The organism is Paludibaculum fermentans, from assembly GCF_051172195.1.
GTDB lineage: Bacteria > Acidobacteriota > Terriglobia > Bryobacterales > Bryobacteraceae > Paludibaculum > Paludibaculum fermentans_A.
The window spans coordinates 5,462,406-5,693,091 of sequence record NZ_JBPJAQ010000001.1; the positions used below are offsets into that span (position 1 = coordinate 5,462,406).

Annotated in this window: 168 protein-coding genes, 2 other RNA genes and 2 pseudogenes (2 of these 172 only partly in view); 90 read left to right on the top strand and 82 right to left on the bottom strand. The window is 63.6% G+C overall.

What is annotated here, in order from left to right; all coding sequences use genetic code 11:
* From ACR9Y2_RS21970 to ACR9Y2_RS21990, 5 genes are all read left to right on the top strand, one after another.
* Positions 1–1,078: the 3' portion of a hypothetical protein gene (locus ACR9Y2_RS21970; RefSeq protein WP_435043803.1), read on the top strand. The gene continues 233 nt to the left of window position 1, outside the view; the window shows 1,078 of its 1,311 coding nt (coding positions 234–1,311); its start codon lies beyond the left edge, outside the window; it ends in the stop codon at positions 1,076–1,078.
* Positions 1,079–1,386: 308 nt separating this feature from the next.
* The gene (locus ACR9Y2_RS21975; RefSeq protein WP_435043804.1) at positions 1,387–1,926 is read left to right on the top strand and encodes a hypothetical protein; all 540 of its coding nucleotides are present in this window, start codon (positions 1,387–1,389) and stop codon (positions 1,924–1,926) included.
* Between the two features lie 311 nt (positions 1,927–2,237).
* On the top strand, positions 2,238–3,047 hold the full coding sequence (locus tag ACR9Y2_RS21980; protein WP_435043805.1) for a lipid II flippase Amj family protein: 810 nt from the start codon (positions 2,238–2,240) through the stop codon (positions 3,045–3,047).
* 778 nt (positions 3,048–3,825) lie between these two features.
* Positions 3,826–5,187, top strand: a complete 1,362-nt coding sequence (locus tag ACR9Y2_RS21985) for a phospholipase D-like domain-containing protein (RefSeq protein WP_435043806.1) — start codon at positions 3,826–3,828, stop codon at positions 5,185–5,187.
* A 262-nt stretch (positions 5,188–5,449) separates the two neighbouring features.
* Entirely contained in the window at positions 5,450–6,076 is a 627-nt protein-coding gene (locus tag ACR9Y2_RS21990; RefSeq protein WP_435043807.1) for a response regulator transcription factor, read from the top strand.
* On the opposite strand, the gene ACR9Y2_RS21995 is transcribed toward ACR9Y2_RS21990, so the two are convergent.
* From ACR9Y2_RS21995 to ACR9Y2_RS22005, 3 genes are read right to left on the bottom strand one after another with little or no spacing between them, the layout of a single operon-like run.
* The gene (locus ACR9Y2_RS21995) at positions 6,073–6,450 is read right to left on the bottom strand and encodes a response regulator transcription factor (protein WP_435043808.1); all 378 of its coding nucleotides are present in this window, start codon (positions 6,448–6,450) and stop codon (positions 6,073–6,075) included. The genes ACR9Y2_RS21990 and ACR9Y2_RS21995 overlap by 4 nt on opposite strands.
* Positions 6,447–8,894, bottom strand: coding sequence for a PAS domain-containing sensor histidine kinase (locus tag ACR9Y2_RS22000; RefSeq protein ID WP_435043809.1), 2,448 nt, complete (start codon positions 8,892–8,894; stop codon positions 6,447–6,449). Before ACR9Y2_RS22000 ends, ACR9Y2_RS21995 begins: the two co-directional genes overlap by 4 nt.
* Entirely contained in the window at positions 8,872–9,522 is a 651-nt protein-coding gene (locus ACR9Y2_RS22005; protein ID WP_435043810.1) for an MEDS domain-containing protein, read from the bottom strand. The genes ACR9Y2_RS22000 and ACR9Y2_RS22005 overlap by 23 nt, the downstream gene beginning before the upstream one ends.
* 319 nt (positions 9,523–9,841) lie before the next feature.
* Here ACR9Y2_RS22005 and ACR9Y2_RS22010 point away from each other — a divergent pair, with 319 nt between their 5' ends.
* Positions 9,842–10,843 carry a sigma-54 interaction domain-containing protein gene (locus ACR9Y2_RS22010; protein ID WP_435043811.1) on the top strand — a complete coding sequence of 334 codons (1,002 nt, stop codon included), beginning with the start codon at positions 9,842–9,844 and terminating at the stop codon, positions 10,841–10,843.
* 69 nt (positions 10,844–10,912) lie between these two features.
* A complete protein-coding gene (locus tag ACR9Y2_RS22015) occupies positions 10,913–11,296 on the top strand; it encodes a nuclear transport factor 2 family protein (protein WP_435044894.1) in 384 nt (127 codons plus the stop codon).
* A 425-nt stretch (positions 11,297–11,721) separates the two neighbouring features.
* Here ACR9Y2_RS22015 and ACR9Y2_RS22020 read toward each other — a convergent pair whose 3' ends face one another.
* Complete coding sequence (locus ACR9Y2_RS22020; RefSeq protein WP_435043812.1) at positions 11,722–12,243, bottom strand: hypothetical protein; 522 nt, start codon at positions 12,241–12,243, stop codon at positions 11,722–11,724.
* A 313-nt stretch (positions 12,244–12,556) separates the two neighbouring features.
* Between ACR9Y2_RS22020 and ACR9Y2_RS22025 the strand changes: the two genes are divergently transcribed.
* The 3 genes from ACR9Y2_RS22025 (at position 12,557) to ACR9Y2_RS22035 (ending at position 15,756) form a co-directional block, all read left to right on the top strand.
* Entirely contained in the window at positions 12,557–13,477 is a 921-nt protein-coding gene (locus ACR9Y2_RS22025; protein ID WP_435043813.1) for a hypothetical protein, read from the top strand.
* A 68-nt stretch (positions 13,478–13,545) separates the two neighbouring features.
* Positions 13,546–14,403, top strand: coding sequence for an ATP-dependent sacrificial sulfur transferase LarE (gene larE / locus ACR9Y2_RS22030; protein ID WP_435043814.1), 858 nt, complete (start codon positions 13,546–13,548; stop codon positions 14,401–14,403).
* A gap of 24 nt (positions 14,404–14,427) precedes the next feature.
* Positions 14,428–15,756 carry a hypothetical protein gene (locus ACR9Y2_RS22035; RefSeq protein WP_435043815.1) on the top strand — a complete coding sequence of 443 codons (1,329 nt, stop codon included), beginning with the start codon at positions 14,428–14,430 and terminating at the stop codon, positions 15,754–15,756.
* Here ACR9Y2_RS22035 and ACR9Y2_RS22040 read toward each other — a convergent pair.
* Both ACR9Y2_RS22040 and ACR9Y2_RS22045 read right to left on the bottom strand, forming a co-directional pair.
* Positions 15,753–17,009 (bottom strand): Gfo/Idh/MocA family protein, encoded by a 1,257-nt coding sequence (locus tag ACR9Y2_RS22040; RefSeq protein ID WP_435043816.1) that lies wholly within the window; start codon positions 17,007–17,009, stop codon positions 15,753–15,755. The two genes, ACR9Y2_RS22035 and ACR9Y2_RS22040, sit on opposite strands and share 4 nt — an antisense overlap.
* A 12-nt stretch (positions 17,010–17,021) precedes the next feature.
* Positions 17,022–18,359, bottom strand: coding sequence for a Gfo/Idh/MocA family protein (locus ACR9Y2_RS22045; RefSeq protein ID WP_435043817.1), 1,338 nt, complete (start codon positions 18,357–18,359; stop codon positions 17,022–17,024).
* Between the two features lie 40 nt (positions 18,360–18,399).
* On the opposite strand from ACR9Y2_RS22045, the gene ACR9Y2_RS22050 reads away from it, so the two are divergent.
* Positions 18,400–19,245: a phosphatase PAP2 family protein gene (locus ACR9Y2_RS22050; protein ID WP_435043818.1), complete on the top strand. Its 846-nt coding sequence runs from the start codon at positions 18,400–18,402 to the stop codon at positions 19,243–19,245.
* Here ACR9Y2_RS22050 and ACR9Y2_RS22055 read toward each other — a convergent pair whose 3' ends face one another.
* The 3 genes from ACR9Y2_RS22055 to carA form a co-directional block, all read right to left on the bottom strand.
* Positions 19,246–20,439, bottom strand: coding sequence for a PQQ-binding-like beta-propeller repeat protein (locus tag ACR9Y2_RS22055; RefSeq protein WP_435043819.1), 1,194 nt, complete (start codon positions 20,437–20,439; stop codon positions 19,246–19,248).
* 193 nt (positions 20,440–20,632) lie between these two features.
* Entirely contained in the window at positions 20,633–23,845 is a 3,213-nt protein-coding gene (gene carB / locus ACR9Y2_RS22060) for a carbamoyl-phosphate synthase large subunit (protein ID WP_435043820.1), read from the bottom strand.
* Between the two features lie 2 nt (positions 23,846–23,847).
* Complete coding sequence (gene carA, locus ACR9Y2_RS22065) at positions 23,848–24,981, bottom strand: glutamine-hydrolyzing carbamoyl-phosphate synthase small subunit (protein WP_435043821.1); 1,134 nt, start codon at positions 24,979–24,981, stop codon at positions 23,848–23,850.
* A 231-nt stretch (positions 24,982–25,212) separates the two neighbouring features.
* On the opposite strand from carA, the gene ACR9Y2_RS22070 reads away from it, so the two are divergent.
* The 5 genes from ACR9Y2_RS22070 to ACR9Y2_RS22090 all read left to right on the top strand — a co-directional run bounded on the left by ACR9Y2_RS22070 (position 25,213) and on the right by ACR9Y2_RS22090 (position 31,601).
* Positions 25,213–26,064: a C40 family peptidase gene (locus ACR9Y2_RS22070; protein ID WP_435043822.1), complete on the top strand. Its 852-nt coding sequence runs from the start codon at positions 25,213–25,215 to the stop codon at positions 26,062–26,064.
* 46 nt (positions 26,065–26,110) lie between these two features.
* The gene (gene nikR / locus ACR9Y2_RS22075; RefSeq protein WP_435043823.1) at positions 26,111–26,518 is read left to right on the top strand and encodes a nickel-responsive transcriptional regulator NikR; all 408 of its coding nucleotides are present in this window, start codon (positions 26,111–26,113) and stop codon (positions 26,516–26,518) included.
* Between the two features lie 58 nt (positions 26,519–26,576).
* Complete coding sequence (gene metX, locus ACR9Y2_RS22080) at positions 26,577–27,698, top strand: homoserine O-acetyltransferase MetX (protein ID WP_435043824.1); 1,122 nt, start codon at positions 26,577–26,579, stop codon at positions 27,696–27,698.
* Positions 27,695–28,300 carry a methionine biosynthesis protein MetW gene (gene metW / locus ACR9Y2_RS22085; RefSeq protein ID WP_435043825.1) on the top strand — a complete coding sequence of 202 codons (606 nt, stop codon included), beginning with the start codon at positions 27,695–27,697 and terminating at the stop codon, positions 28,298–28,300. Before metX ends, metW begins: the two co-directional genes overlap by 4 nt.
* Positions 28,301–28,403: 103 nt before the next feature.
* Positions 28,404–31,601, top strand: coding sequence for a response regulator (locus ACR9Y2_RS22090; RefSeq protein WP_435043826.1), 3,198 nt, complete (start codon positions 28,404–28,406; stop codon positions 31,599–31,601).
* A 7-nt stretch (positions 31,602–31,608) separates the two neighbouring features.
* Here ACR9Y2_RS22090 and ACR9Y2_RS22095 read toward each other — a convergent pair whose 3' ends face one another.
* The 4 genes from ACR9Y2_RS22095 to ACR9Y2_RS22110 all read right to left on the bottom strand — a co-directional run bounded on the left by ACR9Y2_RS22095 (position 31,609) and on the right by ACR9Y2_RS22110 (position 36,637).
* A complete protein-coding gene (locus tag ACR9Y2_RS22095) occupies positions 31,609–33,180 on the bottom strand; it encodes an aminotransferase class V-fold PLP-dependent enzyme (RefSeq protein WP_435043827.1) in 1,572 nt (523 codons plus the stop codon).
* 111 nt (positions 33,181–33,291) lie between these two features.
* Positions 33,292–33,591, bottom strand: a complete 300-nt coding sequence (locus ACR9Y2_RS22100) for a hypothetical protein (protein ID WP_435043828.1) — start codon at positions 33,589–33,591, stop codon at positions 33,292–33,294.
* A 51-nt stretch (positions 33,592–33,642) separates the two neighbouring features.
* Positions 33,643–35,037: a phosphomethylpyrimidine synthase ThiC gene (gene thiC / locus ACR9Y2_RS22105; protein WP_435043829.1), complete on the bottom strand. Its 1,395-nt coding sequence runs from the start codon at positions 35,035–35,037 to the stop codon at positions 33,643–33,645.
* A 7-nt stretch (positions 35,038–35,044) separates the two neighbouring features.
* Positions 35,045–36,637 carry a class I adenylate-forming enzyme family protein gene (locus ACR9Y2_RS22110; RefSeq protein WP_435043830.1) on the bottom strand — a complete coding sequence of 531 codons (1,593 nt, stop codon included), beginning with the start codon at positions 36,635–36,637 and terminating at the stop codon, positions 35,045–35,047.
* 350 nt (positions 36,638–36,987) lie between these two features.
* Here ACR9Y2_RS22110 and ACR9Y2_RS22115 point away from each other — a divergent pair, with 350 nt between their 5' ends.
* From ACR9Y2_RS22115 to ACR9Y2_RS22155, 9 genes are all read left to right on the top strand, one after another.
* Positions 36,988–37,836, top strand: coding sequence for a tetratricopeptide repeat protein (locus tag ACR9Y2_RS22115; protein WP_435043831.1), 849 nt, complete (start codon positions 36,988–36,990; stop codon positions 37,834–37,836).
* 49 nt (positions 37,837–37,885) lie between these two features.
* Positions 37,886–39,112: an ABC transporter permease gene (locus tag ACR9Y2_RS22120; protein ID WP_435043832.1), complete on the top strand. Its 1,227-nt coding sequence runs from the start codon at positions 37,886–37,888 to the stop codon at positions 39,110–39,112.
* 168 nt (positions 39,113–39,280) lie between these two features.
* On the top strand, positions 39,281–42,304 hold the full coding sequence (locus ACR9Y2_RS22125) for a PAS domain S-box protein (protein ID WP_435043833.1): 3,024 nt from the start codon (positions 39,281–39,283) through the stop codon (positions 42,302–42,304).
* Between the two features lie 90 nt (positions 42,305–42,394).
* Positions 42,395–43,672: a TolC family protein gene (locus ACR9Y2_RS22130; protein ID WP_435043834.1), complete on the top strand. Its 1,278-nt coding sequence runs from the start codon at positions 42,395–42,397 to the stop codon at positions 43,670–43,672.
* Between the two features lie 252 nt (positions 43,673–43,924).
* Positions 43,925–46,243, top strand: a complete 2,319-nt coding sequence (locus ACR9Y2_RS22135; protein ID WP_435043835.1) for a tetratricopeptide repeat protein — start codon at positions 43,925–43,927, stop codon at positions 46,241–46,243.
* Positions 46,243–46,923, top strand: coding sequence for a CAAX prenyl protease-related protein (locus ACR9Y2_RS22140; protein WP_435043836.1), 681 nt, complete (start codon positions 46,243–46,245; stop codon positions 46,921–46,923). Before ACR9Y2_RS22135 ends, ACR9Y2_RS22140 begins: the two co-directional genes overlap by 1 nt.
* A gap of 45 nt (positions 46,924–46,968) precedes the next feature.
* On the top strand, positions 46,969–47,859 hold the full coding sequence (locus ACR9Y2_RS22145; RefSeq protein WP_435043837.1) for a hypothetical protein: 891 nt from the start codon (positions 46,969–46,971) through the stop codon (positions 47,857–47,859).
* Positions 47,856–48,719 carry an ROK family protein gene (locus ACR9Y2_RS22150; protein WP_435043838.1) on the top strand — a complete coding sequence of 288 codons (864 nt, stop codon included), beginning with the start codon at positions 47,856–47,858 and terminating at the stop codon, positions 48,717–48,719. The genes ACR9Y2_RS22145 and ACR9Y2_RS22150 overlap by 4 nt, the downstream gene beginning before the upstream one ends.
* Positions 48,716–49,285, top strand: a complete 570-nt coding sequence (locus tag ACR9Y2_RS22155; protein WP_435043839.1) for a D-sedoheptulose-7-phosphate isomerase — start codon at positions 48,716–48,718, stop codon at positions 49,283–49,285. Before ACR9Y2_RS22150 ends, ACR9Y2_RS22155 begins: the two co-directional genes overlap by 4 nt.
* A gap of 178 nt (positions 49,286–49,463) precedes the next feature.
* On the opposite strand, the gene ACR9Y2_RS22160 is transcribed toward ACR9Y2_RS22155, so the two are convergent.
* The 12 genes from ACR9Y2_RS22160 to ACR9Y2_RS22215 all read right to left on the bottom strand — a co-directional run bounded on the left by ACR9Y2_RS22160 (position 49,464) and on the right by ACR9Y2_RS22215 (position 60,438).
* A complete protein-coding gene (locus ACR9Y2_RS22160; protein ID WP_435043840.1) occupies positions 49,464–50,792 on the bottom strand; it encodes a hypothetical protein in 1,329 nt (442 codons plus the stop codon).
* A gap of 16 nt (positions 50,793–50,808) precedes the next feature.
* Entirely contained in the window at positions 50,809–51,489 is a 681-nt protein-coding gene (locus ACR9Y2_RS22165; protein ID WP_435043841.1) for an ABC transporter ATP-binding protein, read from the bottom strand.
* A 9-nt stretch (positions 51,490–51,498) separates the two neighbouring features.
* Positions 51,499–52,599 (bottom strand): ABC transporter permease, encoded by a 1,101-nt coding sequence (locus ACR9Y2_RS22170; RefSeq protein ID WP_435043842.1) that lies wholly within the window; start codon positions 52,597–52,599, stop codon positions 51,499–51,501.
* Positions 52,600–52,684: 85 nt separating this feature from the next.
* Positions 52,685–53,695: a nicotinate-nucleotide--dimethylbenzimidazole phosphoribosyltransferase gene (locus ACR9Y2_RS22175; protein ID WP_435043843.1), complete on the bottom strand. Its 1,011-nt coding sequence runs from the start codon at positions 53,693–53,695 to the stop codon at positions 52,685–52,687.
* Positions 53,696–53,718: 23 nt separating this feature from the next.
* Positions 53,719–54,234 (bottom strand): bifunctional adenosylcobinamide kinase/adenosylcobinamide-phosphate guanylyltransferase, encoded by a 516-nt coding sequence (locus tag ACR9Y2_RS22180; protein ID WP_435043844.1) that lies wholly within the window; start codon positions 54,232–54,234, stop codon positions 53,719–53,721.
* Positions 54,225–55,229, bottom strand: coding sequence for a FecCD family ABC transporter permease (locus tag ACR9Y2_RS22185; RefSeq protein ID WP_435043845.1), 1,005 nt, complete (start codon positions 55,227–55,229; stop codon positions 54,225–54,227). Before ACR9Y2_RS22185 ends, ACR9Y2_RS22180 begins: the two co-directional genes overlap by 10 nt.
* Positions 55,219–55,989, bottom strand: coding sequence for an ABC transporter ATP-binding protein (locus tag ACR9Y2_RS22190; RefSeq protein ID WP_435043846.1), 771 nt, complete (start codon positions 55,987–55,989; stop codon positions 55,219–55,221). Before ACR9Y2_RS22190 ends, ACR9Y2_RS22185 begins: the two co-directional genes overlap by 11 nt.
* On the bottom strand, positions 55,986–56,858 hold the full coding sequence (locus tag ACR9Y2_RS22195; RefSeq protein WP_435043847.1) for an ABC transporter substrate-binding protein: 873 nt from the start codon (positions 56,856–56,858) through the stop codon (positions 55,986–55,988). The genes ACR9Y2_RS22190 and ACR9Y2_RS22195 overlap by 4 nt, the downstream gene beginning before the upstream one ends.
* On the bottom strand, positions 56,840–57,859 hold the full coding sequence (locus ACR9Y2_RS22200; RefSeq protein WP_435043848.1) for a pyridoxal phosphate-dependent aminotransferase: 1,020 nt from the start codon (positions 57,857–57,859) through the stop codon (positions 56,840–56,842). Before ACR9Y2_RS22200 ends, ACR9Y2_RS22195 begins: the two co-directional genes overlap by 19 nt.
* A 193-nt stretch (positions 57,860–58,052) precedes the next feature.
* Positions 58,053–58,919 carry a hypothetical protein gene (locus ACR9Y2_RS22205; protein WP_435043849.1) on the bottom strand — a complete coding sequence of 289 codons (867 nt, stop codon included), beginning with the start codon at positions 58,917–58,919 and terminating at the stop codon, positions 58,053–58,055.
* Positions 58,920–58,925: 6 nt separating this feature from the next.
* Positions 58,926–59,822: a glycine betaine ABC transporter substrate-binding protein gene (locus tag ACR9Y2_RS22210; protein WP_435043850.1), complete on the bottom strand. Its 897-nt coding sequence runs from the start codon at positions 59,820–59,822 to the stop codon at positions 58,926–58,928.
* 115 nt (positions 59,823–59,937) lie between these two features.
* Positions 59,938–60,438: an RrF2 family transcriptional regulator gene (locus ACR9Y2_RS22215; protein WP_435043851.1), complete on the bottom strand. Its 501-nt coding sequence runs from the start codon at positions 60,436–60,438 to the stop codon at positions 59,938–59,940.
* A gap of 197 nt (positions 60,439–60,635) precedes the next feature.
* On the opposite strand from ACR9Y2_RS22215, the gene glgP reads away from it, so the two are divergent.
* The 4 genes from glgP to ACR9Y2_RS22235 all read left to right on the top strand — a co-directional run bounded on the left by glgP (position 60,636) and on the right by ACR9Y2_RS22235 (position 65,964).
* The gene (gene glgP / locus ACR9Y2_RS22220; RefSeq protein WP_435043852.1) at positions 60,636–63,194 is read left to right on the top strand and encodes an alpha-glucan family phosphorylase; all 2,559 of its coding nucleotides are present in this window, start codon (positions 60,636–60,638) and stop codon (positions 63,192–63,194) included.
* 252 nt (positions 63,195–63,446) lie between these two features.
* A complete protein-coding gene (locus ACR9Y2_RS22225) occupies positions 63,447–63,941 on the top strand; it encodes a hypothetical protein (protein ID WP_435043853.1) in 495 nt (164 codons plus the stop codon).
* Positions 63,942–64,043: 102 nt separating this feature from the next.
* On the top strand, positions 64,044–64,889 hold the full coding sequence (locus tag ACR9Y2_RS22230) for a hypothetical protein (protein WP_435043854.1): 846 nt from the start codon (positions 64,044–64,046) through the stop codon (positions 64,887–64,889).
* Positions 64,890–64,932: 43 nt separating this feature from the next.
* Positions 64,933–65,964, top strand: coding sequence for a zinc-dependent alcohol dehydrogenase (locus ACR9Y2_RS22235; RefSeq protein ID WP_435043855.1), 1,032 nt, complete (start codon positions 64,933–64,935; stop codon positions 65,962–65,964).
* Positions 65,965–66,011: 47 nt separating this feature from the next.
* Here ACR9Y2_RS22235 and ACR9Y2_RS22240 read toward each other — a convergent pair whose 3' ends face one another.
* The gene (locus ACR9Y2_RS22240) at positions 66,012–68,408 is read right to left on the bottom strand and encodes a prolyl oligopeptidase family serine peptidase (RefSeq protein WP_435043856.1); all 2,397 of its coding nucleotides are present in this window, start codon (positions 68,406–68,408) and stop codon (positions 66,012–66,014) included.
* A gap of 59 nt (positions 68,409–68,467) precedes the next feature.
* On the opposite strand from ACR9Y2_RS22240, the gene ACR9Y2_RS22245 reads away from it, so the two are divergent.
* Both ACR9Y2_RS22245 and ACR9Y2_RS22250 read left to right on the top strand, forming a co-directional pair.
* Positions 68,468–70,126, top strand: a complete 1,659-nt coding sequence (locus ACR9Y2_RS22245; RefSeq protein ID WP_435043857.1) for a hypothetical protein — start codon at positions 68,468–68,470, stop codon at positions 70,124–70,126.
* 271 nt (positions 70,127–70,397) lie between these two features.
* Complete coding sequence (locus ACR9Y2_RS22250) at positions 70,398–71,693, top strand: hypothetical protein (RefSeq protein WP_435043858.1); 1,296 nt, start codon at positions 70,398–70,400, stop codon at positions 71,691–71,693.
* 6 nt (positions 71,694–71,699) lie between these two features.
* Here the strand turns inward: ACR9Y2_RS22250 and glgX are convergent, their stop codons facing one another.
* Positions 71,700–73,718, bottom strand: a complete 2,019-nt coding sequence (gene glgX, locus ACR9Y2_RS22255; protein WP_435043859.1) for a glycogen debranching protein GlgX — start codon at positions 73,716–73,718, stop codon at positions 71,700–71,702.
* Positions 73,719–73,721: 3 nt separating this feature from the next.
* Positions 73,722–74,417 carry a type 1 glutamine amidotransferase gene (locus ACR9Y2_RS22260; protein WP_435043860.1) on the bottom strand — a complete coding sequence of 232 codons (696 nt, stop codon included), beginning with the start codon at positions 74,415–74,417 and terminating at the stop codon, positions 73,722–73,724.
* A 73-nt stretch (positions 74,418–74,490) separates the two neighbouring features.
* Here ACR9Y2_RS22260 and ACR9Y2_RS22265 point away from each other — a divergent pair, with 73 nt between their 5' ends.
* Positions 74,491–77,133: an FAD-dependent oxidoreductase gene (locus ACR9Y2_RS22265; protein WP_435043861.1), complete on the top strand. Its 2,643-nt coding sequence runs from the start codon at positions 74,491–74,493 to the stop codon at positions 77,131–77,133.
* Positions 77,134–77,155: 22 nt separating this feature from the next.
* Here ACR9Y2_RS22265 and ACR9Y2_RS22270 read toward each other — a convergent pair whose 3' ends face one another.
* Complete coding sequence (locus ACR9Y2_RS22270; RefSeq protein WP_435043862.1) at positions 77,156–79,078, bottom strand: ATP-binding protein; 1,923 nt, start codon at positions 79,076–79,078, stop codon at positions 77,156–77,158.
* Between the two features lie 344 nt (positions 79,079–79,422).
* Between ACR9Y2_RS22270 and ACR9Y2_RS22275 the strand changes: the two genes are divergently transcribed.
* Positions 79,423–81,354 carry a hypothetical protein gene (locus ACR9Y2_RS22275; RefSeq protein ID WP_435043863.1) on the top strand — a complete coding sequence of 644 codons (1,932 nt, stop codon included), beginning with the start codon at positions 79,423–79,425 and terminating at the stop codon, positions 81,352–81,354.
* A 23-nt stretch (positions 81,355–81,377) separates the two neighbouring features.
* Here the strand turns inward: ACR9Y2_RS22275 and ACR9Y2_RS22280 are convergent, their stop codons facing one another.
* Together ACR9Y2_RS22280 and ACR9Y2_RS22285 are read right to left on the bottom strand one after the other, a co-directional pair.
* Positions 81,378–82,052, bottom strand: coding sequence for a sugar transferase (locus tag ACR9Y2_RS22280; protein WP_435043864.1), 675 nt, complete (start codon positions 82,050–82,052; stop codon positions 81,378–81,380).
* A gap of 25 nt (positions 82,053–82,077) precedes the next feature.
* Positions 82,078–83,142, bottom strand: a complete 1,065-nt coding sequence (locus ACR9Y2_RS22285) for a glycosyltransferase (protein WP_435043865.1) — start codon at positions 83,140–83,142, stop codon at positions 82,078–82,080.
* 62 nt (positions 83,143–83,204) lie between these two features.
* Between ACR9Y2_RS22285 and ACR9Y2_RS22290 the strand changes: the two genes are divergently transcribed.
* The 4 genes from ACR9Y2_RS22290 to ACR9Y2_RS22305 all read left to right on the top strand — a co-directional run bounded on the left by ACR9Y2_RS22290 (position 83,205) and on the right by ACR9Y2_RS22305 (position 91,283).
* Entirely contained in the window at positions 83,205–84,590 is a 1,386-nt protein-coding gene (locus ACR9Y2_RS22290) for a lipid II flippase MurJ (protein ID WP_435043866.1), read from the top strand.
* A gap of 83 nt (positions 84,591–84,673) precedes the next feature.
* Positions 84,674–85,666: an HPr kinase/phosphorylase gene (locus ACR9Y2_RS22295; protein ID WP_435043867.1), complete on the top strand. Its 993-nt coding sequence runs from the start codon at positions 84,674–84,676 to the stop codon at positions 85,664–85,666.
* Positions 85,663–88,872 carry a TonB-dependent receptor domain-containing protein gene (locus ACR9Y2_RS22300; RefSeq protein ID WP_435043868.1) on the top strand — a complete coding sequence of 1,070 codons (3,210 nt, stop codon included), beginning with the start codon at positions 85,663–85,665 and terminating at the stop codon, positions 88,870–88,872. The genes ACR9Y2_RS22295 and ACR9Y2_RS22300 overlap by 4 nt, the downstream gene beginning before the upstream one ends.
* Positions 88,872–91,283: an MFS transporter gene (locus ACR9Y2_RS22305; RefSeq protein WP_435043869.1), complete on the top strand. Its 2,412-nt coding sequence runs from the start codon at positions 88,872–88,874 to the stop codon at positions 91,281–91,283. The genes ACR9Y2_RS22300 and ACR9Y2_RS22305 overlap by 1 nt, the downstream gene beginning before the upstream one ends.
* Here the strand turns inward: ACR9Y2_RS22305 and ACR9Y2_RS22310 are convergent.
* The 3 genes from ACR9Y2_RS22310 to ACR9Y2_RS22320 are packed head-to-tail and all read right to left on the bottom strand — an operon-like array spanning position 91,178 to position 94,717.
* On the bottom strand, positions 91,178–92,323 hold the full coding sequence (locus ACR9Y2_RS22310; protein ID WP_435043870.1) for a glycosyltransferase family 4 protein: 1,146 nt from the start codon (positions 92,321–92,323) through the stop codon (positions 91,178–91,180). The genes ACR9Y2_RS22305 and ACR9Y2_RS22310 overlap by 106 nt on opposite strands.
* On the bottom strand, positions 92,320–93,702 hold the full coding sequence (locus ACR9Y2_RS22315) for an O-antigen ligase family protein (RefSeq protein WP_435043871.1): 1,383 nt from the start codon (positions 93,700–93,702) through the stop codon (positions 92,320–92,322). The genes ACR9Y2_RS22310 and ACR9Y2_RS22315 overlap by 4 nt, the downstream gene beginning before the upstream one ends.
* A complete protein-coding gene (locus ACR9Y2_RS22320) occupies positions 93,686–94,717 on the bottom strand; it encodes a hypothetical protein (RefSeq protein WP_435043872.1) in 1,032 nt (343 codons plus the stop codon). Before ACR9Y2_RS22320 ends, ACR9Y2_RS22315 begins: the two co-directional genes overlap by 17 nt.
* 63 nt (positions 94,718–94,780) lie before the next feature.
* Here ACR9Y2_RS22320 and ACR9Y2_RS22325 point away from each other — a divergent pair, with 63 nt between their 5' ends.
* Together ACR9Y2_RS22325 and ACR9Y2_RS22330 are read left to right on the top strand one after the other, a co-directional pair.
* Positions 94,781–96,538 (top strand): O-antigen ligase family protein, encoded by a 1,758-nt coding sequence (locus tag ACR9Y2_RS22325; protein WP_435043873.1) that lies wholly within the window; start codon positions 94,781–94,783, stop codon positions 96,536–96,538.
* 43 nt (positions 96,539–96,581) lie between these two features.
* The gene (locus tag ACR9Y2_RS22330) at positions 96,582–97,412 is read left to right on the top strand and encodes a hypothetical protein (RefSeq protein ID WP_435043874.1); all 831 of its coding nucleotides are present in this window, start codon (positions 96,582–96,584) and stop codon (positions 97,410–97,412) included.
* 50 nt (positions 97,413–97,462) lie between these two features.
* Here ACR9Y2_RS22330 and ACR9Y2_RS22335 read toward each other — a convergent pair whose 3' ends face one another.
* Positions 97,463–98,551, bottom strand: a complete 1,089-nt coding sequence (locus ACR9Y2_RS22335; RefSeq protein WP_435043875.1) for a GTP-binding protein — start codon at positions 98,549–98,551, stop codon at positions 97,463–97,465.
* Positions 98,552–98,569: 18 nt separating this feature from the next.
* Between ACR9Y2_RS22335 and ACR9Y2_RS22340 the strand changes: the two genes are divergently transcribed.
* The 7 genes from ACR9Y2_RS22340 (at position 98,570) to ACR9Y2_RS22370 (ending at position 111,448) form a co-directional block, all read left to right on the top strand.
* Complete coding sequence (locus ACR9Y2_RS22340) at positions 98,570–100,627, top strand: beta-galactosidase (protein WP_435043876.1); 2,058 nt, start codon at positions 98,570–98,572, stop codon at positions 100,625–100,627.
* A 4-nt stretch (positions 100,628–100,631) separates the two neighbouring features.
* Positions 100,632–102,890, top strand: coding sequence for a hypothetical protein (locus ACR9Y2_RS22345; protein WP_435043877.1), 2,259 nt, complete (start codon positions 100,632–100,634; stop codon positions 102,888–102,890).
* A gap of 53 nt (positions 102,891–102,943) precedes the next feature.
* Positions 102,944–104,224, top strand: coding sequence for a hypothetical protein (locus tag ACR9Y2_RS22350; RefSeq protein ID WP_435043878.1), 1,281 nt, complete (start codon positions 102,944–102,946; stop codon positions 104,222–104,224).
* 60 nt (positions 104,225–104,284) lie between these two features.
* Positions 104,285–104,623, top strand: a complete 339-nt coding sequence (locus tag ACR9Y2_RS22355; protein ID WP_194450127.1) for a PadR family transcriptional regulator — start codon at positions 104,285–104,287, stop codon at positions 104,621–104,623.
* Between the two features lie 16 nt (positions 104,624–104,639).
* The gene (locus ACR9Y2_RS22360; RefSeq protein ID WP_435043879.1) at positions 104,640–107,312 is read left to right on the top strand and encodes an ADOP family duplicated permease; all 2,673 of its coding nucleotides are present in this window, start codon (positions 104,640–104,642) and stop codon (positions 107,310–107,312) included.
* Between the two features lie 27 nt (positions 107,313–107,339).
* Positions 107,340–109,148: a CehA/McbA family metallohydrolase gene (locus ACR9Y2_RS22365; protein WP_435043880.1), complete on the top strand. Its 1,809-nt coding sequence runs from the start codon at positions 107,340–107,342 to the stop codon at positions 109,146–109,148.
* A 65-nt stretch (positions 109,149–109,213) separates the two neighbouring features.
* Positions 109,214–111,448, top strand: coding sequence for a DUF5916 domain-containing protein (locus tag ACR9Y2_RS22370; RefSeq protein WP_435043881.1), 2,235 nt, complete (start codon positions 109,214–109,216; stop codon positions 111,446–111,448).
* A 63-nt stretch (positions 111,449–111,511) separates the two neighbouring features.
* Here the strand turns inward: ACR9Y2_RS22370 and ACR9Y2_RS22375 are convergent, their stop codons facing one another.
* Positions 111,512–113,143, bottom strand: coding sequence for an FAD-dependent oxidoreductase (locus ACR9Y2_RS22375; RefSeq protein ID WP_435043882.1), 1,632 nt, complete (start codon positions 113,141–113,143; stop codon positions 111,512–111,514).
* 108 nt (positions 113,144–113,251) lie between these two features.
* On the opposite strand from ACR9Y2_RS22375, the gene ACR9Y2_RS22380 reads away from it, so the two are divergent.
* The 3 genes from ACR9Y2_RS22380 to ACR9Y2_RS22390 all read left to right on the top strand — a co-directional run bounded on the left by ACR9Y2_RS22380 (position 113,252) and on the right by ACR9Y2_RS22390 (position 116,223).
* Positions 113,252–114,208, top strand: a complete 957-nt coding sequence (locus ACR9Y2_RS22380; protein WP_435043883.1) for a cytidylate kinase family protein — start codon at positions 113,252–113,254, stop codon at positions 114,206–114,208.
* A 6-nt stretch (positions 114,209–114,214) separates the two neighbouring features.
* A complete protein-coding gene (gene hpt, locus ACR9Y2_RS22385; RefSeq protein WP_435043884.1) occupies positions 114,215–114,760 on the top strand; it encodes a hypoxanthine phosphoribosyltransferase in 546 nt (181 codons plus the stop codon).
* Positions 114,761–115,050: 290 nt separating this feature from the next.
* A complete protein-coding gene (locus tag ACR9Y2_RS22390) occupies positions 115,051–116,223 on the top strand; it encodes an AAA family ATPase (protein ID WP_435043885.1) in 1,173 nt (390 codons plus the stop codon).
* An 11-nt stretch (positions 116,224–116,234) separates the two neighbouring features.
* On the opposite strand, the gene ACR9Y2_RS22395 is transcribed toward ACR9Y2_RS22390, so the two are convergent.
* Positions 116,235–117,089, bottom strand: a complete 855-nt coding sequence (locus ACR9Y2_RS22395; protein ID WP_435043886.1) for a class I SAM-dependent methyltransferase — start codon at positions 117,087–117,089, stop codon at positions 116,235–116,237.
* A 97-nt stretch (positions 117,090–117,186) separates the two neighbouring features.
* On the opposite strand from ACR9Y2_RS22395, the gene ACR9Y2_RS22400 reads away from it, so the two are divergent.
* The 8 genes from ACR9Y2_RS22400 (at position 117,187) to ACR9Y2_RS22435 (ending at position 124,070) form a co-directional block, all read left to right on the top strand.
* Entirely contained in the window at positions 117,187–118,086 is a 900-nt protein-coding gene (locus ACR9Y2_RS22400; protein ID WP_435043887.1) for a bestrophin family protein, read from the top strand.
* A gap of 82 nt (positions 118,087–118,168) precedes the next feature.
* Positions 118,169–119,134, top strand: a complete 966-nt coding sequence (locus tag ACR9Y2_RS22405; RefSeq protein WP_435043888.1) for a hypothetical protein — start codon at positions 118,169–118,171, stop codon at positions 119,132–119,134.
* Positions 119,135–119,262: 128 nt separating this feature from the next.
* Positions 119,263–119,571 carry a YXWGXW repeat-containing protein gene (locus tag ACR9Y2_RS22410; protein ID WP_435043889.1) on the top strand — a complete coding sequence of 103 codons (309 nt, stop codon included), beginning with the start codon at positions 119,263–119,265 and terminating at the stop codon, positions 119,569–119,571.
* On the top strand, positions 119,568–120,419 hold the full coding sequence (locus ACR9Y2_RS22415; RefSeq protein ID WP_435043890.1) for a response regulator transcription factor: 852 nt from the start codon (positions 119,568–119,570) through the stop codon (positions 120,417–120,419). The genes ACR9Y2_RS22410 and ACR9Y2_RS22415 overlap by 4 nt, the downstream gene beginning before the upstream one ends.
* A complete protein-coding gene (locus ACR9Y2_RS22420; protein ID WP_435043891.1) occupies positions 120,416–121,777 on the top strand; it encodes a sensor histidine kinase in 1,362 nt (453 codons plus the stop codon). The genes ACR9Y2_RS22415 and ACR9Y2_RS22420 overlap by 4 nt, the downstream gene beginning before the upstream one ends.
* A 144-nt stretch (positions 121,778–121,921) precedes the next feature.
* On the top strand, positions 121,922–122,428 hold the full coding sequence (locus tag ACR9Y2_RS22425) for a hypothetical protein (RefSeq protein ID WP_435043892.1): 507 nt from the start codon (positions 121,922–121,924) through the stop codon (positions 122,426–122,428).
* A 107-nt stretch (positions 122,429–122,535) separates the two neighbouring features.
* Positions 122,536–123,675 carry a serine hydrolase domain-containing protein gene (locus ACR9Y2_RS22430; RefSeq protein WP_435043893.1) on the top strand — a complete coding sequence of 380 codons (1,140 nt, stop codon included), beginning with the start codon at positions 122,536–122,538 and terminating at the stop codon, positions 123,673–123,675.
* Positions 123,672–124,070 carry a hypothetical protein gene (locus tag ACR9Y2_RS22435; RefSeq protein ID WP_435043894.1) on the top strand — a complete coding sequence of 133 codons (399 nt, stop codon included), beginning with the start codon at positions 123,672–123,674 and terminating at the stop codon, positions 124,068–124,070. The genes ACR9Y2_RS22430 and ACR9Y2_RS22435 overlap by 4 nt, the downstream gene beginning before the upstream one ends.
* Positions 124,071–124,135: 65 nt before the next feature.
* On the opposite strand, the gene ACR9Y2_RS22440 is transcribed toward ACR9Y2_RS22435, so the two are convergent.
* Positions 124,136–124,660, bottom strand: a complete 525-nt coding sequence (locus tag ACR9Y2_RS22440; RefSeq protein WP_435043895.1) for an SRPBCC family protein — start codon at positions 124,658–124,660, stop codon at positions 124,136–124,138.
* A gap of 155 nt (positions 124,661–124,815) precedes the next feature.
* On the opposite strand from ACR9Y2_RS22440, the gene ACR9Y2_RS22445 reads away from it, so the two are divergent.
* Positions 124,816–125,991, top strand: a complete 1,176-nt coding sequence (locus ACR9Y2_RS22445) for a hypothetical protein (RefSeq protein WP_435043896.1) — start codon at positions 124,816–124,818, stop codon at positions 125,989–125,991.
* 13 nt (positions 125,992–126,004) lie between these two features.
* Here ACR9Y2_RS22445 and ACR9Y2_RS22450 read toward each other — a convergent pair whose 3' ends face one another.
* The 7 genes from ACR9Y2_RS22450 to ACR9Y2_RS22480 form a co-directional block, all read right to left on the bottom strand.
* Positions 126,005–126,385, bottom strand: a complete 381-nt coding sequence (locus tag ACR9Y2_RS22450) for a VOC family protein (RefSeq protein WP_435043897.1) — start codon at positions 126,383–126,385, stop codon at positions 126,005–126,007.
* Positions 126,386–126,397: 12 nt separating this feature from the next.
* Entirely contained in the window at positions 126,398–127,237 is an 840-nt protein-coding gene (locus tag ACR9Y2_RS22455; protein WP_435043898.1) for a helix-turn-helix domain-containing protein, read from the bottom strand.
* A gap of 57 nt (positions 127,238–127,294) precedes the next feature.
* Entirely contained in the window at positions 127,295–128,008 is a 714-nt protein-coding gene (locus ACR9Y2_RS22460) for a hypothetical protein (RefSeq protein ID WP_435043899.1), read from the bottom strand.
* 34 nt (positions 128,009–128,042) lie between these two features.
* Positions 128,043–129,023 carry a zinc-dependent alcohol dehydrogenase family protein gene (locus ACR9Y2_RS22465; RefSeq protein ID WP_435043900.1) on the bottom strand — a complete coding sequence of 327 codons (981 nt, stop codon included), beginning with the start codon at positions 129,021–129,023 and terminating at the stop codon, positions 128,043–128,045.
* A 134-nt stretch (positions 129,024–129,157) separates the two neighbouring features.
* Complete coding sequence (locus ACR9Y2_RS22470) at positions 129,158–129,688, bottom strand: hypothetical protein (protein WP_435043901.1); 531 nt, start codon at positions 129,686–129,688, stop codon at positions 129,158–129,160.
* 67 nt (positions 129,689–129,755) lie between these two features.
* Positions 129,756–130,097 carry an ArsR/SmtB family transcription factor gene (locus tag ACR9Y2_RS22475; protein ID WP_435043902.1) on the bottom strand — a complete coding sequence of 114 codons (342 nt, stop codon included), beginning with the start codon at positions 130,095–130,097 and terminating at the stop codon, positions 129,756–129,758.
* The gene (locus ACR9Y2_RS22480; protein WP_435043903.1) at positions 130,078–130,545 is read right to left on the bottom strand and encodes an SRPBCC family protein; all 468 of its coding nucleotides are present in this window, start codon (positions 130,543–130,545) and stop codon (positions 130,078–130,080) included. Before ACR9Y2_RS22480 ends, ACR9Y2_RS22475 begins: the two co-directional genes overlap by 20 nt.
* Positions 130,546–130,695: 150 nt before the next feature.
* Between ACR9Y2_RS22480 and ACR9Y2_RS22485 the strand changes: the two genes are divergently transcribed.
* Positions 130,696–131,457, top strand: a complete 762-nt coding sequence (locus tag ACR9Y2_RS22485; RefSeq protein WP_435043904.1) for a class I SAM-dependent methyltransferase — start codon at positions 130,696–130,698, stop codon at positions 131,455–131,457.
* 30 nt (positions 131,458–131,487) lie between these two features.
* On the opposite strand, the gene ACR9Y2_RS22490 is transcribed toward ACR9Y2_RS22485, so the two are convergent.
* From ACR9Y2_RS22490 to ACR9Y2_RS22500, 3 genes are all read right to left on the bottom strand, one after another.
* Positions 131,488–132,309: a hypothetical protein gene (locus tag ACR9Y2_RS22490; RefSeq protein ID WP_435043905.1), complete on the bottom strand. Its 822-nt coding sequence runs from the start codon at positions 132,307–132,309 to the stop codon at positions 131,488–131,490.
* 153 nt (positions 132,310–132,462) lie between these two features.
* Positions 132,463–133,425, bottom strand: a complete 963-nt coding sequence (locus ACR9Y2_RS22495; protein ID WP_435043906.1) for a cyclase family protein — start codon at positions 133,423–133,425, stop codon at positions 132,463–132,465.
* A 30-nt stretch (positions 133,426–133,455) separates the two neighbouring features.
* Positions 133,456–134,652 carry a Gfo/Idh/MocA family protein gene (locus ACR9Y2_RS22500; protein ID WP_435043907.1) on the bottom strand — a complete coding sequence of 399 codons (1,197 nt, stop codon included), beginning with the start codon at positions 134,650–134,652 and terminating at the stop codon, positions 133,456–133,458.
* Between the two features lie 178 nt (positions 134,653–134,830).
* Between ACR9Y2_RS22500 and ACR9Y2_RS22505 the strand changes: the two genes are divergently transcribed.
* The 4 genes from ACR9Y2_RS22505 (at position 134,831) to ACR9Y2_RS22520 (ending at position 138,521) form a co-directional block, all read left to right on the top strand.
* Complete coding sequence (locus ACR9Y2_RS22505) at positions 134,831–135,790, top strand: 3-keto-disaccharide hydrolase (RefSeq protein ID WP_435043908.1); 960 nt, start codon at positions 134,831–134,833, stop codon at positions 135,788–135,790.
* Positions 135,791–136,002: 212 nt separating this feature from the next.
* A complete protein-coding gene (locus tag ACR9Y2_RS22510; protein WP_435043909.1) occupies positions 136,003–137,286 on the top strand; it encodes a helix-turn-helix domain-containing protein in 1,284 nt (427 codons plus the stop codon).
* 63 nt (positions 137,287–137,349) lie between these two features.
* Complete coding sequence (locus ACR9Y2_RS22515; RefSeq protein WP_435043910.1) at positions 137,350–137,928, top strand: hypothetical protein; 579 nt, start codon at positions 137,350–137,352, stop codon at positions 137,926–137,928.
* Between the two features lie 59 nt (positions 137,929–137,987).
* Positions 137,988–138,521 carry a DinB family protein gene (locus ACR9Y2_RS22520; RefSeq protein WP_435043911.1) on the top strand — a complete coding sequence of 178 codons (534 nt, stop codon included), beginning with the start codon at positions 137,988–137,990 and terminating at the stop codon, positions 138,519–138,521.
* Positions 138,522–138,625: 104 nt separating this feature from the next.
* On the opposite strand, the gene ACR9Y2_RS22525 is transcribed toward ACR9Y2_RS22520, so the two are convergent.
* Positions 138,626–140,074, bottom strand: coding sequence for an aminoacyl-histidine dipeptidase (locus ACR9Y2_RS22525; protein ID WP_435043912.1), 1,449 nt, complete (start codon positions 140,072–140,074; stop codon positions 138,626–138,628).
* 473 nt (positions 140,075–140,547) lie between these two features.
* Here ACR9Y2_RS22525 and ACR9Y2_RS22530 point away from each other — a divergent pair, with 473 nt between their 5' ends.
* The 3 genes from ACR9Y2_RS22530 to ACR9Y2_RS22540 all read left to right on the top strand — a co-directional run bounded on the left by ACR9Y2_RS22530 (position 140,548) and on the right by ACR9Y2_RS22540 (position 147,217).
* Entirely contained in the window at positions 140,548–145,182 is a 4,635-nt protein-coding gene (locus ACR9Y2_RS22530) for a hypothetical protein (protein WP_435043913.1), read from the top strand.
* 267 nt (positions 145,183–145,449) lie between these two features.
* On the top strand, positions 145,450–146,157 hold the full coding sequence (locus ACR9Y2_RS22535) for a hypothetical protein (protein WP_435043914.1): 708 nt from the start codon (positions 145,450–145,452) through the stop codon (positions 146,155–146,157).
* Between the two features lie 430 nt (positions 146,158–146,587).
* Positions 146,588–147,217, top strand: coding sequence for a 3-keto-disaccharide hydrolase (locus ACR9Y2_RS22540; protein WP_435043915.1), 630 nt, complete (start codon positions 146,588–146,590; stop codon positions 147,215–147,217).
* Here ACR9Y2_RS22540 and ACR9Y2_RS22545 read toward each other — a convergent pair.
* The 3 genes from ACR9Y2_RS22545 to ACR9Y2_RS22555 are packed head-to-tail and all read right to left on the bottom strand — an operon-like array spanning position 147,214 to position 149,645.
* Positions 147,214–148,587, bottom strand: coding sequence for a class II fumarate hydratase (locus ACR9Y2_RS22545; RefSeq protein ID WP_435043916.1), 1,374 nt, complete (start codon positions 148,585–148,587; stop codon positions 147,214–147,216). The genes ACR9Y2_RS22540 and ACR9Y2_RS22545 overlap by 4 nt on opposite strands.
* Before the next feature lie 23 nt (positions 148,588–148,610).
* On the bottom strand, positions 148,611–149,114 hold the full coding sequence (locus ACR9Y2_RS22550) for an ACT domain-containing protein (RefSeq protein ID WP_435043917.1): 504 nt from the start codon (positions 149,112–149,114) through the stop codon (positions 148,611–148,613).
* A 24-nt stretch (positions 149,115–149,138) separates the two neighbouring features.
* Positions 149,139–149,645 carry a DinB family protein gene (locus ACR9Y2_RS22555; protein WP_435043918.1) on the bottom strand — a complete coding sequence of 169 codons (507 nt, stop codon included), beginning with the start codon at positions 149,643–149,645 and terminating at the stop codon, positions 149,139–149,141.
* Positions 149,646–149,883: 238 nt separating this feature from the next.
* On the opposite strand from ACR9Y2_RS22555, the gene ACR9Y2_RS22560 reads away from it, so the two are divergent.
* The 8 genes from ACR9Y2_RS22560 (at position 149,884) to ACR9Y2_RS22595 (ending at position 175,327) form a co-directional block, all read left to right on the top strand.
* Entirely contained in the window at positions 149,884–153,900 is a 4,017-nt protein-coding gene (locus tag ACR9Y2_RS22560) for a DEAD/DEAH box helicase (RefSeq protein ID WP_435043919.1), read from the top strand.
* A gap of 107 nt (positions 153,901–154,007) precedes the next feature.
* Positions 154,008–156,962 (top strand): chemotaxis protein CheB, encoded by a 2,955-nt coding sequence (locus ACR9Y2_RS22565; RefSeq protein WP_435043920.1) that lies wholly within the window; start codon positions 154,008–154,010, stop codon positions 156,960–156,962.
* Between the two features lie 43 nt (positions 156,963–157,005).
* Complete coding sequence (locus tag ACR9Y2_RS22570; RefSeq protein WP_435043921.1) at positions 157,006–159,147, top strand: ATP-binding protein; 2,142 nt, start codon at positions 157,006–157,008, stop codon at positions 159,145–159,147.
* Between the two features lie 65 nt (positions 159,148–159,212).
* Positions 159,213–162,260 (top strand): AAA family ATPase, encoded by a 3,048-nt coding sequence (locus ACR9Y2_RS22575; protein ID WP_435043922.1) that lies wholly within the window; start codon positions 159,213–159,215, stop codon positions 162,258–162,260.
* A gap of 233 nt (positions 162,261–162,493) precedes the next feature.
* Positions 162,494–162,730, top strand: a complete 237-nt coding sequence (locus tag ACR9Y2_RS22580; protein WP_435043923.1) for a hypothetical protein — start codon at positions 162,494–162,496, stop codon at positions 162,728–162,730.
* An 82-nt stretch (positions 162,731–162,812) separates the two neighbouring features.
* Positions 162,813–170,360 (top strand): putative Ig domain-containing protein, encoded by a 7,548-nt coding sequence (locus tag ACR9Y2_RS22585; protein ID WP_435043924.1) that lies wholly within the window; start codon positions 162,813–162,815, stop codon positions 170,358–170,360.
* The gene (locus ACR9Y2_RS22590; protein ID WP_435043925.1) at positions 170,323–172,725 is read left to right on the top strand and encodes a TonB-dependent receptor plug domain-containing protein; all 2,403 of its coding nucleotides are present in this window, start codon (positions 170,323–170,325) and stop codon (positions 172,723–172,725) included. Before ACR9Y2_RS22585 ends, ACR9Y2_RS22590 begins: the two co-directional genes overlap by 38 nt.
* Before the next feature lie 40 nt (positions 172,726–172,765).
* Positions 172,766–175,327, top strand: a complete 2,562-nt coding sequence (locus tag ACR9Y2_RS22595) for a protein kinase domain-containing protein (protein ID WP_435043926.1) — start codon at positions 172,766–172,768, stop codon at positions 175,325–175,327.
* On the opposite strand, the gene ACR9Y2_RS22600 is transcribed toward ACR9Y2_RS22595, so the two are convergent.
* The gene (locus tag ACR9Y2_RS22600) at positions 175,309–175,881 is read right to left on the bottom strand and encodes an ECF-type sigma factor (protein WP_435043927.1); all 573 of its coding nucleotides are present in this window, start codon (positions 175,879–175,881) and stop codon (positions 175,309–175,311) included. The two genes, ACR9Y2_RS22595 and ACR9Y2_RS22600, sit on opposite strands and share 19 nt — an antisense overlap.
* A gap of 122 nt (positions 175,882–176,003) precedes the next feature.
* Here ACR9Y2_RS22600 and ACR9Y2_RS22605 point away from each other — a divergent pair, with 122 nt between their 5' ends.
* Complete coding sequence (locus ACR9Y2_RS22605) at positions 176,004–177,374, top strand: dipeptidase (protein ID WP_435043928.1); 1,371 nt, start codon at positions 176,004–176,006, stop codon at positions 177,372–177,374.
* A 9-nt stretch (positions 177,375–177,383) separates the two neighbouring features.
* On the opposite strand, the gene ACR9Y2_RS22610 is transcribed toward ACR9Y2_RS22605, so the two are convergent.
* From ACR9Y2_RS22610 to ACR9Y2_RS22620, 3 genes are all read right to left on the bottom strand, one after another.
* The gene (locus tag ACR9Y2_RS22610) at positions 177,384–179,093 is read right to left on the bottom strand and encodes a glycosyltransferase (RefSeq protein ID WP_435043929.1); all 1,710 of its coding nucleotides are present in this window, start codon (positions 179,091–179,093) and stop codon (positions 177,384–177,386) included.
* A gap of 32 nt (positions 179,094–179,125) precedes the next feature.
* Entirely contained in the window at positions 179,126–181,537 is a 2,412-nt protein-coding gene (locus tag ACR9Y2_RS22615; RefSeq protein ID WP_435043930.1) for an ABC transporter permease, read from the bottom strand.
* A 114-nt stretch (positions 181,538–181,651) separates the two neighbouring features.
* A complete protein-coding gene (locus ACR9Y2_RS22620; RefSeq protein ID WP_435043931.1) occupies positions 181,652–183,019 on the bottom strand; it encodes an alpha/beta hydrolase family protein in 1,368 nt (455 codons plus the stop codon).
* A gap of 136 nt (positions 183,020–183,155) precedes the next feature.
* Here ACR9Y2_RS22620 and murJ point away from each other — a divergent pair, with 136 nt between their 5' ends.
* Positions 183,156–184,799, top strand: coding sequence for a murein biosynthesis integral membrane protein MurJ (murJ, locus tag ACR9Y2_RS22625; RefSeq protein ID WP_435043932.1), 1,644 nt, complete (start codon positions 183,156–183,158; stop codon positions 184,797–184,799).
* The gene (locus tag ACR9Y2_RS22630; protein WP_435043933.1) at positions 184,799–185,542 is read left to right on the top strand and encodes a zinc ribbon domain-containing protein; all 744 of its coding nucleotides are present in this window, start codon (positions 184,799–184,801) and stop codon (positions 185,540–185,542) included. The genes murJ and ACR9Y2_RS22630 overlap by 1 nt, the downstream gene beginning before the upstream one ends.
* Positions 185,543–185,550: 8 nt before the next feature.
* Here the strand turns inward: ACR9Y2_RS22630 and ACR9Y2_RS22635 are convergent, their stop codons facing one another.
* From ACR9Y2_RS22635 to ACR9Y2_RS22660, 6 genes are all read right to left on the bottom strand, one after another.
* Complete coding sequence (locus tag ACR9Y2_RS22635; RefSeq protein ID WP_435043934.1) at positions 185,551–186,291, bottom strand: LytR/AlgR family response regulator transcription factor; 741 nt, start codon at positions 186,289–186,291, stop codon at positions 185,551–185,553.
* Positions 186,272–187,408, bottom strand: coding sequence for a sensor histidine kinase (locus ACR9Y2_RS22640; RefSeq protein ID WP_435043935.1), 1,137 nt, complete (start codon positions 187,406–187,408; stop codon positions 186,272–186,274). The genes ACR9Y2_RS22635 and ACR9Y2_RS22640 overlap by 20 nt, the downstream gene beginning before the upstream one ends.
* A gap of 106 nt (positions 187,409–187,514) precedes the next feature.
* Positions 187,515–188,225, bottom strand: coding sequence for a LytR/AlgR family response regulator transcription factor (locus ACR9Y2_RS22645; protein ID WP_435043936.1), 711 nt, complete (start codon positions 188,223–188,225; stop codon positions 187,515–187,517).
* Complete coding sequence (locus tag ACR9Y2_RS22650; RefSeq protein ID WP_435043937.1) at positions 188,222–189,262, bottom strand: sensor histidine kinase; 1,041 nt, start codon at positions 189,260–189,262, stop codon at positions 188,222–188,224. The genes ACR9Y2_RS22645 and ACR9Y2_RS22650 overlap by 4 nt, the downstream gene beginning before the upstream one ends.
* Before the next feature lie 3 nt (positions 189,263–189,265).
* On the bottom strand, positions 189,266–190,111 hold the full coding sequence (locus ACR9Y2_RS22655) for an alpha/beta fold hydrolase (protein WP_435043938.1): 846 nt from the start codon (positions 190,109–190,111) through the stop codon (positions 189,266–189,268).
* Positions 190,112–190,187: 76 nt separating this feature from the next.
* Positions 190,188–191,255 carry an NADH:flavin oxidoreductase/NADH oxidase gene (locus ACR9Y2_RS22660; protein WP_435043939.1) on the bottom strand — a complete coding sequence of 356 codons (1,068 nt, stop codon included), beginning with the start codon at positions 191,253–191,255 and terminating at the stop codon, positions 190,188–190,190.
* A 95-nt stretch (positions 191,256–191,350) separates the two neighbouring features.
* Here ACR9Y2_RS22660 and ACR9Y2_RS22665 point away from each other — a divergent pair, with 95 nt between their 5' ends.
* Together ACR9Y2_RS22665 and ACR9Y2_RS22670 are read left to right on the top strand one after the other, a co-directional pair.
* Positions 191,351–191,623 (top strand): ArsR/SmtB family transcription factor, encoded by a 273-nt coding sequence (locus tag ACR9Y2_RS22665; RefSeq protein WP_435043940.1) that lies wholly within the window; start codon positions 191,351–191,353, stop codon positions 191,621–191,623.
* Between the two features lie 22 nt (positions 191,624–191,645).
* A complete protein-coding gene (locus ACR9Y2_RS22670; protein ID WP_435043941.1) occupies positions 191,646–193,178 on the top strand; it encodes a glucose-6-phosphate isomerase in 1,533 nt (510 codons plus the stop codon).
* 207 nt (positions 193,179–193,385) lie between these two features.
* Here ACR9Y2_RS22670 and ACR9Y2_RS22675 read toward each other — a convergent pair whose 3' ends face one another.
* Complete coding sequence (locus ACR9Y2_RS22675; protein WP_435043942.1) at positions 193,386–196,085, bottom strand: MGH1-like glycoside hydrolase domain-containing protein; 2,700 nt, start codon at positions 196,083–196,085, stop codon at positions 193,386–193,388.
* 79 nt (positions 196,086–196,164) lie between these two features.
* Here ACR9Y2_RS22675 and ACR9Y2_RS22680 point away from each other — a divergent pair, with 79 nt between their 5' ends.
* Positions 196,165–196,695 (top strand): adenylate kinase family protein, encoded by a 531-nt coding sequence (locus ACR9Y2_RS22680; protein WP_435043943.1) that lies wholly within the window; start codon positions 196,165–196,167, stop codon positions 196,693–196,695.
* Positions 196,692–197,555: pseudogene (locus tag ACR9Y2_RS22685) on the top strand (VWA domain-containing protein); the annotation flags it as partial. The gene ACR9Y2_RS22680 and the pseudogene ACR9Y2_RS22685, both read left to right, overlap by 4 nt.
* A gap of 71 nt (positions 197,556–197,626) precedes the next feature.
* Here ACR9Y2_RS22685 and rnpB read toward each other — a convergent pair.
* An RNA gene (rnpB, locus tag ACR9Y2_RS22690) (RNase P RNA component class A) lies at positions 197,627–198,024 on the bottom strand.
* Between the two features lie 234 nt (positions 198,025–198,258).
* Between rnpB and ACR9Y2_RS22695 the strand changes: the two genes are divergently transcribed.
* The 4 genes from ACR9Y2_RS22695 (at position 198,259) to ACR9Y2_RS22710 (ending at position 204,842) form a co-directional block, all read left to right on the top strand.
* Positions 198,259–201,267 carry a PKD domain-containing protein gene (locus ACR9Y2_RS22695; protein WP_435043944.1) on the top strand — a complete coding sequence of 1,003 codons (3,009 nt, stop codon included), beginning with the start codon at positions 198,259–198,261 and terminating at the stop codon, positions 201,265–201,267.
* Between the two features lie 132 nt (positions 201,268–201,399).
* Positions 201,400–201,915 (top strand): hypothetical protein, encoded by a 516-nt coding sequence (locus tag ACR9Y2_RS22700; RefSeq protein WP_435043945.1) that lies wholly within the window; start codon positions 201,400–201,402, stop codon positions 201,913–201,915.
* A 43-nt stretch (positions 201,916–201,958) separates the two neighbouring features.
* Positions 201,959–203,290 carry a tRNA (N(6)-L-threonylcarbamoyladenosine(37)-C(2))-methylthiotransferase MtaB gene (gene mtaB, locus ACR9Y2_RS22705; RefSeq protein WP_435043946.1) on the top strand — a complete coding sequence of 444 codons (1,332 nt, stop codon included), beginning with the start codon at positions 201,959–201,961 and terminating at the stop codon, positions 203,288–203,290.
* A 91-nt stretch (positions 203,291–203,381) separates the two neighbouring features.
* Complete coding sequence (locus ACR9Y2_RS22710) at positions 203,382–204,842, top strand: hypothetical protein (RefSeq protein ID WP_435043947.1); 1,461 nt, start codon at positions 203,382–203,384, stop codon at positions 204,840–204,842.
* 3 nt (positions 204,843–204,845) lie between these two features.
* Here ACR9Y2_RS22710 and ACR9Y2_RS22715 read toward each other — a convergent pair whose 3' ends face one another.
* The 7 genes from ACR9Y2_RS22715 to ACR9Y2_RS22745 form a co-directional block, all read right to left on the bottom strand.
* Positions 204,846–206,282, bottom strand: coding sequence for a M20/M25/M40 family metallo-hydrolase (locus ACR9Y2_RS22715; RefSeq protein ID WP_435043948.1), 1,437 nt, complete (start codon positions 206,280–206,282; stop codon positions 204,846–204,848).
* On the bottom strand, positions 206,279–206,878 hold the full coding sequence (gene recR / locus ACR9Y2_RS22720; RefSeq protein WP_435043949.1) for a recombination mediator RecR: 600 nt from the start codon (positions 206,876–206,878) through the stop codon (positions 206,279–206,281). Before recR ends, ACR9Y2_RS22715 begins: the two co-directional genes overlap by 4 nt.
* Positions 206,879–206,899: 21 nt before the next feature.
* Entirely contained in the window at positions 206,900–207,214 is a 315-nt protein-coding gene (locus ACR9Y2_RS22725; RefSeq protein WP_435043950.1) for a YbaB/EbfC family nucleoid-associated protein, read from the bottom strand.
* A 5-nt stretch (positions 207,215–207,219) separates the two neighbouring features.
* Positions 207,220–208,950 carry a DNA polymerase III subunit gamma/tau gene (gene dnaX, locus ACR9Y2_RS22730; RefSeq protein ID WP_435043951.1) on the bottom strand — a complete coding sequence of 577 codons (1,731 nt, stop codon included), beginning with the start codon at positions 208,948–208,950 and terminating at the stop codon, positions 207,220–207,222.
* Positions 208,951–208,988: 38 nt separating this feature from the next.
* Positions 208,989–209,086, bottom strand: an RNA gene (gene ffs, locus ACR9Y2_RS22735) — signal recognition particle sRNA small type.
* An 806-nt stretch (positions 209,087–209,892) separates the two neighbouring features.
* Positions 209,893–210,657: a hypothetical protein gene (locus ACR9Y2_RS22740; RefSeq protein WP_435043952.1), complete on the bottom strand. Its 765-nt coding sequence runs from the start codon at positions 210,655–210,657 to the stop codon at positions 209,893–209,895.
* Between the two features lie 118 nt (positions 210,658–210,775).
* The gene (locus tag ACR9Y2_RS22745; RefSeq protein ID WP_435043953.1) at positions 210,776–212,041 is read right to left on the bottom strand and encodes an acetamidase/formamidase family protein; all 1,266 of its coding nucleotides are present in this window, start codon (positions 212,039–212,041) and stop codon (positions 210,776–210,778) included.
* Between the two features lie 723 nt (positions 212,042–212,764).
* Between ACR9Y2_RS22745 and ACR9Y2_RS22750 the strand changes: the two genes are divergently transcribed.
* The 3 genes from ACR9Y2_RS22750 (at position 212,765) to ACR9Y2_RS22760 (ending at position 217,741) form a co-directional block, all read left to right on the top strand.
* The gene (locus ACR9Y2_RS22750; RefSeq protein ID WP_435043954.1) at positions 212,765–213,610 is read left to right on the top strand and encodes a three-Cys-motif partner protein TcmP; all 846 of its coding nucleotides are present in this window, start codon (positions 212,765–212,767) and stop codon (positions 213,608–213,610) included.
* Between the two features lies 1 nt (position 213,611).
* A complete protein-coding gene (locus tag ACR9Y2_RS22755; RefSeq protein WP_435043955.1) occupies positions 213,612–214,331 on the top strand; it encodes a DUF5131 family protein in 720 nt (239 codons plus the stop codon).
* A gap of 710 nt (positions 214,332–215,041) precedes the next feature.
* Entirely contained in the window at positions 215,042–217,741 is a 2,700-nt protein-coding gene (locus tag ACR9Y2_RS22760) for a tetratricopeptide repeat protein (RefSeq protein ID WP_435043956.1), read from the top strand.
* A 618-nt stretch (positions 217,742–218,359) separates the two neighbouring features.
* Here the strand turns inward: ACR9Y2_RS22760 and ACR9Y2_RS22765 are convergent.
* Positions 218,360–218,779: an FtsX-like permease family protein gene (locus tag ACR9Y2_RS22765; protein ID WP_435043957.1), complete on the bottom strand. Its 420-nt coding sequence runs from the start codon at positions 218,777–218,779 to the stop codon at positions 218,360–218,362.
* Between the two features lie 700 nt (positions 218,780–219,479).
* Between ACR9Y2_RS22765 and ACR9Y2_RS22770 the strand changes: the two genes are divergently transcribed.
* On the top strand, positions 219,480–219,980 hold the full coding sequence (locus ACR9Y2_RS22770; protein WP_435043958.1) for a hypothetical protein: 501 nt from the start codon (positions 219,480–219,482) through the stop codon (positions 219,978–219,980).
* Positions 219,981–220,012: 32 nt separating this feature from the next.
* On the opposite strand, the gene ACR9Y2_RS22775 is transcribed toward ACR9Y2_RS22770, so the two are convergent.
* The 8 genes and pseudogenes from ACR9Y2_RS22775 to ACR9Y2_RS22810 all read right to left on the bottom strand — a co-directional run.
* The gene (locus ACR9Y2_RS22775; protein ID WP_435043959.1) at positions 220,013–220,189 is read right to left on the bottom strand and encodes a hypothetical protein; all 177 of its coding nucleotides are present in this window, start codon (positions 220,187–220,189) and stop codon (positions 220,013–220,015) included.
* Between the two features lie 295 nt (positions 220,190–220,484).
* A complete protein-coding gene (locus tag ACR9Y2_RS22780; protein WP_435043960.1) occupies positions 220,485–222,140 on the bottom strand; it encodes a carboxylesterase/lipase family protein in 1,656 nt (551 codons plus the stop codon).
* Positions 222,141–222,205: 65 nt separating this feature from the next.
* The gene (locus ACR9Y2_RS22785; RefSeq protein WP_435043961.1) at positions 222,206–223,282 is read right to left on the bottom strand and encodes an alpha/beta hydrolase; all 1,077 of its coding nucleotides are present in this window, start codon (positions 223,280–223,282) and stop codon (positions 222,206–222,208) included.
* 4 nt (positions 223,283–223,286) lie between these two features.
* Complete coding sequence (locus ACR9Y2_RS22790) at positions 223,287–224,165, bottom strand: alpha/beta hydrolase (protein WP_435043962.1); 879 nt, start codon at positions 224,163–224,165, stop codon at positions 223,287–223,289.
* Positions 224,166–224,173: 8 nt separating this feature from the next.
* Positions 224,174–225,001 (bottom strand): (R)-mandelonitrile lyase, encoded by an 828-nt coding sequence (locus tag ACR9Y2_RS22795; RefSeq protein ID WP_435043963.1) that lies wholly within the window; start codon positions 224,999–225,001, stop codon positions 224,174–224,176.
* Between the two features lie 40 nt (positions 225,002–225,041).
* Positions 225,042–226,211, bottom strand: coding sequence for an aldo/keto reductase (locus tag ACR9Y2_RS22800; RefSeq protein ID WP_435043964.1), 1,170 nt, complete (start codon positions 226,209–226,211; stop codon positions 225,042–225,044).
* Positions 226,212–226,221: 10 nt separating this feature from the next.
* On the bottom strand, positions 226,222–227,157 hold the full coding sequence (locus ACR9Y2_RS22805; RefSeq protein WP_435043965.1) for an aldo/keto reductase: 936 nt from the start codon (positions 227,155–227,157) through the stop codon (positions 226,222–226,224).
* 29 nt (positions 227,158–227,186) lie between these two features.
* Positions 227,187–227,423: pseudogene (locus tag ACR9Y2_RS22810) on the bottom strand (aldo/keto reductase); the annotation flags it as partial.
* 137 nt (positions 227,424–227,560) lie between these two features.
* Between ACR9Y2_RS22810 and ACR9Y2_RS22815 the strand changes: the two are divergent.
* Positions 227,561–228,523, top strand: a complete 963-nt coding sequence (locus ACR9Y2_RS22815; protein ID WP_435043966.1) for an AraC family transcriptional regulator N-terminal domain-containing protein — start codon at positions 227,561–227,563, stop codon at positions 228,521–228,523.
* Positions 228,524–229,044: 521 nt separating this feature from the next.
* Here ACR9Y2_RS22815 and ACR9Y2_RS22820 read toward each other — a convergent pair.
* Entirely contained in the window at positions 229,045–229,449 is a 405-nt protein-coding gene (locus tag ACR9Y2_RS22820) for a putative quinol monooxygenase (protein WP_435043967.1), read from the bottom strand.
* Between the two features lie 90 nt (positions 229,450–229,539).
* Positions 229,540–230,686, bottom strand: partial view of a tetratricopeptide repeat protein gene (locus ACR9Y2_RS22825; RefSeq protein WP_435043968.1) — the 3' portion only. It continues 686 nt past the right edge of the window; only the last 1,147 of its 1,833 coding nucleotides appear in the window; its start codon lies off the right edge, out of view — the gene reads right to left on this strand; it ends in the stop codon at positions 229,540–229,542.

The window sequence follows — 230,686 nt, forward strand, 5'->3', positions numbered from 1 at the left end:
GACCGTGCGCCCGGCCTCGCAGGTTCTGGTCTTCTCGAAAACTAGTTTTCAGGCGACCCGCATCGCGCCGAAACTGCCCCGCGCCATCTACTTCAACGACAATGTCGCGGTCGGCTGGGTTCGCGGCGGAGACGTGCTGGAATTTGCCGCGGTCGATCCCAGGCAGGGCGTGATTTTCTACACGCTCGACCAGGAGCCCTCAGGGAAGCCGCACTTTGACCGTCAGGACACTTGCCTGCAATGTCACCAGAACGGCTCCACTGTGGGGGTGCCCGGCCTGCTGGTCCGCTCTGTCTATCCGTCGCAATCCGGGATGCCCGTGTTTCAGGCCGGGTCCTTCGTCACAGACCACCGCAGCCCTTTGAGAGAAAGGTGGGGCGGCTGGTATGTCAGCGGGAAGCATGGCTCTCAAACGCACATGGGCAATGCGATTGTGCAAACGCGGGATGAGCCGGTCACCCTGGAGCCCAATGGCCTGAATGTGACCGATATGCGGTTTCGCTTCGATACCGGCGCCTACCTGACGCCCCATAGCGACATCGTTGCGCTGATGGTGTTGGAACACCAGACCCGCATGACGAACCTGGTCACCCGCGTCGGCTTCGAGGCGCGCCTCGCCCTCTATGACAACGCCGTGATGAGTAAGTTCCTGCAGAAGCCCGAAGGCGAACTGAGCGAATCCAATGTCCGCCGCATCAACTCCGCGGCCGAGGAGTTGGTCAAGTACATGCTCTTCGCCGAAGAAGCGCGGCTCACCGATCCAATCACCGGGGTCTCCGGCTTCGCGGAATCGTTTGCCCGGCTGGGCCCGAAGGATGAAGCCGGCCGCTCCCTGCGCGATTTCGACCTGAAGACCCGGCTCCTGCGCTACCCTTGCAGCTATCTCATTTACTCCGAAGCCTTCGACCAACTGCCGCCGCCCATGAAAGACCGCGTCTACCAGCGTCTCTGGCAGGTCCTCTCCGGAGAGGATCAAAGCCCCAAATTCGCGTTACTTTCGAGCGCAGATCGCCGCTCCATCCTGGAGATTCTGCGCGCCACCAAGAATGGCTTGCCGGAGTACTGGCTGCGTCCCTGAGCGGACTGCGCGGTCTGGCGGGAGCTTCGGGAGGCGTGGAATACCAGTGCCCAAGCGTGATGAGCATCTGTTCGTTGATCTCGTCAACTAATGGGGGCAGGGAACGGTCCGGAACGTAGGCTGGCGTGAGGATGGCCCGCCGAACGGTAGCGCAAGGGAGAGCGGGTCTTCCCTCTGCAACTCCATATCAAGGATGTCGAGTTTCCGTCTGCCGGCTTTGGTTGCCAGCGCCGGATGCGTGGTCTGCGGACAGGGCCTCCCGCCACCGGTCGCCAGCAACGGGGCGTCCGGTTAGAATTGGTACAGACGTGGATCCCGCCGTCGTTGCCTTTGATCACATCCTTGAAGTTGAGACACCCCACGGCGACGAGCCACAGCGAGAATGGGTAGTGGAAGGAAACGAAACCAAAGAGATGCTCTGCGCGGAGATACCCTGTGCACCAGTCTTCCTGTGTGACGGGGATGGCGATTGGATGCAGCTCGAGAAGACCGTTAAGACAGAACGGACCCTCTTCCGGCTGCACTCTGCAAGGGAATTCGAGTTCACTGCTTACGCCGCGGACGAGACTAAGTGGACACTGAGGTATACATGCCCAGGCGTCCCGATATGGACGAGACTGAGGCATCTTTTTACCGTGCCTAAGATCGTTGTCCCAGTGCAGTGGATTTCCCATGATCGATACCCCGTCAACGAGCTCCGTGCCGCCTTTTTGCAGGCGGTTGAGAACGACGACGACGTCTTAACACAGTTTGTCGAGCGGAATGACCTAGTGGGCCAACTGAAGGCCGCCGAAGGTTTCGGCGACTTTGTGCGTATATGGGACTCGCTGGGGGCGGACTGCGGGTAGACTCCACGTCGCCGGTGCAGCCAGGCGGAGGCTCAATTCACGAAAAACGGCATGCCCTGCAGTGGGTGGCACCGAAGCGGGCGGTACCCTTTCCTGACGTCTCGCACCTAACCCGTAAGTCGCGAGGTGGCACGAACGTGACAGCGTTCCGGTCGTGAACCAGTTAGTTGTCGAGCAAGGCGATCACTTGTGGTTGACTCGATTCGCCGAGATTCCGAGGGGCGCCTGCTCGCGGGGCTTTGTCCAAGGCCCGCCGCCGCTCCTGCTGCATCCATTGTATTGTGGACTTGCGAGAAGATAAGCAAGCGGCCATGGACACCAACCTGCTGTTTATTTGTTTCCTCACACTCGTGATTCATGTGGTTGGAACGCTTGCGTACGCTGTCCGCATCGCTGGAATCAGAACGCGGCGGATAGCGATTTCTTTCTCCCTGTTCAACATCCTCGCACTCATTTCACGAACGTCCAATTCGTTCCAGGGGCCGTTCTTGGCAAAGCGGATCGAGTCCCGACTGATGGGCGTGGCGCCACCGACGTCATCAATGCTCGCGGATTTCCGGTGGCTCTTGGCCGCCGCGACAATCGCGACAGTCGTGGGTGCTCTGTTGATTCCCACGTTTCAGCGGCTGTTCAGTTCAGCCGTTCTACACTTTCAGGTAAACCGGTCGATGCCACGCCTGATTGCCAAGGTATTCAGCCGGCGCGGCATCGCCAGCGTCGCCATGAACCTGCACGCTCCGTCAACACAGAACCTAAGACAGCTTGGCGGAGGTGCCGGCGTATCGTGGCGCATCATCGGGCTGAACGTCATCGCAATGGCGCTGTGGACGCTCGGTGTGTTTGCGTCGCTCTACGCTGGCTATCTCAAACCGGAACTTCGCGTGACATGTAGCAACCTGTCATCGGTAATAAATGGCGTGGCGACGATCCTGATGTTCGTCTTCATCGATCCGCAGGTGTCGGTGATGACCGATGACGTGGTCGAGGGACGCATATCGGATGGACGATTTCGGCGAGCCATCACCTCTTTACTGGGGGCCCGGTTGGTTGGAACCGTTCTGGCGCAATTGCTCTTGGTCCAATCGGCCACTGTCATCATCAGGATCGCGGAAGCAATTTAGTATATCGGCTGGGAATGCCGTCGACTGACCAAGCCCTGCGTCGGCGCGGTGCGCTTCCGTAAGGTGAGGGCGTTGGTCGCAGTACGGTCAGGTGCTAAACGAGAAGGCGAACGGGGACGGGGACGGCCTATCGCCATCGCATTACCCGTAAGTTCGATTTCCATTTCCGGTTCCTTCAACAGGCGCGCCCAAGCTGGAGCGCCACCCGCCGTGAGCCAGAACGACCTGTCCGCAACCCGGAAGGGATCTCCGCCTGACCGACGAGCCTCAGCGGTGGACCATTGATACCACCGTGGGTCTGTCGCAATGCCGGTCCGAATCGGGATCATTTCCACACAGGGCAAGCACGCTGCATCACTTCTGCCAGGACCGGCACCTCATGCGGCACCCCAATCAGGTGGCTGTCATTCGATATCAGGCAATGAACCCGAACCGGGGGGTTCCTGAGGGCCGCCTGCCCGCGTAACCGGGGCAGGTACGTCAGCCGGTCGCGACGGGAAGGGAACACCGACCGGCACTCAATACCACGTTGGCAATGCGATGCGCTCAGCACAATGAACCGGCGGGCCGAGCATCATTTCCGGGGGCGAAACGAACTTCTCGTTGCTCCGCATTCTCCCGTTCGGTGTGTCTATGGATACCAATTCCGTCCATCATTCGCGCTGACGCTACAAATCAGCCGATCCCCTTCGCCGGAGCAGGATATCGGTGGTCCCGTCCGAGCCGGCGTTCACCTTGAACGCAGTATTCGTCAATGGGAAACTGAATAACCACCCCGATGAGCAGTGCCGCCATACCCTTCGTGCAATCAGGCTCCTATCCTACGCGGCGCGGGAATCTTGTACGGCCGTTGATTGACGGAGAGCCTGCGTTCCGCCGCATCTGCGAGGCCGTCGAGGGGGCCCGATTCAGCGTTTGGCTCACGGTGGCTTTCCTGTGGCCAACCTTCGAGATGCCGGATGGCCGGGGCAGCCTATTTGATGTACTCGATCGTGCTGCCGCTCGCGGTATCGATGTTCGACTCATTTGTTGGCGGCCCGATGAAGAGACCGCAGGACTCAGGCGCAACGCGTTCTGGGGTTCTCCTGAGCAGATTGACCTGCTCCATCAGCGACGATCGGGCGTGAACATCCGCTGGGACCGCGCTCATCCAGGCTTCTGTCAGCACCAGAAGTGCTGGCTGGTCGATGCTGGAGCGGAAAATGAAACGGCCTTCGTCGGGGGGATTAACCTGAATCCGCATTCCATGGTTACACCTGCTCATGACGGCGAAGGACAGAATCACGACGTCCTCATTGAGTTGACTGGGCCTTCGGCGGTCGACGTTCACCACAACTTCGTACAACGCTGGAATGAAGCGAGCGAGAGGCTGGTGAACGAAGGCTGTTGGGGTGCGGGCAGCACAGCCAACCTGCCGTTTCCAAGCCGTCTCCCCGCTGAACACGGCAGTGCGGTCGTGCAGATCCAACGGACGACGCATGCGGGCCGCTACGTCAATACTCAGGCATCGCCGGGAGGAATCTCGTTCAATATCGCTTCGGGTGAGGAAACCAATTTCCATCAGTATTGTACGGCCATCCATGCGGCGCGCCGGTCGATCTATATCGAAAACCAGTACGTCGATGTCCCTGAAATCGTGGATTGCTTGCTTGGTGCGCTCCAGCGCGGAGTGGATGTCGTTCTACTGACGCCGGCTCAGCCGGACGTCCGTTTGCCGGTTCCGGCAGAACGGCGTGCGTTTCTGAATGCCCGGATGACGCTTGGAACTTACCCGAACTTCCTGTTGGCGGGCATTGCCGGCATAGGCGCGGATGGTCATCGCAAATCGATCTATGTCCACGCCAAGCTCATGTTGGTGGACGACGAATGGGCCACGGTTGGCTCCTGCAACCTGCACCGGTTTTCGCTCTTCGGAAACGGAGAAATGAACGCCGCCTTCTCAGAGCCCAACACCGTTCGCGCCTTCCGCTGTGAGCTGTTCCGCGAACACCTCGATCAGGACACGGTCGCCTGTGACGATCGCGCCGCACTTCAGCTGTTCCGAAAGATCGCCAGGGCGAACCGTAGCAGGTTCGAAGCCGGTGATCCTGCCTGGCAAGGCCACGCATTCGAACTAGACCTGGCAACGTATGTGGGATGAGGCCCAGGGAAGTATGCTGCGATCTGGCTCGGGTGCCGGCTGTGGACAGCTTGTTGTGCATCTTCACGGCACGCAGAGGTCCTGAGAGATAATCAATCAAGGTTGCTGGGTTTCGTCCCCGCAGTCTGCTGTCGGCCTCGCCTCCACTTGCCCCGGCGCCACTAAAGGCAGTGTGAGGTCTTGATGTTGGGGCCCGTTCGAGGCAGTTGGCCGCAGTCCGCGAAGCCGTGGTTCATGAGCGCACCGAGGCGCTTCTGTCTAGATGCCTGACATCCAGCCACTCGTGTTCATTGTTGACGACGATGTTTCCGTGCGGGAATCGCTCGAGTTGTTGATTCTTCAGGAAGGTTGGCAGCCGGAAACCTTTGGCACTGCGGATGACTTTCTGAAACGTCCGCCGCCTGTTGTGCCCAGTTGTCTGATCCTCGACGTTTCGCTGCCCGGCATCAGCGGCCTGGATCTCCAGGGCAGAATTGCGAAAGAGCGCCTTGAGATGCCGATCATCTTCATCACGGGTCATGGCGACATCCCCATGAGTGTCCGGGCGATGAAGGCAGGGGCCGTTGAGTTTCTTACGAAGCCGTTCACAAACGAGGCGCTCGTCACAGCAGTCAAACAATCCCTTGAGCGCAGCCGCACAGCACTGTCCGAACAGGAGGTCCTGCGGGAACTGCGAGGAAACTACTCGTCTCTCTCGCCGCGGGAAAGGGATGTCATGGCGCTCGTGGTCGCCGGGCTGTTGAATAAACAAGTCGGTGCGGAACTCGGAATCACCGAGATCACCGTCAAGGCGCACCGCGGCCGTGTCATGCAGAAGATGAACGCGGCCTCCCTGGCAGATCTGGTAAAGATCGCGACGAAATTGGGGCTGCGGCTTCCTACAGCCTAGCCGCGCTTCTCTAGCGCTGAGTGGATCGCGGTGAGCAACGCGGTATCGCTGAAGGGCTTGTACAGGCACTCGGCCGCACCCTCAGCCAGAACTTGCGAGCGCATGGCCTCATTCCGGTTCGCCGTAATGAAGATGATCGGCAGGGCTTTCCCCCGGCGCTTCAGTTCGCGTTGAAGGTCGGGCCCGCTCATCCTTGGCATGGCGACATCCAGGATCAGGCACTTGGATTCATCCAGCGCTTGCGACACGAGGAACTCCTCCGCCGACGAGAACGCGCGGGCGGTGTAGCCAAGTTCGTGAAGTAGATCCGGGAGCGATTCCCGCACCGACTCATCGTCATCGACAATTGACACTAGCAGGCGTGGGCGTGTCATGTGTTTGTCTCTGTACCACGGGGGATCGAAAAGCAAAACGTTGCACCCGCGCCATCATTGGGTTCCGCCCAAAGACGGCCATGATGCTTCTCAATGATTGAGCGGCTGACGGATAACCCGATCCCCATTCCACCTTCCTTGGTGGTGTAGAAAGAATCGAAGAGTTTTTCAAGATTTTGTGCGTCGAGACCGACACCGGCATCGCGCACACTCAAGCGCACGTTGCCGTTGTGCTCGTATTCGGTCCGGATGAGCATATGCCGGGGCCGATCGCGCACTCCGGCCATCGCATCGGAAGCGTTACGGAGCAAATTGAGGATGACCTGTTGCAGTTGAACGCGATCAGCGAAGATCGGAGGCAGGTCGTCGGCAAGATCCAATTGCACAGCTACCCGGTTTCGTTGGAGTTCGCCCAACGACAGCGCGGCCACCTCTCGAGCGGCCTCGTTCATATCCATCCATTCAGGGCTAAACTCGCCCCTGCTGAAAAGGGCACGCAGGCGCGTCACTACTTCCGATGCCCGGTTTCCGTCGCGGATGGTTCGCCGCGCAGTCTCCCGTGCACCATCGACGTTGGGGGGATTAGCATTCAGCATCCGCAGGCAGGTTCCAGCGTTAGTGATAATACCTGACAGCGGCTGGTTGACTTCGTGGGCGATGGACGCAGTCAACTCGCTCAGCGACATGATTCGGGAAACGTGGGCAAGATCGGAACGGGCTTTGTTGAGCGCCTCCTCGGCCACCCAGCGCTGCGTGACATCCTGAATTGCGCCGATGTATTCCCGGTTTCCATTCACGCCACCCGCCTCATTCGACGTTGTCTGCAGATACTTAATGGATCCATCCGGCATCTGAATACGAAACTCGTAGTCCAGCCCTTCGCCCGTGCTGCGGGCCGCTGCGGCGCGCTCGTTCACCAAATGCAGATCATCCGGGTGAACACGGGCCGCAATCCGCTCCAGCGTGATCGGAGTTGTCCGATCGAGCTCAAAAATCCGACAGGCTTCCTCCGAAAAGGTGATTTCGTCGGTATTGACTACCCAGGAAAAGCTACCAGTTGAACTCAAACGCTGTGCTTTGGTGAGAAAGGCGTCATTGCGGCGCAACTCCTCCTCCGCCCGCTTCCGATCTTCAATCTCGATATTTGTCCCATACCATCTGATGATTCTGCCGGTCTCATCTCGAAACGGGTTGGCACGAAACAGAAACCATCGGTAAGCCCCATCGAAACGCCGCAGTCGGGCTTCCACGTCTACCGTCGTCCCCGCTTCGAGGGCCGATTGCCAGTAGTGCAACAGACCGGCAGCGTCATCCGGATGAATCGCAACCGCCCACCCAAACCCCAGCGCCTGCTCCGCCGAAAGGCCGGTGAAGTCCAGCCACGGCCGGCTGAGGAACTCGACGGAGCCGGTCGCGTCGGTGGACCACGATAACGTCGGGATCGTATCGATGACCATTCTGAGATCCTGCCCACGGCTCTCAAGAGCCTGTTCGGCGCGCTTGCGGTCCTCTATGTCTGTGCTGGTTCCGTACCATCGGACAATCTCGCCGGATTCATCCCGAAAGGGCTCAGTCCGTATGAGAAACCACCGGTAGGCGCCGTCGTGCCGCCGTATCCGGGCTTCCGTTTCGTCCGGTTTGCCGGCTGACAGCACTTCCTGCCACTTCTTCATCAGCCCCGGAAGATCCTCCGGATGGAACACCGACATCCAACCCCAACCGCGAGACGCCTCCGGAGGTACACCGGTATGTGCATGCCATGCCCTACTGATGAATTCATTCGATCCATCTGGCAGCATGCACCAGACGAACGCGGGAATTCTGTCGATGATCAGTTGTAGATTGCCCTCGCTCTTTTTCAGCTGTTCATTGGCCGCGGCGAGTTCGCGTGTTCCCTGCGCGACGTGATCTTCCAGCCTGCTGGCGAGCCGTCTTTGTTCACCAAGGACGAATGCATGCTGCAATCCGACTACCGCCTGGTTCGCCGAGACATCCAGAATCAGTCTTTCGGACTGGTCCGGGAAGCCGGCACGCTCCGCTACAACGGCGATGGTTCCAAGCTCACCACGAATGCCGAGCCTTGCAGTCGCCACGTTTAGATCTGCAGCACTGCCCGGGATCCGGGCGCTGGCAGGCCATGAAGCTGCAGAACCGCCGAGGGAACTGGACAGCGCCTCGAAGAAATCCTGCGCCTTCTCAGAAGCACCTGGCATGCGCATGACTTCAAAAGAGGGCCTACCGTCCGCATCGTTCAATTGGATCAGGACAAACGACAGATCTAGGATTCCGGCCAGTGCGTCGGCTACGGTGCTGGCGATCTCTCCGGCATCTTTGTCTGTCCACAAGCCCGGCAGGGCGATCACACTCACCAGATCGTTCAAGCAACGTCGTAGCTTCGCCACTTCTGCAGGTGCTTCCAGCTTACGCTCCACAATGTCGAACATTCTCTCTCGCTCGCCGAGCCCGAAACTCAGGTAGAAACTGCTCCGCTGGAATATAGAAAGGATTGCGTTGCAGCATGCCCCCCAAGAGAACTAAAGGGTGTGTCCGCAGGATGTCGATGACGGCATCGCCGCTAAATTGGGTCAGATGGTACGTGCAGATCACGACATCATCATGCCGGCTCCAGATATCGTTGACGCGAGCTTCGAACTCGATCAGGTTGTCGACGTGAGTCCGTCCGTCCGCGGCCCAATCCATGCGGCACACGATGCGAGATAGGGGATATCCATGCTGCGGGTCGCCACCCGCAATCTGCTCGAAGACTTCGAGCATCCGATCGGGATCAAATCGCCCGTCCTGCAGGTACGTCTCGGTGTTGGCGCGAACTTCCAGCTGTCCAGTCCTCAGCGCGGTCGCCGCGTCGATTCCGGCCGAAGCAAGACGTTCTACGTGTTCACTATCCTGATTGGGGTTGACTATATGGATGGCTTTATCGCCGCATGCCAAACCGTTTTGAATAAACGGTAGCAGGATGCGATACTCCTCTTCCTCACTGTTAAACAAAGCACAGACGTGGCGTGACTCGTTGAGGTCGGAACTTGCAAGGGAGATCGATTTCGAGGGTCGCATCTGGTTCTCCCAATAGTGTCCACATTGGTGACGCTTTTGTCACGTCCCTGTCTATTCTCGTTCCTACCATCTCAAGTTGCCAGGAAAACGTCCAGTAGACTTTGGTATCGGTGCCATCCCGGGTATATCGATACCTTCGTACAATTGGCATCCGGAGTCGTTAGTGGCCTAATTGCAGTAGATAGGCTCTCCCTGTAACTGGCTTCACCCGTCGGCGCGGCCGGGACTTTGCCGGAAATGAGGGATGGACTCAGCCGGATGGTTGCGGCTGCGTGTGCGCAGCGCTCGTCAGAAGACTTCGTCTTCATAAAGGAGAGAAATGGCACCTGTAGATTTGATCGGGTCTAGTCCTAAATTCCGGGCTGTGCTCGCGGAACTGGAGAAAGTGGCGCCAGTGGATTCCTCCGTCCTGCTGCAGGGCGAAACGGGTACCGGAAAGGAAGTGATCGCGCGGGCGATACATGATGCCAGTCCTCGGCGGAACAACCGTTTCGTAGCCCTGAACTGTGCGGCGATTCCGGCTGCGCTCCTGGAGAGTGAACTATTCGGTCACGAAAAGGGTGCGTTTACTGGGGCATGGGGCCTTGCAAAGGGCCGCTTTCAGTCCGCAGATGGCGGCACGATATTTCTGGACGAGATCGGCGATATGCCGCTCGAAATTCAGCCCAAGCTGTTGCGCGTCCTGCAGGAGCGGGAGTTCGAACGGCTGGGTAGCGGGCAGACGGTGCGGGTGAACGTGCGCGTGGTAGCGGCGACGAATCAGGATCTCGCGCAGCTCGTGAATCGAAAGCTGTTCCGTGCGGACCTGTTCTATCGGTTGAACGTGGTGCCAATCCACTTGCCCCCGTTGCGGGAACGGATTCAGGACATCCTGCCGCTGACGCAGTGCTTCGTGGCGCGGTTTGCTGCCCGGCTCAACAAAACGATCGATGTGATTCCCGATGACGTGCTCGCGGTACTCAAGGCACATGACTGGCCCGGAAACGTCCGGGAGCTCCAAAACGTGATCGAGCGTGCAGTGCTCTTCTCCCCGGGCCCAGCGCTGAGTCTCCATATGGGACTGACGCCCACACGGAAGGAAACGATCGAGATGCCAAAGCGCACACTGGCCGAAGCCGATCGGGAACACATTCTGGAAACGCTGCATAAAACAAACTGGATGATCGGAGGTCAGGACGGAGCGGCCAACCTGCTCGGACTGCCGCGCACGACGCTCATCTACAAGATGCGAAAGTTGGGGATCGAAACTCGCCGATCGCCGGTCACGCCCATGCTGCGGGAGTTGGCGGAGGAGGAATGCTGCGCGGCGGCCAACGGTTAGCGGACGGGCGTACGATCGACCCTTCCGGCTTCCGAACGCAGCGTGTTCCGCTCCACAAGGCAGGTGATGATGAATGAGGAAGAAGTGCGACGCGCTCTCGATGAGCATTGGAGAGCATCAGCGGCCGGCGACCTCGATGCGGAACATGCGATCTACGAAGACGACGCCATCTGCGATTATCCGCAATCCGGCGAGCGAATCCTCGGACGCATCAATTTGCAGGCATTGCGGAGTCATCACCCAGGTAAGCCGTCCGGCTTCCAGGTGAAGCGAATTCTCGGTGAGGGCAATTTGTGGGTTACGGAATACACCATCACCTACCAAGGGCGTCCGGCGTACACCGTCAGTATCATGGAGTTCCGGAATGGCAAGGTCGTGCACGAGACGCAGTATTTCGCCGACCCCTTCGAAGCTCCAGCCTGGCGCAGCCAATGGGTCCAGCGCATTGCCTGACCCCGATTGAGGAGGGGGACAGATCGCCATCCCGGTCAGGGCATAGCCCGGAAACCGGAAGTCACAAACGTTAGCTCTGGAGTTCCAGCTTCCGCTCCGAACTCCCATCCACCCAGCCCACCACTACGCCCCCAGACACCCCAAAGACTCCGAATCCAGTCGACGGCCCTCTTTCGTGGGGTATGCGTCCACGCTTGCGGGCCGGCATTCGTGCCGGCCTTCTTCCTCAATAACCTCCCCGTCCCCCTCCGAAACACCCCAATTCCCCACATGAAGTTTCTTTGATGACAAGAGTTCGAGAAATTTCTTCTCCCTTGCAATCAATACATTGCGGATATTCCTCTCCTAAATCCTTGGTCCACCCGCCCCAAGAATGGTTATAGAGGACATTTTCTATGCACATCACCGAATCAGTCGATCGCGGCTCATCCAACGCACCGGGCCCGGAAACCCAAGGCACACACTCGAAAGCCACAGAAAAGGACTCCATGCCCGCAACCCAAATCTCCGAACGGCGCCTCGCTGCCAACCGAGCCAACGCCCAAAAATCCACCGGCCCCCGCACTGCCGCCGGCAAAGCCAAAGTCGCCGAAAACGCGCGCCGCACCGGAGCTTACAGCGAAGACCACCGCATGTCGCCCCGCCTCGAAGCCCACTTCCGAGCCCTCGCCGAATCCCAATCCCAACATCTGGCCAATCCAACCGTGCGCGACCTTACGTACGAGTGGCACATGCTCCAGGGCCACCTCGTCATCCACGAGAGCCGCGAGCGCGCCCTCTTCAACGCCGGTCTCGAGTACGGCCGCGGTAACGAAGACATCGCCCACGACTGGGTCCTCCGCCAGCACGGCTACATCCAGGCCCTCAATCGCTACGCCGGTTGGATCCAGATGCGCCTCCACCGCACTGAAAGCGCCATCCTCTCCCAACCAGCCGGCCTGGACCACCTAGCCCAACTCCTGGCCGCCGGCGGGCAACCCAGCCCCGCCGAGCCTGTACCCACCCAACCCACCACAGATTTTGAGGGAACAAACCCACCAGCCCCCGAACCGCCACCCATCCAACCCATCACCCTGCAACCCACCGCGGAATTTGAGGGAACAAACCCATTCGAACATCACACCCACATCCCCACACAGCCCAATCCCTCCCTCGTTGCCCGCAACCTATTCATTCCTCAGAATGTGTCGGACCCCCTGCAATCCACCCCGCATTGCGGTATAAATCAGACTGGTAGATCTGATTGTCTGGAGGTGTGGTATGCCGGAGAACGCAAAGGACACGCGCCGCGGCTTTCTGCAGGCGGCTGCCGCTGGCACCGTAGCTGTGAATATGGCGAACGCCGCTGCGGCGCCCGCGCTGCCCAAGGTCATGTTCGGCGGGAAACACGAGATCTCCCGCCTGATCATCGGCACCAACCCGCTCATGGGCTATTCGCACTTCAACGGAGTGCTCGACCAGTGCATGCGCGAGTTCATGACCCCGGAACAACGCATCAAAACCGTCCTCGACGCCGAAAAGGCCGGCATCACCACCTGGCAGCTCCACTACCACAAGGACACCATCGCCATCCTCGAAGGCATCCGCGCCCGCGGCTCCAAGCTGAAGGTCTTCCTTCTCAGCGACTTCGAGCTCCAGAAGGACTTCACCATGATCCCCGCTCTGGCCAAGCTGGGCTTCCTCGGCATGGCGCATCATGGCAACCGCACCGACGAGGCCTTCCGGCAGGGCAAGATGGATACGGTCCTCGACTTTGTGAAACGCGTGAAGGATGCCGGCGTCATGGCGGGCGTTTCCACTCACAATCCCGAAGTGGTGGAGTGGATCGAGGGCAAGGGCTGGCCCACCGATTACTACATGACCTGTCTCTACCGCGTCAGCCGCACGCCGGAAGAGGCGCGCGCCCTGCTCGGCGGCGAACGGCCCCTGGGCGAGACCTTCCTCGAGAAGGATCCCCTCCGCATGACCAACGTCATCAAGAAGATATCGAAGCCCTGCCTCGCCTTCAAACTCCTCGGAGCCGGCCGCGCCGGAGCCTCGCGCGACAACATCGAAGCCGCCTTCCGCTTCGCCTACCAGAACATCAAGCCCGGCGACGCCGCCATCGTCGGCATGTTCCCCAAATTCAAGGACGAGATCACCGAGAACTGCTCCATTGTCAGGCAGATCCACTCGTCTTAGGCGCATTCCACTTCGTCCGGCGTCAACTCGTTCCGATGGCCGCCGCTGCTTGCCGATATAATGACGGCATGGCCGGACTTGTCACACTGTCGCCCCCCGTGCCGCTCGACCCCGCCTCGCTGCGGTTGAAAGAAGAGCGGTTGTTCGGCATCCTGCGCTCCCTCGGCAGCGTCCTCGTCGCCTATTCCGGCGGCACCGATTCGGCCTATCTCGCCTGGGCTGCCCGTCAGGTCCTCGGCGACGCGGCCGTCGCTGTCACCGCCGATTCGCCCTCTATTCCCGCCTCGCACAAGCGCGACGCCGTGGCCTTTGCCCAGCAGTTCGGCATCCGCCACGAGATGATCCCCAGCCTCGAATTCGAAAACCCGGCCTACTCCGCCAACAACCCGGACCGCTGTTTCCACTGCAAGGATGAGCTCTTCCGCCGCATGGAAGAGATCGCGCCCCAGTTCGAAGGCAAGGCCATCGTCTACGGAGTGAATAAGGACGACCTCGGCGACTACCGCCCCGGCCAGGGTGCGGCGCAGCAGCATGGCGTCAAAGCGCCCCTTGTCGAAGCCGGGCTCACCAAGGCCGAGATTCGTGAACTGTCGCGCCTCGCCGGGCTCCCCACCTGGGACCGTCCGGCCGCCGCCTGCCTCAGCTCCCGCATCCCTTACGGCACGCCCGTCACACCTGAGAACATCCATCAGGTGGAACAGGCCGAAGAGGAACTCAAGGCCCTCGGCTTCCGCCAGTTCCGTGTCCGCCACCACACCGAGATGGCGCGCATCGAGATTGCGCGCAGTGAAATGGAGAAGGCCCTCAGTCTGGATATGTGCGACCGCATTACGGCCATCTTCAAAGGGCTCGGCTTCACCTACGTCGCCCTCGACCTCAGCGGCTATCGCCAGGGTTCCATGAATGAGGTGCTGCCCGGGCGCTAACGCCAGGCAGAGAGGCCTCGGATCTTGGAACAACTCGACGACATCAAAGATACGCTGAACGAGTTCGCGTCTGGACTGCACCTGGAAGAGGAAGAACTCCCCGGTATTTTCGACGCCGGCCTGCTCGAAACGTCCCAGCAGTTGGAAGAACGCATCGCGGCCGTCTTCCCCGTGGAGATCGCCAAGCTCTCATTGGGCCTGCGCCTCGCCACCAAGCTCCTCGTGGACGACCCGTCCCCGGAGCCCATGGCGCTGGTCCTCAATGAATTCGGCAGCCTCGTGGTCGAGATGAATGCCGAACTGCGCCGGCAGCGCGAAGGAGCCGAATGGCACCTGTCGCGCCAGTACGGTGAACTCGCGGAGCATCTCACCGATGCGCCCAAACCAGCCGAAAACCAGGGCTTCAAGGAACTCCCCCGCATGCTGGTGGAAAGCCCCTGGCTCCGGACGGAGTTCGACGTCCTGGCCCAGGCCGCCGGCCTCAACCTCGGCCGGACCCCCTTTGCCCGTGGCTTCTCCAAGGCCTCAGCCAAACGCTGGTCCCGCAAGGTGGGCCGCACCCCGGCCGGCCGCCTCAGCGCCGCGCTCGACCACCTCCAGCACGGCATCGAATACCGCGCCCGCCAGGTCTGGTTCCTGCGCCGCTCCACCACAGATGAAGCGTCGCTGCCCCTCATCTACGCCTGCGCCCACGCCGACGTCTTCCCTGACTTTCACCACTCCCTGACCGAAGCCGGCCTGGGCCTGGAGATCGCCAAGCTCAAGGGCCTCGCCCTCGGCCTGCAGTTGCCCGACTTCGCGCTCTGCTTCGACTCCGCCGATTGGATGGCGCAGTACGCGCTCAACTACCTGCTGCCGCCCTCACCCGGAGAATGGGCCGTCCGCCAGGCTTCCCAATTGGAGCACCTGCTCCGCTCGCGCCTCTCGCGCTGGTACTTCTGCGCCTACGACCACCGCCTGGAACCGCTGGAGATGACCGCCGGAGTCCTCCGCATCGGCCGCCCGCTCTTCTACGAGCGCGTGGCCGCCCACGCCCTCCTGGAGTACTCGCTGCTGCAGGGCGTAGCCTTCACGCGCGCCTCGGCCCCGTTCTACGTGGACGCCATGGCCACCCTGGAACTCGAGTTCCTGCTGCTGTTCGACTGCTACCTGTTACGGCTGCTCTACTACCCGAGGTTGAAGGCCCCCGAAGGCTGGTGCGCGTATCTGGGCGCCCTGCACGCGCTCCATTTCCTGGGCCACCGCAGCGCGGAGCTAGACACCTTCCGCCACGTCTTCCTGGCTAGAAGAGGCCTGCGCTCCGCACTGGAAATCCTCTACCGGACCACACACAACCACAGCGCCCTGAACTAGCCTGCGGTCATGGTCTGCGGATCCCAGGTGCAGATCCGCTTCTCGTAGTAGCTGGTGTTGCAGAGCAGGGCAGGGCCCGCCGCCCGGAAGCCGAACGTCGAGTCCTCGAAGTGCGGTTTGCGCGTCCTCACCGCCTCGAGGAAGTTCATCATGTGCTGCCGGTGGGCGTCGATCTCCGAGACATACCGCGCCTCGCCATTCGAGCCCAGGTTGACCGCGGTCACCTTTTCGGCCGGGTACTTCTTGCGGTACTCGGCCATGTACTGCTCGCGCATGGCCTTGGGGAATGTATCGATGCTGACGCCCGGCTCCTTCTCACGCGGCTGCCGCGCGACGGTCACCGTCCTGACATCGGTGGTGATGGTGCCGGCGCTGCCGATGAACTTGAAGCCGAAGTCCTCCTGGGCCTTCGAGCTCTTGAAATTGACCTTCATGCTGAAGGTGAACTCGGGATGCGTCTCGGTCTTCGGGTACTCGATAATGCCCAGTTGCGTGTCCGGAGTGTCACGGCCGTCCTTCCAATAGCGCAGGCCGCCGGTGGAGTAGATGCGCTTCGGGCCCAGAGACCTCGTCGCCGTGTGGAGACCGGTCAGCAGGTGGACATACAGGTCGCCGGCCACGGCCGTGCCGTAGTCCGTGTAGTTGCGCCAACGGAACAGGCGGATGGGCTCAAACGGCCGCTTGGGTGCATTCCCAAGGAACCGGTCCCAATCGACGTTCGACGGCGAGGCGTCCGGGGGAATTGAATACTGCCAGGCGCCCATGGCCGTGTTGCGGTCCAGCCATGCTTCCACCATGTTCAACTCGCCGATGGCCCCTTGCTCCAGCAGCTCGCGGATCTTCTGGAAGCTCAGCGCCGAGGCATACTGGGAGCCCACCTGGAAGATGCGGCCCGACTTCTTGTGCGCCTCAATGACCCGCTTGCCCTCATCGATCTTCTGGATCATGGGCTTCTCGCAATAGACGTCCTTGCCAGCGTTCAGGGCGTCGATCGAGATGGTGGCATGCCAGTGGTCCGGAGTGGCGATGACCACGGCGTCGACATCCTTGCGGGCCAGCACCTCGCGGTAGTCGCGCGTGGTGAAGATGCCCGGATAGGCCTCTTCCATGCGCTTCCGCCGGCCGTCGTAGATGTCGGCCGCGGCCACGATCTTCACGCCGGGGTTGAGTAGCGCATCACGGATGTCGCCCTGGCCCATGCCGCCTGAGCCGATCAGGGCAATCTGAATGTTGTCGTTTGCAGCGTATGCCATGGTGGTGACTCCTTACCCCTTCACCTGCATCGTCGTCGGATCCCAGTCCACGGTCTTGCCGGAATAGAAGCTCATGTTGGAGAGCAGCGCCGGACCCGCCGCCCGCAGACCGAACGTCGCATCCTCCACCACCGGCTTGCGTGTACGCACGGCGTTGAAGAAGGTGGCGTGATGGTCCAGGTGGTCGCTGTAGTTGCGCGGCGGCAGCCAGCGCTCGTCTTCCATGGGCCGCATGGAGTCGGCCGTCTGCTTCTGTTGAGGATACTTGCGCCGGTGCTCTTCCTGGATCAGCTTCTGCGTGGCCGAGTCGAAGTTGCCAGCCGAGGTGCCCGGATCCGATTCAGGCGGCAGCTTGGTGAGCGTGACGCCGTTGCCGATCGTCATCACGCCTTCGCTGCCCGTGAACGTGAAGCCCGAGCTCTCGCCCGCGCCGTTCACGAAGTTCACCCTCAGTTGCAGGTTGAACGCCGGGTGCGCCGCCGTCTTCTCATAGTCGTACAGGCCCAGCAGGATGTCGGGTACATCGCGGCCGTCCTTCCAGAAGCGCAGGCCGCCGGAGCCGAAGACACGATTCGGGCCGATCGCGCCGGTGACAAAGTGCATGCCGGAGAACAGGTGCACGAACAGGTCGCCCGCCACGCCCGTGCCGTAGTCCTGGTAGTTGCGCCAGCGGAAGAAGCGCGTGGCGTCGAATGGCCGCTTCGGCGCGGCGCCCAGGAACTTGTCCCAATCCACCGTCACCGGCGAGGCATCGGGCGGGATGGAGTACTGCCACGCGCCCATGGCCGAATTGCGGTCCCACCACGCCTGCACCATGTTCAGTTCGCCGATCGCGCCGGAACGGAACAGCTCCTGCGCCTTCTGGTAGACCGCGCTGGAGACGCGCTGGCTGCCCACCTGAAGAATGCGGTTGGTCTTGCGCGAAGCCTCGATCACCTTGTGGCCGTCCTGCCACTTCTGCACCATCGGCTTCTCGACATAGACGTCCTTGCCGGACTCCATGGCGGCGATGGCGATGGCGGCGTGCCAGTGGTCCGGCGTGCCGATGACCACCGCGTCGATGTCCTTGCGGTTGAGGATCTCGCGGTAGTCGCGCGTGGTCGCCAGCCCGGCGCCCCACTCCTCTTTCGCGCGCGTCAGGCGGCCCTGATACAGGTCGCAGACAGCGACAAGCTTCGTCCCCGGCGTGGCGCTCGCCGACTCAGTATCGGCGGAACCCATGCCGCCGATGCCGATCGTGGCAAACTGGATCTTGTCATTGGGGGATTTGCCCGCGGTTTGAGCAATCGCCGGCAGGCTCCCGGCTGTCAGGGCCGTAGTCTGCAGGAAGTGACGTCTTGTCGATGCCATGCACTTATTCTAATTGCAGCATCCCTCCAGTGGAGGGGGCTTGCTAAGGTTTCGCCGGTCCGAGCTGTTCTTCAGCGCTTATTTCCTATACATGATCGGTGTGGCCTGGTTCCGGCCCATCGCCCCGGAGATCCGCACTCTGGTGGTGACCCTGAACCTGTCGCTCATCCTGTGGTTCTTTCTGTTCGCGTGGGCCAACAAAGAGCGCGGCTTCGTGATGCTCGACCACGTTCGCGACTTCTATCCGCTGCCGCTCATCCTGCTGGCGTTTCGCGAAGTGGGCTGGATGGCCCTGCCGCATACGTCACGGGCCTTCGAGCTCTACTGGGTGAAGTGGGATCGCATACTGCTGGGCGATTGGGGCTTGCGGCGGGCGGTGGAGTCTCTGGGGCCGGTGCTCCCGAACATCCTCGAGTTCTCATACCTGCTCGTCTACGGCATCCCGGTCTATCTCGTGGCGGTCTTCTATCACCACCGCCAGCGCGCGCGGCTCGATGATGCCTACAGCATTCTGCTCTTCGGCACCTTGACCACCTACGCGCTCTACCCGCTGTTTCCCAGCGAGCCGCCGCGCACGGTCTTCCCTACGGCGGATCTGCCCATGATGTCGTCGCTGCGGCTGTTGAACCTGTGGATCGTCGGCGGCTACGGCATTCATACGAGTGTGTTCCCCAGCGGACACTCGGCGGCGGCGTTCTCGGCCGCTTTTGCCGTCATGAAGCTCCTGCCCGAGAAGCCCTGGCCGGGCCGGATCCTGTTGATCCTGGCGACGCTCATCGCCGTGGCCACGGTGTATGGCCGGTACCACTTCGCAGCCGACACGGTGGCCGGGCTGTTCATGGCTTTGCTGGCGCTGGCGGTCACCGTGGGCTGGCGGCGGCGCTGATCAGGCCAGGCAGTACATGCCCGTATAGGCTCCGGCGTAGATGCGGCCGTCGGTGACCAGGGGCGAGACAAAGCTCCAGCCGCGGCTGGATTCGGGCTGGAACCGCCACAGCACCGCTTTGGAGCGAAGGTCGATGGCGGTGAGCCAGGACTCGTGCTGGACGCCGTTGGCGCTCACTGCGAGGTAGAGGATGTCCCCCACCACCACCGGAGCCGTATCGCAGTAACCGGCCAGCGGGATGCGGTCCGCGATGGCTCCGGTGGCGGAATCGAGTGCATAGACAGTGCCGTCGAAGCAGCCCACATAGGCGCGGTCAGCGTTCACGGCTGGCACGGTGATGGCGCGCGGGGCTTTGAAGAGCCAGCGCTGGCGGCCGGTGGCGGCGTCCACCGCGAACAGGAAGTTGTCGGACTTGCCATAGACCACGCCGCCGGCCACGGCCACCATGTCCTGCAGGCGGTCGTCGCTGCGGACGTTGGCGCGGCCGCGCGGTGAGAACTGCCACTTCAGGGCACCCGTGCGGGCGTCCAGGGCGAAGAGCGATGCGTAGGTGGTGGTGCCGTCCAGCTTCATGCCGCTGCCGCCGAAGTAGATGGTTCCGTCGGCATAGGCCGGGGCCGTGTGACCGATCACCAGGTAGTGGGGCAGGGCAAACGGGAAGTTCCAGACTTCGCGCCCGGAGTGGGCATCCAGCGCATAGAGCTTGAGGTTCTCGCTGGCCAGGTAGACGAGGTCGTCGACCACCAGCGGCGACTTGCTCTCGATTTTTCCGGTGGTGAGCCGCCAGCGTTCCCGGCCGGTCTTCAGGTCGAGCGCGAGGAACAGCCCCCGGTCGAGCTGCGAGATGTCCCCGCTGCCGGTATAGACGATGCCGTTCGCGATGGTAGGCGGGGACGCCACGTTGCCGGTGCGGCACTCCCAGCGGGGCTTGCCGGTCTCGGCATCCAGGGCGTAGAGGTTCTGATAGACGTTGAGGCCGGAGACCAGCAGGCCGTCAGCCAGGGCGGGTGTGCAGTGCTGGCGGCCGCCGAGCTTGTAGGACCATTTGGCGCCCGTGAGCTGGGGGAGTCCCGTGGTGAGAGGGCAACCCGTGCGGGCGGGATCCGACCGATAGAGGCCGGCAGCCGCGAGTGTAGGCGTGGCGGTGGCAACCGCGGCGCTGGAGGCGAGGAAGGAGCGTCGGGTGAGCAGCATGGTGGTGCTGCTTGTAAACGCGTAAACGGGAGGGTGATGGGGATCAAACAAATCGGGCGCCGGTGCGGGCCGGCGCCCAAATGGGATCAGAAACGCAGAGGAGCCATGGACGCGGCTCCGCAACGGGAGTGGGGCCGCAGGCGCGGCCCCAGACACGACCGCCCGTCAGCACGGGCGGCTATGATACGTGGAATTAGTTGTGGATCTCCTGCAGGCTCCAGACGCGGAGCGGGTCGCGCAGGCGGCTTTCGATCGCCTGGACGGCGGCTTTGGCGCCGGAGAGCGTGGTGATGCAGGGCACGCGCCAGGTGACGGCGGTGCGGCGGATGGCGCGTTCGTCCTCGAAGGAGTGGGCGCCGGTGGTCGTATAGATGACCAGGCTGAGGCTGCCGGCCTTCATGAGATCGACCGCGTTGGGGCGGCCTTCGTTCACTTTGAAGACCGTCTTGACCTTCAGGCCGGCGGCCTTGAAGGTGGCGGCGGTGGCGCGCGTGGCGGCGAGTTCGAAACCGAGCTCGGCGAAGCGCACGGCCAGGGCTACCGCTTCGGGTTTATTGCGGTCGCTGACGCTGAAGAAGATGCAGCCCTTGGAGGGCAGCGGGACGCCGGCGCTGAGCTGGGCTTTGCCGAAGGCTTCGCCGAAGTTCTCGCCCACGCCCATCACTTCGCCGGTGGAGCGCATTTCCGGACCAAGGGCCGGATCGACGCCGGGGAACTTGGCGAAGGGGAAGACGGGGGACTTGACGCACACCTGCTTCACAGGCAGTACGCCGGTGACCTGGCCGCCGGTGAGATGGGTGAGTTCCTTCAGCTTCTTGCCGAGCATGAGGCCCACCGCGATCTTGGGCAGCCGGATGCCGGTCGCCTTGCTGACGTACGGCGCAGTGCGCGAGGCGCGCGGGTTCACTTCGAGTACGAAGACCTGACCGTCCTTGATGGCGTACTGGACGTTCATCAGGCCGATCACCTTGAGGGCGCGGGCCAGTTTCTCAGTGTAGCCGCGGATGGTGGCCAGTTCCTCTTCGGGAATTGTCTGCGGGGGCAGCACGCAGGAGCTGTCGCCGGAGTGCACGCCGGCCTCCTCAATGTGCTCCATAATGCCGCCGATGAGCACGTCCTCGGTGTCCGAGAGCGCGTCGACGTCGACTTCAATGGCGTCTTCCAGGAAGCGGTCGATGAGCACCGGACGGTCCGGCGAGAAGAGCGTGGCTTCCTGCATGTAGCGGCGCACGGTCTCTTCGTCGTAGGCGATGACCATGGCGCGGCCGCCCAGCACATAGCTGGGACGCACCAGCACCGGGTAGCCGATGCGGCGGGCCACGGCGCACGCCTCATCCATGCTGGTGGCGGTGCCGTAGGGCGGGGCAGGAATGCCCAGGTCGTCGAGCACCTTGCCGAACAGCTTGCGGTCTTCGGCGAGGTCGATGTTTTCAGGATCGGTGCCGATGATGGGGACACCGGCGCGCTTCAGCGGCAGCGCCAGGTTGAGCGGTGTCTGGCCTCCGAACTGGACGATGACGCCGTCGGGCTTCTCGGTGTCGCAGATGTTCAGCACTTCCTCGAGCGTGAGCGGCTCGAAGTACAGGCGGTCGCTGGTGTCGTAGTCGGTCGAGACGGTCTCCGGGTTGCAGTTGACCATGATCGACTCGACGCCGAACTCCTGCAGCGCGAAGCTCGCGTGGCAGCAGCAGTAGTCGAACTCGATGCCCTGGCCGATGCGGTTGGGGCCGCTGCCGAGGATCATGACCTTCTTGCGGTCGACCGGATCGGCCTCGCACTCGCTCTCGTAGCTGGAGTAGAGGTAGGGCGTGAAGCTTTCGAACTCGGCGGCGCAGGTGTCGACGCGGTTGAACACGGCCTTGACGCCGAGTTCCTTGCGGCGGGCGCGCACGGCCAGCGGATCGGCCGAAGTGAGACGGGCGAGGCGGTTGTCGGAGAGCCCGTCGCGTTTGGCGCGGCGGAACTCCAGGGCGGTGATGTCGCCGAGAGCCTTGCCGTCGAGCTCCTGTTCGAACAGGATACCGTCGCGGATCTGCTTCAGGAACCAGGGATCGATCTTCGTCTTCTCGAAGATCTCCTCGACGCTCATGCCCTTCTCAAAGGCATAGCGGATGTAGCCGAGGCGGTCTGGATTGGGGGTGATGAGGCGATTCTCGATGAGATCGTCGTCATACACCGTGGCGGAGGAGGACTTGCCGGTTTCGAGGCCGCGAATGCCCTTGTTGAGCGCCTGCCGGAAGGTGCGGCCGATGGCCATCACTTCGCCGACGGACTTCATCTGGGTGGTGAGGACGGCCTCGGCGCCCGGGAACTTTTCGAACTGCCAGCGCGGGATCTTCACCACCACATAGTCGATGGTGGGCTCGAAGCAGGCCGGTGTCTTGCGCGTGATGTCGTTCTTGATCTCGTCCAGGCGGTAGCCGACGGCCAGCTTGGCGGCGATCTTGGCGATGGGGAAGCCGGTGGCCTTGGAGGCCAAGGCGGAACTGCGCGACACGCGCGGGTTCATCTCAACGATCACCATGCGGCCCGAGTTGGGGTCGATGGCGAACTGAACATTGGAACCGCCGGTGTCGACGCCGATTTCGCGCAGGCAAGCCAGGGCGCCGTCGCGCATCATCTGGTACTCACGATCGGTGAGTGTTTGAGCCGGGGCGATGGTGATGGAGTCGCCCGTGTGGACGCCCATGGGGTCGAAGTTCTCGATGGAGCAGACGATGATGGCGTTGTCGGCCTGGTCGCGCATCACCTCGAGCTCGTATTCCTTCCAGCCCAGGACGCTCTCTTCGGCCAGCACTTCGTGCACGGGTGAGAGGTCGAGGCCGCGTTCCAGGATGTTGAGCAGGTCTTCGCGGTTGTAGGCGATGCCGCCGCCGGTGCCGCCCAGCGTGAAGCTGGGGCGGAGGATCATCGGATAGCCGATTTTGTTGGCGAATTCGAGCCCGTCCTCCACGGTGCGCAGCAGGCGCGACTGCGGAGTTTCGAGGCCGATCTTGCGCATGGCGTCCTTGAACAGGAGCCGGTCTTCGGCCTTCTTGATGGAGTCGATCTTGGCGCCGATGAGCTCCACGCCGTACTTATCGAGGACGCCGCGTTCGGCGAGGTCGACGGCGAGGTTGAGACCGGTCTGCCCGCCAACGGTGGAGAGCAGGGCGTCGGGCCGTTCCTTGCGGATGACCTCCTCGGCGTATTCGACGGTGAGCGGTTCGACGTAAGTCCGGTCGGCCAGATCGGGATCCGTCATGATCGTCGCCGGGTTCGAATTGATGAGGACGACTTCGTAGCCGTCGGCGCGCAGGGCTTTGCAGGCCTGGGTACCGGAGTAGTCGAACTCGCAGGCCTGCCCGATGACGATGGGGCCGCTGCCGACGATCAGGATGCGATGAATGTCGTTTCTGCGCGGCATTCCTACTTCTTGTGCTCCTTCATCATCTGGGCGAAGTCCTCGAACAGGTATTGGGAATCGTGCGGCCCGGGCGCCGCCTCAGGATGGTACTGGACGCAGAAGAGCGGCTCAGAGCGATGCCGCAGCCCTTCCAGCGTCTGGTCGTTCAGGTTGATGTGCGAGAGATCGACGTCGGTGGTGTTGATGGAGTCGGGATCGACGCAGAAGCCGTGGTTCTGTACGGTGATCTCCACCTTGTTGGTGCGCGTGTTGAGCACCGGGTGGTTGATGCCGCGGTGGCCGAACTTCAGCTTGAAGGTCTTGCCGCCCAGGGCGAGGCCGATGATCTGGTGGCCCAGGCAGATGCCGAAGATGGGCTTCCGGCCGATCATCTTGCGGATCTGTGCGGCCTGGTGTTCCAGCGGTTCGGGGTCTCCGGGACCGTTGGAGAGGAAGATGCCGTCGGGATTCAGCGCCAGGACATCTTCAGCGGACGTTGTGGCGGGCACGACGGTGACGCGGGAGCCGATGGAGGTGAGGCAGCGCAGGATGTTGCGCTTGATGCCGAAGTCGTAGGCGACGACGTGGAACTGCCCCGGTTCGTGCTGTTTGATGATCTCGGAGGGCGAACAGGCCTCGACGGGCGTATTCCACTCATATTGACTCTTTGTGGAGACGCGGGTGGCCAACTCCAGGCCAGCCATCGACGGGCTTTTGCGGGCAATCTCGACGAGCTCTTCGGCCGAGTGGCCGGCTGTCGAGAGGGCGCCGCGCATCACGCCGCCGATGCGCAGTTTACGCACCAGGGCGCGGGTGTCCATTTCCGAAATCACGGGCACGCCATATTGTTCCAGGAACTGGTCGGCGGTTCGCTGGCTGCGCCAGTTGGAAGGGGCCTCGGCCCATTCGCGGACGACGAGTCCTTCGATATAAGGATGCTCGGATTCATCGTCGCCGTCGTTGGTGCCGTAGTTGCCGACCTGGGGGTTGGTGAGTACGACGATTTGCCCTGTATAAGACGGATCCGTGAAGACTTCCTGATAGCCGGTGATGGAGGTATTAAAAACAACCTCCCCGGTGCGCACGATTCGTGCGCCATACGCGCGGCCCTGGTAGACGGTACCGTCCTCCAGGGCGAGGATGGCTGTGGTGGGCAAGCTCTCTCCTGTGATGGGGGACAACATCCATTTTTCCATTTCCGGGGGCCACTCTTCAACACTTCGGGCGAAATGATAGACTGACAAGAACACCAAATTTCGCTGGAACGCCCCGAAACGGCGCACGCAGCTGCGCGATGCGGGCGACAGGATTCCTTTTTCCCACCAACCAGTTACAGGACGCGCCACGGCAGATTCAAGGTGCTAAAATCCGTCGGCGGAGGAAGGTCCATGACGACCATCAACACGACGATTCCGGGGCGGGCGGCTGTCCGTGAGGCGGGTCAGGCGGTGGATCCACGTGCGCGTGTGGTCCAATGCGCCAAGAAATGGGTGAATCAGCCTTTTCGTTATGGGGTGAAGGCCCAGTGCTGCGAGTTTGTGAGGCATGTCTTCGGGCAGGCCGGCATCAAGCTGCCGGTGGTCAAGTTTCCCAGCGACTATGCCTTGCTGGTGCATGACGGGCTCTCGACGGGGGCCGGCTACGCCGACAGCCTGGCTGGCGATGAAGTGGGCCCGAAGGTGAAGCTGTCCGAGGCCCAGGCGGGCGACATCATCCTTTACAAGGACACATACAACGATGGCTGGTCGCAGGGAATCATCACCCATGTCGGCATCTACATGGGCGATGAGAAGATGATCGACCGGCCGACGATGGACGGCACGGTGCTGCACCGGTCTGTGTACACCTCGACCGGTTCGATTGCGGAGCTGCGGCGGCCGCGCCAGTTCGCCGATCCGACTACATACATCAAACTCGAAGCGGGCGTGGTGAAAGCAGCGATCAAAGGCAAGGCCGTCTATTCGCTCGAGATGGGGCTCTCCTACCTCGGAGTGGTGACGGCCATGGTCAACGGCGCACCAAGGGCTCCCAAGAGCGTGACGATCCAGGTGGTGGACTCCCAGACGAAGCAGCATCACTACTTCCTCTACGCCGAGGGGAAAGCCAAAGCCGTGGTGAACGGCCTGCCGGTGCGGACCCTGACCTGCCGGGCGAAACTGGAGGGCGGCGCGATCCACCTGTGGATGAACGGCAAGGAGATCCGGTCGAAGAGGCTGGTGTTCGAGATCGAATCGGCCTAGGCACAGCCGCTTGAGGTGTGGTGCGCGCTGCCCGATGATGGAGGGTATGGGCGAACTGGCACGCATTGGGGTTGCGATTGACGAAGAGCTGTTGAAGCGCTTTGACAACTTGAATGAGAAGCGCGGCTACACGAACCGTAGCGAGGCGTTCCGCGACCTGATCCGGGACGCGCTGATCCAAGAGTCGACGATGTCGCCGGAGGCTCCGGTGGTGGGGGCGCTGACGCTGGTGTATGACCACCACGTGCGGATGCTGAGCGATAAGCTGACCGAGATCCAGCACGACCACCACGAGGAGATCGTTTCGACGCTGCATGTCCACCTGGATCACGATCACTGCCTGGAAGTGCTGGTGCTGCGGGGGCTCTGCGGCAGTGTGCAGAAGATTGCGGACCGGCTGCTGAGCACAAAAGGGGTGCAGCACGGGCGGCTGACGCTGACGGCCGCGGGCTGAGCGGGCGGCTCACGCTACAATAAGGACCAAAGGCGCTACGCGCGCCATCGATCCTCCCATGATTGTGGAAACTCAGGTCACCCTCATCCCTTCGTTGACGCTGGATGTGGGTGAGACGCTCAAAGACGTCACCGTCGCCTACCAGACTTACGGCCAGTTGAACGCCGACCGGACGAACGCCATCCTCATCGAGCACGCCTTCACGGGCGACGCGCATGCGGCGGGCATCGATCACGAAGGCAAGCCGGGCTGGTGGGCCAATATGATTGGTCCGGGCAAGGCGTTCGACACGGACCGCTACTTTGTGATCTGCAGCAACGTGCTGGGCGGATGCCGGGGTACGACGGGGCCAAGTTCGATCAATCCGGCGACGGGCCAGCCTTACGGTTTGAAGTTCCCGGGCATCACGATCAGCGACATGGTGCGGCTGCAGAAGGCGCTGATCGATTCACTGGGGATTCCGAAGCTGCTGGCAGTGGCCGGCGGATCGATGGGCGGCATGCAGGTTTTGGAATGGGCCGTGGCGTATCCGGAGGCTGTCGAGGCGTGCCTGCCGATTGCGACGACGGCGCGGCACAGCGCGCAGCAGATTGCGTTCAACGAGACAGGCCGGCAGGCGATCATGGCCGACCCGGATTTTCAAGCCGGCGACTACTACGACAAGGCGCTTCCGGCGCGCGGGCTTTCGGTGGCGCGCATGGTGGGCCACATCACGTACATGTCCGATGAGTCGATGCGGGAGAAGTTCGGGCGCCGGCTGAGGGACAAGCAGAGCTTTGGTTACGATTTCGAAGTGGATTTCGAGGTGGAGAGCTACCTGCGCTATCGCGGCAGCCAGTTTGTGGGGCGTTTCGACGCGAACTCGTATCTCTACATCACGAAGGCGATGGATTACTTCGACCTTTCGGCGGGCTTCCCGTCGCTGGCTGCCTCGCTGGAGCGGGCCCGGTCGAGGTTCCTGGTGATCAGCTTTACGTCAGACTGGCTGTATCCTTCCTACCAGTCGCAGGAGATGGTGAACGCGCTGCGCGGCCGCAACCACGACGTCACTTACTGCGAGCTGTCGTCGAACTACGGCCACGATGCGTTTCTGGTGGACATTGGCGAGCAGACAGAGATTGTGCGAGGGTTCCTGGCGCGCTGCGTAAGGGAGTTCCGGCCGCTGGAGGTTGTGCGTTGAAGGTCACGGAAGTACTGGGCCGCACCGACTACCGCCTGATCAGTGAGTTGATTCCGAACGGGGCCAAGGTGCTGGACCTGGGTTGTGGCGACGGCGCCCTGCTGGAGTGGTTGAAGACCCACAAGCAGGTGGAGGCGCGCGGCGTGGAGCTGAAGCGGGAGCTGGTGCAGCGGGCGATTGCGCGGGGCGTGACGGTGTACCAGGGGAATCTCGAAGAGAGCCTGAAGGACTATCCTGACAAGGCGTTCGACTATGTGATCCTCAGCCAGACGCTGCAGGAGACGCTGCAGCCGCTGATGGTGTTGAAAGAGATGCTGCGCATCGGGAAGCACGCGATCGTGGCGTTTCCGAACTTCGGCCACTGGCGCGTGCGGGTGAGCCATCTACTCAGCGGGCGGGCTCCGAAGACGCATTTGTTTCCCTTTGACTGGTACGATTCGCCGAACGTCCATTTCCTGACGATCATCGACTTCGAGGAGCTGATCCGGAGGCAGGGGTGGCATGTGGAGCGCCGTTTCTTCGCGGCCGGGCACTGGGCTGGGGAGATGGCGCCGAACCTGTTCGCTGAGATCGCAGTCTACCTGTTCCGGCCCGCGCCGTAGCGGCCTTTGCCGGTTCTGACGTGCAATTGCAATACGAATCTCCTGTGGGCTAATGTAGTTCGAGGTAAGCGCCCGGATTCAGCCCAGACACTGGTACTGCCCCATGCAAAACGACCCGGCCGGCTCCGCATCCCCACTTTCCGATGAATCCGCGCGGTGGAGGCACCTGCTGGAAGCCTCCGGCGAAGGCTACTGGGATGTAGACCGGGGCGCCGGACAGGTCTTTTTCAGCCCGAAGATCCGGGAACTGCTGTGGCCCGATCCCACGATTGGCGTGGTGGACGCTGAGGGCGGTTGGCGGATGACGACCACCGAGTTTAGCCACTCAGGTCTGGTGCATCCGGACGACATGCCGCGCCTGATTGAAACGATGGATCGCTCTGCCGGTGTAGGCATTCTGGAGTTGCACCAGGAATTCAGGATGCGGCAGGCGGGCGGCGATTTCTTCTGGGTGGTGAGCCGGGGCCGGATTATGGAGGCGGATGCGGACGGAAGACCGCGGCGGGTGTGCGGCTGGCTGAGCCCGGTGGTGCGCTCAGGCGATGCGGAAGCGGCGCTGCTGGCCGTGCTCGACACCGTTTCCTCACTGACGGGTAAGCAGTATTTTGAACGGCTTGCGGTGCGATTGTCCGAGGCGCTGCACATGCGCTACTGCCTGGTGAGCGAGCTGCAGCCGGGGCCGGTTCCACGGGTCCGGTCGATCGCGTATGCGGTGGATGGCCGGGTAAGCACGGATGTCGACTACGACTTGGCCGGTACACCTTGCGAAGAAGTGGTAAACAAGGGCCTGTGCGTCTTTCCCAGCGGGGTCGCGCGGCTCTTTCCGGCGGACTCGATGCTGACGCAGATGTCGGTGGAGAGCTACCTCGGGTTGGCGCTGCGGTCGTCCTCCGGCGAGACGCTGGGCCTGCTGTCCGTGCTGGGCACGGAGCCGATGCAGGCGACCGGCTATTCGGCCGCACTATTTGAGCACTTCGGGGCACGCGCTTCGGCGGAACTCGACCGGCTGCGGGCCGAGCGGGAGAAGCTGCACAGCGAGCGGCAATACCGGCAGTTATTCCAGAAAATGCCGGCCGGCTTCGGGTTGTTCGATGCCTTCACGGATGCCGCCACGGGCGAGCCGATGCTGCGCTGGGTGCAATGCAACCCGGTGATGGAAGCGATGCTGCGCGTGCCGCTGCAGGAGGTGCTGGGGCGTACATTGCTGGAAGTCCTGCCGCATTTCGACCGCACCACCTATGGCATCCTGCTGAACGTGGTCGAGACAGGGGAAGAGCGGCAGACGATCCACTATTCCACGCGCCACCAGGCCACGCTGGAACTCAGCGCGTTCCGGCCTTCGCCCGGGCAACTGGCGGTGCTGGCGCAGGACCTGACGCAGCGCATGGAGGCGGAAGGCGCGTTGCGTGAGTCGGAGCGGCGGTTCAGGGAATTGCTGGAGTCGGCCAATGTGGCGGCCCTGATCCTCGATTGCGACGGGCGGATCCAATTCTGTAACGAGTATCTGGCGAAGCTGCTGGGTTGCGGCCGTGAGGAGATTACGGGACTGGACTGGTACCAGGAGTTCGTGCCGGAGGCTGTGCGCCGAGTGACACGCGCGCGACTGGAAGGTGTGCTCCACGGTGCGGAAGGGGCGCGGACGGGCCGCAATGAAGTGCAGTGCCGGGACGGCAAGCGGCGGCTGTTCGAATGGGACAATACGCCCCTATTCGATGCGCGGGGCGAGCCGACGGGGGTGGCGGCAATCGGCCGCGATCTCACTGACCGGCTGGCGCTGGAAGAGCAGTACCGGCAGTCGCAGAAACTGGAGGCCGTAGGCCGCCTGGCGGGCGGTGTGGCGCACGATTTCAACAACCTGTTGACGGTGATCAGCGGCTATTCGAGGCTGGCCCTGGCCAATGCGCCGGCGGGCGACACGGTGCTGCCGCGGTATCTGCAGGAAGTGGTGAAAGCGAGCGAGCGGGCGGCGGAGCGCACCCGGCAGCTCCTGGCATTTGGGCGGCGGCAGGTGATGCGGTCGCGTCCGGTGGGGTTGCATTCGCTGGTCAAGGGGCTGGAGCCCATGCTGGTGGAACTGGTGGGCGACGACATCCAGTTAGCGCTGGATCTGCGCGCCGCGCACGATGTCACACTGGCCGATCCGGGCCAGATGGAGCAGGTGCTCCTGAACCTGGCCCTGAACGCGCGCGATGCGATGCCTTCGGGCGGGCGGATCACCCTGGCGACGCGGAACGAGACGTTTGCGAAGGCGCCGGCGGGCTCGGCGAACAAGCTGGAGCCGGGCGAGTATATCCTGCTGCGCGTCTCCGATTCCGGCAACGGCATGAACGAGGAGGTGCTGGGGCATCTGTTCGAGCCTTTCTTCACGACAAAAGGCTTGGGTGAGGGCAGCGGCCTGGGGCTTTCCACGGCGTATGGGATTGTGGGCCAGAGCGGGGGCGACATCCGGGTGAGCAGTGAAGTGGGCCGCGGCTCGTGCTTCGATGTTTACCTGCCTTGCGCGGAGGATGACCAGGGCGATGGTGTCATGCCGGAAAGCCTGGAGTCGAAGCTGCCGGTGGGCGGCGGGCAGAGCGTCTTGATTGCCGAAGACCAGGAAGAGGTCCTGGCGTTCGCATCGGAAGTGCTGCGCGGTCTGGGTTATCGCGTCACTGAAGCCTGCAATGCAGAGCAGGCGCTGCACAAGGCCGAGGCTCAGGACTGGAAGGTCGATCTGCTGCTGACGGACCTCATGATGCCAGGGGCGGATGGCGGTACGCTGGCCCGTGAGCTGCGGGCTTCGATTCCGGCTCTGAAGGTTGTGTTCATGTCCGGGTATAGCGACCCGGACTCGTCGGGTGCGTCGGTGAAGGGCACCGGAGGCCGTTACCTGCGGAAGCCGTTCTCGCCCGAGGAACTGGCCTGTACGGTGCGGGAAGAGTTGGGACCTGGCGGCTGCCGGGTGCTGGTGGCGGATGACGAAGCAGCGGTGCGGCTCTACATGCGGAGCGTGCTGGAAGACGCCGGCTATGTTGTGCGGGAAGCGGCCGATGGACGGGCCGCGATGCGCGAGCTCGAAGCCGAACCGGCGGATGTCCTGATCACCGACCTCGTCATGCCCGACCAGGAAGGGATCGAGACGATCCGGCTGGCTCGCAAGGCCTTCCCTCAACTGCGGATCATCGCCATCTCGGGGGCGTTTTTCGGGCAATTCCTGAAAATGGCGGAACTGCTGGGCGCCAACGCGGTGCTGCCCAAGCCGCTGTCGCAGGCGGCCATGCTGGACACCGTTCGCGACGTACTGGGCCGGCCTCCGGAATAAGCTCGGCCTAAGCCGGTTTCACTCGGCTGGCGGTCCAGCGGGCGGTACCGTATTCCCCCATGCGCACTTCACCGCGGAGCGTTTCGCCTTCCAGCTTGCCTTCGAAAACATAGTTGAGGACGGTACCTTCGTAGCGATGGGCGCTGCGGAATTGTACGGCTGCTCCGGTCACCTCGCCGCGCAGGGGATTGCTCATCCAGGTGGTCTTGTGCGTCCCCGCGAGCCTGGCGCCATCCTGCTCGAGGATGAGCTCGTGGGTGGCGTCGCCGCGGAAGAACTGGAGGTTGACGGTCCAACGGCCGGCGACCGCCGAGGGGGCGGCGGTGGCGGCTGGCGCGGGCTCGACCTTCGGCGGATGGGCGAGTGCGGCGTGCAGCGCCTGGGCGACGATGGGCGCGTCTTCGGGATTCATCATGTAGGGCATGATGGTGACCGAACTGGCCAGGCGAGAGGGCCGTTCTCCGGTGGAGCCCGCGACGATGATGCGCGGCTGGCCGCGGTCGAGCGCCTTGGCGACCTCCTGGCCGGTGATGCCGACCTTCTCCGCATCCCATTTCAGCCGCAGGCGCGGGGCGTGGTTGGAGAGATCCTCGGGCTGGAGGATCTCGGAGGTGATGCCATCCACCTGGCTGGCCTCTTTGCGGATGGTCTCGAGCCAGCCTTCCCACTGTTTCCATTCGGCATCGTGGTCGCGGCGGACCCAGGCTTCCAGGGCGGCGAGCATGCCCATGATCTCTTCCTTGCCGACTTTGAGGGACCGGCCGAAAGCGTGATGCGGAGCGCTGTTGAGCCACGCGGCCTGCAGCAGGTCTTTGGGACCCAGCAGGAGGCCGGCGGCCTGGGGTCCGCGCATGCACTTGCCGCCGCTGTAAGCCACCATGGTCGCGCCGTGGTTGAGATGGATGTTGGGGATCGTCATGGTCTCGGCCGCGGCGTCGACCAGGACCGGCACGTTCTTTTCGCGGGCGATGCGGCAGATGACCGGGATGGTGAGGGGGCCCTTCTCGGCGGCGGGACAACTGAGGATGAGGACCATCGCGGTCCGTGGGCCGAGCGCTGCCTGGAGTTGTTCTTCCGTCTCCACCTCGACCATGGTGACGCCCAGCATGCGGGCGGCGTGGTCGTATTCATTGCGCGCGTAACGCGGCATGACGACCTGGTCTTTGAGGCCATCGAGTTTGGGCAGGCGCTGCATCTTCTCCGGATCCATGCCGGCGATGCAGGCGGAGGTGGCGTGGGTGATGGCGGCGGCGCAGCCGGCGGTGACGATGCCCCATTCCGCCTTGGTCAGTTCCGCGATGCGGAGTCCGACGGCGTCCATCAATTCATCGAGGTGGACGTAGTGGCGTGAGGCCTCGAGCATGGCCTGCTTCACCTCGGGCAGCGACTGGGAGCCCGTCAGGATGGTGAAGGTGCCGCGCGCGTTGATGAAGGGCCGGACGCCCAGGGCTTCGTAGAGCTTGCCGGGTTGGGCGGGGTCAGCCATTACGGCGGCATCCGCCTGAGCTGTCACAGCGGTGCTTGCCGCCGCCGTCGCCATCCATTGCCTGCGGTTCCAACCTCTGGGTCTGGTTGCCATATGGACTCACCTCCCGGCGGAGCGATGCCGCCGACACGCCTTGTTGGGATGAACGGATCAATGCCTTCATCAGTGTAGGCACGCGGGCAGGTGCTGTCCAGCGGCGAAATGTCAGGAGATGGAGACGATGCGGCCGCCTTCGGCCAGGACGCGGGTCATGGCCTGGGTGGGCTCCGGATCGCCGTCGACGAGGATGAGGGTGAACCAGCGGTCCTGCCAGGGGATTTCCTCGCGGTTGCCCTGGACGAACATGACGTTGGTGAGGTCAGCCAGTGCGCGGCGGGCGGCCTGGACCTGTTCGGCCGTGCCCATCCCTACTAATGCGTAAGCTTTCGCCAGATCGCGGAGGGGGGCGGTGTCCTGCAGGCAGAGCACCAGGACTCGGTCATCGGGGGTGACGGACGGGGGCATGGTGGGAGGGAAACGCGGGCGCCAGGATGATCCCGGCGCCCGTGGGGATATTCAGTCTCCGGCGATGTTGACGAGGTCGTCGTTCTTCTTGCCGTCGAGTACGGATTGCGCCTCTTCGGCGGTGAAGTCTTCCACCTTGGAGGAGATGTTGTAGGCGCAGAACTTCGGCCCGCACATGGAGCAGAAGTGGGCGTCCTTGAAGCCGTCTTCGGGCAGGGTCTCGTCGTGATAGGCCTGGGCCGTTTCGGGATCGAGCGAGAGTTCGAACTGCCGTTTCCAGTCGAAGCGGTAGCGGGCGCGGGAGAGTTCGTCGTCGCGGTCGCGGGCGCCGGGGCGATGGCGGGCGATGTCGGCGGCGTGGGCGGCGATCTTATAGGCGATGAGGCCGGCCTTCACGTCTTCCTTATTCGGCAGGCCGAGGTGTTCCTTGGGCGTGACGTAGCAGAGCATGGACGCGCCGTACCAGCCGATCATGGCGGCGCCGATGGCGCTGGTGATGTGGTCGTAGCCCGGAGCGAAGTCGGTCACCAGCGGGCCGAGGGTGTAGAACGGAGCTTCGTAGCAGAGCTCCTTTTCCTTCTCCACCTGCATCTGGATCTGGTCCATCGGAATGTGTCCGGGACCCTCGATCATGACCTGGACGTCGTAGTTCCAGGCGATACGGGTGAGTTCGCCCAGGGTCTTGAGTTCGGCGAACTGCGCTTCGTCGCTGGCGTCGGCCAGGGCGCCGGGGCGCAGGCCATCACCCAGCGAGAAGCTGACGTCGTGCTTCTGGAAGATCTTGCAGATGGCTTCAAAGTTCTCGTAGAGGAAGTTCTGCTTGTGGTTCTTGACCATCCATTCGGCGAGGATGGACCCGCCGCGGCTGACGATGCCACAGACGCGTTTGGTGGTGAGCGGGATGTGCTGGACCAGGACCCCGGCGTGGATGGTCATGTAATCCACACCCTGCTCGGCCTGCTCCTCAATGACTTCGAGCATGACGGCGGCGTTCAGGTCCTCGATGCGGCGCACGCGGCTGAGGGCTTCGTAGATGGGCACGGTGCCGATCGGTACGGGCGAAGCCTGGATGATGGCTTGGCGGATGGCGGGAATGTCGCCGCCGGTAGAGAGGTCCATTACCGTGTCGGCGCCGTACTTGACGGAGGCGGTAAGTTTCTCGAGTTCGCCGGAGATGTCGGACGTTGTCGCCGAGTTGCCGATGTTGGAGTTGATCTTGCACTTGGCCGCGACGCCGATGGCCATCGGCTCCAGGCTCAGGTGGTTGATGTTGGCGGGGATGATCATCCGCCCGCGCGCGACCTCATCACGGACGGTCTCCGGGGACAACTGCTCTCTCCGGGCGACGTACTGCATCTCCTCGGTGATTACGCCCCGGCGCGCGTAGTGCATTTGCGTCCGGATCTCGTCGTTCTTGCGCTGCTCCACCCATTGGGCTCGTTGCATGTTGCGATTATCCCACTTTCACGGTCGATTCTTGACTCTCTTCGTCAGAACCCCAACGACCTCGCGATTTCAATTGTCGCACCTCCTCGGCGGCGAGGTCCTGCAGGCGGAGAGTGTCGATCTTCGCAACACGATTCAGGGGCAGTTGGCCGGGCTCCACGACGACGTAGTGGAGGGGGCGCATGTAGGAGGTCAGGGACCGCGCGTGCTTCTTCAATTCGACGTCGGTGAGCTCGACGCCGGGGCGTTTTTCCACAAAGGCGATGATGGCTTCCACCCAAATGGGGTGTTCGACGCCGACAACGCCCACGGCGGCCACCTTATCGGACAGTTGGGCGATGTGGTTTTCCACATCCCCGGGGAAGACGGTGTAGCCGGCGGGTTTGATCACCCATTTGGCGCGGCCGGAGAAGTGGAGGCCGTCGGTATCAAGGAAACCCATGTCGCCGGTATAGAGGATGCCTTCGGTGGCGATGGCGCGGCTGGTGGCCTCGGGGTCGTTCACATAACCGGCGAAGGTCTGGGGGCCCTGGAAGCAGACATGGCCGATGGAGCCCTGGGGCAGTTCGGCTCCGGCGGCACCGCTGGAGTGCATGGCTGCACGGATGGTCATGGGGTAAATCGGCATGCCGTGCCCGATGCTGACCGCAAGGGCGTCCATGTCGCCGGTGGGTTCGGTGTAGGTACAGAATCCCGATGCTTCGGTCAGGCCGAGCCCGGTGGCGATGCGCGGCGCCATGGTTTTGAGCTTCTGGAGGAACGCAGGCGGGACGGCCTGGCCGCCGTAGACGACGATTTCGAGGCTGGAGAGGTCGCGTTTGGCGTAATCGGAATGCCGCCACTCCATCATGAACATGGCGGGGATCTGGCCCAGCAGGCGGACCTGATAGGTCTCGATTGCTTCGAGGGATTTGCCGGGATCGAAGATTTCGAGCGTGACGGCGGTGCCGCCCCAGAAGAAGGTGCTCATCAGCAGTTCGGCCTGGCCTCCGACGTGCGAGGCGGGCAGGTTGATGAGGACGTGGGAGTTGCCGAACTCGAAGGCGGCCCCGAGGCAGTAGTTCTGGGCGGTGATGCTGCCGTGGGTGAGGAGGGCGGCTTTGGGCCGGCCGGTGGAGCCGGTGGTGAAGATGACCTGGGCACCGTCCGCGGGACGGACCTCGGGCCAGGTGACGTCGGACGTGTTGCGGCGGCCGGCTTCGAGCATCTCTGAGAGCGCTGCCGCGGAGGTGATGTGCTGGCGCGGCTGGACGATCTCGAGGGAACGTGCCACTTCGGCGGGGGAGAGGCGCAGGTCCAGGGGGACGTGGATGACGCCGATCTGGAAGCAGGCGTATTCCAGGATGACGTGATCGTTGAGCAGGGGCAGGGAAGTGGCGAGATAGTCGCCTTTGCGATAGCCGCGGCGCAGCAGTTCAGCCGCCAGCGAGAGGATGTCCGCTGAGAACTCAGCCCAGGTGATGCTGGTGTCGCGAGTGGCGTTGATGAGGGCCGTCGCGTCTGGTTTTTCCGCCGCCCAATGGTGCACCGCCCCGTGGATCAGGTGCCGGTTTGTGAAAAGGCTTTCATACTCGAGCAGGGTGCAGCGCGGCAGTGGCATCTTGGATATCTTCTAAAGACAATGCTGGTGCGCGCAATCTTTTTCTTACGGCTGCCAGGCTGGGGCGAAGGGGCGGGCGAGGGGAGCAGGGCGATTGGGTTCGAATGGTAACAACCCCCGTCCGGGTAGCCAGGCACCAAAGATAGCCTCCTGCGGACGGCGGCGAAGAGCTGGAGCAGAGAAATATTCAATGGAATCAGCGGGATGAACACTGTTTCAAAAACGTGCACATCTCTTGTCACCAAATCTGCGGTTTCTGCGTCCAATGGGTTGGAACACGATGAAATCGAGGTTCCACCGTGGCATAAAAGCCACGGTATAATTGGGAGTCGTCGGAACGGGGAAGAGCCGTGAGGGTGTTCATTGTCAGCCTGCTACTGAGTCTGTGTGCCGTCGCCTCGGATGTCGACCGCGCGCAAAAGCTGTACGACCACACTGATTACCAAGCCGCCTTGGAGGTACTGAACAAGTCTTCCGAGGGCAAGTCGGCCGCCGGTTGGGAACTGGCGGGCAAATCGTCTTACCAGTTGGGCGACTTCAAGCGGTCTATCGAATACTTCGAGAAGGCTGTTCAGGCCGAGCCGTCGAAGTCGGTGTATGTGAACTGGCTGGGCCGGGCCTGGGGCCGCAGGGCCGAGACCGCCAATCCGTTCATGGCGCCTGGCTATGCGTCGAAGGCGCGGCAGTTCTTTGAGAAGGCCGTTGCGCTGAACCCCAGGGACGTCGAAGCCGTCAACGACCTGTTCTCCTACTACCTGGAAGCGCCCGGGTTCCTGGGCGGCGGCATGGACAAAGCCATGACGCTGGCCGAACAGATCCGGACGAATGACCCGGCCGAGTACCATTTTGCCCTGGCGCAGATCGCGCAACGCCGGAAGCAGTACGACCTGGCAGAGGGCCAATTGCGGAAGGCCGTGGACTTGGCTCCGAAGCAGGTGGGGCGGGTGATCGACCTGGCTCGCTTCCTGGCGCGGCGCGGCAAGTATGGCGAGAGCGAGACCATTTTCCAGCAGGCCGCCAAGGTAGACCCGAACTCAAAGCGGGTCCTTTATGCCAGGGCGGAGGCTTACATCGACACGAACCGGAATCTGGACGTCGCGCGCAAGCTTCTGAATGAGTACCTGCAGGCTCCGCTGTCTCCGGAAGATCCTTCGCGGGAAGATGCCCGGCGCCTGCTGAAGCGCGTTACAGCCGACTGATGCGCGGCGTGCGGACCGGCCCGCGCGTCTCGTGGCAAACTGGAATCTGATGCCGTCCCTGCAGTTCCTTTACGAGGCTTTCCGCTTCAGCTATCAGGCTTTGCAGGCGAACCGGGTGCGGACCCTGCTCACCGCCCTGGGCCTGCTGATTGGGAACGCGAGCGTGATCCTGGTGGTGACCATTTCGATCACCAGCCGCGACTTGATTCTGGACAAGATCCGCGGGATTGGTTCCAATCTCATCTCCGCCTATTACGATGCGGGCACGCAGGACACGGCCAAGGCCGACGCCGACTTCGTGAAGCTGGCTGATGTCGAGGCTGCCCGGCGGGAGCTGGGTTCGCGGATAGTGGCCGCCTCGGCTGTCACGAATGCGACCGACCGCCTGGTGATCGACGGACACGAGCGCGACGTGCGCGTGATTGGGACTGATGAGTTTTACGCGCAAGTCAGGAACCTGCAACTGGTTACGCGCAACGGCCGGTTCTTCGACCCTTCCGACATCGCGCTGCGCCAGAAGGTGGCCATGCTGGACAACAAGCTGGCCATTACCCTGTTCGGGTCGACCAGCAATTCCGTCGGACAGGTGATCAAGATCCATGGTTTGCAGTTCACGATCATTGGCGTGTTCAAGGAGCGCACTTCGACGTTTGGGCAGTCGGAGCTGGGTGACAACGGCGCGGCGTTGATTCCCTTCACAGTGCAGCGGTTTTTCGAGCCGGTGGAGCGCGTGGATCCGATGTATCTGCAAGTGCGGGTGGCGGAAGACGTGCCGGCGGCGACGCAGGTGCTGGCGGAACTGCTGGCTTCGCGGCACAGGCAGGGGGCGCGGTATACGGTGCAGAACCTGACGGCGATCCTGGAGACGGCCAGTACGGTGGCCACCGTGCTGACGCTGGTGCTGGTGCTGGTGAGCGCCATTGCGCTGCTGATCTCGGGTATCGGGATCATGAATATCATGCTGGTGACGGTGACGGAACGGACCAGGGAGATCGGGGTACGGATGTCGCTGGGCGCCTCGCGGCGGGCCGTGCTGCTGCAATTCCTGCTGGAAGCGATCCTCATCAGCGTCGGCGGCGGCATCCTGGGGATTATGGCCGGGGTGGCGGTGCCGGTGGCGGCGAATCTGCTGCAGGACGAGGTTTACATCCCTATCTCCACTCTTTCCATAGTGGTAGCCTTTGGGGTTTCGTTCGTGGTGGGCATTATCTTTGGGATTCTACCCGCCAACCGGGCGTCGCGATTGAACCCCACGGAAGCACTCCGATACGAATAATCCGGCTCGGATTAGGAAATCTTTATAATTCGGTACAGTACCCGGTGTAGGCTGGGGCAGGGTGATCTACAATGTTGTTCAGCCTCCGACAGTACACCGGGTGGCTGCCTTCAGCGGTAGCCGGTCAAGTCGGTGCTTCGGACGCCGGGCTTGGCCGGGGATTGAGCCATGCCTATCTCAAGCGCCTACCTTGCATCCATTATTGAGTCCTCGGACGACGCAATCATCAGCAAAAACCTGGACGGGCTGGTCACCAGTTGGAACCGGGCCGCGGAATTGATTTTCGGATACACCGCGGAAGAGATGATCGGGCAGCCGATTGCGCGGATCCTGCCGCCGGACCGCCAGGGGGAGATGCCGGCGATCCTGGAGCGGATCCGGCGCGGTGAACGAATCCAGCATTTTGAGACGGTCCGCATGCGAAAAAACGGCGACCTGGTGCAGGTTTCGCTGTCCATTTCGCCGGTCCTGGGGGACGATGGCACGGTAATCGGCGCGGCCAAGATTGTCCGCGATATCTCGGAGCGAATGGGGCAGGAAGCCCGGTTGCGGGATATCGAGGAGCGGTATGGTGACGCGCTGTGGGCCTCGGAGATCGGCGTTTGGCGCATTGAGCCGGGGACCGGCATGGCCAGGCGGGACGAACGAGCGTCCCGGCTGCTGGAACTACCCGTTGACCTGCAGGAGTGCCCCGTCACCGTGCACCTGGGGCACGTGCATGCCGAAGACCGGGCAAGGGTGTCGCACTCGCTGGAGCACGCCGCTCGCACTGGCGAGCCGTATCAGCAGGATTTCAGGGTGGTTACCCCGAAGGGTATGCGCTGGGTGCGCGACCGGGGCCGCCTGCACAAAGGCAACAACGGTTTTGGAGCCGTCCTGACGGGTTGCATGATCGATATCAGTGAGCGGGCCGGCGTCATGGAGCAACTGGCGACGGAGCACGCCCGGTTACGGTCGATTGTGGACCAACTGCCCGTGGGTGTGATGTTGACGGACTTGCCCTCGCGTCGGCTGTCGCTGTGGAATCCGGCCGTGGAGCGGATCATGGGACGCCCGATTCCGCCGACGCTGGAGGAGGAGATCGCGGCGCGGTCTGGCGAATTCCCGAACGGAAAGCCCTATGCTGCCCAGGATTGGCCTGTGATGCGGACAGTTCTCACGGGCGAGCCGGTGGTCCATGAAGAGATCGCGATCCGCGCGGCGGATGGGACGGAGAAGGTCATTGACACGTGTTCGGGGCTGGTGCGCGGTCCGGGCGGCCAGACGATTGGTGCGCTGGCGACTTATGTAGACCTGACTGATCACAAACGGACCGACCTGCATTACCGGCTGATATTCGAGCGCAGTCCTGTGCCCTTATGGGTTTACGACGAAGTGACGCTGGAGTTCCTGGCCGTGAACCAGGCGGCGATCGACGATTACGGCTACAGCCGCACTGAATTCCTGTCCATGACCATCAAGGACATCCGGCCGCCGGAGGATGTTCCGCTGCTGATCGAGCGCATCAACAACCTGGAGTCGGGCACCGAGCGGCTGAACTGGTCGGACAATCCGGACAGGCATTGGCGGCATCAGCGCAAGGATGGGTCGCAGATGCATGTCGACATCCGGTCGCACTCGCTTCTGTTTGATGGGCATCCGGCGCGGCTGGTGATGTCGATCGACGTGACATCGAGGCAGAAGCTGGAGGAGCAGTTGCGGCAATCGCAGAAGATGGAGGCGATTGGGCAACTGGCGGGCGGGATCGCCCATGATTTCAATAATTTGCTGACGGTGATCGGGGGCTATGCGAATTTGAGCCTGATGGGCCTGGAGGACGATCATCCGATCAGGCCGCACCTGGCCCAGGTGGCGTCGGCCGGCGAGCGGGCGGCGGCGCTGACCCAGCAACTGCTGGCATTTGGCCGCAAACAGGTGTTGCAGCCGCGCATCCTGAATATGAACAGTGTGGTGCAGGGCATGCGGCCGCTGCTGACACGGCTGCTGCGCGAGGACATCCAACTGGAGACGCGGCTCAATCCGGAGCTGTGCGAAGTGGAGGCCGATCCGCACCAATTGGAGCAGGTTCTGATGAACCTGGTGATCAATGCCAGCGATGCCATGCCTGCGGGCGGGCTGGTGACGATCGAGTTGCAGGACGTGGAACTGGACGAGGCTTACGTGGGCAGCCACCTGGGCGTGAAGCCGGGCCGGCACGCCATGCTGGCCGTCAGCGACACGGGGCACGGAATGGACGCGAAGACGCAAGCTCGCATCTTCGAGCCGTTCTTCACGACCAAGCCGGCCGGGAAGGGTACAGGGTTGGGGCTGTCGACGGCGTTCGGCATCGTGAAGCAAAGCGGCGGGCACATCGGTGTCTACAGCGAACTGGGGGTGGGCAGTACTTTCAAGGTCTATTTGCCGGCAGCGACGGCGATGGCGCGGGTGGGGGACGAGAAGCCGGCGGTGACCTCGTTGAGCGGCAGCGAGACGATTCTGCTGGTGGAGGATGATCCCGGTGTGCGGGAGTTTGCCGTACGGGTGCTGAAGGAGCTTGGCTACACGGTGCACGAGGCGGCCAATGGCGAGCAGGCGCTGCGGATCGGGCGGATTCTGGGTGAGCTGTTGGATCTGCTGGTGACCGACGTGGTGATGCCGAACATGGGGGGGCGGCAGCTCTCAGAGGCGCTGGCTCCGATTTGCCGGAAGATGCGGGTGCTGTTCATGTCGGGCTATACGCAGAATGCGATTGTGCAGCACGGTGTCCTGGATCCTGGCCTGGAGTTTCTGGCTAAGCCCTTCCATTCCAGGAGTTTAGGAGAGCGGATCAAGGAGGTGCTGTCGACCCCGATCCGGCCGCGGTCGGTGCTGCTGCTGGAGGGGGATCCGGCGGTCAGCGCCTTGCTGCGCGATGCGCTGGAGGTGGGCGGGTACACGGTGGCGCTGGCCACGGAAGCAAGCGAAGCGGTAGCGCGCTGCCGGCAGAAACCGGTGGATCTGCTGGTGGTGGACGCGGTTGCGCCCACGCTGGACGCCCTGGACCAGATTCACGAGCTGTCGGACGAATTGCCGCACGTGCGGCTGGTGACGCTGGCCCACAATTGGGACGAGCAGATCCGGCGCGAGGCCAGGCGGGCGGGCGCCCACGAGTGCCTGCAGAAGCCGGTGTCGCTGGATCTCTTCCTGAAGACCGTTCGCGACCTGATCGGCTGAACGGACTGGCGGGCGACTGTACCTCTACCAGAAGGTGGCTGCGTCCAATGCCTATTCCGTGGCGCGGTACGCTACGAAGGGAACCTATCTATGCGCACTGTCTTTCTCCTCCTGATTCTGGCCTGTGCGGTATTGGCGGAGCCTCGCACGTTCACCTTAAAGCAGGCAGTGGAACTGGCCCTGAAGCAGAGCCCGGACCTGGTGTTGGCGCGGCTGGACGAGCAGAAGGCCGCCTATGAGATCCAGGCGGTGAAGGAGCCGATGCTGCCCCGTGTGTTTGTCGGCAGCGGCCTGGCCTATTCCAGCGGCATGCCGATGAGCATTGAAGGCGCCTCGCCGTCGGTGATGCAGGCCAAGGCGGTGCGGAACATCTACAACGCCGTACAGGGGTACCAGGTGGCGTCGGCCCGGGAAAGCGCCCGCAGCGCGGCGCTGGGGGTGGCGGCGATGAGGGAAGAGATTGCGCTGCGGACGGCCACTTTGTTTCTGGACCTGGAGAAGGCCGCCAAGGAGACGGAGATTGCGGAGCGGCAGATTGAGCATTTGCGGCGGGTGGAAGCGGCGATCCGGCTGAGGGTAGAGGAAGGCAAGGAGCTGCCGATCGAGTCGAGGCGGGCGGCTTTGAACCTGTTGAAGGCACGGCAGCGGCTACAGAGCCTGCAGACTGCGCGGGATGCGGCGTCGCAGAGCCTGGCGCTGGTGTTGGCTTTGCATCCGGGGGATGCGATCACTCCGGCTCCGGAGGAGCGGACGGCGGTGGAGCTGCCTCCGGACGAATCGACGTCGGTGGCGGAGGCATTGAGCGACAACCGCGAGATCCGGCGCATGGAAGCGGATCTGGCGGCGAAGAACCTGGAAGTGCGGAGCTTCCGGGCGAATCGGATGCCCAAAGTGGACTTGGTGGCGCAGTATGGGCTGTTCGCCAAGTTCAACCACTATGAAGACTACTTCAACAAGTTTCAGCGGAATAACGGGCAGTTGGGTATCTCGCTGCAGATTCCGGTGTTTGCGAGCACGGCGGACGAAGCGCGGGCCGCGCAGGCGGAGATCGAGTCGAGGCGAATTCGTTTCCAGATCAATGATTTACGCGGCCGGGTGGAGGCCAACACGCGGCGTGCGTGGATGAAGATCCGGGATGCGGAGATGGGGCGCGAGGTGGCGAAGCTGGATCTGGAGCTGGCGCGGCAGCAGGTATCGGTTTTGCTGGCGCAAATGGAAGAGGGGAAAGCGTCAATGAAGCAGATTGACGAAGCTCGATTTCAGGAGCAGGAGCGGTGGCTGGCGCTCTACGACAGTTCCTATCTGCTGGAGTTGGCGCAGATGGAGTTGCTGCGGCAGACCAATGCGCTGGTGGCGGCGCTGCGGTAGTGGGTGAGGGGGCCTACATTTGAGCGGCCGGCCTGGCCAAGTGGCGGGCTAGTACGTCAGGCGGCAGGGCTGATTGAGCGGCCTGGGACGGCAGATTCAGAGCATCGGATAGGTCTCATCCAACCCCTGGTACTCGCCCTATATTCTCCGTTTATGCCCAGCTCGGCCCCACTGTATTGCGCTCTCTTTTCGTGTATGCTCAACTAGTTGAGGACACTCGGAGGTCCTGATTCTTACTCGGTGGAAACTGCCATGAAACATAGTCGTCCCGTCCTGCAATTCCTTGCTCTGCTGGTTGCGCTGCTCAGCCTTGGCGGCTGCATGCGTGATCCGGAAAAGGTTAAGCGGCGTTATCTGGAAAATGGCAACAAATACATGGCGCAGAGCAAGTATAAAGAAGCTGCGCTGATGTATCGAAATGCCATCCGGCGTGACCCCAAGTTTGGCGAGGCCTATTCGCAATTGGGGGATGCCGAACTGCGCCGCGGAGACGTGCGTGCGGCTGTGGGCGCTTACCGCCGGGCGGTGGAACTGCTGCCGAACTCCGAGGATGCGGCGGGTAAGCTGGCTGACATCTACCTGGCTGCCTATTCCATGCAGAAGGATCGCAACAGCCCGCTGTTGGGGGAGGTGCGCGATCTCACCGAAACCCTGCTGAAGAAGGACCCGAACTCCTATCACGGATTGCGGCTGAAGGGCTTCATGGCCGTCAGTGACGGCAAGGCGACCGAGGCGATTGAGTACTTCCGGAAGGCGGACGCCGTGCGTCCGAAGCAGCCGGAACTGCTGTTTGCGCTGGCCCAGGTCCTGAATCAGGACAGCCAGTGGGTGGACGCCGAACAGGTTGCGCTGAAGATTGTCCAGGACACTCCGCATTACATCCCGGTCTACGACTTCCTGGCGTTGCAGTATCTGCGCAGGCAGAAGCCGGCGGAAGCGGAAGCGATTGTCGTGAAGAAGGTCGCCAACAACCCGACGGTGGTGGAGTTCAAGCTGCAGCAGGCGGGTTTTTACCGCGCCATGCAGCGCAAGGATCAGTCCGAGCAGGTGATCCAGAAGGTGATTGCGGACAATGGCAACGACGCGGGGGTGATGCGCAAGGTGGGCGATTTCTTCGTCCGGCTGCGCGAACTGGACCGCGCCATTGGCATTTATACCGACTCGGCCAAGAAGTTCTCCAGTGAGAAGACGAGCTTCCGCCTGCGCACGGCGCAGGTGAAGGTGGCGCAGGGCAAGCCGCAGGAAGCGCTGTCGATTGTGGAAGAAGCGCTGAGCGAAGATCCGAAGAGCAACGACGCCCTGACGCTGCGCGCCTCGCTGCAACTGCAGTATGGCGGCAAGGAGAAGCAGCAGGCGGCGATCAACGATCTGCAGACCTTGTTGAGCCGTACCCCGAGCAATGCGGTGGTGCGGTACAACCTGGCTCGCGCCTATCACAACCGGGGCGACCTGGACGCCGCGCGGGTGCAGTATCTGGAAGCGATCAAGCTGGCGCCGACGTTTGTGGCCTCACATATCGGACTGGGCCAGGTGTATCTGGTGAAGCGCGACTTCGGCAAGGCGATTGGCGAAGCGGATGACGCGTTGAAGTCTGATCCGGCCAACGTCCCGGCTCGCGTGATTCGCATCAATGCCCTGACGAACAGCGGCAATCTTGCCCAGGCGCGCACGGACGCGGCGGTGTACCTCAAAGAGAAGCCGGATTCGCCGGACCTGCAGTTCCAGGTTGCGGTGATCGACTTCATCGACGGACACCTGAAGGAAGCGGAGAACAGTTTCCGCGCGCTGCGCACGCGGTTCCCCTCGGATCCGCGGCTGACGTTCGCGATCGCCGAAGTGATGATCCGCACCAATCGCCAGACCGATGCGCTGAAGTTCCTGCAGGAGGAACTGGCGAAGACTCCCGACAACAAGGAACTGCGGCTGGCGGTGGCGAATACGGCCCTGCGAATCGGCCAGGGTGACGTGGCCGAGAGCGAGTACCGGCAGTTGGTCGACAAGGATCCGAAGAACCCTGAGCTGTACATGCGGCTGGGGGAGACACTGCGGAAGAAGGGGCAGATCCAGGCTTCCATTGAGGTGCTGAAACGCGGCCAGCAACTGTCCCCCACGAATCCCAATGCGAATCTGCAGTTGGCGATGACGCTGGACCTGGCTGGGATGAAGCGCGAGTCGCTGCCGTTGTATGAAGCCGTGGTGAAGGTGGAGCCCGACAATCCGATCGCTCTGAACAACCTGGCGTTCATGTATGCCGAGGACGGCAAGGATCTCGACCAGGCGCTGACCTATGCGCAGCGCGCGAAATCGAAGATGCCGAACAACGAGGACGTGGCGGATACGATGGCCTGGATCTACATCAAGAAGCAGCTCAACGACAACGCCATCACGATTCTCAAGGACCTGACCAACAAGCAGCCGAAGAACCCCACCTATCACCACCACATGGGTGTGGCCCTGTTCCAGAAGGGCAACAAAGCTGCCGCCAAACAGAGCCTGCAGACGGCTCTCTCGCTCAAGCCGGCCAAGGACGAGGAAAGCAAGATTCGAGAGCTGCTGGCTAAGGTTGGTTGATGGCGGGCCGGAATTCCCTCTCGCCTCAATTTCTAGCCTACGTGGGACCCTTCGGGGTCTTCATGGCGCTGCTCGTGCTGCTGCCGCGGTTGAACCTGCCCATTCGCGCCAACCTGGCCATCTGGCTGGTGGTGTGCTCGGCGGCGATCTTCTTCTTGAGCCGGAAGGTGCTGGAGTTCCGGCCTTCGCAATGGGTGCTGAGTACGCTGGTGGGGGTTGGTGTGTTCGTGCTGTGGGTGGCGCCGGATGTTCTGGTGCCGGGTTGGCGTTCGCACTGGCTGTTCCAGAACTCCATCATGGGCGAGTTGAAGACCAGCCTGCCCTCCGACGCGCTGACCGATAACCTCTCGCTGGCGATGCGCGTGTTGCGCGCCACACTGATCGTTCCCATCGTGGAGGAATTGTTCTGGCGCGGCTGGCTGATGCGGTGGCTGATCGACCCCAGGTTCGACGAAGTGCCCATGGGGAAGTACTTGTTCTCCAGCTTCTGGGTGGTGGCCGTGCTGTTCGCACTGGAGCACGGTCCTTACTGGGACGTCGGATTGCTGGCCGGCGTGGCGTACAACTGGTGGATGGTCCGAACGAAGCGGCTGGGCGACCTGATGCTTTGCCATGCCGTGACCAACGGCTGCCTGTGCGCCTATGTGTTGCGCACCGGACAGTGGGAATACTGGCTCTAGCAGGGTGCCCGGGCGCCTGGCACGCCCGCCGGACGTGGTGAGTTTGTGAACGCACGCGCAATCCTGAACCGGACGCAGACACTGAGAATCCTCGTGGCCGGGGACCTGTGGCTGGACCGTTGGTCCCGGCATGATCCCTATCTCCGCTCGACATCGCCCGAGACCGGCCTGGAATCCACCGTGGTCGTCGCTACGGAGACGGCTGCCGGCGGCTGCGGGTTGACGGCCGCGGTGGTGGCTGCGTTAGGAGCCCAGGTGACGCTGCTGGGGGTGACAGGCGACGATGGCACCGCCCTGGACTTGCGCCGGGCGCTGGAACTGGCGGGCGTCTCCGCCGCGCATCTGATCACGGGGCCTGGCCCCACTGCTGCCCTGACGCGGTTCCTCAATACACGAAGTGACGCCGAGGACCTGGGGCGGGTGGAGGCGGCGCGCTTCCAACAGCCGGAACCGGTGGCGGCTGAGTTTCTGGCCGCGTTGCAGGCAATGGCCCCGGGACACGACTGTGTCATCGCGGTGGAGCACCAGCCGGCGGTGCTGGGCGGACTGACCGCTGGTATTGCGGGCGACGCCTGGAAAGCGCTGGCTGCACAGTGTCCGCTGCTGTGGCTGGAGACGCCGCGGCAGTTGCAGCAGATCCGGGCTGATGCGGCATCACCACTGAATGTCCGGCCGGACGGGCAGGGCGGGGTTGAGATCGACGACGGGTCTGCGAGGCAGACCGTGCCGGAGCGAGTACCGGAGAATCCGCTGGATCCGCATGGCGCTCGCGAGACCTTTTCAGCGGCAGCCGCACTGGCGCTGGCCGCCGGAGCCGAGGCGCCCGACGCGGTGCGTTTTGCGCTGCTGGCTGCCGCTGTGTGCATGATGAAGCCAGGCGCGCGTTGCGCCTCGCCCGATGAGATTCTGAGGGCGGAACGGGAGTGGAGCGAATGAGTATTCTGGCCATCGACATTGGTGGAACGAAGTTCACAATGGCCCTGTTTGAGGGGGGCCGCATGGTGCAGCGCGTGTCCATGGCGACGGACCGCGAGGGCGGCCGGGACTGGATGCTGGCGAAGATCGGCTCCCTTGGAGACGAGTGGCGCGGCGACGGCGGATTCCAGGCGATTGGCGTGGGCTTCGGCGGTCCGGTGAATTTCGAGACGCAGCAGGTGGTGCTTTCCACGCATGTCGGCGGCTGGCAGGACTTCGATTTGCCGCAGTGGCTGAAGGAACGCTTCGGCGCACCGGTATGGATGGACAATGACGCCAACGTGGGCGCCCTGGGCGAAGGTGTTTTCGGCGCTGGGAAGGGGTTGCGGCCGCTGTTCTACATGACGTTGTCGACGGGCATCGGCGGCGGGATTCTCACGGGTGAGGATGTCTACCGTGGAGCCGATTCGTATGCGGGCGAGATCGGGCACATGAACGTGCGGCCCGACGGGCCGGATTGCCTGTGCGGCTCGAACGGCTGCTTTGAGCGCATGTGTTGCGGGTTGTGGATGGAGCGCGACTACGGCCGCACGGCGAAGGAGATGCTGGCCGATCCGGAGTTTGTGCGGAAGTATGTGGTGGACCTGGCTCGCGGCCTGAAGGCGGCGCTGATGCTGCTGAATCCGGCCGCGATCGTAATTGGCGGAGGCATTAGTAAGGCCGGTGACGCTCTGTTCGTGCCCTTGCGGGCCGAGCTCAACCGGCAGATGACGGCTTGGTCGAAAGCGCGGCGCAATGTGGTTCCGGCCGCGCTGGGCGATGACAGCGTGCTGTGGGGCGCCCTGGAGCTGGCGCGCCGGATGGAGGGAATCACGACATGACGGACTTCAGTTCGACCTACAAAGCCCAGTTGCTGAAGGCGCTGGACTCCCTGCCGCTGGACCGTGTGGAAGAGGCGATCGCGGTGTTGAGAGCCGCGCGCGATGAGGATCGCCAGGTGTTTGTGTGCGGCAACGGCGGCAGCGCGGCCACGGCCTCGCACTTTGTGTGCGACATGGTGAAGGGCAGCAGTTACGGCCGGCCGCGGCGGTTCCGGATTCTCAGCCTGAATGACAACCTGCACACGATCACGGCCTACTCCAACGACGTCAGTTACGAGTGTGTGTTCGTGGAGCAGTTGCGGAACTTTGCGCGTCCCGGCGATGTGCTGATCTGCATCAGCGGCAGCGGCAACTCGCCGAACGTGCTGCGGGCGGCGGAGTATGCCAACGAGGCAGGCCTCACCACCATCGGCTTGACAGGCCGGGATGGCGGCCAGTTGGGGCGGTTGTCCAAGCTCCAGATCAACGTCGCCGAACAGCACATGGGCCGCATTGAGGATGGCCACATGGTGGCGTGCCACATGATCGCCTACTACTTCATGGAGCGCGAAGCCGCGGGCGTCTGATCCTGCAAAAAGAAAACCGGTTACCCGGAGGAGGTGGGTAACCGGCTGAGTTTTGGAGGAGGAGAAAAACTTTCTCTGAAGTAAGTTTGGCGTGTAGGCGCCGTTACGTCGATCCAACCGGGGGACCATTTTTCGGTAGGACCGTACTGTACCTTGGGGGGTACTGGCCCGGCAGGACTCAGGTACGGCCGGGCAGGCCGCGCAGGAAGGGCGGATCCGACCAGTCCCACACCCGCTCTGTGTGCGCGTCGATCCGGTTGGGAACGGTATTCCAACTGGCGGGCCCCTGGTTCCAGGCCGACCAGCCATTGCACCAGATTCCGCCCGCAATCCCCAGCACCAGTAACACTCGCAAGGCCGGCTTGTATTGGCGCCAGGCGTCGAAAACCGGGATCAGCAGCACCATGAAAACCGGCAGCACATCCGAGAACAGGCGGGGGCCGTTGCAGTAGCCGCCCCACCAGACGGAGAAAGAGGAAATGAGCAGGTAGTGCAGGCAGGCGATGGCGGCCATGGCCGCGGCGAGGGGACGCCGTTCCGGTTGGCGCCACCAGAGGAAGAAGCCGGGCAGGGCAGCCAGCAGGATGGGCGCGTAGACAAAAAGGCCGCGAGCGGGACTGGCCAGGTGGCCCAATAGGGCGGCGGCCAGGTTGCCGTGTACGCCTAGGGCGCCCTGCGGAGCTCCGGTAGGCCGGTAGTAGGGCTCAAGCAGCGACCCATAGATGCTGTAATTTCGCAGCGCGAAGAGCAGAGCGACCGGCGCGGCTGCAGCCACCAGCAGAAGGAACGGCCGGCGGCCGCGGGTAATGGCCCAGATCGCGAAGACGGCTGCGGGAATGGCGTTGGTGGGGCGCGTAAAGAAGGCAAAGCTAAGCAGGGCCCCGGCCACGGCCCAGAGAGCGGGTTTGCGTTCCGCGTGGACGGCAGCAAGGATCGCGGCGGAGAGCAGCAGCATGTCGGCGGCCTGCATGCCGAGAGCCCGGGAGCCGGTTGACCAGGCGGGGGACGCGAAAGCAAAGATGAGAGCGATGGCGAGGGCCGTACCCAGGCTGGCGAAGTGCAGGGCGATGGAATAGAGGATGACCGTCGCCAGCGCGATCCACAGGCTGGCAATCAGGATCTCGACGGCGACGGAGGAGTTCTCCAGGTCGCCGCGCAGCAGGGCGGCCAGTGGGGGCGACTGGATGCGGGCGGCCAGGGGCTCGAGCGCGAAGTGGAAGCCGCGGAGGGCCGTTTCCAGTCCGGCGACGGCCGGCACGGCGAGCAGCGCGGTGCCCGTGGGGTAGATGGTGCGGTAGTGTCCGTCGGGGCGGGTGATGGCGTAGTAGCGGCTGGCCTGCAGGCGCGGCTGGTACTCATCGAGGTCGAGGTCGCCATGGCGGATGAGGCTGAGGGCCTGGAAGACGTTCCAGCGGGAGTCGCCTGAGCCGGCTACGGGGCTGACGGCATGCACCAGGAAAACGGCGAGCCCCAGCAGGGCGCCCACTTTCCCCTTCAGCCGCGTCATGGCGCGATTCCTGACTCTAGCTTTCGCCGACGATGCGCCCGTCGCGCATCAGCACGGTGCGGTGACCGTAGGCGGCGGCTTCGGGATTATGCGTGATCATGAGGATGGTCTGGCCCAGGCGGCTGTTGAGGTCGCGCAGGACGTCAAGCACCTTGACCGAGTTCTCGGTGTCGAGATTGCCGGTGGGTTCGTCCGCCAGCAGGATGGTGGGGTGGTTCACCAGGGCGCGGGCGATGGCCACGCGCTGCTGCTCGCCGCCGGACAAGGCCCGGGGCTTGTGATGCAGGCGGTGGTGGATGCCGAGGGTCTTCAGCAGTTCGACGAAATCGCCGTCCAGCGGGCCGGAGTGGCCGCCGAAGTAGCGCGCCATCTCGATGTTCCCCATGGCGGTAAGGGTGGGCAGCAGATTGTAGCGCTGGAACACGAAACCGACCTTGGTGCGGCGCAGGCGCGTGCGTTCGCGATCGGTGATGGCCGAGAGGTCTTCCCCGCCGATGACGACGGTACCGGAGGTGGGGGAAGCCAGCCCGCCGAGGATGTGGAACAGGGTGGATTTGCCGGAACCGGAGGGGCCGACGACGCTGACGAACTCCCCTGGCTGGATATCGAGCGAGACGCCGCGCAGGGCGGGTACTTCAATTTCGCCGACACGGTAGATCTTTTTGAGGTCTTTGACGCGGATGATCGGGTCTGCCATGGGGTCTTCTTATTCGTGCGAAAGAGCCTCGATGGCGTCTTGTGTAGCGGCGCGCATGCCGGGGTAGACGGCGCCCAGGAGTCCGGCGGTGAGGGAGATGCCCAGCGCCGTGGGCCACCAGTCGGGTGCAAGTTCAGATTGCATGTTGGCGCGGATGAAGTGATTGATGGCCCAGTTGGCGGCCACGGAGAGGAGGATTCCGCAAATCCAGCCCACGACGGCCAGCACCAGGGTCTCGCGCACCAGGATGCCCATGACATCGCCCGGGGAGGCGCCCAGCGCTTTCAGGATGCCGATCTCGCGGGTGCGTTCCAGCACCGTGGTGTACATGGTGAGCCCCACGACCAGGAAGCCGACAATGACGGACAGGCCGGTGATGACGTAGATGAAACCCTTGAGGGCGGGCACGTTGTTGACGGAGAAGAGGCTGACGAACTCCTCGATGGAGTAGATGCCGTAGCCTTCGAGTTCCGGCACGGCCTTCAGCGCCGTGATGACGGGCTGCACATTTTCCTTGGTGTCGACTTTCAGGAATGCCTGGCTGATCTTCTCGTCGCTATTGGTCACCGACTGGAGCTGTTTGAGCGAGACGAGCTGGCGGGCCAGTTTGCCGGCCGGCACGATGCCGCAGATGCGCCAGTTGATGTTGAGCGCGTTGACGGTGTCGCCCACTTTCTTCTTGGACTGCTCGGCATACCAGTCGTCGACGATCATGTCGTTCTTCTCTTTGAACGGACCGCCTTCCAGGTACTTCATGCCTCCGCTGAGCGCGGCGAATTCGTCGAGGTTGATGCCGGTGATGGTGCTGAGCCCGGCATACGCCTGGACGTTGATGCCGGCCACTTTGGTGACGTGCGGGCGGGCGGCGAAGTATTTGAGGAACTTTTCCGGCATGCTGGCGCCGCTGAGGCTGATGGCCGAAGCACCCGGGGGTTTGATCATGATGTCGGCGCCGACACCTTTGGCCCGGTTGATGGAGTCCTGCAGCATGCCGTGGCTGAGGCCCACCACGGCCAGGATCATGGAGACCTGAAATCCAATGGAAAGGCAGCTGAGGGCAGTGCGGAGCTTACGATGCTTCAGATTCTCGAATACAAGGCGGTTGATCAAAGCGAGGTAGATCCTTCACACAAGTTCCTATTGTACCCTCTCGAACCTGTTGATTACGCGTCCGGCTGCGTGATTTGAGACGTGGTCACTCTACTTCCGGGGCCGAGATTTCCTGGTACAGGCGCAGCGACGTTTCGAGCAGTTGAATGGCCAGGGTGGCGCCCAGGCCCGCGCTTTCGCGCAGGTGGAGATCGAGGATGGGTTCGACTGACAGAAAGCGGAGGAGGATGGCATGCGCCCGATCGGGCGAAAGATGGGAGAACATGACCGCATCCAGGCAATCGGGCGCGAGACCGCGGGCGGCCATGGCAGCGGCGCCGGCCACGAAGCCATCGATGACGATGGGCAGGCGGCGGGCTGCCGCGCCGATGATGAAACCGGTCATGGCGGCGATCTCGAAACCGCCCAGGCAGCGCAGGGTGCCCTGCGGAGAGACCGTGTCCGCACGGTTGCGGGCGACGGCGGTGCGTACGGCCTGCACCTTGCGGTTCAGTGTGGCGTCGTCCAGTCCTTCATTGCGTCCAGTGGTCTCCGACGCATCGCGGCCGCCCATGGCGCAGAGCATGGCCGAGGCGGAGACCGAGCCGCCCACCCCGATTTGGCCGAGACCGACCACGTCGAACCGGCCTGCCGCGTCATCGGCCAATTGCAGGCCCACTTCCAGCGCGGAGTTCACCTGCGCTTCGGTCATGGCGGAGCCGCGACAGATGTTAGCCGTGCCGGCGGCAATCCGGTAGTTCAGCGCGCCGGGTTCGCCCGGCGACACTCCGCCCATGTCCACCAGGACGGGTTCAATGCGTGCCTGCCGGCAGATGACCTGGGCCGCCGAACCGCCTCGCAGGAACTGCCGGCAGAGACTGGCTGTGGCGTCCTGGGCTTCGGCGCTGATGCCTTCCTGGACGACACCGTGGTCGCCGGAGAACATGTAGAGGCCTTTGCGCTGGATCTGCGGCGTACTGACGCCGTGGATGAGCCCGTAGTGCACCACCAGGGCTTCGATCTGTCCCAGGCCGCCGGAGTTCCGCGTCAGCGCCGTCCAGCGATCAGTGATCGCCGCGACGACGGCCGGGTCCAGTAGCGGCCGGATGCGTTCCATGCCTTGCCGAATGCCAGCAGGTATCATCGGATTCGTTTGGGTACCCCGAAGACCATCCAGTAAAGACGCGAGGCGGACTCGGCCGCCATGCGGTTGATCAATCCGGCCAGGCGCCGGAAATGGCGTGACGGCTCCTCATCCATGGGGAAGCCGAAATCGACGTCGCTGGTGACCATCACCAGTTCGGCCTTGCAGTTCTTGGAAAGCTCGATCAGCCGGCTGGCTTCCTGCTCCACCTGCTCATCCGTGCGGCCGGCCATCACCAGATTCGAGACCCACAGCGTGAGGTCGTCGATGACGACTGCATCGAAGACTGAGGCCCGTTCCTCAATCAGATGGCTGATTTCGATGGGCTCTTCCACGGTGACGAACTCGGCACCGCGCTCGCTGCGCGCGCGCTCCACCTTCTGCGCCGACTCCTCATCATCGGGCTGCAGGGTGGCAATGAATCCCAACTTCGGGCCATGTGCGCTGGCCAGCGCCAAGGCATAGCGGCTCTTGCCGGAGCGGCGCCCCCCGCCCACGACTGCTAAAGCCATAAACTCCTCCTTCGACTTCGCAGCAGCGCGATAAAGAACGGCCCCCCAATGAGTGCCGTCACCACGCTCACAGGAATCTCCACCACCAGTATGGTACGCGCCACCGTATCGCAGACCGTCAGCAGCGCGGCTCCCAACAGGAATGATACAGGCATCAGCAGCCTGTGGTCGCCACCCAGTTTCAGGCGGACGGCGTGCGGCACCACCAGGCCGATGAAGCCGATGGGTCCGGTGACGGCCGTCACCACCGCGGTGAGCAGCGATCCGGCGATGTAGCCGAGCATCAGCAGCTTCTGGGGCGATGCGCCGCGCGTGGCGGCCCATTCCTCGCCCACCGACATCAGGTTCCATTGCCGGGCCAGCAGGCACAGGCCGCCGCAGACCGGCAGGATGATGGCGGCCATCCACCATAGCGTACTGGCATCGACGGGATCGATATTGCCCATCAGCCAGTGCACGATGGCGAAGCTCTGGCCGACACTGGCCAGGTTGTGCAGCAGCATGATCAGCGACATCACCACGCTATTGATGGTGACACCGGCCAGCAGAAGCGTAAAGGAAGACATGCGGCGCCCTTCGGCGGCCACCGCGACGACCAGCAGCAGGACGCCCGCCGCGCCCAGCAAAGCCGCCGCCCAGACCGCGGGGATGCCCCCTATCTGATTCATTCCCAGGCAGATGGCGATGACCGCCCCAAGCGAAGCGCCGCTGGAAACACCCAGCGTGTAAGGCGTGGCCAGGGCGTCGCGCAGCAGCGCCTGGAAGAGGACGCCGGCCGTAGCCAGGGCTCCGCCCACCAGCAGGGCCAGGATGGTGCGGGGCAGGCGGACGCCGAAGAACATCTGGGCGTCGGGCGATTCGCCCCGGAAGGCGCGGCTGAGGTCGATCTTGGCCGGGCCGATGAGGGGCGTGATGACGGCTACTAAGGCTGTGACGGCCAGGGCCAGCAGGATGATGCGGGCGGCGCGTGCCGGAGTGACCGGTTCAATTCCCATACGCGATCCACGGCTTTCCGCCCGTCCGCTGCAGCCATTCCGCCTGGACTCCGAAGACTTCCCTGATCTTGTCGGCGGCCAGCGCCGAGCAGGGGTCGGCATCGGCGGCCACGCGGCCGTTCTTGAGGGCCACCACTCGATCAGAATAGGCCGCGGCGAGGTTCAGGTCGTGGGTGACGGCGATCACGAGCAGGCCTTCGCGGGCCAGGTTGCGCAACAGTTCGTAGATGGATAGCTGATGCTGCAGGTCGAGGAACGTGGTGGGCTCATCCAGCAGCAGGGCCCGCGGCTCCTGGGCGAGGGCCGAGGCCAGCACAACGCGCTGGCGTTCGCCGCCGCTGAGAGCACGGAAATCGCGGTGGCGGAAGCGGGTGGTGTCCGTCAACTCCAGGGCGCGTTCCACGGCTTTCCAGTCCTCGGGGCTTTCAAACATACCCCCGGCATAGGGTGTACGGCCCATCAGTACGACCTGTTCGGCGGTGAACGGAAAGTCGAGTTTCAGGCTCTGCGGGACCAGCGACACTTCGCGGGCAAATTCGCGGCGCGACCAGGCTGAGACGTTCCGGCCATTCAACTGGCAGGTGCCCTGGAAGCCATCCCGGAGACCGGCCATAATATTCAAAAGAGTGGACTTGCCTGCGCCGTTGGGGCCGGTGAGGGCGACCATGCCCGGCTGGTCGAAGCGCAGGGTGACGCCGGAAAGGACTTCGACGTCCCCATAGCGCATTCCCACGCCGTCGAGGGCATAGCGAACGCTCATCGCGCAGCCGCTCCGTGCAGGTGGTCGTAGATGGCGCGGGCGGCAATGCCCATGCGCGGGCCGGGATGGATGAAGACGTCGGAATCGATCTGGACGACCCGCCTGGTCTTGACTGCCGTCAGGTTCGGGTATCTGGCCCAGAGGGTGAAGAATTGCTGCTGTGCTTCGAGGGGCTTGCCTTCGATGTGGGCGAAGTCGCCCATATCCAGAATCACTTGCGGGTCGCCGGACAGCACCTGTTCCACAGATACCTTGGGGTACTGGATGGGCGAGTTGCTGAGGAGGTTGTCGCCGCCGGCGAGGGTGACCAACTCGTCGATGAAGGTTCGGGGACCGACGCCCACCATCCCTTGCAGGGAGCCTGGGGACCGGCCCACCAGGAAGAGAGCCTTGATGCGCGGCTGGGTGCGGGCTTTGGCACGCACCTGATCGAGTTGCGAGCGGAGATCGGTGGTCAACTGGCGCGCGGCTGTTTCGGTGCCGGTCAATTTACCGATGGATTCAATGGAGCGGAAGACGTCATCAATGGAATCCTGATTCACTTCGGCCGCCTGAACGCCCAGTTTGCGCAGGCGTTCCGCCACCTGGATGGGGTTCTTGATCACGAGGACCAAATCGGGCTTGAGGGCCAGGATGCGCTCGAAGTCGGGCTGCAGGAAGGACCCGATTTTCGGCTTCTTCTGGGCGTCAACGGGGTAGCGGCAGTACTGGGTGACACCCGCGACACGGTCGCCAAGCCCGAGTGCGTAAAGGACTTCCGTGATAGATGGCGCGGTCGAGACGATGCGCTGCGGCTGGGCGGCCGCGCAGGCTGCGGCGGTGACGAGAATGAGGGCCGCGAGCCGGCGGCCTATTCCTGAGGCGCGCAAAAGAACTCCTTGGCCGCCTGGACAAAGCGTTCATTTTCCGGACGGGTGCGGACGGCGAAACGGATGGCTTCTCCGGCGACTCCGGGCAGGCGGGTGCAATTGCGCAGGATGATCTTGCGGTCGAGGAACCAGTCGCAGATTTCCTTGGCGGGGCGGTCGGTTTCTGCGAACAGGAAATTGGCCACGCCGGGGGCGAAGTGGAGGCCATAGAGGCCGGAGAGTTCTTCGAGCAGCCAGCGGCGTTCTGTTTCAACAACTTCGCGAGTGCGTTCGGCATGCTCGCGGTCGGCAATGGCGGCCAGGGCGGCGGCTTCGGCCAAGGTGCTGACCTGCCACGGCTCGCGGCGGCGGTTCAGGCGCTCCATCCATTCCGAAGAGCCCACAATGGCGCCGACGCGCAGGCCGGGCAAGGCGTAGAACTTCGAAAGAGACCGTAGAACGAGCAGGTTGGGATGGTGTTCGGTCCACCAGACGGCCGATTCCGTGCGGGTGAACTCGATGAAGCTCTCGTCGATCAGGACCGGGCCCTCGCGGCCGGCGATGGCGCGGCGGAGGATTTCGACGGGCACTTCGGCCCCTGTGGGATTCACGGGCTGGCTGAGCACAAGCAGGCCGCGCTGGGGCCAGCGCTCGGGATCGTCCATGGGCAACCGAAGGGCGTGGGGGAAAGCGCGATAGAACTCGCTCCAGACGGGGGTGACGAGGGCCGAAGGACCGTTCCAACCGGCACGGGCGACGAAATGGAGAAGCTCGGTAGCTCCGCCGCCGGCCATCACCTGATGGGGGGCGACGCGCCATTCGGCGGCCAGCGCCGCTTCGAGTTCACCGGGCATCTGTCCGGGATAATGACTGATGCGTTCCAGGGCCGCTTCGATGGCAGGCCGGACGCCGGGCGCCGGTCCCAGTGGATTAATGCTGGCGCTGAGATCCAGCACTTCCCGCCAGTCCCAGCCGCGTTCGCGGCTGATGGCGAACAGATTTCCACCGTGCGTGATGGTCAAACACTTCCTCCCCAACACATATATGGCAGTGGGTCCCGGTTGCTCGGGTGGATCCTGCTGCGGATCAGACGTTTGCGGATCATGGAGCTGTATGGATCCAGAACACTTCCCACCCCGCGGACGGGGTCTTGAGCGGGCCAGGGCGGCGGACCGACCTGGACAAGGCTCTGTTCTTACTCTACTACTCCCGGCATCAGACGAATTGATGCACGAATGTGGCCACTCCGGGGGCTTCCGAAAGCCAGTGGCCCAGGCGATCCAGGGTCTCTTCCGTGGGCAGCGGCGGGGGGACGCGCCGGCCGATCAGGCGGGAGAGTGTCCAATTGTCGGTGAGCGCGCCGGATTCGAGCTGTTCGGCGTCCGGATAGGCCCACCCGGTGGAGATCAGACGAGCGCCTGAGCTGTGTTGCGCGGCGAGCCAGGAGTCGAGCCCGGCCTCGCGCATCCAGTCGAGATCCTTGGCCGGCTGCAGCGAACCAGGCACGAAGAGCAATTGGAAGCGTCCGGGCGCGCCGGTGGTGAGCCACTCGGCTCCACGCAGCAGTTGAAAGTCGCCGAAGTTGGCCAGGTGCGGCAGGGAGACGATGCCGCAGCGTGGGGCGGAAATCAGGCTCCACACAGGGAGCGCGGCGACATCTTCGGGCGGCTGGGGGGTGAGGCTGGGCTGGAAGAGCGGAAGCGGCGCGAGTTTACCTAACTGGATCGAGGCATCCTGCCGGCTGACGGGGATTTCCAGGGTGGCGATCCCGGCGGGGGCGGATTCACCGGCGGGCAGTTCCGCAATGATGACATCGTGGCGGGCCTGGAGAGCGGGCAGGGCAGACCAGCCGGACTCGAAGACCGGCTCAGCCGGGAGGCCGCAAGCTTCGGCCAGAAGGGCGGCCGCTCGGGAGACGGTGCCGCCTTCGGGGCATTGGTAAGGATCCCCATCGGGATGGGATAGATGCAGCGGAGCAACATGGCGGCCTTCCCGGCGGAGCCAGGCGGCGAGGGCTGCCGCGACGTGTGTCTTGCCTGCTGCGGGCAGGCGGCTGGTGATGGCGATGACTTTGGCCGACATTCGAATCTAGTTGAGGCCCACTTCTTTGAGGAAACCGGCGGCGACGGAGGCGACATCGGCGCGTTCGAGTTCAACGCGGCGCACCATGGCACGCATCCGGTCCAAGGTAATTTTCCCATACAACGCCTTGATCGAATTGGCGAGGCCAGGGTAGGCCTCGAGGGTTTCGAGCTTGACGACATAGCCCGCTTCGTAGATCGGATAGACCATCTGATCGTCGGGCATTTCGACAAGATCGCCGGTACCAATGCGGGGATCGGTGGTGCGGGTGATGCCCAGGGTGATTTGATCCTTGGACATGGCGGTGAAGAGGGGTTCGTCGGTGATGATCTGTACCGGGACGCTGAGTTGGAGTTCGTACTTGCGGGTGAGCCGGACCATGCCGTCGGGGCGGTCGCGGAATTCACGGCTGGAGCCGATGGCCCAACCCTCGGCGCTATCGCTGACCTGGGTCAGGTTCTGGACTTTGCGTTTCTCGGCGATGTGGCGGGGTACAAGGAAGACGCGATTGTAGCGGAAGCCCAGTGGGCCGAACCATTCGCAGTGGAAGGTGGTGCGGTAGCCTTCGCGCACCTGGTCCAGCAGGGCGTCATCACCGCGATCGGGCTGCATGTTGAGAACGTTGAAGAGAGCGGTGCCGGAGTATTCGGGATAGATGTTGATTTCGCCCGTCAGGAGGGAGGAGTGGACCAGCGACACGTTACCCAGGCCGAACTTGCGTGCGATCTGGACCGACGGAAGACTCCTGGAGAGATGCTGGGCGAGAATCTCTCCAAGAATCAACTGTTCAGCGCCGTCTTTTGAGCCCACAGTGAGAGTTGGGTGAGGCCGACGGCAACCTGCTGCCAGGACGCATCCGACCCACACCACACACAACGACGCCTTTAAACGAAAGCCAATCATCAATAAGAGGATACTCGATCGATAGGCCGCAGACGCGCCGTTCCTTCGCCCGCCTCGTTTTTACCAAGGCGAAATCGGGCTGGGTTGGTCATACTGGCGGATTTCGACCAGACCATCAGTTGGTGATGGAATGTACGGTCACGGTCTGCGGATCGGCCGCCGTTGCGGCACCGTGCTCTTTCAGGAAGAGCATCATATCGTCTTCATTACGCAACAGATCGCGAAGTGTGGTCTTCGTGAGGATGGCGTCCAGTGACTTCTGGACGGCACCCCAGAGGAGGCGCACGGCGCAATCCCCCGAGTGTGCGCAATTCCTTTCGAGGCCGGAGTGGCGATCGCAGAAATGCGGGTTGAAGAAACTGCCGCCCAGGAGCGACAGGATCTCAGAGACGGTGACCTGATCGGCCGGCCGCGAGAGAGTGTACCCACCCGCCTGACCGCGGACGCTGGCTACAAGTCCACCGAGGCGTAGAATCCGCATCAGTTTGGCAACGTTAGGGACCGAGAGACCCTCGGCCCGGCTTATTTCAGGAATGCTGTGGCTTTTCGTCTCGCCGTGGCGAGCCATAAATAACAGGCATCGCAGCCCGTATTCCTCTTGGGCGCTGAGCTTCATGACAACATTGTACGTCGAAAACAGTCCAGATGAAGATAAAAAGATTTAAAAATATGATTACCCTGTTTGAGGTACCAGCCGTACTGTGATTCGCCTTACATTAAGGAACGGCAATGCTTGGACCTATTGGTGTAGATGGGGCCACGAGTCCATCACCGGGTTTGCTATGTTGGAGTGTCTATCCATCAAGAGCCATCATGCCATTCCAAGTTCAACCGGTGAAGGAGTTCCTGGTCAGCCCTGCGCTGCCGCCCGCCATTTCCCGTCTGGGGGAGCTGGCGCACAATCTGCTGTGGAGTTGGGACCACACCATCCGGCCCTTGTTTCGCCGGCTGGACCCCTCTCTTTGGAAGGAATGCCACCGCAACCCCGTCTTGATGCTGGGCCGGATTCCGCAAGAGTCGTTGGAGAAAGCCGCGGCGGACCCGCGTTACATTGCGCTCTACCAGAGCGCCTGCCGCCGCTATGACGAGTACATGTCCCGGCCGGCCGATTCAAGCCGCAAGGACACCATGCTGGTGGCGTACTTCTCAATGGAGTACGGCCTGCTGGAGTCGTTGACGATTTACTCGGGTGGACTGGGCATTCTGTCGGGTGATCATTTGAAGGCCGCCAGCGACGCCGGCCTGAACCTGGTCGGCATTGGGCTGCTCTATCAAAAAGGATACCTGCAGCAATACCTGAACCCCGATGGATGGCAGACCGAGAAAACGCCGGTTAACGATTTCTATACCTGGCCGGTGCAGCCGGCGTTGGATGCGAACGGCAATGAGATCCTGGTCGAGCTGAAGCTGCCGCACGGCATGTGCTCAATCAAGGTCTGGCGGATGAAGGTGGGGCGCGTGGATCTGCTGCTGCTGGACACCAATATCCCGCAGAACCAGAACCCCGAATACCGAGACATCACCGATCAACTGTACGGCGGCGACAACGTCACGCGAATCCAGCAGGAACTGGTGCTGGGCGTGGGCGGCCTGAGGGCGCTGAAGGCGCTGGGGCTGGAGCCGACGGTCTATCACATGAACGAAGGCCACTCGGCGTTTCTGGCGCTGGAGCGGATCCGGTTATCCATGCAGGAACACCGGCTGAGCTTCGAGGAAGCGCTGGAGTCGGCGCGCGGCAACAATGTCTTCACGACCCACACGCCGGTGCCGGCCGGTATCGATATGTTTGATCCGGGCCTGGTCTACGAGTATCTGCACGGATATTGCGAGCGGTACGGGGTACCATTCGACAAATTCCTGAGCCTCGGTCAGGGCGGCACGGACGAGCAGGGCGACCGTTTTTCGATGGCGGTGCTCGCCCTGAAGACTTCTGCCTACCGCAATGCGGTGAGCCGCCTGCATGGGGAAATCTCGCAGGAGATGTTCCACAAGCTGTGGCCGGACCTGCCGATTCACGAGGTGCCGATCACCCCGATTACGAACGGCGTCCATCTGCCCACCTGGCTGAACGGCGACCTGGCGCTGCTGTATGACCAATACCTGGCTCCGGACTGGCGGGAGCGTTATCCCGAAGGCTCGATCTGGGAGCAGGTGCCCGAGATTCCGAACGACGAGTTGTGGGAGATCCGGCGGCGTCGCAAGCGGCGCCTGATCAATTTCGTCAGGGAGCGGATGTCCAAGCGCGCACAGGAGCGGCGGGCTTCGTCGACCGAGCAGCGGCGGCTGGCCGAGATGTTCGATCCGGAAGCATTTACGATCGGATTCTCGCGGCGGTTTGCGACGTACAAGCGGGCGACACTGATTTTCCGGGACAAAGAGCGGCTGAAGAAGATCCTCTCCAATCCGCAGATGCCGGTGCAGATCCTGGTGGCCGGCAAAGCGCATCCGAAAGACAATCCGGGCAAGCAGTTCATCCGCGAGATTGTGCAGCTTTCGCGCGATCCCGGCTTTGCGAAGCATGTGGTCTTCATTGAGGACTACGACATCGAAGTGGCGCGCGAGCTGGTGCACGGCGTCGATCTGTGGCTGAACAACCCGCGGCGCGGCGAGGAAGCGTGCGGCACCAGCGGCATGAAGGCGGCCATCAACGGCACGCTGAATCTTTCGATTCTGGATGGCTGGTTCGACGAGGCGTACGAAGTCTCCGGCGGGTGGGCGATTGGCGATCGCGATCTCTATTCACCCGATATGGACGACCTGCATGCGTCCTCGATCTACTCGCAGTTGGAGAACGACATTCTGCCGCTGTTCTACAAGGGCAGGGAAGAGGGCGTTCCGCACGGCTGGATGCAGCGCGTGAAGCAGTCGCTGATGAACCTCAGCCCGGGGTTCAACTGCCAGCGCATGATCCACGACTACACGACGCGGTTTTATGAACCGGCGCACATCGGCTACCTGGCGGTACGGCGCGACGACTTCCAGCCGGCGCGTGAAAAGGCGAGCTGGTACGCGCAGGTGGAGCGCCTGTGGTCGCAGGTTTCGATTCAGGATTCGGGCGACGGGCCGGGGGCGTGTGTTTTGACCGGCACGCCGATTCAATTGCGGGCGGCGGTCCGGCTGGCCGGTTTGACGCCGGAGGATGTGCGCGTGGAAGCGGTCGTGGGCCGTGTAAATCCGGATGGCGGACTGGAAGATACCAGCGTCATCACGCTGCCGCCGCTCTCAGAACAAAGTGATGCGGTTCTGTTTGGGCGCGATTTTGTGCCGCACCAGACCGGGCGGCTGGGCTATACGCTGCGCGTGAGTCCGAACCATTGTGACGATCCGCTGACGAGACCGTGCCTGTCTCCGGTGAAGTGGACGCGGAGCTGAACAATTTCTGTGCTGGATTCCGGCTGCGTTCCGTGTTAAGAATGAGGTGTGCCGGCCAATGACCGGGTGGAATTGAGCCGCTAGACGCTCCCTCCGCCCGATCTGGGGACGGTGCCTGCCATAGCGATTCCCCAATAGCCCCTTTACCAAGGTGAGATGTGGAAAGCGCCGGGAAGGGCCACGTTGGCATTCATCCCACCGCCATTGGCACGAGACCTCAGCTGAGATCCCACGAAGGAGTGGACTCCATTTATGGACGGCGACCGCAAGTATAAACAACGGGGCTACATGGACACCGAAGCCGCAGGCCAGGGGCCGGCTCGGGGCGGCGACGATCGCCAGCGCAACCGCGGCCCCCGCCCGCCCATCGATGTCACCGGCCCGCGGCTGCCGCGCATGGTGGAAACGGTGACGGCATCACGTTGTTACAACTGTGCCACTCCCTTACCCCCCGGTATGGATTTCATGGGGACGTGTCCGAAGTGCAGCGTTGCCCTGCATTGCTGCAAGCAGTGCTCTTACTTCGAGCCCTCGACGCGGTTCCAGTGCACGAAGCCGATTCCGGAGCGCATCGCTTACAAGGACAAGGCGAACGAGTGCACGTTCTTCCGCGCGCGTGTGACCGTGGCGCGCGATTCGGCGCCACCGGCAGCGGCTTCGCGGCCCGCGGGTGACAGGCCCGAAGTGTTGGCGCCCAAGACCGCCAACGATGCCCGCATCGCATTTGATAACTTATTCAAGAAGTGAGCGTCCGGCCGCGGGCGTGCGCTCCGGTAACCAATGCGTGTCTTTCTTTGTTGCGCCCTGATTGTCAGCCCACTCTTTGGCGGATCGTCTCCTAGTGAATCGTTGGAGATCTCGACCGGCTACCTGATCGGGCCGAAGTACGATCCACGTGCGTTCTACCTGCGATCGTCGGCCGGCGCTGCCTGGCAGAAATCCTGCTCGCAGCCGGAGTACCGGCGCCAGGTGCAGGGACGGCTGGTGGGCGTGACGATGGACGCGTTTCCGGCTGGCGGCGGCGCCCCGGCGCGCGAGATCGGCGCGTTGCCTGCCAGCGGCTTACGCCTGGTGCGGGTGGCGTTGCAGGGTGCGCATCACAACTCGTTTCTACCCAATGGTTCGATGCCACCCAACGAACAGATCCGGCTGGACCAGGTGCTTGTTTCCGCGGCGCAGCAGGGCATCGCGGTGGAACTGGTGCTGTTTCATCCCGAGCAGGATCAGGACTTCGAATCGCCTGATGCGCTGGTGGAGGCTGCCCGCCTGCTCACGGACTGGCTGATCGATCACAATCACCGGCATGTGATTCTCAACCCCGCGGCCGACTGGTCGGGCCACGGCTGGGACTTCGACAGCTTCGTGCCGAATCACCTGGAAAGAATCTCCGAGGCGATTCGCGAGCGGTTTCAGGTGCGCCATACCGACTATGCCCTGCCGATTGCTTTGTCGGCGAGAAACCGGATTGCCGAGGGTTCCCGCCTGGTGCAGGATGCGGATGTCATCATCGCGCAGGGCGACGCCCTGAGCATGGATCCGCGCCGGGTGGAACGGCCTGTGCTGGTGGAAGAGGCCGATGCGGGCGCTTGCGCGGCGGCGCTGGAACGTTTCTCCGGCTGCCTGTTGCAGAGCCTGCCCGACGCGGGCACGCTGCGGGCCGTGGGTCCGCTTATGCTGAAATCGTATAAGCCCTGAAGGGCCTGTCTGGCCCTCGCGAGGCAAGAGAAATGGAGCGTCCATGGCCGTCGCTGAACTGATTGCACAGCACCAATTCGCACTGAGAGAAAACGCCATTCAGGATCCGTTGCCGGGCGAGGTGCAGGTGCGCGTGGAGGCCGTGGGCATCTGCGGCAGCGATCTGCACAATTTTTCCGAGGGACAAATCGGCGATGTGCCGTCGCAGTATCCGATGGTGCTGGGGCACGAGCCCGTGGGGACGGTCATCAAAGCAGGAGCGGGCGTCACCGGATGGTCGGCCGGCGACCGGGTGGCGCTGGAGCCGCCCATTTACTGCTACCACTGCGAATTCTGCATGTCGGGCCGGCACCATTTGTGCGAGCATGTGCGGTTCCTGAGCAACCCCGGCGAACCCGGCCTGTTTCGCGACCGCGCCAACCTGCCCGCGACGAACCTGCTGCCCCTGCCAGAGAATCTGGGCTTCGACGAAGCGACACTGTTCGAGCCGCTGGGCATCATCCTGCACTCGTTCCGCATGGGCGATCCGAAGATCGGTGAAACCGCGGTGGTAATTGGCGGCGGTCCGATTGGTTTGACGACGATTGCCGCTTTGCGCGTGGCCGGCGTGGCTCGTGTGTGGTGTGTGGAGAAAGTGGCGCACCGCCGGGATCTGGCGCTGACGATGGGCGCCGATGTGGCGATCGATCCTGACGCGGTGGATCCGGTGCAGGAGGTCCTGCGCGACACGGGCAAGCGCGGCGTGGACATGGTCTACGATTGCGCGGCCAAGGACGGGTCGATCAACTGGGCCATCCGCATGGGCGCCTCGGCTGCACGCATCGTAATCACGGGCCTGCCGTCAGAGACCATGCCGGCGATCGATTTCCATCATCTGCGGCGCAAAGAGCAGCACTTCTTCCCGGTGCGGCGCTCGAACCACAAGAGTGAACTGGCGCTGCGATTGTTGAAAGAGCAGGCGCACCGATTCACGCCGATGATCACGCACAGGCTGCCGCTGGAGCAGGTGCAGAAGGCGTTCGAAACGTTGGAAGCGTATGTCGACGGGGTTGGCAAGGTCACGCTGAAGCCCTGAAGCAGGGCGATCGGCTGACATTTGCCAGCTGACCGCCCAGGGCTTCCTCACTTCTTCAGGTTCGTCTCAAACAGCCGCAGGATTCGCTTATACTCGTCGGCCCAGCTTGTGGGTTGGAGGAAGCCGTGATCTTCCACGGGGAACATCGCCACCTCCCAGTTCTCCTTGCGCAGTTCAATGAGTTTCTGCACCAGCCGGACCGTGTCCTGGAAGTGCACATTGGTGTCGACCATGCCGTGGCAGATGAGCAGCGCGCCCTTCAGGCCGGCGGCGTGGTAGATGGGCGAACTCTGTTTGTAGGCTTCCAGATCCTTCTGCGGCAGATTCAGGATGTTCGAAGTGTAGCCGTGGTTGTAGTGCGCCCAGTCAGTGACCGGCCGCAGGGCCGCACCGGCGGCGAACACGTCGGGCTGGGTGAACAGCGCCATCAGGGTGATGAAGCCGCCGTACGAGCCGCCGTAGAGGCCGATGCGTTTGGGGTCCACACCGTACTCTTTGACGATATAGCGCGCGGCATCCACCTGGTCGTCCAGGTCCTTGCCGCCCATATGGCGATAGATGCCGGTACGCCAGTCGCGGCCATAGCCGGCTGAGCCGCGATAGTCGACATCGATCACCAGGAAGCCGCGCTCCATCAGCAGATGGTGGAACATGTACTCGCGCGAGTAGCTGGACCACCAGCGGTGCACGTTCTGCAGGTAGCCGGCGCCGTGCACGAACACAACCGCGGGGCCGCCTTTCTTCCAGTTCTTAGGTTGGTAGAGCCGGGCAGGTACTCCGACGCCGTCGCGCGCCGGCACCTTTACGATGGGCACGTCGAGCCATGGGAAGGCCGAGAACTCGGGAGCCGGCGAGGTGGTGACTCGTGTCATGGCGGCGCCCGGCTTATTCTCCATGAGGTAGAGATCCGGCGGCCGGTTGGTGTAGCTGTGGACGACGGCCAGCATCTGCTCGTCGGGCGACACGGTGACGTCGTAGTCGCCGGGCTGTGAGGTGATGCGGGTCTTGGGTCCACCGGCGACAGGCATCCAATAGAAGTCGCGCTCGTGAACGCTGACCTCGCTGGTCACCAGGCCGAAGCGAGACTCGTCCTTCGACAATTCCACAGACTCCACCCCCCAGTTGCCGGAAGTGAGTGCCCTGGGTTCGCCGCCCGCCCAATCGACGGTGTAGAGATGCGACCAGCCGGTGACCTCGGCCTGGAAGTAGAGGGTGTGGTTGTCGGGCAGCCAGCCGAGTTGGAAGCTGCCGGGACCGTCCACCCAGGCGTCGTCGTGGAGGTGGAAAAGCGGTTTCAGTTTGCCGGTGGCGGTGTCGGCGGCGAAGATCCAGCGGTCCTTGTTGTCACCGCTGCGGCCGGCCAAGGCGAGCTTCGTGCCGTCTTCGGACCACCGCGGATTGAGCAGAGTGACGGGCCGCTCAGATTCCTTCACCGGCGGCTTGGCCTTGTCATCGGCGGGCAGCTTCTGGCCGTGGTCGAGCCAGGTCACTTCTCCCGTGGCTACCTTGACGATGGCGATGCGTGTGCGATTGGGTGTATCCCCGACATTGGTGCGGGACGGGATGTCTTCCGTATAGCCGCCCTCGGTGACGTAGTTGGGCACGACCGTGGTTTTGGCGTCGGCGGCGCGTTCCGTGACAGTGACGACGGCATACGTCTCGTCGGGCGCGAGCAGAATGTTAGCCGCCGTCTGGCGCGGACCGAGGTTCATGGGCTTGCGCGGGTTATCCTTCTTGCGACGAGCCTCGGTCTCCTCGCGCTTTTTGGCGCGGCGGTCCACGATGTCGAGCAGTCCGCGTTCTTCCTTCTTTAGTGCCTCCTGGCTGTCGGTGCCCTTCTTGGTCTCCTCGTCGGAGGCTTCACCCTGGGCTCCGCGGCGGGGTCCGGCGGCGGCTGGGGCGGCAGGCGCTGCGCCGGCGGGGCGGATGTCGGTGAGTTGTTCCAGCAGGCCGTCGGACAAAGAGAGGGTGTAGAGATTACCGGAACGCTGGAAGGCCACCTTGCGGGCGTCCCGGGTGAAGCGTGGGCTCGATTCAGCGTCGGAAGTCTTGGTGAGCTGGCGGCCCTTGTCGGTGGAGCGGTCATACAGAAATAGGTCGCCGTGGTCGCTGTAGACGACCAGTTTCTTGTCCCTGGACTCGCTGCCGGAGGCCGGCGGCGCAAGCTTGACGTCGTCTTCGCTGAGTTTGGCCAGACCGGAACCGTCCCGGTTGACCACGTAGGTGTCGTAGTCCTTGTCGAGCGGATCGGAGTAAAGCTTCCACTCGAAGTAGACTTTCTGGCCGTTGCCGGACCAGCGTACGGCGCGGGGCGGGTAGCCGTAGAGGCCGGGACCGCGCATGATGGAATCCACGGTCAGGGGCAGCGGCCTGGCCGGCGCGGACTGCGGAGAAGCCGGTAGAGCCAACAAAACGGAGAGAACGGTAGAGACTAACGGTTTCATTACTAGTAGAGTTTCGCATAGCCGTGCATGGCCGCCCGGGCTGCGGCATAATTCATTGCATGCACAGGAATTGGCGTGTGGGGCTCGTGTTTTGCTGCGGAGCCTTGCTGCACGCGCAACTGAGTGAAAAACCGGAAACCTGGACTCGGGTTGAGGGCCAGTACGTCGCTGATAGTAACCGGGAAACCGTCCTGTTCCTGATGGCGCAGGTGCAGGCTGCACAAGTCGATCCAACCCCGGGCCGGAAACTGCATCCCGAGGTGGGCGAGGCGATGGATATTGCCTATCAGGCCTTGGGCACGGCGAACTGGAACGTGGCGTCGCGGCTGCTGGCGCGCGTTCTGGCCGTCTATCGCAACCAACCGCCCGGAGAGTGGCTGGAAGTGGCCAGTTCCCTGCAGTTCACGGTGGACAAGCGCATTGCGGCTCCGGGCAGCACGCTGCATGCGCGGCTGGAGCCCGGTTTCGTGCTGGGCCGGCCCCTGAAGAGCGCCTACCGCGTGCAGGCAGTGATGCTCGACGCCCAAGGCAAGACTGTCGTGGAGCGGCCGGCCGAGACGCTGCAGTCGCTGGAACCGGTGGAATTCACGCTGCGCACCAGTGGCTTGGCGGAGGGCGCTTACCGGGTGCGTTATCAGTTGCTCGATTCCGAAGGACAGGTGCGGGCCACGGCCCTGCGGGATGTCATGCTGAGCGCCTCACTGGAAAAGAGGATCGGCGCTCTGGGCGCACTGGGGCGTAAGCTGGCGGCGGCCGGCGTCGCCCTAAAAAGTCCCGCGCACGCGCTGGCGGTGCAGACGGTCCAGTATATGGGGAATCTGTACGATCAGGCCCTGGACGGTCCCGGACCCGGGTTTGGAAACAGGCTGACGCCGGTGGCGGCCACGCTGGCCGATCCTAGACTGCCCAACTATGCCACCGATCCCATCAACCCGGCGCGGGATCTGCCAATGGCGGAATGGATGGCCGAGGACCTGCTGGCGGGCAATAGCCCGTTGGCTGTGAAGAAGGGCGACATCCGGCTGGCGTATCTGTCGACACAGGATCAGAGCATGCTGCCGTTCCGGCTTTTCGTGCCGCCAAACTACGATGCTGCGAAGAAATGGCCCCTGCTGGTGGTGCTCCACGATGCGGGCGGAGACGAGGGTTCGTATTTTGAGCGTTACCCCGCGCAGGATGGCAGCAGCCAGTTGCTGAAGTTGGCGGCGGAGCGCGGCTATGTGGTGGCTGCGCCCTCAGGCCGCGGGCCGATGGAGTATTACCTGAATGCCTCGCGGACGGACGTGCTGAACGTAGTCGACACGGTCAAAGCGGCGTTTTCCATTGAGGAGAAGCAGGTTTTCCTGGCCGGGCATGGTATCGGCGCGGGTGGTGTGATGTCGGTGCCGATGGGTGAGCCGTCCAGATTCGCGGCCCTGGTGGCGGTGGGCGGCCAGCCCCTGGAAGCCCTGGATTTCAGCAAAGCTCCAGATGTGCCAATGCTGTATATCCAGGGAGGGGCGGATGAAGTTTTCGGAACTTTGGAGGCACGCCGGCTGGCGTTTGTCCTCCAACGCCGCTATAAACAGTTTGACTATATTGAGATCCCTGCCAGCGATCATGCCGCGTCCGGAGTAGCCTCGCTGACGCCGGGCTTCGACTTCCTGGATGCCGTGCGCGCCGGAAAATGGAAGCCATCCGGGAAGCCGATTCCGCTGCCCTCATACCCCCGGAATTGAAAAACCCGCCAAGGTCCGTATGGTCGCGGCATCCCGTCTGGAGGCACGCCGCGGCATACCGTTATGCCTGCTGCGCCTGCCTGGGCGCGGGGAATATGCCAATAGATACCCGGCCTCCGGCCGAGTTGGGCGTGTGCATTCCCCTCCTAATTGAAGATTTCATTGGCTTTTCTTAATGGGCTGAATTGGCCGGAGCCAGCTTATCCCGTATAGCATGCGCGCCGCGACTTGGTATCTTAGAAACTTAGTAATTACGGAGGTCCATTTTTCGTTGAGCTCGCAGAATCAACCAGCGAGGCTGCTGCAGTCCTGGAAGGAAATTGCCGCATTCTTCGATGTCACGGTGCGGACAGTTCAGAATTGGGAAGAAGAGCACAACCTCCCAATTCACCGCATGCCTGGCACAAAGGGCAGGATCTTCGCCTACGCCGACGAGCTGGACACGTGGCGAAAACAGAGGGACGGCGTGAAGGCTGAAGCTGAGGAGGTTCCACCTCTGGCGCTTCCGGAACTCCCAGTGGCCCGGGCCGAATCCAGGACTCGTTTGATCGTCGTCGTTGCCGCCTGCCTGGTGTTGGCGGCTCTGGGTGCCTTCTGGGTGATGCGCCCGAGACCGAATCCCAACATGTGCCGGATAGAGGGCCAGACGCTGGTTGTATACGACGAGCAGGGTGTGGCTGCCTGGAACTACAAGTTGCCGTTTGTGCCTTACCAGGGGGATGTCAGGAGGGACCCCAGTTTTGATTCCTGGCAGATCGCCGATGTGGATGGTGACGGCCGGCGCGAAGTACTGTTCCCGTTAAGGAACAATCTCGATTCCTCCCTGGATGATGAACTTTATTTGTTTTCAGCGGATGGGCAGTTGCTCTGGAAACGGCATTTTGCAAAGCCGGTCCTGCGCGATGGGTTCATGCTGAAAGGCCCGTTTACGGTGCGGCGAATTGCCTTGGTTCCGATTAACGGGAGCAAAGAGTCAAGAATCCTGGTGGCTGCCACGCACCGGCTGCACTCCCCCTCGCTAATCTCGCTGCTGGACACAAACGGCAACATGCTGCGGGAATACTGGCACGCCGGGCATATTACCAGCCTGCTGGTTGATGACCATGGGAACGACGGCCGTGCTTTGATCTATCTGGGCGGCATTGCCAACGGCTATCGGGCGGCGGACCTGACCGTTCTGGATCCTGACAAGTTTGGCGGTGCGTCCGTGGAATCCGATCCGGCCGAGCAGATTGTGACCCGTGAGCCGACGGTAGAGAAGGCCAGGCTACTCCTGTCGCGGTCCTCCCTGAACCTGGCGACAAATCCCTACAACCTCACGGAGAAGCTGATGCTCGTGGGGGAGAGCCTGCTGGTGGGCACGGATGAGAATCCCACGGGGCCGGATAAAGCTTCCAATATGTATTACTTCGGGCCGAAATTGAAGCTGGAGCGCGTGCAGGCCGCCGATATGAACTGGGCGACCTTCCGAAAACTCCATCAGCAGGGGCTGATCCCCTCAGACCTGACGGAGAAGGAGGTCTCCTCCTACCGGCAGATCAAAGTTCTCACGCCCTGGAAAGACTGATTCCGGTTACAGCGCCTCGAGCACCACCACGCTGCGGGCCGCGGCCTCGTACCAATCCTGGGAGTCCAGCGTCGCGCCGCGCGGACCGTCACGACTGGTATCGTCCACCAGCGTCCACTTCCGGGTGTCGGTGAGCAGGGGGAGATGGAAGCGCAAGTTTCCCCAAAACGAATTGGCGATGAAGTAGATGCGCTCAGTGCCCCATTCCAGTTCGATGGCGAGGGCATGCGAGTCGGGGCCCCAGTCCGGTGCGTGCGGGAAGACGCCGTGAAAGGTGACGCGCGTGTGCGGTTCGCCCGCCTGGGCGCCCCAGTCGATATGGCGAAAGGCCTCGCGGCCGGCGCGGAAGGCGATCATGCGCTGGAAGAAGGTGACCATGTCCGAGTGCGACTCGGTGAGCGTCCAGTCCACCCAACTGGTGGCATTGTCCTGGCAGTAGGCGTTGTTGTTGCCGCCCTGCGTGCGGGCCATCTCGTCACCGGCCAGGATCATGGGGACCCCGCCGCTGAGCAGCAGCAGCGCCGCCATATTGCGCATCTGCCGGCGGCGCAGGGCGTTGATCGATTCGTCCTTCGTGGGTCCTTCAGCGCCGCAGTTCCAACTGTTGTTATCGTTGGCGCCGTCGCGGTTCTGTTCGCCGTTGGCTTCGTTGTGTTTGTCGTTGTAGCTGACGAGATCGGCCAGCGTGAAACCGTCATGGCAGGTGACGAAGTTGATGCTATGGCGTGACTGGCGGCCGCTGGCGGCGTAGAGATCGGGACTGCCGGTGAGGCGCGAAGCCAGCATGGGCACCATGCCGCGGTCGCTCTTCACGAAACGGCGCAGGTCGTCACGGTACTTGCCATTCCACTCGGCCCAGCGGCCCCAGGCGGGGAAACTGCCCACCTGGTAGAGTCCGGCGGCGTCCCAGGCCTCGGCGATAAGTTTGGTGTTCGCAAGAATGGGATCGTAGGCGAGCCGCTCCAGCAATGGCGGATCAGCCAGGGGGTTGCCGTCCTGGCCACGGCCCAGAACGCTGGCAAGGTCGAACCGGAACCCGTCGACGTGCATCTCCATCACCCAGTAGTGCAGGCAGTCGGAGATGAGGCTGCGTACCACCGGGTGGTTGCAGTTGAACGTGTTGCCGCAACCGGAATAGTTGCGATAGCGGCCCTGCTCGTCGAGCTGGTAATAGATGGAATTGTCGATGCCACGGAAGGAGTGCGTGCGGCCGCGCTCGTCGCCTTCGGCCGTGTGGTTGAAGACGACGTCGAGGATGACCTCGAGACCGGCGGCGTGGAATCGCTTCACCATTTCTTTGAACTCGCGGACGGCCGAGCCAGGCTGCTTGCCGCTGGCGTAGGTCGCATTGGGCGCAAAAAAGGCGATCGGCTGGTAGCCCCAGAGGTTGAAGAGCGTGGTGCCCATCAGCGGGTTGCTGCGGTCCGTGTCGGCTTCCTCAAACTCATAGACAGGCAGAAGCTCCACGGCGGTCACCCCTAGCTTTTTCAGATAGGGGATCTTGTCGGTGAGGCCAAGGTAGGTGCCGGGGGCTGACACGCCTGACGATTCATGGCGTGTGAACCCACGCACATGCAACTCGTAAATGATTGATTCGCTGAGAGGTACGTTCAGCGGGCGGTCCATCTCCCAATCGAAGTGGTCGTGCGGGAGGGCACAGCGCCGTTCCGCGCTGATGCCCCACTGCTCGCCGCCCACCAGGACTTGCGCATATGGATCCAGCAGGAAGCGCTCCGGATCGAAGCGATGGACTTCCGGGTTTGGATTGGGCCGCATGTCCAACCGCCAGCAGTACTGGACGTCCGGTGCCAGGCCGCCGATCCAGATATGCCAGACCTGGCCGGTCCGGTCGCGTTCGGGATGGAGTTCAATCTCCAGATAAGGTACGGAGTCGCCCGGATGAAAGAAGGAGAGCCAGGCGTGGGTGGAGTGTTTCGAAAAAAGCGCGAAATTCACACCGTCTTCGAGTCGCGTCGCGCCCAGCGGCAGGGCCCTGCCGCGGTCGACGCAGAAATAGCTGCCCATGAGCTATGCTACGACGAAAACACGGGTTGACACGCGGTCGAGCAGCGTGAACAGAAGCCGCTTGGTCTCCGCTAAACGCCACGTTTCTGAATGGATTTGATCCGCGGGTTGCTGGTACGGCCCGAGGCCGAGATCGCCGGCGCAATGGGCGAGAAGATCCTGAATGATGGGCTCCGTCATCTCCATGTGGAACTGCAGCGCAAGACAACGGTCCGTTTCGAACGCCTGCGACCGGCAGCCGGCGGTGGAGGCGAGATGAGTGGCGCCTGGGGGGATGTCGTAAGTCTCTCCGTGCCAGTGGAAAACGGTGAACTCGGCGGGCATGTCCTCAAATAGGGACCCTGTCCCTGTGGTGTGGACCGGCAACCAACCGATCTCCTTCTCCTGGTTACGGTAAATGGTGGAACCCAGGACTTCGGCGAGCATTTGCGAACCGAGGCAGACGCCGAGTACGAACTTGCCCGCGGCCATGGCGGCGGCGATCAACCGTTTTTCCGGACGAAGCCAATCGTAAATGTGCTCGTCGTTCACACTCATCGGGCCGCCCATGACGAGAAGGAGGTCGAAGCTCTCCAGCGAGGGAAGCGGTTCGCCCAGGTCGAGGCGGGTGCCGGTGAGCGAGTGACCACGCTGCCCGGCCCACTCGCCGATCAGGCCCGGAGTTTCGAAGGCTACGTGCTGCAGAAAGTGGATGCGCATCTGCCTTCATTGTCTCGCACGGAGATAACCGGACTTTCGCATCTGATATGGTAGAAATGACCGGAGTTCCGCCATGATTGTGCACCAGCCATTCCACTACCATTCCTTTGAAGAACTGCGCCAGGACATCGACAGGCTCGGCGTCGATGTACCGGTGAGCGAAGACGTCAGCGTACTGGCCCAACCGGTGGACTGCGGCCGGTTTGTGTTGCCCAACCGGCTGGTGGTGCTACCGATGGAAGGGTGCGACGGGCTGGCCGATGGTTCGCCTGACGTATTGACGCTGCGGCGGTACCGCCGTTTCGCCGCCGGCGGCTCGGGCCTGTTGTGGGTGGAAGCCTGCGCGGTGGCGGAAGAGGGCCGGGCGAATCCGCGCCAGATCTGGCTGCACCAGGGCAATGTGGCGGTCTTCCGGACGATGGTCGACCAGGCGCGGCAGGCGGCGCGGGAAACCATGGGCGGCAACCACCGTCCGGCGCTGGTGCTGCAGTTGACCCATTCCGGCCGCTATTCCAGGCCGGGCCGGGCGCCGAAGCCGATCATTGCGCACCATTCGAAGTATCTGGACCCCATCCACAAACTGCCGGCCGACTATCCATTGATCACGGACGACGAACTCGAGCGGTTGGAAGACGTGTATGTCGAGACGGCCCGGCTGGCCTATGAGGCGGGGTTCGACGCGGTGGACGTGAAGGCGTGCCACCGGTACCTGATCAGTGAATTGCATGCGTCGCACACGCGCGAGAACTCCCGCTACGGCGGTCCCGAATGGGAGAACCGTACGCGCCTGTTCCGGAACATCGTCACGAAGATCCGCGACCGGGTGCCCGGCATTGCTGTCACCTCACGCATGAATGCGTACGATTCCATGGCCTATCCCTACGGCTGGGGCATGGCGGAGGACGGCTCGCTGCAGCCGGATCTGAAGGATCCCATTCGCCTGGTGCAGTTCCTGGTCGACTCCGGCGCTCCGCTGGTGAATATCACGATCGGCAATCCGTACTTCAACCCCCACGTGAACCGTCCATTCGATTTGCCCATCATCGGCATGAACGTTCCGCCGGAGCACTCGTTGGAAGGCGTGGGCCGGTTCCTGCACATCGTGCGGCACATCCAGCAGCAGTTCCCGAAACTGCCGGTAGTGGGCGGCGGCTATTCCGTGCTGCGCCAGTTCCTGCCGAACGTGGGCGCGGCGGCGGTGCAGCAGGGCTGGGTGTCGCTGGTGGGCGGCGGGCGCATGTCCTTTGCCTACCCGGAGTTTGCGCGGGAAGTCGTCCAGGGCCGTAAGCTGGATCCGGAGAAAGTCTGCGTGGCCTGCTCGGCCTGTACGCAAATCATGCGGGACGGCGGCCGCAGCGGCTGTGTGCCGCGGGATGCGGCGGTGTACGAGCCCATCTACAAGGCGGGCCGGGCCGAGGCTCTCGACACGATTCAGGAAATGGCGAAGACCTGCCGGCAGTGCAGCGACCCCACCTGCGTCCCGAAGTGCCCCGCTCATGTGGACGTGCCCGGATTCATCCAGGCGATCGTGGACGGGCGCTTCCGTGACGCGTATGAAACCATTCGCGCCACCAACGTGCTGGCTACTATCTGCGGCTACGTCTGCCCCAGCGAGACATTGTGCGAGAGCACCTGCATCAACGAGCACTACCAGGAGCCTGTACCGATCCGCCATCTGCAGCGCTGGGTTTCGCGGAAGGCAATTGAAGAAGGGTGGGCCCGGGAGACGCGGCCGGTTTTGCCGGATACCGGCAAGCGCGTGGCGGTGGCCGGCGCCGGACCGGCGGGTGTGGCGGCGGCCATTACGCTGGCTGCGCTCGGACACCGGGTGACGCTGCTGGAACGGGCAGGCCAACCCGGCGGGATGGCCAAAGACACGATTCCGGCCGACCGAATGCCGGACCCGATCCTGCAACAGGAACTCGAGGATGTGCTGCTGTCGACCGGTGCGATTGAGCGGCGGAATTACTCCCTGGGGCCGGCCGGCACGCTGGACGACATCCTGGACGAGGGCTTTGACGCGGTCCTGCTGGCGCCGGGGCTCAGCCGGTCGTTGACGCTGCCTGGTTCCGCGCGGCCGGAGAGCGGCGTGGAGGGTGCGCTGGACTTCCTGCGGCAGGTGAAGCACGAGGGGCGCCAGGTGAGCGGAACCGTGCTGGTGCTGGGCGGAGGGAATACGGCGATCGACGCCGCCCTCTCGGCCAAACGCGCCGGAGCGGAAGACGTGGCCATTTTGTACCGGCGCTCGTTCGCGGAGATGCCCGCCTGGCCCAACGAGCGCGACGAAGCGATGCAGGGTGGGGTGAACTTCCTGATCCTCACCCAGCCGCTGCGGTACGTCATGGATGCAGCCGGAAAGTTGACCGGGATCGAAGTGGTGCGGACGAAGTTGGGCGCTGCGGACGCGAGCGGGCGGCGACGTCCCGAGAACCAGGCCGGTTCGGAGCATGTGATCGCGGCTGATCTTGTGGTCGAAGCGATCGGCCAGGGCGTGGATGCGAAGCTGCAGGCGGTGCTGCCTGGGATCGCGTTCAGCCGCCAGGGCACCATCGTCACCCGGCCCGGGTCCAGCGCCACCAGCCGGCTGCGGGTCTATGCTGCGGGGGATGTGGTGAACGGCGGAGCCACCGTGGTGCAAGCTGTCGCGGAAGGCACGCGGGCGGCGCAGGAGATCCATCAAGCCCTGGTGGGCGAGACGCTGGTCCACATCGGCTGATTGGCTTCGTTTCGGATCCGGTTCAGGCCTGGGCCGGATCCGGCACAGCCGCCGTCCGGCCGGCCGCGGGCACTGTGGCCAGGATGTTCCGTAAATCGCGCTGGGAGAAAGGCTTAGTCACGCAATCGTTCATTCCGGCGTGCAGGCAGCGATCGTAATCGCCCTGCATGCTGTGCGCCGTGAGGGCAAATATGGGAATGCCCGGCGATCCTGACCCCGCTTCCGCCCGGCGAATGGTGGAGGCGGCCTGCAAGCCGTCCGTGCCGGGCATCTGGACGTCCATCAGGATGACGTCGAAATAGCTGGTCCTCCATGCCTGGATGGCGGAGTCTCCATCCCCCACCAGGGTGACGTCGTGGCCGTCCTTCTCCAGCATGCGCCGCACCAGGCGCTGGTTCACCTCGTTATCTTCGGCGACCAGGATCCGCAAGGGGAGAGACTGATCACCTGCCCAGGCGTCGAACTCGGCCGCCCCATCCCTTTCCTGCCCTGCCTGGCCTGGGTCGACCGCGTCGAACAATGCCGTGAATTCGAAAGCAGCGCCCCGGCCCGGGGCACTCTGGACTTTCAGGATTCCCCCCATTTCGTGAACCAGGCGCTGGGCAATGGAGAGACCCAGGCCGGTACCGCCGAAACGCCGCGATATGGTGCCATCCACCTGTCGGAACGACTCGAAAATGATCGCCTGTTTCTCGCGCGGGATGCCGATGCCGGTGTCTCTGACCTCGAAACCAAGCCGGGTGCCGCCGCCGGACTCCTGCACTCGCCAGGCGCGGACGTCGATGCGGCCCGAATTGGTGAACTTGATGGCGTTGCTCAGCAGATTGAAAAGAACTTGCCTGAGCCGGATGGCGTCGCCCGCAACCCGGTCTGGCAAGTCGTTCAATTGACAGCCGAACTCCAAACCCTGCTGGCGGGCCTTTGGCGCGAAGGTGCGCACGGCGCCGCGGACGACGCGCCCCGGGTCGAATGGTTCGGATTCCAGGGTCAGCTGGCCTGCTTCGATGCGGGAGATGTCGAGAACGTCATCGAGGAGCGCCAGAAGGTGCCTGGTCGCGTCCTGGGCGATGACCAGTTCCTCCTGCTGCGATTTCGTGAGGGAGGTGTCCAGCAGCAGGTCATGCATGCCCTGGATGCCGTGGATAGGGGTACGGATTTCGTGCGAGAGATTGGCCAGGAACTCGGACTTCGCCCTGGATGCCTCTTCTGCCTTGGTCAGCAGGATGCGGATCTCGGCTGTCCGGTTCCTGATGGAACGCCGCAGGGCATAGATCCACCCGAAGGCCGCCAGGAAGATGCCGGCGATCCCCGCGATGACGATGAGGGCTTCGCGGGAGCGGAAGACGTTTGGCGCGCGGACGAGTGTAAGGTCGACACTGTCCCGAAGGCGGAGCACAAAGCCTTCCCCCTCGGAAGGCATCACAACGCCGATTGCTTCGACGAAGGCTCCGACTGGCGCCTGGCGGGGCATCACGGAAGCACTCTGGGCGGAGTGGCGGATGTAGGCTCGAATGACCTTCTGTCCCTGCTCAATGTAGAAATCGTCGCGCATGCTGCCGATGGAGGTCTTGGCCACCGTGCCTCGGACACGCACCAACTGGCCTGCGATCTGGGGCCGCGCGGCCTGCTCCACCGTCAGTTCCCTGGGGCGCACTTTGGGGACGCTCCTCAGTACAGTCATCGACTTGACGATCAGTTCGGGCTCCCCATCAGACAGTCGACCCATCTGACCCTCGACTTCGACACGGTCCGAGTAGGTGAGTTTGAGGGGACCCGGGCCATGGATGGAAATCCCTCCGGATTCGTCCTGGATGTAGAAGGAGTTGGGCTCGGTGGGCAGGGTGCCGGGCGTGAGGATTACAGTGCCCTGGAGACGCCAGACGCGTGTGTCCACAGCCGCGGCGCGGGCGTCAGCAATGCGGCCTGGACGCCCAGCGGCGGCCAAGGGCAAGACCCAGGCTAGAGCGAGCAGTAATCGTCCGGCTGATCGGGGCACAACTTCGAGTACTAATATCGACGGAAAGGTGAAGTCGCTTTAGCGAATACTCGGCCGAGGTGGCATAAAGGGCGCCCGCGAAGAGAGCAGCGACAGGAGAATACAAGGCGGCACAACGCCGGTTGGCGGGATGAACCGGCATTGGCTCGCATGGCTCATGCAAGGTAGACTTAGGACAGAATGCAGCTGTTGTTGCGCCAGACCAGCGGCGCAACCCGAGGGGTGGAAACAGCGCGTGGCTCCGTACCGCCTGCCTGTCTCCAGCCCATGAAATCCCAATTCAAGGAGTGACGGTGACTGAACACTTGCGTAGGGACTCCGGACGGAATGGAGAGGGCGGCGGGTCGAACAGCGCAATCGGCCGTTGGACGATGCCCGACAGCGGAGCCGTGTTCACGATGGACGCGGCACTGATCCAAAAACTCAGATCGTTTGTCCTGGAAGGTTTTCACATCCTGCCTAAGCGCGGAGCGGAAATGGGCGGGATCCTGTTGGGCCGTGTGCTGTCCGAGGCTCCGCTCAATGTCGAGATAACCGGTTTTGAACCCGTCCCCTGCGAATACCGCTACGGGCCGTCGTACATCCTCTCCGATGTGGATCGCACAAAGCTGGAGAGCCTCCTGGCGGAGTGGAATTCCCCGGATGCGGCCGGCATCACGGTGGTGGGCTTCTTCCGCAGCTGCACCGGGCGGGATCTCGGCCTGGATGCGGCCGACCAGCAATTGATGCGAAAGTACTTCCCGGAGGCCCGGCACTTCGTTCTTTCCATCCGGCCGCTGTCGATCTTCGAGTGCGAGGCGTGGTTCTTCAGCCGGATCAATGGTGTTTTGCCGAGAGTGCCCGCACAGCCGCCGGAGCCGTTCGGGCAGCCGATGGCCAAGCAGGACCGTTCGGGCGAACGCAGTGCGCGCTCCGCTCCGGCCCCTGTGTTGGAGCAGGAAGCGGCAGCTCCGGCGGACGTGGCCGCACCTTCCGAAGTTCTGCCTCTCACGCCGGAACCGGCCCCTGCGGTTGAGAACCATAGGCCCGTGGCGCAGGCATTCGCAGCGGCGGCTGGGGCCGGTTTGCGCTCGACTCCAGCTGAGCCGGTTGCCATCGGCGACGGAAATGGCCTGACCACTGCGCACAATCGCCCGAGCCCTGAGGATCTGCCGGGCGGTGATGAAGCCTGGCGGCTGGTGGAGCGGCGCAGGATGCTGCGTGAGCAGCGGCTGGATCCGAATCCACCACGAGTGGAGCCGCCGCCTGTGCCGGCCAGCCCGGTGGAGACGCCAGCAGAACCAACCTGGCTGTTGGGCGAGCACGCGGCGGAACCGCACAAACACCGGCTGTGGCAGTTGATCGCGGCCCTGCTGGTTCTGCTCATCGGGGGCGGAGCCGGCTATCAGTGGTGGGACGCCCAGCAGCGTGCGCGCTGGACGAGGTTCGGTTTGGACGCGAAGCCGGGCTCCGGTGGCATAGAGGTCTCCTGGGACAGCAAGTCGCCTGCCTTGCAGCAGGCTTCGCGGGGCGAACTGGAAGTCGTTGAGCCTGGCACCGGCACTAGTGAGGGTCCCGCTCAGCCGCGTCTGGTGGAACTGGACGCGAAGACGCTGGGCCAGGGCCATTTCACCGTTCCTACCGCCAGTCAGGATGTCCTGTTCCGGCTTCAGCTGTTTGGTACAGGCGTGGCTGGAGCGGTGGAGTCGGTCAGGGTTGTTTCCGCGGGCGGGCAGCCGGTTGTGAAGGAACTGGCGGCCAAGCCTGCTGCGGCGTCTCCGGCACCACGGGTACAGGATTCCGGCGCGGCCTCACTGGCTGCGGCCTCGCTGAAACCGGCGGCCGTTGAGCGTCCGGCGCCGGCGGCTCCTGACGCGCCGCGAACGGCTGTTGCGCCTGCCCCTGCGGCTCCATTGCAGGCGGCCGGCCCGGTGGGCGGGGCGCCCGCTGTGTCCACCGTCCCGCCGGCGATCCCGGCGTCGGCCATCTATGAGATCCAACCCACCGTACCCGAAGGCGTGAGGGCGCGAATTCGCCAGCCCATTACGGTGACGGTGCAGGTGAGCATTGATTCGCAGGGCCGGGTGATCACGGCAGCCGCGCGGGGCGATGGAGATGGGGTGTACCGCTACCTGGCCGAGAAGGCGACGCTGGCTGCGCAATCCTGGAAGTTCCGCCCGGCCCGTTCGGCCGGCGGCGCGGCGATCGCTTCGACGCAGATCGTTTACTTCACATTCCGGGGGTGAGCGAGCGGCGTTCCCGGTAAATCTCAGGATGCATTCCGGCCGCTGAGCACGACCGCCAGCGACCGGCGCACAATGAGCCAGCGCAACCCTGACGAATTGTGGCGGACAAAGAACAGATCCAGGCGCCGCCGCTGCCGGTAGGTTAAACTGTTGCGGCCGCAGACCTGCCACAGACCCGTGATTCCGGGCTTGAGCGTCAGCACTTCCGCCATGTCCTTTCCGTAGTGGACATCCAGTTCCACTGGCGTCAACGGCCGCGGCCCAATCAGCGCCATGCGGCCTGACAGGACGTGCCAGAGTTGCGGCAGTTCGTCCACTGAGAACTTGCGGCAAAGGCGGGCGAACCGGCTGCTGATGCGAGGATCCGGGATACCCTTACGCTCGTCCAGCGGAGCCGACCGGACACGCTCCACCAGACGGACCCGCGTTGACGTCTGTTGGCGCGGCCACATGGTGCGGAACTTCCACATCCAGAACTCGTGGCCGAACTGGCCCCTGCGCAGGTGCGCCACAAAGGGGGAGCGCCGTGAGAGCACGAGAATGATGATCGCCACGGCGAGGCACAGAGGACTGGCGAAGAGTAGGAGCACTGCGGCGAAAATCCGCTCGGCGGCATCAGTCAAACGCACAAGTACACGAGTTGCACCGCGCCCGTTCGCCGCGTCCAGGGGTACGCCCAACTCCGGGTAGGCAGTCATGGCAGGGGGCCCGGGCGGAGGGTGGTCATACGCGTAGGATCGAGCGCATGCGCTCAGCGAATGCGTCTTCTGAGAAACGTGCGGCCGCCTGTTGCAGGGCAGCCCGGGGCACCATGGACTCGGCCGCTTCAAAGGCTTCCACGGCTGCGGCGAGGTGCGCTTCCGTAGGCTGCTGATAGGGGAAGAGCCCCTCGGCTGGAACACTGTCAAGGACTCCGCCGCGGCCCAGCGCAATCACCGGTTTGCCGCTGGCGGTTGCCTCGACTGCGGTGATCCCGAAGTCTTCCTCGCCGGGCAGCAACAGCGCGCGGCATTGGGCGTAGAGCCGGCGCAGTTCTGCGTCGCTGACATGTCCGCAGAACTCAACATTCGGCTGTGCCATTGCTTTCAGGCGGGCGTACTCCGGGCCCGAGCCGACGATGAGCAGGCGGCGCCCCGAGGCAGAGAACCAGCGAACGGCGTAGTCCAGGCGCTTGTAGGCGACCAGTTCGCCGACAGCGAGGTAGAAATCGGAGGGTGGTTCCCACCGGAAGTTGTGGACATCGACCGGCGGATACACCACCTCCGCCTCGCGCCGGTAGCTGCGCCAGATTCTCCGCCGGACATTCTCGCTATTGGCGACAAACTCATCCACACGCGCGGCCGTGGAGTAATCCCAGAGGCGCAGATAATTGGCGATGGGCGCCATCAGGCCTCGTTTCCAGGCTGGTGTCCAATCGTGCAGGTAGTCGGGATACAACTGCCACAGGTAGCGCATCGGCGTGTGACAGTAGCAGACGTGCCGTGTCTCGGCCCGGGTGATCACACCTTTGGCCGGGCCGGATTCGCTGCTTATCACCAGGTCGTAGTCGCGCAAGTCCAGGCTCTCCAGAGCGAGCGGCATCAGCGGCAGCAACGATCGATAGAATCTTCTTCCAGAGTTTAAGAAAGAGGCCGTGACCTTCCGGGAACGGATAATTTCGGAAACTTTTCGAGAGTCGTAGAAGAGAGTGAAAATATCGGCCTGCGGCAGGATGCGGCACAGCGCCTCCAGAACCTTTTCGCCGCCCCGCATGTTGAGCAGCCAGTAGTGCGCGATGGCAACCCGCATGTGCCAGAGCAGTGTAGCATTGGGCAAGTTCGCGGCGGCGTGTTATTTTTGTGAGGCGTCTCATGCGCCTATTCCCACGAGCGGGCCCCACGGCCTCCATGGTATCCGCTACCTCGATTGTTGCCTGCGGCGGCATGGCGGTCAGGGGCGTTGGCCTGCTGAAGCTGATTTACGCCGCGCACCTGTTCGGGACCAGCGATGCGCAGGATGCCTTTCTGGCGGCGTTCCTGGTGCCCGCCTTGCTCAGCGATGTACTGGCTGCCGCGGTGGCCCCGGCCCTGATTCCGGCCTTGATCCAACAGCAGGCGGGCGAACCCATGGAGAGCTCCGTGACGCTCTACCGCGCGGCCTTCGGTGCGGGCCTGGTTGCCGCGACCCTGGCCGCCCTCGCGCTGGGCCTGGCGTTTCCGTTGATTCTGCCGGTGCTCGCCTCCGGCTTTGACCACGGCAAATCCGCCCTCACCTTGAAGCTGCTGCTGGTGATGCTGCCGGTGCTGCCGCTGACGGCCTGCAACGTGGTGTGGCGCTGCCTGCTGAATGCCCGCAATCATTTTGCCCTGGCCGCCCTGGCCCCAATCGCTACGCCCGTGGCCTCGCTGGCCATACTCTACTTCGGAGCCTCCACCTGGGGCATTTACTCTCTGGCCATTGGGACGTCGGCCGGATGCGCGGTCGAGGCCATCCTGCTCGCCCAGGAAGTCCACCGGTTGGGCTATCCTCTTGTGCCCAGGTTGGAAGGGGCACTCCGCCGCCTGGGGCCCGTGCTGGGGCAGTTCGGCACCATCGTCATGAGCTCTCTTCTCTTCGGCTGCATTCCGTTGATTGACAATGCCATGGCCGCGGGGTTAGCCGCCGGCAGCCTCTCTATCTTCGGCTTTGGGACGAAACTGGCGATGGTGATTCTGTCGCTGGGGCCGGCGTCCATCGCCACCGGGGCGTTGCCGCAGTTGTCACGTCTCGCGGCCAACAGCGACTGGCGCGGCTTACGGGGCAGCCTGCTGCACTTTGGCGGCCTCCTCCTGCTCGTCACAATCCCGCTGATCGCAGTGTTGATGCTGCTCTCTCAAGATCTTGTGCGGCTAGTGTTCCAGAAGGGTGCCTTCTCGACACAGGCTACGTTCGAAGTCGCCCTCGTCCAGCGCTATTCGCTGCTGCAGGTGCCCTTGGCGGTCATCGGCGCGCTGGGGTTCCGGCTGGCTGCATCGATGGCTGCGAATGAGCTCGTGATCCCGGCGGCCGGGGTCGGCGTGGCGGTCGCGACCTTGGCGGATTATCAACTGCGCCGGGTGTTCGGGGTCCAGGGAATCGCCCTGGCTTCCGTCGTAACGCAACTCAGTGTGATCACAACTTTGGGATTCTTGCTCAGGCGCCGCATGTGGCAGATGCGCCAGGGTCTTCGTGCCGGCGCCACGGGCGAAGCCGGCGTTTCCGGTGGTAGTTCAGTTTGACGCAATTTCGCTGTTTCGTCCGGTCGAAATTCCTGTCCAATACCTAGAAGGGGAGCTGTGCGGCCAATAGCCGCGCTACTGGGATGCAAACTGAAGACCGGCGCCGGATCGAAACGGGGGAAGATCCCCTGCTGTCCAAAATCGAACTACCGCTACGATCGACGCTCTATCCGCTGGGCTTTCCTGTTCTCGCGGAGACAAACTCCCTCGAAGTGATGGAGTCGCTGCGGGAGAGTTGGGGCCTCTTTGAGAAAGCGTTCGACACCAGCCCCCTGCACCTCAGCGTCGCGGTGAGCGGCGAGGACCACGACGAAGCACTCCCTCCTCCGGTCTTCCGCTGCCGGCGGCACATCCTCTCGGTGACCGCCAACCGGGCCAATCAGGCGGTGTGCGACATGTCCGCCGGCTTTGCCTGTGCCTGGATCACCAGCTCCACCGCAAAGAACCGTTTATATCTGCGGGATGCGTTCACCGACGCGCTGGTGTACACGATGCTGCACGGCCTGCACCTGTCCGCTGTCCATGCTGCTTGTGTAGCCTGGAACGGCTGTGGGTTGCTGCTGTGCGGTCCATCCGGGGCGGGCAAGACGTCGCTGGCGGTGGCCTGCGCCATGCGCGGCTGGACGCTGATCTGCGACGACGCCAGCTACCTGGTGCGCGGATTCGGCGGCCCCACGGTGATTGGCAATCCCTATGAACTGCGTTTTAAACGCGATGCCGCCAAATTGTTTCCCCTGCTCAGCCAACATGAGTGGGTCCAAAGGACGAACGGGAAGCCCACCGTCTTCGCCCGGCCGGCGGATTTTCCCGGCATCCGCACCGATGTGCGCGCAGACGTGGAATGCCTGGTCTTCCTGAACCGGAAAGAAGGCGCCGAAGCCCGCCTGGCCCCGGTTCGGGACGACATCCAGGAGCGCCTGAAGCTGCCCCGCTACGGGGACGAATGGATGATTGCTGAACAGGAGGAATGCTTGCGGAGCCTTTCCCCGCTCAACGCGTTTGAACTCACCTATTCCGATTTCGATTCCGCTACGGATTGCCTGCGGCGCCTGGCGGAGCGGGGCGGGGCACTATGAGATGGCTCGCGGCAGTCCTTCTCTGCAGCGCTTCGGTGTGGGCGCAGGTCTCTTCCGGAACATTGTCCGGCGACGTTCGGGACTCGTCCCATGCGCTGGTGCCGGGCGCCCAGGTGGTGGCCCGCAACGCCGCGACCGGGTTTGTCCGGACCGCCATCTCCAATGAGGCGGGCTCCTACACCCTCGACGGATTGGCCGCCGGTTCCTATTCCGTCCGCGCCGCGAAGGCCGGCTTCCAGGTCACGGTCGCTCGCGAAGTGGTGCTCGAAGTGAACCAGAAGGCGCGGCTCGATTTCGACCTGCAGCCGGGAGAATCGAACTCCTCCGTTGAGGTCGTGGCAGATGTGTCACAGTTGCAGACTGCCGATTCCACGGCCGGCTACTACTTCGAGACCTCCGCTGTCTCGTCGCTGCCGCTAGTGGGTAGAAACATCATTTCCCTGGTGACCGTTGGTCCCGGCGCCATCCCCCGGCAATTGAGCGGCTTCTATCACGACACCATCACCGACCTGCAGGGCAACCGCGGCCTGGTGGGTCTCAATCACCCCATCAATGGCGCCCGTTCGACGATGAACATGTATCTGCTGGACGGGGCGAACAATACGGATCGCAATACCTTTTCGATCGCCGTGGTTCCTCCTCTGGAGAGCGTCCAGGAATTCCGCGTGCAGTCTTCCCTGGCGGCCGCTGAGTTCCCGAACGCCGGCGGCGGAGTCATCGACGTCGTCACGAAGTCGGGCGGCCAGAAACTGCACGGCAGTGCTTACGAGTACCTGCGCAACGAGGCCACCGACGCCCACAGCTTCTTCGACGACCCATCGCTGCCGCGCCCGGTCTTCCGCCAGAATCAGTTCGGCGCATCACTCGGTGGACGTGTGCCGCTGCCCTCCACGTTCTTCTTCGCGGCCTACGACGGCCTGCGCGGGCAGGCGGCCGCGTCCACCCGGCACCTGTTCCCGAACACCGCCATCCGTGCAGGCGACTTCGCCGGCCGCAATCCGATCTTCGATCCGCTCAGCGCCGATCTCGCCACCGGCGTGAGGGCGCCGCTGCCTGGCAATCGCCTGCCTGCCTCACGCATAGATGGCATTGCGCGCAAGTATGTCGATACCTACCTGCCGCTGCCGAACCGGCCCGAAGGTAGCACCAACTATCTCGACTCGACGCCAGACCGGCATGACAACGACAGCGCCAGCGGCCGCCTGGATCACCAGTTCCGCGACGGCAGTTCACTCTTTGGCCGCTACACCATCAACGACGAGCGGGGCCGCCTGGGCCGTGCATTTCCAGAACGCCCCAGCCTGGAAAACCTGCGCTCGCAGCAGGTGGCGCTGGGCTATCTCCGCACCGGCGCCAACTGGTCGACCGAAGGTCGCCTCTCCTATACGCGGTTGCGCGTCTTCAACATTCCAGAGAGCGCGTTCCAAAAAGACGTGATGGCCGAATTGGGGCTCACGGGCTTCTCGTCCGATCCCTTCTTCTACGGCCTGCCTTACTTCCTGGTGACGAATTTCGAGACCGTAATCGACACCACCACCCTGCCGCAGGTCCAGCGCGACAACCTCTGGAACACCTCGGCCAGCTATGCCCGCGTCAGCGGCCGGCACAGTTGGAAGGCCGGATTCCAGTGGCTGAACTTCCAGCTCAATTACCTGCAGAGCCGCTACCCGCGAGGCCAGTACCAGTTCAACGGCGCCTTCACAAACGATCCTTCGAACCCGGCTGAGACGGGAGATGCGTTCGCCGATTTCCTGCTCGGCTATCCGCAGAACACCCAGCGGAATGCCGGCGATGCCGTGGCCTACCTGCGGCAGCACAACTACGGCTTCTTCGTGCAGGACGACTGGCGCCTCACCAGCCGGCTGACTCTCAACGTGGGCTTGCGCTACGAGCGCTTCTCTCCCTACACCGAGCAGCGCGGCCACCTTTTCAACCTGGACTATTCGACGCTACCGGCGGCGCCCCGCCTGGTGGCTGGTACGCAGGCGGTGGAGCCGAACCGGAAGAACTTTGCCCCCCGCATCGGCCTCGCCTGGCACTTGCCCGGCATCAGCGGCCGCGATTCAAAAACAGTTCTGCGCGCCGGCTACGGCCTCTACTATGCCCCCGAAATCGCTATCGAGACCTACGACCTAGTCCGCAACGCACTGCGCAATGAAACCAACCAGACCAACGGACTGCTGCCCGTCCTGACCATCGCCAACGGCTTCCCGCGGAACAGCTCCCTGGGCCTGCCCAGCTACTTCGGACTCGACCGGCGGGCCGCCACAGCCTACATGCAGCAGTGGAACTTCGGCCTGCAGCGCGAACTCGGCCCCGTGGGCGTGCTCGACATCACCTACCTCGGCAGCAAAGGGACCCACCTGGGCCGGCTGCGCCGCTTCAACACCCCCCTGCACGTCGAGACCGGCGAGAATCTGGATCCGCGCCCGGGCGATCTGCAAGCCCTCAGGACCTTCCCGCAACTCGGCCCGATCTTCCAGCGGCAGCACATCGCCAGCTCGTCCTATCAGTCCCTGCAGGTGAAAGGGGAACGGCGCCTGGTCAAAGGACTCTCCTTCCTACTCGCCTTCGTCTGGTCGAAGTCGATCGACGATGCCGACGCCGTCACCAATGGTCTCTATGACAGTTGGAGCGCCCAGGACGAACGCAACCTGCGGCTGGAGCGCGGCCTCTCGTTCTTCAATTCGGGCCGCCGGCTCAGCGGCGGGTTCGTCTACAATGTACCGAGGCTGCCCTTCCTGAAACCAGTGTTTCGAGGGTGGCAAGCCAGCGGTCTGATCACCTTCCAGGACGGCACTCCCTTGAATCCGGTTTACTTCACCGTGGACATCGCCAACTCGGGCACACCCAACCGGCCCGATCTCGTGCCAGGCCAGAGTGTGCAACTGCCGGCGTCTGAGCGCAGCATCGCGCGTTACTTCAACTCCGATGCGTTCCAGACGCCCAAGCCCTACACGTTCGGCAATGCGGGCCGCAACATTCTTCCGGCGCCCGGCAATGGCGTGGTCGATGCCGCCCTGCAACGCAGGTTCCCGGTGCGCGAGCGGCTCTCCCTCACGCTCCGCGCGGAAGGCTTCAACATCATGAATCATCCGAACATCGGCATTCCCGTACCCAATCCCGACTTCGGCCCGTTCTTCGGGCGAATTGTCGCGGCCGGGGAGCCGCGGCGTTTCCAGTTTGCGCTTCGAGCCGATTTCTGATGAGCGCCATCCCCGCGCCGATCTGGGCCGTGCTGCAGGGGCTCCGCTTTGATGCGGCCCAGCCGGAGGCGATCGCCTCCATCCAATCCCACGAGTGGCCGCCGATCCTCGCGTTTCTTGATCGTACCCAGCTCAGCCTCATCCTGCTGCTCAGCTGTCGCGACCACCTGCCGACTGAGGTGCGCCAAAGGTTGGAGCAAAACCTTGCCGCGAACCACCTGCGGTTCAACAAGCTGGCACAGGCCTATGCCGAAATCGCCACGGCACTCGAGTTTGCTGGAATCCCCTTCGTTATCCTCAAGGGATTCTCGCAGAGCCCATGGTTCACCAGCGAGCCCGGCGACCGCGTGCAGTACGATCTCGACCTCTACTGTCCGCCAGGGCACGTGCACCAGGCCCGCGAACAACTGCTGCAGCTCGGCTACGAAGCGCTCACCGGCTACGAGCGCCATCCGATCGACCACTTGCCCGTTCTCGTAAAGAAGACCGGCTGGGAGTGGAAAGGCGATTACTTCGATCCCGAAATCCCCATCAGCGTCGACCTCCACTTCCGTTTCTGGAATGAGTCGAATGAACGCTTCCTGCCTGAGGGCCTCGAGTATTTCTGGACGCGCCGCCAGCAGGATGGCGCCGGCGGGCTCAGCTATCCCGCACTCCACCCGGCCGACCGGCTCGCCTACGCTTGCCTCCACCTGCTGCGCCATATCCTGCATGGCAACGCCAGGCCCAGCCATGTCTACGAATTGTCCTGGTTCCTCGAACGTAATGCAGGCAACACGGAATTCTGGGAAGGCTGGCGAACCCTCCACGGCGACTCCCTGCAGCGTCCGCAGGCGATCTGCTTCGCGATCGCACGGCAGTGGTTCGGCTGCCGCCTTTCGCCCCAGGCAGAGGCCGCCGTCGACGCTCTGCCCGACGGCGTGAAGGAATGGATCACCCAATACGCCCTGGCGCCGCTCGAAGGCCAGTTCATTCCAAACAAACACGAGCTGTGGCTGCATCTGAACCTGGTCGATTCGAATCGCGATCGAGCCGCGGTGCTCTTCCGGCGGCTCATCCCCACGACGCTGCCCGGCGAGGTGGACGCGGTCCTGCTGCCGGAAGAACAGCTCACGCCGTGGATCCGCCTGCGCCGCCGCTGGAAGTACCTCGCGCACCTGGCCACGCGAGCCGCTTACCACGCCCGTGCCGCCCTGCCTACCCTGATCCACGGTGCCTCCTGGCTCTCCCGCAGCCAGGGCATCGATCCGGGTCTCTGGCGCTTTCTGAGTGCTGCCTGGCTCTACGAACTCGGCCTGTTCGTATTCATGCTGCTCTACAATCTCCAGCTCATCGATCTCGGCTACAAGGAAAACTTCCTGGGCACCGTCAGCAGCGCGCAGACGGCGGGTAGCTTCGTGGCCGCCCTGCCGATGGGCGCGCTCTTACAACGCAAAGGTCCGGCCTGGCTCATCAGCACCGCGTTTGTCGCCCTGGGCGCCGTCTTCGCCTTGAGGGCCGTGGTCACCGGCTCCGCGGCGCTGCTCGTCTCGGCCTTCGCCGGCGGCGTCATCCTCTCCGCCTTCACGGTTGCCTTTGCCCCGGCCATCGCGCGACTCACCAATCCGCGCAGCCGCTCCCTGGGCTACAGCATCTTCTTCTCCTCCGGAGTCGCCATGGGGATCCTCGGCGGCCTGCTGGGCGGCCGCCTGCCCGGCTGGTTCGCAGCCATTGGAGCACCCGGCAAGAAGAGCGCGCTGCTCGCGTCATGCCTCCTGGTAGTGGTCGCCGCCTGGCCCGTGTCGCGACTGCGCCTGCCCTCGGCCCAGCCCTCCGCCACGCCCGCAAGAGTGTACCCGCGCAATCCCGTAGTCTGGCGCTATCTCGCCGCGCTCATCGTCTGGAACCTGGCGACGGGCGCCTTCAATCCCTTCTTCAACGCCTACTTCACCAACAAACTCCATGCCGATGTCTCCGGCGTCGGATCCATCTTCGCCGTCTCCCAGTTCGCCCAGGCCGTGGCCATGCTCTCCGCGCCCCTCGTGTTGCGCCGCTTTGGGTTGATCCCCGGAATCGTCGCCATGCAATTGGCCGCGTCCGCCGGACTGTTGGGCCTCTCCTGGGCGGCTTCGGCCGGCGCCGGAGCGGCCCTGTACATCGCCTACATGGCCGCGCAGTGGATGTCCGAACCCGGCATGTACAGCGTGCTGATGAATCCCTTGTCCAAAGAAGAAATGGGCGGAGCGGCCGCGCTGAACATGATGGCGATTCTCCTGGCCCAGTTGATCGCGGCCTCGGCCGCCGGTGCGGCGATCACACGCTTCGGCTACTCGGTCACCCTCGGCGGAGCAGGCATTCTCGCAGCCGTCGCGGCCGTACTCTTCTGGATCCTCCTGCGCGGCACGCAGGACTCCAGCACGCCTGCCACCTGATTACGATAGCGGTCCAGCCCGTAGCTCGCTGCCCACTTGCGCCGGGCGTTCACCGCGACGCGCGCCAGTTCGCCCGTGTTGTTCAGCAGCGCGGCCAAGCGGGCCGCCAGCGCCTCGGCCGTGCGCGGTGAAACGAGAAAACCGGTCTCACCATCTTCCACCAGTTCAGGGATTCCTCCTGCCGCAAAGGCCACCACCGGCACCCCGGCCGAGAAGGCTTCCAGGATCACGCGCGGCGTTGCGTCGTCTGCTGTCGAGGGCACCACCAGCAGATCCACCTGCCGCAGCGCCTCCGCCGGCTCGTTCATCCAACCCGTGAAGACGATCGGCGAACCTCCGGCCTTTTCCAACACTCGGTCCTTGTAGCCTGGTCGCGACAGCACGTCGTCTCCGCAGATGACAAACCGGCACTCTGGAATTCGTCCCTCCAGCAGCCGCACCGCCTCCACAAACTCGAGCTGGCCCTTTTCAGGTGCGATCCGGCCGACCACGCCAATCCGCAAGGGCCGCCCGCCCGCCGCTCGGCGAAAGCCCAGCTCCTCGCAGCCATTCGGAACGATCACCGGCTGGCAGAAAGGCCGCAGCGGTCCCGCCACAAACTGGGAGCTGGCGATCACCGGCGCGCCCCGCAGAGCCCAGCGTGCCACCAGCAGATCGTGCCACCGGCTGAGCTTGTTGTGCGCGTGGAAACAGAAGGGAACGCCACTCAGCCGCGCCGCCGGCAGCATTCTCGGCCCGTTCACATAGATCAGGTCGATGGACTTCTCCCCTGCCAACCGCCGAACCATCCGCGCTGCTTCCCGCATATCGAACGCGAATCGAACAGCATCGGACACGGTCTTGGAGCCGGAGGAGTATGGCCCGCACGGCAAGCCGGTGACCGGCACATTCATCGCTGCCAGGTGTTGGCACAACGGCCCATCGCCGGGCATGGCCGCCGAAATGCTCCACCCTCTCTCCTGAAAGGCCGGAACGAGATCGAGCAGGCAGCGTTGCGCGCCCCCCATGTCGCTGAACTGGTCCAGCAGCAGCAGGTTCATTCGTGCTCCGTCCGGATCGTCTGCGCCAGCACCCAGAAGTAGACTGGAATCACGCGCCAGTAGGTCAACAAGTCGCCTGACAACATCTGGATCGTCTGGCCTGTCCAGAAGCTGAAGATCCAGGCGCCATAGAATGTGGAGCGGGCGCGCCATCCAGCCCTGAGGATGGCCGCATTCAGGGCGAGAAAAGCAAACAGGCCCACGCCCCCGGTCTCCACCAGCAGGCTCAGATACATGTTGTCCGCAATCACAGGCCCCCCGGCCACATCGGAGTAGGGCAGCGTCTTGTACCCGACACCGAACATCAGGTGCCATGGATGTTCAATCAGGAACGTGGCCAGCCGCTGCCAGCTGTCCAGCCGTCCCGACAACACCCCGTTGGTGGCCGAGAACAGGAACTTTGCCGAAAGCAGGATCCTGTCGAAATACCCGCGTACAAACCCGGGGAACAGGACGAAGGCCAGCGCTCCGCCCGCCAGCATCGAGACGGCGGCAATCAGCCCCCAGCGCCGCACAGACAAGCCCTTCTTCTGCAGGAAAAACAGCGTTCCCACACAAATACACAACGTCACCAGCGACGCTCGCGAATAGGAAAGCACCAACGCCGTCGCCAGCACAGGCGCAGCCGAAACCACCGCCCAGCGAGGCACTGGACTTTCGGATCGAGGCCGCATCAGGGCCACCGCGCTCATGGTCAGGAAGAACACACACAGGTTGCCCAGCGTGCTGGCTTCATAGAAGACACCTTGCGCGCGACGAAAGACGCCCGAGTCCAGCCAGATGAACTGCGGACCATAGCCCGCCGGAGCCGGCCACTGGAAGTAGAAGTCGAGGCACGCGAACAAAGCCGACCCGGCCGCGCACCAGAACAACTGCGTCGCCAGCCGCCGCTGCCTCTGCGCAGGGCCCAGGCCCGCATAGAAGAATACATAGCATCCGATGCCGAACAGGCACACCCTGGCCAGGCTGCCCGCCGCCACGGCCGCGCCGGAGTAAACCAGTGCGAACGCCACACTCCCCACCAGCACCGCGAACAGAATGGCCAACCTGGTTGCGACCGCATCCAGCCGCAGCCGCCACTCGCCGGCCCGCAGTACACCGACCACCAGCCCAATGCACGCAATGCCCAGCGCAACGTGCGGACCCGAGTTCCCCAACGCAACCGGCAACGGCGGAGCCAGCAGGCACGCCGCAAAGAACAGCGACAGCCAGCGGTCCGGTTCCAGCAGCACGAACCATAGGCAGGGGACTGCCAGCAGCGCGCCCGCCGCAGCGGCTTGGTAGACAGGCGAGGGCAGAAACGCAATGCCCGCCGCGCAGGTGCCCAGCACCAGCGGGACCAGTGGATTCCGCTCTCTCTGCTCAATAAGTGCGTTCATGCTCGGCATGCTGGAAGCGCGAAGTCCGCACGCGAAGTTGCGCCATGCTGAAGCCAACACTCAGATAGAGCACCGACGCCACGAAAGACAGCAGCAGCGCCGACATGACGATCAGCGTCGTCTTCGGAGAACTCGGGCGCTGCGGCACGACCCCCGCGTCAATCACGCTCAACCGTTCCCCGCGAGTCCCCACAATCGCGCGAAGGTCGCGCGCCCGCGATCGCAACGCATCCCGTTCCCGCGTCGCAGCCGCGATGTCCGCCTCCAGCGCCTCTCGCTGGGCCGTCGTCCGCGCGATGCGCGTCTCACTCTCGGCGATCCGGGCCTTCAGCGCCGCGCTCTGCTTCTGCAACTCCGCTACCCGCCGCTGCAGGCCGCCATCGCTGTGCTCCGCCAGGTCCGCCTCACCCCGCATCAACTCCCGCTCCACACCGGCTTGCGAATCGATCAGGCTCTCCAGTTTGTAACGTTCCGAGCCATTCGCCTGCCCGCCTTCCAGGTGCTGCATCGCCTGGTTCAGTTCCCCCAGGCGTTTCTCTTCCGCCTGCAGTTGCTGTTCCGTTTTCGCGATCAGTTCCTGGTCGCCTTCCCGTCCAACGGCCTGGCTGAGCGCCGCCGTTTGGGCCGCCAGGAAACCAGCCAGCGCCGCCGCCTGCTTCGGATCGGGCAGCGTGGCCGTGATCTCCAGAATCTTCGTGTCCCGCAGCTTGGAAACCTTGAGCACCCGCTTCTTCAGCCGCTCAATCGGCTCCGACGGATCGGCCGCCGTCAGGTGAAACTGCTCGGCTGCCCGCTGGAACAGGCTGTCACTCCCGGCAAAGTATTCGTACGTCCGCAGGGACTCGAGATACACCGGGCTTACCGCGACAGCGGTTCTCACATCGCTCGACGGTGGAGGATCAATCAGGATGCTGGCCGTCGCCGAGTACTGCTTCGTGAGCAACGCGCAGCCCAACAGCGCGAGGGTCGCGGACGCTCCGCAAGCCAGGGCGGAATACCACCACCTTTGCTTCAAATATCGAAAATATTCGTATGCGTCGAACGAGTCCGCCATGGCCCCTGCTAGTGTAGATCGTGAATGGGGATCCTGCTTCCAGTCACCCTCGCTCTACTGCCTCTCCTGATTCTGCCCAGCGTTGTTTTTTACTATGACATCACGCCGAAGGTCGCGGTACTACTATTTGGCGCCGGTCTCGGGCTTTTCTGGTTCGAAGACAATCGCCGTGCCCTGATTTCGCTGTGGAACGGGAAGCACGGCCGCTGGTTCCTCCTTCTATTGACCGCGCAGTTGGGTTCTCTTCTGCTCTCCACCGCCACTTCGCAGCACCCTTGGTTTTCCGTCGGAGGCAGCGCGTGGCGCCGCTTCGGATTGCTCTCCCAAGGTGCCCTCGTCTTCTTCACCCTGCTGGCGGCCGCCCACTTCGCCACGAATCGCAAAGTCTTGCGCCGGTCCCTCCAGGCGGTCGCCTACTCCGGTTGCCTGATGTCTCTCTATGGCATCGCCCAATATCTCGGTTGGGATCCGCTGCTGCCCGCGTCGTCCTATCTTGCCGGGGAAGGCGTCTACGAAATCGTACGTCCTCCGTCGACCCTGGGCCATGCCGGCTACTTCGCCACTTACCTGCTGTTCGCCCTCGCCGCGGCCCTCGCGTGTTTCCAGTCGCACCGCAAACTCGCATGGTGTGGCAGCGTGCTGATGCCCGCCGCAATCCTGCTCAGCGGAACCCGCGCCGCCCTCCTCGGCCTGGCCGTTGGAGCCGTCTTCCTGCTCCTGCTCCGCCGGCCGTCGCTTCGGACACTTGGCATCCTCTCCCTTTGCGCGGTGACTGCCCTGGCGCTGCTCCTGCTCAGCCCGGCCGGTGGCAAACTGCTGGCGCGCGCGAAATGGTCGGCCGACGATGCCAAGGGCGGAGCACGCCTGCTGCTGTGGCGCGATGCCCTGCATCTCGCCGGCGATCATCTCCTGGTTGGGACAGGCCTCGAAACCTTCGGCGCTTCCTTCCCCCGCTATCAATCAGTGGAACTAGCCCGCGCTTACCCCGACTTCTACCACGAGTCCCCGCACAACATCCTTTTGGATACCCTTACTAGCCAGGGCGCCCCCGGCCTCCTCGTCCTGATAGCTCTCTGTGCCATCGGTTTTCGCCACACACGCGCCAATCCGGAACTCGCCGCCGGCTTAGCCGCCCTGCTTGTCAGTCTCCAATTCACCAGCTTCACCCTCGCCACTGCGTTCGCCCTTCTCGTCCTCCTATCGGCCCTGCAGCCCGAAACGCCGCTGCTCGCAACAAACTCGAAAAATCTCGTGTGGAAAGTTGTTCCGGCCCTGATCGGGGCGTGTCTCATCCTCGCAGGGATGCGTGTCATGCTGGCTGACTCTTCGTTTCAGCGGGCCAAAGCTGCGCTCGACGCAGGCCGGATCAGCGAGGCCATGGCCGAGTATCTCTCGGCTGGCGCCTCAGCGAACCTGGGCGGTCGGCCGGACCTGTATTTCTCCCGCCGCTTCAGCGCCGCACACCGTTTGCAGGAAGCCCTCACCGCGGGCGTCCAGGCAGCTGCCGGTCCGGAAGATCGTCCGAACGCTTTCTACAATCTGGCGGCACTCCACTCTGCGGCCAACGACGCTCCAGCCGTGGAGGCCGACCTGCTCGCCGCCATCGACGCCTCGCCCCAGTGGTTCAAACCGCACTGGACTTTGGCCCGGCTGCTCGCCACCCAAGGCCGGTTTGAAGCCGCGAACCGCGAAGCAGGCCGGGCCGTGGAATTGGACGGCGGCAAACATCCGGAAGTGACTCTGACCCGGGACCGCATTCGTTCCGGCCAGAAACCGTATTAGCTTGTATTTTTTGTTGTCCGATTCTAAAGTGAGGGCATACACGATGCAATGGAAACCCTGGTTGGTGACGACATTGGCGCTGGGACTCTCTTGCGCCGCTTTCGGGGCAGTGCCCGCCGGCGCGGCTCGCGATAGTGGCAACGAGTCCGAGCCGCTCGCGATGCTCTTTGATTCCGAGCTGGCCTCCGGGCTGGCCTTGGCCGACACTGTGCCCGGCTCCACGGGAGTCGTCCTGCCTCAGTTGGCCTTCGGCGGCGGGTGGTACACGGCCATGTACTTCTCCAACTCCACCAACACCCCGGCGACCGTCACCGTCAACTTCTTCGCTGGCGATGGCTCCGCTCTAACCGTTCCGCTGGTCGGCCTGGGACCCGTGGCCAGCCAGAGCGTCACCCTCAACGCCAATGGAACTACCGTCCTCGAAGCCCCGAACACCGGCGGCCTGCTTCAGGGTTGGGCCGAGGCGATCCTGCCGCCCGGCGTCACTGGCTACGGAGTATTCCGCCAGTCGGTATCCGGACTGCCCGATCAGGAAGCCGTGTCGCCCCTCAGCGACGAGACCAAACAGGTCGCGAACCTGACCTGGGATGAGACCAGTTTCGTCACCGGCGTCGCGGCAGTGAACCCCAGCGGCTCCTCGACCACGGTTTCCGTCAGCGTCTATGGGGACGACGGCTCCGTGATCGGCACCAGTAGTTTCGACCTCCCAGCCCACGGCAAAACGGCTTTCGCATTGCGCGATCTGCCCGGCCTCGCTGGCATCACCGCCCGCCGCGGTTATGCCAAATTCTCCGTGGCCAATGGGGCGGTCTCGGTGCTCGGTCTGCGCTTCAACGGGTCGGCCTTTACGTCCATCCCCGTCACCTATCCATAGAGATATGAACAAGTTCGGCCAGCGGTGGACGCCCGCTGGCCGAACGCCCGCTAAGCGGTGTGGCTGGATTCCGCCACAATGTGGTCCAAACGCCGCTCCGGCTTCGGCGGCGAGGGCCGGAACGCCTGCAAATGTTCGTTCACCCAGGATCCTGCCCGCCCCGTGGCCGTCTTCACAATCCTCTCCATCACCGCCGGATCCCCTGTCGCGCGCAAGTTTAGGGTCAGGGTGTGATCCACCGCGAACGAAGCCGTCAGGTCCCCGTCCACCCCCGGTTCCTCTCCATTGCGAGTCACGCTGGCTTTCACATACCCCGTCGAAGCCCTATCCAGTACCTTCAAGTGAGCGATCTGGATGCCCGCCGCGGTCAATTCCATATCGATCTCATCCAGGATCGGGCCCGCCAGTAAGGCAGGGCTCAACGCCTTCTTCAGCCGGATCTCGCCGCGCCAATTGAGCCAGCCCAGGGCGGCCTCCGCCTCGGCATAGCGCGCATAGTCCACATTCTGCAGCAGTTGGCCGCCAGCCGCCCGTCCCTGGTGCAGCACGGCGTCCAGCCAGGCGTCCATCTGCTGCCCGCTGTGGGCGCTGACATGAAAGTCGGCTCCAGGCGGCATGGCCGTACACAGATCGGCCTTGCTGAAACACAGGATGTCCGCTTCATCCAGTTGATAACGATAGAGATAGGATAGATCCGCATCCGCATCGCCGGCCTGCATGCGGACGAACTCGTCCGGATCGGCCAGCACCGTGAACGGAGCCAATTGAAACTGATTGGAGTAGTACGCTTTCAACGGCTGGAGGATGGTCGCCGAGATGTCGATGCAGCTGCCCACCGGTTCAGCGAAAATCACATCGGGTTGATGCGCGGCCAGTGCCGCGGCGGCCTCAACCAGATCGGTGAGACAGCAGCAGAAGCAGCCCCCGGTCACCTCTCCCGTGTCGACACCCTGCACCCCGGCGTACTCGGTATCCACCAGGGCGCCCCCCTGGTCGTTGGTGATCAGCGCACACCGCAGCCCCGACCTGGCCAGGATCTCCGCCGCCTTGAGCAGCAGCGTGGTTTTGCCCGCGCCCAGGAACCCGCCCACCAGCACGAGAACTGGACGCTTTGATTTGGCTTCGAAACCGGACTCCATGGTGTTAAAATCCCCAGCGTGAAGCAAATCGCTATTCTACTAGCCTCCCTGTCGCTGGCGCTCGCCCAGCCGCCCAGGATGCCGACCGTGCTTTACGGCGCCGCCTACTACCACGAGTACATGCCGTCCGACCGGCTCGACAAGGACATCGAGCTCATGAAGCAGTCCGGTCTCAGCGTCGTGCGCCTGGGCGAGTCCACCTGGACCAGTTGGGAACCCAAGGAGGGCCAGTTCGAATTTGCATGGATGGACCGCATTCTTGACGCTTTGCACAAGGCAGGCATCAAGGTGATCATGGGCACGCCTACCTACTCCATCCCGCCGTGGCTGCATGCCAAGCATCCGGAGATCATGGCGGTGCATATGGATGGGTCGAAATCGACTTACGGTATCCGCCAGAACATGGATATCTCCCATCCCACCTATCGTTTCTACTGCGAACGGGTGATCCGGCAGATCATGGCCCACTACAAGGACCACCCCTCGATCATCGGCTACCAGGTGGACAACGAAACGTCTTACTACCAGTCGGCCGGGCCGGTGGTGCAGAAGGGCTTTGTCGATTACTTGAAGAAGAAGTTCGGTTCAACGCAGGAGCTGAACAAGGTCTGGGGGCTCGTCTATTGGGGCCAACTGGTCCAGGGCTGGGACGAACTGCCGGCACGCGACGGCATCCTGAATCCGGGCTACAAAGTGGAGTTTGAGCGCTACCAGCGCACCCGCGTCACCGACTTCCTCGACTGGCAGGCGCGCCTCGTCAACGAGTACAAACGTCCGGGCCAATTCGTCACCCAGGACTTCAGCGGCGGCGTCCACACCGACATCGACCAGTGGGCGATCGGGCGCAGCCTCGATATCGTCTCGACCAATCCTTACTACAGCGTGCAGGACGAGCTCGACTTCCAGACCGCTACGCTCACCGACGACGTCGCACGCTCGTTGAAGGATGCCAACTTCCTGGTCACCGAAACCAACGCCCAAACCATCGGCTGGGACTCGAAGGGTCAGTTCCCGCCCTATGACGGCCAATTGCGGATGAACGTCTACGGCCACCTGGCCGACGGCGCAAACATGGTCGAATACTGGCACTGGCACTCGCTGCACTACGGCCAGGAGACCTACTGGAAGGGCGTCCTCTCCCACGACCTGCTGCCGAACCGGGTTTTCAAAGAGTTCTCCCAGGTAGGCCACGAACTGCAGAAGATCGGCCCGAAACTGGTCAACCTCAAGAAGACGCAGGACGTAGCCATCCTGTTCTCGGCCGACTCGTTCCACGGCATCCGCTCCATGCCGTTCTCCGACAAGACCGACTACATGACCCTGCTGCAGCAGTTCCACCGTACGCTCTACCGCCTGAACGTCGGCGTCGACATCATCACTCCGGAGACCAAGGACCTGCAGCGCTACAAGGTGATCGTCGTCCCTCCGCTGTACGTCGCCTCGGATACCGTACTCAATCGTCTGGCCGAGTACGCAAAGAACGGCGGCCACCTGTTGTTGACGTTTAAGAGCGGCTTCACCGACGAGTACGACACCGTCCGTCCGGTGATGGCGCCCGGTCCGCTGCGCGAAGCGGCCGGTTTCCACTACCAGGAGTTCTCGTCGCTGAAGCAGCCGCTGTCGCTGAAGGGCGACCCCTTCAAGGCCGGCGAACAGAACCAGGTGTCCACCTGGATCGAGATGATTGAGCTCGACACCGCGAAAGCCCTGGCCTTCTATGACCACCCGTTCTTCAGCCGCTATCCGGCCATCACCCGCAACGAATTCGGCCGCGGCTCGGTCACCTTCGAAGGCACGGTGCTCTCAGACGACCTGCAGAAGTTGGTTGTGGATTCCGTACTCAAGCAGGCTGGATTAGACAGCCCCGATCGCCAGTTGCCCGCCGCCATCCATGTGAAGCACGGCATGGGGAACAGCGGCCACGCCATTCATTACTACTTCAATTACTCCAGCTCTCCGCAGAGCTTCGCCTATCCTTACTCCGGCGCTACCGACTTGCTCACCGGCAAGACGGTCGCCAAGGCCCAGTCGGTCACCTTGCCGGCCTGGGACGTGATCATCGCTGAAGAGCGCTAAATCCATGCCAACCCGTAGAGATTTACTCAAGTCCAGTTTGTTGACGGCCGTGCCCGTCGTGGCCGCCGCCGCACCGGCCGGAGGCATCCGGCACATCGACATCATTCACCACTCGCATACCGATGTCGGCTATACCGACATGCCGTCGGTTTGCCGCGATTTGCAGGTCCGGTTCCTGGATGCCGCTCTGGAAACCTGCCTGCGGAATCCGCACTTCCATTGGACCTGCGAGGTCACGCTGACGGTGGAGGACTGGTGGAAAGGCGCCGCTCCGGCGCGCCGGGCTCAACTGGCCAAACTCGTACAGTCGGGCCAGATGGACGTCTGCGCCATGCCGTTCAACCAGACGCCGTTCATGAACGCGGCGCAATGGAAGCAGGCGCTCGACTGGCTGCCCACTGAGTTGCAGCGCGAACTGCGGATCAGCGTCGCCATGCAGAACGACGTCAACGGCATGCCGCGCGCCGGTGCGATGCTGCTGTTGGACCGCAACATTCGCCATCTGCTGATGGGCATCAACGCCGACATGGGCGGTCCGCCCTTCCGCCGGCCGTCGGCGTTCTACTGGAAGATGCCCGATGGGCGGAAGATGTTTGTCTGGCTGGGCGACCATTACGGGACGGCTTACTCCTACTTCGAGCCGAAGAACTGGCAGCACGGTCAGGCCAAGGGCGCGACCACCACGCTGCGGCCGCCCTACGCCGGGGATCACCTCAAAGTCGATGAGGTTTCGCTCCGCGCCGCGCATGCGCACCTGACCAAGCGCTTGGAGAAGCTGGCCGCCGACGGCTACTCCTACCAGCGGTTGCTGCTTTCTTATACAAACCAATGGCGTTACGACAACGACCCGCCGTTCCCGCCGCTCGCGCCGTTCATCGACGCATGGAATAAGCTCGGCCTGCAGCCCACCCTTCGGCTGACGACCGCGACTGTGGCGGTCAAGGACATGGAAGCCGAATTGGGTTCGAACGTTCAAATCCATGAAGGGGAATGGACAGACTGGTGGGCCAACGGCGACGCGTCGGGACCGCGCGAAGTGGCCGCCTCCCGTGTGGCGAAACGCAACCTGGACGCGGTGTTTTCGCCGGTCTGGGGCGAGCCGACCAAACGGATCCTGCGGCGCTCCTCTGAGATGTACAAGGATCTGTGCCTGTTCGATGAGCACACCTGGGGCGCGAACATCTCGGTCTCGCAACCGGACGCCTTGGATACGATTGCCCAGTTCACTGAGAAAGCCCTGCTCGCCTATCGGCCTATGGGCCATTCGGAATGGCTGCTGGGCCAGCGGGCCCGGACCCATTTCTGCGGTAAATCCGCCGGGCTCTACGCCGTGAATACCGCGCCGTTACCCTATACTGGTTGGGTCAGATTCCCCGGGACAGACCGGCCCGCGGCCTGGGTGAACAACCTTTCAGCGAAGGCGGCGACCCTCCTCGGCCCGGCTGCGCCGGAGTCGCCGGAAAAAGCCGCGTTGGAGTTGGACGGCAAGGGCTGGCCGAAGGCGGCCCGCTGGCCTGGCATGACGGAATCGCTGTTTGCCTCCGGCCTGGGCGACATTCTCACTGTCTTTATCAAGCCGCCGCACAAGCGGTCGTCGTCGATGCATCCGGAACGGCTGGACCGCCTGGCCGCCACCTACGGGCAAACAAAGGAGGAAAAGACCGCTTACACGCGAATCTTCACCCAGCCCATCGTGCATCCCTCGTTCGCCAGCGCTTCGCGGCGTTTGGAGGTGTTCCGCGACCAGCCACGGGCTACGTTGACGGTCCGGTTCGACCGCATCTCGAATCCGGCTCCGGAGGCCATCTATATGCTGACGGAGCTGCCGCTGAAGGGCGTACTCCCCCGCTTCTCGACTGGGGGTATGCCGTATACTCCGTTCACCGATCAGTTGCCCGGGTCGTGCCGCGATTACTTCGCCATCGACTCCTGGGCGCACTATCAATCACCTGCCGGCCACTGGCTGTGGGTGACCCGGGATGCGCCGCTGGTTTCGGTGGGCGGCCCGCACACCTGGCAGCGGATCCAGCAGAAACCGGCCGATCCGGAACGGTTGTGGACCATGTTGCTGGACAGCTTCTGGCATACGAACTTCGTGGCCAACAGCCACGGGGTCATGGAGTTCCAGTTCGAGCTGGCATGGTCGCAACAGGCGCCCGATGCTCCCGCGACAGCCGAGACCCTGCTCTCTGTGTCGATCGTGGTGGACCATCCGGCAGTAGAGGCTTGCCCTGAATTGATGAAGAGCCTTTTCACTACCTAGCGGAACATTCCTAGGGGCTTCCTCGTAGTACAGACAGTCGAGGTGTGCCCCAGATGCCGTACGTGTCGTCCGATCAGAGTTCGTCATCCTCCGCCGGTAGGCCGATGGTGATCGCGCTGTTCGTCTCCACCTGCCTGCTGTCAATCGTGTCCTGGTATACGACGCAGCAGGGCATGGCGCTCTACCTTTCGCCGTGGTTTGCGTTCCTGGCTTCGCTGGGTGTGCAATCAGCGTTGGTGTTAGTGGCCTGGCTCGTCGGTTTCACCAACTCGCGGCGCGGTTTACTGATTGCGGTCTACGCGATGACGGCCGCGGTATCGGTGGCGTTCTCGTATGTGAGTCTCTACACCTGGTTCTCTGAGAAAGAGCGGCCTGCGCTGGTGGAGCGGAAGCTATACGACACTATCCAGGACTCGTCCGGCAAGACGGACCAGCTCCTCTCCAGCGCCATCGCCGAGGGCCGCAAACATGTGCTTGCGCTGGACGAGATGACGGCCGCGGAGAAGACGCACGGCTACATTGCCCGTGCCCAGGATTCCGATCCCTATCTGGCCAACGTTCGTGAATCGGTGGCGCGCGAGGCGGCGAGCCTGGGCAGCAGCTTCAAGGAAGGCTCCGGCGATGGCCCGCGCTACACCGCTTTTGACCGCTACACCAAGCTCGCCCGTCAATCACTGGAACAGATGCAGGCCTCGCAGCGCGCCCTGGCCGATTACCGTGCGCAGGTGAAGCCGCTGGATCCGTCTGACCAGCAGATCCGGAAATACCGCGAAGTCTACGACTCCGTGCCCTGGGTGGACGTTCAAACCCAATTGCATGGGGCGCGGGTGGAGCGTCCGGCCGTTCCCGCCTTGAACGACAACCTGGACAAAACGGCGACCAATCAGGAGGATATGCTGCTGGCGTTTACCGAACTGGTGAGCGCTCCCACCGGCCGCCACCTCTTCGCTTTCGTCCTGGCCGCCTTTATTGACCTGATCGTCTTCTTCCTGGCCTTTGCGTCGGGGCCCTACTTCCACGGCTCGCCGGAGCAGCGCTGGTATGCCGGGTCGGCCGCTGTGGATGGCAGCGACAACCAGGTGTTTGTCCGCGACCTGTTGCGCAAATTGGAACCGGGACTGGGCGGGTTGCCGCGTGTTGAGGTGTCGCTCCTGACTCCGGGCGAGCGCCAGTTGTGCCTCCTGCTGGCGTCGAAGGGCGCGGCCACGCTCATCGAGGAGGACGGCAAGCGCTACTACGTTCTGAACGAAAACATCCACGAGCAATTGGTGGAGTCGTTGAGTACGCGCGGCATGCCGTTGCGCGGATCCCCCAAAGTGGCGCAGGCGCTTTAGCTCCTGAACTGTTTACTTGACTGACCTGGCGGCACTCGTGATAATTGCCATAGTTTAACTATGGCAGACCAGAAGCGCGACGAAATCCCGCCCGGTACCCTCTACATGCTCATCCTGCGTACGCTCGCCCGGGGCGGCGAGATGCACGGCTATGAGATCGCCAATGCCATTCAGCGCGGGTCGGAAGAAGTGCTGCAGGTGGAAGAGGGATCGCTGTATCCCGCCCTGCAGCGCATGCTGATCAAGGGCTGGGTGGAGGCGGAGTGGGGCGTGACCGCCGGCAACCGCCGCGCGCGGTACTACCATCTGACCAAGCTGGGCCGGGAACAACTGGAACAGGAGTTGTCGCAATACCGGCGCGTCAACATCGCCATCGAAAAGATCCTGCAATCCGCCTGATGCGGGAGGAGTGCGTATGAACTGGCTTCGAGAGATCTGGCGCCGGGTGAAGTTCCTCCGCCACCGCTCACGGGCGGAAGACGAACTGGCGGAAGAGATGCGGCTGCATCTGGACCTGCGGGCGGAAGAGACCGGCAGGGACGAATCGCGGCGCCGGTTTGGGAACGAGTTGCTGCTGCGGGAATCCAGCCGGGAAGCGTGGGGCTGGCGCTGGCTGGATTCGCTCTCGCAGGATCTGCGGTATGGCGGCCGCGCGCTGGCGGCGCATCCGGGCTTCACGATTACGGCTGTGCTCTCGCTGGCCCTGGGGATTGGGGCCAATACGGCGATCTTCTCGATCGTCAATGCGGTGATGCTGCGCACGCTGCCGGTGGAGGATCCGCAGAGGTTGATGCAACTGCGCAGGGGATCGGGCGGGTCGTATACAAATCCGATCTGGGAGCAGGTGCGCGACCACCAACAGGCATTCGCCGGCACGCTGGCTTACGGCGATGACCGTTTCGACCTGGCCGCGGGAGGAGAGAGCCGGTTTGCGCAAGGGCTGTGGGTGAGTGGCGATTTCTTCCGGGTGCTGGGGATTGCTCCGCTGCGGGGGCGGTTGTTGACAGTCGAGGACGACCAGCACGGCGGAGGTAAGGCGGGTCCGGTGGCGGTGATCAGCTATGCGTTCTGGCAAGCGCATTTCGGCGGCGATCCGGCGGTGCTGGGGAAGAGCATCACGCTGAACCGGCATCCCTTTGAGATTGTCGGTGTGACGCCGCCCTATTTCACGGGGCTGGATGTTGACAGGGGGTTTGACGTCATCATCCCGATCGGTTGCGAACCGATCCTGCATACCGATCTCAGCGCGCTGGACCATCGGAGCTGGTGGTGGCTGCGCATCCTTGTGCGGTTGAAGCCCGGCGACAGCATTCCCCAGGCGGAAGCGAAGATCCGGGCGCTGCAGGGTGAGATCCGGCGGGCCACAATGCCCACGAACTGGGAGGAGGAAGACCGGAAGAGCTACCTCAAGGATGCCTTCCAGTTGCGCCCGACGGCGACAGGTTTTTCCTCGACGCGGGATCGATACCGCCAGGGCCTATTTACCTTGATGGCGGTGGTGGGGCTGGTGCTGTTGATTGCCTGCGCCAACATCGCGAATCTGTTGCTGGCCCGGGCAGCGGCCCGCCAGCGGGAGATCTCCATCCGCATGGCGATTGGGGCTGGGCGGCGGAGAGTGATCCGGCAACTGCTGACGGAGAGCCTGCTGCTTTCCGGGCTGGGCGCACTGGGCGGCTTCCTATTCTCACTGTGGGGCAGCCGGCTGCTGGTGCGGTTGTTCTCCACTGCCAGCGACCCGTTGGATTTGAATGTGTCTCCGGATTGGAGGGTGCTGGCCTTCACCTCCGGCGTCGCGCTGTTGACCGGCATTCTGTTTGGCCTGGCTCCGGCGTTCCGTGCGACCAGTTTTGCCCCGAATCAGGTGTTGAAGGAGAACGCGCGCGGAGCGATTGCGGGCGGATCGCGGTTCCGGCTGGGCAAGATGCTGGTGGCCACGCAGGTCGCCCTTTCGCTGGTGCTGCTGGTGGGCGCCGGGCTGTTCCTCAACTCGTTGCGCAACCTGTTGGGCACTTCGATGGGCTTCGACCGCAAGAACGTCACGCTGGTGAGTGTGAATACTTTGGGGAAGGTTCCCAAGGAACGCCGCGTGGAGCTGTTTCGCACCATCCTGGAACGGCTGCGGGCCGTACCGGGCGTGACGTCCGCGGCCAGCAGCCTGATCACCCCGGTGAGCCACCGGGGGTGGAATCAGTTTGTCTTTCCGGAGGGGTACGCCGCTCAATCGCGGGAAGACACGCTGACGTGGTTCAACCGTGTGTCGCCCGGATATTTCCGCACCATGTCGACTCCGCTGCGAGCGGGCCGGGATTTCGACGCCCGGGATACGACCAGTTCGACGAAGGTGATCATCATTAACGAGGCGGCGGCACGGCACTACTTCGGCGGTGTGAGTGCTATTGGAAAGAATGTCGGCATGGATCTCGACGGGAAGGCTGGTGAGAAGGAGCTCTTCCAGGTGATTGGGATCGTGGCCGATACGAAGTATGCCGATTTGCGGGAAGACACCAAGCTCAGCGCATACCTGGTGACCACACAGGAAGAGGAACCGCGTGGAGAGACCAACTTCATCCTGCGGTCGGCCGTGCCGGGCTCGACGCTGACCAGTGCGGTGCGGGCAGCTATCGCGGAGATCGATTCCGCGCTGGCGCTGGAGTTCCGCGACTTCGAGACGCAAGTGAATGAATCGCTGGTGCAGGAGCGGACCGTGGCGTTGCTCTCGTCGTTCTTCGGGGCGCTGGCCCTGATGCTGGCGATGATCGGGCTCTACGGGGTCACGTCCTATGCGGTGCTGCGACGGCAGGGCGAGATCGGGATTCGGATGGCGCTGGGTGCTTCACAGGGGTCGGTGGTTTGGCTGGTGCTGCGCGATGTTACCCTGATCCTGGCCGTGGGGACGGTGCTGGGCATCGCAGCTTCCCTGGCGGCCGGCCGACTGGTCACCGCGATGCTGTTTGGCGTGAAGGCGGCGGACCCGGCGACGCTGGCGGTGTGTGCGGCGGTGCTGGCGCTGGCTACGGCGATTGCGGGCTTCGTGCCGGCGCACCGCGCGTCACGCCTGGATCCGACGACTGCCTTGCGCGACGAGTAAGTGCCCGCGGCGGGTTATAACGGTTTCATGCCGACGGACCGTCGCCGTGTTCTCCAGTGGATCGCCTCCGCGGCGCTGCCAGCGCTCGCCCGGGAGACCGGCACGCTGCACGTCCGCGTAATCTCTGATGACGCCGGCGCGCGGCTGCCCTGTTCCATCGCACTCCTGGATTCGGCCGGTGTCCTCGCCGTTGAGAACCGCAGCTACCTGGACGGCTTCCGCTGTGACGGTGAGTTCCGCAGGACGCTGCCCGCCGGCTCCGCGAAGCTCACCGTGACCAGAGGCTTCGATTTCATTGGAGAAACCCGCGACCTCACCATCCGCCCCGGCGCGACGACGGAACTCACAATCCGCCTGCGCCGCCGCAGTCCACTGTTTGGGCTCGGCTGGCGGTGCGGCGATCACCATATCCACATGACGCATGGCGAGAGCCGGATTCGCGTGGACTTCGACTACATCGCACTGGCCGCCCGCGCCGAAGGCCTCGAACAACTCTCCGTAGGCCAGGCCTGGAACATTCCCAAGCCCACCGCGACCGCCGCGGAACGCGAGTGCCGCCGCGTCTCGACTCCGGATTGTACGTTGTCGTGGAATCTCGAAGCGCCCAAGAACTACTATCGTGGTGACGCCTCCCGGACCCTGGGGCACTGCTGGTTCATCGGCGCGCGGGCCAGCGACACCATCGCGGAAGAACTGCTCGCGCTGAGCGCGCACGATTACGAGAGCGCCAAGGAGCCGACTGCCAACTTCGAGAGTCATGCCCTGATTCACGCGCATGGCGGAGTGGTGGCCTACACGCACCCCTGCCGCTGGTGGTGGGGCCAGTGGGGCGGCCAGGGCGGCTACCCGGTGGAAGAGCGCAAGTTCATTTCGAACCTTGCCGCCGAACTGCCCTTCGACACGCTAGCCGGGCCGACTTACGACGCGCTGGACATCCTGATGCAGACGCACGAGAAGGAGGTCAACGCCAATGGCCAGAAGCTCTGGTTCCTGCTGCTGAACCACGGCTATCGCATCCCCGCCACCGCCTCCTCGGACTCTACCTTTGACAACGAAAACCGCGGCACGCCCGGCAAGGTACGCGTCTACACGCACATGGACGGTCAGCCCTCCATCGCCGCCGCCGCTGACGCGATCCGGCGCGGCCGCAGCTTCGTCACCAGTGGTCCACTGCTGCTGCTGGAGGTTGATGGACAGGGGCCGGGCTCCACCCTCACCGCGGCCGCTGCCCAGCGCCGCGTCGCACGGCTGCGCGCATGGCCTTCCGGCCTGCCGGGCGAGCGCCTGACCGGGGTCGAACTGCTTCGCAATGGCGAAGTCATGCGTACCTTCACGCCGGCTGAGGGCGACGGAGGGTTCGAGGTCGAGCACTCCTGGACCGAGGAAGGCGGCGCCTGGATCATCGCCCGCTGCTTCGGACGGAATCGCGACACGCAGGTGGCCATCACGAACCCCGTCTTTCTGGATCGCTCGCCCTGGACTCCGGCGCTGCCCGCGCGAGCCAGGGTTCGGGTACGGATCCACGACTACAATTCCGGAGCGCGGGTCGGGGCTCTGTGCGAGATCGTGGAAATGGTGGGCCGCACGCCCCGCCTTCTTTTCGGCCGCGAGGCGCGCGAGGGCGCGGTGGATCTCGAGGTCCCGGCGACCGCGCGTGTGCGCGTCACCGCACCAGGCTACCGTCCGATGACCCGGAGTCTCTTTCTCGACGTCCCGGAGATCCTGCGGTCAACGCTGGAGACGCGGGTGGAGCAGATGCTCGACTGGTCCACATACGAGCGCACGCGCCGCCTGCTGTCGGAGGCGCAGTTGGACTTCCCGCTGGTGCGAGGCTGAGCCGCGGGGCCAATGCAGGACCGCTTGACGGAGCGGGGGGCGGATTGACATGATCGAATGGCTCCGTGTCAAGATATTCAGCCCTGTTACTCCTTATTTGCTCGCCCCTGCTGGCCCAGGAACAGGTGAGCGGGGTGCCGTCGATCCATATCCCGAAGGTCACCCGTGCGCCGAAGCTGGCCGATTTCCTGGAGGGCACACCGCGCGAGGCGGAGTGTGTTGTCACCGACTTCCGCCAGATGGATCCTGGCGACGGAACGCCGGTTTCGCAGCCTACCACGGCGTTTCTCTCGTACGACGCGTTGAATCTGTATGTGGCGTTCATTGCGAAGGACGATCCGAAGCTGATTCGCGCCCGGGTCGCGAAGCGCAAGCAGATCCTGACGGACGACCGCATCACAATCAACATCGATACGTTCCACGACCATCTGCATGCCTACTGGTTCGACGTGAATCCGTATGCGATCCAGTTCGACGGCATCACGACCGACGGCTATGGGGATGACTTCAGTTGGGAAGGGCTGTGGCACACAGAAGGAAAGATTGTTTCCGACGGCTATGTTGTGTTGATCACGGTGCCGTTCAAGACGCTGCGTTTCCCGGATGCGGAGTCGCAGACGTGGGGCGTGGTGCTGGGCCGCTTCATCAACCGCAACAACGAGTTCTCGATGTGGCCGTTCATCACCCGGCGGAAGCTGCCGCAGTTTGTGGGGCAGTTCGGACACATGGAAGGGCTGCGCGGCATCTCACCGGGGCGCAATTTGTACTTCACGCCGTACGGGCTGCTGTCGAAATCGAGGTATCTGGACCAGACGGTGGCGGGCCCTCCGGTGATGGCGCGGTCGACAGATCCGCGGGTCGGGCTCGACGCGAAGATGGTGATCAAGGACGCGCTGACTCTGGATATGACGTTAAATCCGGACTTCAGCCAGGTGGAGTCGGATGAGCCGCAGGTGACGGTGAACCAGCGCTTCGAGGTGGTGTATCCGGAGAAGCGTCCGTTCTTCATGGAGAATGCGTCGTACTTCAACACGCCACAGAACCTGTTCTTTACGCGGCGTATCGTCGATCCGGAGTATGGGATCCGGCTGACCGGCAAGTTGGGGCGATGGGGGATTGGCGTGCTTGCGGCGGATGACAGGGCACCGGGGCGGAGTGTCGCCACAACCGATCCTTTGCATGGGAAGCGTGCGACGAACGCCGTATTGAGCCTGCAGCGCGATCTGTTCCACGACTCGCACGTGCGGCTGTTTGTGACAGATCGCGAATTCGCGAACGGCTATAACCGGGTTGCGGCGATGGATTCACGGCTCCACTTCAGCAGCAAGTGGTTCCTGACCGCGCAGGGCGCCACGTCGCAGACCCGGCGGCTGGACGGAACGCAGCAATCGGGCAGCACGTATTACGCGAAGCTGAACCGGCAGGACCGTAAGCTGCAGTACTACACGACGTATACGGACCGCAGTCCGGGATTCCGGGCTGAGATGGGCTACATCCCCCGAGTGGATATCCGCGAGTTGAAGACGCGCATCGGGTACAAGTGGTGGCGGGAGAAGGGCGCCCTGGTGAACTTCGGTCCGGCCTTGATCGTGCTGGGCAACTGGAACCGGCGTGGGCAGACGCAGGACTGGGAAGCCGATCTCGAATGGAGCATGGAGTTCAAGCGCCTGACTACTCTAATTGCCACGCGCGGCGAGTCAATGGAGCTGTACATGGGCCGCGAGTTCCGGAAGAGTTCCAACTTCGTGCAATTCCAGACGGAGTGGCTGAAGTGGCTGGCGTGGAACAGTTCGTACACGCGTGGAGCAGGTGTCAACTACTACCCGGCGTCCGGTCTGGCTCCGGAGTTGGGTGACAGCCAGAATGCCACGGCCGAGCTGACCTTGCGTCCTGTCAACCGGCTGCGGCTGGATGAGACGTATATCTATAGCCAGTTGAAGACGCGCACGGGTTGGAGCGGAATGCCCGGTGTGATCAGCGTATATAACAACCACATCGCACGTTCGAAGCTGAACTACCAGTTCTCGCGGGAGTTCTCGTTCCGCGCGATTGTGGACTACAACACCGTCCTGCCGAATACATCGCTGGTGTCGTTGGAACCGGCGCGGCGGGCAGGGTACGACCTGCTGTTTACTTACCTGCTGCACCCCGGCACGGCGATTTACGCGGGCTACACGGACATCTACCAGAACCTCGCGTTGGATCCTTCGCGTCCGCCGTATCTTCGCTACACCAACTATCCGGACTTCAATACGGGCCGCCAGGCGTTTGTGAAGCTCAGCTATCAATTCCGGTTCTAGGAGCAGAAAGGGCCGGGTCCGCCACGCATAGCGGACCCGGCCCTGGTTCCCGAAGTCGAACTTCTATCTCGGACGCAGGCGCGGCCACTCGATCTCGATGCCCTGGGCCACCAGCTTGGCCTGGAAGTCCTGCAGGCGCTTCGGGTCGTTCCTGACCTGGCGGGCAGCCAGCTTCTCTTTGAGGCAGTGGGCGGCGAGGGCTCCGGCGCTTTCCCCGATGTTCCACTCCACGGGATGCAGGCGGTAGCAGCCGTTGGTGATGTGGGTGACGCCGAGATTCTTGGAGGCGGGCAGGAGGTTCTCGATGCGCTTCGGAATGAGGGCGCCGAGTGGAATCTGGAAGGGCAGGGAACTGACGTCGATGTAGTTGTCGGCTCCGCTGGAGGGATGGAGGTCGATGCGGTAGCTGCCGACACCAACGGAGTCGGGGAAGACTTCGGCGGTGACTTCCGCGGCCGATTTGCCGGTGACCTTCATACGGGCATCGGTGCCGACATGGTGTTCCAACACGGTGAACTCCGCCTGGATGCGGCGCGATTCGCGAATGTAAGGATACTTCGCCAGACCGTCCTCGGTGCCCGTGATGTCCGGGCGCAGGTAGAGGCCGGGCCAACCGGCGCCGCCATCGGGACGCGGGGCTTCGGTTTGCATCCAGTAGACAAGCGAGAGGCTCAGTTGTTTGCCGCGCGCCAGATGGTGCTTGGCCTCCTGCTCAGTGCCGCCATAGAGGTTGCCGAGCCAGTAGTCGTTCTGCGGCCAGTTCACGAGGGTGACGTCGCTCTGGCAGAAGCCGGGCTGGAAGTTGGCTTTGTTCACGATGCGGCGGTAGAGCCAGAGGTTGAGGCCGCCCTGTTTCGACTGCAGGGTGGGGTCGAAGAAGACATCGCGGCGCTTGAGGGAGATGGGATCGGCCATCGACCAGGAGAGCAGCTTGTCGGGCCAGGCGGGTGTCATCTTGGGGAAGTAGTCGCGCCAGAATGCGTACTCCGCGGGCTTGTCGATGAGGCGGCTGGAACCGGTGTCGTGGCCCAGCGAGAAGCAGACGGTGAAGGCCTGGTGGTTGTTCGGCTGGGCCTGCTCGGGTGCATGCAGTTCGCCGGTCTGTTTCTTCGACTCGAAGCCCATGACGAACTCGGTTTTGGTGAGCGGCAGCAGTTCGCCGGTCTCGGTGGCGTCGATGAAGTAGGGCGCCTGGATGACCTTGCGGGCGCCGTTGCCTTCGACGGTGACAGAGAGGACGCGGTCGCCGGAGGCTTCGGCGGAGACAGGACGGTTCTCCAGGAGGATGACCAGCAGGCCGGCGCTGACGTAAGGCGCCAGCATCGCTTCGAGCACCGCGAGCGAGACCTTGGGTTCGTGCGTGATGACGGAGACGCTGCCGCCGCCTGGGTTCAGTTTGTTGTTGCGGCGCGCCTCGGCCGTCAAGGGATAGTGGTCGCGGTAGTATTGGCGGACGCCGGTGCGATAGTCGCGATAGGCTTGCGTTCCGCCGAAGCCTTCGATCCAGGGGTGTTCGTCCGGGGGGACGCTTTGTGAGGTGAGCTGGCCGCCAATCCAGTCAGTTTCCTCTGTCATCAGCACCCGCAGGCCGCTGCGGCAGGCTGCCAGCGCGGCCGCGCAGCCGCCGGTGCCGCCCCCGATAACGGCAATGTCGCAATGGATTTCGCGGCCGGCCGCCCAGGCCGCGGTGCCCATAACACTCAAAGTAGAAAATGTTTTAATGAAGGATCTTCTGGATTGCTGCATGATCGATTCGTACCTACGCTATCATGAGCTTGAGATCGGGGCTCACTCACTCTTTCCATGGCGGTCGTGACTGTTTCCGGCGAGCCTGGTTGCAGGACGCGTGAAGTCGCACAACTGGCCGCGCAGCGGCTGGCGTTCACACACCTGAGCGCGCAGCGCGTCGACTCCATGCTGGCCGAAGAGTTCGGCCCGATCATCGAATCCAACAGCAAGGCCTGGCCCGACATGGCCGCCTCCATCCTGCTGCGATTGGGGACGGAGTCGCACCTGGTGATCGGTGTCGATGGAGCCGAACTGCTGTTCAAAAACTTCCCGGCATTGTTGCGGATCAGGATCGTGGCGCCTGAGAATCGCCGCATTGGGAACCTGATGCTGGACGACCGGCTGGACCGGGCGACGGCGCGGGTTCAACTCCGCACGCGCGAGACTGAGTTGCGGGCGACGCGCAAGGCGCGGTTTGGGCGGGCCACAGCCGCTCCGGATACGTTCGACCTGACATTGAATGCGGAGTCGCTGGATGCGGCCCATATGGCCGCGCTGATCGAGGCAGCCGTACGGGCCCGCGACCTGACGGTTCACGGCTTTCTCTCGCATGCGGCGGAAGCGCAACTACAGTTCCAGATCCGGCTGCGGCTGGCCCGCCATGGGATTCAGCCGCAGGCGCGAGCCAGCTTGAAGAATGTCCAGTTCGGCCATCCGAGCGAAGAGATCTTCGCCAACCTGCTGGATTTCTATCGCATTGCCTGGGAGTACGAGCCGCGCAGCTTTCCCATCGCCTGGGACGTCAGCGGGCGCGTGCTGGAGAGTTTCACGCCCGATTTCTTCCTGCCTGAATCCGACATGTACGTGGAGCTCACCACCATGAAGCAGTCGCTGGTCACGCGGAAGAACCGCAAGATCCGGCTGCTGCGTGAGATCTACCCGCACATCAACATCCAGGTTTTTTACCAGAAGGATCTGCAGGATCTGGTGCTGAAGTATGGCATCATTCCGGAGACCGCCGACTCGAAATAGCCCCCTATGCGCACTCCCGCCATGCCGATGATCGAAAAGGTCCTCTTCTCTGAGGACCAGATCCGTGAACGTATTCAGGAGGTGGCCGCCCAGATCTCCCAGAGGTACGAGAACGGGAACCTCCGGATGATCGGCGTGTTGAAAGGGTCAGTCTTCTTTCTGACGGCACTGGCCCGGGCGTTGACCATTCCCGTGAAAGTGGACTTCCTGGCGATCTCCTCCTTCTCCAACCATTCGAGTGCTCCGGGTGTTGTGAGGATCGCCAAGGACCTGGATGACTCGATTGAGGGCGAGGACGTGCTGCTGGTGGAAGACATTGTCGACACCGGCTTCACCGCCCGCTACCTGCTGCAGAACCTCGCGGGACGGGGCCCGAATTCCATCGCACTGTGCACGATGCTGGATCGCAGCGCGCGCCGGATTGTTCCGCTCCAGATCGATTTCCGGTGCTTCGAGATTCCAGACCGGTTTGTGATCGGGTACGGCCTGGATTACAAGCAGCTCTACCGGAACCTGAATTTCATCGCGGTCCTCAAGCCGGACCGGGCGTAGCCGTTCGCCATTAGCGCTGGGATTCCAATCAGTTGGCGTGGAATTGCTCAAGCATTGAATTGGGTTTGAATGGCCAATAGCCCGAATGGGGCGTACCGAAGGTCCTGGTACCTAGGTCCGCCTGAGTTTGGGACCATTCCGCTATTCCGGCGTTCGGATTAGCATGGCTCAATGAATGCAGAGAAGTGCAATCGCCGCCGGCCAATGCCGGACTGGAGGGCGCCTTGGATTCCGATCAAGTTATCATTCTCAGCCGAGATACCGCGTGCGTTAAAGAGATTCGTCTCGCATTGAAGTCGTTCAACCCGTTTCTGACCGTCACCGAAATCGACCCATCGGAGCAGATGGAGCAGTTGGGGCGGATCCTCGACGAGGGGGAACCGCTGGTCCTCTTCATGCAGTCTGATGATTCCGAAGCGGCCGAATACTGTGCAGGAGAAATCAGAAGAGCGGGCCGGGAGAACCGGACGATTGCGGTCTATCACCAGATCGACAACACCTCGTTTCTTGCCTTAAGCCGGCTGGGCGTGAGGGAGTGCGTGCAGTTGCCGAATGACCGGGACCGCTTGCAGAGTATTCTCCAAACCTTCTCCTCGGAGTGCCAGGGCACACCGGCGCCGGTGGAACAGCGGAATGAAGGAGCGCCGGCGGGCCGGTTCCTCAGCTTCGTGCCCGCGAAGCCGGGGGCGGGCACCTCGACGGCCGCGGCCCATTTCGCCCACTATGCCGCCGAATTGATTGGCGCGCGTGTGGCGCTGGTGGACCTGGACATGAATTGCGGGGTGCAGGGTCTGATGGCGCGTTCGGAAAAGAACGCCTCCATGATCCAGGCTGCCCAGTATGCGGGCCGGATGGAGGACTCCATCTGGGACCGCCTGATCACCCATGCCGGCCTGGTGGATGTGCTGCCGGCGACGCACCGGTCTCTGAACACACGCATTGAAGCCGCCCGCTTCGACAACCTGCTCACCTATTTGCAGAGGCGCTACCCGGTGGTGATTTTTGACCATTCCGGCAATCTGGAACGGTACTCGGTTACCGTGTTGGAGCGGTCTGCCCAGATCTTCAGCATTTGCGCGCCCGATCTCTCCACGGTGCACCAGGCCCGGCGCAGCATGGAGCTGTTTGAGGATCTGCACCTGCGCTCGAAGGTGAGCATTGTCATGACGCGAGACACGGCGGCGACCGGCCTGACGCGGCAGACTGTTTTGTCGATGCTGGGCACGCAGCCCGTCGCCAGCCTGCCCAACGCATTCTCCAGCCTGCAGGCCGCGCTGATTGCGGGCGGGTTGGCAGGCCGCAATTCTCCCTATGGCCGCGCCATGCGGGAGTTCACCACCCAGGTGCTGGCCGATCAGCGGGTGGCGGTCCCCATCCCCACCACGGCTCGTCCTGATTCCTGGGGCGGGCTGCGGTCAGCGTTCTCCCGCTTGAAGTCCAGTACTGCGGCGGCTGCCAGGTAATCCAGGATTCGTCACAGCCAGGCGGCGGCGATCCGGCCCAGGCCGCCGCGGACGTGGAAATCGTCCTGGCGGTTCGCAAAGTAGCGCTGGTTGAGTTCGTCGCGGCCCACATCCTCGATGCGGTCAAAGCCCAGAAGCCGCAGGCGGCGGGCGAGCGCCGCGGGTTCGAAGAACAGCCGGAAAGGTTCCCCGGCGGCGGCGACCCGTTTGGCCAGTGCATCCAAAGCCAGCCGCTCCAATAGATTCAGGGATGAGCGCGCCACGGCGTAATCGAAGGCGATGCCGGTGCCGCCCGGCAGCGAGGCGACAAATTCCAGCGTCGAGGTGAACGCTTCGTCCGTGAGATAGGGCACCACTCCCAGGCAGGCGAACAGTGCCGGCTGATCCACCTGAAAGCCCGACGCCTGCAGCCCCGCGGCCAGCGTCTGGTGCTCAAAATTCAGGGGTACGAAGACGGCTGAAGCAGGGATCGCAATGCCGGCGGCTTCGAGCATCCCGCGCTTCCAGTGCTGGGTGGACGGGTAGTCGACCTCGTAGACGCGCAAGCCCGCCGCGGCGTGAGGGTTGCGGTAGGCGAAGGTATCGAGCCCGGCGCCGAGCAGCACATACTGGCGGACGCCCATGTCGACGGCACGGGCCAGTTCATCCTCGGCAAAGCGGCTGCGCGCGGCCAGGAAGGCTCGCAAGGCCTTGCCCACCGGATGGTTCTTCCTCGTACCTTCGTCCGCTACCCAGACCGCGCCTTCCGGGCCCAGCACCGGTACGGCGAGAGGGTCGGTAAAGACGGGCGGCGTTTCCAGGATCTGGTGGGCCGCGCGACGGACCGCGACCTGCAATGCGGTACGACTGGGCTTAAATTCCAGCATGGTGGTCCAGGTTCATTTCGACACTCTCAGTTTAGCCGCGGCGGCCGGACCGACGTTGTCAGACTGCCTGTAGTCACGCGAGAATTGAACAACCCTCATGATTCACTACGATCCACACAAGTGGTTGGACCATTTCTTCGACATCCGCGGAACGCTGGTGAAAGAGATAGGCATTCGCGTCGGCGTATGCGTCATCTGGGCGGCTGGAGTCGTCTACTTCCACCAGGCCCTCCGGCCGGTGGATATCCCCATTACCCTGCACTCCCTGGTTGGTGTCGCGCTGGGCCTGCTGCTGGTGTTCCGTACGAATGCTTCGTACGACCGGTATTGGGAGGGACGGCGGCTGTGGGGCGGCATCGTGAATGAGACCCGGAACCTGGTGCGCGCGGCGGCGGTTCACCTGGGCGGACAGCCCCGGCTCTTGCAGGAGCTGGCGCGGTGGACGGCGCTGTTTCCCTGGGCGACGATGAGTTCGCTGCGGGACGAACTCGACATCGGGCCGCTGGAAGCCGACCTGACGCCAGAAGAATTGTCGGGCTTGCGCACGGCCCAGCACCGGGCGCTGTTCGTGGCGCAGCGCATGAGTACCCTGGTGGCGGAGATCAAGTCCCGCGGTCTGGTCAGTGATATCGTCTACGTCGCGCTGGACCAGAACATCCAACTGCTGGTGGACTACCTGGGCGGGTGTGAACGCATCAGGAAGACGCCGCTGCCCTTTGCCTATGTCGTGCACCTGCGGCGCGCCCTGGTGGTCTATTGCTTCACGCTGCCGTTCGCACTGGTGGGCACTTTCGGCTGGTTTACGCTGCTGGATGTCCTGCTGATCTCTTACACCTTCTTCGGCATCGAGGAGATTGGCGTCGAGATCGAGGGTCCGTTCGGTGACGACGCTAACGATCTGCCCATGCGCGAGATCTGCGAGACCATCCACCGGAACCTCTACTCCATGTCGGGCACGCGGAAGCTGGAACGGGAGAAGCTGCCCGAGGGGCTGTAGCGCCGGCTGGCCCCGACCGCTATCCGGCGTGCTATCCTGCGGCCAACGGCGGGCAACAGGGGCACAGGGGGGATTACCGGCGATGCCGAGCCAAACGGTGGATCTGGACGTTTCGAGCGCCAAAGCATACATGAGCTCCATGGGGGTGTTGCGGCAGGCCATCACCCTGGGCCGCGAGCGATCGCCCGGCCTGATCCTGATCCTGCGCGTCCAACTTCTGTATGGCGGACGTGTGACGCTCTACATGAAGGTCTCAAACCTGTATATCCTCGCGTTCGGAGTGAGTCCCGTCTTTGCCCTGGCGGATGCAACGGAGGATGTGCCGGCGACGCTGCGTGCTTCGGGCGCGGTGCCGAAGGAAGTAAAGATCGAGAAGCTGGCGTTGGGCTCGGACCACGGAGCACTGGGCACCGAAGGCTCCGAGTTTGGCCTGGGCGACCTCGCGCAATGCTCGTCCCTGGCGCTCTACGATGGCTCGCAGGGCTTCAGCATGATCCGCAAGCCGCTCTCCCTGCTGGTGTGCCTGTTGGCCGAAGGCGCCCGCTTCCTGGAGATCCAGAACTCATTCGCAGGGGTCTCCCGGAGGACCGGCGAATACTGGGCGCGGCCGCAACCGAACGAAGGACTGTACGGGTCGATGAGCGTGGGGGAAGGGGCAGTCACCACCGGCAACATCAGCATCAGCGGCGTGGTCTGGGTCTGGCAGAAGGCTTCGCGGCTGCGGCGCTATGCCACGACGGCCGGCGTTGGTCCGGAAGGCGGCAGTAAACTGGCTGCCCAATTGAATGCCCTGATCGCCGAGATCATTGCGCTGCTCAGCGTGAGTGAGGGCAAGGTCGAGCGTGAGGCGGTGCTGCAGCGCATTGCGAATGCCCCGTCCCGCCCAGCCGCCTCTGCTACACCGGTCGCCTCCAAACTGTTTGAAGCGAAACAACTCGCGGGGCGCTTCGGTGCCATGACCAAAGAGCAGATCTCCGATGTTCTACTGCTCTTCGCGGATGAGATGGTGATGAAGGCTACGCAGGGACTGCTGGTACCGGCGATCTGAGTCCACTGAATTCCAGGGGCCTCTGACAATACTTTACGTTCGGCTGACATTTCCAGTCCTTCGCTCGGTGCTCCTCGCCCCATCATGAGGACACGGGAGCACCTGCTCCCAAAGGAAGGAGATTGACCATGTCCAGCCGTGACATTCTGGCTGCCGGATGGAAGCTCTGCCTGTGCGCGCTGTCTGCCAGCGCCCTGCTGGCGGGGCAGACTGTCGTTGTGCGGGTAGGTCCGCCGCGGCCTGTGGTGACACGTGTCATTGCCGCGCCGTTGGTGCGGCCTGTGTGGGTGGGCGGAGCCTACCGTTGGACCGGACGGGCGTATGTGTGGATGCCCGCATACCGGGCTTTGCCGCCGCCGCGGCCTGTCTGGGTGGCCCCGCGCTACGGCTGGGCGCCGGTCCGCGGACCCCGTGTCGTCATCTCCGGATCCTGGTGAAGTGGGAGGCCCGGTTGCAGGCTGATTTCATCGAATGGGAAGATCAGAAGAGCCGCGGCGAGTACCGGCCGCCGGGTGAGCCGATGCTGCTCACGCACTGCTCCAACGCGCAGGATCCGATGCCTCGTACAGATCGTCCAGCGATTCTGGTCGTCGACGACGACGTGGAAATGACCGAGATGCTGTGCGAATACCTGGACCCCGAAGGCTTCGTCATCGAGGTCTGCCACGATGGCGATACGGGCCTCAAACTGGCGCTCCAGCCGCACTGGCAATTGATCGTGCTGGACGTCATGCTGCCCCGGCTGAACGGCTTCGAAGTCCTGCGCCGCCTGCGGGCCTCATCCCAGGTTCCGGTGATCATGCTGACGGCGCGCGGCGATGCCATCGACCGTGTCGTGGGCCTGCAGGGCGGCGCCGACGACTATCTCCCCAAGCCCTTTGATCCCCAGGAATTCGTGGCCCGGGTGAAGGCGATTCTGCGGCGTACGGCGCCCTCGGCGCTACGCCCGCACGAGGATGAGGACGTCGTGGCACTGGCCGATGTCACCCTGGATAGCCGTGCCCGCACCGTGCGGCGGGGTGGAGCGCACGTGGAACTCACGTCGGCCGAGTTCGCGCTGCTGCGTGTGTTTCTCCGGGCCGCCGGACGGGTGCTGACGCGGGAAGAGCTGTTCCGCGAGGTCCTCGACCGCGAGTTCTCCGTCTTCGACCGCAGCATCGACAACCATGTCAGCAGCCTGCGCAAGAAGCTCGGCGCGCGTCCCGATGGCCGGGAGCGGATCCGGTCTGTCCGCAACGCCGGCTACATCTATCCCCTCGATGAAACAGGCGCGGACGGCGCATGAAGAGCCTCTTCCTCAGAATCTTCCTGTGGTTCTGCGGCGGAACCCTGGTGCTGCTGCTGGTGGTAGGGCTGGGCTTCCTGATGGATGCGCCCGGCGCGGCGACCGCCCCGTGGTGGAAGCTGGGGCAAGGCGCAATTGTGACAGCCGGGCGAGTGAGCGTCGAGTCGTATGAGCGCGGCGGCCGGCCGGAGCTCGATCGCTTCCTGGAATCGTTGGCCCTCGATACGGGCATGCGCGGGACGCTGCACGACGGCTCAGGCCAGGGGTTGAGCACCGGCTCGTTCGCCCCCACGGGCAAGCCGTTGTCTGACGCGCTCGCCGGCGTCGAAGGCCAGCTCACGCTGCTGCCCCTCCGCGGCGTGGCCGGAGTGCGGCTGCGCGGAGCCCAGGGCAGGGTCTACGGCTTCACCGTCCTCATGCCTCGACGGGAGCGCGCCGGAGGCTGGTCGCGGACCTTCCTGTTCTCCTTTCTCCTCACCAGCGGCGTACTCTGCTTCCTGCTGGCGCGGCATCTCACCTCGCCCGTGGCGCACCTCCGCGCCGTCACTGCGCGATTCTCGAATGGAGATTTGCGCGCGCGCGTCACGCAGCCCCAGTTGCTGGAGCGCAGGGACGAAGTGGGCGGGCTGGCCCGGGACTTCAATCAGATGGCTGCTCGCATCGAGACGCTGTTGAATGCGCAGAAGCGCCTGATCGCCGACGTATCGCATGAGCTGAGGTCGCCCCTCACACGCCTGAGCCTGGCCTTGGGCCTCATTCGCCGCCGCGGCGATACGGTTTCGCCCACCTCCATGGCTCGCATGGAGCGGGAGGTCCACCGGCTGAATCACCTCATCGGGCAGTTGCTGACGCTCTCGCGTTTAGAGGCACTGGATCAGCCGCCGCCCAAGGAAACCATCGACCTGGCCGCGCTGGTTCAGGAGATTGCCATCGATGCGGGCTTCGAGACAACAGCCACCGATCGGGGCATCCGGCTGGCGGAATGCGCGGCCTGTACCATGAGCGGGGCACGCGACCTGCTGCGCAGCGCCATTGAGAACGTCGTTCGCAACGCGTTGAAATACACCAGCCCGGGCACCGTGGTGCAGATCCGGCTGGCCCGCCCCAGCGGCGCAAACATGGCCACGATTCTCGTCGAGGACGAAGGACCCGGCGTGCCGCCCCACGAACTGGCGCGGATCTTCGATCCCTTCTATCGTGTCGAGCAGGCGCGGGAACGCCAGACCGGCGGGGCGGGCCTGGGACTGGCGATCGTCCGCCATGTCGTGAGCCTGCACGGCGGTTCGGTCAGCGCGCAGAACCGTGAGAATGGTGGACTGGCGCTGCGTATCACACTGCCGGTGGACGCGCTTTTTTAGCACGCGCGCAGCTTGCCTGGAGTGAAGACAAATCTTTACAGGCTGCGGACATTTCCAGCACGAACACGGGCCGGTTCCGATCCAGGATAAGCGTGTGGAGGCAAGACAGACTCCATCAGTAAGCTGCAGGAAAGATCAAATCATATGAACAAAACAATTGCAGTGAAGAAGGTTTTCCTGGCCGCGGCCGCGATGAGTGCAGTTTTTTCATTCAGTGCCTCAGCCCAGTCCGCCCATACCACCAGAACGCGCACTCCGGGCCACTCCTCGCGCAATAGCGTGGTGACCGGCCCGAACGGTAAGTCGGCCAGTTACAACCGCAATGCGAACTGGGGCAATGGCACCTATTCGGGCAGTCGCTCGGCGACTGGCTTCAACGGCAAGACCGCGACGGCGAACACCACCGCATCGGTAGCCCCGGGCAGCGCTTCGCGTACCACTACCGCCACCGGACCCAATGGACGCAGCGCCACCTACCAGAACAATGCAACCTGGGGCAACGGCGCCTACTCCGATACGAAGAGCATCACCGGCGCCAATGGGAAGTCGGCCACAGCCACGGTGCAGCGTCAGGATGGCAGTGTGACCAAGACCGTCACCGGGCCCAATGGACAGACCTGGACAGCCAGCCGCACCAGGACCCAGGACTGATGCCGGCTGAGGCATAGCGTGCGGCGGGACGAAGGAACTTCGAAGCATCGGAAGCGGCTTCGTTCCGCCGCGGCTCAGGCCTCGACCTCTCACGGAGTGAATGAGTCATGAACAGATTGCAGGGATCTTGTACGCGAGCCGTCCTCGGGGCCCTCTTCATCGCCTCGGCCCTGACAGCGTCCGCGCAGACCTACGACTTTACGCAACTGGACCGCCTGCTACGGCGTGCGGCGGCCAACCTGCCCAGCGGCCTGGAGGTCTCCATTGTCCAGCACGGCCAGGAGATCTACAGAAAGCAGTTCGGACGCTGGCGCCAGGATCGCCAGGGGGCCATCGCCTCCTCGACAAAGTGGCTCTCCGCGGCCGTGATCATGTCCCTGGTGGATGACGGCACATTGTCACTGGACGACAAGGCGAGCCAATACCTGCCGTATCTAACCGGTGAAGAAGCCTCCATCACCGTGAGGCAACTGATGAGCCACACCTCCGGCTTTGGCGGCGAGTTCCCGCTGGTGAGCCGCTGCCTGGGTGACGCCTCCACCACCCTCGACTTGTGCGCGCAGGCGCTGGCCCAGGTCCCGTTGAAGATTCCGGCGGGCACCGGTTTCATCTACTCAGGGGCGGGCATGCAGGTGGCCGGCCGGGTGGCTGAGGTCGCCTCGGGGAAGGATTGGCAGGCACTCTTCCGCGAACGCATCGCCGGACCCCTGGGGTTGGTAGCCACCGATTACGAATACAAGGGACCCACGCAGAACCCGCGCATCTCCGGCGGAGGCCGCTCCACGGCCGGCGACTATATGAAATTCCTGCGGATGATCGCGGGCCGGGGTGTTTGGGAAGGGCGCCGGATTCTTTCTGAACAGGCCGTGGAGACGATGCTCAGCGATCAGACCCGCGGCGTGCCCATTGTGGAGTCACCCTTCCAGCGGGCCGCCGTTTACGACCCGAAGGCGGCGTTGAACCGCTACGGCATCGGCAACTGGCTGGAGGATCTCGACCAGGACGGCCGCACAACCTGGCACAGCAGTCCAGGAGTGACCGGCTGGACTCCGTTCATCGACAGCAGCCGCGATCTGCAAGTAGTGGTGGCAACCGAGAGTTTCAGGGGCTTCCTGCCCTATTACTACCCGATGAAAGAGATTTTGAAGAATTTAATACCCCAATCCGGCCAGCACCCGGACAGCCGGGGCAGGGAAGCGGCCCGCGCGAAGCGGCCAGCCATCGACACACAAGGAGGCAATGAATGAGTTTCAGATTGGTAAGCACAATGATGATCGGCTCGCTCGCACTTTGGGTCAGCCCCTTGCCTGCACAGCAGGATTCCACCGCTCAACAGCAGAAAATGGAGCGCGCCCAGGAACGGTTGCAGCAGATCAAGGACCGCTTGAAACTGACACCGGAGCAGTCGGAGCAGGTGCGCCCCATCGTCACCGAGGAGTTCCAGCAACTGAAGGCGATTCGCGACAAACACAGCGGCGACTCGAACCGCCGCGGCAAATTGAAAATGGCGCGCGAGATGCGCGATGTGCAGTCAGACACCGACAAGAAACTGGGCAAGGTGCTCTCCAAGGAACAGATGGAGGAGTTGAAAAAGATGCGTGAGGAGTGGCGCCAGCAGATGCGCGAACGGGCCGGCAAGTAATGAGGTTTTGGGCTGGGGCACGGTCCCCAGCCCGCTGTGAGTCTCTCCAGGCAGGCCCGGTGCGGCTACTTCTCGGCTGCCGCCTTCAGGTTGGCCAGGCCGGTTGCGAAGTCGCCGCCCACCATGCTGTCCATGCTGACAAAGATGGTCATCAACTTGGTGACGTATGTCTGAGGTCCTGACATGCTCCAGGTGACGCTGGTCGCGCCGCCCTTATTCACCAGGTCAAACTCCGCCAGGTTCTTTGATTCGAAGGGCTTGGTGAAGGCCAGTTCAATGCTGACCTTTGAGCCCGGCACAACCTCCAGAACCTCCATCCGGCCGCTGCCCGCCTTGCGGTTCCCATCCCAGGCGTAAACAGCGCCCTTCCCCTTTTCAGCGCCGCTCAGTGTCCGTTTCATCGAGGGATCGAGCTTTTCAAAGGGCGACCATTCGGGCCATTTGTGGAAGTCTTCGAGGAAGGGAATGATCTTTTCAGGTGGCGCCTGGATGGTCGTCGTGCGTTCCACGCGAAATGTGTCCGGGCGCGTGGTGGCAAACAGGAGGATCCCGGCCACCGCGACTGCCAATACGATGAGTATTGTCTTCATGTGCTCCCCAGTTCCGTGCAGTGCGACTTTGGCAGGGCCGCGCCGTGTGGTTCAGGCGGACCCAGGCATGTACGAGGCACTTTACCACAGCAGCAATTGGCCCCATTGTAAACTGACTCGGAACCAGCGCCCTACCGGCCGCGTCCGAAACGCGTATGCGCAGTCTTACCTTCGCGATTTGTGTGTGTATTGCCTCCGCTTTGCCGTCTTCGGGCCAGCGAATATCCTTCGGAATCGTCGGCGGGACCAATATTACCAACAGCTTTCCTCCTTTCGAGTCCCGCTATGCGGGCGACGCCACCGGCAATCCACCCAGTCTGTTCCAGCACCTCACCGGGCCGCGGGCCTTCATCTTTGGCGCCATGGTGGAAGGGCGGATCGGGCGGGACTTTTCAGTCGAACTCAACGTGTTGCATCGTCCCATGAAGGCAGCCGTGGTCTACACCCAGTTCCTTCCCGATGGAACCACCCAGAGTTACCGGAACGAGATGACGGCGGTCCGGGCGTGGGAATTCCCGCTCCTGCTCAAATACACGTTGCCCAAAACCGCATTCTCTGGCCGCCTGCGGCCCTTTATCGAGGCAGGACCCTCCTTCCGCACGCAGGAGGATGCAGCGGGCGCTGAGCCCTCCCAATACGGCTTCACCGCGGGCGCCGGTCTCGCCTACCATTGGCGCCGCCTCAAGCTTTCACCGTCACTGCGCTATACGCGTTGGGCTCGCGAATCCATCTACCCGCGCTATGCCACCAAGCCGGATCAATTGGAGTTCCTCACCAGCGTCTCGTACGAAACGGATCCGGGTTCCCGCCGGGTGGGCAGCCGGATGCTGGAAATTGGAGCCCTGGTGGGGTACCCGGTCACACAAGGGTTTCGGGAAGTGCCCTTCCTGGTGCGGCCGATCACGGAACGCACACGATACCTGGTTGGCATCAGCACCCAGGCAAACCTGACCCGGCGGCTGGCGGTTGAGATTGATGGCATCTACAAGCCGCTGCGGTCAGGAGAAAGCACCTCTGATCCCTGGCGGTTTATGGTGATCACCTGGCAATTTCCCGTGCTCGCCAAATACAGGCTGACGACGTCGAAGTGGTCGCCCATCGTCGAGGGCGGGCCCTCATTTCGGCTGGCAGGGAATCTCAATGGGTACAATCCCTCGCACTATGGCGCCACCGTGGGTGCGGGCGCCGAGACACGCACCCACGGCATGCACCTTTCTCCAGTGGTGCGCTACACCCGCTGGGCGCTGGACGTGTCGCCTTACTCGGGCGGTCCCACCAATCAACGAACCAACCAGAATGCGGTCGAACTCGTCTTCGGCATCTCCTTCTGATCCGCGTGGCCCGCTACTTCACGGGCGAGCCGATCCACCACGTGATCCCGCACGGATCCACCACTCCGGCGTTCCTGTGCCCATACGGCTTATCCTCAGGCGCGCTTTGCGAGGTGGCGCCCGCGGCGATCGCCCGGTCGTACACTTCGTCCACGTTGGGTACCCAAAGGTAGAGCGACGCGGCAAGCGCTTTCCATTGGTTGTTGGCCTGCCCCAGCATGACCAGCGAATCGCCGATAGTCACTTCGGCATGCATCACCGTGTTGTCCTCGTTGCGACTGCAGTCCTTCTCCACGGCGTCGAACGCAGCCGCCAGGAACTTCAGCTCAGCGTCGGCATCGGGCACCACAAGGTAAGGGGTGACGGTATGGTAGGTTTCCAGATTGTCGGACATGGGCGAATCATCTCACGAGGCCGCGCCCGCGGATTGTAGAAATTTGACGTGATTGCGGAATTGCGTGCGGTCCGCCTGATACCCGGTTGGGGTAATGCCGGCGAAGGAACGGAAATCGTGGATGAAATGAGCCTGGTCGAAGTACCCGCAATCGACCGCGATCCTCGTCCACTCCACGCGTCGGCCCTGTTCCGCCAATGCCAGGGCGCCCTGAAAGCGCAGGATCCGGCAGTACTGCTTGGGTGCGACACCCACCGCGGACTTGAACCGCTCGATGAAGCGCTTGGGACTCAGTCCCACCTGTTGGGTGAGTTCCGCAATGCTCGCCGTGTGCGGACTGTTGGTAAGCCTGGCAACCGCAAAGTCGACGGCCGGGTGCAGGCCCAGCGGACTCCATTGGGCCCGCAGCGCGCGCTCCATCGCATCGAGCTTCGCGCCCGGTCCCTGGGCTTCCAGCAGTTGTTCCCGTAACTCCTTCGCCCGGCGGCCCCAGGCGAACTCCAGCGGCAGGTCAATATCGCAGAGTTCCTGCGCGGGCAGGCGGAAGAAGGGCAGCGTGCCCCCGGGCCGGAACGTGACGCCCAGGACACATTGCTGCTCCAGGGTGTCGATGATCGAGAATCGCGACTGTACGCCCGCCAGCACGGTGCCGGGCGCGGTCACCACCCGCAACTGCCCACCGTCCATCACATAGCCTCGCGTCTGGTCTTCGGCCAGGTTCACGATCAATTGCGCCCGGCCGCTGGGCAGTACACGTTCCAGGGCGTGCGGCCGCGGGCCACTCTCGCAATACCAGATAGCGGCGACGCTGGCGTCCAGCGGCGGTGCCGGGATGCGTTGAACGAAGACCATGGCGCCAGGAAGAAATGGAGCCCCTCAGCTCCTCTGCAATCCAGTCTAGCGCCCGGATCAGTGCTTCAACAGCAGCACCTGCCCCGTGGCGAACAGCGGCACGACCTCGTTGCCTCTCCGCGCAAGAGCAGCCCAGCCGCCCTCGGGATGACCGTCCAGGTGCAGCGTCTCCACTTCGAAAGCAGTGCCGGCCAGGGGGGCGAGTCGGGCGACCTGCGGAACTTCGTCCGGCCCGCTGAACCAATCCGCCCAGTGTGTCATCCAGCGGAGCACCTCCGCCCGCGAGAGCGTATCCGCGGCCAGCAGTTGGGACTGCAGCATCGGCAGCAACCTCGACAAGTCGGTCGGGCGGCCTGGTCCATTCGCCCAGGCGCCTGCCAAAGCAGACCCGTTTGCGCGAGTCAAAGAGGCAGCGGGCGGGATTCCTGCCACCGCGCCACGGATCTGTTCCCAGCACGGGGCAGGGAAGGCCACGGCGCCATGCTGCGCAACCGCCTTCGAAGGCCCACCACCCGTCGCCTGCGGGCGTGTCCAGAAGACATAGCCGTCAAACTCCGAGTAGTGCACATACCCGTCAGGGGAGCAGGCCTGCACCCCGCACGCTTCACACAACTCCACTTGCACAGGGTTCGTCAGCCAATCGATGCCCTCCAGGGAATTGCAAAGTGTGATCGGCCCGCACCGGAGTCGTTGCCAAAGCGGATTTGCCTGGCCCGACGACGCGAAGTCCGGAGACCATTCCTCCACCGTGATTTCATCGCAGAGGATCATTTGAAACCACTGGCGAACCCCTGTGGCCGCAGCTTCACAGCGTGACCACCACTTTGCCCTGTGCGCCGCCGCTGGCCACCAGTTCGTGCGCCTCTTCTATGCTCGACAGCGGAAACTCCGCCGCATCCAGCAGGGGGGTGAGCTTGCCGGCGTCGGCCAGTCTAGACGCCTCGCGGAGAATCGCCCCATGATGCGCGCGCCCCTGGCCCGTCAACAGCGGAAGCAGGGTGAAGACGCCCGAATACGTGGCCGCCCGGAACGACAACGGAGCCAGCGCATGCGTGCCCCAGCCCAGGCAACTGACCACCCGGCCGGTGTAGCTCTTCACCGCCTGGAAGGACTCATCCAGCGTCTGCCCGCCCACCGTGTCGTACACCACATCGAAGCCCCGGCCGCCCGTGCAGCGGCCCACATACTGCGCAGTCGTTTCGGATTTGTAGTCGATCGGCACGGCGCCGTAGCTTTCGACAATCGCCTGCTTCCCCACTGACACCGTGGCGTAAACATCCGCGCCATAAGCCGCGGCCAACTGCACGGCCATGTGGCCCACTCCGCCTGCCCCGGCATGGATCAGCACCTGCTCACCACCCTGGACGCGAGCCCGGTCGACGAGTCCCTCCCAGGCTGTGATGAATGCCAGGGGTATCGCGGCCGCTTGCCGCATGCTGTACCGCTTCGGCTTCAGCGCGAGCAGGTCCGCATCCACCGCGGCATATTCCGCCAGCGACCCCGGCACTCCGCCTACTCCGCCAGTCAGGCCGTAGACTTCATCGCCGGCGCGAAAGGCGGTCACTCCGGCTCCGACAGCCTCCACCGTACCCGCCAGATCGATGCCCAGAATGGCCGGCAGCACGGCCTTGGCATGACCCGCCGCGCCTGCCTTGATCTTCAGGTCGAGCGGGTTCACCCCACTGGCGCCCACTCGCACCAGCACCTGCCCCGGACCCGCTTCCGGTGCCGGTACTTCCGCCAACTTCAACGGCTGTCCAAATTGCTCCAGGATGAACGCCTTCATGTCCCGTGTCCCTCAAGTTGAGTCTCTGCGGCGTAGTTCAGAACCGCACCCAGGTTTGGATGCGCGAGTTCACCATCGGGACCCGTCGAATTGCGGTCGAGCACCCTGTCCACAGCGAAACTGCCGCTGCCACGCTACTCCGGCAGGCCGCGCACCCCGATGCGCTCCTTCCTCGCGATGCGCCGCGCAATCTCCTGCAGGTGAGCGGCCTCCAGCGCGAGCTGAGGCTGGGTCCAGTGCCGGCTCCCGGTGAAATCCAGGATGTAGCGCTCGTTCCATGCCCGTGCCCCCGGCGCCGGCTGCGCCATGGGAATCTCGAGGAATCGGCCCACTTCGTAATACCTCGACGGCGTCGGAGGAATCTGGAGGTAGAACCGGAACTTCGATTGCCCTCGCAACAGCGACCCCTTTGGGCCAAGGATGTCCGCCACCGGGCCCTTCGCGTAATACTCCGCGATTTCGTCCAGCAGTTCCTCCCGGCGCGCCGGCGCAATCGGTTCGCCGGCCGGCACGGTCCAGAATCCCAGTTCGCCCGCTACAATCTCCAGGTCGATCGGACAGTCTTCCGTCTTTGCGACCGCTGACCATTCCACCGGCAGCACCAACTCATGCGCGCCGTCCGTATAGTGCAGGTTTGTGCGGTCCACTCGAATCGTCCGGCTCATGCCCATCCAGTGTAGCCGCACCCATTGCGCCGGACACGCCGGGGACTCATCGCCTCCGGTCGACTGCTTATCCCTTCTCGATGTGCGACTTCAAACGCGACAAGGCATCGTCCCAGCCCCGGCCGATGGTCTCGAGACATCGCTGCCCCTCGGCGAGCCGGGCCGGATTCATGGCCCAGACACATTCGCGCCCCTGCCGCCGTCCATCGACGAGCCCTGCCGCCTCCAGCACCCGCAGGTGCTTCGTGACCCCTTGCCGCGTGATCACGAAGCGTTCGGCCAAGGCCGATATGGAGGCAGCGCCATCATGCGAGAGCCTTTGCAACAGCATGAGCCGCGTCGGATCGCCCAATGCGGCAAACAACAGCGCCGCTTCCGCCAGGCTCTGCTCAATGCGCTTCTTCGGCATATTGCTGCAGCCAAACCAGCACTTCCGCCCAACCCTGCGTATTGTCTTTGAACGCGCTGGCGCGGCGCGGCAAGGAGATCGCCTCGAAACCGGTTTCCGATACACTCAGGCGCGTACCGCCCGGCTTCGGTTGCAGCGTAAAGGTGACCGTGGTGCGCGGCTCCCGTGCATAGTCCACCTGGGGATCCACCGCCCCCGGATGCCACTCCCAGACGAACAGCGAAGGCGGCTCCAGTTCGACGAACTTCACCTGAAACCGCATCCCGCTGTACGCGGGGTTCGTCGTCGTCATCCATACTTCAGAGCCCGCGGCGATCTCGCCCTCAATCGCCACCTGAAACCAGGCCGAGAGCTCCTCCCGCGTCGTCAGGGCTCGCCAGACCCGCTCTGGCGTCGCATCGATCTCAATCGAGCGGTCAATCCGGCTCATTTCCGTGAATGTCATCATGCAACCTCGTGGTTGCAGAATATCGCAGGCCTCTGAGAGATGCAACCGAAAAGTTGCGCAATTGATCGCCGGTCCAGCCCTAGGCGCTTGTGTGATCTTTCTCAATCACCCAGCCGGAAACCAATTCAGGAGTCCGGTGTCTGAAAGTGCATGGCCATTGCGTTGCTGCTTTTCACTTTGCTCTCGGGCGACACCGCCTGGAAACAGTTCTCGGATTGGTTCAGCAAGGAAGGCACCCCCGGCGCTCCCACCGATGTCCTGCGCGCCTATTCGAAGAAGCTGGAGGCTGAGGGTGTTGCCGGCGATGAAGTCCGCACCCGGGTCAAAGACGTTCAGGACTATCTCGCAGCCCATCCCCGCGAAGGGCTGGCTCTCCACTTCAACCGGATCTTCACCTGGAAGGCGGCTCCATTTACTCGGGAGCCCAGTGCCTTTCTGCGGCGAATTGCCTCCACCAGAAAGCCGGGCCGCGCCTTGGACATCGCCATGGGACAGGGCCGCAACTCCATCTGGTTGGCGAAGGCTGGCTGGACTGTCAGCGGCTACGATATCTCCGATGAGGCCTTGCGGCAGGCCAATGCCCTGGCCGCGGAAGCCGGCGTGCAGCTCGATACCAAACTGGCGGCGCACGACGAGTACGAACTGGGCGCCGCGCAATGGGACCTGATCGTGATGAGCTATGCGTTCACAAACCTGCGCGATACCGCCTATATGAAGCGCGTGCAGGACTCGCTGAAGCCCGGCGGGCTGCTGCTGGTTGAAGGCTTCGGCGGCGGCCGGCCCGGCGAGCCAAATCAGATACTCAACGCCTTCCTGTCGTACCGCATCCTGTACTTCGAAGAGTTGCCCGATATCGCCGACTGGGGCCAGATGAAAGCGCCGCTGTTGCGCATGGCGCTCGAAAAGCCCTGAGGCCCCAATCCTCCGCTGCCCCTGGCCCGCTTACTTCTTCTTCTGCGGGTCCAGGGTAAGGTGGTTCTTCAGATACTCCTGACCCTCTTTGGCAATAAAGAAATCCATCCAGACATAGTGCAAATTCCGGCCGTTGGCCACTTCGGCTCCATGGTTGGACCCCAGCGGAATATGCAGGATCGAGAACTCCGTCAGGTTCGCGTTGTGCTCATCCGCCAGCACCGTGATGTCATTGCCCTTCAGGCCTAGGAAGATCTGCTCCAGCATCGGGTGCTTGTGCCGCCCCACCGTATCCGGCCCGGTCGTCTGCACCGTGCCCATCGCCATGCGGGGTACATAGTTCTCCGGCAGCAAGGTCCGGCTCACCGTCTTCGGGCTCTTGATCGCCTCGCCATACGGCGTGCACTCGCTGAACTTCTTCACCAGCGGGGCCGCGTTGTTCTGCGGGAACTTCTTCAACTCCGCCAGGTCGTCCGCGGTCAATTCCCTCCGCACGCGCACCGCGTGCAGCACTTCGCCCTTGGCCACCTCGATCTGCCACGCCACTCCCTGCGGAGCCCGTGCAATCGTCTCGCCCTGCACCTCATACTTCGCACTGCCGGCGTGCATCGTACCCTTGCCATCGAGGATCAGCCAGACCACTGCTTCCTTGGCGTGCGCCGGCTCCACATGCCGGCCCGGCCCCACGATGGAAACCTGGTCCGTTGTCACTCCGCGGATCTCGCCCGTCAAAACCGGCTTGATCTGGACACCTGCCTGGCCCGCGGGCAGCTTCAGCTTTTCCAGCGGAATGCCTTTGCCCGCCGCCGCGTAGAGGCAGCCCGACACGGCCGCCGCCAGCCCGATCTTCACGAACCATCGCCGGGCCCTGCCTCCTGCCGTCAGCGAGTCAACGCTCTGTCTGCACAGGCCCGCCTCAGCTACTGGCTGCGCTTCTGGGTGTCCAATCTTCGTCATAAGTCACTACGATCATACTCGTCCGGTCCCACGGCCGCTGCGCTGCGCCTAGAAGATCGCGATCGGATTCAATGCCGAGCCCGTAGCGCCAGGCACCGTCAGCGGAGACGCCGTCAATAGGAAATCCCAACGCTTTCTCTGCTTGCTCTCCTTGCTCAGTTGCTCCAGGTCGACGTTGTCGAGAATCGGCGTCCCCATCGCCACGATCACCAGCGTATGCACCGGTTGCTGGACGCCCTCCACCTGCGAAGGCCAGACGTCTGCGGAGGCATCGCTGCCCAGCACCGCGATATCGCGCTTGTGCAGCCACGCCACGCTGGAGGCATGCAGGCCCGCGCGCTCCGCCATCGACCACGGCCCTTTCTCCGCGCGGCGCGCCCACCGTCCGGTCCGGATGAACACGACATCCCCTGGCTTCACGCGCACGCCCGTCCTCTTCTCCCAAGCATCCAGATCCTCTGGAAAGATCGCCGCTCCCGGCTCCAGGTACGGCACACCCTTCAGCTCCGGCACATCGATCAGAACTCCGCGCGCGAACAGCCCGTTGCGCGCACTCTCAATCGAAAGCCGCGCCGCCCCCTTGCTCGTCACTTCTTTGATGGAGAATCCGTTGTAGCTGGAACCCTTGTACGAGAAGTGGCACAACGCATCCAGGTGCGTGTGCATGATGCCGTGATGCACGATGCTGAACGAGTCCCGGAAGATGTCCGCGCCCGGCTGCTCCGAAGTCGTGATCATCTCGTGCACAAAAGGCCGCGCATTGTCCGCCGCCTGCACCTTGTCCGCCTCGTGCGACAACGAAACCGCCACACCCTCCCGCACTAGCTTCGCTGCGGCCAGGCGGCTGGCCGGGGTCATCAGGTTGAGTGTGCCCAGTTCGTCAGACTTACCCCAACGGCCCCAGTTCGACAGCTCTTTCATCCACCGCTCAAAGTCCGCGGTTGTGGCCGGCCGGGACTGTGCCTGCAGGCCAATGGAGAACAACAGGAACACGGCAAGCGCGCTTCGCATGGAACGGAAGTATACACCACCGCGAGCGCATCACCCCGTGCGCAGCATCTCCTCCCAGGTGACCTCCCGCTTCAATTCGAAGGCCATCCGCCCCAGGATCGAGGTCAGCGTGCTAAGGCCCGCATCCTGCGACATGTTCCTCTGTTGCCCTTCGGCAATAGCCGTGAAGAATGCCTCCACCGCATCAATCGTGATCTCCCGCCGGGACGAGAACTTCTCGATCATGCTGGTGTCTTCCAGTTGGTCGTCGTTCGCCAACCGGGCCGCCGCCACCGGCCCATGCAGCCGGTAGTAGGTGCGCGCCGTTTCCAGCACGCCTTTGGAACCATAGAACTGTTCCCGTACGTCCCGGAAGCCGCAGGCCGCGCGGGCGCTGATCAGGTACCCTTCGGCCCCATTCGGGTAACTGAAGATGATGTCGTAGTGATCACTCGTGATGTTGCCGTAAAAAATCGGATAGCGCAGCCCGCCTTTGCCCAACGCACTCACCGGATGCCCGCCCGCAAACCAGTTCAACGTATCCAGGCCGTGGCAGTCGCATTCCACAATGTCGCCGCCCGACAGCTCTCTCCATCGCGTCCACAGGCGAACCCGCCGCATCTCCTCCGGCAACTCCGGGTACGGCTGCGCCGCCGGCGGAGCCAGCCTGGGGCTCATCCCCAGAATCCAGAAGCTCATCAGAATCTTCAGCTCGCCCAGCCGCCCGGCCGCCACCAGTTCACGCGCCTTCAGGTACTCGGGACTGAACCGCTGTTGGAATCCGAACTGAATCACCTTGCGCGGGTCCGCCTTCCTGCCGGCCTGCATCAGGCGCTGGACACCCGCCACATCCATGCCCGCCGGTTTCTCGCAGTACACATGTTTGCCCGCCGCCACCGCCGCTTCGAACATCTCAGGATGCAGATACACCGGTGTGGCGATCAACACCGCATCCACCTCTTTGTCGTCCAGCACCTGCCGATAGTCCTTGTAGACCTTCGCCGCGCCTGCACCGGGGACTATCTTTTTGGCTTGTTCGATCCTGTCGTCAAAGAGATCGCAGACCGCTGTCACCCGCGCCCGGCCATCCCGCGCCATGTGCCCGCCCACATACTGGCCGCGAGCGCCCGCACCGATAATGCCAAGCCGGATGCTCCCCCGGTTCTCCGGCGCCTGCATCGTCTCCGCCCCCATCAGCCTGGTTCCGGCCGCTCCCGCCAGGGCTGTCCTCCTGCTGATTCTCCGCATCGCGCCTCCTGTTCAAGTGCGTCTCCATGCAGATTATAAGACCTGAATAGCTCTATAGATAAGTAGCGTTTCCAGGGCCCAAACCAGTACTACGGCCGCCGCCCACCACCAGCCGGATACCCACAAACAGACAGGGATCTCCTGACCTGCTGCCGCACCGCGCGTTAAAGTGGAGGAAATGCAGAAATCATTCTTAATCCTTGCTCTCGCCGCCGTCCTGCCCTGGACCGCGACCGCCCAGGACCAGAAGGCCTTCCTCGGCCGCTGGGACATGACCGTCACGCCCGCCACCGGCAAACCCTATCCGCAGTGGATGGAACTTGTTGAAAAGGAAGGCAAAGTCGAAGGCCGCGTGCAGCCGCGCGGCGGTGGTTGGCGTCCCATCATCGGGGCGAAGCTGCAATCCGGAAAGATGATCGTCGCCGTTTCCGCCGCCGGCCGCGGACCCGCCATCAATTGGGAACTCACCTCCGCCGGCGCCGATAAGCTCACCGGTGTCGAGAAGCGCGGCGAAACTGATGGCCCCGCGCTCCTCGGCCTCCGCGCGCCCAAGCTCGACCGGCCCATGCCCAAGTCGTGGGCCAAACCCGTCGCACTCTTCAACGGCAAGGACCTCACCGGTTGGGAGCCCATCGGCAACGTCACCAACAACAAGTGGATCGCCCGCGATGGCGAACTCGTCAACGACAATCCCGAAGTCCCGGGCCAGCGCGGTCCGGGTGCGGCGAACATCAAGACTACAGGTACCTACCAGGACTTCAAACTCCACATCGAAGTGAATTGCCCGGAACACGGCAACAGCGGCATCTATCTTCGCGGACGCTACGAAGTGCAGGTCGGCACGGAAGGCGGCTCCCAGCCCGATCACGAGATGGGCGCCATCTACAGCCACTACCCGCCGCCCGCCGGCGCGGAACTCGGCCTCGGCAAATGGACCTCCTACGACATCACGTTCGTCGGCCGGCATGTCACCGTGGTGCGCGACGGCAAGATGTACCACAACAACGTCGAGATCCCCGGACCCACCGGCGGCGCACTCGATAGCAATGAAGCCGAACCCGGCCCCTTCTTCCTGCAGGGCGACCACCACGGCGTCATCCGCTATCGCAACATCACCATCTCTTTACCGAAGAAGTAATCAACCTGCCTGGCCCCTCAGTGGGCAGGCAGCGATCGATCCGCGGTCAACAGGGTCAGGCAGCCCCCACCGGGCGGTTGCTTGGCCCTTTTTCGTTGTTCCGCGCAGGGTTCGCATCCTCACACCGCGTGTGCTCGAGTCCTCGCCCGCGATGTATAACTATTCAGTCCGCATTGGGATCAAAAATAGGATAATCTGGCCACGAGATCCGAATGAGTCCACTGCCTCCATCCAGCGAAACCTCGACAGGCGACCGCCGCTTGGATTCATGGAAAGAAGTCGCCGCCTATCTGCGGGTCAGCGTGCGCACGGTCCAGTCGTGGGAGTCCCACCGCGGGCTGCCGGTCCACCGTATGTCCGGACCCAAGGGACGCATCTGGACCACCACCGCTGAACTCGATCTGTGGCTCGCCGCCGATGCCAGGCGGTCCCAGGCCGAACCCGTTCCTGTCATCCCCTCTCGACCGGCGCGCATTGCGCCCCGCGGGTTGCTGGCCCTCGGCCTCGTCGGTCTCGGCATCTTCCTGATTGCCTGGAGTCTCAGTCCAGTCGACCAGGTCGCCTCCTACCGTTTGGAAGGCAACGTCCTGGTGGTCTCCGGGGTCTCCGGACACGAACTCTGGCGCTACGCCTTCGACGCCCGGCCCATGCAGCCCTGGTCCAATGATCCGAATCACGCCGCGCCCGCCCCCCTCGATGTCGACGGCGATGGCATCAGGGAGTTCCTCTTCCCACTCTGGCTGCAGACGCCCAATGTGCACCAGGGACGCCTCATCTGCTTCACAAACTCCGGCAAGGTGAAGTGGGACTTCTCGCTGGGCAGATCGGTGACCAGCGGAAAAGGGGAACAATTCGCCCCACCCTACGTAGTTTGGGCCTATGCGCCAGTGCGTCTCGGGTCCGGCCGCACTGCTCTGGCCGTCTCTTCCCACCACAACTATGAGTACCCGGGTCAGGTCGCGTTGCTCAGTCCCGAAGGCCAGCTGCTCAGGCAGTACTGGCATTCCGGACATCTCAGCCACATGATCGTGACCGACCTGAACTCCGATGGGAAAGACGAGCTCTGCCTCTCGGGCATTGCCAACGGCTATAGGCGCATCGCTCTCGTCGTCCTGGACCCCAACCGGATGCGCGGCGCCTCGGCCGAGAAAGATCCCAACTATCGCCTGCTGGGGCTCGGAGCCCCGGTGGAGATGGCTCGCTTCCTGCTGCCGCGGTCCTCCCCGGGCGCGCGGACCCTCGATTACGCCATCCCCGCTGAATTGACACTCCAGGGCAGTGAACTGATGCTCTCCAGCCTGGAAGTGCCGGGGGAGCACGGCGGTGCACTCTCCACCTACTTCGGCCTGGACCTGCAGTTCCACCGTACCGTGCCCGCCGTAGGCTTCGAGTCGCAGTTCCGCCGGATGGCGGCCCAGGGGCTGGTTCCTACGACATGGGAACAGGAACTGAGTTCCCTCCAGCGCATCGAAATCCTCACCGCACCCAACTGGTAACCGTTCGCTGCAGCCCCGGCCAGCTCCCATCCGGCTCTGGGAATCCTGTTAACCTACCTCGTAATGAAGCGAGTTCTGGGTGGTTTGTTCGGGCTGGCCGCGTTGGGTTGTCTGCTGTGGGGCGGGGAAGTCGCCATCGACACTTTGGCCAATCCCTGGGCTCACTCGAGCCTCGGCGGCCTCACCTTGACCGGTACCTGGGTCGGGGAGTTCTCCAATCTGGATGGGCATCCCCAACTCGCCCTGCTGGAGCTCCGGCGCACCATGACACCGGCCGGCAGGTACGAAGATGAGGACAGCCGCATCACCGGCGAGCTCCAGGTCTGCGGCTCCACCCCGGCCAGCTACACCCTCGCCGGAGATCCACAGGGCTGGAGCGGCCGGACCTTCGTCATCACACGCATCCGCGTCCAGTCGCCGCCGAAACCTCTCGGCTATTACTTTCACAACGCGCAAGGATCCTGGGAGGGCGACCGCCTCAACCTGGGCGTGAAACACGCCTACTTCCAGGAAGATGGCGGCCTGTTCGCCTCCGGGTCCCGCTACCCGGGCGTCAACCAGACACTGCAGTTGGAATTGAAGCGCGGTTCGCGCGACCGTTTCGACCAGGCCTGCTCCTCCACCCGGAAGGCCGTCCCCTAACGCTGGGAATCCGGCCGTCTTGCGCACACAGCCCCAACCACCCTGGAGACTTCACCGAAATGGACTTCGAAAACTTCTGGAAACCCATGATCATGCGCCAGTTCGGCGCCGCCATCGGCATGCTCGAAGGCGCGCTGCACGCTTGCCCGCCCGCCCTCTGGGCCGACCCCTCAGCCCCGCCGCATTGGAAGTCGCATGACACCGTGGGCTTCTGGTACGTCGCCTACCACACCATCTTTCTCCTCGACTACTACACCAACGGGGTCCAGCCCGGTTTCGCTCCCCCGCCGCCCTTTAACCTCGATGAACTGGACCCCGCGGGGCTGCTGCCCGATCAGCCCTACACCAAAGCGGAACTCCTGTTCTATCTCCAGTACACGCGCCGGTCATTAGCCGCTTACTTCGACGGCTTAACCGCCGAAACGGCAGCCGCTCCGTGTGGGTTTCCCGGCCGCAACATGAGCTCCGTGGAACTGCTGCTCCACAGCATGCGCCACGTCCAGCACCACGCGGCACAACTCAACCTGATGTTGCGCCAGTCGGCCGGTAGTGCACCGTCCTGGATCTTCACCGCCGCAGTCGACGCTGGATAATCCCAACTGCCCCCAGTGGGGCCAGATTCCCTTGTGGGGCGACATTTATGTTGCGCGAGGCTTTAGCCTCGCCACGAGCGGAACTAATTTTAGCGGGAGCCCCCCTAAATCCGCTCCAGCAACCCCGTCAGAAACCGCCAGAACGGCTCCACCGACGAAATCTTCAGCCGCTCACTGGGACTGTGCACATCCACAATGTGAGGACCGAACGAGATCATCTCCATGCCCGGATGCTTCTCGCCAATCACCCCGCACTCCAGGCCCGCATGCATCGCGATCAACTCAGGCGTCTGGCCCAGGACCTCGTGGTGTACCTGTTTCGACAACCGCACAATCTCGCTGCCCGGCTCAGGCTTCCAGCCCGGATAACCGCCAGTCTGCGCAGTCTGGAACCCGGCCAGGGCAAAGACCGTGCTCACCATCCGCGCCGCCGCGACTTTGCTGCTCAGGATCGGGCTCCGCTGGCTGGTCTCGATCTCCACCACCACATCCTTCAGGCCCACAATCGCCAGGTTCGTGGAAGTCTGCACCAGCCCGGGCACGTCCGGACTCATCGCCAGCACGCCATGATGCTGGCTGGCCAGAAGCTCCGCCACGACGCGCGCATCCGCGTCCGCCAGCACCCGCGTCGGCTGCGACGCCGGCTCGGCCGAAATCCGCAGGCCCGCATCGAACGACCCCAGGTCCGACCGCAACGCGTCCTGCCACAACGTCAACGTAGCCCGGAGCTCGGCGATCCTGGCGGGATCCACCACGACAATGGCGGAGGCCTCGCGCGGGATCGCATTGCGCTTGCTGCCGCCCTGCAGGTCCGCCACCGCAATTGGACCACTGCCCAACAGCGCCTGCAGCACCTGGCCCAGGATCCGCACCGCGTTGCCGCGGCCCTTGTTGATGTCCAAACCGGAGTGGCCGCCCTGCAGTCCGGAAACTTTGATCCGCAGCGCCTCCCCTGCCGGAGCCGGCTGCAACTCCACCGTCCGCCGCGCAACGGTATTCAGGCCGCCCGCGCAGCCGATGCACAGCGCACCCTCTTCCTCGCCATCGAGGTTCAGGAAGTACTTCGACCGCAGCAGCCCGTTGGGAAACTCGGCAGCGCCGGTCAACCCGCTCTCTTCGTCGATCGTAAACACGAACTCCAGTGGACCATGCGCGACGTCCGTACTCTCCATCACGGCCAAGGCCGCCGCCACGCCCACTCCGTTGTCCGCGCCAAGAGTCGTGCCGGTCGCCTTCACCCAATCCCCGTCGAGCACCAGTTGGATTGGATCCGTATCGAAGTTGTGCGCCGTCCCTTCGTTCTTCTCGCAAACCATGTCGAGGTGGCCCTGCAGCGCCGCCATCGGAGCACCTTCCCGGCCCGGCCGCGCCGGTTTCCTCACCACGACATTGCCCACGGCATCCTGCATCACTTCGAGCCCGAGAGCCGCAGCCTGGGCGAGTACATACGCGCGCGCCGCCTGTTCCTTCTCAGATGCCCGGGGAATCGCCGAAAGTGCTTCAAAGTGCCGCCAGAGGGCTTGTGGTTGCAGGTCCGCAAGAATAGAGGTCATAAAGGTTCGTTTCTCACTTCAACCCCTCCATCCTACAGCGGCCGCCCGGCCGACGGTGCAAGTTCACACCGCCCGTGCGACGACACCCCAGTTCTCCTCACAAGCAGCGCCCCACCAACAACGTGGATACCGGGGTAAATGAGCTCATTACATCCATCCCTTCCCATTTGCCGGATTTCGATTTCCAGATATCGGATTGAGCACTGCCTCCGTTTTCAACCCATGCGCGTTGAAGGCGACCACGACTCCTTACGCACGCTCCGGATCGGCGGGAGCTGGGCAACGCTGTTTTACCGCACGACGAATGTATACCCGAGCCGGCCTGATAAAAGTGAGAGAATATCCTCTTGGAGCGGAACTAGCCGCCACTTTGGCGTAGTTTTCCGTTGGAGTACTGCTCGATTCACGCTTCATTTCCGTCTTGCGGCTGAGGGGACGAGTGCCTATGCCGCAAGGCAAGAAGGTGATCCGCCGTGTCTGTTTCGTGCTCGCTCCCTTGCCTCCCTGCTCTTTCACTACTCTGCTTCACCGCCTTCCAGCCCTTGCACGCGGGCACGCCTGCTCACCGAACGATCTACCTTCTTCAGGAGAAAACCGGCCCGTCGCAGCCGCTCTACCCCATCGCCGGGCTCGGAGTCCTGCCGGGGGCAGCCCGCATTGCCGTCTCCACAGCCGGCCGCCACATCCTGGTACTCACCGAAACCGGCGCCGTCTGGGCGTGGGGGGCCAATCATCAGGGGCAGCTCGGCACCGGGGATACGCAGGAAACTCTGGGCTGGAGCCAGGTGCCCGGACTCGCCGGCATCGTCCAGGTGGCGGCCGGCGGCAGTCATTCGCTGGCGCTCGATCGCGACGGGGTGGTCTGGGCGTGGGGTGCGAATCTGTCGGGCCAGTTGGGCGACGGCACGCTGCTCAGCCGCTCTGTACCTGCGAAGGTCCCGGACCTCTCCGGCATCACCTCCATCGCCGCCGGCGACGAGTGTAGCGCGGCGCGGGCCCAGGACGGCTCCGTGCTGGTCTTTGGCGCCGATTGCAGCGGAGCTCCGGCACACACGCTGCGGCTGCGGCCCACGCGCTTGGCAGGCCGACCGCTGGACGGCGCGATCACAATCCAGGCAGGGCAGGTGCGGCCCGCGCCAGCCCGCCAGGATGCGGTGGCATGGCCTGGCGCCCTCCAACTCGCTCGTGAGGTGCGCTGGGGGACTTCCGGCTTCGCGCTCAACGAAAGCGGCTGGACAACCCAGCGCCATGCAGCCCAGGGCGCGGTGGCCGACCTCGCCGCGGGCTGGGCCGTGGCCTGGATTGAAGGTCCGCCCCTGGCCACCTCAGCGTCCGCGCCGGTCGCGACTGCTGGCGCAACGCAATCGGGAGTCCGGTCCGCCGCGGCGCCCGATCTCTCCATCGCTCTCACAGCCGGTGTGCCGTTCACAGTCACTCGCTTGGCTGGCTACGTCGTCACCATTACGAACACGGGTGACACCTCCACCTCGGGCACGATCACCGTCGCCGCCACATTGCCGGCCGGCTTGGTGCCGGGAGGCGGCTCCGGCAACGGCTGGACGTGCCAGACCGCCGGCCAGGATGTCACCTGCACCATGCAGGGTCCCCTTACCCCAGCCAGCAGCAGTGTCCTCTATCTCACCGCGCAGGTAAACCAGTCCGCCTATCCGTCAGTCTCGAGCACGGTCAGCGTGGACGTGCAGGGCGACGGAAACCCCGCCAACAACACGGCCACCCTCGTTCAATCGGTGGCGTCGCCACCCATGGGTGCCTACGCGGCAGGCGAGGCCCACTCCGTGCGCCTGGCCTCCGATGGGACCGTCTGGACTGCGGGCTCCAACACCAATGGTCAGCTTGGCGATGGAACACGAATGGACCGTAGCGTCCCAACGCGGGTCAGCGGCTTGAACGGCGTGGTGGCCATCGCGGCCGCCCTCAACCTCAGTCATGCGGTGAAGAGCGACGGGACGGTCTGGTCGTGGGGACGGAACTCCCGGGGGCAGCTCGGCGACGGCTCCCAGGCGGACCGCTTCACCCCCGTGCAGGCGGTTGGACTCACCAGCGCAGTTTCGGTGGCCGCGTACGGCCGCCACTCGCTCGCATTGCAGCGCGATGGCCGGGTATGGGCCTGGGGCCTCAATTCCTCGGGACAGTTGGGCGACGGAACGACACTCGACCGCCCCACGCCCGTTGCCGTCGCGAACCTGGACCGCGTGGCCGCCATTGCAGCCGGAACCGTACATTCCCTGGCGCTGCGTGCCGATGGCACAGTCTGGGGCTGGGGTTCTGGCGGATCCGGACAGTCCGGGGGAAATTTGGTGGGCCCGTATCCGGTACAGGTCCCAGGCCTGTCCGGCGCCGTCGCAGTCGCAGCGGGCGAGCTCCACAGCCTGGCACTGACTGCGGATGGGACAGTTTGGGGATGGGGTGGCAACGGAGCGGGAGAGCTCGGAGACGGAACCACCACCGGTCACCGTCCGCCGGCGCCCGTGCTGGGTTTGACCGGCGTGGTGGCCATCGCAGCGGGGTATGGCGACAGCATGGCCTTGAAGCAGGACGGCACTGTCTGGTTTTGGGGGCGGACCTCCGGCAGTAAACTGCCTGTCCAGGTGAATGGCATCGCCAATGCGGTCTCCATAGCCACCAGCGGCCCCTCGGCCACAGCCTCCTTCTATGTCCTTCGTGCTGACGGCTCCGCGCTTGCCTGGGGCAATAATCGCTTCGGCCAGCTCGGCAACGGCACACCGGTGTCTCGCGCCATGCCTAAGCGCGTAGCCGGCTTGACGGGTGTCAAACAGGTGGCGGCCCGCGACTATTCCTTGTTGGCAGTGAAGCAGGATGGCACCGTGTGGGGCTGGGGCATGAACGAGATGGGGCAAACTGGCGATCAAACCACAGCATCGCCGCGCGCTACCCCTGTGCAGGCAATCGGCCTCACGCAGGGGGCCGCCGCGGCGGCCGGCACCGTCCATAGCTTGGTGCTGCGGCAGGATGGGACCGTGGTCAGTTGGGGTCTGAACGAATGGTCTGGTCTGGGTTACGCGTCCGGACAACTCTCATTGGTGCCCCAGACCATTCCTGGCCTGTCGAACGTGGTCAAAGTGACTGCGGCCCTTTATCGTACTCTCGTAGTCCGGAACGATGGGGCACTCTGGGCGTGGGGTACCAGTGTGTATGGCGAGTTGGGCGACGGCACGGTTCAAACTGAGAGGCAGAGCCCGATTCAGGTTCCTGGCCTCACTGGCGTCGTCGATGCCGCCGCCGGCGACGACAGCAGCGTGGCCCTGACGTCCGACGGCAACGTCTGGGCTTGGGGCAACAACACCTACAACCAACTGGGCGACGGCACGACAACGGACCGGCTGAGCCCCATCCAGGTGCCGGGGCTCACCGGCATCACGGCTGTGTCCATCCACTTCCATGCCGGGCTCGCCTTGAAAAACGATGGAACAGTCTGGACCTGGGGCACCCTCCAGGGGGGCGGTATGGGCGACGGCACCACCTCCGCCAAGCCCTCGCCGGTTCCTGTCAGCGGGCTCAGCGGGATGGTGGCCATCAGCGCAGGCCGGTTGCACTGCCTGGCTCTCAAAAACGATGGCACTGTCTGGGCCTGGGGCCAGAACGACTACGGCCAGGTGGGCGACGGCACGACGGTCAACCGGCTGGTTCCGGTCCGGGTCCCCTTGCCGCGCCCGGCAGTCGCCATCTCGGCAGGCTCCAATAACAGCGCCGTTTTACTGGACGACGGCACCGTGGCGACCTGGGGCACCTCGCTATTTGGCCAGTTGGGTAACGGGATCACTTCCAGCACCCCGCTCCCGGCGCCGGTCCTGTCGCCCGACGCGCCTGATTTGACCATTGCGTTGACAGATTCCGGTCCCGCGTCCAACGGTGGCACAGTGGTCTACACAATCACTGTCACCAACGCCGGACGCTCGGCCACCAGCGGTACGATCACCGTGACTGACCCGCTGCCCGCCGGTCTGGCCTATTCCTCCGCTACCGGAACGGGCTGGAGTTGCTCCGCCGCCGGCCAGGTGGTCACTTGTACGAATCCGGCGGCGCTGGCCGCGGGCGCGTCGAGCGTGATCACCTTGAAAGCCACCGTGCTGGCCGCTGCGCTGCCATCCATCACCAACATCGTCGAGGTCTCGAACGCCGCCGACGGCAATCCCATCAACAACTTCGCCGGCGACCCTCTGCCCCTCATCGCAGGCACCACCGCGGTCGTCAGCCTCACCCCGTCAGCCGGCGCCGGATTCCGGCAGATCTTCCAGGCCCAGTTCTCCGGAGTGCCAGCATCCAAGGACCTGCGCTGGGTCCAACTCCTGTTCGGCGCAGCCCCCGACGGCGGCGGCCAGCCGTTCTGCTTCCTTCACTACGACGTCCAGGGCAACGGCTTCTGGCTGTACTCGGACGTCTACGGCTTCTTCCGGGGCCCTGTGGCTCCCGGTTTGGCGTCGTTGGAACTGCAAGGCTCCCATTGCGCTCTCAGTACAGCCGGATCCACCGTGGCCGCCAGCGGATCGACGCTGTCCTTGAACCTGGATGTGGTCTTCAAAGCCCCGGCGACGCGCAACGTGTACCTGCGAGCCATGGATCTCTCCAACTACGACACGGGCTGGGTGCAGCGCGGCGCCTGGACCCAGGCGGCCACGCCCCTGCCGGTATTGATGGCCTCGCCGCAGGGCGGCAGCGGCTCCACAACAGGCTTCGCCCTGGCTTATCCGGACCTCCCAGGCTTCGCGGGCATCGCCCTTGGCTGGAAGCAGTTCCTCATCGCGGCGGCGCCGGACGGCGGCGGCCAGCCGTTCTGCTTCGTCCACTACGATGAGGCCGGCAACGGATTGTGGATGTACTCGTCCGACCTCGGCTTCTTTGTCGGCCCAGCTACGCCGCTCACGGATTCCAATCTGCTGGACAGCTCCGCTTGCTCGATCAATTCGAGACAGAGCTACCTCGAGCTGGCGGAGGGAAATCGGGTTCTGCACGTCGCCCTGACGCTGAAACCCCCGATGAGCGGCACGAAAAACCTCTATGTCCGCACGCTGGACGCCCTCACCCGCGACACCGGCTGGCAGGCGGCGGGGACGTGGATCGTGCCGTAGGCCGCAATTTCGGCTGCCTCCACCAGGCTTCCGCGTTTCAACACGCTTCGCCCACGATGACGATCGCCATCGCCGCGAACCCGCGTCACCACTTCTCCCCCAATTCGCCCAATAAGCCGTCTTCATTCACAGGAGTTCAAAATCTTTTTATCCTTTATTCTCAACACCGGCTTCCCAAAACCATCCCTTTCCCCTTGACCCACCCCTTACCCTGGAATCGCGCCGGCCACCAAGCCGGCCATTTTCATTTACAAGGAGATTTACATCATGGCGACCGCAGCTCAGATCAACGCCAACCAGGCGAATGCGAAACATTCCACCGGACCCGTGTCCCCCATCGGCAAGGCCCGCGCCTCCCAGAACGCCCGCAGCCACGGCTTCACCGCCCGCAACCTCGACATTACACCCGAGGACCGCGCCGAATTCAATGCCCTCCAGGCCACCTTGCGCCTCGACACCCGCCCCTTCGGCTGCCTCGAAGAGGAGATCTTCCACCGCATCCTCTCCCACACCTGGAACCTCCGCCGCATCGAGTTCTTCGAATCGCTCATCCTTGCCGAAACGGACCCATTGGCCGAGACAGACCCCCACGCCGCCAAACTCGACCGCTACGCCCGTTACCGTCGCGACCTCGAACGCGGCCTGTACCGCGCCATCAAAGAGCTCAGCAAACTGCAAACCGAACGCGCCGCCCTCGGGCAGCAGCACCCCGACGTCGTCAAAGGCATTCGCGAGAACGTCCCCCTGGCCGAAGTCTCGCGCCTGACCAAGAACACCGAGGAACTCTTCTTCTATGAAGGCTATGGCCGCCCCCGCCGAGCCCTCGAACACCTCACCACCGGCATCGATTCCAACCACCCCGACAACCAGGACCCCATCGCCGATCTGCAGCCCATCCGCGTTCCACGGAACGAAGCCAACCTGGTCGGCCCAGACGGGCTGCCCAACCTGAACTACGACGTAGCTGGCCTCTAAACGCCACGTCCAGGCAGCGTCGCCGCGACTTGACGAATCGAAGCCAACCGGACTCGCCCCTCCGGACCGGATCTTTGACAACCTCACCTCAATCCCCATTCCGGGGCGTCCCTTGCAGGTCGCCCGGGCGGGCCCAACCCCAGTCCCGGAACGCAAGTGACGGGCTACCCGCGTGTCTTCCACGGAGTCCCGCATGCCCCTCCAGGCCGCCGAATCAGATGAAGCCGCAAACGGAGCCGTGAACGTCAGTGAGCGGATAGCCACCGAAAGGCTCCACTCAGTTCAGCGGCGCGACCCATCGCGTAAGCGTCCCCACCGCGCAGCGAACCGCGCACCGGCAGCAAGCGCGCACCCGGCACAGACGCGTCCTCCACCGAGCATCCTCCACGCCGCCCCCTTATCTCGTGATATCGTACCAACGGTTCCTCAAATGAAGACATTCATAGCTGTTTCTATTCTGTTTGCCTGCGCCATCGCCCCCGTCCAGGCGGCCGACCCCGTCGATCTCCTGCCCGCCGAAAACCTGCAAGGCTGGAGCCGTCTCCCCATCCCGGCCGTCTCCGGAGTCAACCCCAAGATCCAGTGGCGCGTCGACACCGCCGCCAAAACCCTCATCTGCACCGGCGACGGCGGCCACGAATGGCTCCGCTATGATAAGGAGCTCTCTGACTTCGTCCTCGAGGCCGATTGGCGCTTCACCCCCAAGGACGGCGAGACGAAGTACAACAGCGGCATCGGCATTCGCCTCTCCAAACAGGGCGAAATCTGGTACCAGGCCCAGACGGGCCTCGCCGGAGCCTACCTCTTCGGGCAGAACTTCATCGACGGCGGCCTCAAGAGCTTCAATCTCAAAGCACAGATGAAGGAAAACCGCGTGAAGCCCGCCGGCGAATGGAACCACTTCGTAATCCGCGCCCAGGGCGACACCATCACTCTCTCCGTGAATGGCGAAGTCGTGAACGAGTTGACCGGCGTCGGCATGCGCCGCGGCTACATCGGCCTCGAAGCCGAGGGCTATGAAATCACGTTCCGCAACCTGAAGCTGCAAACGCTCCCTTAGCCCCCTTCGGCCAGCCGCCGCAGATCCAGCAGTTCATTCAACCGCTCCGCGGAAAGCCCGGTCCGCCGCTGCGCCACTGCGCGCACGCTGCTCCCGGTTTGCTCCGCCTCCTGTGCGATCGCTGCCGCTGCCGCATGACCGATCTCGGGACTCGGCGCAGTCGCCAGCGCGTACGACTGCTCCGTCATGCGCGCAATCGCCTCCTGCTGCACGCTGATCCCGCCGATGCAGCGCTCCTGCAGATTCCGCGAAGCGGCCGCCAGCAGCCGGATCATCTCCAGCAGGTCGAACGCCATCAGCGGCAGCATCGCATTCAGTTCTAACTGCCCGCCCGCACAGCACCACGCAACCGCGGTCTCCAGGCCCATCACCTGCGCGCAAACCATCAGCGTGCTTTCCAGGATCACCGGATTCACCTTCCCGGGCATGATGCTCGACCCTGGCTGAACCGCCGGCAGGCGGATCTCCCCGATGCCGCAGCGCGGCCCGCTGGCCAGCATCCGCAAATCGTTCGCGATCTTCGTCAAAGCCACCGCGTACGTCTTCAACGCCCCGGCCAGCATGGCGACACCTTCGCGCCCAGCCTGCGCCTCAAAGTGATTCACAGCCTCCCGGAATGGATGGCCCGTCCAATTGGAGATCAGTCCGGCGGCCACACCGCCGAACTCGCGTGGCGCGTTCAAGCCGGTCCCGACCGCCGTCCCGCCCAATGGCAGCTCCAATAAGGCCAGGCCCGCCCAGCGAATCCGTTCCCGCGCCGTCTCCACCTGCCGCGCATATCCGCCAAACTCATCGCCCAGGTACAGCGGCACCGCATCCTGCAGGTGCGTGCGCCCAATCTTGACAATCCCGGCGAACTCCTGGGCCTTTCGCCGCAACCCCTCTTCCAGTTCCAACAGGCCAGGCGCCAGTTGATCCGCCAGCATCTCCACCGCGGCAACGTGCAACGCGCTCGGCATCACATCGTTGCTCGACTGGCTGCGGTTCACATGGTCGTTGGGATGGATCTCACGCCCGCTTTGCGCCGAGGCCAGGTGCGCGATCACCTCATTCGCATTCATGTTCGTGGAAGTGCCGCTGCCCGTTTGAAAGACATCGACCACGAACTGGTCATCGTGCCGCCCCGCAATCACCTCCTTTGCGGCAGATCCAATCGCAGAGGCAATTTCGGGTTCCAGCGTCCCCAGCCGCGCATTGGCTACCGCTGACGCTTTCTTGAGGAGACCCAGGCCGCGAATGAACTCACGGCCCAGTCTCATTCCACTAATCGGGAAGTTCTCCACGGCACGCTGCGTCTGGGCTCCATATAGAGCCGCCGCGGGCACACGCACCTCGCCCATCTCATCGTGCTCCATCCGTTCATCCGGCATGAGTTGACCGCCTGTTCTGTCCGTCAGTTCCACGGCGGCGGGTCGCTCGCCGGGAACGACTCTTCAGAAGCCAAATCCACGATGTCCAGGGGCTCGGAATCCACCGTCGCCGGCAGGGCTGAAAGGGCCAGCGCAGCCTTTTCCACATCGGGAGCCCTCACCCACAGCAGCGCGCCGTACGAGCCATCGCCCGAACTCACCGCCTGCAGCGAGGTCACCTTGATCTTCTCCTGCGCCAGCGCATCCAGCACCGCCGCGATCGCGCCCGGCCGGTCCTTGCCGCGGATCACAAAGGCCTGCTTCCCGTCACTCAGGGCCAATCCGTGATCAGCCGCCGCGCGCCGCAACGCACCCGAGTCCTCAGCTATGAAATCCAGCTGGGACTGCCGGGCGCCTCGCGGGAAGCCGCAGAAGCCCATCATATTGACTCCAGCCTGGCTCAGCACATCCAGCACATGAGCCGCCTCCCCCGGCTTGTTCGCAATCGAGATGTGGAAGTACTCCACTTGCCGAACCGTGTCGGACATAAGCCCCCCTCTTCGTCCAGAGCCCTAGAACCGGTGGTCATCCGCCGACGGACCGTAGATGGCCGGCACCGTCGCATCATTCAGGCGCAGGTACACGGTCAACTGTCCGCGATGGTGTGCCAGGTGGTTGAAGTTGTCCATGATGAACAGGTAGCGTGGGTTCTCCATCGCCACCTTGCCGCCTTCCAGCAGCCGCCACTTGCCCTGCAGGTCCGCTTCGCTCATCTGCGACACCGCCTGCCGAGCCTCTTCCACCGCCTTATCGTGAGCCTGCACCAATTCCTTCGTCGATTCGAAAGTCCGGCTGCCGCCGTTGCCGCCATTCGCGGGTTTAATGTCGAGCTCCTTCTGTTTCACAATCATGGAAATCCACGACGGCATCGTGGCCACCATGTGAGCCAGTTGGCCCAGCGGCATCGATTTCGGATGCGGCTTCCAGTCGTTCTTGCCCTGCGGTACCTTCTCCAGGGCCCTGCGGGTCACTTCCGCCTCTCGATCGATCTGTTCCAGAATCACTGATGTTACGTTCATTCTTTTGCCTCTCTTTAGTGCATCGTTGCGCGTCAAAACAGGCAGGCATCGAAATGCTTAGGATGTCCGCAATAGCCGTACCCCAGTAGATGGCCACATGCCGGAAAAGCGTCCATGAATCGGCCGCCCCGCCTCACATCTGCCCAACTTCGCGAAACGAACCGCAAACAATGGGCGAAGAAAAAGGAAAGTAAGCCCTGCATCGCCCGCCGTCCCTTGCGATAATGGGACCAGCGAGGTGCTCATTCGTCCCTCACCCCTCTCTGGCTTCGATCCCCTGGTGCAGGAGTGGTTTGCCGCGCGTTTCCAGCAGCCCACCGCGCCCCAGGTCAACGCCTGGCCCCAGATCTCCGCCGGCCGCGATGTCCTCGTCGCCGCGCCCACCGGTTCCGGCAAAACACTCGCCGCCTTCCTGCTGGCCATAGATCGCCTCATTCGCGCCGCCCGCCTGGGCGAACTCCCCAACGAGACTCAGGTCGTCTATGTCTCGCCCCTCAAAGCCCTCTCCAACGACGTCCACAAGAACCTCGAGCTCCCGCTAGCCCAGATCGCCGCCCTCGCTAAAGAGAAGGGCATCACCCTGGCGCCCATCCGCACGGCCATCCGCACCGGAGACACCCCCGCCGCCGATCGCCAGCGCATGACGAAGCACGCTCCGCACATCCTCGTCACCACGCCCGAATCGCTCTACATCCTCCTCACAGCCGACCGTTCCAGAAAGTTCCTCTCCACCGTCACCACCGTCATCGTCGACGAGATCCACGCCATCGTCGGCGATAAACGCGGCTCGCATCTCGCCCTCACTCTCGCCCGCCTCAACGCCCTCTGCCCCCGGCCGCCGCAGCGAGTCGGCCTGTCCGCCACGGTGAAGCCCATCGAGGAGGTCGCCCGCTTCCTCTCACCACATGTCTCCATCGTGGACGTCGGCCATCGCCGCGAAATGGACCTCTCCATCGAGGTCCCCGACGATGAACTCGGCGCCGTCGCCACCAGTGAAATGTGGGCCGAGATCTACGACCGCCTCGCCGCCCACATCCGCGCCCACCGCACCACCATCGTCTTCGTCAATACCCGCCGCCTCTCCGAACGCATTGCGCATGCCCTCTCGGAACGCCTGGGCGAGAATGTCGTCCTGCCCCATCACGGCAGCCTCTCGCGGACCCTTCGCCTGGACGCCGAGGCCCGCCTCAAAGCAGGTGAACTGCGCGCCGTCGTCGCCACCGCCTCTCTCGAACTCGGCATCGACATCGGCACGGTCGACCTCGCCATCCTCATCGGTTCCACCCGCTCCATAGCCGTGGCCCTGCAGCGCATCGGCCGCTCCGGCCACTGGGTGGGCGCCAAGCCGGCCGGCATCTTCATCCCGTCCACCCGCGATGACCTCATCGAGTGCGCCGCCATCATCCATGCCATCCGTTCCGGCGACCTCGAACACGTGGCCATCCCCCACAGTCCGCTCGACATCCTCGCCCAGCAAATCATCGCTGAAACGGCGGCCCAGCCCTGGCGCATCGACGACCTGTTCCAACTCGTCCGCTCCGCTTACCCCTATCGCGACCTCGATCGCGCCAGCTTCGACGCCGTCATCGAGATGGCCTCCGAAGGCATCGCCACCTCCCGTGGCCGCAGCGGCGCCATGCTTCATCGCGACCAGGTCAACGGCTGGATCCGGGGCCGCCGCGGAGCCCGCCTCGCTGCCATCACCTCCGGCGGAGCGATCCCCGAAAATTCCCTCTACACCGTGGTCGCTGAACCGGACGGCACCAATGTCGGCACCCTCGACGAGGACTTTGCCGTCGAAAGCATCACTGGCGATGTCTTCCTGCTGGGCACCCACTCCTGGCGCATCCGCCACGTCATGAAGGGCCGCGTCCATGTCGAGGACGCCCACGGAGAGCCCCCCTCCATCCCCTTCTGGCTCGGCGAAGCGCCCGGCCGTTCCGCCGAACTCTCCGCCTCGGTGGCGCGCCTCCGCCAGCGTCTCCTCCAGCCCGATGGCGCGGAGTGGCTCGTCGCCGAGTGCGGCATGAACACCGCCGGCGCCGTCCAGGCCATCGCTTATGTCCGCGAAGGGGTCGCCCGCCTCGGGGCGCTGCCTACCCTCGACACCGTCGTCGCCGAGCGTTCTTTCGACGAGTCCGGCGGCATGCAGCTCATCCTCCATGCCCCCTTCGGCTCCCGTGTCAATCGCGCCTGGGGCCTCGCGCTGCGCAAACGGTTCTGCCGCACCTTCAACTTCGAACTCCAGGCCGCCGCCACCGATAACGGCATCGTCATCTCACTCAGCGACCGCCACGCCTTCCCCCTCGAACTCATCTTCCAGTTCCTCAAAGCCTCCACCGTGCGCGACGTCCTCACCCAGGCCCTGCTCGACGCCCCCATGTTCGGCTCCCGCTGGCGCTGGAACGCCTCTCGAGCCCTCGCCATCCTCCGCTTCAACGGTGGGAAACGCGTCCCTCCGCCCATCCAGCGCATGCGCGCCGAAGACCTGCTGGCCGCCGTCTTCCCCGATCAGGTCGCCTGCGCCGAGAACCTCACCGGACCCATCCAGATCCCCGACCATCCACTCGTCAACGAAACCATCGACAACTGCCTCCACGAAGCAATGGACCTCGACCGGCTTATTGACGTGCTCGCGGCCATCGAGCAGGGCGTCATCCGCACCGTCGTCCTCGACCTGCCTGCCCCCTCGGTCTTCTCCCACGAGATGCTGAACGCCAACCCCTACGCCTTCCTCGACGACGCACCGCTGGAGGAACGCCGCGCCCGCGCTGTCCAGCTCCGCCAGACCTTGCGCACAGACATCACCGACGGCACCGGCATCCTCGACCCCGCCGCCATCGCCCAGGTCGCCGCCGAGAGTTGGCCGGAAGTACGCGATGCCGACGAACTCCACGACGCGCTGCTCACCCTCATCACGCTGCCGCCGGAGCCGAAGTGGACCCACTTCTACCAGCAACTCGAACAAACCGGCCGCGCCTCCACCTTGCACCGCAATGGCCGGCCCTTCTGGGTCCCAACGGAAAAGAAGGCCGCCGCCGGCGATGTCCTCGCCATCCTGCGAGGTTGGATGGAATCCACCGGCCCGTCGACCCTGCAGGCTCTCTCAGACACCTTGGCTTTCCCGCTCAGCGAGATCGAGGCCTCCATGGCCCGCCTTGAATTCGAGGGCCAGGTGCTCAGCGGCCACTTCTCCCAACCCGCGGCCACGGAACTCGAATGGTGCAATCGCCGCGTACTCGCCCGCATCCACCGCACCACCCTGGGCCGCCTGCGCCGTGAAATCGCACCCGTCACCGCGCAGCAGTTCCACGCCTTCCTCGCGAAATGGCAGCACGTCTCACCGGGCACCCAGCTCCATGGCGCGGACGGCCTCTTCGAAGTCATCCGCCAGTTGCAGGGCTACGAAGCAGCAGCCTCCGTCTGGGAAACCCATCTCCTCCCGCGCCGCATCGCCAACTATCAGCCCGACCTGCTCGACGACCTCTGCCTCTCCGGCGATGTCACCTGGGCCCGCGTCTCCCCTCATCCCGCCTTGGAAGAGGAAGGCCGCCGCATCCGGCCCACCAAACTAGCCCCCATCGCCATGATGCTGCGCGACGACGCGGACTGGCTGCTCAGCCGCCATGACGCTGACCCTGGTTCCGAGTCGCTTTCCCACCCCGCTAGGGATGTGCTCGAACTGCTCCGGACCGAGAAGGCTCTGTTCTTTAGCGACCTGGTCCGCACCACCCGCCACCTCGCCAGCGAAGTCGAAGACGCCCTCTGGGAACTGGTGGCCGCGGGCCTGGTCACCGCCGACGGCTTCGAGAACCTGCGCTCCATCATTGACCCTAAACGCCGCCGTGGGGAAGGCCGCGGCCGCCATGCCCGCCCCCGGCACGCCGCCGGCCGCTGGGCGCTCGTCCAACGCACCTGCGGCGACCCTTCTGAAAGGCTGCAGAAGTGGGCCGAACAGCTTCTGCTGCGCTGGGGCGTGCTGATGCGCGATCTGCTGGCCCGCGAAGCCGGAGCTCCCCCCTGGCGTGAACTCCTGCCCGTCCTCAGGAAGCTCGAAGCACAAGGCCAGATCCGTGGCGGCCGCTTCATCGACGGCTTCACCGGCGAACAGTTCGCCCGCCCCGAAGCTTTGGACCTGATGCGAGCCGTTCGTCGCGAGGCCGACGCCGCAGGCCCGGCCGATCTCCCCGCACCCGACCCCGTCAATCTCGCCGGGATCATCCTGCCCGGCCCGCGCATCGGCCGCCTGGCTTGACCCGGATGTAAGCTATCGCACGTTTGACCCCGCGCTCTTTCCGATCTCCATGAATTACTTGGTTTAGAGTAGGATCTGTGCCGCAACGCGATGAAGTAGATGGTTCAGTGGATTCGGGATTTCCGGTAGTCGGCATCGGCGCCTCGGCCGGCGGCCTCGCTGCTTTTGAGGCGTTCTTCTCCGGCATGCCGGCAACCGCTGATCCCGGCATGGCGTTCGTGCTGGTCCAGCACCTCGCGCCGGATCACGAAAGTGTCCTCACCGCGCTGATTCGCCGCTACACCCGCATGCAGGTGTTTGAGGTCGTGGACGGCATGGTGGTCCAGCCGAACTGCGCCTACATCATCCCCCCCAACCGGGACATGGCCTTGCTGAATGGCACGCTCCAATTGATCGAGCCGGCCGCGCCCCGCGGCCAGCGCCTGCCCATCGACTTCTTCTTCCGCTCCCTGGCCCAGGATCAACGCGAACGCGCCATCTGCATCGTGCTCTCCGGCACCGGCACCGACGGCACCCTCGGCGCACGCGCCGTGAAGGGCGAGGGCGGTATGGTCATGGCCCAACTCCCGGTTTCCACGGAATACGACGGGATGCCCAGAAGCGTAATCGGCACCGGCCTTGTCGACTTTGAACTCCCTCCAGCCGATATGCCCGCACAGCTCATTTCCTACGTGAAACGAGTCTTTGGCCGGCTCCCCAGGCCTCTCGCCGCCCCGCCGCCCTCCTCCGAAAACGCGCTGAAGAAGCTCTTCGTTCTCCTGAGAGCTCAAACTGGCCACGATTTCTCGCTCTACAAGCCCAAGACCACCCTGCGGCGCATCGATCGGCGCATGGCGGTGCAGCAGATTGAGTCCATCGACGACTACATCCGGTTCGCCCACAAGAATCCAGCGGAAGTAGATGCCCTGTTCCGGGATCTGCTGATCGGCGTAACCTGCTTCTTCCGCGATCCTGAAGCTTTCCTGGCGCTGGAGAGCGAGGTCATCCCCAAGCTGTTCGCCGACAAACCAGCCGATTCCACCATCCGCGTCTGGACGCCCGGCTGCTCCACGGGTGAGGAAGCTTACTCCATCGCCATCCTCCTGCAGGAGCAGCTCGAGTCTCTGCGCCGCAGCTTCCGCGTTCAACTCTTTGCTACCGATCTCGACAGCGCCGCCATCACCACCGCTCGCGCCGCGGTCTACCCCTCCAGTATCGAAGCCGACATTCGACCGGATCGGCTGGAACGCTATTTCGCGGCCGAGACGGGCGGCGGTTATCGCATTCGCAAGAACATCCGGGACATGTTGGTGTTCTCAGAGCAGGATGTCATCCGCGACCCACCTTTCTCCAGACTCGATCTCATCAGTTGCCGCAACCTGCTCATCTACATGGGCAGCGAGCTGCAAAGGAAACTCATACCGCTGTTCCACTACGCCATGAACCCTCGCGGCTTCCTGTTCCTGGGAACTTCGGAAACCGTTGGCGAGTTTGGCGACCTCTTTGCCGTATTGGATCGGAAGGCGAAACTGTACCAGCGGAAGCCCGACCACCATGTGGCGCAACGCCTGGCATTGGGCGGCTTTGTGCCTTCTGCGGTGCCCACCGACCTGGTTGGCCAGCGCGCGGCGATCCGGGCCGCCAGCACATCGAGACTATCGCTGCGCGAAATCACCGAAAAGGCACTGTTGCAGGAGCTCGCCCCAGTGGCCGCGCTCGTCAACGCCCACGGCGACATCCTCTATCTCCACGGCACCATGAATGCCTACCTGGAGCTCCCGCCCGGGGAAGTCGGCATCGCCAATATTCTGAAGATGGCCCGCGAAGGCCTGCGCCGCGAACTGGCAGCCTGCCTGCACAGGAGCGTGGCCACCAACGACGTGGCCCGCACCAGGGGCCTGCACGTGCACCTCAACGGCGCTGACACCGTCGTCAATCTGTCCGTGCGCCAGGTGGAGACGCGCCGGACCGATCCGAACGAGCCTCCTCTGTACCTGATTCTTATGGATGAGTCGCCCGGGACAGCCGAACCTGCCGGCGCGCCGGCACGCGCGCCCGCCGTCCCCGAGGGCATCTCCGATGTGAGCGTCGCCGCGCTGCGCAAAGAGCTGCGGGCCAAAGAAGAATACCTGCAAACCGCCAATGAAGAGCTGGAGACCTCCAATGAGGAACTCAAGTGCTCGAATGAGGAAATGCAGTCGGTCAACGAGGAATTGCAGTCCACCAACGAAGAGTTGGAGACGTCCAAGGAGGAGCTCCAATCCGTCAATGAAGAACTCTCCACCGTCAACGTCGAACTGCAAACGAAACTGGCCGATCTCACGCGCGCCAACAACGACATGAACAATCTCCTCAGCGGTACAGGGATCGGCACCGTGTTTGTTGACCATCAGCTGCGTATCCTGCGTTTCACGCCCGCGGCCACCCGCATCATCAATCTCATCCTCAGCGACGTGGGGCGGCCGGTCAGCCACATCGTCTCCAACCTGGTCGGCTACGACCGCCTGCCGCTCGACGTGCAGGAGGTGCTGGATAGCCTCGTGCCCCGCGAGGTGGAAGTCCAGACCAGAATCGGCGAATGGTATTCCATGCGCATCCAGCCTTACCGCACCATCGACAACGTGATCGAAGGAGCGGTGGTCACTTTTGTCGATATCTCCGCCACCATCGAGGCTCGCCATGCCCAGCAGGCGGCTGAGGTTCATTTCCGGTCGCTCTTCGATTCGACGCCAAAATGTGCCCTCCTGCAGGACCGCGGCGGCCGCATTATCGACGCCAATGCGGCTGCGCTGCGCCTCTTCGGACTCACGCTGCAGCAGTTCCGCGATCCCCTGACCAGCCCCCTGCACTGGCGGGCCCTCGATGAGGCGGGCCGTCCTCTCGCCCAGGAGCAACTTCCCTGGACGCAGCGGCTCCGCTTTGAAGGGGAATCCCGTGCCGTCACAATAGGTCTGCATTCTCCGCGAACGAATTCTGAAATTTGGATTTGTATTCAGGGCGTGCCGCAGTCTAAACTTGGCGCCACGGGCCCGCATGCAGAGTTGTTAATGTTTGACGAAGTCCCGGGCCGTCAGTCGCACTGACCGGGCTCTTGCCCGGGGTGAGGCATCAGTCTGGAGGTCTGCGATGCAGAATGAGGAGCATCCCGCTTGGCTCGACATCTTGCGCCGGCGGGCTGAGCTGGTTGTCCGCCATACGCCCATCGAGGCCATCATCCCCAAGCCTCCCGAGCCTCACCGGCTGCTGCATGAGCTCCAGGTGCATCAGCTGGAACTGGAGATGCAGAACGAGGAGTTGCGCCGGGCCCAGGACGCCCTGGACATCGCCCGGGCGCGCTACTTCGATCTCTACGACCTCGCTCCGGTGGGTTACTGCACTCTCAACGAGCAAGGCTTGATCGTCGAGGCCAATCTCACCGCCTCCGGCCTGCTCGGCGTTGCCCGGGGCACACTGACCCAGCAGCGCCTGTCCGCCTTCATCCTCCCGGAAGACGCCGATATCTACTATCGCCACCGCAAACAGCTGCTGAACAGCCCCGAACCGCAGAGCTGTATGGTGCGGATGAGATGCGCCCAGGGTAGGGAGTTCTGGGCTGTGCTCAGCTCCACCCTCGTCAGTGGCGGCGAGCCGCCTTCGCAGCGTGTGACCATCAGCGATATCAGCGAATTGAAGCGTGCCGAGGGTTCCCTGCGCCAGAGTGAGAGCCGGCTGCGGGATGCTGAGTCCCTGGCTCACGCTGGAGCCATCACCTGGGACTTCGACTCGGATCGCACCACCTGGTCGGATGAGGTCTACTCCATCACCGGCAGAAGCCTGGGCGAACCGGTGCTCCGCCTGGACGAGTGTTCCTCCCTGTTCACTCCGGAGAGCGCGACGCGATTCTCTGAAGCAATCCGCCAGGCCCTGACGGCGAATTCCACTTTCGATCTCGAATTGGAGGTCGTACGGCCGGATGGCGTGCATCGCCAGGCGCGGGCCCGGGGGGCGGCCCTGCGCGACGCCCGGGGCAGGCTGGTTCGACTGGCCTGCAGCCTGCAGGACATCACCGAACAAAAGCAGGCCGAGGCCGAACGGGCGGCGCTGCAGTCCCAATTGGCGCAGGCGCAGAAGCTGGAGTCCATTGGACGCCTGGCCAGCGGCGTTGCTCACGATTTCAACAATCTCCTCGCGGTGATCAATGGCTACGCGGGCTTCCTCTCCCTGGAGCTGCCGGCCGGCGACCCCCTGAAGCTGTCCGCCATCGAGATCTGCAAGGCCGGGGCACGGGCCAGCAATCTCGTCGCTCAACTTCTGGCCTTCAGCCTGACCCAGGCCAACAAATCCGATGCGGTCAGCCTCAACCAGATCGTGGTGGAGTCCGTGCAGATGCTGCGGCAGGTGGTCGGCAGTGACATCGAAGTCATCACCCGTCTTTCCCAAGGTGCCGGCCCCGTCCTGGCCGATGCGGATCAGCTTCATCAGGTGATCCTGAACCTGGCGGTGAACGCACGCGATGCCATGCCGCACGGCGGCCGCCTGGAAATCGCCACCCGCGAGGTGGAACTCGATGCCGCCGCAACCCTCAGGCACCCCGACGCGGCGCCCGGAAGATTCGTCGTCCTCACCTTCACCGACAGCGGAACAGGTATGACCGCGGAAGTGCGGGAACGTATTTTCGAGCCATTTTTCACCACGAAGGAGCCCGGCAGAGGCACGGGCCTCGGTTTGGCGACGGTGTACGGCATCCTGCGCCAGAACGGCGGCTGGATCGAAGTCGAGACCGCAGTGGGCCGCGGTTCCACCTTCCGGATCTTCCTGCGCCAGCCCGAAGCCGCGGGCGAGACCGTGCAGGCGGAAGCCGTAATCAAGGCCTTGGCCGGCCGAGGCGAAACCGTTCTCGTCGTCGACGACCAGCAGGCGGTGCGGCAGCTGGCCCGGACCGTTCTCGTCGCCGCCGGGTACCAGGTGCTGGAAGCCCGCGACGGCGCCGCCGCACTGGAAATCGCCCATCAGCATGCCGGTCGCATCGACGTCCTGCTCACCGACGTCGTCATGCCGGGAACCAATGGCTACCTTCTGTCAGGCAAATTGAGGCAGCTGCATGCCCACCTGCGGGTCATCCTGACCTCCGGCTACTCCCGGGACATGCTGGCCGGGGCAGAGAGTTTGTCCGGCGACGAATTGTTCCTCAGAAAGCCGTTTGGACCGGAGGAACTGACGGCCCTCGTTCGCCAGGCCCTGGAGCGCTCAGGGACGCAGGGCGGCCCGGCTTCGGCTGCCGGGGCATAGTATACCCGCGGCGGCCAGCAGCCACCCCCGGCAGGCCCCGGCGATTCCTTACAATAGTCCTATTCATGGCGATTGTACGCATTCGGCGGGGGGCCTCCGAAACCTCGATCATTTCAGCATTGACGACGTCTTCGGCGGGCGACGAGTTCCTGTTTGAGAGCGGTTCCTATTCGCTCAACTGCACCATTCACCACCTCACCTTCCGAGCCGAGATCCCTGGCCAGGCGTCCCTCCAGGGCCGCATCCAGATCACAGGCGAGGCCAATCTCTATGGCCTGGACCTGAGCAACCCCGCCGGCGGTGTCGTCGAACTCGGACCGCGTGCGTTGGCCCTGCTCAGCGATTGCCGCCTGCATGACTCCTCGGCGCAGCACACCCTGCTCTATCTCGGCGAGAGCGCCCGCGCCCGCGTCGAGCGGTCCAGGTTCTTCGATACTCCCGGACATGCCGTGAATGCCGTCCTGGCCTCCCGCTGCTGGCTGGTCGATTGCCATTTCTCCAACTGTTTCTCTTTCATCGGCGCGGCCAACAGCGGCACTTTCGTCTCGGTGAACAAGGGCTCGTTTGAGAACGGTACCTCCGCCTGCGCCTTCGCCATGGATGGCGCCGAGATCGCGATGGAGGGCTCCCGGTTCGTGCGCTCCGCCGGACCTGGCCTGACCCTCGAACGAGGCTCGATCGCCAAACTGCGCGACGTCCACTATGAAGACATCCCGACCAATGCCTTCAATGTCCTCAGCGGCAGCCGGCTGAATGCCGAGACCGGCACCATCAGCGGTTCGAAGGACCCCGGCGTGTACGTGCGCGACTTCGGCAGCGAAGCCACATTGACCGGCTTCACCATCAGCCGCCAGGCCACCAATATTCTCCTGGCCGGCGCCGGCGCGCGGCTTACGGTGATCAATAGCAGCTTGCAGGACGCGGCCGAATTCCCGGCTGTCTTCTGTGAGGACGCGGGTACCGAACTCACCCTCACCAACTGCGAACTCGCCATGAAGGGCTCCGCGGGCATCGGGGTCGACCTGCTCACCGGTGCCCGGGGCCGCCTGGAGCGCACGCGCTTCAGCGGCTGCCTGCAGGCCGTGCTGGTGCAGAACCATGGCAGCGACGCGCAGATCGCCGATTGCAGCTTCCTCGGTGTGGACGGCACCCAGGCCGTCCGGGTTCTCAAGGACGCCAGTGCCGATGTCATGCGCTGCGTCCTCACCGGCTACAGCGCGCCCGACCAGGCCTACCAGGGCAGCACGGCCGGCGTCCTGACCGTGGACGGCAAGCGCATCATCACCAAACCCGCGGTCCGCTTCGATTCCGATGGCAGGACGCCGCTCTCCACCTGTCCGGCCTGTGGCCAGCAGTTGCGCTTGAACGGCACCCAGCCCGGCCCGAATCAGGTCACCTGCGTGTGTGGCGAAGCCTACGAAGTGGCTATCCCCCAGGTGGCCACCAGCGCGTCCGCCGGCCCATCGGCGGACCGGCCAGCCGCGGATGCGCCACTCAAAACCACGGCCGAACTCCTGGAGCAATTGCAGGCCATGACCGGGTTAGGCCGCGTCAAAACCGAGGTCGCCCAACTGGTCACCCTCGTGAAGGCACAACAGCGGCGCCAGCAGCAGGGCTTGCGCATCGCCCCGGTGTCCCTGCACCTCGTCTTCACCGGCAATCCGGGCACCGGCAAGACCACGGTTGCGCGCCTGATCGCCGAGATCTATCGCTCGCTCGGGCTGCTGAAGAAAGGACACCTGGTCGAGACGGATCGCGCCGGACTGGTGGCCGGCTTCATCGGCCAGACCGCTACAAAGACCAAAGAAGTCCTCGACCAGGCGCTGGACGGCGTCCTGTTCATCGACGAAGCGTATACCCTGGCCAAGGCCGACTCGCCCAACGACTTCGGACAGGAGTCCATCGACACGCTGCTGAAGGTGATGGAAGATCGCCGCGACCAGTTGGCCGTGATCGTCGCGGGCTACTCCGATGCCATGCGGAAGTTCATCCAGTCGAACCCCGGCCTGGAATCCCGCTTTACGCGCTACATCCAGTTCGACGATTACGCGGCCGAAGAGCTGACCTCCATTTTTGAGGGCTTCTGCCGCCAGTACGACTACCAGCTCACGCCCGAGGCCCGCACTAAGGTCGAACGCGAGGTGGCCGATCTCTGGCGGCGTCGCGGCAGGAACTTCGCCAACGCGCGCGCCATCCGGCGGCTCTTCGAAGAGGCGGTGGAGCGCCAGGCCGGCCGCCTGGAGCGCGAGACCAGCGCCGATCCCGGAGCCATGCTGCCCGACGACATCCCCGGCAGCGCCGTTGGCCCCGTGGACGACGTCGAGGGCCTGCTGGCGGAACTGGATGCGATGATCGGCCTGCGCCAGGTGAAAGCCGAGGTCCGCGGACTGGTCAACTTCGTCCGCGCCAACGAACGGCGCCGGAAAGAAGGGTTTGCCGCCTCCCCGCTCTCCCTGCACCTCGTATTTGAAGGCAATCCCGGTACGGGCAAGACGACGGTGGCCCGCCTGATTGGCCGTATCTATCACAGCCTGGGGTTGCTCAAGCGCGGCCACGTCAATGAAGTGGACCGCAGCGGCCTGGTTGCCGGTTACCTGGGCCAGACCGCGCTCAAGACCGCCGATGCCGTCGGCGCCGCCCTGGACGGAGTGCTGTTCGTCGACGAAGCCTACGCCTTAACCCGGGAGGCTGGCCAGGACTTTGGGGCCGAAGCCGTGGATACGCTGCTCAAGGCAATGGAAGACCACCGCGACCGCCTCGTCGTCATCGCCGCCGGCTACAGCGCGCCCATGCGCCAGTTCCTCAACTCGAATCCCGGCTTGTCCTCCCGGTTCTCGCGCGTCATCACCTTCGAAGACTACACGCCGGAAGAGCTGCTGCGGATCTTCGAAGTCTTCGCCACGGGGTTCACCATCGCCGAAGGCGCCAAAAGCCGTGTGCGGGTGCTGGTGGACGACCTCTACGCCAGGCGGAACGACAAATCGGGCAATGCCCGCGACGTTCGCAAACTCTTCGAGAAAACGCTGGTCCGCCAGGCCAGCCGTCTTGCGGCCAATCCGGATGCCCTCTCCAATGAGATCCAGGAGACCGACATGCCCATCGCGCTGGATTAATCACCCGCTGCCATGCTGCCTGTATAGAACAAGGCCCCATCCGCCGATCCAATAGTGAGGCCGCCCTGGGCGGCAGGAGTCGTGCGGCTATGGATACAAAGGTGAGTCCCTGCGTCCCGGACATGTTGGAGAGCCAAGATTTTTCCCCTGTTTCAGAACGGCCGGAGTGCGCCCTGTTCCCGCCCGAGCCCGACCCGGGACCCTCCTCGGCCATTGGCCCCAAGAACGTGTGCATGGTTCTCGCGATGGGCCTGGCCATCCTCGCCTCCAACAAACCGCAGACGTTCTCCTGGCTCATGTATGAGTGCCTGTCCTACATGCCCACCCTGGCGTTGGCGTACGGCCTGATGAGGATGGCTCGTTACCAGCAGGCGCACCACCGCACCCAGCCCAACGGCACGCACGCCGCCTTCCTGCTGATGGTGCTCGCCGCCATGCTCTCCGTCTCCGGTTTCCCGATCGCTGGCTAGCCGCCTTTTGCGGTGAGTTAAGTAAGTTTAATGTGTGCTTCGGTCCGAGAACTGCGTACCAGTCGCAAAAGCAGTTCTTACGATGCAACGCTCTATCTGGACCCCCATGCCCGGCGCACTGCGCCTTCTAGCGGCCTTTGTGCTGGGCCTTGCGGTTTCGACCGCATCCGCCGCCCCACTGATCAATTTCACCGAGATCGCCGCGGTCGTACACGCCAACGGAGGAAGCCTCGGACTGTACTCCACGGCGAGCCCGGAGTTCAGCAGCAACCTGGACGCCGACAACTTTGGCACGCTCGCCTTCCACTTCACGAACAACAGCGGCGCGGTCTACACCGCCGCCAGGGTGACGATCTTCCTGGATGCGGATATCGACGCGCTGGTGAACGGCTATTCGAATGAGTACGGCTCCGTCGCCCTCCTGCTGCCGGTGACGGGCGCGCCGGCCGGCTCGATTGCGGCCGACTCCTGGGAGATCGACGAGCCCGGTTTCGTCTTCGGCGACATCTACACGAATCTGCTGTCCGGCACCCTGGACAAGACCAACGCCGTACCGGACGTCTCACCGAACGATGTCTCGCTGGCGTTGAGCTTCTACCTGGGAGACATCCCGAGTGGCGGAACCTTCAGCATCTCGACGCTCGTTGCCGGCCTGGATCTCAACGGGCTGGCGCAGACGGATCCCGTCAACGGCCTCACCTTCTACTGGAACGGCTTCGCGCAGGTGTCCGGATCGTTGGGCGGCAACCCGAACACACCGCCCGCCAATCCGAACCCGCCCAGCGGAGTGCCGGAGCCCGGCTCGCTGGCGCTGGTGGCTCTGCCCGTGATCGCCCTGGCGTTGTGGCGCAGGAAGCACGCAGGATTGGCCGTGCTGGCGGCTGTGGCCCTCGTACCCGCCATGCACGCGCAGCCGAGCGCAAAATACACGACGACCGAAGACTTTCTGAAAGGCAGCACCGTCAACCTGAACCTGGCGACCCCGGGCGTGATGCAGATCAATCCGCCGACAGGCACCCAGACCTTTCCCTTCCTCAATGTAGCGGCCTCCGGCAAGGGCACCATCGTTCGCATCCACACCACCAGCGGCCAGGTTGTGGGCGAATACCGCACGGCGCCCGAACTTTTTCCGACGAATCCATCCAGAACCACGGTCGACCTGGAGGGCAACGTCTGGGCGGGCAACCGCGATGCCAATGCGTACGGGCGAGGGTCGGTTGTGAAGGTCGGGCTGGTGGTGGGCGGCACGCGCACCAATGCCGCCGGCGTGGCGGACCCTGTTGGCGGCTATCTCAAGCCGCCTTTCCTCACGAATACCTGTATCGACCGCAACCGCGACGGCCTCATCCGCACGTCGAAAGGATTGGGCGACATTCTGCCCTGGCCCAATGTGACGGATGCGGAGGGCGGCGGCACCGCCCTGGTGGAGGATGCCGAGGACGAATGCATCCTGATCTACCAGACGACGCCCGGTGTAAACACACGTCACGTCAGCGTGGACGCCCAGAACAACGTCTGGGTGGCCGGCTACCCCTACTACGTGCTCACGTTCGCCAAGCTGGACGGAAAGACCGGCGCGATTCTCGACGAGTTCGACGCCCGCACCTTCGGCTGCGGCGGTTATGGCGGTGTCGTGGACAAGAACGGGATCCTGTGGTCCTCCAGCACGACGGAGGGCCGGTTGCTGCGCTATGACCCTGTCGCGCGCACCGGGCAGTGCATCGACATCCCTTACGCCTATGGCTTGGCCATCGCCGGGAACGGCGACATCTGGACAGCCAGCTATGCCCTCAACCTGATGTACAGGGTGGCGCCGGATGGGACGATCCGCAACTCCTTCCCCATCGCCGTCAGTCCCAGCGCGCCTACCGGCACCGCCGTCACCCCGTTGGATGGCAACGTCTGGGTGGCCAACCGGTATTCCGACAATGTGTCGCGGCTCGACGCGAATGGACGCCAGCTCAAGCTGCTGCAGGTGGGCGTCACCCCCACGGGCGTGGCTGTCGATGCGGCCGGCAAAATCTGGGTTTCCAACTACGGCAACAGCAACGTGATGCGGATCGACCCCAAGGGCGGAGCCGACGGCCTGGGCGCCGTGGATCTCACGGTCGATCTCATCTCGCCCGCCGGAACCGTGCTCGAGGGCGCAGCGGCTCTCCCCTACAACTATTCCGACATGACCGGCGTCATCGCCATTGGCGCCACCTCTCCGCAGGGTGTGTTCACGGTGTTGCAGGACTCCGGCGAGGACGGCACTGTCTGGTCGATGGTCGAGTTCAATACGGAGACGGGGGCGTCGGTACCCGCCGGCAGCTCGCTGAAAGTCGAGGTGCGGGCCAGCAACAACTCCGCCAGTTTCCCTGATTTCGCCGAAGTCCAGTCCGGCATTCGCTTCCAGAAGACCGGGCGCTATCTCGAAGTCCGGGTGACGCTGCGCGCCAGCGCCGCCGGCGTTTCCCCCGTCTTCACCAACCTCAATATCTACGGCGACCGGAAGATCGAAGACCTGCTCTCCCGCGCCAAGGACTCCGCAGCCGACCTCCAGTGGACGCCCATCCCCCAGGCCGCGGGCTATAACATCTACCGCGGACCTTCGATGACGAGCCTGGCCCGCATCCGGCAGAACTTCGTGCCGGCTGCCGCCGCCGCGGCGATCTTCCCCGACACCGGGCTCACCAATGCCACCCCGTACTACTACATGGTCCGCTGGGTGGACCGCGCCGGCAACGAGTCGCCGGACTCCATCATCCCCTCCGCCACAGGCACCGCCCGCACCCAACGCGGGCTGACCTCGCCCACGATCCTCTCGCCGCCTGTGGTGCGGGGCATGCAGAACACGCCCTATGTCTACCAGCCCCAGGCGACCGACCCCGATGCCGGCGATCGCCTGGCCTACATGCTGACGGTGTTTCCCACGGGCATGACCATTCATCCCACCACCGGGCTGATCAACTGGACGCCGCAACCGAACCAGACCGGTCCGCAGCGCGTGCTGCTGCGCGTGCAGGATCTGGGCGGACGGTTCGCCAGCCAGTCGTTCGATGTTCAGGTGGCCGCCCTGCGCACCAACTTCGTCCCCTCGTTCACTTCCACGCCCCCGGCCACCGGCACCGTGGGCTATCCCATCACCTACGACGCCAACGCCAGCGATGCCAACTCCGGCGACATACTCACCTTCTCGCTGCTGCAGGGTCCGGCCGGCCTCAGCGTCCGCGCCTCCGATGGCATGACCCTATGGACACCCTCCGCGGCTCAACTGGGCCCGCAGACCGTCCGGCTCCAGGTGAGCGACGGTCAGGGCGGGTCGGCCGTGCAACAGTTCACGGTCACCATTGGCGCGAATCGCCCGCCGTCTTTCACCTCCACACCCGTCACCTCCGGGGGGACCGGGCTCCGCTATGCATACGCTGCAAAGGCGGCCGATCCCGATGGGCTGCCGCTCACTTTCGAGCTCGCCTCCGGGCCCACCGGGTTCTTCATCGGGCCCCAGAGCGGCATCGCCGAGTGGGTCCCGCAGTTCTATCAGGCCGGCGCGTTTCCGGTGACGCTGCGGGTGAAGGACCCGGCCGGGGCGATCGCCTCGCAGACCTTCACCATCAACGTCGCAATCGCCAATAAGCCGCCCGTGTTCACCTCCACTCCGCTCACCACCGGCAGCGCGACACAGACGTATACCTACTCGGCGAAGGCCACCGATCCGGAAGGAACCGCGGTCAAGTACGGGCTCAACGTCTATCCGTACAACATGGCGATCAATGCCGCCACGGGCGTCATCACCTGGACCCCGTCGGTGGCGCAGACCGGCGTTCACAACATCACAGTGCGCGCGACCGATGCGAACGGCCTGAACACCTTCCAGCTCTACACCCTCACCATCGGCGCCTCCGACACGACGCTGCCCACGGTAAGCCTCACCTATCCCGTCAATGGCAGCACCCTCGCCTCCGACGTGGTCATGAAGGGCACCGCCTCCGATCCCAACCTGAGGCAGTGGCGTGTCGAGTACCGCCCCACCGGAGCCACGGCCTGGTCCACCCTGACTTCCGGCACCACCTCCGTAGTGAACGGCAGCCTGGGCAACCTGCCGGCCACGCTGCTGGCCAACAATACCTACCGCCTGCGGCTCTATGCCGAGGATACGGGGGGAGCGCAGCTCTCTCCGGAGATCGAGGTCAACGTCAACACGAACCGGCTGAAGCTGGGCGCGATGACGATGGCGTTCGACGATGTGCGTCTGACGAACGCGCCGCTGCCGCTGGTCCTGCGCCGCCTGTACGACTCACGCCAGGCTGAACCCGGCGATTTCGGCCCCGGCTGGAAGCTGGGCCTGGCTGGCCTCGACCTGCGCCTGGACGTAAATAACAACGCTTTCGTGACCCTGCCGGACGGACGCCGCGTCGCGTTCTCCTTTGCAGCGGAGTACTCCGGCTTCCTGGTCTACTTCCCAAAGTACTTTCCCGCGCCCGGCGTGACCGACACGCTCGAGCCCCTGGACTGTACCGGCCTCTTCTTCAGCGGCGGCAAATACTACTGCGCCTTCCAGCCCGACTACAACCCCAAGCTGTGGAAGCTGACCACGCGGGCCGGAGTCGCCTATGAGTTCGACAACCTGGGCCGGATGACGCGCATCAGCGACCGCAGCGGCCTCGAGATGCTGTTCACCACCTCCGGCATCACCACCAACTACGGCCGGGGCGTCAGCATCCACCGCGACGGCAGCGGCAGGATCACCAGCATCGTCGACGCAGTGGGCAACCTCCACCGCTACCAGTACGATTCGCAAAGCCGGCTCACCACTTACATCAATCCCAGGAACGAGTCGACCGTCTTCAGCTATCCGGGCACGGGCCACCTGATCACCTCCATCCAGACGCCGGGCAACTGCAATCCGCTGCGCGTCACCTATGACGCGGATGGGCGTGTGTCCAGCAAGATCGATGCGAGCAACAACACGATCCTCTTCAGCTATGACATCGCGGCCCGCATCGAGCGCCAGACTGACGCCCTGGCCCGGGTCACCACCCGTCACTACGACACCAACGGCAATCTGGTGGAATTGGTCGATCCGCTCGGCAACCACACCCTGTTCCAGTACGACCTGAATAACAACAACACCGCCATGGTGGATCCCTCCGGCCGGCGCATCGAACGTACTTTCGACGTACGCGGCAACCTGCAGTCGCTCACTATGCCGGCGCAGGCAGGCCCCCAGACCACCACCTACAGCTACACGCCCCTCGACCAGTTGGCCGAGATCCGCTATCCGCTGGGAGACAGGCTGGTGTACACCTACGACGCAAAGGGCCACATGTTGACCCGGCAGCGGCGCAGTGCGGCCAATGTCACGATTGCGCAGGAGAGCTGGAGCTACAATGCCGCCGGCGACCAAACCGGCTACACCGACGGCGAAGGCAAGACCACCGCGTATACCCGCAACGCCAATGGGGAACTGACCGCCAGCACCGATGCCACCGGCCGCACGACCTCCTACACCTACGACCTGAACGGCAACGCCACCTCACGCACCACACCGGACGGCGAGACCCTCCAACTGGCCTACGACGGGTTCAACTTCCTGGCCCGCATCACCGCCAACGGAGTGGTGTTGCGGAACATCGTGCGCGACGAGGAGGGGCGCCCGCTCTCGATCACCGACGCCCTCAACCGCACAACTCAATTCGCCAGAAGCTGCCAGGGCCTGCTCAGCAGCGTCACCGATCCGTTGGGCCAAACGACGGGCAACACCTACAACGGGATGGGGAATCTGGTCTCCGCTACCGATACCGCCAATCGCACCAGCAGCTATGTCTACGACGCCGCGCAGCGGCCCACGGGCCGGACCGATCCCGCCGGCCAGACAACGCTCTACGGCTATAACGCCGACGGACAACAGACGTCGCTGCTCGACCCGTTGGGCCTGGCCACTACTTACGCGTTCAGCGGCACCCTGGCCCAGACCGGTGAAACGCGGCCCGAAGGCGCCATCCTTTACACCTACGATGCGAACCAGCGCCTCACTCGCGTCGACGACAATCGCGGCGGCGGGTCCAAAGTCACGACGGCGGCCTACGACTCCATCGGCCGTATCGCCTCTATAACTCATCCCGGCGGCCGCGGCGTGGCCTATGGCTACAACGGCCGCGGGCAGCGGACCTCAATGACCGCGCCAGATGGCACCATCACCACTTATCAGTACGACAACGCCGGACGCCTCAGCCGCCTCGCCACAGGCGCCGACAACGTCCAGTACACCTTCGACACCGGCGGGCGCGTGGCGGAGGCCCTTGCCTCCAACGGCGTCAGGAGCACCTACACCTACGACAGCCGGTCTCGGCTCGTCTCAATGGTGGTCAGGAATGCCGCCAACACCACCCTGGCGAGCTTCGCCTACACCAGGAACAACCTGGGCGCGGCCACAGCCCGGGTCGCCACCGACGGTAGTTCCTCTTACTCTTACGACTCGCTCAACCGCCTCACCGGCGACGGTGCAACCGGCTACAGCTACGATCCGGCCGGCAATCGCACGAGCGGCGGCGCCACGTTCAGCCAGGATCACCGGCTGACCAGCGATGGCGTGAACTCCTACACCTATGACAATGCCGGACGCACGAAGACACGCGGCAGCCAGGCGTTCGGCTACGACAGCCAGAACATGCTGACCTCCTACTCCGGCCCCGGCAGCACCGCCGCCTACGCCTACGACTTCCTCAACCGGCGGGTTGCCCGGACGGTGAACGGAGTCGCGGCCGAGTACCTCTTTGATGGGCCCAACCTGCTGGCCGAATACCGCTCCGGCCTGCTGGCCGCGCTGTTCACCTTCGCGCCGGGCATGGACAGGCCAGTCATGCAGCGGCGTGGCGCAGCCGTCTACTTCTACCACCTGGACCCGAACGGGAATGTGGCGCTGATCACCGACGCCGCCGGCGCCGTGGTACACCGCTACTCCTATTCCGCTTTCGGCGTCATCACCTCTTCCACGGGTTCGTTCGCCTACAGCGGCGCCGGCCTGGTGAACACCTTCACCTTCCAGGGTCGCGAGTATGACGAGGAGAGCGGCCTGCTCGCCTTCCGGGCGCGCTACTACGACGCGGCGAGCGGACGATTTCTTACGAAGGATCCCCTGCTGGGCGAACTCCACGACCCGCGCAGCCTCCACCCTTACGCCTTCGCGCTCAACGATCCCGTGAATGCGAAAGACCCGACCGGCAAAGTGGCGGCCATCGAGTACGGCACGCTGATTTCGGCCCCGGGTATTCAGGAGGCCACGGGAGCGCTCATCGGCTTCCTGCAGGGCTTCGCCCTCCCACACATCCAATTCCTGGGCGAATTCCTGAGCCTGGATCCCAGCCTGGACCTGGCGACCCGTTGGGACCTCTCGATGGCCAGCACCCAGCGCTACATCGATGGGATTGAAGAGCTGGTGGGCTACAGCGACCACTATGCGGACACTCCGGGCTTTGTCGGCGCCTGGGCCGGCGGGGCGTCGTTCGAGATCGGTCTCGATCTCAGCCTGAATGCCGGACCGTTCACCTACGGCTACGACGAGTTCAAATTCGATACCAGCGTCGGCGGCTGGGCGGAAGGAGGAAAGAATGCGATCAAACATCTGGGCTCCCTGCGCCCTCATTAGTCTCATCCTCTGTCCCAGGGCGGCGGCCCAGAGCGCCGCTCCCCTGCAGGGGCCCAATTCCAGCATGACGGTCACGGCCAATCGCGGCTCAGTCGAGGAGACCGCCACCAGCATCCCCCTCGTCTACGTGCGAACGGATCTGAGTGCGCCCGGCTCCATCGACCGCCTGTTTGCCAGTACGCCCGAGGTGACGCTCCAGAACACGACGCCGGGGCAGGCGTCTCCGGCTCTCCGCTCCCTCACCGGCTATCAAACGCTGCTCATGCTGGACGGCGTGCGGCTGAACACCGCCATCTTCCGCTCCGGGCCCAATCAGTATTCCGCCTTCGTCGACCCTTCGCAGGTCAGCCAGGCCGAAGTGCTGCTGGGGCCGGCCAGTTCCGCCTACGGCAGCGATGCCATGGGCGGGGCGATCCACTACCTGTCGCTGAATCCCGAGGCGCATCAGCGACGCTTCGGCGTGACGGCCCTTTCCGGCTCGGGCGATCTTTCCGGCTCGCTCTCGCCGCGCTTTGGTTGGGACACCAGTCGCTTTGCCGTCATGGCCAGTGCTGTCTTCCGGCGTCACAACGACGTGCGCACTGGAGGCGGCGTCGATACCCACAACGTGTTCACACGGTATGCAGGCTACTCGCTGGAGGAGGCGGGCAGACTGCTGGGCGGACGCCTGCCTGAGACGGCATACTCTCAGGCCGGCGTCCAAGCCAAGTTCATCGCCAAGCTCCGCGGCGACGACCGCTTCACCGCCTTCTATCAACGCGGAGCGCAATACGGGCTGCGCAGCTACCGCGAACTCTACGGCGGCCTGGGCCGGCTCCAGGCCAGGTACGAACCGCAGGGCATCGACCTGCTCTACGGCCGCTATGAACGGGCCAGGCTGCTGGGCCTGGAACGGGCGATCCTCACAGTTTCGATGAACCGCCTGCGGGACGACTCGCGGCGGCAGGGCGTGAACTATTCGGACGCGGTGATTGTCGACCGGAACTCCGTAGCCGCCCTCGGGCTCTCCGGCCAGGCATCCCGGCAATTCGGCCGCGGCTACCTGGTGCTGGGCGGCCTCGACTTCCACCGGGAACGGATCTCGTCATACCGGTCCTCCGGCCCTTCGCAATTCCCCGATGGCGCGCTCTACTCCACCGCCGCCCCCTTCGTGCAGGCCACCGCCCAGCCGTTTGGCCGGCTGCTGCTGCAGGGCGGCCTGCGCTTCAACCACAACTCGTTCCTGTTGCCCAAAGGCCAGCTCGTGCCCAATCTGGAGCCGCGCCAGAACTTCTCGGCGCTGGCCGCGAACCTCTCCGGTTCGTTCCGCCTCACCGGCACGCTCGAACTGCTCGGTATCTACTCGGAGGGATTCCGGGCCCCCAACGCCAGCGACCTGGCGGCCACCGGCCTCACCGGCCTGGGGTTCGAGGTGCCGGCTGCCGTCGCGGCCCAGGCGGGCGCGCTGCTGGCCCTGGACGCCAGTGAAGCCGCCCTGCCTCGCGATCGCCGCGCCATCGCCTCGCTGGGCGCGGAGCGGCTCAGGAATTTCGAGGCCGGTCTCCGCCTGCGCACCAATCGCTGGGTGCTGCGCCTGCAGGGTTACTCGAACTTCTTCGACAATCCCATCGTGCGCCGCACGGTCCTCTTCGATGCCGCCTCGGCGCCCGCCCAGTTGAGCGGCATCCCTGTTTCCGTCCTGACACCGACCGCCGCCCAACGTCTGGCTGGCGTGGTAACAGTCGCCACGGCCTATGATCCTCGCGCCGTGAAGGCATTCGTGAATGATGGCGCCATGCGCTTTCAGGGCGTCTCCACCAGCGCCGAATGGCGCGGCAATGCCCACTGGATGTTCTCCGCCGGCTACTCCTACAGCAATGGCCGCGAGATCCTGCCCAACCGGACGCCCCGCCGCCTGCCCCCGCAGCAGGGTGTGCTGCGGGCCGTCTGGACCCCCAACACCCGCGTCTTCGCGCAGTTCCTGGTCTTCGCCTCCGGCGCGCAGGAGAAGCTCAGCGCGGCCGATCTTGACGACGAACGCATCGGCGCCTCGCGCTCGCGGCGCGACATCCAGACCTTCTTCCAAACCCCCGTCGGAGCCGGTACGCCGATCTCCGGCACCGTCCGCCAGCTCCAGGATCAGTTGCTGCCGCTCAACACCGTCGTCAACGGCGTGCTGGTCGCTGCCGATACCACGAAGGTGCCCCTCTACACGTCGGTGCCGGCCTGGGTGCGCTGTGACGCCAATCTCGGCCTCAACCTCTCTACGCACTGGAAACTCTCCCTCGGGCTCGAGAATCTCGGAGATGCCAACTACAGAACCATCGGCTCCGGCGCCGACGCGCTGGGCCGCAGCGTCGTCCTCCGTTCCGACTGGAGATTCTGATATCTCTCGGCGCGCTGTTTGCTATCTTCGGGAGAATCACGTGGACAGTTGGAACCGCATCAATACACTCTTTGATCGCGCCTCGGACCTCCCGCCCGCCGAACGGGCCGCTTTTCTCGATGCCGAGGCGCCGGACGAACCCGCCATTCGCGCCCAGGTGATGCGCCTGCTGGAAGAGGCGGAGCACGCCGGAGATCTCATCAGTTCCATCCTGCGCAGCGCCCATGAGGTGCAGCCCGAAGCCGAGCCGGACTCCTTTGGACCCTACCGGCTGCTGCGCGAGATCGGCCACGGCGGCATGGGCTCAGTCTGGCTGGCCGAACGGGCCGATGGTGAGTTCCACTCCCAGGTGGCCATCAAGCGCGTGAAACTGGGCCTCGCCGGAGAAGAGATGAACCTGCGGTTCCGCCAGGAGCGTCGCATCCTCTCCCTGCTGAACCATCCCCACATCGCCCGCCTGCTGGATGGCGGCACCACCCACGACAACCTGCCATACCTGGTGATGGAGTATGTGGACGGCCCGCCGATTCTGGAATATGTCAGCCGCAACAAGTGCAGGCTGCCGGAGATCATCAGCCTGTTCTGTACCGTCTGTTCGGCGGTCCAGCATGCCCACTCCAACCTGGTGGTGCATCGTGATCTCAAGCCCTCCAACATCCTGGTCACCTCCGGCGGGGTGGTCAAGTTGCTGGATTTCGGGATTGCCAAGCTGCTCGAAGTGGCCGATCCGGGCGACCTGACCCATCTCGGCTGGCAGCCGTTCACGCCCGCCTACGCCAGTCCCGAACAGAAACAGGGGTTGCCGCCTTCCACTGCCAGCGATATCTACTCCCTGGGCAAAGTGCTGGAGCAACTGGTACCCGCGCCGGACCAGGATCTGGCCTCCATCATCACGAAGGCGACCCGCGACGAGCCGCAGGCGCGCTACGCCACCGTCTCTCAACTCGTCGAAGATCTCGACCGCTATTCCACCGGGGAACCCGTCACAGCCCGGCGGGGCACCCTGCGCTATCTGGCCGGCAAGTTCCTGCGCCGCCATACCTGGAGTGTCGCCGGCGCCGCCGCCTTCTTCCTCCTGCTGGTCTCGTTTTCCTTCTGGACCGCCGTCCAGAACCGGCGCATCCAGCAGGAACGCGACCGGGCCGAAGCCGTCTCCGGCTTCCTGCGAAACCTGTTCGCCGCGGCCGACCCCGAGCGCAACCAGGGCGACCGCCTGTCGACCCGCGAGATGCTCGACCTGGGCGCCTTGCGCATCCGCGACAGCGTCACTGACCCGGTCACCCAGTCGCAGTTGATGGAGACTATCGGCGATGCCTATTTCCACCTGGGACTCTACGACCGCGCCATCCCCCTGCTGGAGGACGTGCTGCGCCGCTATCAGCAACAGCAGGCGCCCATGGGGCCGCAAGCCCTGGTGATGGGGACGCTGGCCGAAGCCGAAACCTCACGCGGGCGCCGCGAGGCCGGCGATCGTTGGGGCGTACAGGCCGTCGATACAGCCCGCCTGATTCTGCCGCCCGACAACGCGGTGCTGGCCCAGGTGCTCTTCAGCCGCTGTGCGCAGCTGCACGGCGCCACGAAGTTCTCGGCCGCCGCCAAGGCATGCCAGGAGTCGGTGCGGATCTCTGAGCGCTCCGGCCGGCCGCCCCTCGAGCGGGCCCCGCACTACGTTCTGCTGGGGACCGCCCTCAAGGACAACAACGACTTCAAAGGAGCCTCGGCCGCCTTGCAGACCGCACTGCGCCTGTCCGGCGGACCGGGACAGCAGATGAACGCCGTCCATGCCCAGGCCCGCGCGGAACTGGCCGGCGTCCACTTTCGCGAAGGCCGCATGCCCGAGGCCGAGCAGGGCTTCCGAGAGGCCGTCGCCTTCAAACGCAAGCTCTATCCCGACGGCCACCTGGATCTCGCCCGTGCGCTGAACAACCACGCCAATACGCTCGCCAGCATGAAGCAGCTCGACGCCGCCGTGGAGAAGTTCCGCGAGGCTCACGTCATGTACCGCCGTTTTCTGGGGCCGGAGCACAGCGAACTCGCCACCTCGCTCTCCAATCTCGCCGTCGTGTTCGGGGTCCAGGGCGACCTCAAGCAATCCTCACAGGTGCTGCGCGATGTCATCGCCATGCACCAGCGCACCACCGGACCGGGGAAACTGCCCACCCTGTCCAGCCAGTTGAAACTCAGCGCCGTCCTGCTGGAAATGGGAGATCTCCGTGCCGCGATGACGCTGCTGCCGCAGACGCTGGAGGCTTTGGAACGCCTGCAACCCATCCCCCTGGTGGATCAGGCGTATGCGCGAGCCCTGCTCGCCGTTGGGCATCTGGAGCAGCGCCAGCCGGCACAGGCCCTACCCCTGGCTCGGGATTCCTCCCTGGCCCTGACCAAAGTCCTGAAAGAGACTCACTGGATGCGCCAACTGGCCGACACCGCGCAAGCCGGGGCATTCCTCGGTTTGGGGCAACGCCAGGAGGCAGTAAAGATCCTCACGCCGCTGGCCGCCCTGTTCCAGAAAGGCGGCGCCAAGGGCTGGCGCGTTGGCTTGACGTACAAGTACGCGCGCCTCGCGGGGATCTCCGTCGCTCCTCAGCCGGTGCGCAAATAGGAACCCAGCCAGGCTTCGGCCAGCCTCAGCTGCCGGCGGACTGTCTCGGCTGAGACGCCGTGCAGGTCCCCGATCTCTTCCAGCGTCATGCCCCCGAAGTGCTTGAGTTCCAGGATCTTCGCCAACTCGGCATCCTGGCCCGAAAGCGTGCTCAGCGCATCGTCCAGGCGGACGACGTCGGCGCTGGGCAGGGAGCCGCCGATCACTTCGTCGTTCAGCTCTGAGCGCGAGAGCCCTCCGCCCCGTTTGCCCGCCAGTTCCTTCCGCGATTTGTCGATCAGGATCTGGCGCATGGCCCGCGCTGCCGCACTGAAGAAATGCAGCCGGTTTTCGTAGTTGCGGGCCGAGCTCTCCACCATCTTCAGGTACAGCTCGTGGACGATGGCCGTGGCCTGGGTTTGCTGGAACCGGGCCGGCGTTGCGATTCCGCCCGCAATCCGCCGCAGGTGGTTGTACACCAGCGGAATCAACTGCCGGTAAGCACTGTCATCGCCGCTTCGCCACTGACACAATAGTTGGGTGATCTCGTGATCGCCCTGATTCTCGCTATTCATAACTGGCCGGAATCCTGCACTATAGCAAAGCGCACAGCGGCACCCATTTCGGTGAAGGCCGGCCTCCCTCGTCACGGTCCCCAGGCTCCGGTCAATAATGGAGAGGTCCACACAGGAACCTCATGTCCCAGGCAATCGACTCCTTCGTCAGCTCCAACTCAGGCCGCTTCCTTGAGGAACTGAACAAGTTTCTTCGCATCCCCTCGATCTCCACCTCGCCGGAGCACACCGCCGACGTGGCCGCCGCCGCCGAATTCGTGGCCGCCAGCCTCAAAAGCGCTGGTCTCGAAAACGTCGAGATCATTCCCACTGACCGGCACCCGCTGGTGTACGCAGACTGGCTGCACGCCGCCGGCAAGCCCACCGTGCTCTGCTATGGCCACTACGACGTCCAGCCGCCCGACCCGCTGGAACTCTGGCATACGCCGCCCTTCGAGCCCACCATTCGCGACGGCAACCTCTATGCCCGTGGCTCCGCCGACGACAAGGGCCAGATGTACATGCACGTCAAGGCCGTGGAAGCCCTGTTCGCCGTCTACGGCAAACTGCCGGTGAATGTGAAGTTTCTCATTGAGGGCGAGGAAGAGGTCGGCGGCGCCAGCATCACGAAGTACGTCGCGGCCCATCACGAGAAGTTGAAGGCCGACGTGGCGCTCGTCTCCGACACCGCGCTCTACGCTGAGGGCATCCCCACCCTCTGCATCGGGTTGCGCGGCCTCATCTATATGGAAGTGGAAGCCACCGGCCCGATGCGCGACCTGCACTCCGGCCTCTACGGTGGCGCCGCGCCCAACGCCGTCTTCGGCCTGATCGAACTGCTGGGCAAGGTGAAGGACGCCGACGGCCGCATTCAGATCCCCGGCTTCTACGACCAGGTGGCCGAGCCCGCCGCGGCCGAGATCGCCAGTTGGAAGTCACTCCCGTTTTCCGAGGCGGAGTTCCTGAAGAAAGAGGTCGGCTCCAGCCGCCTGACCGGCGAACCTGATCGCATGGTGCTGGAGCGCGTCTGGTCCCGCCCCACCCTCGAAGTGCACGGCATCGCCGGCGGCTTCACCGGGGCAGGCGCCAAGACCGTCATCCCCGCCACCGCCACGGCCAAGGTGAGCATGCGCATGGTGCCGGACCAAGATCCGGACCAGATGTACGCCGCTTTTGAACAATGGGTGGCCGCCAATACGCCGGCCGGAATCCAGACCAAGGTGCGGAAACTCAGCGGCGGACCGGCCGTGGTAGTGAACCCCGAACATCCCGCCATCCACGAAGCGGCAGCCGCGTTCAAGGAAATCATGAACGCCGACTGCGTGTTCATCCGGTCCGGCGGTTCGGTGCCCATCGTCGGCGACTTCGCCCACCACCTGGGAATCCCCACCGTCATGATGGGGTTGGGGCTGCCGGACGATGGTCTCCACTCGCCCAACGAGAAGTTCAAGCTCGACAACTTCTACCTGGGCATCCGCACCGTGGCCCATTTCTTCGAGAAGTACGGCGCCTAGCCATTCGCCCTACGTTCGCGGCAGTGCCCCCGCACGAGCCGCGAATGTCCGGGCGGGCGGGTCATCGGTGCTGGCCTCAACACTTCGGCTGCGCGCCACCACCACCCCCTGGGTGAGAATGAGGGGCCACAGGACCCGCTCTTCCAGCACCTCGCCCCGCTCCTCGACAGCCGCGCGTACTTCCTCTGGCGACAACGGCCGCTCATCCGGGAATTTCCACAATCCAAACATTTCCAGCAGTTTACGCGTGAACCTGTAAAGTAGGGTGGGCGTCGGGAACGTCACCAGGACCGTGCCGCCCGACTTGACCTGGTCGAAATGCGCCTGGATCGCCCGGCGCGTGCGCGCCTGGTCAAAGTGCTCAACCAGTCCGGCGCTGAACACCACGTCCGCATGCGGATCCACAGGCAGATCGAGCACATCCTCCTGGCGAAGTTCCACCTCGGCGGAGGCCCGGCGGGCCAGTAGGTCCAGCCCATGCCGGTTCGTGTCGATCACTTCATAGCGCGAAGGCCGGAACTCCTCCTTCAGCCGGTCATAGAAGCAGCTATTGGCCCCGCCGATCTCCACCATGTGCGCGCCCGGTTGGACCCCGGCGGTCCGCATCATCCGCACCAGCGCCCCTGCGCTATACCGGCGCGTCAACCTGGCCGTGGGCGGCACCGAGTCGTAATAACCGGTCCAGTCGGTTGCCTCGCCCTGCTTGCGGCTGAAGATCAAGTCCCTTTGAATCAGGAAACTGGCTAGAAACAGTGCAGCTTCTACTCCAAGTTTGATGGCGACCACGCCGGCCGGAAACCGGTCGTGGATCAACAGGATCAGGAGGTAAGAGATGGCTGCGTTCGCGACCACCAGCAGCAGGTACTTCGGCAGCGTCTCCGTGTGAGGGCTCCGAGACAGAAAGACGGCCTTTCGGGCGGCCGCATAGTTGAACAACACCGCCACCGACCGGCCCAGTAATTGTGAAAGTAAGATGTTATGCGATTCACCGTAAGAGACTGCAAATACGGCGTTGTCGATGATAGCGGTGAAGACCGAGGCGAGCGTGAAGCGCAGCAGGACGAGGTAAATCCTCATCGAATCCCACAGGGGATCGAAGTGGGACGAGGCATTGGCATTGAGGTAGATGGTGCGGATGGGCAGCTCCACCGCCGGAATCCTGCGGTGTTTGGCCGCCAGCAGCATATCCAACTCGAACTCGTACCCGTTTGAGGGCAGTTTCAGCAGGTGCCCCGCCAGCAAAGCCGGGATCCCGCGCAGGCCGGTCTGGGTGTCCGTCAGGCGGGTGCCGACCAGAAACTTGACCATGGTGGCGCTGATTCGATTGCCGAGCTTGCTGCGCCATGGGATTTCCCCCTGAAACTGGCGGCTGCCCAGGATCAGGTGACCGGGATTGCCCGCCATCTTGGCGGCCACTGCGGCGATGTCCTCGGGCGAATGCTGGCCATCCGCATCGGCGGTCACCGCACCCGCCGCCTCGGGCCAGGTGAGCAGGATGTGGTTCAGGCCGGTCTTGAGCGCGGCGCCTTTGCCAAGGTTCACCGCATGCTTGAGGAGATGTACTCCATCTAGCTGATTTAGAATCGCTAATGACTCAGGTCGGCGACTGCCATCGTCGACGACAACGATGCGCGTGAAGCCCATTTCGCGAAGGGCTTTCACTGTTTCCGCCAGCGCTGGATCCGCCTCGTAGGCAGGAATCAGGATCGGCGTGTGCATTTGTCATACACATCTTACTCCGACTTCCCGTTTCATTCATCGCGCAATGCAAGCATCGCATCCACGCGGGCGGCGCGCCGCGCCGGAAGATAGCACGCTGCCAGCGCCACAACGATCAGAACTGCCGGCACAGCCGCGAACGTCTGCGGATCCAACGGCTTCACCCCGTAGAGCAGGCTCTGCATCAGGCGGGTGATCAACAGGGAGACCGCCAGCCCGGCGGCGGTGCCGGTGAGGGTCAGGACGAGGCCCTGCCGCAACACCAGCGTCAGAATGTCCCTGGTTGTCGCGCCGAGGGCCATGCGGACGCCCAGTTCGCTTCTCCTCAGGTTCACCACATAGGACAGGACACCGTATAGCCCGAGCGCCGCCAGGGTCAGGGCGAGTCCCGCGAAGCTGGCGAGAATAGCCATATAGAATCTGCGATTTGCAGGCCATTCATAAAGTACTTTCTCCATCGCCCGCGCCGGCTGTAGCGGCTGTTTCGGATCGATCCCCCACACGGCTCGTTCCATTGCGGCCCGCGTCGTACCAAGGTCCGACCGGGTTCTCACGGCCAGGATGAAATCAGTGAATTGCCGCGAGGGCGTGTAGATCTCCGGCAGGACAGTGGAGTCCGGCCCCATCTGCCGGGTGTCGCCCACCACGCCCACCACCATCAGCCGCGAATCCTCCTTGCCGCCCGTGGGTAACAGCACCGTGCGGCCCAGGGGATCCTGATGTGGCCAGACGACGGCGGCGAATGTTTCGCTGACCACGATGGCGCCAGGGGTCTTCGCCTCGGTCTCCTGCCGGCTGAAGCCACGACCATAGTGCACCGGTATTCCCATGGTTTGGAAGAACGTCTCGCTGACCGCGCTGCGGCAGGCCATGCGGAGCTCCCGCGACTTCGGATCGTCACCCTCCAGCCGGTAGTTGCCCTGCTCGACGTGTTGCATCGGCATCGAACCGGAGATGCTGGCGACCTCGACTCCGGGCAGCTGTTTCACCCGTTCCAGCAGCCGGTTGCCCATATCCTTCACGGTGGCGCCTTCAATTTTGAGCGTCAGCAGGTGGGCCGGCTGGAAGCCCGGGTCGACGTGCATGAGATGGCTGAGCGTCCGGATCATGAGTCCGGCGCCGATCAGCAGCACCAGCGCCAGGGCGACTTCTCCGGCCACCATCGTGTTCCTCAGCCATTGTGGACCCGTGCCCACCGTCCGCCCGCCGCGGCCCATCGGTTCCGTCAAATCGCGCCGTGCGGCGTGCCAGGCCGGCACCAGGCCGAATAACACCCCGGTCCCAATAGAGATGCCCAGAGTGAACAGCAGGACCCACGGGTCGAGACGCAATTCGTGGAACCCATGCGTGTCCTTGGGCGCCAGGGCGGAGATCAGGTCCAGGCTCCAGTAAGCGAGCAGCAGGCCGAGCAATCCACCGAGAAAGCTCAACAGCAGGCTCTCGGTGAGCATCAGCCGGATGATGCGGCTGCGTTGGGCGCCCAGGGCGAGCCGGATCCCGATCTCCCGCTCCCGCGCCACGGCCCGCGCCAGCAGCAGGTTCGCCATGTTGGCGCAGGCGATGAGCAAAACGAAGCCAACCGCTGCCTGGAGAACCAGGATCCCCTGCCGGAGTTCGGGTCCTACATCCTCCTCGCTGACGGGGTAGACGTTGACCCCAAACCCATGATTCGTATCGGGATGTTCCTTTTCCAGGCGAGCCGCAATGACATCCATCTCGGCGCGTGCCTTGCCCAGGGTCGTGCCGCGCTTCAGGCGGGCATACACGCTGTAACTGCGCCCCCACAGTGCCTGCTCGCCCTGTGCCGCGGCCAGGTCCAGCGGCAGCCAGACCTCGGGTTTCTTCTGCTCGGTGCCTTCGTAAGTGCCGGGCAGGGCGAAGGCATCGGGCATCACCCCGATCACCGCCCGGTCGACTCCGTCGACGCGCAAGCTCTTGCCCGTCAGGTTCCAGTCGTTGCCGAAGCGGGCGCGATAAGCGGCCCCGCTCATCAGGACAGTTGTCTTCATCTCCGCCGGCGTGAACAGGCGGCCCACGGCCGGTTGAACGCCCAACAGGGGGAAGAAGCCCTGCTCGATTGCGCCGCATTCCACCCGGGCCGGCCGCGCCTCTCCGCTGGCGGCGGCGAGTGAGCACTCCATCGGCAGAAAGGCCCGGATCTCCTCAAAAGACTGAGCCCCTTCCTTCCAGGCCCGCACGTTCGCCAGGGCGGGCGGCATGCGGTTGGCAATCATCTCCATCATGGCCGGGTTCTTTTCCCAAAGCATGACGAGGCGGTCAGGATCCCGCAGGCTCCTCAGCGGCGCTGAATTCAACAACACCGCGTTCACCACACTGAACATGGCTGTGTTGGCGCCCATGCCCAGGGCCAGCACCAGAATGGCGACCACCGCGGGAGCCGGGTTGCGCCGCATGGCGCGCAGCGAAAAGAGAAGGTCCTGCATGGAACTCCTTCCATTGGATTCTTTTGGAAGACGGACTCTCCGGCGGATTCGTTTCCGCTGAGTCGCCGGCGCATGGCAATATCTCACTACCAGGGGCTGCCAGCCGCCGCAACCTCAGTGCTCCAGGCCAGTGTGTTGCCGGATCCACCTGGAAACAGTATCCAGCAGGACCGGAGCCATGGTCTCTTCAATCTGCGCGTATTCGGCGGCGGCGCCTGTCGTGGCTGTCTGGAAAAGATGATTCAGGCCGGGCAGGCGCACAATCGAGAAATCGCGATTGCCGCCCTTCTTCAAGGCCGCCTCGATCCTGGGCAGGTTCTGATCGGGGAGCACCTGCAGGTCCTTTTCGCCGTTCACGGCCAGCACCGGGCATTTCACTTTTTCGAGAGCCGGCGCCGGGTCGTAGAACAGGAACTCGCGCATCCAGGGTGTGGTCATCCTCCGCGCCTCCCGCTCCGCTAGTTCGCCGGCCGGCAGGATTTCCAGGAGCTTGATCCTTGCCGCCGCGTTGTCCTTTTCGGACGCCACCACGGCCACGATCTTCATCTGCAGTTCTGTGTCTTTGCGGATCTTCTCATCGGATTCCCCCGCCGCGGCCATCTGCCGCGCGCCCTGCTCCACGATCACTTCCGCGCCCGTGACCCCCGTGCCGGCCAGCATGACGACGAAGGCCACCTCCGGCCGCCTGGCAGCGACCATGGGGGCGATGATGCCGCCCTCGCTGTGACCGGCCAGACCCACCCGCTTCGGATCGACGTCCTTGCGGCCTATCAGGTAATCGAGCGCACCCTCGGCGTCCCGGGAAAAATCCGTACTGGTGGCCGTGGCGAAAGTGCCGGTGGATTGGCCGATGCCGCGATCGTCGTAACGCAGCACCGCAATGCCCTGCCGCGTCAAATGATCGGCCAGCACGGCGAATGGCTTGTGCCCCCGCAGCGCTTCGTCGCGATCCTGAGGTCCAGACCCGGTGATCAGCGCCACAGCCGGAAAGGGTCCCGCTCCCCTGGGTATCGTCATGGTGCCGGCCAGGGTCACGCCCGCGGCTTTGCTCGGAAACTTCACGTCCTCCACCTGGTAGGGATATGGAGGCCTAGGCTCCTGCCGCCGCTTCCGCTCCTCCACCTCCTCCATCCGCTTCAGCACCAGGCGGGACTGCCTGCCCTGTTCGAACCTGCCCTCAATCTCGGTGCCCGCGGTGTTCAGTTTGCCTTCGAAGGAGGCTCGGAGAGTGGCGACCTCCCATTTCAGGACGCCATCCTGAAACGACGTGCTGGTGACAGGGACGCCAATTGCTCCCTGGTCGGGGCTGTCGAATTTGGATAGGAGGGTCCCCGCCGCATCCTGCGAGATGTGCAGGCGCAGGCGGAGCTGCGTGCCTCCGGCTTCCAGTGAGCCTTCCCAACTGCCCACTACCGGCGACTTTTGAGCCACCAACGGCGCCATGCAGGCCAACAGCAGAATGGCGGGCCGGAAACTAGACATGCAGTTCAGCATAGCCCCGCGGGTGCACCGCTGCTCCCCTCTTTTCGCCAGGCGCTATGGGCCGGGCCACCACCAGAAGAGGGTGCGAAGCCTGCCGGATTCGGAAACACCGGGCGCACCGGATACAATAAAAGTCTTGTCATCGCAGTCAGAAAAGGTCTTCAAAAGTGCTGGGATCGCATCCTTCGCCGTTCTGCTAAGCCGCATTGCCGGCCTGGTGCGCGAAGGGGTGATGGCCCGTTTGTTTGGCGCCGGCCCCTCCGCCGATGCTTTTGTCATCGGCTTCCGCATCCCGAACCTCACCCGCGACCTGTTTGCCGAGGGCGCGCTCTCGTCTGCCTTCGTGCCGACCTTCGTCGACTACCTGCACAAAGGCGACCGCAAAGAGGCGGCCCACCTGGCCAATCTTGTGGCCACCGCCATCATCCTGTTCGTCGGCGCATTCTGCATATTCGGCATCTTCATCAGCCCGTGGCTCATCACGATGCTGACCCAGAACTGGGCGGCGACGGCGCCCGAGAAAACGGCCGAAGCCATCAAACTCACCCAGATCATGTTTCCGTTCCTGATGCTGGTGGCCCTGGCCGCCCAGGCGATGGGCGTCCTGAATTCGTGCAACCAGTTCGCCGTACCCGCCCTGTCGTCCACGTGGTTTAACGTGGGCAGCGTCGCCTCCGGCCTGATGCTCGGCTTCTGGGCCGGCCCGCGGATCGGGATCTCCAAGATTGAGGGCATGGCCTACGGCGTGGTCATCGGCGGAGCGCTGCAGCTCTTCTGGCAGGTGCCGAGCCTGATCCGTTCCGGCTTCGGCTTCCGCTTCGCGTTTGATTTCAGCCACCCCGGCCTGCGCCAGATCTTCCGCCTGATGGGGCCGGCGATCATCGGCAACGCCAGTGTCCAGGTGAATGTGCTGGTGAATAGCTTTTTCGCGGCCAGCATCGTCGATCCGGTCCGCGGGGTGGATGGCGCCACCACCTGGTTGAGCTGCGCCTTCCGGTTCATGCAACTGCCGCTGGGCCTCTTCGGCGTAGCCATCGCCACCGCCACGCTGCCCGCCATCGGACGCAGCGCCGCTTCGGGCGATATGGACGAATTCCGTGAAACGCTGGCCCGCTCGCTGGGCCTGGTCTTCCTGCTCACTGTACCGTCCTCCGTCGGCCTGATGATTCTCGGCCACTCCATCGTGGGCGCCATCTATGAAGGCCGCCGCTTTGAGCCGTACGACACGCACCAGACGGCCGTCGCCCTGTCGTGCTACGCCCTGGGGCTGGCCGGCTATTCGGCCGTGAAGATCCTGACGCCCGCCTTCTATGCCCTCAAGGATGCCCGCACGCCGATGCTGGTGAGCCTTGGATCCATCGTGGTGAATGCCGTCGTGGCCTCCACCCTGATCCGCGGCGCGCACCTTGGCCATGCCGGCCTGGCGCTGTCGACCTCCTCCGTGGCGCTGATCAGTTTCCTGGTGCTGTTCTGGGTCCTCATGGTCCGCATTGGCGGCATCCACGGCCGCCGCCTGCGCACCGTCATCATGAAGGTCAGTACGGCCTCGCTGTTGATGGCGAGCGTCGTCTGGGTCTCCAGCACGGTGGTCACCGGATGGCTGGGGAGCCGTGTTTTCGGGCGTTTGATGGACCTTGCCATCTCCATCCCGCTGGGGCTCGGCGTGCTCTACTGGGCCTGCCGTTCCATGAAGGTGGAAGAGCTGGAAATGGCCACCCGCGCCCTGGGCGGACCCATTCTGCGTCGGTTCTCGGCGCTGAATGCTAAACTATCTAGCTGATGAACAAGGATTTGGGTTCGGCGCTGCGATTGCAGGAGTTAGACCTGCGTATGTCTGAATTGCGGCGCGAGATCGCGACGCTGCCGAAACAGATCGCGCAGATCGAAAAAGCGCTCGAGGCGCACAACAAACGCCTGGAACTGGATAAGGCCGCTCTGGCCGCCAATCAGCGCGACAGGAAGAAGCTGGATGCCGATGTCGGCGGCCATCAGCAGAAGATCTCCAAGCTGCGCGACCAGATGCTGGGCGCCAAGACCAACGACCAGTACCGCGCGTTCCAGCACGAAATCGAGTTCTGCGAGGAGTCGATCCGCAAGTGCGAGGACCAGATCCTCGACCTGATGGGGACGTCCGAGTCGCTGGACCAGAACGTGAAAAAGGCAGAGGCCGCGCTTGCCCAGGAACGCAAGGTCGTCGAGGCGCAGAAGGCCAAGGCGAAAACCCGCACGGAAGCCGACCAGAAGGAACTGAAGAAGCTCGACGCCGACCGTGTCGAGGTCGCCAAGAGCCTGCCTGCGGATATCCTGAGCATCTACGACCGCCTGCGCACCCGCTATTACAAGGACGGCGACGTCATCGCCCAGGCCAAGGACGGGTTGTGCATGAAGTGCATGATGGCTCTGCGCCCGCAGTTCTACCAGGAAGTGAAGCTCAGCACGACCATCAACTTCTGCGAAAACTGCCGGCGGATCCTGTACTACGAAGACCCGGCCCTGGACGTCGAAGCCCAGATGAACAACTAGTCCACAGGTCAGAGCTGCAGTTCGCGCTTCAGGTGACGGGCCCGGTCGCGGCTCACGTCCAGTTCCGTTCCGTTCGACATCACCACGCGCCAGGCGCCGGAGAACCACGGCATCAGTTCCCTGACGTGCTCCAGGTTGACCAGGTCGCCGCGGTTGATGCGGAAGAAGCCGTTACCGCCCAGGCACTCCTCCAACTCCGTCACGGTCTTATCGACGGAGTAGCGCTGCCGCGCGGTCTGCACGAATACCTGCTTCTCCTCGGCCGAGATGTGGATGATCTCGCGCGGGCTCACCAGCGCGATGCGGTTCCCCTGTTTCACGGCAATGCGGCGCGGCCCGGCCGGCCGGATCTCGCGGATCAACTGCCGCAACACTTCGTTCGGCAGCGAGTGATCCCGTCCCACGAACGTGCGTAGGCGGGCAATGCAGCGCGCCACTCGCTCCGCCTGCACCGGCTTCAGCAGGTAGTCCACCGCGTGCGCTTCGAAGGCCTGGATCGCGTATTCATCAAAGGCGGTGACGAAGACAATCCACGGTGGGCTGGCCAGGCTGGCCACCACTTCGAAGCCGTTGAGGCCGGGCATCTCGATGTCGAGGAAGACCGCGTCCGGCTCCAGCGCCGCGATCTGTTCCAGCGCTTCCAGGCCGTTGGCCGCCTCGCCGGCGACCTCCACATCGGGCTCCGCCGCCAGGTGGCGGATCACGATTTCGCGCGCCAGGGGTTCGTCGTCAACTACCAGGATGCGCATCGGCTACCTCTTCGTGACGGGGCAGGGTGAGGGTCACCAGGGTCCAATCGACGCGGGCCTGTTCCAGTGCAATGGCCGCCTGGCCGCCATAGGAGAGTTCCAGCCGCTGGCGGATATTGGCCAGGGCATGATTCTCGCGGAAGATCGTCTCCGTGCGCAGGTCGGGGGGGCCGTCGCCCGGGTCAAATTGATTCCAGACCTCGATCCGGACCGCCCCCGCGGCGGCCTTGATCTCCATGCGGATCTCTCCGCCGTCCATACGCCGTGCGATGCCGTGCCGGATGGCATTCTCCACCAGAGGCTGCAGCGTGAGAGCCGGCAGGCGCTGCAAGGCGGCTTCCCCGGCCGGGTCGAGCGTGAACCTCAGGCGATTGCGGTAGCGGAACTTCTCCAGCTGGAGGTACTCGCGGACGAAGGCCAACTCCTTCTCCAGCGTGACCATCGGCGCCCGCCCCGAGGTGAAGGTATAGCGAAAGATCTCAGCCAGCCGCCCGATCATCTGCTGCGCGGCCGCCGGATCGGACGAGACCAGGGAGGAGATCGAGTTCAAGGCGTTGAAGAAAAAGTGCGGCGCGATCTGCGCTTGCAGGGCATACACCTGGGCGCGGGCCGCCGCCTCGGCCAGCTTGCGCTCGCGCAGTTCGGCCTGGATCCGCATCTCATGATAGGTGCCCATAAAGAGGCCGATGATGGCCACAGCGAACGCCTCCAGCGCCAGCAGCCGCGTGATCCACTCGTTCGGGACCAGTTGGACGCCCCACAGCAGCCGCGTGATCCCGATGGAGACCAACGCGAAGAGCGCTCCGCTGGAAGCCGAAATCGTGATGCCGGCCAGCAGGCCCAAGCCGCCGGGCAGGCGGCGGATCCAGGTGCGCAGGAACACCCAGGGCATGCCCGAGATGAGGTAGAAACTCAGCGAATAGAGCAGGCCGGCGAGGATCGTGCGCAGGATCCAGGGCAGGGGGTCGGCCAGAATCGGGTCCCACGCGCGGCCCATCACCCAATGCAGGAACACGCCTACACCCGGGCCGAACAGGGCTCCGCCCAGCGCGCTGCGCAGGCAGGCGGGCAGAATGTCGCTGGGTGTAATGGATCGGCGCAGCAGCCACTTCAACATGAGAATCTGCCGCCAATGTAGCGCACCCGGGGCGCCCAGGCAGGCGATCCAGGGACGAGCCGTCGGTTTCGGGCGATGAACGGCGCGGCCGCGCGGGGGCATCGGGCTAGATCGACATCTTTTCGCGGAACCCCTGGGCGCGGCGGCGGGACATCTCCACCTGCTGGCCCGTGACCAGTTTCAGGTCGTAGCCGCCCTCCACGCTGGGCGTGATGCTGTCGATCAGGCGCAGGTTCACGATGTGGCGGCGCGAGGCGCGGAAGAAGATCTCGGGATCGAGGCGGGCCTCCAGGTAGGAGAGCGAGCGCAGGATCAGCGGCCGGTCCGAGGCAAAGTAGAGCCGCGTGTAATTACCCTCACTCTCGAACAGCGCGATGTCCGAGAGGCGCACAAACCAGCAGCGGTCTCCATCGCGGACGAAGATTTGTTGCGTGGCCGGGATGCGGGTGGCGGCGGTCTCCGGTTGCGGTCCGGCGGCGTTGAGGCGGACCAGGGCCGCGGCGAGCCGCTCCGGCGCGACCGGCTTCAGGAGGTAGTCGACCGCGCTGAACTCAAAGGCGCGCAGCGCGTACTCGTCGTAAGCGGTGACGAAGATCGTGTGCGGAGCGCGCTCCAGCGAGGCCAGCAGGTCGAACCCCGACCGGCCGGGCATCTGCACGTCCAGGAAGAGCACGTCGGGCTCCAGGCTGCCGATGAGGATCTCGGCCTCCTCCGCGTTGGCGGCTTCGGCCGCGATTTCGATCTCGGGATGGGCGGCCAGCAGGCGGCGCAGCTCCATCCGCGCCAGGCGTTCGTCGTCAACGAGAATGGCTTTCATTGGGGGATGCTCACCCTGGCCAGTACCAGGGGCCCTTCTTCCGAGGATTGTTGGGCCAGTTCCAGGCGCGCACGGTCGCCATAGCGCAGCTGCAGCCGGCGGCGTGCATTTTCCAGGCCGATGCCGCCGGATTCCGGCTTGGCTTCCAGCGTCCCGGGGTTGGAGACGGATAGTTGAAGCTGGCTGTCCCGCAGGACAGCGGAGAGGTGCACCGTGCCGCCCGCGGTGTGGCGCGCGATGCCGTGTTTGAGGGCGTTTTCGACCAGGGTCTGCAGCAGCATCGGCGGCAGCCGCGCCGTGAGCGTCTCGGGCGGAATATCCTGGACCACGCGCAGGCGGTCTTCGAAGCGCATCAGTTCCAGGTCCAGGTATTCGTCGACCATCGCCAGCTCTTCGGAAAGGGGCACATCGGCGCGCTCGCCGGACTGCAGCGTATAACGCAGCAGCGAAGAGAGCATCGTAACGGCATGTTGCGCGCGCGGCGGATCTTCGGAAATCAGGGCGCGGATGGAGTTCAGGCAGTTGAACAGGAAGTGCGGATTGAGCTGCGCGCGCAGGGCGAGGAAGCTGGCTTCGCGCGCGGTGAGGTCCAGTTGCAGGGCGTGCAGTTCGGCGCGGCGCGAGCGGGCAAAGTAGTGGGCTCCGAAGTAGAGCGCCAGCCACAGCGAGAAGACAGCGGTCCAGAACAGGATGTTGATGACGTAGCCCGAAAGCTTCGTGATCTCCCATGTCATGAAATGGAAGACATAGATCATCATCAACAGACTGGCGAAGGTCACGGCTGTGGAGGTGACGATCGCTGCGCCCAGCGCGCGTGCGGCTCCGGCCAGGATGGGCAGCGCCACCCAGCGGCCGCGCCGGATCCACAGCCGCAGGCAGTGCGAGCCCAGGAATCCGGCCAGGCCGAACCAGAGCGTGGCGAAGCGCTGCGACGGCTGGCGGTTGCCCGTATAACTGCCGTAGACGGCGCCGTTGGCAATCGTCCACAGCGTCCAGCCCACGATCTGGCACAGCCAGTAGGTGCGCGCCGAGTACATCTTCTACTTCGTGCCTTTCAGGAATTCGTCCATCGCCTCCATCATCTTCGCAGGCTGGTCGAACATGATGAAGTGCTTCGAGTCGGGATAGCGCACGATGCGGGCGCCGGGGAGCGCCGAGTATTGTGTTTCGTAGTTCTTCACGGCCGACTCCGGGTAGCCTTTCAGTGCGGCCAGCACCAGCGCCGGGACTTTTGCTTTGGAAACATCGGCTCGCAGGTCTGTTTGAAACAGTTCGGCCATTCCGCGTGCGACCGTGCCCGGGTCCGATTGAATGCCCCATTCCATGGCTTTTGCTTTGCCCTCGTCGCCGCTGATCATGGTGTCGAGGGCCGGGTTGTGCTTCTGGTAGTTCACCCAGGCTTCGCCCTTCGTGCCGGCGATCATGCCGCGCATCTGGTCCGCCTGCGGTTTCATCGATTCGACAGTCGCCCCAGGCATCCAGGCGGCGGGCAGGAAGGGCAAGGAATCGACGATCACGATGGGGCCGGTGAGATCCGGGTCGGACTCCGCCAGCCACAGGGCGAGGAAGCCGCCCAGGCTATGGCCGACGATGACCGGCTTGGTGAGCTTCTTCTCGCGGATATAGGCTGCGAGCTGGTCGCGTACGGTCTGCAGCAGCGGAGCGGATTCCGGCAGCGGCGGCTGTCCGGCAAAACCGGCCAGCGTCAGGACATGGCATTCGTAGCGGTCTTTGTAGTGGGCGACGGTCGTATCCCAGACAGCTCCGGCGGATTGCAGGCCCGGGATGAGGATCATCTTGGGCTTTTCCGCGCCCGGAGCTACGACGTCGACATGGAAGGCAGGCACGGCGGCCAGCATCGCAACGGCAAAAGTGGTGAGCAGCATCGTGATGCCAGCATGCCAGGAGGTTGCGGTGCGGCCGCCGTGATTGTGACGAGCGGTTTCGGGGCTGGACGAACGGTTACAGGGCGCGCAGGTACTGCGGCGGGACACGCGGCGCGGCGCCCAGTTGCTTGGCGGCCAGAATCGCCCAGTAGGGCTCGCGCAGCATTTCGCGCGCCAGCAGGACGAGGTCGGCCTTGCCTTCGGACAGGATCGCTTCCGCCTGCGGCGCCTCGGTGATCACCCCAACGGCGCCCGTGGCCAGGCCCGCTTCCTTGCGGACGCGCTCGGCGAACTGCACCTGGTAGCCCGGTCCGACAGGGATCTTCGCGTAGGGCACAGTTCCGCCCGACGAGCAGTCCAGCAGGTCGACGCCGTGCTGCTTCAGGACGGCGGCGAAGCGGACCGTGTCGTCGGCGGTCCAGCCGCCCGGGGCCCAGTCGCTGGAGGTGATGCGGTAGAAAAGCGGCTTGTCAGCCGGCCAGGCGGCGCGCACGGCGTCCGTCACTTCCAGCGGAAAGCGCGTGCGGTTCTCAAACGAGCCGCCGTATTCATCCGTGCGGTGGTTGGCCAGCGGAGAGAGGAACTCGCTCAAAAGGTAGCCGTGGGCGCCGTGGATCTCGACAACATCGAAGCCGGCTTCCAGGGCACGGCGGGCGGCCGCGGCAAACTTCGCCACCAGTTCAGCCAGCTCGGCCTTAGACAGTTCGGCCGGCGGACGCTCGCCTTCCGCAAACGGGATCGCGCTCGGCGCCACGGTCTGCCAGCCGCCATTGTCCAGGCTGAGCTGCTTGCCACCCAGCCACGGCAGGTCGCAACTCGCCTTCCGCCCCGCATGTGCCAGCTGGATGCCGGCCGCCGTCCCCTGCGAATGCAGGAAATTGACAATGCGCCGCAACGGCGCAATCTGCTCCTCGTTGTAAATGCCCAGGTCGCCCGGAGTGATGCGGCCGCGCGCCTCCACTCCGGATGCCTCGACGATAAATAGCCCCACCCCACCCACGGCGCGTGAGCCCGCATTCACCAGATGCCAGTCGTTGGCCACCCCGTCCACGGCGGAGTACTGGCACATGGGCGAAACAACCACCCGGTTGGGCAGCGTCAATCCCCTCAGTTTCAGGGGCGAGAAAAGAACTGGTTCGCTCATGACCGCAGTGTAAAGGGGAGTTGGGGGCGTAGTCAAGTACTCGTTTGAATAAATGAGTACTTGAACTCGCCGCTCCTTAGCAGTATCCTGGGGGCGTGAAAGCGACACTCGATACCGAACGGACCGCGAAAGTGCTGGCCGCGGTTGGCGATCCCATCCGGCTGCGCTTTGTCCAGGCGCTCGGCGACGCGGATGAGATGTCGAGTTCCGCCGCGGCCGAGACTCTGGGCGTCAGCCTGGCCCTGCTCTGCCACCACGCGCGCATCCTGGTCGAGGCAGGGGTTGTCGGCAAGCGCAAAGAGGCGCAGACGGCGTACTATAGCCTCAACAGGAAGATCTTGCGGGATTCGCTGAAGGGGCTTGTCTAGTCAGCTGGGAGAAAATAGGAACGTGACTCAACAAGAACATTGGCAACGGTACCAGAAGTATCTCAGCGGCGTTCCGGCCGTGGATTTGAAGCTCGACATCAGCCGCATCCGGTTTGACGATGCGTGGCTGGCTCAGATGGAGCCGGCCATGCAAAAGGCCTATGCAGCCATGTCGGCCCTCGAAGCGGGCGCCATCGCGAACCCGGATGAGAAGCGCATGGTGGGTCATTATTGGTTGCGCACGCCGGCCCTGGCTCCGCAGCCCCAACTGCGCACCGAAATCGAATCCTCGCTGGCAGCTATCAAGGAATTCGCCACCCGCGTTCATCAACTGGGTGCGCACACCGACGTGCTCTCCATCGGCATTGGCGGTTCCGCCCTGGGCCCCATGTTCGTGGCCGACGCCCTCGGCCATCCCGCCACCGACAAGATGCGGGTCCACTTCTTTGACAACACCGATCCCGACGGCATCGAACGTGTTCTCAGCAGCCTGGCCGGACGTCTCGAAAAGACCCTCGTCCTGGTGATCTCCAAGTCGGGCGGCACGCCTGAAACCTACAACGGCATGGTGCTGGCCGAAGGCGCCTTCCGCCGCGCCGGTCTCAACTTCGCCGACCATGCCGTTGCCATCACCATGCCGGGCTCGAAGCTCGACCAGCATGCCATCGACCACAAGTGGCTGCAGCGCTTCGTGATGTTCGACTGGGTGGGCGGCCGCACCTCGGAACTGTCGGCCGTCGGCCTGCTCGCCGCCGCCTTGCAAGGCCTGGACATCGATGCCATGCTGGCCGGCGCCTCAGCGGTCGACGCCCAGACCCGTTCCACTGTCACGGCCCAGAATCCGGCCGCCCTGCTGGCCCTCATGTGGCACTCCGCCACCGGCGGCAAGGGCCTCAAAGATATGGTCGTCCTCCCCTATAAGGACCGCCTGCTGCTGTTCAGCCGCTACCTGCAGCAGCTCGTCATGGAATCGCTGGGCAAGCGCCTCGACCTCGACGGCAACCGCGTCGACCAGGGCCTGAGCGTCTACGGCAACAAGGGTTCCACAGACCAGCATGCCTATGTCCAGCAGCTTCGCGACGGCGTCAACAACTTCTTCATGACGTTTCTGCGCGTCCTGGAAGACGGCGGCGATCCGCTCGAGTTCGAGGCTGGAGTACGCGCCGGCGACTACCTCGACGGCTTCCTGCTGGGCACCCGTGAAGCCCTCGACGGCAACGACCGTCAGTCGATCACCATCACCATCCCGAGGGTCGACGCCACGCGCGTCGGAGCCCTGATCGCGCTCTTCGAACGCGCCGTCGGCTTCTACGCTTCGTTAGTCAACATCAACGCCTATCACCAGCCCGGAGTGGAAGCGGGCAAGAAAGCCGCAGCCGCCGTCCTCGACCTCCAAAAGAAGATCCTGTCTGCGCTCACCCCCGCCCCCAAGCCAGTGGAAGCCATCGCGGCCGAAGCCGGCACGGAAAACGTCGAGGCCGTCTACCTGATCCTCGAGCACCTGGCGGCCAACCGCCGCGCCACCCAATCCGCCGAAGGCTTCGCCAGAAGCTAGAAAGCAGCGGGCCGCGCGGCAATCCCGCCCGGCCCGCCCGCTTGTCCAATCAGCGCAATCGCAACGAACCACGACCGTGAGGGAGTGGTCCAAACTTCGAATAACCGCCAAACCAGACGAAGCTGCCCACCCAGCCCCAGTCCCGGAGCGCCAGCGACGGGCTAAGCGTGTCTTCCCCAGGCATCCTCTCCAACCCACCCCGTCCCCCTACTCCGCATCCTCGTAATCCGCCGCCACCGGCCGCACATTCTCCCCCTCCAGCAACTCCTCCGCCCGCAAATGCCCGAACAACTGAATCAACCGCGCCACCGTCCCCGTCCAACCCGTCTGGTGACTCGCCCCCAGACCCGCCCCATTATCCCCGTGGAAATACTCATAAAACAGAATCAAATCACGCCAGTGCGGATCCTCCTGGAACAGCTGGCTACCCCCATAAACAGGCCGTTTTCCATCCTGCCCGCGCAGAAATATACCGCCGAGCCGATTCGAGATCTCCTGCGTCACCTCGAACAGGTTCATCATCCGGCCAGAGCCCGTAGGGCACTCCACCTGAAACGCATCGCCGTAATACAGGTAGTACTGCAGCAGCGCCCGCACGATCAGCATATTCACCGGCATCCATACCGGTCCGCGCCAGTTCGAATTCCCGCCGAACATCCCGTTGTCCGACTCCGCCGGCAGGTAGGCGACCTTGTACTCCTCGCCGTGCACGTCAATCTCAAACGGGTGCTTCTTGTGATACAGCGACAGCGACCGGATGCCGTAGGGGCCCAGGAACTCCTGCTCATCCAGCATTTTCTCCAGCACCCGCCGCAGCTTCTTCTCGTCGAGGATCGACAGCAGCCGCCGCCCATCGACACCATCGCGGTCAATCGGAGCGATGTTCGCCAGCACCTCCGGATGCCGCTTCAGGAACTTCCGGATACGATCCGTCATGACCCCAAAGCGGTTGGCCTGCGAAGGGCTCACCACCGTCGAGGCGCACAACGGCAACAGGCCCACCAGCGAGCGCACCTTCAACCGCTGGGCCGAGCCGTCCGGAAAGCGCAGCAGGTCATAGAAGAAGCCGTCAGTCTCGTCCCACATCTCGTCGAAGTTGTCGCCGATGCGGTCCATCGCCGAGGCGATCCACAGGAAGTGCTCCACGAACTTGGCGGCAAAGTCTTCGTACAGCACATCGTGTTCGGCCAGTTCCAGCGAGATCTCGAACAGGTTCTGCGCGAACAGCGCCATCCAGGCCGTGCCGTCTGCCTGCTCCAGGAAACCGCCGGTAGGCAGCGCCGACGAGCGGTCGAACACGCCGATGTTGTCGAGCCCCAGGAAGCCCCCGTCGAACACGTTGCGGCCGCCCGGATCCTTGCGGTTCACCCACCACGTGAAGTTGAGCATCAGCTTGTGGAACGAGCGTTTCAGGAACTCGACATCGCCGTGCCCGGTGCGGTCCTTCTCCAGGCTGTAGATGAATAGCGTGGCCCACGCATGCACCGGCGGATTCACGTCTCCGAAGTTCCACTCATAGGCCGGCATCTGCCCGTTGGGATGCAGGTACAGCTCGCGCAGCATCAGGTCGAGCTGGTCCTTGGCGAAGTCGAGATCCACCATCGCCAGCGCCGTCGTGTGGAAGGCCAGGTCCCACGCGGCGTACCACGGATACTCCCACTTGTCCGGCATCGAGATGATGTCGTCGTTCACCATGTGGAACCAGTTGGAATTGCGCACCAGGTGGCGCCGCGGACGGGCCGCGGGGTGGGCATTGTGTTCTTCCAGCCACACATCCAGGTCGAAGAAGTAATACTGCTTGGTCCACAGCATGCCGGCCAGCGCCTGGCGCATGACGCGGCCCTGGTCCTCGCTCAGCCCGTCGGGGGTAATGTTGTCATAGAAGCTGTCGGCCTCGGCGATCCGGGCGGCAAAGACTTCATCGGCGCGGGCCGGCGCGCCTGCGTCCTGCGTCAGCCTCAAATGAACCACGGTCTCGGTGCCGCCCGCCAACGTCACCACATGCAGTGCGGCCGCCTTGGTGCCTTCCAACTCCGGATTCACCGCCTCGCCCTTGCCCTCGATCACGTAGTGATGGAACGCGTCCTTCACATACGGCGTCTGGTTGGCCAGCCGCCACAGGCGCTGCGTATTGGTCTCATTGCCTGTGAACAGCAGTTCCCGCGCTTCCGGACATTGGAGATGGAAACGGCCCAGTACGGCGTGCTCCGCCGTAATCCGTCCAGGCGTCCCCTTCAATGACGGCCGCCCCGTGCGCGTCCCGTACGACCACGTATTGCGGAACCACAAGGTCGGCAGCAGGTGCAATGTGGCCGTCTCAGGACCCCGGTTGGCCACTGTGATGCGAATGGCGATGTCTTCGGCCCCGGCCTTGGCGTACTCCACAAAGACGTCGAAATACTTGTGCTCGTCAAAGACGCCGGTATCCAGCAGTTCATACTCGAAGTCGGTCCGCGTGCGCTTGCGGTTCGTCAGCACCAGGTCCGAGTAGGGGAACGCCGCCTGCGGGTACTTGTAGAGGTACTTCATGTAGGAGTGCGTTGGCGTCGAGTCCAGGTAGAAGTAATACTCCTTCACATCCTCGCCGTGGTTGCCCTCCGAGTTCGTCAGGCCGAACAGGCGCTCTTTCAGGATCGGGTCCTTGCCGTTCCACAGCGCCAGCGCGAAGCACAGCTGCTGCCGGTCATCCGAGATCCCGGCCAGCCCGTCTTCGCCCCAGCGGTAGGCGCGCGACCGCGCCTGGTCGTGCGTGAAATAGTCCCAGGCGTTGCCGTTGTCGCTGTAATCCTCGCGGACCGTACCCCATTGACGCTCACTAAGATAGGGACCCCACCTTTTCCAGGGCGCTGCCTTGGAACGGGCCTCCGCCAGCCGCTCACGCTCCTCCGAGCCTTTGTTCGGTGCCATGGCATCCAAGATGCCTGAATGGTTTGTCCGTCACAAGCCGGCTGTGGGGTACGATCGAGGTTGACGGAGGGATTGGGACATGTTTCGCCTTTGGTGCCTGCTTTTGTTACTCGCGCTCAGCGCTCCGGCGCAAACCCCGGGCAAAGGACTGGTCGTGGTCCTGATCGGACCGCCCGGCAGCGGCAAGACGACCCAGGCTGAATTCCTGACGAAGAAATACCGCCTGCCCGTCCTGACCGCCGATAGCGGCATGTCGAACGAACAGTTCGATGTCCGCCTAAAGGTGTTGAACACCGGCAAGGGCTTCGTCATCGACGGCTACCCGGCCACGCACGCCCAGGCGCAGCATCTCGCCGTGGTCGTGAAGCAGTTGAATCTGCCGTCGCCCGTCATCATCCAACTCGATGTCCCGGATGATGTTGTCCGGCAGCGTTTGGCTGGAAAGCAGAAACCCGAGGTTCTGGAGAAGCGTCTCTCGGACTACCACAAGGAGATGGATCTGATTCGCAGCTACTATCCGCAGGGCGACATCTGGACGGTCATCGGCACACGCCCGCCGCAGGAAGTATCAGGGACCATCGAAATGTTGATCCAAGACCGCAAGCCATGACGCTCAACCGGCGCGAATGGCTGGCCGGCGCACTGCTGCAGCAGCCCACCTTCCGGGCCTCCGCCCAGATCGTGGTAGTGCCGCTCACCGTGACGAATTCCAAGGGCCGCCGTGTCGCCGGCCTGACTGCCAACGACTTCCTGCTCTCGGACAACGGTCAACCGCGCGAATTCACTTTGGAGGACGTCAGCGGCCCGGTATCGCTGCTGCTGGCTGTGGAGACAGCACCCACCAGCGCCGCCGCATTGGACAAGCTGCGCAAGACGGCCGCCCTCTTCCAACCCCTTCTGGCTGGCCATGATGGCGAGATCGGCCTGATGACCTACGACGACGAAGTGCGCGTCCTGGCGGAGATGCAGCGCGACTCCACCGCCTTTGATGCCGCCCTCAAGGGCATCCGTGTCTCGGGCGGGCAGGGCAAGCAGCTCGACGCCATCGCGGAGGCGGTGGAGATCCTGAAAGCACGGCCCGCCGGACGGCGCCGCGTCCTGGTCGTCGTGGGTGAGTCAAAGGATCTCGGTTCCAGGATCAAGCTCGACAAGGCCATTGGCTTGGCCCAGCAGGCGAACGTCACCATCTACCCTGTCACTTACTCCAGGACCACCACTCCCTTCACCAGCCGCGAACCGCTCACCGGCAATGCCATGGGCGTGGATCTGCTGGGCGGCCTGAGGGAGCTGGTCCGGCTGGGCCAGGCCAATACGGCCACCGAAATCGCCCGCTTCACTGGTGGATGGACGAACTCGTTCACGAAGGAGAAGGGCCTGGAGGACGCGTTGCAGCGCGTTGGCGATGAGCTGCACCTGCAGTACGTGCTGGAGTTTAAGTCCGACCTGACGCAGCCCGGCGAGTTCCGCAAACTGGTGATCCTGGTGAAGAACCACCCCGAGTACACCCTGCGCCATCGCCCGGGCTATTGGATCGAATCATCGGAGCCTGCCGGATTGTAAGCCGGTTTCTGGACCCCGCCCGAAGACGAGGTGGCAGTCATTCCTCTAGGCCTGCCATTGCTGACAGACTCCAGCGACCTACCCGGAAGTATAACGGGACGAGCAGCCCCTCCTCCCCTATTTGGTCTTGCTCCACGTGGGGTTTGCCCTGCCACTCCGGTTGCCCGGAGCGCGGTGCGCTTTTACCGCACCATTTCACCCTTACCCACGTTGCCGCGGGCGGTATATTTTCTGTGGCACTTTCCGTAAAGTGGGCTTTGAGCCCACCCCCCCGGCCGTTAACCGGCACGCTGCTCTATGGAGACCGGACTTTGCCTCGGCCATAGCCGGTTTCCCCTATCCGGGGACCTTGCCAGGACGCGACTGCCCATCCGACAGGACTCCGCTTCCATTGTTTCACATCGCCATGGCTTTCTCTTCGTACTGCGGGTAATATCCGTAGTCATAGAACGCGTGGAACTTGGCTGGGGAAGGGAAGTCGAACCTAGCCTATCTCCGGGGTGGTTCTAGTACATTTCCATTCCTTCACCTTCCTCGGCTATACTGGACACTTGACCGAGGTGTGTCTGCAAGCCATTGAGAGGAATAGGAATCTCGCTTGAGGAGAAGTGACGTGAAAGCCACGATGTTAAAAACAGTGCTAGCGGCTCTTCTGATAACCACGTTGGGCTATAGCCAGATGGTTACGGGAGTCACCAAGGATGATTGGGAGGAGATCAACTTTGAGTTCAATTCTGCGGTTCTGACAGACGGCTTCCCCAGCTTGCTGCGTCTGGCCGAACTGCTGAATAAAAACCCCGAATACAAGGTAAAGCTTGACGGGCATACCGATTCCATCGGGTCTGAGAAGTACAACGAGAAGCTATCCCAAAGACGTGCGGAGGCGGTCAAAGGGTTTCTCGAAAAGTATGGTGCGCGCTCCGGGCAGATGGAGATCGTCCCTCGCGGCAAGCGCAACCCCAAGACTGAGAACAATACGAAGGAAGGCCGCTGGATCAACCGCCGTGTGCAGTTGATGGTCACGGACAAAGACGGCAAAGTCATTGGCGCGGGCGGCGTTGGCGACGCCATCCGGGCTATGCAGGCCCAGTGTCCTGACTATTCCCAGACGCTGGCCGAGATCCTCAAGAAGCTCGATAAGTTGGACGACATCGCGAAGATGCTGGCCGATCTCAAGGCTGAGAACGGCAAGCTGCGCTCCGACGTGGACGCGCTGAAGTCGGGTGGCGCCGCTTCGAATGCGGCCCAGGCTGCCCAACTTGCGCAGGCCTCCAAGGCCGCCACTCCGGATGATGTCCAGCGCATCGCCACCAAGACGGCGGACGAAGCCGTCGCCAAGGCGCACGATCCGCGCTTCTCCATCCTGGGCCTGAACGCCGGCGCGGACAACAACCGCAATGTCACGTTCTCCGGCCGCGGCCGCTTCTTTGCGCCGTTCAAGGAGAACTTCGCGATTCAGGCGCAGGGCGAGTATATGTACTTCAAGGAGCGCCAGGAAGCGCAGTTTGACCTCGGTCTGGTCAACCGCTTCGCACGGCGCGGCCAAGCCGGCCTGTTCAGCAGCTTCAAGCACGTGGGGCTGGAAGGCATGCAGAACGGCGGCAACCTGGGCCAAGCGTCCATGACCCTCGACTACATCTTCGGCCGGGGCCGCGTGGGCTTCTTCGGTTCGAAGGGCTTCATGGATAACTCGGTGGTCAACCGCACCATGATCTCGCGCAATGTGTGGGAAGAGGCTTACCTGCGGATCGTCGACCAGGCCGGTGTCTCCACCGCGCTGACGCTGTTCGGTAAGACGATGCTGGAAGCCAACATGGGCATGTTGTCGGTGCATGGCGGCTCCAACAAACCGGGCGGCACCATCCGCTTCATCCAGCCGTTGAACAACAAGATCGCGCTCACGCTGGAAGGCGGCTTCAACGAGACGTACGTCGGCAACAATGCCAACGGCCGTGTCGTGGCCGGCATCCAGTTCGGCAACTACGTCCAGCCCAAGGAATACCTGGAGATGGACAAGCCGATTCCGGTCGACGTGCCGCGCGTTCGGTATGAGATGCTGACGCGGCGAGTCCGCACCGGCAATGACGCTCCTATCGCCGACGCGGGTCCCGATCAGATCGGCGCTCCGGCCGGCACCATCAACCTGGACGGTTCGGCCTCGTTCGATCCCGATGGCGATCCCATCACGTTCCAGTGGGTCCAGGTCGCCGGTCCGTCGGTTGGCCTCAGCGGTGCGACGACCTCCAAACCGTCGTTCACTGGTGTCGAAGGACAGACCTACAGCTTCCGCCTCACGGTGAAGGACAGCTACGGCCTCGCCTCGCTGGCTCGTGTCACCATCACCACGCGCAGCGCGGCCAAGGTGATCATCCAGAAGTTCACAGCCACGCCCAGCACCATCAAGTCCGGCGCCTCTTCGACGCTGGCCTGGCAGGTGTTGAATGCGGATGAGGTCACCATCTCTTCCGTCGGCAAGGTGAATGCGCAGGCCGGCACGACGCAGGTCTCGCCCGCCGATACCACCACCTATACGCTGACCGCCAAGAACAAGGACAGCGAAGTCAGCGAGACGGTCACGGTGACGGTGGAGAAGCCCACCATCCGGATTCTCAGCTTCCGCGCCGCTCCGGCCACCATCAACCTGGGCGAGGCTTCGAACCTCGTTTGGGAGACTGAGAACGCCGACACGGTTTCCATCTCGACGGTGGGCACGGTGCAGGTCACCGGCACCACCTCGGTCAGCCCCAAGGAGACCACCACCTACACACTGACCGCGACCAACAAGTTCGGCTCAGTGAACGCCACGGCCACCGTCACGGTGAACAAGCCGAACGCCCCGCGGATCCTGAACTTCACCGGCAACCCGTTGGAGATCGGCCAGGGCGACAGCTCCACACTGAGCTGGGAAGTCCAGGGTGCGACGGAAGTGGACATCAGCCATGTCGGGGCCCAGACCCTGAAGGGCTCGACTCCGGTGACGCCCTCGGGCACGACCACGTACATCCTGACCGCGAAGAATGCCGGTGGGGAAGCGACAGCCAGCGTCACCATCACGGTGATCCCCAAGCCGACCGTCACGTTCTCGGCCACTCCGACCACGACGGCCAAGCCCGGCGATCCCTCGCGCTTGACCTGGACCACGACTGGGGCGACGAACGTCACCATCAGCGGCGTGGGCTCGGTTGCGCTGAACGGTTCAGTTGACGTCACCCCGCAGACCGACACCACCTACACCATCACGGCCTCGAACGCGAAGTTCTCGACGACGCAGACGGTGACCGTGAAGGTGACCCCGGTGAAGCCGCCGGACGAAGTGGTCGACCCGCCGGTGATCCACCTGAACACGCCGGACTACATCGAGACGCTCTACCGCGACATCTTCCTCGATGCTTCCGGTTCGACTGACCCGCAGGGCCTGCCCCTCACCTACAAGTGGGAGCAGGTCGGCCAGGTCAACAACAACTCCGCCGCGGCGATCCTGTCGTCCACCTCGCCTGTCACCCGGGTTCAGCTCGGCGGGCAGTTTGGCGACTACATCTTCCGCGTGACCGTGACGAACAGCAAGGGCAAGAGCGCTTACAAGGACATCCAGGTCCGCTTCGTGCTGACCCGCCGTCCGTAGTTCGCCGCGACCGTTGAACGAAACGAAAGACCCTGGCGGAAGCCGGGGTCTTTCCGCGTCTGGGGCAGGACTAGGACCGATGGGACTACTGCCGCTGGCTTGAATCCGACCAGCACTGTACAATCGGGCATTATGCAGCGCGCCGTCCTGTCATTACTCCTCCTGGCCGGCGCGCATGCTCTCCGTTCGGACCCACAGCCGGGCCTGCGGGAACCGCTCGACGTCAACCGCGTCTATGCCTCAGGACAGGATGGCGCGGGCCTGCAGGCGCTGCCTGTCGAGGCCGTCAAGCTAGCGGGCAAAGGGCAGGAAAGGACGGCCTCCTTCCCTGGCGGCCGTTCCGTCCTCCGGTTTCGAGAAGGCGCCGTGCCGGCTTTGGTGGTCCGCTTCGCCGCAGGCGGGGTTGGCGCTTCGGCTCCCCGGCTCTATCTCCTGCAGTCCGGCCCGCAGGAACGCATGGTCAGGCCCGGGATCTGGGCCTACTCTTCAGCCCAACGCCAATCGCCCGGCACTGTGCCCTCCAGGCTGGAGGGCTACGGCAAGGTCTCCTACCGCATCGTCCCGCCCCCGATCCTGCGGCCGGGCGAGTATGCCATTGGCCTGGGCCGGGGCAGTTTCGGATTTACGTTCGGCATTGATCCGAAATAGGGGTTTTCCTGCCGGCGGGGCATCACCAGCTAAACTGGATAATGTGAAGAAGTTCTACATCCAGAATTTCGGCTGCCGCGCCACGCAGGCCGACGGCGCCGCTCTGGAAGGGTTGCTGGAGAAGCAGGGCCTGGCCGCGGCCGATGGGGCGCAGGCGGCCGACCTGGTGATCCTGAATACCTGCACGGTCACCTCGTCGGCGGATGACGATGTGCGGAAGAGCATTCACCGTGTGCACCGCGAGAATCCGGCGGCCCGCATCCTGGTTACCGGTTGTTATGCCCAGCGCGCTCCGGAGGAGTTGAGCCGCATTCCCGGGGTCACCTGGGTGGTGGGCAACTCGCACAAGACGGAGATCCCCTCGCTGGTTCCGCAACTCAACCAGGCTGAGTACCACGGCCAAATCCTGGTTGGCGACATCTCCGCGGCCACCGGATTTCTCTCGTCTCCGGTCGACGATGCGTTTGGCGACCGCACCCGGCCGAACCTGAAGATCCAGGAAGGCTGCAACAACGTGTGCACCTTCTGCATCATCCCGTCGGTGCGGGGCCGTTCGCGCAGCATGACGCTGGAGCAGGTGTTGGGTGAGCTGCGCGGCCTGGCCGCCAACTACCGGGAAGTGGTCTTGACGGGCATCAACCTGGGGCGCTGGGGCAGGGAAGCGGGCTTCCGCCCGACGGACCGCATGAGGCTGTCCGATCTGCTGCGAGTGGTTCTGGATGAGACTGCCGTGGAACGGCTGCGGATCAGTTCGGTCGAGCCGATGGACTTCACCGACGAACTGCTGGAGCTGATGGCGTCGTCTTCGCGCATTGCCAAGCACGTACACGCGCCGCTGCAGTCGGCTTCCGATACGGTACTGAAGCGGATGAAGCGCCGCTACCGGTCGCGCCATTATGAAGACCGCCTGCGCCGCGCCTATGGCCTGATGCCCAATGCCGCCTTCGGCGCCGATGTGATGACGGGCTTCCCTGGCGAGACGGCGGAGGAGTTCCAGCAGACGTACGACTTCATCGAGCGGCTGCCGTTCACTTACCTGCACGTCTTCACGTATTCGGAGAGGCCGGGCACGCCGGCTGTCTCGCATGCCGAACCGGTGCCGCACCAGGTGCGCAAGGAGCGGACGCGGCGGCTGAGGGACCTGGCTGCTCGCAAGAACCTGGCGTTTCGTGAGGCGCAGGTGGGCCGTGTCCTATCCGCGGTGACGCTGGACAACGGCAAGGCGCTCACGGAGAACTACCTGCCTGTGGAGATGGCCGTGTCTCGAGGGTCCAACGAACTGGTTGAACTGGCGATTGGCGCAGTGACCACCGCCGGGCTCAGCGAGACCGGATCTGTAGCGGCGATGACACCGGTCTTCAACATCGTCCGCTAGCGTCTTTCAGTAATTCAGTATCTATTAGTACAAATATAAAGAGGATTGCATTCCAATCGGGAGCCGCCCGATACTCTGGAAAGCATCCTTTATGAAGTGCGTACGTCCGTCGTGTACAGGAAACATCGTCAATGGAAAGTGTGACCGTTGCGGGGCGTTTTCGATGCTGCCGGCGCAGCCGCTGCCGGACGTCATGTCCGTTGACGAATGGAAGTTTTTCACCGAACTAGGCCTCTTAAAACCACGTTCTTCCCAGCTCAAGTCCATCGACAAGGCGATCGACGCCTACAACAAAGCGCAGTCCAGGGCCGGGGCCGACCTGATCAAGAAACTGTTGGATGAGTGGGTGGCAGGGAAGGGCGGGTACGACTCCGCCTGGATGCGTGCCCGGGATGGCCGCAATCGCCTGGGGGCCATCAGGGTTCTGCACGACCAGCTTTCCGGCCGCCAGGTGCGGATCACGCGCGACGACCGGCTCGCGCTGGCCTTCATGGAAGAGCAGTACAAGCTCTATGTGGACAATCTGTTTCGCGGCTCGATGGTCGATTTCGCTGGCAAGACCACGGTGCTCGGCATGGTGAAGAGCGCGTATTCGAACGCGTCCACGGCGGTTTCCACCTCGCGTTCACTCGCCTCGGGCGCGGTGCAGGCCAGTTATGCGGAAGCTTCGTCGAAGGCGAGCGAACAGGCGGGGGAGATCATCAAGCTGGTGTTTGGAGATCCGAAGGATCCCGAGACGCTGCGGCAGGTGCAGGAGCACCTGAACACGTCGGTGCAATCGTTGCAGAGCACGCTGGCGGTTGGCATCAAGATCGCGCCGAAGGCGGCCAAGGTGGTGAAGTCGTGCTATGACGTCTACAGTGCGATCAGCCGGCGCGGCGACGGGAAGGCGGCTGAGCGGGCCCAATCCGTGCGGGGGAAGGAGGGCGAGGCGGCGCTGGCGGCGGTGATCGAGATGATGACGCGCGAGGCCAAAGTGCAGGCCACGGAACTGGCGGCCAACACGGTGCAGTTGGGCGGGGCCATTGGCGACATCTTCACCGGCGGAGTGACGGGCGCGGTCACCGACATTGCGACCGCGGTGGGCCGGCTGATTCGCGACATGATCCTGTTGAAGCTGGATCTGGACGAGAAGGCAGCGGCCAACAAGTACCTTCTGAAACTGACTGGCGAGGCCAGTGTGACGCCGGTGCTGACGTTTGAGGTGTTTGGCGAAGCGCCGCTGTTGGGCGCGTACCTCATCCTGGCGGCTGACGATTCGTTCTTGTTCCGCGACCTGTTCACGAAGGGCCTCGGGTCAGTGAGCTTCGCCCTGCACATTGAGTATTTGAAGCGGAAGTACAACGAGCCGCTGATGAAGGCCACGCAGACCTGCATCGTGAATCAGCGGCTGCGTGTCACCGCGAAGCCGATCCCGAAGGTGAATGTGATTGTGGACGAGTTGCCTTCGGATTTGCTGGCCATCCGGGATCCAGGGATCCTGGACCGCATGAAGATGCGCTGGGAGAAGAAGCAGGTGAAGTTCATGCGGCGGATCGCGGCGGCGTTCTAGCCGTCAATAGACCGGCATCATGAAGAGGGCGCGCATGGTGTCGATGCCGTCCCAGAGGTTCTGCAGCCTTAAGTTCTCGTTGTGGCTGTGCTGGTTGTTGTCGTGATTCGCGATGGGCACGCCGATCAACGGAATGTGCAGCACGTCTTCGATGATGGCCAGCGGTACGCTGCCGCCTAGGGTGGGCATCTTCACGACGGGTTTGCCTTTGCTCTCGAGGGCAGCGATGACGGCGCGCGACTGGGGCAGGTCCATTGAGGTGCGCACGGCACGGTAGCCGCCTTCGGTGGCATAGAAGGCCGCGATTTTGGGCCATTGGAGACGTTCGAACTCAGTGGGCTCGCGGCCCTCTACGACGAAGTAGCCCTGGTCGCGGATGTGGGCCTTCACCTCTTCCAGCATGGCCTGGGGGTCGTTGCCTTTGACGAGGCGGACATCGACCGAGACTGAGGCTTCACTAGGGACGACGTTGCGGGACTCTTCACCGACGGCTCCGCTGGCGATGCCTCGAATGTTGAAAGAGGGCTGGTTGAGCACTTCCATGAGGCGGCGCGGCGAGTTCTCGGTGCGGGCGATCCAGAGCTCGCGCATCAGGGCTTCGTCGATGGGCGGCTCAGCTTTCATGGCCGCCACTTCGGTATCGGTGAGCGGATCGATATCGGCGTAAAACCCGGGGATGGTGACGCGGCCTTCGTCATCCTTCATTGAGCCCAGCAGGCGGGCGAGCATCATGGCCGGATTGGGCGCCCAGTTGCCGTAGTGGCCGGAGTGCAGTTCCCGTTTGGGTCCGTAGACCTTGAGCTGGAAGCCGGTGACTCCGCGGGCTCCGAAGTAGACCTGCTGCTGGCGCGTCTGATGGACGGGGCCGTCGCAGATGATCCAGAAATCGGCCATGACGAGCGGAGTGTACTTCTGGAGGATGCGGCCGAGGCTGGCCGAGCCCGCTTCTTCCTCGCCTTCGAAGAGGAACTTGATGTTGACGGTGGGCGCTCCGTTGCCGGCGCGCAAGGTGTCGAGCGCGGCGAGCATCGCCATGATGACGCCTTTGTCGTCGGAGGCGGAGCGGGCGTAGATGCGGGCTTCGGGATCGGCCGGATTGCCGCCGCGGTAGGAGGGCTCGAAGGGTCCGCTGCCCTTCCACAGCGCGGGGTTCACGGGCTGGCCGTCGTAGTGGGCGTAGAAGAGGACGGTGCCGATGGCGTTCTGGACTCCGATTTGGCCATAGACGGCGGCCGGGGCGCCGGGGACTTCCAGCAGTTGGGTCTGGACGCCGCGGCGCTCCAGGGCGGCCCGGATCCAGGCGGCATTCTCCTTGAGGCCTTCGGGGTCGGCTGCGACGTTGGGGATTTTGAGGAACTCGTTGAACTCGGCCAGAACGCGGGCGTGGTTCTGGGCGCTAGCGGCCGAGCAAAGGAGGCTGAGCAGGAGAATGCATTTCACATCTCCCTCCGGTTTTCCAGGGATTTGGACATCGTCACTTCGTCGGCGTATTCGAGATCGCTGCCCACGGGGATGCCCATGGCGATGCGCGTGACCTTGATGCCGAGCGGCTTGAGCAGGCGGGCCAGGTAGACGGCGGTCGCTTCGCCCTCGACGGTGGGGTTGGTGGCGAGGATGATCTCTTCCATCTCGCTATCGACGAGGCGTTCGAGCAACTGCTTGATGCGGAGCTGTTCGGGGCCGATGCCGCGCAGCGGGCTGATGCTGCCGTGCAGCACGTGATAGAGCCCTTCGAAGGTGCGCGTGGTTTCGATGGGGACGATGTTGTGGGGTTCTTCGACGACGCAGATGCGGCGCCGGTCGCGGTGCGGATCGCGGCAATAGAGGCACTTCTCCCCGTCGCTGATGTTGTTGCAGATGATGCACAACCCCAGCTTTTCCTTGACGTCGACGAGGGCCGTGGTGAGGCGGTCGACATCCTCACGCGAGGCGCGCAGTATGTGAAACGCGATGCGCTGCGCCGATTTCTGGCCGATGCCGGGCAGACGCTTTACTTCCTGAATCAGCCGGGCGAGGGGTTCCGCGAAGTCGGGCATGTTGAGACCTGCGGCGCCGAGTTAAAACAGGCCGGGAGGCAGGCCCATGCCGCCGAGCATGCCGGAGGTCTTCTTCTGGGTCTCGTCTTCGACTTTGCGCACGGCTTCGTTGAAGGCGGCCATGACCATATCCGAGAGCATTTCGGCGTCGCCGGCCGCTTCGGGATCGATCACCACGCCGGTGCAGTGTTTCTGGCCGTCCATTTTGACGATGACCATGCCGCCGCCCGCGCTGGCTTCGACACGGATTGCCGCGATTTCTTCCTGCAGGCGCTGCTGCATCTGTTGCGCCTGTTTCATCATGGCCTGCATATTGCCGCCGCCGGGAAATTTCATGGCATCTACTCCTTCAGGTCTCGTACGCCCCGCACCTGGCTGCCGGGGAATATCTCTTGAAAGCGTTGCACGTCCGGATGGGCCATTGCACGCTGGGAGGCTTCGTCTTCGGCTTCCGGTGTGGGTGGTTTCTTCTCGGGCGCCGCCGCGACGGCGGTTTCATCGACTGTGATTTTGACGCGCACGGCCCGGCCCAGCACCTGGACGAGAGCCTTTTCGACGTCCTTGGCCATGAGGCCGAGCTTGGCTGAGCGTGGGGCGAGGAACTCGACCGTGCCCTGGCTTTCGATCAACTGGGAGTCCTCGACCGCCTGGACGGACATAGCGGAGCGCATCTCCTGCAGGGCGGCGATGAGCTTCTCCTTAGTAGAGCCGGGCTCAACCGCGGTGGAGCGTTCGACGGGCGGCGCACTGGGCTGAGGCGCTGGAGCGGGGGGCCGGGACGGAGCGGCAGCGGGGGGTGGGGCCGTACGAGCGGGTGGCGCGGAGTACGACGGCCCGGAGGAGGAAGCAGCGGGACGGGGTGCTACATATGGCGCCTGGCTTCGTTCCGTGACAGTGGCGGCGCGGACTGGCGCCGCCGGGGGCCGGGCTGCTGGAGCGCCGCCGCCGGCGGCCAATTCCTTGAGGGCCTCTTCGATGGGTTTGATTCGTCCGGCGTGGACAAGGCGCATGAGGCCGAGCTCGACATGCAGGCGGGGCTGCATGGAGTACTGCAACTGGCCGTAGAGCTCGAGGGTGAGCTGCAGCCAGCGGGTGAGGTCCTCTTCGCTGAACTGGGCCGAGGTGTCGCGCATGCGGGCCTGTTCGGGGGCCGCTGCCGGGATGAGGCGGGTCTCTTTGCCGGTGATCTTGGAGACCAGGAGATTGCGGAAGTAGCGGGCCAGTTCACGGCAGAACTGTTGGAGGTTTTTGCCGGCGCTTTCGAGTTCGGCGACGATCTCGAGCATGGCGGCGGTCTGCTGGGAGAGGAGCGCCTCGGTGACGCGTTCGAGGGAGGCGAGGGAGTACATGCCCAGCAGATCGCGGACGGCGGCGCCGGTGAGCATATTGCCGCAGCAGGCGATGGCCTGGTCGAGGGCCGAGAAGGAATCGCGGACGGAGCCTTCGCCGGCCTGGGCGATGACGGCCAGGGCTTCGGGTTCGGCTTCGATGCCTTCGGCTTTGCAGATCTCTTCCATGCGTCCGACAACTTCGTGGAAGTCGACGCTGCGGAAGCTGAACTGCTGGCAGCGGGAGGCGATGGTGGTGGGGATCTTATGGGATTCCGTGGTGCAGAGGACGAAGACGGCCCACTCGGGCGGCTCTTCCAGGGTTTTCAGGAGGGCGTTGAAGGCCTCGTTGGTGATCTGGTGAGCTTCGTCAATGATGAAGACTTTGTAGCGGTCGCGGGAGGGGCGGTAGCGCACGTTCTCGCGCAGTTCGCGCATCTCATTGATCCCGCGATTGGAGGCCGCGTCGATCTCGATGACGTCGGGGGCGCTGCTTTGGGAGGTCTCGATGCAGGAGGAGCAGACGCCGCAGGGGGTGGGGGTGGGGCCTTCGACGCAATTCAGGCAGCGGGCGAGGATGCGAGCGATGGTGGTTTTGCCGGTACCGCGTTGACCGGCAAGGATATAGCCATGCGCGATGCGCTGCTGGGTGATGGCATTTTCGAGCGTCGTGCGCACATGCTCCTGCCCGATGAGCTCGGCGAAGGTGCGGGGACGGTACTTACGGGCGATGACCTGGTACATGATCGCTGGGCGGGTGGTGCCGGTCAGACTCTAATGCCAGACCCCGGGGGATCCGCGGCACACAGGGTGAGATCCTACCGTTGCTTCCTTCCGGACCTGGCGGGGTTTGGACCGTCCTATTGCACGGAGCCCGGAGCCTGACAATCAACTATGCTAGCACGCGAGGCCCCGGCTGATCCAAACATGGGGGCGCGATTGTGTTTGTGGAGGCTCGGGGGTGGTGCTGGAAGGGGGGATGCGATGGAAGGCGGGCTCCCGTGCGGAGGGAAGAAAGTGCGAAGAATTGGGTTTGATCCCTCAGGCTGGGTGGATTGGGCTTGCTGGGGGGCCGGTTGGCTACCTTCGCGGTGGATGGCGCTGAGTGGATTCCGGGGGAGCGAAGACAACGGGAAGAGATGGCTTTGATCCCTCAGTGGCGGTGGATTGTGGATGCCTCGACCGGGCCGGCGTGTGGTCTGGGTGGCTGGGGGGAAGGAAATGGGAAGAACTGGGTTTGATCCCTCAGTGGGCGTGGATTGTGGTTGCTGAGGGGTGGTTGGCCTGCTCTCCTTCGGAGATTCTGACGCGGGAGAAGAAAATGCGAACAATTGGCTTTGATCGCTCAAGGGGAGTGGATTGAGTGGTGCGAGGGGCGGAGCGGGCAGGGGATCGGGGCAGGGAAGAAAGTGAGAACAAGTGGCCTGGAGCGGCCAGACTTCCACTGCTTTCTCCCCCTTCCGATGCGCGACGCAGTGCGCCCGGAGTGTGGAGCGGAGGTTCAGGATTCAAAGATCGGCTGGGCGCGGACGAGCCGCGGGGTCCAGCGCGGGGATTGTACGCCTGCCTCCAAAGGGTTGTGGCGGCTACGGCCTGCAAGTGATTGATAGTGTGCGGTTAGGGAAATTTTGAGTTGACGTGACCGGTAGTTGGCAGGGCCGAGTTTCGGGTTTGCGCTGCTCCTGCCTACTTGTCCGAGTGACTGGCAAATTCCCCCACAGCCGTAGCGATCTTGAGGAGCGCCTTGCCCGTTGCTTCGGCCTGCGCCTTCGAGACGGTCTGAGAGAAGTTCAGGTCGCCCGGGACCTTCCTGGCCGCGATTCCTTCCGAGCTGTGCGCCGAGTGAATCACGATACCGGTCCGCACATCCAGAAGGACTGATTCGACTGCGGCCTCGGCGTGGACCTCGTCGGTGCCCAGCAGCCGATCGCGCTGAAAGTTCCGAACACGCGTGGCGTAGATGAGGAGCAGGTCGGCCTGGAACCGAGCCGCAGCCTCACGCAGGTACGGTGCGGTTCGCTTGTCGGGGATGAGAAGTGTTGGGATAAAGCGGACTTGTGTGAACTGGGGCGTGGACGCCAGAGCTTTCAGAAATTGCTCAGAGTTCTGGCCTTCCAGATCCGCTATTTCCTGGTAGTAAGTGTTGCGAGAGTTCAGGTGAAGTACGGCGACACGATGGCGGTCTGACAGGGTAATCCGAGCCGTCAGGATTCGGTCGATGTCCTGGTTCGAGAGAACTGCCTGATCTCCTTTGAAGAGCGATTCCTGCAGGCGGTCGGAGTCGCTGCCGACAATGCTCACGTCGGGGGCCGGGGGCGCAATGACGGCCATTTTTTTCGAGCAGCCAACGGTGCTCAGCAGGGCCAGGAAAAGAAGAACGCAGCTGGCGGCGGTGCGGGCGGGACGAATTGCTCCAGGATTGCTGTCAGTGAGAATTGTTGGAAGAGACATTGTTGGGCGGGTATTCATGCCGGCGACGATTCCACCATGCGTTTGATGCGGCGGCAATGGTGGTGCACATTCTTGGTGATTCCCTGTGGGACGGGGCAAGCTGAAGGGCTTCCCGACCCTACTGCAGACCGGCCAAAAGGGACTTCCTGATCTTGGCGACGATGTGCATCTGGGGATCGACGACCTCGGCGATCTCGTACTGCATGGCGGCGCCGAGGATGATATTCGATTCGCTGGCGGAGAGCTTATAGTCGCGCTGGAGCCAGTTGGCGAGCTGCGTCGTCGCCATCTGCAGGGCCTCCTGCAGGGAGTTGGCGATGCCGGAGGCCATGAGGTATTCATCGCTTTCGAAGCGCGGCGCCTGGGTGGACCGGCCGCGGACCAGATCGACGGTGAATTCGACGTCCATCGAGGTCTCCAGCGCATCGCCGGTCAATTCGCCGTCACCGGAGAGGGCATGACCGTCGCCGACGAAAAGGAGCGCGCCCTCCTGGAATACCGGCAGGTAGACGGTGACGCCCTCGCGGACGCCGCTGTAATCGAGGTTGCCGCCCCAGGAGCCAAGCCAGCCCGTACGGAAGGACTGGTTGGACGGGGGCGCGACGCCGACGCAGCCGATCATGGGCTGGAGCGGGATGCGGAAGTTCTTGAGACGCTCGCCCGGTTTGGCGAGTGAGGCGGTCTGGTTCACCAGATCGAGTTTCCAGCTGCTGTCGAAGTTATCCTCGAACTTGGCGTTTCGGTAGTAGTCGGGCTGAACAGCGCCGGGTACGATCCGGCTGCCGCTGCGGGCGGTATCGCGATTGAGGCGGACGCGGGTGAACTTGACCGTGAGGGTGTCGCCCGGCATGGCGCCCTCGACGTAGAACGGTCCCGTTTCCGGGTTGCCGCCCATCGCGCGGCGAACACCCTTGGAGTCAACACCGCCCGCGTCAACGGTATAGGTCTTGATGCTGTCGCCCGGGTTGATGCGGAGTGCGGGCGGGATTGCGCCGGAGAAGTTGCGGTAGAAGACCTTGGGCTCGAAGGTATGGGTCTTGGGAGCGCCGGCAGTTGCGGAGTCGCGGCGGGCCTTCCAATTGAACTCGTCGTTCCCTTGTTTGACGGTGCCGGCAATGTCGTCACCTTGTAGACGTCCGTCGAAGGCGCCCCAATTGCTGCCGTCGGGGCGGGTAGCCGTGAGGCGCAGGTGATCGCCCTCGAACGTACCGTCGAGTTTCAGCTCGTTGAGGGTACCGGTGACTTTCGTGCCGTCGGCTTTCAGTTCGACGCGAGCGGAGGAGGCGATTTCGCCGAAGCGCACGAGGTGGAGGTTCCAACGGCCGCTGACGTCGGCCGCGAAGGCGACGACGGGCAGACACAGGACGAGCATCGATCTGAGCATGCAGGTAATACGGTGGCAACCGCAAAAGGTTCCATCAGCGACGATAGGGTTTGGCGAGACGGTCGACGAGGAGAGCGGCCGAGCATAACGAGTCTCGCGTGCACGGGGCGACCAGTGGGGCTGCCAATCCTATTCGGCGTGAGCCAAGGACGGCAGGACTGCCAAAGCACGGAAGATTCGGCGCGAGAATCGGCGATGGATTCGGCGTAGTTGCCGTTCGCATCAGCACGTACCGGAAGCTGCGCTTGTCGGACCAACTCCTGCTCGTATCCTGCTTCGTTGGATTCTGCGAGCGGAGAGGGGCCGTTGTGATCGGACGCACTGACTATTTCTTCTAATAATTCAATGCTGGAGATTCCAGAATTCCATGTTGTCGTTTGTGGAGTAGTGTGGAGGGCTTCGCCGTCCACTCTCAGTGGCTCAATGCTCGAAATTCAAACGCTGGGCCGCTCGATAAGCCTGATTGGCGTGGCCTTCCGCATGAAACTGGTGGCGCCTGGCCGATGGAGGAATCGCCCGGGCATTCGGTTTCGCCCAGAATGTGCGATTGTGTGGGAAATTGCGGAGTGACACACTCGAACGTCCCGCAGGCCATCAGGCGTTCTGCGTCGCGGCCGGAGGTGGCCACATTCAACGTTTCGGTGCAGAGCACCCCGGCTGTCTCGGGCTCGCCTGTTCGTCTTCGAAGTCCCATAATCCCAAACGTTCTGATAGAGTTCTGTTGTGGCCGTCGAACATGACGAGATCGGGATCTGGTCCGAGGTCAAACTCGCGATCGTTAAAAAGTACGCTGCTGCCTATACCACCGTGATGGACGCGCAGCGGCGCGGAAAATTCCCACGGATGCGCTGGCTCTACATTGATGGCTACGCCGGGTCCGGCCACCACATCTCGAAGACGCGGAAGGAACTGGTTGAGGGAAGCCCGCTCATCGCCCTTAACACCCAACCGCCGTTCCACGAGTATCACTTCATCGACTCCGACACCGGGAAAGCTGCCGAATTGCGGAAGGAAGCCGGCGAACGGACGGACGTTCATATTTACAGCGAGGATTGCAATGAAGTCCTTCTGACGAAAGTTTTCCCACGAGCAGATTACGGCCAATACAAGCGTGCACTGTGCCTGCTTGACCCCTACAACATCAACCTCACATGGGAGGTGATCGAAGCCGCCGGGAAGGCTCGGTCAATTGAGATTTTCGTCAACTTCATGATCATGGACATCAATCGTAACGCCCTTCGGCGGAACCCCGACAAGTCGATCAAGAAGAAGGTTGATCAAATGACTCGTCTTTGGGGCGACGATTCCTGGTTGGGCTATGGGTACGATCATGTTCCGGGCCTGTTTGAAGAGATGATGCCGGTTAAAGTGCCCAATGAGCGCTTCGCTGAGGCTTTTAGACAACGCTTGATCACAAAGGCGGGGTTTAAGTGCGTACCTAAGCCAATGCCGATGAAGACGAAGATGAATGCCGTGATTTATTACCTGTTTTTCGCTTCTCAAAAGGATTCAGGTATGGACATAGTAAACGATATCTTCAACCAGTACAGAATGAAGCAAGGGCTCTGATATGGCGGAACATTCTTCGATCGAATGGACGGATGCAACTTGGAACCCCGTACGCGGCTGCACCAAAATCAGCCCCGGCTGCAAGCATTGTTACGCTGAGAGATTTGCAGAGCGGTTCCGAGGAGTGAAGGGCCATCCGTTCGAGCAGGGTTTTGATCTCCGGCTGATTCCAGATAAACTCTCCGAACCGCTTCGCTGGAAAAAGCCTCAGCGCATCTTCGTTAATTCGATGAGCGATCTCTTCCATGAGGAAGTTCCCTTCGAATACATCGAACGTGTTTTTGAAGTGATGAATTTGGCAAATCAGCACCAGTACCAGGTGCTGACGAAGAGAGCCGAGCGACTTGAAGAGCTGAGCTGTAATCTTCCTTGGGCTCCGCATATCTGGATGGGCGTGAGCGTCGAGAACAGAGACTACCTCTGGCGGATTGACCATCTTCGCCGGACTCCTGCCTACGTAAAGTTCCTGTCTGTCGAGCCATTACTTGACTCGCTTGGGAAGATTGACCTTCGAGGCATCGACTGGGTGATCGTCGGCGGTGAGTCGGGCCCTGGGGCCCGCCGTATGGATCCAGATTGGGTTAGGGACCTTCGCAACCAGTGTCTAGAGTCGAATGTGGCGTTTTTCTTCAAGCAATGGGGAGGATTCCAGAAGAAAAAAGCTGGTCGAACTCTTGAAGGGCGGACTTGGGACGAGATGCCGGAACTAGTGACGTTATGACGGGATGACTGTGATCACCGGGTTGCCTTAGCCGAGAGATACAGCAAAATTGTCGGCCTTCTGGTTTGGGTGACGCGGCAGTTCTGAGCCAAGGGAGTGAGTATGCTCCGGGGAAATAATGCAGCGAAGGCCCAATCGGCCATCCTTCCGGGTGATTAGCCCCAATCGGGGAGTCAATTGTGGCGACTCACGGTTGGACGGGGCTGTCAGGTTTTGGCGGCGATCACTGGGATTTTGGCCTCTGATGATTCGACTTGAGGGCGAGATGAGGATATGATTGGCGGATCACATGGTGTTTGCGGCGCTTAGGCGGAATTGACTCGGGTTCTGTGGAGCCTCGGCATTGCCATTCGTGAGGAGGAGCCATGGCCAGGCCGAGAATTACCTCGATTTCCGAGGAGCAGTGCATCGATACAATCGTGGAGACGCTCCAGGCGGCTCCAGCTGGCGCTGCTCCGTTCGTCCTTGTGGTGGGGGCGGGGTTCAGCCGTGGGTTGGTGCCTATGGCGCGGGAGGTCGTCGAGGAGAGTGTGCCGCTATGGATTGACGCGCGGCGGCGGCACACATCATTGGACGAAATGTTGGCACTGGGTCCCTCAGAGCGCAGAAGAATAGGGTCTGAGTTCTGGGGGAGGTTCTCGAAAAGCAATCCTGACGCGACCGCTGCGCTGGACCTAGACGCCGGGACGGGTGTCCCCAGGAATACGGCTGTGGCGTATCAGGAGGTATTCAACACGAGGCGGCTTGGAGCGTTGGGCGCCCCCGCCGACGCGCGGAGGTTTCAGCGGGATGTGATGAGCCCTCGTTTATCCAAGCTGAACCCCGCGCACTTCTTTCTGGCATCGATTCTGGGGGTTCAACCCGGGCCGAGGCGGCCGAGCAAGCTGTTTCGGACCGAGTCGGCGTTCTGCCGCCTGATTCTGACAACGAATTTCGATCCTTTTTTGCAGATTGCCCTTCAGATGATGAACCAGTTGTATGTGGTCACCGATTCTCCGGAGATTCGCATCGGAGACGAGATCCGAGACGAAGAGAATGACGTCGTTCAACTGGTTTATGTGCATGGTAGCATCCATCGCCGGAAGCAGGTCGCCGACGAAGCAAGCATCGCAAACCAGAAGATTCTCAACACCGAAGCCCTGGCGCCGATCCTGAGAGATCATGGCGTGATTGTGCTCGGCTATAGCGGCTGGGACGACGTGATTGTCGACGCGTTGAAGGCATGCCCATCTTTCGACCACCGTCTGTTCTGGTGCGACTTGAAATCGTCGCCGGATCAGTTGTTGCAGCCAGCTCAAGACGTCCTCGCTAAGGACTCGACCTTTTATGTGACCATCCGCGACGCTGGGGCTTTTCTGTCCAGGATGAGTATCCAAGCGGTGCACGGACTGCCTCGGCTCTTGGAGAACCCAGTCGCGCAATTACGAGAGTGTCTCGAATCATTGGACTTGACAGAATTGGACAGTGAGGTGGCAGAGCCGCAAGCGGCCGCATCCAGCGAACTGTCTGACATTGCGCCTCATGCGTTCGCGAACAAGCTTGAAAGTACGCTTGAGTTATTGCGGCAAGCGGAGGCTTTGTTTGTTTCGCCGGCTGAGGCACGAGGCGTCGATTCCGAGAGACATGGTGATGGTGCCTACCCTGAGGATCGGCCGGCGCTTGGTGTCGAGGAGGGACAAACAGTTCGGAGACTGATTGCGTCAGCGCAAATTGCGCTTTCGATGGGGAGCTTCAGTGAAGTACTCCGATTATCCAGTGAAGTGTTTTCGTCAACCGATTTGTCCCTTGCTGACTACGTGAGCGCGCGAATGGTGCGAGCGACCGCGTATTACCGGATGGGCGATCTCACCAGAGCTGCTGACGACCTGACACTCATCATCGATGGACTTGAATCGAACGACGAACAGGTTGCCCAAGCCTTGCACAATCGCGGCGTGGTTTGGGGACAGGCAGGTGAACCGGACAAGGCCCTGGCCGATTACACGCGGGTGATCGAGGATCTGCCCGGAACTCCAGTTGAGCAAGTGGCAAGGGCATTAGTCAACCGCGGTGTGGTTTGGGGGCAAACGGGCGAACCGGACAAGGCACTAGCCGATTACACGCGGGTGATCGAGGATCTGCCCGGAGCTCCGGTTGAGCTAGTGGCAAAGGCGTTGGTCAACCGTGGCGTGGTTTGGGGGCTAAAGAGGGAACCTGACAAGGAGATGGCCGATTACACGCGTGTGATCGAGGATCTGCCCGGAACTCCGGTTGAGCAAGTGTCAAGGGCGTTGGTTAATCGCGGCGTGGTTTGGGGGCGGAAGGGTGAACCGGCCAAGGCCCTGGCCGATTACACGCGTGTGATCGAGGATCTGCCTGGAGCTCCGGTTGAGCAAGTAGCAAAGGCGTTGTTCAACCGCGGCGTGGTTTGGGGGCTAAAGAGAGAACCTGACAAAGAGATGGCCGATTACACGCGTGTGATCGAGGATCTGCCCGGAACTCCAGTTGAGCAAGTGTCAAGGGCGTTGGTTAATCGCGGCGTGGTTAGGGGGCGGAACGGTGAACCGGACAAGGCCCTGGCCGATTACACGAGAGTGATCGAGAATCTGCCCGGAGTTCCGGTTGAGCAAGTAGCAAAGGCACTGTTGAATCGTGGTGTGGTTTGGGGGCAGAAGGGCGAACCGGACAAGGAGATGTCCGACTACACGCGGCTGATCGAGGATCTGCCGGGAGCTCCGGTTGAACAAGTAGCAAAGGCATTATTCAATCGCGGCGAGGTTTGGGGGGAGAAGGGCGAACCGGACAAGGCACTGGCCGAGTACACGCGGGTGATCGAGGATCTGCCGGGAGCTGCCGTTAAGGAAGTGGCAATGGCGTTGTTGAGTCGCGGCGTGGTTTGGAGGCAGAAGGGCGAACCGGACAAGGAACAGGCCGATTACACGCGGGTGATCGAGGATCTGCCGGGAGCTCCGGTCGAACAAGTAGCAAAGGCATTATTCAATCGCGGCGAGGTTTGGAGGGAGAAGGGCGAACCGGACAAGGCTCTGGCCGAGTACACGCGGGTGATCGAGGACCTGCCTGGAGCTCCGGTTGACCAAGTGGCAAAGGCGTTGGTAAATCGCGGCTGGACCTACTATCGACAGAAGGCGTCTGTCGCGTTTCTGCACGACACGGAGACAAGCCTGAAGTATGTCGAAGACGTGGTGGCCGCCTTCAACCTGGGACTTGCGCTTCTTGTTTGTCATAAAGATGCCGAGGCGCTTGTGGCCTATGGACGTGCTGCCGGACTTTGGCCAGACCAGATCGCAGCGGCCGGGCTGGCTGACCTCGAAGAGGCTCAGCGGGACTGGCTCAGCGCGGAGCGGGGGGCTCCAATTGTGGCGATGCTGAGCGAACGAATGGGGCTCGTGGGGCAAGCTCCGGCGTTCTAGCGGCCAGACTGGTGTCCGTCCGACTCAAGGATACCCCTGGTGGGTCGACCATCTGAGTTCGACAGAGGTCGATTCAAGGAATGGGATGGTCTGGCAGTATGCGTCGCCTCGCCCGGATAGCCAGTGGAATACCAGATCAGGCAAGTTCTCGGGGTCCCTGCCAGTGCGGTCAGCCGCAGTATTGTGCTGTTCGTAGTGTTCTGGACGTGCGGCTAGCGCCGCTCGGATCTTGTTCGACCCCCATTTAGCGGATCATCGTCCAGAGGCGCGCCTCGTCCACGGGGTAAGACTAGAAGCAGCTCTGCAGAAGGTCGCGAGGAGTTACGTCATTGGGGGCGGGACGCACCCGTCTCAACGGCGTTCTTCCTCTCCTGATTGAAGACTGCTGCGTACTTCTTGCGGGATATGGCGCGGAGTGGGGTCTGTTGGGTGGGATGGTGCCGCCGGTTCAGGCACAGTCAATGGAGATGCGCCGGAAAAGGAGAGCGGGTCAAGCAGCTTGCTCATCTTCCTAGAGGATTACCCCAAATCGGAGACCAAACATTAGAGACTCGCGGTGGGTCGGGTCGTGCGTATGTTGCCAGGCTGTGGCGCTCACGGGCGTGGACTGGGAAGCCCCTATTCAGCCCGCAGCATGGTGGTCGGGTCGATGCGGGCGGCTCGGAGGACGGCTGGTAGCGCGGCCAGTAGGGCGGCGATTAGCAGGACCAGGGCCGGGGCTAGGAGCATTTCGGGGGCGGTGGCTTTGACTCCGAAGAGGAGCGTCTGGACGTAGCGGACGGAGGCCATGCCTAGCGTGATGCCGGCGGCTGCTCCGATCGATACCGACACAAAGATTCGCGCGGTGACCAGGCGGGCGATGCTGCCTAGGCTCGCTCCCAGGGAGAGGCGGATGCCGATTTCGCGTTCCCTGCGGAGGACGGAGTAGTGCAGAACTCCGTAGAGGCCGATGGCGGCTAGCAGGAGCGCGATGGTGGCGAAGAAGAACGCCAGCAGGGCTGGCAGCCTGAGGCAGAAGTCGCGCAGCCGCGTTCGCACCGCCGCCGGTAACGGAATGGAGCCTCAAGGTGCTTTCGAATCTATACCGACAAGAGCCGCCTTATTGAGTGGAGTAGTCCGGCTGCGGAGCGAACCCAAAGGGCGACAAGGGATTGCGGCCCATGGCAGTGTCGAGCCGACCTCCGAGTGGCCGGCACTCGTTCGGCCGGCTCTTCGCGCCCTGGGCTCGCAAGCCCTTGCCGCGCGGCTTGCGGGACTCCTGCCACAGACTGCCAGGAGACGTTCGCGGAGGGCCTGGTTGTCGACGAGTTCCTGCTCGGTTTGCAGGTTGGTGACGCGGTAGGCGGGGTTCGTCTGGGCGATGAGGCGGCGGAGTGTGGTCGAGAGCGAAAGCGGTTGGATACCGGCGGTGCGGAGGAGGAAGGTGCCTCCCTCGGCCGGGTTGCTGGCTCCTTCTTCGTCGAGCTGGCGGAAGGGTACGTAGCCGACGGGACGGACGGGGTCGTGGAGATTGCTGTAGACCGCATCGGGTACGACGCCGATTACCTGGCAAGGCTGTCGACGGACCGTTGGGTGCACCTGTTCGAAGCTGCGGTCCAGGAGGTAAGAAGGCGCGGGTGGGCGCAGATGACTGGGTTGCGGAGTTGCAGACCTGTAAGGGTGAAATGGCGAGCCACCCGGCGTACAATGATGGGTCCGGGGGATCCCGAAGACTTGCGGCGGGAAAGGAAGGGGGCTTATGCACAGGTTGAAGTTTGGGATGGCGATCCTCATGGGCGTTGTTGCGCTGCTGGCCTGGCCTTCGGGAGCCCAGACGTCGAAGCCTGCGGGTCAGTGGAGCGGAACGATCAAGGCGACGATCACTGCTACCGACACGGGCTTCAGCTCATTGGGCACGATGGACTGCAATTTGTCGGGTACGTCCGCCCGGTGCACCTATACGTCGACTACGAAAGCGTCGGGGAAGACTTCGTACGTGATTACGGAGTCGGCGACGCAGGATCATTTGCAGGTGTCGATTCTGCCGGGCGCGAGTGAGTGGAAGCTGCGCGTGGCCGCGTTTATCAGCAGAGGGACCAAGACGATTACGGCCAACGGCAAGTCGCTGAGCGGCGGCGATGTGAACATTCAAGCTCCCAACTGGGAGGTTCCGATCGCTGCGCCCAAAGATCCGAACAAGCTCTTCGGCTCGTGGAAGAATCCCCTCGGCGACACCATCCAATGGGAGTTGAGCCGGTAGTGGCCGCCGGGGCTTGACGTCGACCCGGCTTGTTACGGATCCAGTCTTTCCCAGAGAGCCCGCTCCTGGCTGTATGGGTTATTCACGATGCGGCACTCGGCGTTGATCTCCAGGGTGGCGCGCTTGTCGAGGGTGTACGCGGCCCATTGCGGCTGCCCTTTGGCCGCGGGTTTGCCTGTACTCGCGAAGGGGCTCCACAGCTCCGCCATGTTGTGCACGGTCTTCTCCCTTTGCGGACCGGAGATCGAAGGTGCGCGCCAAGCGTGCAGCCTCCTGAGCGGCGGAGGCCGCGGATCCGGTGGTGAAGCGGCGGCCATGACGGGAGTCTGGTGCTGTCCTGCGGAGACCCGCTGCGCCAGCCGCTCCGTTAAAGATGCTGACCCACTGGGTCGCGCTGCGGAAGTGAGTGGAGCCTTACGGTGGCTATCCGCTCACTTACGATCGCGGCTCCGTTTGCGGCTTCCTTCGGTTAGGCGGCCCGGCGGGCCATGGGGACTCATTTCGTTAGAAGTCAGCCCGCTTGCCTGAATCAGTGGCCAATTGCATCACGTCCAGCCGCGCTTTGCGGGCATCGGGGATGGCGGCGGCTGAGCCGTCGGGTTGGAACTCGAAGATCAGATCTTTGGCGGGATCGTGCCGCGGCCAGGTGGGGAGGCCGGCGGCGTTCGGGTCGCCCGTCTTCGCGAAGTTGACCCAGTAGCTTTGCGCCAACCGGGAGACAGCCTGATCCTCGGGTGACAACGCCGCGCCGGGGCGGGCGGTGAGGGTGCCGAACACGAAGCCGATTTCGCCGCCGTGCGGGGCGCCGGTTCGCATGCGTTCCCGCATGGCCGTCTGGACGTAGGAGAAGCGGTAGCGATAGACGGGTGAACCGTTGGCGGCGAAGGCATTGGCGGCGAAGCGGGCCGGCTCGGCCTGGCCAAAGTCGTCGTTTGCCCTTGTGATCATCGTGGCCAATTCCGTCGCCCCGTCAGGATCATAAGCGGCCTTTGCCTGGGCGCTCCATTGTCCGAACCGGGCGAAGAACTGCTCCTTGGTGGTTGCGCGGATGCGGTTGCCCGCGGTGTCGGCGCTGTTGCTGCCGAGCAGGAGCGGAATGCGCGGCTGGTGTTTGGCTTTGTAGGCGGTTTCGGCTGTTTCGGTGATGAGCTTGCCGTCCAGGACCGGGGTCGTCTCGTAGGACGGAGCGGCTGTGCCCGGTTGGGCGGGCGCTCCGCGGAGAACCTGTTCGGAGCTGAGGGCCCGCAGTTTGGCGAGCGCGGCCTGGTCCGTGCCCTCAACGCCTAGGGAACGAGCGAAGTTGGTCCCGATGGTCTCGGCTGACACCGGGTAGTTTGGATCGACGCCGTCGGCGCTGAGCGGCCGAGCGGTGAGCACGCTGTCGCGGGAACCGCCGGACTCGGCGATCGCCTTGTGGAACAATCCGCGCGCCAGAGGGGAAGCGATGAGGCTGTGCACCGAGACTCCGCCCGCGGAGAAGCCGAAGATGGTGACGTTTTTCGGATCGCCCCCGAACGCGGCGATGTTGCGCTTGACCCATTGCAGGGCGGCGATCTGGTCCATGTAGGCGTAGTTGCTCTTGGGTTCGGCCGGCCGTTCGCGGCTGAGGGCAGGGAAGGCGAAGAACCCGAAGCGCCCCACGCGATAGTTGGCGGCGACGAGGATGACACCCTGTTTCGCGAACTGCGTGCCCGCGGTGAAGGGTGAGGAGCTGGAACCGCCCATGAAGCCGCCGCCGTAGATCCAGACCATGACCGGCAGCTTGGCCCCTGGCGCGGCATTGGCGGGGCGCCAGACGTTCAGGTAGAGACAATCTTCAGAGGGCACGCGGGCCGCGGGCGCACCGGGCGCCGGGGGAGGGCCGAACCGCCCCTGCATGCAGTCGGCTCCAAATTCCGCGGCAGGCCGCGCGCCTTTCCAGGGCTGCAGCGGCTGAGGCGGACGCCAACGGAGGTCGCCCACGGGGGGCGCCGCGAAGGGGACCCCTTTGAAGGAGGCGACGCCATCGTCGACTGTCCCCTGCAACTCGCCGCTGTCGACCCGTACCAGGGCCGGTGTGGCCTGTTGCGCGGCGGCGGCAGTGATCGACGCCAATCCCAGCAGGGCTGCCCCGGCGAGGTGGCCCGAACGGCGGAACTTCAGAAATAACTTGCCTATCATTGGTAGTCTCCAGTTGAAAATCATCAAGCTCCTGCTGCCCTGTGCTGCATGCAACAGAGCGCGGATCAGTCCAGCTTCTTCTCCGCCAGAAACTTTGACATCAGGTCTGCCACCTGTCGGTTGTTCAGGTCGGAGAACGGGAAGTGAGTATTGCCCCGGATGCCAACTTCCGGCAGGTGCACAACGGTTACGTCGCCGCCGTGACGGTTCACGGTGTCGCGCCATTTTCTGGCCATCTCGAGCCGGACGCGCCAGCCATCCTGGCCGGGGTTGTCGCTGGGCTTCTCCGGAATGAAGTCCCCGTAGTAGATCATGATGGGGATCCTGGTGAGTTTCATGAACTCGGCCAGGGGCACGGCGATGGCGGTCAACGTGCCGCCGGAACTGGGCAGCGCCTCTGGGACTTCGCCCTCTGGAAACAGGAAGCCGCTGCCGGGCTCATACGAAACGATGCCCCGTACATTGCCGGACTTGAGGGCGGTCATCCAGCCGAGTCCGCCGCCTTGTGAGTGGGTGACAAAGACGGCTGGTCCGATTTTGTTGAACAGCGCGGCGAAGGCGTCCGAGTTGACCTCGGGATCGTAGGGGCCCACGTTGGGCGTCATCTGACGGAAGTACTGGTTGAGAGCTTCGGGGTCTTTCGAAAACTGCACGCCCGGGAAGTAGTCGGGCCAGATCCCGACGCGGAAGGTGCCGAACCACATCTGCTCGTCGGGGACGGCGTTGATGGTGGCCGACACGGTGCCACGCCCGGCGTTGCCGCGACGCGGCTGGTCGAGGAGATAGACCGGAAAGCGGCGGCGTAGGAAGAGGGTCTGGAAGCCTTCGCGGCCATCGGGCGTGGTTTCCCAGGTCTTCGTGAACTGCCCGGTGCCGTGGAGAAACACGAGGGGCAGCTTCCGCCGATTGGCAGGAATCTGATAGAAGACGTAGGCGTGGTCGCCGTGCAGGGTCTGGCCCGCGGGTGTTGGCTGTTTGGGGTTGAAGGTTCCAGGATTCGTGAGGACCTTGCCGCCGATGGCGAAGCTGCCTTGCTCCTGGATCATCAGCGGATCTGGCTTATTCTTCGTGGCGACTTGTGCACTGGCCGAAGCAAGAACGGTGAGTGCAAGCAGCGAAGCGGCGGGGCAATATCTGTTCATAGGGTTATTTGGCAGGGCGTGTCAGCCCGTACGCTTCCAACCAGTAGTAAAACTCGTCGATCCAGTGGTCGCTGGATTTGCCTTGTTTGCGCATCCCGAAGCCGTGACCACCTGAGCTGAAGACGTGCAGTTCCGGCTTGTAGCCCGCGGCCTTGAGCGCTGTGTGAAACCGGGTGACGAGAGGCTCCGCGCCAGCATCATCCTGTGCGACGGCGAGAAAGATGGGCGGCAGGCCTTGTGGAATGGGGGGCATTTCGTTGAAGGGCCCGCCATAGATTGGGGCCGCATAGTTTGGCCGCGCCTCTGATTGCAGCACCACGGTGGAGGTGAGGATCGCGCCGGCCGAGAAGCCCATGAGGACGACGCGGTCGGGCGAGATGCCCCACTCCGCGGCATGGGCTCGAACCACGCTGACCGCCTGAGTTCCGTCGGCCATTGCGAACTTGCTGTAGTCGTCGACCAGGCTGCGCTGGCGCATCATGGCGGCGAGGGCCGCAGTGGCGGCTTGCGTTACCTGGGCGGGTTCCTGGCCTTCTACCTGCAACAACCGGTACTTGAGGACGATGCCGGCAATTCCGCGAGCGGCCAGCCATTGCGCGACGTCGTGCCCTTCCGAGTCAATCGACAACCAGACGAAGCCACCGCCTGGAGCGATGATGACGGCTGTGCCGGTCGCGGTGGAGGGATCCGGCAGATAGGCGGTCAGTGTAGGCGTGCTGACGTTCATGATGCGCCGGTTGCCCGTGTTGCCGACAGTGGTTTCCGGCTGTTTCCAGGACTCGGATCCGGGTGCGGTGGCGGGCCACAGGTTGATCACTTTGGGTGCGGGCCCCGGTTGCGCATGGGCGGTGGCCAGGAGGATGGCCGGCAGCAGCCACTTCATGAAGTTCCTCATTTCTTCTCGAAGACCTCCCTGGCGATGCCGATGGCGGTGACGGCGTTGGGCCAGCCGGCGTAGAAGGCCAGGTGTGTGATGGTCTCGATCAACTCTTCCTGCGTCACCCCATTCTGGCGTGCGATGCGAAGGTGCGACCGGAGCTGGTCCGGGCGATTCAACGCGATCAGCGCGGCTACCGTGGCGAGGCTCCGGTCCCGTTTCGACAGGTCGGGGCGCTCCCAGATGTCGCCGTACAGCACATCATCCGTGACCTGGGCCAGCTTGGGGGCGAAGTTGCCCATCGCGGCCTGAGACGGCCGGGGGCGAGGGGTGGAGTTTGCGTCGGCGGCCTGGCCACGCAGGGGCGCGGTGAATTGCGCCTCGCTGACCTGTTCCAGCCATTCAACGACCTTGCCGTCCAACTGTTCACTGATGGCGATGTGCGTCATTGAGGTATGTGGTGCGGCCCCGTGCCAGTGCTTCTGGCCTGGCGGGATCCAGACCACGTCGCCCTGCCGGATTTCGTCCACGGGGTCGCCCCAGCGCTGAATGCGGCCGGTGCCCGCGGTGACGACCAGCGTCTGTCCCAGGGGATGAGTGTGCCAGGCGGTTCTGGCGCCGGGCTCGAACAGTACACGGGCTCCGGAGATGCGGGCCGGAGCACTGCCCTGGAAGGGGGTATCGACGCGGGCGGAGCCGGTGAAGTGATCGGCGGGCGCAGGCTGTGGCGGCTGCGTGCCGGCTCGGGTGATCCGAATGGTCTGCGGCCCGGCCGGGATCGGGCTTTGCGCGCTGGCGGAGAAGATCTGGATCGCGATCCCGATGGCTGCGAAGACTCTCATTGTGACCTTCCCTCCCTGGCTGGCCAGCCGGCTGCGAGCATCATTTCTTTGGAGGCGCTTCCACGCCGGAGAGCGACAGAATGAACTGCCCCATGCGTGCGCCCTGGACGGGGGTACGGCCCAACGCGGTATTCAGGTCGCGTAGCTCCTCGGGCGTGAAGTGGACTGCGTCGCCACCCAGATCGTCGATCAAATGCGGCAGCTTGTTCGTGCCGGGAATCGGAACCACCGATGGCCCTTGCGCCAACAGCCAGGCGAGCGAGATCTGAGCGGGTGTCGCCTTCTTGCGCTGCGCCCAGTCTTTCAACGTTTCGACAATCGCGAGATTGGCTGGGCGGTTATCCGGGAAGAACCAGGGGACGGAGCCGCGGAAATCACGAGGCTGGAATTTCGTGTCGCGGTCGATGGCGCCCGCCAGGAAGCCCTGGGCGAGAGGGCCCCAGCATACCAGGCCGATGCCGAGCTCTTTGCAGACGGGCAGGATCTGGGCTTCCGGATCGCGCGCCATGATGGAGTATTCGTTCTGGATCGCAGAGACCGGGTGGACCGCGTGAGCGCGGCGGATTGTTTGGGGGCCGGGCTCAGAAAGCCCGTAGTGTCCTACCTTGCCTTGAGCAATCAGGTCTTTGACCGCACCGGCCACATCCTCGATGGGAACCGCGGGATCGACGCGGTGCTGATACAGCAGATCGATGTGATCCGTCTGGAGCCGTTTCAGCATGCCGTCGACGGCCACGCGGATATGCTCGGGCCGGCTGTTGAGGCCGCCCAGCATCCGCCCGGTTTCGGGGTCGATATTCCAGCCGAACTTGGTCGCCAGGGCTACCTGGTTGCGGAAGGGCGCGACGGCTTCGCCGAGGATCCGTTCGACTTCGAAGGGACCATAGGCTTCGGCGGCATCAAAGAACGTCACGCCACGGTCATAAGCAGCGCGGACGAGGGCGATCATGTCGGGCCGGTGAGGGGTGGAAGCGTAGACGGCTCCGGTCATGTCCTGGCAACCGAGACCGATGCTGGACACCTCCAGTTTTCCGAGTTTGCGCCGGCCGGTGACCAGTCGCTTGAGTGACTCCCCGCTTTCCTGCTGGGCGTTGGCGGAAGAGAGGAGTCCGCCGGCTATTCCCGCGGCGACCGCTCCCGTTGTTTGTAAGAACGAGCGGCGGTCCGTGTGATGGTTCAGTGGACGGCCGGCGCTTTCAGCGTTGTTCATAGCGTTCCCTTCAGGCCTTCTTCCAGTACTCGAGCGTTGGTCCGGTATAAACGCCGGCTCCGGTCACCGCTTTCTTTTGCGTGGCCGCCAGCTCTTCCGCTGCCATCGGTTTGAAACCCTGGGCCGTGCGGATGTTATCTTCCATCTGCCCCTGTGTGCCCGCGCCGCAGATGGCGACATGCACTCCGGGTTGACTCAGGGCGTACCGCAGGCATTCGGTCGCACTCAACGATCGCAGGAGGTTCGCCTTGGCGAAGATCTTAATGGCCTGGACTCCGATGCCCATTTCTTTGGCAACCGGCAGGGCCGTCTTCTCAAAGCTGAGGTACGCGTGATCGGCGGCATGCACAGGCATCATCACCGTGTCCCACTTGTTGTAGGCCTTCAACATCGCAGCGTGAGTCGCGGGATCAAAATGCCCAGTGAAGCCGATCAGGCGGCACTTGCCGGCTTTCTTCGCGGCTTCAAACGTCTCCATCGCTCCGCCGGGCGCAAAGATCGCGTCAATTTCGTTCTGTGTCCGAAGATCGTGCATTTGCCAGAGGTCGAGGTGATCTGTTTTCAGCAGGCGAAGCGAGGTTTCCAAGTCCGTTTGTGCGCCTTTGGCGGTGCGCTGTGCGGACTTTGACGTGAGGAAGACGTCATTGCGAACACCCTGCAGTCCAATGCCGTAGGCTTCTTCCGAGCGTCCCTGCCAGTACATGCGGGCGCAGTCAAAGTAAGTCAGCCCGAGATCGTACATCCTGCGAACATGCTCTGCTGCGGCCGCAACGGTTGGGTGCAAGTCCATACGGGCCCCGCCCTGCGCGATCACGCTGACCTTCAGGCCTGTCTTGCCAAGGGTGGTGACCGGGATGCCGCCAGCCTTGACGGCCTGCGGAGCCGCGGATGCCAGGTGAATGGGGAGTCCGGCGAAGGCGCCGCCGACAAACAATCTTCTCTTCATATCGAACCTCTTTCGATGTCCTGTCGACTTCAACGGCCGACCATCTGCAGGGCAGCGGGATCGAGTCGCGCCCCTTGTATGGCGATCCTGGAAGCCGCCGCGTCGAACTCCTGCAATTCGCCGGCTGAGAACCCGACGTTGATCGCGCCGAGATCCTCCTCGAGGTGCGCGAGTTTCGTCGTGCCCGGAATCGGCACGATCCAGGGCTTTTGCGCCAGGAGCCAACCGAGTGCGATCTGAGCGGGCGTGAAGCCTTTCCGGCGCGCCCACTTTACCGATTCAAGAGTAGGCCCGGACGGCTTGCGGCCGGTAGCCTGAACCTGCCGACTTTTAGCCTAATCCTGTCGATGGCTAGCGAAACCGTTCGCTCGGGCGGTACTCTGGGGGCGAAGGAGCCCGCGTGATGATCCCAAATCCCGCCGGAGAGTTCAGCCTGGTGCCGGATCGGCTGCAGGATTTAAAAGATGAGCTGACCCTTAGGATTGCGGCCTACATCGGCTCGGAGCAAAAGCGGATTACCGAGGTGCCGGGTCTCACCGTGCATCAGAGGACGGCTCCGACTCCACCCTGTTCAATGACTTACGAGCCGTCGCTGATATTGACCGCGCAGGGTCGTAAGAGGGTGGAACTCGGCGGCCAGACCTTCACCTATGGTGCCTCCCACTACCTGTTGGCGTCGGTGGCCCTGCCGGTCGTGGCCCGGGTGGTCGAAGCGAGTGAGCAAACGCCGTGCCTGGCGCTCTCTTTAAAACTGCAGATGCCTGTGGTCAGGGAACTACTCAGCCGGGAAGAGATTGCGAGTGCGCCCCATGCTGGGACCGGGTCGGCCATGTCCCTGGGTGAGGTCACCGTGGAGTTGCTTGATTCCTTCTGCCGGCTGATGCGCCTGCTGGACCAGCCTCGAGATATTGCGTTCCTCCACGGCCTGATTGAGCGCGAGATCATCTTCCGCGTGCTGCGAGGACCCGAAGGTGTTCGCCTGCGCGCCATTGCGACGTTGGGTGACCAGAGCTACCGGACGGCGAAAGCGATCGCGTGGATCAGGGACAACTATGCAAAACCTCTCAAGCTGGAGGAACTTGCGGAGCTGGCGGGCATGGGGGTCTCCACGCTGCATCACCACTTCCGGGCACTGACGGCGATGAGTCCGCTCCAATATCAGAAGCAGATCCGGCTGCAGGAGGCGCGATCCAGAATGTCGATCCACGGCCTGGATGCGGGTAGCGCGGCGCTAGAGGTCGGCTACGAAAGCGCCAGCCAGTTCACGCGCGAGTACAAGCGGCTATTTGGCCAGACGCCGATGCGGGATACGCGCACCCTGCGTTCGACAGAGGCCGGACAAACCGAGACCCGCGCGGTTCGTTAGCGCGGCGCTTGGATACCCCTAATTCAGGACCGTTAAGTCTGGTTGCAGAGGGCCGGCTGGTATCGCGCCAGGTGTGCTTGCGGGCGCGTGTTTGGGCTTTTCACGCTATTTGCAGATCTGATAGTATTATCCTGGTCGCATCAGAGAAATCAGCCAGAATTTGTCCGGATTATCTTTGGGTACCATCGTCAATACTTTACGGATTGATCCGATAATGCTCTGCGGGATTGTTAAGCTGGCTCAATCTTTCGTGTCGCGCCACCGGGCTACATTGCGGTTCAGTGCGCCCGAGAATCAATACAGAAGTGTCTAGCGTGATTACCATAAGCCCCACCATGCTCACATTGGTTCTAGGTATCGTATTTCTGATCGGTATCGTCTTCGGCGTCGGAAGTATTCTGTACATCGGGTGGCGCGAAGAATCGAACGGGTTCCGGCGCAGGCACACCCATTAATCGAGGACCAGGCAGTTGGGGGCCGGCCACTCGCTACCGATCTCTGTGCCCCAATCCTGCCTGTACCTAGCGGCCTTTGGTTCCGAGCAGGATGGGGTCGGTTTCCAGCAGTTTCAGCGACTTCACCATGCCCTGCGTGGCTGCCTTGTACTTCTTAAAATGAGGGGTTTCCAGGTGCGCCCTGTACGCGGCGACATCGGCGTAGGTCTCAAGGATCCTGACCTGCGTGGGGTTGTCCTTCAGGGCCATGGCATAGAGGGTGAGAACGCCCGGCTCCAGCCGGATTGAGGCTTCGATCTCCTCCCTCAGCGCGGCCTTGTATTTCTCAAGCTGGGCTTGGTCGATCTCCAATTCCGCCAGCCGTACGATTTTGCTTTGCGCGGGTTCCTGTGCGGTCAAGCGAGAGTACGAGGGGGCCATCAGGAGCAGCAGCACCGATGCCTGGAGGGTTAGGACTCGGGAAGCCTTCAAGCTGCCACCTTCCTTTCTGTAGTTACAGTCTACGGCGTTGCCCGGCACGCGTGGCCAGGGCAGGACTTACGATAGCGCACGTGGAGCCGGCTATCGCGGCGGCAGATTCAGCTTCCGGCACACGGCCTGGAAGCGCGGTTCACGCAGCAGCGGGTCGAACACAGGATCGATGCCGGCGAAGACGACATCCGATTCGCGCCGGGCGAGGCTCATTTCCAGCAGTTCCAGCGCGCGATCGCGATGACCGAGGCCGGTTTCCACCATGGCCATGTAGATGCGCCCCGCGTCCGGATTGCGTTGCAGTTCGGAGAGCACGGCCTGCGCTTCGGCGACGCGTCCGGAGCGGGCGTAGACATTGCCGAGGCGGCCGAGGATGCCCGGATCGCGCGACAGGGAGGAGACTGTCTGTTCGAACTCAGCCGCGGCTTCGACGGGACGGTTGCGGGCAGCCTCCACGATGCCGAGCAGGATGCGTGGGTAAGGCGATTCTGGGGCGAGGGACAGGGAGGCACGCGCATGAGCGGCGGCCTGGTCGAACTGGCGGGCAGCGTACAGGACGAGACCGAGGTCGTTGCTGGCGGCATAGGACATGGGGTCGAGTTCCCTGGCGCGGCGGGAGTGTTCCAGCGCTTCGCGAAAGCGGCCGCGCGACATCAGGCCCAGGGCATAGGCCTGGTGGGCGCCTGCATAGTTGGGATTGATTTCCAGCGTCTTGAGCCAGCCGCTTTCTGCGGCGTTCCAGTTCCACTCGTGAGACCAGGCGAGGCGCGCGAGGGCGAAGTGAGGATCGGCGAGGGTGCCATCGAGGCGCAGGGCGCGGGCGGCGGCGTCGCGGATGCGGGGCGCCAGGCGGTCTGCTTCGACGGAGTCGTGGAAGGCGATCAGGCTAAGGATGCGGGCCAGTTCCGCCCAAGCGCGGGCATAGCCGGGATCGAGGGTCACCGCCTGTTCATAGAGAGCGACCGCCTGCTGCCGGTTGGCGGCGCCACCCCTGGCGGCGAGATACCGGGCGCGGGCCAGCAGGTCGCGTGCTTCGGCAGGCGGCAGATGACCTGGAAGGGGCCGGAGGCTGCCCGCCTTCAGGGCCGAGGCCACGCCGGCGGCAAGGGTACGTTCCGCGCCGTCGAGGCCGGCGGCATCGGTCTCGCGGGTATCCGCCCAGACGGGAACGCCGGTGCCGGCATCCACCAGGCGGGCGGCGATGCGGATGCGCCCGCTGTTTCTGCGGACGTTGCCT

Coding starts and splice junctions, on each gene's coding strand:
- ACR9Y2_RS22610 (WP_435043929.1), bottom strand. CDS start 179,093: ATGCACACGCCGATCCTGATTCCTGCCTACGAGGCGGATCCAGCGCTG.
- ACR9Y2_RS22465 (WP_435043900.1), bottom strand. CDS start 129,023: ATGAAGGCGTTCATCCTGGAGCAATTTGGACAGCCGTTGAAGTTGGCG.
- ACR9Y2_RS22355 (WP_194450127.1), top strand. CDS start 104,285: ATGGCAGACCAGAAGCGCGACGAAATCCCGCCCGGTACCCTCTACATG.
- ACR9Y2_RS22440 (WP_435043895.1), bottom strand. CDS start 124,660: ATGAAGACAATACTCATCGTATTGGCAGTCGCGGTGGCCGGGATCCTC.
- ACR9Y2_RS22125 (WP_435043833.1), top strand. CDS start 39,281: ATGCCTATCTCAAGCGCCTACCTTGCATCCATTATTGAGTCCTCGGAC.
- ACR9Y2_RS22655 (WP_435043938.1), bottom strand. CDS start 190,111: ATGCTGCTCACCACTTTTGCCGTTGCGATGCTGGCCGCCGTGCCTGCC.
- ACR9Y2_RS22575 (WP_435043922.1), top strand. CDS start 159,213: ATGGCGATTGTACGCATTCGGCGGGGGGCCTCCGAAACCTCGATCATT.
- ACR9Y2_RS22540 (WP_435043915.1), top strand. CDS start 146,588: ATGAAGACATTCATAGCTGTTTCTATTCTGTTTGCCTGCGCCATCGCC.
- ACR9Y2_RS22455 (WP_435043898.1), bottom strand. CDS start 127,237: ATGGTCTTCGTTCAACGCATCCCGGCACCGCCGCTGGACGCCAGCGTC.
- ACR9Y2_RS22615 (WP_435043930.1), bottom strand. CDS start 181,537: ATGCAGGACCTTCTCTTTTCGCTGCGCGCCATGCGGCGCAACCCGGCT.
- ACR9Y2_RS22535 (WP_435043914.1), top strand. CDS start 145,450: ATGGCGACCGCAGCTCAGATCAACGCCAACCAGGCGAATGCGAAACAT.
- ACR9Y2_RS22525 (WP_435043912.1), bottom strand. CDS start 140,074: ATGACCTCTATTCTTGCGGACCTGCAACCACAAGCCCTCTGGCGGCAC.
- ACR9Y2_RS22290 (WP_435043866.1), top strand. CDS start 83,205: ATGCGCCTATTCCCACGAGCGGGCCCCACGGCCTCCATGGTATCCGCT.
- ACR9Y2_RS22430 (WP_435043893.1), top strand. CDS start 122,536: ATGAACAGATTGCAGGGATCTTGTACGCGAGCCGTCCTCGGGGCCCTC.
- recR (WP_435043949.1), bottom strand. CDS start 206,878: ATGCCCGACTTCGCGGAACCCCTCGCCCGGCTGATTCAGGAAGTAAAG.
- ACR9Y2_RS22010 (WP_435043811.1), top strand. CDS start 9,842: ATGGCACCTGTAGATTTGATCGGGTCTAGTCCTAAATTCCGGGCTGTG.
- thiC (WP_435043829.1), bottom strand. CDS start 35,037: ATGCAACGAGCCCAATGGGTGGAGCAGCGCAAGAACGACGAGATCCGG.
- ACR9Y2_RS22435 (WP_435043894.1), top strand. CDS start 123,672: ATGAGTTTCAGATTGGTAAGCACAATGATGATCGGCTCGCTCGCACTT.
- ACR9Y2_RS22070 (WP_435043822.1), top strand. CDS start 25,213: ATGACGACCATCAACACGACGATTCCGGGGCGGGCGGCTGTCCGTGAG.
- ACR9Y2_RS22805 (WP_435043965.1), bottom strand. CDS start 227,157: ATGAAGAGAAGATTGTTTGTCGGCGGCGCCTTCGCCGGACTCCCCATT.
- ACR9Y2_RS22590 (WP_435043925.1), top strand. CDS start 170,323: ATGCGATCAAACATCTGGGCTCCCTGCGCCCTCATTAGTCTCATCCTC.
- ACR9Y2_RS22400 (WP_435043887.1), top strand. CDS start 117,187: ATGATTCACTACGATCCACACAAGTGGTTGGACCATTTCTTCGACATC.
- ACR9Y2_RS22495 (WP_435043906.1), bottom strand. CDS start 133,425: ATGCGAAGCGCGCTTGCCGTGTTCCTGTTGTTCTCCATTGGCCTGCAG.
- ACR9Y2_RS22420 (WP_435043891.1), top strand. CDS start 120,416: ATGAAGAGCCTCTTCCTCAGAATCTTCCTGTGGTTCTGCGGCGGAACC.
- ACR9Y2_RS22585 (WP_435043924.1), top strand. CDS start 162,813: ATGCAACGCTCTATCTGGACCCCCATGCCCGGCGCACTGCGCCTTCTA.
- ACR9Y2_RS21990 (WP_435043807.1), top strand. CDS start 5,450: ATGCCTGACATCCAGCCACTCGTGTTCATTGTTGACGACGATGTTTCC.
- ACR9Y2_RS22100 (WP_435043828.1), bottom strand. CDS start 33,591: ATGCCCCCGTCCGTCACCCCCGATGACCGAGTCCTGGTGCTCTGCCTG.
- ACR9Y2_RS22055 (WP_435043819.1), bottom strand. CDS start 20,439: ATGCTGCTCACCCGACGCTCCTTCCTCGCCTCCAGCGCCGCGGTTGCC.
- dnaX (WP_435043951.1), bottom strand. CDS start 208,950: ATGTACCAGGTCATCGCCCGTAAGTACCGTCCCCGCACCTTCGCCGAG.
- ACR9Y2_RS22635 (WP_435043934.1), bottom strand. CDS start 186,291: ATGCGCATCCTGGTAGTTGACGACGAACCCCTGGCGCGCGAAATCGTG.
- ACR9Y2_RS22305 (WP_435043869.1), top strand. CDS start 88,872: ATGAGCGCCATCCCCGCGCCGATCTGGGCCGTGCTGCAGGGGCTCCGC.
- ACR9Y2_RS22405 (WP_435043888.1), top strand. CDS start 118,169: ATGCCGAGCCAAACGGTGGATCTGGACGTTTCGAGCGCCAAAGCATAC.
- ACR9Y2_RS22795 (WP_435043963.1), bottom strand. CDS start 225,001: ATGAGAGTCTTCGCAGCCATCGGGATCGCGATCCAGATCTTCTCCGCC.
- ACR9Y2_RS22365 (WP_435043880.1), top strand. CDS start 107,340: ATGCCGACGGACCGTCGCCGTGTTCTCCAGTGGATCGCCTCCGCGGCG.
- ACR9Y2_RS22300 (WP_435043868.1), top strand. CDS start 85,663: ATGAGATGGCTCGCGGCAGTCCTTCTCTGCAGCGCTTCGGTGTGGGCG.
- ACR9Y2_RS22025 (WP_435043813.1), top strand. CDS start 12,557: ATGCCGGAGAACGCAAAGGACACGCGCCGCGGCTTTCTGCAGGCGGCT.
- hpt (WP_435043884.1), top strand. CDS start 114,215: ATGCGCACTCCCGCCATGCCGATGATCGAAAAGGTCCTCTTCTCTGAG.
- ACR9Y2_RS22785 (WP_435043961.1), bottom strand. CDS start 223,282: ATGAACAGATATTGCCCCGCCGCTTCGCTGCTTGCACTCACCGTTCTT.
- ACR9Y2_RS22510 (WP_435043909.1), top strand. CDS start 136,003: ATGAGTCCACTGCCTCCATCCAGCGAAACCTCGACAGGCGACCGCCGC.
- ACR9Y2_RS22450 (WP_435043897.1), bottom strand. CDS start 126,385: ATGTCCGACAATCTGGAAACCTACCATACCGTCACCCCTTACCTTGTG.
- ACR9Y2_RS22135 (WP_435043835.1), top strand. CDS start 43,925: ATGAAACATAGTCGTCCCGTCCTGCAATTCCTTGCTCTGCTGGTTGCG.
- ACR9Y2_RS22580 (WP_435043923.1), top strand. CDS start 162,494: ATGGTTCTCGCGATGGGCCTGGCCATCCTCGCCTCCAACAAACCGCAG.
- ACR9Y2_RS22650 (WP_435043937.1), bottom strand. CDS start 189,262: ATGTACTCGGCGCGCACCTACTGGCTGTGCCAGATCGTGGGCTGGACG.
- ACR9Y2_RS22775 (WP_435043959.1), bottom strand. CDS start 220,189: ATGGCGGAGCTGTGGAGCCCCTTCGCGAGTACAGGCAAACCCGCGGCC.
- ACR9Y2_RS22800 (WP_435043964.1), bottom strand. CDS start 226,211: ATGAACAACGCTGAAAGCGCCGGCCGTCCACTGAACCATCACACGGAC.
- ACR9Y2_RS22545 (WP_435043916.1), bottom strand. CDS start 148,587: ATGCCGGATGAACGGATGGAGCACGATGAGATGGGCGAGGTGCGTGTG.
- ACR9Y2_RS22140 (WP_435043836.1), top strand. CDS start 46,243: ATGGCGGGCCGGAATTCCCTCTCGCCTCAATTTCTAGCCTACGTGGGA.
- ACR9Y2_RS22150 (WP_435043838.1), top strand. CDS start 47,856: ATGAGTATTCTGGCCATCGACATTGGTGGAACGAAGTTCACAATGGCC.
- ACR9Y2_RS22155 (WP_435043839.1), top strand. CDS start 48,716: ATGACGGACTTCAGTTCGACCTACAAAGCCCAGTTGCTGAAGGCGCTG.
- ACR9Y2_RS22315 (WP_435043871.1), bottom strand. CDS start 93,702: ATGAACGCACTTATTGAGCAGAGAGAGCGGAATCCACTGGTCCCGCTG.
- ACR9Y2_RS22375 (WP_435043882.1), bottom strand. CDS start 113,143: ATGGGCACCGCGGCCTGGGCGGCCGGCCGCGAAATCCATTGCGACATT.
- ACR9Y2_RS22520 (WP_435043911.1), top strand. CDS start 137,988: ATGGACTTCGAAAACTTCTGGAAACCCATGATCATGCGCCAGTTCGGC.
- ACR9Y2_RS22015 (WP_435044894.1), top strand. CDS start 10,913: ATGAATGAGGAAGAAGTGCGACGCGCTCTCGATGAGCATTGGAGAGCA.
- ACR9Y2_RS22295 (WP_435043867.1), top strand. CDS start 84,674: ATGCAAACTGAAGACCGGCGCCGGATCGAAACGGGGGAAGATCCCCTG.
- ACR9Y2_RS22780 (WP_435043960.1), bottom strand. CDS start 222,140: ATGATAGGCAAGTTATTTCTGAAGTTCCGCCGTTCGGGCCACCTCGCC.
- ACR9Y2_RS22505 (WP_435043908.1), top strand. CDS start 134,831: ATGCAGAAATCATTCTTAATCCTTGCTCTCGCCGCCGTCCTGCCCTGG.
- ACR9Y2_RS22470 (WP_435043901.1), bottom strand. CDS start 129,688: ATGAGCCGGACGATTCGAGTGGACCGCACAAACCTGCACTATACGGAC.
- ACR9Y2_RS22395 (WP_435043886.1), bottom strand. CDS start 117,089: ATGCTGGAATTTAAGCCCAGTCGTACCGCATTGCAGGTCGCGGTCCGT.
- ACR9Y2_RS22680 (WP_435043943.1), top strand. CDS start 196,165: ATGTTTCGCCTTTGGTGCCTGCTTTTGTTACTCGCGCTCAGCGCTCCG.
- ACR9Y2_RS21985 (WP_435043806.1), top strand. CDS start 3,826: ATGAGCAGTGCCGCCATACCCTTCGTGCAATCAGGCTCCTATCCTACG.
- ACR9Y2_RS22410 (WP_435043889.1), top strand. CDS start 119,263: ATGTCCAGCCGTGACATTCTGGCTGCCGGATGGAAGCTCTGCCTGTGC.
- ACR9Y2_RS22130 (WP_435043834.1), top strand. CDS start 42,395: ATGCGCACTGTCTTTCTCCTCCTGATTCTGGCCTGTGCGGTATTGGCG.
- ACR9Y2_RS22330 (WP_435043874.1), top strand. CDS start 96,582: ATGCAATGGAAACCCTGGTTGGTGACGACATTGGCGCTGGGACTCTCT.
- ACR9Y2_RS22640 (WP_435043935.1), bottom strand. CDS start 187,408: ATGTTGAAGTGGCTGCTGCGCCGATCCATTACACCCAGCGACATTCTG.
- ACR9Y2_RS21980 (WP_435043805.1), top strand. CDS start 2,238: ATGGACACCAACCTGCTGTTTATTTGTTTCCTCACACTCGTGATTCAT.
- ACR9Y2_RS22645 (WP_435043936.1), bottom strand. CDS start 188,225: ATGAAAGCCATTCTCGTTGACGACGAACGCCTGGCGCGGATGGAGCTG.
- carB (WP_435043820.1), bottom strand. CDS start 23,845: ATGCCGCGCAGAAACGACATTCATCGCATCCTGATCGTCGGCAGCGGC.
- ACR9Y2_RS22210 (WP_435043850.1), bottom strand. CDS start 59,822: ATGATTGGCTTTCGTTTAAAGGCGTCGTTGTGTGTGGTGTGGGTCGGA.
- ACR9Y2_RS22660 (WP_435043939.1), bottom strand. CDS start 191,255: ATGAGCGAACCAGTTCTTTTCTCGCCCCTGAAACTGAGGGGATTGACG.
- ACR9Y2_RS22245 (WP_435043857.1), top strand. CDS start 68,468: ATGCACAGGAATTGGCGTGTGGGGCTCGTGTTTTGCTGCGGAGCCTTG.
- ACR9Y2_RS22700 (WP_435043945.1), top strand. CDS start 201,400: ATGCAGCGCGCCGTCCTGTCATTACTCCTCCTGGCCGGCGCGCATGCT.
- ACR9Y2_RS22240 (WP_435043856.1), bottom strand. CDS start 68,408: ATGAAACCGTTAGTCTCTACCGTTCTCTCCGTTTTGTTGGCTCTACCG.
- glgX (WP_435043859.1), bottom strand. CDS start 73,718: ATGGGCAGCTATTTCTGCGTCGACCGCGGCAGGGCCCTGCCGCTGGGC.
- ACR9Y2_RS22285 (WP_435043865.1), bottom strand. CDS start 83,142: ATGCGGGTTGCCATCGCGCACTACTGGCTGCTCAACATGCGGGGCGGC.
- ACR9Y2_RS22235 (WP_435043855.1), top strand. CDS start 64,933: ATGGCCGTCGCTGAACTGATTGCACAGCACCAATTCGCACTGAGAGAA.
- metX (WP_435043824.1), top strand. CDS start 26,577: ATGATTGTGGAAACTCAGGTCACCCTCATCCCTTCGTTGACGCTGGAT.
- ACR9Y2_RS22160 (WP_435043840.1), bottom strand. CDS start 50,792: ATGACGCGGCTGAAGGGGAAAGTGGGCGCCCTGCTGGGGCTCGCCGTT.
- ACR9Y2_RS22550 (WP_435043917.1), bottom strand. CDS start 149,114: ATGTCCGACACGGTTCGGCAAGTGGAGTACTTCCACATCTCGATTGCG.
- ACR9Y2_RS22675 (WP_435043942.1), bottom strand. CDS start 196,085: ATGGCACCGAACAAAGGCTCGGAGGAGCGTGAGCGGCTGGCGGAGGCC.
- ACR9Y2_RS22790 (WP_435043962.1), bottom strand. CDS start 224,165: ATGAAGTGGCTGCTGCCGGCCATCCTCCTGGCCACCGCCCATGCGCAA.
- ACR9Y2_RS22745 (WP_435043953.1), bottom strand. CDS start 212,041: ATGCTCAGATCGATGCTCGTCCTGTGTCTGCCCGTCGTCGCCTTCGCG.
- ACR9Y2_RS22725 (WP_435043950.1), bottom strand. CDS start 207,214: ATGAAATTTCCCGGCGGCGGCAATATGCAGGCCATGATGAAACAGGCG.
- ACR9Y2_RS22425 (WP_435043892.1), top strand. CDS start 121,922: ATGAACAAAACAATTGCAGTGAAGAAGGTTTTCCTGGCCGCGGCCGCG.
- ACR9Y2_RS22630 (WP_435043933.1), top strand. CDS start 184,799: ATGAACAAGGATTTGGGTTCGGCGCTGCGATTGCAGGAGTTAGACCTG.
- ACR9Y2_RS22120 (WP_435043832.1), top strand. CDS start 37,886: ATGCCGTCCCTGCAGTTCCTTTACGAGGCTTTCCGCTTCAGCTATCAG.
- ACR9Y2_RS22310 (WP_435043870.1), bottom strand. CDS start 92,323: ATGAACCTGCTGCTGCTGGACCAGTTCAGCGACATGGGGGGCGCGCAA.
- ACR9Y2_RS22485 (WP_435043904.1), top strand. CDS start 130,696: ATGGCCATTGCGTTGCTGCTTTTCACTTTGCTCTCGGGCGACACCGCC.
- ACR9Y2_RS22180 (WP_435043844.1), bottom strand. CDS start 54,234: ATGGCTTTAGCAGTCGTGGGCGGGGGGCGCCGCTCCGGCAAGAGCCGC.
- ACR9Y2_RS22280 (WP_435043864.1), bottom strand. CDS start 82,052: ATGACTGCCTACCCGGAGTTGGGCGTACCCCTGGACGCGGCGAACGGG.
- ACR9Y2_RS22380 (WP_435043883.1), top strand. CDS start 113,252: ATGGCGGTCGTGACTGTTTCCGGCGAGCCTGGTTGCAGGACGCGTGAA.
- ACR9Y2_RS22205 (WP_435043849.1), bottom strand. CDS start 58,919: ATGTCGGCCAAAGTCATCGCCATCACCAGCCGCCTGCCCGCAGCAGGC.
- ACR9Y2_RS22040 (WP_435043816.1), bottom strand. CDS start 17,009: ATGGCATACGCTGCAAACGACAACATTCAGATTGCCCTGATCGGCTCA.
- ACR9Y2_RS22620 (WP_435043931.1), bottom strand. CDS start 183,019: ATGTCTAGTTTCCGGCCCGCCATTCTGCTGTTGGCCTGCATGGCGCCG.
- ACR9Y2_RS22005 (WP_435043810.1), bottom strand. CDS start 9,522: ATGCGACCCTCGAAATCGATCTCCCTTGCAAGTTCCGACCTCAACGAG.
- ACR9Y2_RS22445 (WP_435043896.1), top strand. CDS start 124,816: ATGCGCAGTCTTACCTTCGCGATTTGTGTGTGTATTGCCTCCGCTTTG.
- glgP (WP_435043852.1), top strand. CDS start 60,636: ATGCCATTCCAAGTTCAACCGGTGAAGGAGTTCCTGGTCAGCCCTGCG.
- ACR9Y2_RS22335 (WP_435043875.1), bottom strand. CDS start 98,551: ATGGAGTCCGGTTTCGAAGCCAAATCAAAGCGTCCAGTTCTCGTGCTG.
- ACR9Y2_RS22605 (WP_435043928.1), top strand. CDS start 176,004: ATGTCCCAGGCAATCGACTCCTTCGTCAGCTCCAACTCAGGCCGCTTC.
- ACR9Y2_RS22515 (WP_435043910.1), top strand. CDS start 137,350: ATGAAGCGAGTTCTGGGTGGTTTGTTCGGGCTGGCCGCGTTGGGTTGT.
- ACR9Y2_RS22165 (WP_435043841.1), bottom strand. CDS start 51,489: ATGGCAGACCCGATCATCCGCGTCAAAGACCTCAAAAAGATCTACCGT.
- ACR9Y2_RS22090 (WP_435043826.1), top strand. CDS start 28,404: ATGCAAAACGACCCGGCCGGCTCCGCATCCCCACTTTCCGATGAATCC.
- ACR9Y2_RS22570 (WP_435043921.1), top strand. CDS start 157,006: ATGCAGAATGAGGAGCATCCCGCTTGGCTCGACATCTTGCGCCGGCGG.
- ACR9Y2_RS22265 (WP_435043861.1), top strand. CDS start 74,491: ATGATTGTGCACCAGCCATTCCACTACCATTCCTTTGAAGAACTGCGC.
- ACR9Y2_RS22475 (WP_435043902.1), bottom strand. CDS start 130,097: ATGCCGAAGAAGCGCATTGAGCAGAGCCTGGCGGAAGCGGCGCTGTTG.
- ACR9Y2_RS22815 (WP_435043966.1), top strand. CDS start 227,561: ATGATCCCAAATCCCGCCGGAGAGTTCAGCCTGGTGCCGGATCGGCTG.
- ACR9Y2_RS22325 (WP_435043873.1), top strand. CDS start 94,781: ATGGGGATCCTGCTTCCAGTCACCCTCGCTCTACTGCCTCTCCTGATT.
- ACR9Y2_RS22345 (WP_435043877.1), top strand. CDS start 100,632: ATGCCAACCCGTAGAGATTTACTCAAGTCCAGTTTGTTGACGGCCGTG.
- ACR9Y2_RS22175 (WP_435043843.1), bottom strand. CDS start 53,695: ATGGAACGCATCCGGCCGCTACTGGACCCGGCCGTCGTCGCGGCGATC.
- nikR (WP_435043823.1), top strand. CDS start 26,111: ATGGGCGAACTGGCACGCATTGGGGTTGCGATTGACGAAGAGCTGTTG.
- ACR9Y2_RS22260 (WP_435043860.1), bottom strand. CDS start 74,417: ATGCGCATCCACTTTCTGCAGCACGTAGCCTTCGAAACTCCGGGCCTG.
- ACR9Y2_RS22095 (WP_435043827.1), bottom strand. CDS start 33,180: ATGGCAACCAGACCCAGAGGTTGGAACCGCAGGCAATGGATGGCGACG.
- ACR9Y2_RS22185 (WP_435043845.1), bottom strand. CDS start 55,229: ATGGGAATTGAACCGGTCACTCCGGCACGCGCCGCCCGCATCATCCTG.
- ACR9Y2_RS22500 (WP_435043907.1), bottom strand. CDS start 134,652: ATGCGGAGAATCAGCAGGAGGACAGCCCTGGCGGGAGCGGCCGGAACC.
- ACR9Y2_RS22770 (WP_435043958.1), top strand. CDS start 219,480: ATGCACAGGTTGAAGTTTGGGATGGCGATCCTCATGGGCGTTGTTGCG.
- larE (WP_435043814.1), top strand. CDS start 13,546: ATGGCCGGACTTGTCACACTGTCGCCCCCCGTGCCGCTCGACCCCGCC.
- ACR9Y2_RS22555 (WP_435043918.1), bottom strand. CDS start 149,645: ATGAACGTAACATCAGTGATTCTGGAACAGATCGATCGAGAGGCGGAA.
- ACR9Y2_RS21995 (WP_435043808.1), bottom strand. CDS start 6,450: ATGACACGCCCACGCCTGCTAGTGTCAATTGTCGATGACGATGAGTCG.
- ACR9Y2_RS22740 (WP_435043952.1), bottom strand. CDS start 210,657: ATGTCTCTTCCAACAATTCTCACTGACAGCAATCCTGGAGCAATTCGT.
- ACR9Y2_RS22225 (WP_435043853.1), top strand. CDS start 63,447: ATGGACGGCGACCGCAAGTATAAACAACGGGGCTACATGGACACCGAA.
- ACR9Y2_RS22600 (WP_435043927.1), bottom strand. CDS start 175,881: ATGAATAGCGAGAATCAGGGCGATCACGAGATCACCCAACTATTGTGT.
- ACR9Y2_RS22710 (WP_435043947.1), top strand. CDS start 203,382: ATGAAGTGCGTACGTCCGTCGTGTACAGGAAACATCGTCAATGGAAAG.
- ACR9Y2_RS22460 (WP_435043899.1), bottom strand. CDS start 128,008: ATGATCCTCTGCGATGAAATCACGGTGGAGGAATGGTCTCCGGACTTC.
- ACR9Y2_RS22045 (WP_435043817.1), bottom strand. CDS start 18,359: ATGGCATCGACAAGACGTCACTTCCTGCAGACTACGGCCCTGACAGCC.
- ACR9Y2_RS22000 (WP_435043809.1), bottom strand. CDS start 8,894: ATGTTCGACATTGTGGAGCGTAAGCTGGAAGCACCTGCAGAAGTGGCG.
- ACR9Y2_RS22350 (WP_435043878.1), top strand. CDS start 102,944: ATGCCGTACGTGTCGTCCGATCAGAGTTCGTCATCCTCCGCCGGTAGG.
- ACR9Y2_RS22755 (WP_435043955.1), top strand. CDS start 213,612: ATGGCGGAACATTCTTCGATCGAATGGACGGATGCAACTTGGAACCCC.
- ACR9Y2_RS22480 (WP_435043903.1), bottom strand. CDS start 130,545: ATGATGACATTCACGGAAATGAGCCGGATTGACCGCTCGATTGAGATC.
- ACR9Y2_RS22360 (WP_435043879.1), top strand. CDS start 104,640: ATGAACTGGCTTCGAGAGATCTGGCGCCGGGTGAAGTTCCTCCGCCAC.
- ACR9Y2_RS22215 (WP_435043851.1), bottom strand. CDS start 60,438: ATGAAGCTCAGCGCCCAAGAGGAATACGGGCTGCGATGCCTGTTATTT.
- ACR9Y2_RS22190 (WP_435043846.1), bottom strand. CDS start 55,989: ATGAGCGTTCGCTATGCCCTCGACGGCGTGGGAATGCGCTATGGGGAC.
- ACR9Y2_RS22110 (WP_435043830.1), bottom strand. CDS start 36,637: ATGCCACTGCCGCGCTGCACCCTGCTCGAGTATGAAAGCCTTTTCACA.